This is a genomic window from Mycolicibacterium diernhoferi, assembly GCF_019456655.1.
GTDB classification, from domain to species: Bacteria; Actinomycetota; Actinomycetes; order Mycobacteriales; family Mycobacteriaceae; genus Mycobacterium; species Mycobacterium diernhoferi.
The window spans coordinates 850889-1078262 of sequence record NZ_CP080332.1; the positions used below are offsets into that span (position 1 = coordinate 850889).

Annotated in this window: 220 protein-coding genes, 1 tRNA gene and 3 pseudogenes (1 of these 224 only partly in view); 149 read left to right on the plus strand and 75 right to left on the minus strand. The window is 67.7% G+C overall.

Annotated elements, in window-relative coordinates; genetic code table 11:
* From K0O62_RS04025 to ahpC, 3 genes are all read right to left on the minus strand, one after another.
* On the minus strand, positions 1-706 hold the 5' portion of the coding sequence (locus K0O62_RS04025; protein ID WP_073859665.1) for a hydrogen peroxide-inducible genes activator. It extends 266 nt beyond the left edge of the window; 706 of the gene's 972 nt are visible here — the first part of the coding sequence; the start codon lies at positions 704-706; the stop codon falls past the left edge of the window.
* A gap of 28 nt (positions 707-734) precedes the next feature.
* Positions 735-2306, minus strand: coding sequence for an alkyl hydroperoxide reductase subunit F (gene ahpF, locus K0O62_RS04030; protein ID WP_073859664.1), 1572 nt, complete (start codon positions 2304-2306; stop codon positions 735-737).
* Positions 2307-2375: 69 nt separating this feature from the next.
* Complete coding sequence (ahpC, locus tag K0O62_RS04035; RefSeq protein ID WP_073859663.1) at positions 2376-2939, minus strand: alkyl hydroperoxide reductase subunit C; 564 nt, start codon at positions 2937-2939, stop codon at positions 2376-2378.
* 299 nt (positions 2940-3238) lie between these two features.
* Between ahpC and groL the strand changes: the two genes are divergently transcribed.
* Positions 3239-4864: a chaperonin GroEL gene (gene groL / locus K0O62_RS04040; protein ID WP_073859662.1), complete on the plus strand. Its 1626-nt coding sequence runs from the start codon at positions 3239-3241 to the stop codon at positions 4862-4864.
* Positions 4865-4988: 124 nt separating this feature from the next.
* Here the strand turns inward: groL and K0O62_RS04045 are convergent, their stop codons facing one another.
* Positions 4989-5366, minus strand: a complete 378-nt coding sequence (locus K0O62_RS04045; protein WP_073859661.1) for a pyridoxamine 5'-phosphate oxidase family protein — start codon at positions 5364-5366, stop codon at positions 4989-4991.
* Between the two features lie 39 nt (positions 5367-5405).
* Here K0O62_RS04045 and K0O62_RS04050 point away from each other — a divergent pair, with 39 nt between their 5' ends.
* Positions 5406-6215 carry an SDR family NAD(P)-dependent oxidoreductase gene (locus K0O62_RS04050; protein WP_073859660.1) on the plus strand — a complete coding sequence of 270 codons (810 nt, stop codon included), beginning with the start codon at positions 5406-5408 and terminating at the stop codon, positions 6213-6215.
* Here K0O62_RS04050 and K0O62_RS04055 read toward each other — a convergent pair.
* Positions 6204-7925 carry an N-acyl-D-amino-acid deacylase family protein gene (locus K0O62_RS04055; RefSeq protein WP_073859659.1) on the minus strand — a complete coding sequence of 574 codons (1722 nt, stop codon included), beginning with the start codon at positions 7923-7925 and terminating at the stop codon, positions 6204-6206. The two genes, K0O62_RS04050 and K0O62_RS04055, sit on opposite strands and share 12 nt — an antisense overlap.
* Positions 7926-7947: 22 nt before the next feature.
* Between K0O62_RS04055 and K0O62_RS04060 the strand changes: the two genes are divergently transcribed.
* The 6 genes and pseudogenes from K0O62_RS04060 to K0O62_RS29075 all read left to right on the plus strand — a co-directional run.
* Positions 7948-8325: a VOC family protein gene (locus K0O62_RS04060; protein ID WP_073859672.1), complete on the plus strand. Its 378-nt coding sequence runs from the start codon at positions 7948-7950 to the stop codon at positions 8323-8325.
* A 166-nt stretch (positions 8326-8491) separates the two neighbouring features.
* Positions 8492-9832, plus strand: a complete 1341-nt coding sequence (locus tag K0O62_RS04065; RefSeq protein ID WP_131817481.1) for an ICP22 family protein — start codon at positions 8492-8494, stop codon at positions 9830-9832.
* A gap of 77 nt (positions 9833-9909) precedes the next feature.
* The gene (locus K0O62_RS04070; RefSeq protein ID WP_073859657.1) at positions 9910-10422 is read left to right on the plus strand and encodes a mycothiol transferase; all 513 of its coding nucleotides are present in this window, start codon (positions 9910-9912) and stop codon (positions 10420-10422) included.
* A gap of 53 nt (positions 10423-10475) precedes the next feature.
* Positions 10476-11987, plus strand: coding sequence for an aldehyde dehydrogenase family protein (locus K0O62_RS04075; protein WP_073859656.1), 1512 nt, complete (start codon positions 10476-10478; stop codon positions 11985-11987).
* 338 nt (positions 11988-12325) lie between these two features.
* The gene (locus K0O62_RS04080; protein ID WP_073859671.1) at positions 12326-13183 is read left to right on the plus strand and encodes a hypothetical protein; all 858 of its coding nucleotides are present in this window, start codon (positions 12326-12328) and stop codon (positions 13181-13183) included.
* Between the two features lie 14 nt (positions 13184-13197).
* Positions 13198-13502, plus strand: a pseudogene (locus K0O62_RS29075) (LLM class flavin-dependent oxidoreductase); the annotation flags it as partial.
* Between the two features lie 246 nt (positions 13503-13748).
* On the opposite strand, the gene K0O62_RS04090 reads toward K0O62_RS29075, so the two are convergent.
* Complete coding sequence (locus K0O62_RS04090; RefSeq protein ID WP_073859654.1) at positions 13749-13979, minus strand: hypothetical protein; 231 nt, start codon at positions 13977-13979, stop codon at positions 13749-13751.
* 277 nt (positions 13980-14256) lie between these two features.
* Positions 14257-14604 carry a hypothetical protein gene (locus K0O62_RS04095; RefSeq protein ID WP_131817480.1) on the minus strand — a complete coding sequence of 116 codons (348 nt, stop codon included), beginning with the start codon at positions 14602-14604 and terminating at the stop codon, positions 14257-14259.
* A 7-nt stretch (positions 14605-14611) separates the two neighbouring features.
* On the opposite strand from K0O62_RS04095, the gene K0O62_RS04100 reads away from it, so the two are divergent.
* The gene (locus tag K0O62_RS04100; RefSeq protein ID WP_131817479.1) at positions 14612-21496 is read left to right on the plus strand and encodes a cadherin-like domain-containing protein; all 6885 of its coding nucleotides are present in this window, start codon (positions 14612-14614) and stop codon (positions 21494-21496) included.
* 38 nt (positions 21497-21534) lie between these two features.
* On the opposite strand, the gene K0O62_RS04105 is transcribed toward K0O62_RS04100, so the two are convergent.
* Positions 21535-23529, minus strand: a complete 1995-nt coding sequence (locus tag K0O62_RS04105) for a prolyl oligopeptidase family serine peptidase (RefSeq protein ID WP_073859651.1) — start codon at positions 23527-23529, stop codon at positions 21535-21537.
* Positions 23530-23562: 33 nt separating this feature from the next.
* Between K0O62_RS04105 and K0O62_RS04110 the strand changes: the two genes are divergently transcribed.
* On the plus strand, positions 23563-24051 hold the full coding sequence (locus K0O62_RS04110) for a DUF779 domain-containing protein (protein ID WP_073859650.1): 489 nt from the start codon (positions 23563-23565) through the stop codon (positions 24049-24051).
* 3 nt (positions 24052-24054) lie between these two features.
* Here K0O62_RS04110 and K0O62_RS04115 read toward each other — a convergent pair whose 3' ends face one another.
* On the minus strand, positions 24055-24921 hold the full coding sequence (locus tag K0O62_RS04115) for a cyclopropane mycolic acid synthase family methyltransferase (protein ID WP_073859649.1): 867 nt from the start codon (positions 24919-24921) through the stop codon (positions 24055-24057).
* Positions 24922-25022: 101 nt separating this feature from the next.
* Between K0O62_RS04115 and lpdA the strand changes: the two genes are divergently transcribed.
* Both lpdA and K0O62_RS04125 read left to right on the plus strand, forming a co-directional pair.
* On the plus strand, positions 25023-26417 hold the full coding sequence (lpdA, locus tag K0O62_RS04120; RefSeq protein ID WP_097934250.1) for a dihydrolipoyl dehydrogenase: 1395 nt from the start codon (positions 25023-25025) through the stop codon (positions 26415-26417).
* 5 nt (positions 26418-26422) lie between these two features.
* Entirely contained in the window at positions 26423-26698 is a 276-nt protein-coding gene (locus K0O62_RS04125; protein ID WP_372512820.1) for a hypothetical protein, read from the plus strand.
* Positions 26699-26716: 18 nt separating this feature from the next.
* On the opposite strand, the gene K0O62_RS04130 is transcribed toward K0O62_RS04125, so the two are convergent.
* The 3 genes from K0O62_RS04130 to ramB form a co-directional block, all read right to left on the minus strand.
* Positions 26717-27703, minus strand: a complete 987-nt coding sequence (locus tag K0O62_RS04130) for an IS481 family transposase (RefSeq protein ID WP_220045507.1) — start codon at positions 27701-27703, stop codon at positions 26717-26719.
* A gap of 107 nt (positions 27704-27810) precedes the next feature.
* Entirely contained in the window at positions 27811-28374 is a 564-nt protein-coding gene (locus K0O62_RS04135; RefSeq protein ID WP_073857166.1) for a carboxymuconolactone decarboxylase family protein, read from the minus strand.
* Positions 28371-29822, minus strand: coding sequence for an acetate metabolism transcriptional regulator RamB (gene ramB, locus K0O62_RS04140; protein WP_073857165.1), 1452 nt, complete (start codon positions 29820-29822; stop codon positions 28371-28373). Before ramB ends, K0O62_RS04135 begins: the two co-directional genes overlap by 4 nt.
* 152 nt (positions 29823-29974) lie before the next feature.
* On the opposite strand from ramB, the gene K0O62_RS04145 reads away from it, so the two are divergent.
* The 4 genes from K0O62_RS04145 (at position 29975) to K0O62_RS04160 (ending at position 34224) form a co-directional block, all read left to right on the plus strand.
* Positions 29975-30751 carry an acyl-[acyl-carrier-protein] thioesterase gene (locus K0O62_RS04145; protein WP_073857204.1) on the plus strand — a complete coding sequence of 259 codons (777 nt, stop codon included), beginning with the start codon at positions 29975-29977 and terminating at the stop codon, positions 30749-30751.
* A 233-nt stretch (positions 30752-30984) separates the two neighbouring features.
* On the plus strand, positions 30985-32271 hold the full coding sequence (aceA, locus tag K0O62_RS04150; RefSeq protein WP_073857164.1) for an isocitrate lyase: 1287 nt from the start codon (positions 30985-30987) through the stop codon (positions 32269-32271).
* Positions 32272-32380: 109 nt separating this feature from the next.
* The gene (locus K0O62_RS04155; protein ID WP_073857163.1) at positions 32381-33235 is read left to right on the plus strand and encodes a 3-hydroxybutyryl-CoA dehydrogenase; all 855 of its coding nucleotides are present in this window, start codon (positions 32381-32383) and stop codon (positions 33233-33235) included.
* A gap of 116 nt (positions 33236-33351) precedes the next feature.
* Positions 33352-34224, plus strand: a complete 873-nt coding sequence (locus K0O62_RS04160; protein ID WP_073857162.1) for a cyclopropane mycolic acid synthase family methyltransferase — start codon at positions 33352-33354, stop codon at positions 34222-34224.
* Between the two features lie 12 nt (positions 34225-34236).
* On the opposite strand, the gene K0O62_RS04165 is transcribed toward K0O62_RS04160, so the two are convergent.
* Positions 34237-35109, minus strand: coding sequence for a polyphosphate kinase 2 family protein (locus tag K0O62_RS04165; protein WP_073857161.1), 873 nt, complete (start codon positions 35107-35109; stop codon positions 34237-34239).
* Between the two features lie 5 nt (positions 35110-35114).
* Positions 35115-35816: a TetR/AcrR family transcriptional regulator gene (locus tag K0O62_RS04170; protein ID WP_073857160.1), complete on the minus strand. Its 702-nt coding sequence runs from the start codon at positions 35814-35816 to the stop codon at positions 35115-35117.
* A gap of 78 nt (positions 35817-35894) precedes the next feature.
* On the opposite strand from K0O62_RS04170, the gene K0O62_RS04175 reads away from it, so the two are divergent.
* The 6 genes from K0O62_RS04175 (at position 35895) to deoC (ending at position 39787) form a co-directional block, all read left to right on the plus strand.
* Positions 35895-37187 (plus strand): DUF445 domain-containing protein, encoded by a 1293-nt coding sequence (locus K0O62_RS04175; protein ID WP_073857159.1) that lies wholly within the window; start codon positions 35895-35897, stop codon positions 37185-37187.
* A gap of 86 nt (positions 37188-37273) precedes the next feature.
* Entirely contained in the window at positions 37274-37729 is a 456-nt protein-coding gene (locus K0O62_RS04180; protein ID WP_073857158.1) for a helix-turn-helix domain-containing protein, read from the plus strand.
* An 11-nt stretch (positions 37730-37740) separates the two neighbouring features.
* Positions 37741-38358, plus strand: a complete 618-nt coding sequence (locus K0O62_RS04185; RefSeq protein ID WP_073857157.1) for a heparin-binding hemagglutinin — start codon at positions 37741-37743, stop codon at positions 38356-38358.
* Positions 38359-38413: 55 nt separating this feature from the next.
* Positions 38414-38695 (plus strand): DUF2516 family protein, encoded by a 282-nt coding sequence (locus tag K0O62_RS04190; protein ID WP_205870592.1) that lies wholly within the window; start codon positions 38414-38416, stop codon positions 38693-38695.
* 4 nt (positions 38696-38699) lie between these two features.
* A complete protein-coding gene (locus tag K0O62_RS04195; RefSeq protein ID WP_073857155.1) occupies positions 38700-39095 on the plus strand; it encodes a DUF2599 domain-containing protein in 396 nt (131 codons plus the stop codon).
* Positions 39095-39787, plus strand: coding sequence for a deoxyribose-phosphate aldolase (gene deoC / locus K0O62_RS04200; RefSeq protein WP_073857154.1), 693 nt, complete (start codon positions 39095-39097; stop codon positions 39785-39787). Before K0O62_RS04195 ends, deoC begins: the two co-directional genes overlap by 1 nt.
* A 9-nt stretch (positions 39788-39796) precedes the next feature.
* Here deoC and K0O62_RS04205 read toward each other — a convergent pair whose 3' ends face one another.
* Genes K0O62_RS04205 through K0O62_RS04220 form a run of 4 tightly spaced genes read right to left on the minus strand, consistent with a single transcriptional unit; the run spans position 39797 to position 42815 of the window.
* Positions 39797-40702 (minus strand): LmeA family phospholipid-binding protein, encoded by a 906-nt coding sequence (locus tag K0O62_RS04205; RefSeq protein ID WP_073857153.1) that lies wholly within the window; start codon positions 40700-40702, stop codon positions 39797-39799.
* Complete coding sequence (locus K0O62_RS04210; protein ID WP_073857152.1) at positions 40699-41505, minus strand: carbon-nitrogen hydrolase family protein; 807 nt, start codon at positions 41503-41505, stop codon at positions 40699-40701. Before K0O62_RS04210 ends, K0O62_RS04205 begins: the two co-directional genes overlap by 4 nt.
* 9 nt (positions 41506-41514) lie before the next feature.
* On the minus strand, positions 41515-42330 hold the full coding sequence (locus K0O62_RS04215; RefSeq protein WP_073857151.1) for a class I SAM-dependent methyltransferase: 816 nt from the start codon (positions 42328-42330) through the stop codon (positions 41515-41517).
* Positions 42309-42815: a DUF2505 domain-containing protein gene (locus K0O62_RS04220; RefSeq protein WP_073857203.1), complete on the minus strand. Its 507-nt coding sequence runs from the start codon at positions 42813-42815 to the stop codon at positions 42309-42311. Before K0O62_RS04220 ends, K0O62_RS04215 begins: the two co-directional genes overlap by 22 nt.
* Before the next feature lie 25 nt (positions 42816-42840).
* Between K0O62_RS04220 and K0O62_RS04225 the strand changes: the two genes are divergently transcribed.
* Positions 42841-43896, plus strand: coding sequence for a UDP-N-acetylmuramate dehydrogenase (locus tag K0O62_RS04225; protein WP_234800151.1), 1056 nt, complete (start codon positions 42841-42843; stop codon positions 43894-43896).
* 15 nt (positions 43897-43911) lie between these two features.
* On the plus strand, positions 43912-45225 hold the full coding sequence (locus K0O62_RS04230) for a L,D-transpeptidase (protein ID WP_073857149.1): 1314 nt from the start codon (positions 43912-43914) through the stop codon (positions 45223-45225).
* A gap of 5 nt (positions 45226-45230) precedes the next feature.
* On the opposite strand, the gene K0O62_RS04235 is transcribed toward K0O62_RS04230, so the two are convergent.
* Complete coding sequence (locus tag K0O62_RS04235; RefSeq protein WP_073857148.1) at positions 45231-45989, minus strand: SDR family oxidoreductase; 759 nt, start codon at positions 45987-45989, stop codon at positions 45231-45233.
* A 230-nt stretch (positions 45990-46219) separates the two neighbouring features.
* Between K0O62_RS04235 and K0O62_RS04240 the strand changes: the two genes are divergently transcribed.
* The 6 genes from K0O62_RS04240 to regX all read left to right on the plus strand — a co-directional run bounded on the left by K0O62_RS04240 (position 46220) and on the right by regX (position 52227).
* Positions 46220-47530 (plus strand): ROK family protein, encoded by a 1311-nt coding sequence (locus K0O62_RS04240; RefSeq protein WP_073857147.1) that lies wholly within the window; start codon positions 46220-46222, stop codon positions 47528-47530.
* A 24-nt stretch (positions 47531-47554) separates the two neighbouring features.
* Positions 47555-48877, plus strand: coding sequence for a D-inositol-3-phosphate glycosyltransferase (gene mshA / locus K0O62_RS04245; RefSeq protein ID WP_073857146.1), 1323 nt, complete (start codon positions 47555-47557; stop codon positions 48875-48877).
* Positions 48874-49425 (plus strand): type III secretion system chaperone family protein, encoded by a 552-nt coding sequence (locus K0O62_RS04250; RefSeq protein ID WP_073857145.1) that lies wholly within the window; start codon positions 48874-48876, stop codon positions 49423-49425. The genes mshA and K0O62_RS04250 overlap by 4 nt, the downstream gene beginning before the upstream one ends.
* Positions 49426-49438: 13 nt before the next feature.
* Complete coding sequence (locus K0O62_RS04255) at positions 49439-50179, plus strand: phosphoglyceromutase (RefSeq protein WP_073857144.1); 741 nt, start codon at positions 49439-49441, stop codon at positions 50177-50179.
* 121 nt (positions 50180-50300) lie between these two features.
* The gene (locus K0O62_RS04260; RefSeq protein ID WP_073857143.1) at positions 50301-51479 is read left to right on the plus strand and encodes a sensor histidine kinase; all 1179 of its coding nucleotides are present in this window, start codon (positions 50301-50303) and stop codon (positions 51477-51479) included.
* Between the two features lie 61 nt (positions 51480-51540).
* Positions 51541-52227, plus strand: coding sequence for a two-component sensory transduction protein RegX (regX, locus tag K0O62_RS04265; protein ID WP_073857142.1), 687 nt, complete (start codon positions 51541-51543; stop codon positions 52225-52227).
* Here the strand turns inward: regX and K0O62_RS04270 are convergent.
* Both K0O62_RS04270 and K0O62_RS04275 read right to left on the minus strand, forming a co-directional pair.
* Positions 52209-53276 (minus strand): glycosyltransferase family 4 protein, encoded by a 1068-nt coding sequence (locus K0O62_RS04270; protein ID WP_073857141.1) that lies wholly within the window; start codon positions 53274-53276, stop codon positions 52209-52211. The two genes, regX and K0O62_RS04270, sit on opposite strands and share 19 nt — an antisense overlap.
* Positions 53273-54346 carry a glycosyltransferase family 4 protein gene (locus K0O62_RS04275; RefSeq protein ID WP_234800150.1) on the minus strand — a complete coding sequence of 358 codons (1074 nt, stop codon included), beginning with the start codon at positions 54344-54346 and terminating at the stop codon, positions 53273-53275. The genes K0O62_RS04270 and K0O62_RS04275 overlap by 4 nt, the downstream gene beginning before the upstream one ends.
* Before the next feature lie 346 nt (positions 54347-54692).
* Here K0O62_RS04275 and K0O62_RS04280 point away from each other — a divergent pair, with 346 nt between their 5' ends.
* From K0O62_RS04280 to K0O62_RS04305, 6 genes are all read left to right on the plus strand, one after another.
* The gene (locus tag K0O62_RS04280) at positions 54693-56393 is read left to right on the plus strand and encodes an alpha/beta hydrolase family protein (protein ID WP_073857140.1); all 1701 of its coding nucleotides are present in this window, start codon (positions 54693-54695) and stop codon (positions 56391-56393) included.
* Positions 56390-57754: an O-antigen ligase family protein gene (locus tag K0O62_RS04285; protein ID WP_079244784.1), complete on the plus strand. Its 1365-nt coding sequence runs from the start codon at positions 56390-56392 to the stop codon at positions 57752-57754. The genes K0O62_RS04280 and K0O62_RS04285 overlap by 4 nt, the downstream gene beginning before the upstream one ends.
* Positions 57754-59244 (plus strand): flippase, encoded by a 1491-nt coding sequence (locus K0O62_RS04290; protein WP_073857139.1) that lies wholly within the window; start codon positions 57754-57756, stop codon positions 59242-59244. The genes K0O62_RS04285 and K0O62_RS04290 overlap by 1 nt, the downstream gene beginning before the upstream one ends.
* Positions 59241-60335: a glycosyltransferase family 4 protein gene (locus K0O62_RS04295; RefSeq protein WP_073857138.1), complete on the plus strand. Its 1095-nt coding sequence runs from the start codon at positions 59241-59243 to the stop codon at positions 60333-60335. The genes K0O62_RS04290 and K0O62_RS04295 overlap by 4 nt, the downstream gene beginning before the upstream one ends.
* A 98-nt stretch (positions 60336-60433) precedes the next feature.
* A complete protein-coding gene (locus K0O62_RS04300; RefSeq protein ID WP_165636996.1) occupies positions 60434-61450 on the plus strand; it encodes a cellulase family glycosylhydrolase in 1017 nt (338 codons plus the stop codon).
* A 152-nt stretch (positions 61451-61602) separates the two neighbouring features.
* Positions 61603-62754: a YveK family protein gene (locus tag K0O62_RS04305; protein WP_073857136.1), complete on the plus strand. Its 1152-nt coding sequence runs from the start codon at positions 61603-61605 to the stop codon at positions 62752-62754.
* Positions 62755-62769: 15 nt separating this feature from the next.
* Here the strand turns inward: K0O62_RS04305 and K0O62_RS04310 are convergent, their stop codons facing one another.
* Positions 62770-63012 (minus strand): acyl carrier protein, encoded by a 243-nt coding sequence (locus tag K0O62_RS04310; RefSeq protein ID WP_073857201.1) that lies wholly within the window; start codon positions 63010-63012, stop codon positions 62770-62772.
* A 75-nt stretch (positions 63013-63087) separates the two neighbouring features.
* On the opposite strand from K0O62_RS04310, the gene K0O62_RS04315 reads away from it, so the two are divergent.
* Positions 63088-64032, plus strand: coding sequence for an amino acid--[acyl-carrier-protein] ligase (locus tag K0O62_RS04315; protein ID WP_073857135.1), 945 nt, complete (start codon positions 63088-63090; stop codon positions 64030-64032).
* 312 nt (positions 64033-64344) lie between these two features.
* Positions 64345-67107, plus strand: a complete 2763-nt coding sequence (locus K0O62_RS04320; RefSeq protein WP_079244222.1) for a cadherin-like domain-containing protein — start codon at positions 64345-64347, stop codon at positions 67105-67107.
* A gap of 7 nt (positions 67108-67114) precedes the next feature.
* On the opposite strand, the gene K0O62_RS04325 is transcribed toward K0O62_RS04320, so the two are convergent.
* The gene (locus tag K0O62_RS04325; RefSeq protein ID WP_073857199.1) at positions 67115-68620 is read right to left on the minus strand and encodes a sugar transferase; all 1506 of its coding nucleotides are present in this window, start codon (positions 68618-68620) and stop codon (positions 67115-67117) included.
* A gap of 276 nt (positions 68621-68896) precedes the next feature.
* Positions 68897-69706, minus strand: a complete 810-nt coding sequence (locus tag K0O62_RS04330) for a DUF3109 family protein (protein WP_372512796.1) — start codon at positions 69704-69706, stop codon at positions 68897-68899.
* A gap of 13 nt (positions 69707-69719) precedes the next feature.
* Here K0O62_RS04330 and K0O62_RS04335 point away from each other — a divergent pair, with 13 nt between their 5' ends.
* The 9 genes from K0O62_RS04335 to K0O62_RS04375 all read left to right on the plus strand — a co-directional run bounded on the left by K0O62_RS04335 (position 69720) and on the right by K0O62_RS04375 (position 76956).
* Positions 69720-70700: a Ppx/GppA family phosphatase gene (locus tag K0O62_RS04335; protein ID WP_073857134.1), complete on the plus strand. Its 981-nt coding sequence runs from the start codon at positions 69720-69722 to the stop codon at positions 70698-70700.
* The gene (locus K0O62_RS04340; RefSeq protein WP_073857133.1) at positions 70697-71659 is read left to right on the plus strand and encodes an Rv0497 family membrane protein; all 963 of its coding nucleotides are present in this window, start codon (positions 70697-70699) and stop codon (positions 71657-71659) included. Before K0O62_RS04335 ends, K0O62_RS04340 begins: the two co-directional genes overlap by 4 nt.
* Entirely contained in the window at positions 71659-72504 is an 846-nt protein-coding gene (locus tag K0O62_RS04345; protein WP_073857132.1) for a sugar phosphate isomerase/epimerase family protein, read from the plus strand. Before K0O62_RS04340 ends, K0O62_RS04345 begins: the two co-directional genes overlap by 1 nt.
* On the plus strand, positions 72501-73316 hold the full coding sequence (locus K0O62_RS04350; RefSeq protein WP_073857131.1) for a thioesterase family protein: 816 nt from the start codon (positions 72501-72503) through the stop codon (positions 73314-73316). The genes K0O62_RS04345 and K0O62_RS04350 overlap by 4 nt, the downstream gene beginning before the upstream one ends.
* 28 nt (positions 73317-73344) lie before the next feature.
* A complete protein-coding gene (gene proC / locus K0O62_RS04355; protein WP_073857130.1) occupies positions 73345-74196 on the plus strand; it encodes a pyrroline-5-carboxylate reductase in 852 nt (283 codons plus the stop codon).
* Between the two features lie 137 nt (positions 74197-74333).
* Entirely contained in the window at positions 74334-74564 is a 231-nt protein-coding gene (locus tag K0O62_RS04360; RefSeq protein WP_057170115.1) for a cell division/environmental response transcriptional regulator, read from the plus strand.
* Between the two features lie 113 nt (positions 74565-74677).
* Positions 74678-74779, plus strand: coding sequence for a 30S ribosomal protein bS22 (locus K0O62_RS04365; RefSeq protein WP_003402602.1), 102 nt, complete (start codon positions 74678-74680; stop codon positions 74777-74779).
* A 29-nt stretch (positions 74780-74808) separates the two neighbouring features.
* Entirely contained in the window at positions 74809-75864 is a 1056-nt protein-coding gene (locus K0O62_RS04370) for an SDR family oxidoreductase (RefSeq protein ID WP_073857129.1), read from the plus strand.
* Positions 75865-75900: 36 nt separating this feature from the next.
* The gene (locus tag K0O62_RS04375; protein WP_073857128.1) at positions 75901-76956 is read left to right on the plus strand and encodes a lysophospholipid acyltransferase family protein; all 1056 of its coding nucleotides are present in this window, start codon (positions 75901-75903) and stop codon (positions 76954-76956) included.
* Positions 76957-77017: 61 nt separating this feature from the next.
* Here K0O62_RS04375 and K0O62_RS04380 read toward each other — a convergent pair whose 3' ends face one another.
* From K0O62_RS04380 to K0O62_RS04390, 3 genes are all read right to left on the minus strand, one after another.
* A complete protein-coding gene (locus K0O62_RS04380) occupies positions 77018-77863 on the minus strand; it encodes a type IV toxin-antitoxin system AbiEi family antitoxin (RefSeq protein ID WP_073857127.1) in 846 nt (281 codons plus the stop codon).
* Between the two features lie 111 nt (positions 77864-77974).
* Complete coding sequence (locus tag K0O62_RS04385) at positions 77975-78505, minus strand: FAS1-like dehydratase domain-containing protein (protein ID WP_073857126.1); 531 nt, start codon at positions 78503-78505, stop codon at positions 77975-77977.
* Between the two features lie 26 nt (positions 78506-78531).
* Complete coding sequence (locus tag K0O62_RS04390; protein ID WP_073857125.1) at positions 78532-79332, minus strand: HAD family hydrolase; 801 nt, start codon at positions 79330-79332, stop codon at positions 78532-78534.
* Positions 79333-79370: 38 nt separating this feature from the next.
* Here K0O62_RS04390 and K0O62_RS04395 point away from each other — a divergent pair, with 38 nt between their 5' ends.
* Genes K0O62_RS04395 through K0O62_RS04435 form a run of 9 tightly spaced genes read left to right on the plus strand, consistent with a single transcriptional unit; the run spans position 79371 to position 86253 of the window.
* Positions 79371-79622, plus strand: a complete 252-nt coding sequence (locus K0O62_RS04395; RefSeq protein WP_073857124.1) for a glutaredoxin family protein — start codon at positions 79371-79373, stop codon at positions 79620-79622.
* A 50-nt stretch (positions 79623-79672) separates the two neighbouring features.
* Positions 79673-81019: a glutamyl-tRNA reductase gene (locus K0O62_RS04400; protein ID WP_073857123.1), complete on the plus strand. Its 1347-nt coding sequence runs from the start codon at positions 79673-79675 to the stop codon at positions 81017-81019.
* Positions 81020-81053: 34 nt separating this feature from the next.
* Positions 81054-81989 (plus strand): hydroxymethylbilane synthase, encoded by a 936-nt coding sequence (hemC, locus tag K0O62_RS04405; protein ID WP_073857122.1) that lies wholly within the window; start codon positions 81054-81056, stop codon positions 81987-81989.
* A complete protein-coding gene (locus tag K0O62_RS04410) occupies positions 81986-83650 on the plus strand; it encodes a bifunctional uroporphyrinogen-III C-methyltransferase/uroporphyrinogen-III synthase (RefSeq protein ID WP_073857121.1) in 1665 nt (554 codons plus the stop codon). Before hemC ends, K0O62_RS04410 begins: the two co-directional genes overlap by 4 nt.
* A 26-nt stretch (positions 83651-83676) precedes the next feature.
* Positions 83677-84657 (plus strand): porphobilinogen synthase, encoded by a 981-nt coding sequence (gene hemB, locus K0O62_RS04415; RefSeq protein WP_073857120.1) that lies wholly within the window; start codon positions 83677-83679, stop codon positions 84655-84657.
* Positions 84645-85079 carry a hypothetical protein gene (locus K0O62_RS04420; protein ID WP_073857119.1) on the plus strand — a complete coding sequence of 145 codons (435 nt, stop codon included), beginning with the start codon at positions 84645-84647 and terminating at the stop codon, positions 85077-85079. Before hemB ends, K0O62_RS04420 begins: the two co-directional genes overlap by 13 nt.
* Positions 85080-85091: 12 nt before the next feature.
* A complete protein-coding gene (locus K0O62_RS04425) occupies positions 85092-85535 on the plus strand; it encodes a hypothetical protein (protein ID WP_073857118.1) in 444 nt (147 codons plus the stop codon).
* Positions 85532-86023 (plus strand): transport-regulating membrane protein Mce1N, encoded by a 492-nt coding sequence (mce1N, locus tag K0O62_RS04430; RefSeq protein WP_073857117.1) that lies wholly within the window; start codon positions 85532-85534, stop codon positions 86021-86023. The genes K0O62_RS04425 and mce1N overlap by 4 nt, the downstream gene beginning before the upstream one ends.
* Positions 86020-86253, plus strand: a complete 234-nt coding sequence (locus K0O62_RS04435) for a hypothetical protein (protein ID WP_073857116.1) — start codon at positions 86020-86022, stop codon at positions 86251-86253. The genes mce1N and K0O62_RS04435 overlap by 4 nt, the downstream gene beginning before the upstream one ends.
* Here the strand turns inward: K0O62_RS04435 and K0O62_RS04440 are convergent.
* Positions 86250-87968: an HNH endonuclease signature motif containing protein gene (locus K0O62_RS04440; protein ID WP_083603715.1), complete on the minus strand. Its 1719-nt coding sequence runs from the start codon at positions 87966-87968 to the stop codon at positions 86250-86252. The two genes, K0O62_RS04435 and K0O62_RS04440, sit on opposite strands and share 4 nt — an antisense overlap.
* 89 nt (positions 87969-88057) lie before the next feature.
* Between K0O62_RS04440 and K0O62_RS04445 the strand changes: the two genes are divergently transcribed.
* The 4 genes from K0O62_RS04445 to K0O62_RS04460 all read left to right on the plus strand — a co-directional run bounded on the left by K0O62_RS04445 (position 88058) and on the right by K0O62_RS04460 (position 90195).
* Positions 88058-88918 (plus strand): oxygenase MpaB family protein, encoded by an 861-nt coding sequence (locus K0O62_RS04445; protein WP_073857114.1) that lies wholly within the window; start codon positions 88058-88060, stop codon positions 88916-88918.
* Positions 88905-89495: a TetR/AcrR family transcriptional regulator gene (locus K0O62_RS04450; protein ID WP_073857113.1), complete on the plus strand. Its 591-nt coding sequence runs from the start codon at positions 88905-88907 to the stop codon at positions 89493-89495. Before K0O62_RS04445 ends, K0O62_RS04450 begins: the two co-directional genes overlap by 14 nt.
* A gap of 37 nt (positions 89496-89532) precedes the next feature.
* Positions 89533-89691 carry a hypothetical protein gene (locus tag K0O62_RS04455; protein WP_165636995.1) on the plus strand — a complete coding sequence of 53 codons (159 nt, stop codon included), beginning with the start codon at positions 89533-89535 and terminating at the stop codon, positions 89689-89691.
* Positions 89692-89754: 63 nt separating this feature from the next.
* Positions 89755-90195 (plus strand): pyridoxamine 5'-phosphate oxidase family protein, encoded by a 441-nt coding sequence (locus K0O62_RS04460; RefSeq protein WP_073857197.1) that lies wholly within the window; start codon positions 89755-89757, stop codon positions 90193-90195.
* On the opposite strand, the gene K0O62_RS04465 is transcribed toward K0O62_RS04460, so the two are convergent.
* Genes K0O62_RS04465 through K0O62_RS04475 form a run of 3 tightly spaced genes read right to left on the minus strand, consistent with a single transcriptional unit; the run spans position 90179 to position 98919 of the window.
* Complete coding sequence (locus K0O62_RS04465; protein ID WP_073857112.1) at positions 90179-90562, minus strand: nitroreductase family deazaflavin-dependent oxidoreductase; 384 nt, start codon at positions 90560-90562, stop codon at positions 90179-90181. The two genes, K0O62_RS04460 and K0O62_RS04465, sit on opposite strands and share 17 nt — an antisense overlap.
* Positions 90563-90571: 9 nt before the next feature.
* Entirely contained in the window at positions 90572-98041 is a 7470-nt protein-coding gene (locus K0O62_RS04470; RefSeq protein ID WP_083603714.1) for a hybrid non-ribosomal peptide synthetase/type I polyketide synthase, read from the minus strand.
* Entirely contained in the window at positions 98038-98919 is an 882-nt protein-coding gene (locus tag K0O62_RS04475; protein ID WP_073857111.1) for a class I SAM-dependent methyltransferase, read from the minus strand. The genes K0O62_RS04470 and K0O62_RS04475 overlap by 4 nt, the downstream gene beginning before the upstream one ends.
* 183 nt (positions 98920-99102) lie before the next feature.
* On the opposite strand from K0O62_RS04475, the gene hemL reads away from it, so the two are divergent.
* Genes hemL through K0O62_RS04510 form a run of 7 tightly spaced genes read left to right on the plus strand, consistent with a single transcriptional unit; the run spans position 99103 to position 106116 of the window.
* Positions 99103-100413, plus strand: coding sequence for a glutamate-1-semialdehyde 2,1-aminomutase (gene hemL, locus K0O62_RS04480; protein WP_073857110.1), 1311 nt, complete (start codon positions 99103-99105; stop codon positions 100411-100413).
* Between the two features lie 29 nt (positions 100414-100442).
* Positions 100443-101030: a histidine phosphatase family protein gene (locus K0O62_RS04485; RefSeq protein WP_073857109.1), complete on the plus strand. Its 588-nt coding sequence runs from the start codon at positions 100443-100445 to the stop codon at positions 101028-101030.
* A gap of 23 nt (positions 101031-101053) precedes the next feature.
* Entirely contained in the window at positions 101054-101614 is a 561-nt protein-coding gene (locus K0O62_RS04490) for a TlpA disulfide reductase family protein (protein WP_073857196.1), read from the plus strand.
* A gap of 7 nt (positions 101615-101621) precedes the next feature.
* Positions 101622-102389, plus strand: a complete 768-nt coding sequence (locus K0O62_RS04495) for a cytochrome c biogenesis CcdA family protein (protein ID WP_073857108.1) — start codon at positions 101622-101624, stop codon at positions 102387-102389.
* Complete coding sequence (gene resB, locus K0O62_RS04500) at positions 102386-103948, plus strand: cytochrome c biogenesis protein ResB (RefSeq protein ID WP_073857107.1); 1563 nt, start codon at positions 102386-102388, stop codon at positions 103946-103948. The genes K0O62_RS04495 and resB overlap by 4 nt, the downstream gene beginning before the upstream one ends.
* Positions 103949-103954: 6 nt before the next feature.
* A complete protein-coding gene (ccsB, locus tag K0O62_RS04505) occupies positions 103955-104932 on the plus strand; it encodes a c-type cytochrome biogenesis protein CcsB (protein ID WP_073857106.1) in 978 nt (325 codons plus the stop codon).
* Between the two features lie 38 nt (positions 104933-104970).
* Positions 104971-106116 (plus strand): MinD/ParA family ATP-binding protein, encoded by a 1146-nt coding sequence (locus tag K0O62_RS04510; protein WP_073857195.1) that lies wholly within the window; start codon positions 104971-104973, stop codon positions 106114-106116.
* Between the two features lie 19 nt (positions 106117-106135).
* Here the strand turns inward: K0O62_RS04510 and K0O62_RS04515 are convergent, their stop codons facing one another.
* Positions 106136-106297, minus strand: a complete 162-nt coding sequence (locus K0O62_RS04515) for a hypothetical protein (RefSeq protein ID WP_097933631.1) — start codon at positions 106295-106297, stop codon at positions 106136-106138.
* 79 nt (positions 106298-106376) lie between these two features.
* On the opposite strand from K0O62_RS04515, the gene K0O62_RS04520 reads away from it, so the two are divergent.
* Positions 106377-106649, plus strand: a complete 273-nt coding sequence (locus tag K0O62_RS04520; RefSeq protein ID WP_205870720.1) for a DUF4229 domain-containing protein — start codon at positions 106377-106379, stop codon at positions 106647-106649.
* A 5-nt stretch (positions 106650-106654) separates the two neighbouring features.
* On the opposite strand, the gene K0O62_RS04525 is transcribed toward K0O62_RS04520, so the two are convergent.
* Positions 106655-107524 carry a 1,4-dihydroxy-2-naphthoate polyprenyltransferase gene (locus K0O62_RS04525; protein ID WP_073857104.1) on the minus strand — a complete coding sequence of 290 codons (870 nt, stop codon included), beginning with the start codon at positions 107522-107524 and terminating at the stop codon, positions 106655-106657.
* 79 nt (positions 107525-107603) lie between these two features.
* Here K0O62_RS04525 and K0O62_RS04530 point away from each other — a divergent pair, with 79 nt between their 5' ends.
* From K0O62_RS04530 to K0O62_RS04545, 4 genes are read left to right on the plus strand one after another with little or no spacing between them, the layout of a single operon-like run.
* The gene (locus K0O62_RS04530; protein WP_073857103.1) at positions 107604-107825 is read left to right on the plus strand and encodes a hypothetical protein; all 222 of its coding nucleotides are present in this window, start codon (positions 107604-107606) and stop codon (positions 107823-107825) included.
* Positions 107822-108601, plus strand: coding sequence for an S-methyl-5'-thioadenosine phosphorylase (locus K0O62_RS04535; protein ID WP_205870719.1), 780 nt, complete (start codon positions 107822-107824; stop codon positions 108599-108601). Before K0O62_RS04530 ends, K0O62_RS04535 begins: the two co-directional genes overlap by 4 nt.
* A gap of 44 nt (positions 108602-108645) precedes the next feature.
* A complete protein-coding gene (locus K0O62_RS04540) occupies positions 108646-109773 on the plus strand; it encodes a nitronate monooxygenase (protein ID WP_073857101.1) in 1128 nt (375 codons plus the stop codon).
* 26 nt (positions 109774-109799) lie between these two features.
* Positions 109800-110615, plus strand: a complete 816-nt coding sequence (locus K0O62_RS04545; protein ID WP_073857100.1) for an adenylate/guanylate cyclase domain-containing protein — start codon at positions 109800-109802, stop codon at positions 110613-110615.
* Here the strand turns inward: K0O62_RS04545 and K0O62_RS04550 are convergent.
* Positions 110595-111308 carry a cutinase family protein gene (locus K0O62_RS04550; protein ID WP_073857099.1) on the minus strand — a complete coding sequence of 238 codons (714 nt, stop codon included), beginning with the start codon at positions 111306-111308 and terminating at the stop codon, positions 110595-110597. The genes K0O62_RS04545 and K0O62_RS04550 overlap by 21 nt on opposite strands.
* 146 nt (positions 111309-111454) lie before the next feature.
* The gene (gene phoU / locus K0O62_RS04555; RefSeq protein WP_073857098.1) at positions 111455-112117 is read right to left on the minus strand and encodes a phosphate signaling complex protein PhoU; all 663 of its coding nucleotides are present in this window, start codon (positions 112115-112117) and stop codon (positions 111455-111457) included.
* 43 nt (positions 112118-112160) lie between these two features.
* Here phoU and K0O62_RS04560 point away from each other — a divergent pair, with 43 nt between their 5' ends.
* The 3 genes and pseudogenes from K0O62_RS04560 to K0O62_RS04570 all read left to right on the plus strand — a co-directional run bounded on the left by K0O62_RS04560 (position 112161) and on the right by K0O62_RS04570 (position 113985).
* A complete protein-coding gene (locus K0O62_RS04560; RefSeq protein WP_073857097.1) occupies positions 112161-112829 on the plus strand; it encodes an AzlC family ABC transporter permease in 669 nt (222 codons plus the stop codon).
* Entirely contained in the window at positions 112822-113142 is a 321-nt protein-coding gene (locus K0O62_RS04565; protein WP_073857194.1) for a branched-chain amino acid transport AzlD family protein, read from the plus strand. The genes K0O62_RS04560 and K0O62_RS04565 overlap by 8 nt, the downstream gene beginning before the upstream one ends.
* Positions 113143-113169: 27 nt before the next feature.
* Positions 113170-113985, plus strand: a pseudogene (locus K0O62_RS04570) (GNAT family N-acetyltransferase).
* Here the strand turns inward: K0O62_RS04570 and K0O62_RS04575 are convergent.
* Genes K0O62_RS04575 through K0O62_RS04585 form a run of 3 tightly spaced genes read right to left on the minus strand, consistent with a single transcriptional unit; the run spans position 113979 to position 116095 of the window.
* Positions 113979-114602: a pyridoxamine 5'-phosphate oxidase family protein gene (locus K0O62_RS04575; RefSeq protein ID WP_073857096.1), complete on the minus strand. Its 624-nt coding sequence runs from the start codon at positions 114600-114602 to the stop codon at positions 113979-113981. The pseudogene K0O62_RS04570 and the gene K0O62_RS04575 sit on opposite strands and share 7 nt — an antisense overlap.
* Before the next feature lie 9 nt (positions 114603-114611).
* Entirely contained in the window at positions 114612-115742 is a 1131-nt protein-coding gene (gene menE, locus K0O62_RS04580; protein ID WP_234800147.1) for an o-succinylbenzoate--CoA ligase, read from the minus strand.
* A gap of 5 nt (positions 115743-115747) precedes the next feature.
* Positions 115748-116095: a DUF3349 domain-containing protein gene (locus tag K0O62_RS04585; protein WP_073857095.1), complete on the minus strand. Its 348-nt coding sequence runs from the start codon at positions 116093-116095 to the stop codon at positions 115748-115750.
* Positions 116096-116278: 183 nt separating this feature from the next.
* Here K0O62_RS04585 and K0O62_RS04590 point away from each other — a divergent pair, with 183 nt between their 5' ends.
* The 3 genes from K0O62_RS04590 to K0O62_RS04600 are packed head-to-tail and all read left to right on the plus strand — an operon-like array spanning position 116279 to position 118172.
* Positions 116279-117544 carry an inorganic phosphate transporter gene (locus K0O62_RS04590; protein ID WP_073857192.1) on the plus strand — a complete coding sequence of 422 codons (1266 nt, stop codon included), beginning with the start codon at positions 116279-116281 and terminating at the stop codon, positions 117542-117544.
* Positions 117545-117567: 23 nt separating this feature from the next.
* Complete coding sequence (locus tag K0O62_RS04595; protein WP_073857094.1) at positions 117568-117855, plus strand: hypothetical protein; 288 nt, start codon at positions 117568-117570, stop codon at positions 117853-117855.
* 8 nt (positions 117856-117863) lie between these two features.
* The gene (locus K0O62_RS04600) at positions 117864-118172 is read left to right on the plus strand and encodes a DUF3349 domain-containing protein (protein ID WP_073857093.1); all 309 of its coding nucleotides are present in this window, start codon (positions 117864-117866) and stop codon (positions 118170-118172) included.
* Here K0O62_RS04600 and K0O62_RS04605 read toward each other — a convergent pair.
* The gene (locus tag K0O62_RS04605; RefSeq protein WP_073857092.1) at positions 118073-118744 is read right to left on the minus strand and encodes a TetR/AcrR family transcriptional regulator; all 672 of its coding nucleotides are present in this window, start codon (positions 118742-118744) and stop codon (positions 118073-118075) included. The two genes, K0O62_RS04600 and K0O62_RS04605, sit on opposite strands and share 100 nt — an antisense overlap.
* Positions 118745-118956: 212 nt before the next feature.
* Between K0O62_RS04605 and K0O62_RS04610 the strand changes: the two genes are divergently transcribed.
* From K0O62_RS04610 to K0O62_RS04625, 4 genes are read left to right on the plus strand one after another with little or no spacing between them, the layout of a single operon-like run.
* A complete protein-coding gene (locus tag K0O62_RS04610; RefSeq protein ID WP_234800156.1) occupies positions 118957-119349 on the plus strand; it encodes an MmpS family transport accessory protein in 393 nt (130 codons plus the stop codon).
* Complete coding sequence (locus K0O62_RS04615; RefSeq protein WP_073857090.1) at positions 119346-122270, plus strand: MMPL/RND family transporter; 2925 nt, start codon at positions 119346-119348, stop codon at positions 122268-122270. Before K0O62_RS04610 ends, K0O62_RS04615 begins: the two co-directional genes overlap by 4 nt.
* An 11-nt stretch (positions 122271-122281) precedes the next feature.
* A complete protein-coding gene (locus K0O62_RS04620) occupies positions 122282-122620 on the plus strand; it encodes a DUF732 domain-containing protein (protein ID WP_073857089.1) in 339 nt (112 codons plus the stop codon).
* Between the two features lie 5 nt (positions 122621-122625).
* Positions 122626-123069, plus strand: coding sequence for a DUF5078 domain-containing protein (locus K0O62_RS04625; protein WP_073857088.1), 444 nt, complete (start codon positions 122626-122628; stop codon positions 123067-123069).
* A gap of 19 nt (positions 123070-123088) precedes the next feature.
* On the opposite strand, the gene K0O62_RS04630 is transcribed toward K0O62_RS04625, so the two are convergent.
* The 3 genes from K0O62_RS04630 to K0O62_RS04640 are packed head-to-tail and all read right to left on the minus strand — an operon-like array spanning position 123089 to position 125510.
* On the minus strand, positions 123089-123661 hold the full coding sequence (locus tag K0O62_RS04630) for a TetR/AcrR family transcriptional regulator (RefSeq protein ID WP_073857087.1): 573 nt from the start codon (positions 123659-123661) through the stop codon (positions 123089-123091).
* A 5-nt stretch (positions 123662-123666) separates the two neighbouring features.
* Positions 123667-124068, minus strand: a complete 402-nt coding sequence (locus K0O62_RS04635) for a VOC family protein (RefSeq protein ID WP_073857086.1) — start codon at positions 124066-124068, stop codon at positions 123667-123669.
* Between the two features lie 26 nt (positions 124069-124094).
* Positions 124095-125510 carry a PucR family transcriptional regulator gene (locus K0O62_RS04640; protein ID WP_234800146.1) on the minus strand — a complete coding sequence of 472 codons (1416 nt, stop codon included), beginning with the start codon at positions 125508-125510 and terminating at the stop codon, positions 124095-124097.
* A 160-nt stretch (positions 125511-125670) separates the two neighbouring features.
* On the opposite strand from K0O62_RS04640, the gene K0O62_RS04645 reads away from it, so the two are divergent.
* The 5 genes from K0O62_RS04645 to K0O62_RS04665 are packed head-to-tail and all read left to right on the plus strand — an operon-like array spanning position 125671 to position 130410.
* The gene (locus K0O62_RS04645) at positions 125671-127134 is read left to right on the plus strand and encodes an APC family permease (RefSeq protein ID WP_073857085.1); all 1464 of its coding nucleotides are present in this window, start codon (positions 125671-125673) and stop codon (positions 127132-127134) included.
* On the plus strand, positions 127094-127828 hold the full coding sequence (locus K0O62_RS04650; protein WP_073857084.1) for an SDR family NAD(P)-dependent oxidoreductase: 735 nt from the start codon (positions 127094-127096) through the stop codon (positions 127826-127828). Before K0O62_RS04645 ends, K0O62_RS04650 begins: the two co-directional genes overlap by 41 nt.
* Complete coding sequence (locus K0O62_RS04655; RefSeq protein WP_073857083.1) at positions 127825-128586, plus strand: SDR family NAD(P)-dependent oxidoreductase; 762 nt, start codon at positions 127825-127827, stop codon at positions 128584-128586. Before K0O62_RS04650 ends, K0O62_RS04655 begins: the two co-directional genes overlap by 4 nt.
* Entirely contained in the window at positions 128583-129572 is a 990-nt protein-coding gene (gene speB / locus K0O62_RS04660; protein ID WP_165636994.1) for an agmatinase, read from the plus strand. Before K0O62_RS04655 ends, speB begins: the two co-directional genes overlap by 4 nt.
* Entirely contained in the window at positions 129565-130410 is an 846-nt protein-coding gene (locus K0O62_RS04665) for a polysaccharide deacetylase family protein (protein ID WP_073857081.1), read from the plus strand. The genes speB and K0O62_RS04665 overlap by 8 nt, the downstream gene beginning before the upstream one ends.
* A gap of 16 nt (positions 130411-130426) precedes the next feature.
* Here K0O62_RS04665 and K0O62_RS04670 read toward each other — a convergent pair whose 3' ends face one another.
* Both K0O62_RS04670 and K0O62_RS04675 read right to left on the minus strand, forming a co-directional pair.
* A complete protein-coding gene (locus K0O62_RS04670) occupies positions 130427-131296 on the minus strand; it encodes an SDR family oxidoreductase (RefSeq protein WP_073857080.1) in 870 nt (289 codons plus the stop codon).
* A 75-nt stretch (positions 131297-131371) separates the two neighbouring features.
* Positions 131372-132286: a 1,4-dihydroxy-2-naphthoyl-CoA synthase gene (locus K0O62_RS04675; RefSeq protein WP_073857079.1), complete on the minus strand. Its 915-nt coding sequence runs from the start codon at positions 132284-132286 to the stop codon at positions 131372-131374.
* 105 nt (positions 132287-132391) lie between these two features.
* Here K0O62_RS04675 and K0O62_RS04680 point away from each other — a divergent pair, with 105 nt between their 5' ends.
* Entirely contained in the window at positions 132392-132667 is a 276-nt protein-coding gene (locus K0O62_RS04680; RefSeq protein WP_073857078.1) for a hypothetical protein, read from the plus strand.
* On the opposite strand, the gene map is transcribed toward K0O62_RS04680, so the two are convergent.
* Positions 132645-133430, minus strand: coding sequence for a type I methionyl aminopeptidase (gene map, locus K0O62_RS04685; RefSeq protein WP_073857077.1), 786 nt, complete (start codon positions 133428-133430; stop codon positions 132645-132647). The two genes, K0O62_RS04680 and map, sit on opposite strands and share 23 nt — an antisense overlap.
* 90 nt (positions 133431-133520) lie before the next feature.
* On the opposite strand from map, the gene K0O62_RS04690 reads away from it, so the two are divergent.
* Positions 133521-133787 (plus strand): helix-turn-helix domain-containing protein, encoded by a 267-nt coding sequence (locus K0O62_RS04690; protein ID WP_073857076.1) that lies wholly within the window; start codon positions 133521-133523, stop codon positions 133785-133787.
* Between the two features lie 4 nt (positions 133788-133791).
* On the opposite strand, the gene K0O62_RS04695 is transcribed toward K0O62_RS04690, so the two are convergent.
* The 5 genes from K0O62_RS04695 to fadD8 all read right to left on the minus strand — a co-directional run bounded on the left by K0O62_RS04695 (position 133792) and on the right by fadD8 (position 138956).
* Positions 133792-134466 (minus strand): HAD family hydrolase, encoded by a 675-nt coding sequence (locus K0O62_RS04695; RefSeq protein ID WP_073857075.1) that lies wholly within the window; start codon positions 134464-134466, stop codon positions 133792-133794.
* A gap of 14 nt (positions 134467-134480) precedes the next feature.
* Complete coding sequence (locus K0O62_RS04700) at positions 134481-135719, minus strand: GNAT family N-acetyltransferase (protein WP_073857074.1); 1239 nt, start codon at positions 135717-135719, stop codon at positions 134481-134483.
* Positions 135720-135729: 10 nt separating this feature from the next.
* Positions 135730-136935, minus strand: a complete 1206-nt coding sequence (locus K0O62_RS04705) for an RNA polymerase sigma factor (RefSeq protein WP_079244131.1) — start codon at positions 136933-136935, stop codon at positions 135730-135732.
* Positions 136936-137030: 95 nt separating this feature from the next.
* Positions 137031-137270 carry a hypothetical protein gene (locus tag K0O62_RS04710; protein ID WP_073857073.1) on the minus strand — a complete coding sequence of 80 codons (240 nt, stop codon included), beginning with the start codon at positions 137268-137270 and terminating at the stop codon, positions 137031-137033.
* Between the two features lie 84 nt (positions 137271-137354).
* Complete coding sequence (gene fadD8, locus K0O62_RS04715; RefSeq protein WP_073857072.1) at positions 137355-138956, minus strand: fatty-acid--CoA ligase FadD8; 1602 nt, start codon at positions 138954-138956, stop codon at positions 137355-137357.
* A 73-nt stretch (positions 138957-139029) separates the two neighbouring features.
* Here fadD8 and K0O62_RS04720 point away from each other — a divergent pair, with 73 nt between their 5' ends.
* Positions 139030-139278: a DUF3253 domain-containing protein gene (locus K0O62_RS04720; protein WP_073857071.1), complete on the plus strand. Its 249-nt coding sequence runs from the start codon at positions 139030-139032 to the stop codon at positions 139276-139278.
* A 6-nt stretch (positions 139279-139284) separates the two neighbouring features.
* Here the strand turns inward: K0O62_RS04720 and K0O62_RS04725 are convergent, their stop codons facing one another.
* On the minus strand, positions 139285-139737 hold the full coding sequence (locus K0O62_RS04725; protein WP_073857070.1) for a YciI family protein: 453 nt from the start codon (positions 139735-139737) through the stop codon (positions 139285-139287).
* A 151-nt stretch (positions 139738-139888) separates the two neighbouring features.
* On the opposite strand from K0O62_RS04725, the gene K0O62_RS04730 reads away from it, so the two are divergent.
* The 5 genes from K0O62_RS04730 (at position 139889) to K0O62_RS04750 (ending at position 146309) form a co-directional block, all read left to right on the plus strand.
* Positions 139889-141511 carry an amidohydrolase gene (locus tag K0O62_RS04730; protein ID WP_073857069.1) on the plus strand — a complete coding sequence of 541 codons (1623 nt, stop codon included), beginning with the start codon at positions 139889-139891 and terminating at the stop codon, positions 141509-141511.
* Between the two features lie 30 nt (positions 141512-141541).
* Complete coding sequence (locus tag K0O62_RS04735; protein ID WP_073857068.1) at positions 141542-143101, plus strand: long-chain-fatty-acid--CoA ligase; 1560 nt, start codon at positions 141542-141544, stop codon at positions 143099-143101.
* Positions 143102-143179: 78 nt separating this feature from the next.
* Entirely contained in the window at positions 143180-144133 is a 954-nt protein-coding gene (locus K0O62_RS04740; RefSeq protein WP_079244601.1) for an esterase family protein, read from the plus strand.
* A 25-nt stretch (positions 144134-144158) separates the two neighbouring features.
* Positions 144159-145118: an o-succinylbenzoate synthase gene (locus tag K0O62_RS04745; protein ID WP_073857188.1), complete on the plus strand. Its 960-nt coding sequence runs from the start codon at positions 144159-144161 to the stop codon at positions 145116-145118.
* Positions 145119-145163: 45 nt separating this feature from the next.
* Positions 145164-146309, plus strand: coding sequence for an LLM class flavin-dependent oxidoreductase (locus K0O62_RS04750; RefSeq protein ID WP_073857067.1), 1146 nt, complete (start codon positions 145164-145166; stop codon positions 146307-146309).
* 41 nt (positions 146310-146350) lie between these two features.
* On the opposite strand, the gene K0O62_RS04755 is transcribed toward K0O62_RS04750, so the two are convergent.
* Positions 146351-146533, minus strand: a complete 183-nt coding sequence (locus K0O62_RS04755; RefSeq protein ID WP_131817408.1) for a hypothetical protein — start codon at positions 146531-146533, stop codon at positions 146351-146353.
* A 40-nt stretch (positions 146534-146573) separates the two neighbouring features.
* Between K0O62_RS04755 and K0O62_RS04760 the strand changes: the two genes are divergently transcribed.
* Genes K0O62_RS04760 through K0O62_RS04780 form a run of 5 tightly spaced genes read left to right on the plus strand, consistent with a single transcriptional unit; the run spans position 146574 to position 151277 of the window.
* The gene (locus K0O62_RS04760) at positions 146574-147536 is read left to right on the plus strand and encodes a GlxA family transcriptional regulator (RefSeq protein WP_097933627.1); all 963 of its coding nucleotides are present in this window, start codon (positions 146574-146576) and stop codon (positions 147534-147536) included.
* 9 nt (positions 147537-147545) lie between these two features.
* Positions 147546-148256, plus strand: coding sequence for a DJ-1/PfpI family protein (locus tag K0O62_RS04765; protein WP_073857064.1), 711 nt, complete (start codon positions 147546-147548; stop codon positions 148254-148256).
* A gap of 10 nt (positions 148257-148266) precedes the next feature.
* Positions 148267-149055 carry an alpha/beta fold hydrolase gene (locus tag K0O62_RS04770; RefSeq protein ID WP_073857063.1) on the plus strand — a complete coding sequence of 263 codons (789 nt, stop codon included), beginning with the start codon at positions 148267-148269 and terminating at the stop codon, positions 149053-149055.
* A gap of 9 nt (positions 149056-149064) precedes the next feature.
* The gene (menD, locus tag K0O62_RS04775) at positions 149065-150714 is read left to right on the plus strand and encodes a 2-succinyl-5-enolpyruvyl-6-hydroxy-3-cyclohexene-1-carboxylic-acid synthase (RefSeq protein ID WP_073857062.1); all 1650 of its coding nucleotides are present in this window, start codon (positions 149065-149067) and stop codon (positions 150712-150714) included.
* A 47-nt stretch (positions 150715-150761) separates the two neighbouring features.
* Complete coding sequence (locus K0O62_RS04780; protein ID WP_079244682.1) at positions 150762-151277, plus strand: DUF3592 domain-containing protein; 516 nt, start codon at positions 150762-150764, stop codon at positions 151275-151277.
* Here K0O62_RS04780 and K0O62_RS04785 read toward each other — a convergent pair.
* Entirely contained in the window at positions 151235-151897 is a 663-nt protein-coding gene (locus tag K0O62_RS04785; protein ID WP_073857060.1) for a DsbA family protein, read from the minus strand. The genes K0O62_RS04780 and K0O62_RS04785 overlap by 43 nt on opposite strands.
* A 96-nt stretch (positions 151898-151993) precedes the next feature.
* Here K0O62_RS04785 and K0O62_RS04790 point away from each other — a divergent pair, with 96 nt between their 5' ends.
* Together K0O62_RS04790 and K0O62_RS04795 are read left to right on the plus strand one after the other, a co-directional pair.
* The gene (locus K0O62_RS04790) at positions 151994-153136 is read left to right on the plus strand and encodes a glycosyltransferase family 4 protein (protein ID WP_073857059.1); all 1143 of its coding nucleotides are present in this window, start codon (positions 151994-151996) and stop codon (positions 153134-153136) included.
* 77 nt (positions 153137-153213) lie between these two features.
* On the plus strand, positions 153214-154797 hold the full coding sequence (locus K0O62_RS04795; protein ID WP_372512807.1) for an MFS transporter: 1584 nt from the start codon (positions 153214-153216) through the stop codon (positions 154795-154797).
* Positions 154798-154822: 25 nt separating this feature from the next.
* Here K0O62_RS04795 and K0O62_RS04800 read toward each other — a convergent pair whose 3' ends face one another.
* The gene (locus K0O62_RS04800; protein ID WP_073857057.1) at positions 154823-155647 is read right to left on the minus strand and encodes an SDR family oxidoreductase; all 825 of its coding nucleotides are present in this window, start codon (positions 155645-155647) and stop codon (positions 154823-154825) included.
* A gap of 95 nt (positions 155648-155742) precedes the next feature.
* Between K0O62_RS04800 and K0O62_RS04805 the strand changes: the two genes are divergently transcribed.
* The 3 genes from K0O62_RS04805 to ppnP are packed head-to-tail and all read left to right on the plus strand — an operon-like array spanning position 155743 to position 157732.
* A complete protein-coding gene (locus K0O62_RS04805; protein WP_073857056.1) occupies positions 155743-156435 on the plus strand; it encodes a demethylmenaquinone methyltransferase in 693 nt (230 codons plus the stop codon).
* A gap of 4 nt (positions 156436-156439) precedes the next feature.
* The gene (locus K0O62_RS04810) at positions 156440-157408 is read left to right on the plus strand and encodes a CobW family GTP-binding protein (protein ID WP_073857055.1); all 969 of its coding nucleotides are present in this window, start codon (positions 156440-156442) and stop codon (positions 157406-157408) included.
* A 42-nt stretch (positions 157409-157450) separates the two neighbouring features.
* A complete protein-coding gene (gene ppnP / locus K0O62_RS04815) occupies positions 157451-157732 on the plus strand; it encodes a pyrimidine/purine nucleoside phosphorylase (RefSeq protein ID WP_073857054.1) in 282 nt (93 codons plus the stop codon).
* A gap of 10 nt (positions 157733-157742) precedes the next feature.
* Here ppnP and K0O62_RS04820 read toward each other — a convergent pair whose 3' ends face one another.
* A complete protein-coding gene (locus K0O62_RS04820; protein WP_073857053.1) occupies positions 157743-158645 on the minus strand; it encodes an oxygenase MpaB family protein in 903 nt (300 codons plus the stop codon).
* A gap of 230 nt (positions 158646-158875) precedes the next feature.
* Here K0O62_RS04820 and K0O62_RS04825 point away from each other — a divergent pair, with 230 nt between their 5' ends.
* On the plus strand, positions 158876-160096 hold the full coding sequence (locus K0O62_RS04825) for a TetR/AcrR family transcriptional regulator (RefSeq protein ID WP_073857052.1): 1221 nt from the start codon (positions 158876-158878) through the stop codon (positions 160094-160096).
* Between the two features lie 23 nt (positions 160097-160119).
* Here the strand turns inward: K0O62_RS04825 and menJ are convergent, their stop codons facing one another.
* The gene (menJ, locus tag K0O62_RS04830; protein ID WP_205870754.1) at positions 160120-161322 is read right to left on the minus strand and encodes a menaquinone reductase MenJ; all 1203 of its coding nucleotides are present in this window, start codon (positions 161320-161322) and stop codon (positions 160120-160122) included.
* Positions 161323-161577: 255 nt separating this feature from the next.
* Between menJ and grcC1 the strand changes: the two genes are divergently transcribed.
* Positions 161578-162585 (plus strand): nonaprenyl/(2E,6E)-farnesyl/geranylgeranyl diphosphat synthase, encoded by a 1008-nt coding sequence (gene grcC1, locus K0O62_RS04835; protein WP_073857051.1) that lies wholly within the window; start codon positions 161578-161580, stop codon positions 162583-162585.
* Between the two features lie 82 nt (positions 162586-162667).
* Entirely contained in the window at positions 162668-163534 is an 867-nt protein-coding gene (gene htpX, locus K0O62_RS04840) for a zinc metalloprotease HtpX (protein ID WP_073857050.1), read from the plus strand.
* Here the strand turns inward: htpX and K0O62_RS04845 are convergent.
* Positions 163532-163738, minus strand: a pseudogene (locus K0O62_RS04845) (endonuclease domain-containing protein); the annotation flags it as partial. The gene htpX and the pseudogene K0O62_RS04845 overlap by 3 nt on opposite strands.
* Before the next feature lie 213 nt (positions 163739-163951).
* Here K0O62_RS04845 and K0O62_RS04850 point away from each other — a divergent pair.
* On the plus strand, positions 163952-164482 hold the full coding sequence (locus tag K0O62_RS04850; protein WP_308214402.1) for a hypothetical protein: 531 nt from the start codon (positions 163952-163954) through the stop codon (positions 164480-164482).
* A gap of 6 nt (positions 164483-164488) precedes the next feature.
* Here K0O62_RS04850 and K0O62_RS04855 read toward each other — a convergent pair whose 3' ends face one another.
* Positions 164489-165514 (minus strand): NAD(P)H-dependent glycerol-3-phosphate dehydrogenase, encoded by a 1026-nt coding sequence (locus tag K0O62_RS04855; protein WP_073857048.1) that lies wholly within the window; start codon positions 165512-165514, stop codon positions 164489-164491.
* Positions 165515-166037: 523 nt separating this feature from the next.
* On the opposite strand from K0O62_RS04855, the gene K0O62_RS04860 reads away from it, so the two are divergent.
* From K0O62_RS04860 to K0O62_RS04910, 11 genes are read left to right on the plus strand one after another with little or no spacing between them, the layout of a single operon-like run.
* Positions 166038-166898 carry an MlaE family ABC transporter permease gene (locus tag K0O62_RS04860; protein ID WP_073857047.1) on the plus strand — a complete coding sequence of 287 codons (861 nt, stop codon included), beginning with the start codon at positions 166038-166040 and terminating at the stop codon, positions 166896-166898.
* Between the two features lies 1 nt (position 166899).
* Positions 166900-167757, plus strand: a complete 858-nt coding sequence (locus K0O62_RS04865; protein WP_073857046.1) for an MlaE family ABC transporter permease — start codon at positions 166900-166902, stop codon at positions 167755-167757.
* Positions 167758-169371, plus strand: coding sequence for an MlaD family protein (locus K0O62_RS04870; protein WP_073857045.1), 1614 nt, complete (start codon positions 167758-167760; stop codon positions 169369-169371). It abuts the gene before it with no gap.
* Positions 169368-170423, plus strand: coding sequence for an MCE family protein (locus tag K0O62_RS04875; RefSeq protein WP_073857044.1), 1056 nt, complete (start codon positions 169368-169370; stop codon positions 170421-170423). Before K0O62_RS04870 ends, K0O62_RS04875 begins: the two co-directional genes overlap by 4 nt.
* On the plus strand, positions 170416-171456 hold the full coding sequence (locus tag K0O62_RS04880) for an MCE family protein (protein WP_073857043.1): 1041 nt from the start codon (positions 170416-170418) through the stop codon (positions 171454-171456). The genes K0O62_RS04875 and K0O62_RS04880 overlap by 8 nt, the downstream gene beginning before the upstream one ends.
* Complete coding sequence (locus K0O62_RS04885; RefSeq protein ID WP_073857042.1) at positions 171453-172577, plus strand: MCE family protein; 1125 nt, start codon at positions 171453-171455, stop codon at positions 172575-172577. Before K0O62_RS04880 ends, K0O62_RS04885 begins: the two co-directional genes overlap by 4 nt.
* Entirely contained in the window at positions 172577-173818 is a 1242-nt protein-coding gene (locus K0O62_RS04890; RefSeq protein ID WP_073857041.1) for an MCE family protein, read from the plus strand. Before K0O62_RS04885 ends, K0O62_RS04890 begins: the two co-directional genes overlap by 1 nt.
* On the plus strand, positions 173815-175065 hold the full coding sequence (locus K0O62_RS04895) for an MlaD family protein (protein WP_073857040.1): 1251 nt from the start codon (positions 173815-173817) through the stop codon (positions 175063-175065). The genes K0O62_RS04890 and K0O62_RS04895 overlap by 4 nt, the downstream gene beginning before the upstream one ends.
* A gap of 23 nt (positions 175066-175088) precedes the next feature.
* On the plus strand, positions 175089-175757 hold the full coding sequence (locus tag K0O62_RS04900; RefSeq protein WP_372512804.1) for an Rv1363c family protein: 669 nt from the start codon (positions 175089-175091) through the stop codon (positions 175755-175757).
* Between the two features lie 21 nt (positions 175758-175778).
* A complete protein-coding gene (locus K0O62_RS04905; RefSeq protein WP_073857185.1) occupies positions 175779-176576 on the plus strand; it encodes a DUF3298 domain-containing protein in 798 nt (265 codons plus the stop codon).
* On the plus strand, positions 176576-176839 hold the full coding sequence (locus K0O62_RS04910) for a hypothetical protein (RefSeq protein ID WP_073857039.1): 264 nt from the start codon (positions 176576-176578) through the stop codon (positions 176837-176839). Before K0O62_RS04905 ends, K0O62_RS04910 begins: the two co-directional genes overlap by 1 nt.
* Before the next feature lie 69 nt (positions 176840-176908).
* Here K0O62_RS04910 and K0O62_RS04915 read toward each other — a convergent pair whose 3' ends face one another.
* Complete coding sequence (locus tag K0O62_RS04915; RefSeq protein ID WP_073857038.1) at positions 176909-177400, minus strand: YajQ family cyclic di-GMP-binding protein; 492 nt, start codon at positions 177398-177400, stop codon at positions 176909-176911.
* A gap of 78 nt (positions 177401-177478) precedes the next feature.
* Between K0O62_RS04915 and K0O62_RS04920 the strand changes: the two genes are divergently transcribed.
* From K0O62_RS04920 to K0O62_RS04930, 3 genes are all read left to right on the plus strand, one after another.
* Positions 177479-177564: transfer RNA gene (locus K0O62_RS04920), tRNA-Tyr, on the plus strand.
* 83 nt (positions 177565-177647) lie between these two features.
* Positions 177648-178832, plus strand: coding sequence for a serine/threonine-protein kinase (locus K0O62_RS04925; protein ID WP_073857037.1), 1185 nt, complete (start codon positions 177648-177650; stop codon positions 178830-178832).
* A gap of 39 nt (positions 178833-178871) precedes the next feature.
* Positions 178872-179462, plus strand: a complete 591-nt coding sequence (locus K0O62_RS04930; RefSeq protein ID WP_234800145.1) for a hypothetical protein — start codon at positions 178872-178874, stop codon at positions 179460-179462.
* 1 nt (position 179463) lies between these two features.
* On the opposite strand, the gene K0O62_RS04935 is transcribed toward K0O62_RS04930, so the two are convergent.
* On the minus strand, positions 179464-179856 hold the full coding sequence (locus K0O62_RS04935; RefSeq protein ID WP_372512805.1) for a DUF6319 family protein: 393 nt from the start codon (positions 179854-179856) through the stop codon (positions 179464-179466).
* Positions 179857-180192: 336 nt separating this feature from the next.
* On the opposite strand from K0O62_RS04935, the gene K0O62_RS04940 reads away from it, so the two are divergent.
* The 9 genes from K0O62_RS04940 (at position 180193) to K0O62_RS04980 (ending at position 188434) form a co-directional block, all read left to right on the plus strand.
* Positions 180193-180567, plus strand: coding sequence for a hypothetical protein (locus K0O62_RS04940; protein ID WP_073857036.1), 375 nt, complete (start codon positions 180193-180195; stop codon positions 180565-180567).
* Positions 180568-180771: 204 nt separating this feature from the next.
* Positions 180772-181596 (plus strand): SDR family NAD(P)-dependent oxidoreductase, encoded by an 825-nt coding sequence (locus K0O62_RS04945; RefSeq protein ID WP_073857182.1) that lies wholly within the window; start codon positions 180772-180774, stop codon positions 181594-181596.
* A complete protein-coding gene (locus tag K0O62_RS04950) occupies positions 181593-182462 on the plus strand; it encodes an enoyl-CoA hydratase-related protein (RefSeq protein WP_073857035.1) in 870 nt (289 codons plus the stop codon). The genes K0O62_RS04945 and K0O62_RS04950 overlap by 4 nt, the downstream gene beginning before the upstream one ends.
* A gap of 31 nt (positions 182463-182493) precedes the next feature.
* Positions 182494-183483 carry a DUF7064 domain-containing protein gene (locus K0O62_RS04955; RefSeq protein ID WP_073857034.1) on the plus strand — a complete coding sequence of 330 codons (990 nt, stop codon included), beginning with the start codon at positions 182494-182496 and terminating at the stop codon, positions 183481-183483.
* 17 nt (positions 183484-183500) lie between these two features.
* On the plus strand, positions 183501-185048 hold the full coding sequence (locus K0O62_RS04960) for an AMP-binding protein (RefSeq protein WP_073857033.1): 1548 nt from the start codon (positions 183501-183503) through the stop codon (positions 185046-185048).
* Entirely contained in the window at positions 185041-186180 is a 1140-nt protein-coding gene (locus K0O62_RS04965) for an acyl-CoA dehydrogenase family protein (RefSeq protein WP_073857032.1), read from the plus strand. Before K0O62_RS04960 ends, K0O62_RS04965 begins: the two co-directional genes overlap by 8 nt.
* A complete protein-coding gene (locus K0O62_RS04970; RefSeq protein ID WP_073857031.1) occupies positions 186180-186956 on the plus strand; it encodes an SDR family NAD(P)-dependent oxidoreductase in 777 nt (258 codons plus the stop codon). The genes K0O62_RS04965 and K0O62_RS04970 overlap by 1 nt, the downstream gene beginning before the upstream one ends.
* A gap of 25 nt (positions 186957-186981) precedes the next feature.
* A complete protein-coding gene (locus tag K0O62_RS04975; RefSeq protein WP_073857030.1) occupies positions 186982-188022 on the plus strand; it encodes a phosphotransferase family protein in 1041 nt (346 codons plus the stop codon).
* 1 nt (position 188023) lies between these two features.
* Complete coding sequence (locus K0O62_RS04980) at positions 188024-188434, plus strand: hypothetical protein (protein WP_073857029.1); 411 nt, start codon at positions 188024-188026, stop codon at positions 188432-188434.
* 7 nt (positions 188435-188441) lie between these two features.
* Here K0O62_RS04980 and K0O62_RS04985 read toward each other — a convergent pair whose 3' ends face one another.
* Entirely contained in the window at positions 188442-189680 is a 1239-nt protein-coding gene (locus tag K0O62_RS04985; protein ID WP_073857028.1) for a TetR/AcrR family transcriptional regulator, read from the minus strand.
* A gap of 282 nt (positions 189681-189962) precedes the next feature.
* Here K0O62_RS04985 and K0O62_RS04990 point away from each other — a divergent pair, with 282 nt between their 5' ends.
* On the plus strand, positions 189963-191804 hold the full coding sequence (locus K0O62_RS04990; RefSeq protein WP_073857027.1) for an acyl-CoA dehydrogenase: 1842 nt from the start codon (positions 189963-189965) through the stop codon (positions 191802-191804).
* A 69-nt stretch (positions 191805-191873) separates the two neighbouring features.
* Here the strand turns inward: K0O62_RS04990 and K0O62_RS04995 are convergent, their stop codons facing one another.
* Together K0O62_RS04995 and K0O62_RS05000 are read right to left on the minus strand one after the other, a co-directional pair.
* Entirely contained in the window at positions 191874-192809 is a 936-nt protein-coding gene (locus tag K0O62_RS04995) for a type IV toxin-antitoxin system AbiEi family antitoxin domain-containing protein (RefSeq protein WP_073857026.1), read from the minus strand.
* 117 nt (positions 192810-192926) lie between these two features.
* A complete protein-coding gene (locus tag K0O62_RS05000) occupies positions 192927-194996 on the minus strand; it encodes an acetate--CoA ligase family protein (RefSeq protein ID WP_234800144.1) in 2070 nt (689 codons plus the stop codon).
* Positions 194997-195147: 151 nt separating this feature from the next.
* Here K0O62_RS05000 and K0O62_RS05005 point away from each other — a divergent pair, with 151 nt between their 5' ends.
* Together K0O62_RS05005 and K0O62_RS05010 are read left to right on the plus strand one after the other, a co-directional pair.
* A complete protein-coding gene (locus tag K0O62_RS05005; RefSeq protein ID WP_073857024.1) occupies positions 195148-196044 on the plus strand; it encodes an alpha/beta hydrolase in 897 nt (298 codons plus the stop codon).
* A 148-nt stretch (positions 196045-196192) separates the two neighbouring features.
* Complete coding sequence (locus K0O62_RS05010; RefSeq protein ID WP_083603713.1) at positions 196193-197674, plus strand: histidine phosphatase family protein; 1482 nt, start codon at positions 196193-196195, stop codon at positions 197672-197674.
* Between the two features lie 144 nt (positions 197675-197818).
* Here the strand turns inward: K0O62_RS05010 and K0O62_RS05015 are convergent, their stop codons facing one another.
* Complete coding sequence (locus tag K0O62_RS05015; protein WP_073857023.1) at positions 197819-199018, minus strand: acyl-CoA dehydrogenase family protein; 1200 nt, start codon at positions 199016-199018, stop codon at positions 197819-197821.
* Positions 199019-199184: 166 nt separating this feature from the next.
* Between K0O62_RS05015 and K0O62_RS05020 the strand changes: the two genes are divergently transcribed.
* Positions 199185-200732: a long-chain-fatty-acid--CoA ligase gene (locus K0O62_RS05020; protein WP_073857022.1), complete on the plus strand. Its 1548-nt coding sequence runs from the start codon at positions 199185-199187 to the stop codon at positions 200730-200732.
* Between the two features lie 58 nt (positions 200733-200790).
* Here K0O62_RS05020 and K0O62_RS05025 read toward each other — a convergent pair whose 3' ends face one another.
* The 6 genes from K0O62_RS05025 to K0O62_RS05050 all read right to left on the minus strand — a co-directional run bounded on the left by K0O62_RS05025 (position 200791) and on the right by K0O62_RS05050 (position 209647).
* On the minus strand, positions 200791-202941 hold the full coding sequence (locus K0O62_RS05025) for a 3-hydroxyacyl-CoA dehydrogenase NAD-binding domain-containing protein (RefSeq protein WP_073857021.1): 2151 nt from the start codon (positions 202939-202941) through the stop codon (positions 200791-200793).
* Positions 202942-202964: 23 nt separating this feature from the next.
* A complete protein-coding gene (locus K0O62_RS05030) occupies positions 202965-204176 on the minus strand; it encodes an acetyl-CoA C-acetyltransferase (protein WP_073857020.1) in 1212 nt (403 codons plus the stop codon).
* A 42-nt stretch (positions 204177-204218) separates the two neighbouring features.
* Positions 204219-206135 carry a flavin-containing monooxygenase gene (locus tag K0O62_RS05035; RefSeq protein WP_073857019.1) on the minus strand — a complete coding sequence of 639 codons (1917 nt, stop codon included), beginning with the start codon at positions 206133-206135 and terminating at the stop codon, positions 204219-204221.
* Complete coding sequence (locus K0O62_RS05040) at positions 206132-207184, minus strand: LLM class F420-dependent oxidoreductase (protein WP_073857018.1); 1053 nt, start codon at positions 207182-207184, stop codon at positions 206132-206134. The genes K0O62_RS05035 and K0O62_RS05040 overlap by 4 nt, the downstream gene beginning before the upstream one ends.
* 232 nt (positions 207185-207416) lie before the next feature.
* Positions 207417-208418, minus strand: coding sequence for a PDR/VanB family oxidoreductase (locus K0O62_RS05045; RefSeq protein WP_073857017.1), 1002 nt, complete (start codon positions 208416-208418; stop codon positions 207417-207419).
* A 5-nt stretch (positions 208419-208423) separates the two neighbouring features.
* On the minus strand, positions 208424-209647 hold the full coding sequence (locus K0O62_RS05050; RefSeq protein ID WP_073857016.1) for a cytochrome P450: 1224 nt from the start codon (positions 209645-209647) through the stop codon (positions 208424-208426).
* 966 nt (positions 209648-210613) lie between these two features.
* Here K0O62_RS05050 and K0O62_RS05055 point away from each other — a divergent pair.
* From K0O62_RS05055 to K0O62_RS05110, 12 genes are read left to right on the plus strand one after another with little or no spacing between them, the layout of a single operon-like run.
* Entirely contained in the window at positions 210614-211324 is a 711-nt protein-coding gene (locus K0O62_RS05055) for an MlaE family ABC transporter permease (protein ID WP_073857180.1), read from the plus strand.
* On the plus strand, positions 211321-212175 hold the full coding sequence (locus K0O62_RS05060; protein ID WP_073857015.1) for an ABC transporter permease: 855 nt from the start codon (positions 211321-211323) through the stop codon (positions 212173-212175). Before K0O62_RS05055 ends, K0O62_RS05060 begins: the two co-directional genes overlap by 4 nt.
* 4 nt (positions 212176-212179) lie before the next feature.
* On the plus strand, positions 212180-213625 hold the full coding sequence (locus K0O62_RS05065; RefSeq protein WP_073857014.1) for an MCE family protein: 1446 nt from the start codon (positions 212180-212182) through the stop codon (positions 213623-213625).
* Between the two features lie 16 nt (positions 213626-213641).
* Entirely contained in the window at positions 213642-214682 is a 1041-nt protein-coding gene (locus tag K0O62_RS05070) for an MCE family protein (protein ID WP_073857013.1), read from the plus strand.
* Positions 214679-215974 carry an MCE family protein gene (locus K0O62_RS05075; protein WP_073857012.1) on the plus strand — a complete coding sequence of 432 codons (1296 nt, stop codon included), beginning with the start codon at positions 214679-214681 and terminating at the stop codon, positions 215972-215974. Before K0O62_RS05070 ends, K0O62_RS05075 begins: the two co-directional genes overlap by 4 nt.
* Positions 215974-217233, plus strand: coding sequence for an MCE family protein (locus K0O62_RS05080; protein WP_073857011.1), 1260 nt, complete (start codon positions 215974-215976; stop codon positions 217231-217233). Before K0O62_RS05075 ends, K0O62_RS05080 begins: the two co-directional genes overlap by 1 nt.
* Before the next feature lie 2 nt (positions 217234-217235).
* Positions 217236-218381, plus strand: coding sequence for an MCE family protein (locus K0O62_RS05085; RefSeq protein WP_073857010.1), 1146 nt, complete (start codon positions 217236-217238; stop codon positions 218379-218381).
* A gap of 1 nt (position 218382) precedes the next feature.
* Positions 218383-219822 carry an MCE family protein gene (locus tag K0O62_RS05090; protein WP_073857009.1) on the plus strand — a complete coding sequence of 480 codons (1440 nt, stop codon included), beginning with the start codon at positions 218383-218385 and terminating at the stop codon, positions 219820-219822.
* Positions 219789-220337 carry an Rv1363c family protein gene (locus K0O62_RS05095; RefSeq protein ID WP_073857008.1) on the plus strand — a complete coding sequence of 183 codons (549 nt, stop codon included), beginning with the start codon at positions 219789-219791 and terminating at the stop codon, positions 220335-220337. The genes K0O62_RS05090 and K0O62_RS05095 overlap by 34 nt, the downstream gene beginning before the upstream one ends.
* Before the next feature lie 10 nt (positions 220338-220347).
* Positions 220348-220902 carry an Rv1363c family protein gene (locus tag K0O62_RS05100; protein ID WP_234800143.1) on the plus strand — a complete coding sequence of 185 codons (555 nt, stop codon included), beginning with the start codon at positions 220348-220350 and terminating at the stop codon, positions 220900-220902.
* Positions 220872-221246 carry a DUF732 domain-containing protein gene (locus K0O62_RS05105; RefSeq protein ID WP_073857006.1) on the plus strand — a complete coding sequence of 125 codons (375 nt, stop codon included), beginning with the start codon at positions 220872-220874 and terminating at the stop codon, positions 221244-221246. Before K0O62_RS05100 ends, K0O62_RS05105 begins: the two co-directional genes overlap by 31 nt.
* Before the next feature lie 14 nt (positions 221247-221260).
* On the plus strand, positions 221261-221749 hold the full coding sequence (locus K0O62_RS05110; RefSeq protein ID WP_073857005.1) for a CAP domain-containing protein: 489 nt from the start codon (positions 221261-221263) through the stop codon (positions 221747-221749).
* Positions 221750-221817: 68 nt separating this feature from the next.
* Here K0O62_RS05110 and K0O62_RS05115 read toward each other — a convergent pair whose 3' ends face one another.
* A complete protein-coding gene (locus tag K0O62_RS05115; protein WP_073857179.1) occupies positions 221818-222645 on the minus strand; it encodes an SDR family NAD(P)-dependent oxidoreductase in 828 nt (275 codons plus the stop codon).
* A gap of 179 nt (positions 222646-222824) precedes the next feature.
* Between K0O62_RS05115 and K0O62_RS05120 the strand changes: the two genes are divergently transcribed.
* On the plus strand, positions 222825-223769 hold the full coding sequence (locus tag K0O62_RS05120; RefSeq protein WP_073857004.1) for an alpha/beta hydrolase: 945 nt from the start codon (positions 222825-222827) through the stop codon (positions 223767-223769).
* Between the two features lie 217 nt (positions 223770-223986).
* Here K0O62_RS05120 and K0O62_RS05125 read toward each other — a convergent pair whose 3' ends face one another.
* From K0O62_RS05125 to K0O62_RS05140, 4 genes are all read right to left on the minus strand, one after another.
* Complete coding sequence (locus K0O62_RS05125) at positions 223987-225171, minus strand: TetR/AcrR family transcriptional regulator (RefSeq protein WP_073857003.1); 1185 nt, start codon at positions 225169-225171, stop codon at positions 223987-223989.
* A gap of 117 nt (positions 225172-225288) precedes the next feature.
* On the minus strand, positions 225289-225705 hold the full coding sequence (locus tag K0O62_RS05130; protein WP_073857002.1) for a MaoC/PaaZ C-terminal domain-containing protein: 417 nt from the start codon (positions 225703-225705) through the stop codon (positions 225289-225291).
* Positions 225702-226151, minus strand: coding sequence for a MaoC family dehydratase N-terminal domain-containing protein (locus tag K0O62_RS05135; RefSeq protein ID WP_073857001.1), 450 nt, complete (start codon positions 226149-226151; stop codon positions 225702-225704). The genes K0O62_RS05130 and K0O62_RS05135 overlap by 4 nt, the downstream gene beginning before the upstream one ends.
* The gene (locus tag K0O62_RS05140) at positions 226148-227338 is read right to left on the minus strand and encodes a lipid-transfer protein (RefSeq protein WP_073857000.1); all 1191 of its coding nucleotides are present in this window, start codon (positions 227336-227338) and stop codon (positions 226148-226150) included. The genes K0O62_RS05135 and K0O62_RS05140 overlap by 4 nt, the downstream gene beginning before the upstream one ends.
* Positions 227339-227374 lie beyond the last annotated feature (36 nt).

A 227374-nucleotide genomic window follows, 5' to 3' on the forward strand; every position in this document is an offset into this window, starting at 1 on the left:
CCAGCTGTACGACGGTGGGCAGTGAGCTGGTCCGTGCGGCGTCGTGGCCGGTGTCGAGGACGTTGGCCAGCGCACAGACCTCCAGCGCCTGGTCGCGCAGGCAGTGTCCCTCGTCCAGCAGGAGCAGGGGCTGCCGGCGCAGCGCCTCGACCGGTGCGCCGGTGGTGCCGGCGAGCTCGGAGTCTGCGCTGACCGCCAGCACGAAGTCCTCCTCGTAGACCGGCTGGGCGACCAGGCCCGGCTCGCTGATCGGAAGGGCCAGCAGGGCGACATCGATCTCGTCGCGCCGCAGGGCGTCGAGGAGGCGATGGGTCTGGTCCTCACGCACGAACAGCTTGAGATCGGGTGTCTCGTCCCGCAGTGCGCCCAGCAGCGTCGGCAGCAGGTACGGGGCGATCGTCGGGATGATGCCGAGGCGCAGCGCCTCGAACAACCACCCCGTCGGTTCCGCGGCGTCGACGATGGCGTGGACGGCTTCGACCGCGGCCTCGGCGTGCGGCAGCAGGCGCCGGCCCGCGGGGGTGACCTCGACCCGGCGGGAGCTGCGCTCGATGAGCTGGAGGTCGAGGTTGGTCTCGAGCTTCGACAGCAGCTGGCTCAGCGTCGGCTGGGAGATCCCCAGCTGGGCCGCGGCCGCCCCGAAGTGCTGCAATCGGCTGACCGCGACGAAGGCGCGCAGTTGCGCGACCGAGGGGGTGCTGGCCATGCCCGATGCTAGCGCCGGTGGGCGCTCGTCAACCCGCAGTTGGGGCGGACGTGCGGATGAGGTGGTCGAAGGCGCTCAGCGATGCGGTGGCGCCGGCGCCCAGCGAGATGACGATCTGCTTGAACGGTGTCGTCGTGCAGTCACCGGCCGCGAACACGCCCGACGCCGAGGTGGCGCCGCCGGCGTTCACGATGATCTCGCCGCGTCCGGTCAGCTCGACCGCCCCCTTGAGCCACTCGGTGTTGGGCAGCAGGCCGATCTGGACGAAGACGCCTTCGAGACCGAGCTCGTGCAACTCGTCGGTGTCGCGGTCGCGGTAGCGCAGTCCGGTCACCTTGGCGCCGTCGCCGACCACCTCGGTGGTCGCGGCGCTGACGATGACGTCGACGTTGGGCAGGCTGTGCAGCTTGCGCTGCAGAACCGCGTCGGCGCGCAGGTGGTCGTCGAACTCCAGCAGCGTGACGTGGCCGACCACGCCGGCCAGGTCGATTGCCGCCTCCACACCGGAGTTGCCGCCGCCGATGACGGCGACGCGCTTGCCCTTGAACAGCGGGCCGTCGCAGTGCGGGCAGAAGGTCACGCCCTTGTTGCGGTACTCCTGCTCGCCGGGGACGTTCATGTTCCGCCAGCGGGCGCCGGTCGCGAGCACCACGGTGCGCGATGTCAGCGAGGAGCCGTTGCGGAACTTCACCTCGGTCAGGCCGCCGACCTCGGTGGCGGGCACCAGTTCGGTCGCCTCCTGCGTCGGCATGATGTCGACGTCGTACTCGCGGACGTGCTGCTCGAGGGCGGCCGCCAGCTTGGGGCCCTCGGTATGCGGCACCGAGATGAAGTTCTCGATCGCCATGGTGTCGAGCACCTGCCCGCCGAACCGCTCGGCGGCCAGGCCGGTACGCAGACCCTTGCGCGCCGCGTAGATGGCGGCGGTGGCCCCGCCGGGCCCGCCGCCGATGACCAGCACGTCGAACGGGTCCTTGCCGTTCATCTTCTCCGCGTCGCGGGCGGCGGCGCCGGTGTCGAGCTTGCCGACGATCTGCTCCATGCTCATGCGGCCGGAGTCGAACAGCTCACCGTTGAGGAAGACGGTGGGCACCGCGAGCACCTTGCGCTGCTCGACCTCGTCCTGGAACAGCGCGCCGTCGATGGTGCTGACGGTGATCCGCGGGTTGAGCACGCTCATCGCGTTGAGCGCCTGGACGACGTCCGGGCAGTTCTGGCAGGACAGCGAGATGTAGGTCTCGAACTTCAGGTCGCCGTTCAGCGACTTGATGGTCTCGGCCAGCTCATCGGAGACCTTGACCGGATGGCCGCCCACCTGCAGCAGGGCCAGGACGTACGAGCTGAACTCGTGGCCCATCGGGATGCCGGCGAACTGGACACCGACGTCGGTGCCGACGCGCTCGATGCGGAACGACGGCCGACGCGGGTCGTCGTCGGCGCGACGGTAGGACACCTTGTCGGACAGCGCCGCGGTCTCGGTGAGGAGCGCGGCCAGCTCGACCGACTTGGGGCCGTCGTCCAGGGAGGCCACCAGCTCGATCGGCATGGTGACCTTCTCCAGATAGGTCTTCAACTGAGCGGTGGTCGAGGCGTCGAGCATGGTGGTGGGTCTCCGGGGGGTGGTGGCGGGGTCCGGCCTCAGCCGGACCCCACCAGGCTGGTCAGGGGGTCAGATCTTGCCGACGAGATCGATCGACGGCGCCAGGGTGGTCTCGCCCTCTTCCCACTTGGCCGGGCAGACCTCACCGGGGTGGTTGCGCACGTACTGCGCGGCCTTCACCTTGCGCAACAGCTCGGCGGCGTTGCGGCCGACACCTTCTGGGGTGATCTCCAGGTACTGGATGATGCCGTCCGGGTCGACGAGGAAGGTGCCGCGGTCGGCCAGGCCCTCGCCGTCGCGCATGTTGTCGAAGTTGCGGGTGACGGTGCCCGACGGATCGCCGACCATGTAGTAGCGGATCTTGCCGATGGTGTCGGAGGACTTGTGCCACGCGGCGTGCACGTGGTGGGTGTCGGTGGACACCGCGTAGACCTCGACGCCGAGCTTGGTGAACTCGTCGTACAGATCGGCCATGTCACCGAGCTCGGTGGGGCAGACAAAGGTGAAGTCGGCCGGGTAGAAGAAGAAGATCGACCACTTGCCGCGCACATCGGCATCGGACACGTCGACGTACTCGCCGTCCCGGAAAGCGGTGGCCTCGAACGGTTTGATCTCGGTGTTCAGGATGGACATGAGGGCTCCAATCGGAATGCACTGACTATCGCGGTTGAAACCTTAGGAAAAACCTATCGATAGCTTCAAGCAACTGAATCCAAGATCACTGATAGCCATTCCCTATGAGCTGGGTAACGGTCGGATGGTGGCGCAACCTTGCACTCGGCATGGGCGAGTGCTAAAAATGACGTTGGCACTCGCGATCGGTGAGTGCTAGGTCGGGACGGTGAGGCGGGGAGCACACCCACGCCGTCCGTCGCGGGCACTGAACCCGACCAATAAGACGTGCAATTCCCGACCGGAGGAATCACTTCGCAATGGCCAAGACAATTGCGTATGACGAAGAGGCCCGTCGCGGCCTCGAGCGGGGTCTCAATGCCCTCGCTGACGCCGTAAAGGTGACGCTGGGCCCCAAGGGCCGCAACGTCGTCCTGGAGAAGAAGTGGGGCGCCCCCACGATCACCAACGATGGTGTGTCCATCGCCAAGGAGATCGAGCTGGAGGACCCGTACGAGAAGATCGGCGCTGAGCTGGTCAAGGAAGTTGCCAAGAAGACGGACGACGTCGCGGGCGACGGCACCACCACCGCCACCGTGCTGGCCCAGGCACTGGTTCGCGAAGGCCTGCGCAACGTCGCGGCCGGCGCCAACCCGCTCGGCCTGAAGCGCGGCATCGAGAAGGCTGTCGAGGCTGTCACCGCTCGCCTGCTCTCCACCGCCAAGGAGATCGACACCAAGGAGCAGATCGCTGCCACCGCGGGTATCTCCGCCGGTGACCAGTCCATCGGTGACCTGATCGCCGAGGCCATGGACAAGGTCGGCAACGAGGGTGTCATCACCGTCGAGGAGTCCAACACCTTCGGCCTGCAGCTCGAGCTCACCGAGGGCATGCGCTTCGACAAGGGCTACATCTCGGGTTACTTCGTGACCGACGCCGAGCGCCAGGAAGCCGTCCTGGAGGATCCCTACATCCTGCTGGTCAGCTCCAAGGTCTCGACCGTCAAGGACCTGCTGCCCCTGCTGGAAAAGGTCATCCAGTCCGGCAAGCCGCTGCTGATCATCGCCGAGGACGTCGAGGGCGAAGCCCTGTCGACCCTGGTGGTCAACAAGATCCGTGGCACCTTCAAGTCCGTCGCCGTCAAGGCGCCGGGCTTCGGTGACCGCCGCAAGGCCATGCTGCAGGACATCGCGATCCTGACCGGTGGCCAGGTTGTCAGCGAAGAGGTCGGTCTCTCGCTGGAGACCGCCGACGTCGCGCTGCTGGGCACCGCCCGCAAGATCGTCGTCACGAAGGACGAGACCACCATCGTCGAGGGCGCCGGTGACTCCGACGCCATCGCCGGCCGGGTGGCCCAGATCCGTGCCGAGATCGAGAACAGCGACTCCGACTACGACCGCGAGAAGCTGCAGGAGCGCCTGGCCAAGCTGGCCGGTGGCGTTGCCGTCATCAAGGCCGGAGCTGCCACCGAGGTGGAGCTCAAGGAGCGCAAGCACCGCATCGAGGACGCCGTTCGCAACGCGAAGGCTGCCGTCGAAGAGGGCATCGTCGCCGGTGGCGGCGTGGCCCTGCTGCAGTCGGCTCCGGCCCTGGATGAGCTCAAGCTCGAGGGTGACGAGGCGACCGGTGCCAACATCGTGCGCGTCGCGCTGTCGGCTCCGCTGAAGCAGATCGCCTTCAACGGTGGTCTGGAGCCGGGCGTCGTCGCCGAGAAGGTGTCGAACCTGCCCGACGGTCACGGCCTGAACGCCGCGACCAACGTGTACGAGGACCTGCTGGCCGCCGGCGTTGCCGACCCGGTCAAGGTCACCCGCTCGGCGCTGCAGAACGCGGCGTCCATCGCGGCGCTGTTCCTCACCACCGAGGCCGTCGTCGCCGACAAGCCGGAGAAGGCCGCCGCACCTGCGGGCGACCCGACCGGTGGCATGGGCGGTATGGACTTCTAAGTCCTGTTACGAAAGAAGCCCGGCGTTGCGTCAGCAGCGCCGGGCTTTTTCGTTGTCCGATACCGACAGTGCATCCAGATCGTGTTTCCGCGGGAAATCTCGATCTGCATGCACCGTCGGTGGGCTACCCCTCCTTGAGGGGTACGCAATCGTGCAGCCCGCCCGGGTCGGTGCCCGAACCCGGCTCGATGGCGCTGCGGTGCAGTACCGCCCGACTCGGTGTCAGCCGCACCTCGGCATCGACGACCTCGGCGGCGCCGTCGACGATCAACGAGTAGCCGGTCGGCTCCCGGGGCGGCCACAGCACGGTGACGGCCGGATGGGCGGTCGCATTGCGCGCGGTGGTGTTCCCCACGGGCGCGATGACGAACACGCCGTCCTCGAGTGCCGGCGTGACGGCCACCGTATGCGCCCGGAAATCGTCGCCGACGGTGATCAGATAACCGAACGGGAAATCTGCCAGCGTCTCGGCGAGCTTGTCGAGATCCACCTTCACGCTCATGAGGGAACAATAACGACGCCGGGGGTAGATTCCGAACACATGGCCCTCCCTCCGCCCGCTCCCGATACCACCGCCGTCGTCACCGGTGCTTCCTCGGGCATCGGGGCTGACCTCGCCCGGCAACTCGCCGCCCGCGGCCATGGGGTCACCCTGGTCGCCCGCCGTGAGGACCGGCTCCGCGAACTCGCTGCGGAGCTCGCCGGCACGGTCCGGGTCGAGGTCATTGCCGCCGACGTCGCCGATTCCGCTGCCCGGGCCGAGTTGTTCGCCGAGATCGAGCGCCGGGGGCTGACCGTCGACATCCTGGTCAACAATGCCGGCATCGGCACGATCGGCGCCGTCGTGGACTCCACTCCGGAGGTCGAGATCGCGCAGGTGCGGGTCAATGTCGAGGCCGTCATCGACCTGACCACCCGGGCGGTGCAGCAGATGGTGCCGCGGCGCCGGGGTGCGATCCTCAATGTCGGTTCGACGGCCGGATTCCAGCCGTTCCCCGGACAATCCGGGTACGCCGCGACCAAGGCCTTCGTCCGGTCCTACACCGAGGGACTGCGGGCGGAGGTGGCCGGCACCGGGGTGACCGTGGCGGCGCTGCATCCGGGACCGGTGCGCACCGAATTCCTCTCTGTGGCAGGGATCGACGAGCGCACCTTCGCCGATGCGTTCCCGAAGTTCATGTGGCTGAGCCCGCGGGAGGTGGCCAAGGCGGGCATCGACGGGCTGGCCGAGGATCGTGCAGAGGTGATTCCCGGACTGCCGAATCAGATCGGCGCCAAGGTGTTCGGGCTGCTACCCAATCGGCTGCTGCTGCCGTTGCTCAAGAAGCAGCACCCGGCGCTACGCGGGTAGCGGCCGGCGTCCGCGCACCAGTCGCCCGGGCCGCGCGTCGGTGGGCACCCCGTTCTCGGCGATGATCTCACCCGAAACGATGGTCGCCACATAGCCCTCGGCGCTCTGGTCCAGTCGGCGTCCGCCGGCGGGCAGATCGTGGACGACGACCGGGCGGTGCAGGCGCAGGCCTTGCGCGTCGATGACATTGAGGTCGGCCTTGAAGCCGACGGCGATGCGGCCACGATCTTCGAACCCGGCCACCCGGGCCGGCACCGAGGTCAGCTCCCGGACCGTCTCGGCCAGTGACAACCGGCCCTCGGCCCGGTCACGGACCCAGTGGGTCAGCATGTAGGTGGGAAAGCTTGCATCGCAGATCATTCCGTAGTGCGCGCCGCCGTCACCGAGCCCGAGGACGACATCGTCACGGCGGATCAATTCGGCGACGGTGTCCAGCGAGCCGTCCCGGAAGTTGGCCAGGGTGACCATCAGCATGGCCTGGCCGTCATCCTCGAGCACCCGGTCGTAGGCCTCCTCCAGTGGGCTCACTCCGCGGGCGCGGGCCCGTTCGGCGATGCTGTCGGACCGATCGGGTTCGTAGTTCGGCGGGTCTTCGAGCGGGAACATCCACTCGAAGGCCTGGGCGGCGAACATCAGCGGGTGTCCGTCCCCGGCCGGGGTGTCGTTCAGGATGCGCTCCCGCACTTCGGGTTTGCGCATCTCGGCGACGCGCTCGGCCAGTGGCAGATGCGCGAGCTCGCGGTAGCTGGGGTACAACACGAACGGATGCCCGGACAGCCCGAGCCCGAGCACCAGGCCGATGGGCCGCGGGAAGATCTGTGCGGTGATCTCGCCGCCGTTCTGGTTGGCCTTCTCAACCATCCGCAACGCATCCAGATGTAGTGGCGGGCCGGCGTTTCCGATGGCCAGCGTGAAGGTGACGGGCAGCCCGACCTCCGCCGCCGCATCGAACACCGACTGCAGTGCCTGTTCGTAGTCCGTGGCGAACAGGTCCGGCACGAACTGGATGAGGCCGCCCCCGGCGTCATCCACCCCGCGGGCGATGGCCTCGATCTCCGCCTGAGCGGCATCGAAACTGGGGATCGGTTGGCCGCTCTCGGTCTTGTGGATGGTCAGCCGGGAGGACGCGAAGCCCAGCGCGCCGACCTCCACGGCCTCGGCGGCCAGCTTGCGCATCAGTGCCAGATCCTCGGCGGTGGCCGGTTCGCGGTTGACGCCGCGCTCACCCATCACATAGACGCGCAGCGGGGAGTGCGGCAGGAACGCGGCCACATCGATATCCCGGTCGCGGGCATCGAGTGCGTCCAGGAACTCGGGGAACGTCTCCCACGTCCAGGGCAGTCCGTCGACCATCACCACGCCGGGGATGTCCTCCACGCCGGCCATCACGTCGACGAGGGTCTCGTGATCCTCCGGGCGGCACGGCGCGAACCCGACACCGCAGTTGCCCATCACCGCGGTGGTGACGCCATGCGCCGAGGACGGGTTGAGCCGGTCACTCCAGATGGCCTGGCCGTCGTAGTGGGTGTGCAGGTCGACGAAACCGGGCGTGACGAGCAGGCCGGTGGCATCGATCTCACGGTCGCCCGAGCCGGTGACGGTGCCGACCGCCGCGATCACACCATCGGACACCGCGACGTCCCCGACGTAGGGTTCGCCGCCGAGTCCGTCGACGATGGTGCCGTTGCGAATGACCAGTTGGAATGTCATGCCCCGAATGTACGGTGACCTCGTGATAGATCACTTCGGAATCAACTGTGCGGATTGGGAGCGGTCGAAGGCCTTCTATGACAAGGTCCTCGGCGTACTGGGGTACACCCGGCAGATGGACTACCAGGTCGCCATCGGGTATGGCACCGACGGTAAACCGGATTTCTGGATTGCGGATATGAACGCCGGCGAGGCGAGCGGTGCGAACCGGGAGACGCACATCGCGTTCCGGGCCGCGGGCCCCGAGGCGGTGCAGGCCTTCTATGACGCCGCCCTGGAACTGGGTGCGGAGTCGCTGCACGCCCCGCGGCTGTGGCCCGAGTACCACCCGGCCTACTTCGGGGCGTTCGTCCGGGACCCGGATGGCAACAATGTGGAGGCCGTGTTCCACGGGGCCTGATCTTGTAGCCCGATCGGATGAAAGTGGGGGAAATCGCCGGTTAGCTGCGCGAAATCGTTGCCGTAGCCGTTAACTGTGCCCCATTCTGTGCCCGTCCTGTTTACGTCACCGTTAATAAGATCGGGGTACGAGAATGTCGGTCACGGTTCGTCCGCATACAAAGATGATGTCCGCGGTTCTGGCCGCCGGCGTGGTGGTCGCGGCCGCCCCGGCCTGGGTGCCGGAGGCGCAGGAGGCCGCAGCGGCGGTGAGTACCCAGGCGGTGCAGCCCGCCGGGTTCATCTCCGATTTCCTGGAGAACATCGGCTACACCGTCGCCGGCATCGGCAACAGTATCGTCATTCCGATCGACGCAGCGATCTCGGCGCCGTTCGATGCCTTCTCGGCACTCCTGGTCGGACTGCAGACCTCGGAGTACCGCAATGACGTCGCCTCCTGGTTGGTCAACCGCTACCTCAATCCGTCCGACCTCTATGCCGATCAAGGCGACTACTGGATCTTTACGTACCCCAACGAGTTCAAGGACTACGGGCTCGGGAATCTAATCGCGCTGCTTCCGCCCAGCGCACAGGCCGCCATCACCAACTTTGTCAATGGCATCGCCGACCGGATCAACAGCGTCCTCGGCGATCTCGCCGATCCGGTCACCGGCGACGCGGTGATGAATTCCTTCTTCTGGGACACGGGGATCGGTCGTGTCGTCAACTCGGTAAACGCCATCCCGATGGCGCCGATCCGAGCGATCCTGGACACGGTCAATTACGCGGGTTGGCTGCCCTATGAGCTCTTCAGCACCCTCGAAGCTGCAGTGCAGGACCCGCGGGACATCCCCGGCCTGATCAGCAACCTGGCCTGGGGTCTGCTCGGTGAGTACGGGCTCCTCGGAAACGTGATCCACGACCTCAGCTTCCCGGTGACCAATCTTCCGGGACTGATCGGCCAGATCTCGACGCAGATCGTCAATGGTGTCTACAAGCTTCTGAACGGTGTGCTGTCGCTGCTGCCCGATCCGGTCAGCCCGTATTCGTTCGAGGCGAGCCGGGTGGCCGACGACACCGCCGAGTTTGAGGGTGCCGCCGCCGACAGCATCGTCGGCGCATTCGGTGCGGGCCCGGCCAATCTGGTGCCGGTCTCCGACGTTGACGAGTCGGATCCGGTCGAGACCGAACCCATTGCGCCGGAAGAGGTTGCACCGGAGGCTGTTTCGCCGGAGCCCAGCGAGTCGGAGCCCGTCGGGTCGGAGGTCGTCGAATTCGAGCCCGCAGCGCCGGCCGCGGTCGAGGATGACCTCACCGATGACGAGGACGTGGCAGGCGACGACCGCGCCCTGGACGATCTGGCCGACGAGGAGGATTCCTCCGAGCCGAACGGCGGCGACACCGGACCGGCCAACCCGTCCTCGTCGGGTGGTAACCAGGGCGTAGCAGGGGCCGAGGGGCCGACTGCCGAGTCCGGTTCGGAATCCGATTCGGAATCCGACTCCGGGGAGTCGGCGGCGGCTGCCTGATCCCAGTCGCATAGCAGTTCAGCCCGGCGGCCCGGTCTCCCTGTGAGACCGGGCCGTTCGGCGTATGTTCGGTTTACATGACCACTGCTGTCAGAGAACTGCTGCGGGATTTCTTCACACGGCTGATCGAACACGTCGATGAGCTCACCGACGGGCTGACCGACGAGGTGTCGTCGTGGCAGCCGGCGGCGGGGGCGAACAGCATCGCCTGGCTCATCTGGCACAGCGCCCGTTGCCAGGATCTCCAGCTGTGCGACATCGCGGGTACCGAGCAGGTGTGGACCCGCGATGGCTGGTTCGAACGTTTCGCTCTGGATCTGCCGCCCGGCGACATCGGATACGGGCACGGCCCCGATGAGGTGGCCAAGGTGCGGCCCCCGGCGAAGTTGCTGTCCGGCTACTACCACGCGGTGCACAAGGTGACGTTGGAGTACGTCGCCTCCATTGACGACGGCGAGCTCGAGCGCATCGTCGACGACAACTGGGATCCGCCGGTGACGGCCAGTGCGCGGCTGGTCAGCATCATCGACGACTGCGCGCAGCACCTCGGGCAGGCCGCCTACATCAAGGGCACCCTGAGCCGAACTTGACAGGTGTCAACCCCGGTGCGAGCTACGTCACAGCTCGGGTCTAGCATGTGCCTATGACCGCCACTGCTGACCGTTCCGAGGTCGCCACCATCCTGAATCCCGCCACCGGTGAGGTGGCCGGTGAAGTCCGCTGGACCAACCCTGCCGATGTTCCGCAGATCGCTGCCGGCCTGCGCGAAGCGCAGCGCGGGTGGGAGGCCCGCGGCGCAAAGGGCCGCGCCAAGGTCCTCGCTCGCTACGCCGTTTGGCTGGCTGACCACCGCGAGGAGATCGAGAACCTGCTGATCGCCGAGACCGGCAAATCGGCCACCGACGCGGCGCAGGAAGTGCCGATGGCGATCGCCATCCTGTCCTACTACATCAAGGTCATCGAGAAGGCGACGGCGCCGGAGGGGCGGCCCGCCCCGCTGCCGTTCCTGTCGATCAAGAAGATCGAAGTGCACTACCGGCCGCGCCCGGTCGTCGGCATCATCGCGCCCTGGAACTACCCCGTCGCCAACGCCCTGATGGACGCCATCGGTGCGCTGGCCGCAGGGTGTGCGGTGCTGCTCAAGCCGTCCGAGCGCACCCCGCTGACCGCCGAGGTGCTGCTGCGCGGCTGGCTGGACTCGGGTGCCCCCGAGGTGCTCGCCCTCGCGCAGGGCGCCCGCGAGGTGTCCGAGGCCGTCATCGACAACGCCGACTACATCCAGTTCACCGGTTCCACCGCGACCGGCACCAAGGTGGCCGAACGGGCCGCCCGCCGGCTCACGCCCGTCAGCCTGGAACTCGGCGGCAAGGACCCGATGATCGTGCTGGAGGACGCCGACATCGAACTCGCGGCCAATGCCGCGGTCTGGGGCGCGATGTTCAACGCGGGTCAGACGTGCGTGTCGGTGGAGCGGGTGTACGTCCTTGAGCAGGTGTACGACCAGTTCGTCGCCGCGGTCGTCAAGGCCGTGGAGAACCTCAAGATGGGTGCGGGGGAGGGCCATTCGTTCGGCGCCCTGATCGACGACTCGCAGGTCGCCGTGACCGCACGACACGTCGACGACGCGCTGGCCAAGGGTGCCAAGGCGCTCACCGGCGGCACGCGGCCCGAGGGGGCGGGCAGCTTCTACCCTGCCACCGTGCTGGTCGACGTCGACCATTCGATGGCCTGTATGACCGAGGAGACCTTCGGCCCGACGTTGCCGATCATGAAGGTGTCTTCCGTCGGTGAGGCCGTCCGGCTGGCCAACGACAGCCCCTACGGACTGAGTGCATCGGTCTTCTCCAAGGACACCGAGCGCGCCAAGGATATTGCGCTACAACTGGATTGCGGTGCCGTCAACGTCAACGACGTGATCTCCAACCTGATGTGCACCACCGCGCCGATGGGCGGCTGGAAGACCTCGGGTATCGGGGCACGGTTCGGCGGGATCGACGGGGTGCGCAAGTTCTGCCGGCAGGAGACGGTGGTCGTACCGCGCCTGTCGGTCGGCGCGGGCGGCACCTACTACAACAACTCGCTCAAGGCGCTGGCCCGGGTCAACAAGATGATGACCAAGATGGCGCTGTCGCGGCCCAAGCGCGAAGCCAAGTAGCACTCGGCTGTTCACCCGGACGTCACCATGTGATCCGTCCGGGTGGATTGCTTCTGCCGGTGACCCTGGATCTTTCCGGCTCGGATCTCTCCCGTTACGCCGTCCGCGACGATGACGACAACGCCCCGAGCTCGTGGCGATGCCCGGCGCCAAGGCAGACATCTCGGACCGCACGCACTTCCTGTAGTCCTGCCGGCTGTGCACCAATTCTGTGCTGCAGACCGTTGCCAAACGGTAATGACACGAAACGCGGTCGGTTCAACGCGATACACCGTGTGCTGAGTATGTTCGAACCCGCAAGAATCACCACGAGTTTTCAGCCGGCGAAGGAGGGGCGTGTGCGGTCTCTGCTGGCGCTGCTGCTCTGGCTGCTGACCACGGCGCTGCTGGCCGTCAGCATCCCCGCGCTGTGGACCCAGCACCATGTGGTGAGCGTGGACGGCTACTCCGATCTTGCTGCCGGCGCCGCCAGGAACCCGGCGTTGCAGCAGCCGATGGCCGCCGAATTGACCGAGCAGGTGGTCAACGCGACCGGCGCCTCCGGTGTGCAGGCCACGCTGATCGGTGCCGCGGCCAACTCCTACACCGGCAGCTCGGTGTTTCCCGGCCAGTTCGCGGCGGTGAACCGGGTGGCGCACCGCTGGCTGTTCACCAACGACGCGCAGGGCCGCTGGGAGGTCGACCTGTCGCCGATGCTGGCCGACAATTCGATCCGGCAGACCCTGGACGGATTCGGTGTGCAGGCGCCGACCAGCCTGCAGGTCCCGGTGACCGAGAACGAATCCGGCGGACTACGCCCGGGCCAGTTGCGCCCGGTGGCGGTGTGGGGGCCGTGGGCCAGTGTCGGCGCGGCGGTGCTGACCGTCGTGTTTGCCCTGCTGACCCTCACCGCCTCCCGCCGACGCGGCAAGATGATTGCAGCGCTGGGTGTTTCGGGGCTTCTGGTGGGTGCGGCCGGCTGGGCGGGTATCGAGATCGGGCGGGGATACGTCGACGACGCCCTGTCCCGGACGACCGGGAACATCCACGCGATCGCGGATGTGATGGTCGATCACGCCGTGGCGAGTATGCACATGTGGCTGAACCTGACGCTCACCGTCGGCGGCGGCCTGGTCATCATCGGCGTGATCGTGTCGCTGCTGAGCGGTCTGGGCCGGTCTCGCACGGAAGAGGTGCCCGCTACTCGAAAGCGATGACGGGAGGATCGACCATGGCGCCGTTCACTCTTCGCTTCGACATGCGCTCGCAGTCCCCGGGTATGGCGACGTCCGAGTTGTACGCGGCCGCGAGTGCGATGTCAGCCTGGGCCGAGACTCGCGCTGCATTGCCGTGGTGCTGTGCGAACATCACTGTGCCACAGACGGTTATCTGCCGTCCCCGCTACTGCTGGCGTCTGCGATCGCCGCACGCACCGAACGTCTGATACTCAATCTGGTCCTTCTGTTGCCGTTCTACGACCCAGCCCGGCTGGCCGAGGATATTGCGGTGCTCGACCACATCAGTGCGGGGCGGGCAGGTAGGAACGGTCTCGGGTTGCTGGCCAACGGTGTCGTGCCGGGCATGCGAGAGCGTATGAGAAAGCCTGCCGCGATCACGGCCACGAACCGGTTTCGTCCTGCTGTCGGAGAACTCACGTGATCCTGTCCACCGAGGAAGCCGCGGGTCGGGCGGTTGCCGGTGAGATGTTCAACGTGTCCCCGCTGTGTGGGGGGTACCGCCGGAGATCGCGTGGCCGTATCTGGAGCGGGTCGCCGCCCTGGGTTAACCCGCATCCAGTGGAGTCCGTTGACGCTTCGTCAGCGACGATGTGATCGCCAGCGCGATCAGCACATCGGCGGCGGTGATGAACAGGCCGGCCCAATACATCCACTTGATCGTGGCGTCGGGTTGGGCGGCGAAATACACGAACAGGAAGATCGGGCCGACGATCCCGCACACCAGCGTCATCGCCTGGATGGCGAGGTAGCGCTTGAACACCGAGAGTCCGGACATCGGGCTCAGCTTAATGTCGGCGGGCAGTCGATGTTTACCACCAGTGGGATTCTTTCGCATCTCCTGAGTTCATTCGCCGATGGTGTCTATCTGGGAACTTGCTGTAAGTCGCCCGAACGGGCGACGCGGTGACGACTGTCGCTGACCTACAGTCCGGATAAATATTGACGTAGGTGTCAGGAGATGTCGTGGGTGCAGGTCGGTTCGTGGGTCGTGTCGGTGGCTTGGCAGTGGCGTTGGGGGTGGGAGCCGTAGTGTCCTTCGGACACGGATTGGCTTACGCCGACGACGGCGACAGCAGCGGGTCGTCATCGAGCGGCAGCGGATCGACAGGGTCCACGTCCGACTCGGGCAGCACGTCGGAGTCGTCCTCGGAGTCGTCCTCGCAGGAGTCCGGCGAGGGCGCAGCTGACGACCCGGATCCCGATCCGGAGCCCGCGGACACTTCGTCCGGCTCTGTCGGCGAGGGTGACCCGAGCACCGATGTCGACGAAGCCGCCTCGCCCACATTGGAGTCCGGCACCGAGTCCAAACGGGCCACCAGTTTCGGCGACTCACGTAAGCGCAGGTCGTCGATCGCCGCGAAACAGGAGGTCACCGAGGCGCCCCGACTCTCGGCCGACACGCGGACGGTGACGGTCGAGGCCGACCGCTTCGACCGGCCGACCGCGCAGCGTCCGGCGCCGGTACGCCCGGTGGCACTCAGCGCCGAAACCACGCCGGCGGCGGCCGAACTCACCCCTCAGGCTCCGGTCGTCGGCGAATCCGTATCGGTCGTCGCCGCCGAGGTGGCGCGGGTGTCACTGCTCGGCGGGCTGCCGTGGGGACCGCTGGTGAACTCGCCGGCGCTGTGGGTCGCCGCCGCAGCGGCGCGTCGCCAGATCGGGGTGGACAGCCTCGAGGACGAGGTGGCCGTCGCCGAGAACTCCACGCCGGCCGGTCTGGCGCTGCCGACGGCCGCCGTGAACAACCGGGTGCCCACGCTGAACAAGCCCAAGGTGGGTAAGCCTGATGCGGCCACGGGTGTGGTGACTGGTGTGGTGTCGGGTAAGGATGCCGATAAGGATCCGTTGACGTTTAGTGCGTCGGTGGGGCCGGTGAAGGGTTCGGTGGTGGTGGATGCGGCCACGGGGGCGTTTACGTATACCCCGACTGCGGAGGCGCGGCATGCGGCGGCGAAGTCGGGTGCTCCGGCGTCGGCGAAGTCGGATTCGTTCACGGTGTCGGTTGATGATGGTTTTGGTGGGGTGGCGACCCGGGTCGTGACGGTGTCGGTGTTGGGTAAGAATGCGGCGCCGACGGTGGCGGGGACCACTACGGTGGGTGTGCCGGATGCTGATGGTGTGGTGTCGGGGAATTTGGGTGCCCTTGATGCTGATGGTGATGTGTTGTCGTTCAAGGCGTCTGCGAAGAAGGGTGTGGTGGACGTCGCGGCGGATGGGTCGTTTACGTTCACGCCGACTGCTGCGGCGCGGCATGCGGCTTCGGCGGTGGGGGCCAAGGCGTCGGTGACGTCGGAGACGTTCACGGTGACGGTGACTGATGGTTTTGGTGGGTCGGTCACCAAGAGTGTGACGGTGTCGATCAAGCCGGCGAATGTGGTGCCGGTGATCAGTGATGTGACTGTCAGGACGCCGAATTCCAAGGGTGTGGTGTCGGGCAACGTCGTGGCCTCGGATGTGGTCGACAAGGACAAGTTGACCTACGCCAGTGCGGGTGTGGCTAGCGGGAAGGTGTCGGTGAACGCCAAGACCGGTGCGTTCACGTATACGCCGTCGGCGGCGACCCGGCATGCGGCTGCTGGTGGGGGTCCGGTGACGGAGACGATCACGTTCACCGTCACCGATGGTCACAGCGGTGCGGTAACCAGATCCGTAGTGGTGGAGATCAAACCGGCCAACGCCGTGCCGACGACGTCGGTGAAGGTGGGTAAGCCTAACGCGGCTACGGGTGTGGTGACCGGTGTGGTTTCGGCCAAGGATGCCGATAAGGATCCGTTGACGTTCGAGGCCACGACGGGCCCGGTGAAGGGTTCGGTGGTCATCGACGCGCAGACCGGGGCGTTCACGTATACCCCGACTGCGGAGGCGCGGCATGCGGCGGCGAAGTCGGGTGCTCCGGCGTCGGCGAAGTCGGATTCGTTCACGGTGTCGGTTGATGATGGTTTTGGTGGGGTGGCGACCCGGCTGGTGACCGTGTCGGTGTTGGGTAAGAATGCGGTGCCGACGGTGGCGGGGACCACTACGGTGGGTGCGCCCGATGCTGATGGTGTGGTGTCGGGGAATTTGGGTGCCCTTGATGCTGATGGTGATGCGTTGTCGTTCAAGGCGTCTGCGAAGAAGGGTGTGGTGGACGTCGCGGCGGATGGGACGTTCACGTTCACGCCGACTGCTGCGGCGCGGCATGCGGCTTCGGCGGTGGGGGCCAAGGCGTCGGTGACGTCGGAGACGTTCACGGTGACGGTGACTGATGGTTTTGGTGGGTCGGTCACCAAGAGTGTGACGGTGTCGATCAAGCCGGCGAATGTGGTGCCGGTGATCAGTGATGTGACTGTCAGGACGCCGAATTCCAAGGGTGTGGTGTCGGGCAACGTCGTGGCCTCGGATGTGGTCGACAAGGACAAGTTGACCTACGCCAGTGCGGGTGTGGCTAGCGGGAAGGTGTCGGTGAACGCCAAGACCGGTGCGTTCACGTATACGCCGTCGGCGGCGACCCGGCATGCGGCTGCTGGTGGGGGTCCGGTGACGGAGACGATCACGTTCACCGTCACCGATGGTCACGGTGGGGTGGCGACCAGATCCGTTGTGGTGGCTATCGCGAAGGCCAATGCGGTACCGACGACGTCGGTGAAGGTGAATAAGCCTGATGCGGTCACTGGTGTGGTGACCGGTGTGGTTTCGGCCAAGGATGCCGATAAGGATCCGTTGACGTTTGAGACCAGCAAGGGCCCGTTGAAGGGTTCGGTGGTGCTGGATGCGACCACGGGTGCGTTTACGTATACGCCGTCTGCGGCGGCGCGGCATGCGGCTGCGGCGAAGGGTGCGCCGGCGTCGGCGAAGTCGGATTCGTTCGAGGTGTCGGTCGAGGATGGTTTCGGTGGGGTGGCGACCCGGGTCGTGACGGTGTCGATCTCGCCGAAGGCGTCCACGGCATCTGCCGGGGTCAGCGTGCTGGGTACCGTCAGCATCGCCGGCAGGAGCTACGACGGCTACATCAGTGCCGATGGCACCCGCGCGCTGGTGTCCACGGTGACCGGCGACGACGAGACCGGCTACACCACGACTTTCACGTTGGTGAACGCGACCAGTGGCACCAAGCTGGGGAACGCCGTGTCGTTGGCGGGCGAGTCGGATTGGCTGGCCTTCACTGAGGACAGCAGCAAGGCCGTGGTGACCACCTACACCTGGGATGATGAAACCGAGACCGTGATCACTCGGGTAGCGGTCATCAACGCCACCAACGGAACTCGGGTGGGATCGGTCCTGACGTTGGCCGGCTCGATCGACGACGGGGACTCGCTGCAGTTCACGAACAACGACACCCGCGCAGTCCTCATCACCCACAGTTATGAGTACGACGACGATACCGGCGAGAGTTTCGACAAGACCCGGATCACCGTGGTCAACCTCACCAATGGGACGAGGGCCGGCAGCACATGGGTCTTCGGTAGCCCAGATGTGGACTACAGCTTCGTCTCTCCGGTGGTGTGGGAGTTCAACGCCGATCGCAGTCGGGTGGTGGTCACCGCCACGGCCATCGGCGAGTTTGGCGATCCTCTCACTGAGGTGCACATCATCAACACTTCTACCGGTACCAAGGTCGGGGCCGGGTTGACGGCCAATGGATTCAGCTACAGCCCAACGCAACTCAGTGCCGACGGGACCCGCGCTGTGTTTGCCTATACGGACAACAGCCAGTCGTCAGGTGTGGTGGTCCTGAACCTGATTACCGGGGCGCAGATCGGTAACACGCTCACTGTGGAGGGACAGGCCGCCGCGCAACTGAACTCCAACGGTAGCCGGGTCATCATCAACTCGGCCTACTTCGACCCCTCCGACGGCTCGGCAGTTGCCAGAATTTCGGTTTTCAATGCGTCGACCGGCGTGCAGATCGGCAGCACGGTCTCAGTCGCCGGGGCGGGTGCGCTCCTGCCGGCGCAGTTCAACGCCGACGAGACCCGGGCCATCATCACGGCATACATCTTTGACGAAGAGGCCGAAGGTCAAATCGGCGGAGTCCGCATCGTCGTGATCGATACGGCGACGGGTGCACAGGTGGGTAACGCGGTCAGTGTGGCCGGTAGGCCGGTCGGACTTGATACTTCGGACCCGGAGAACTTCCAGTTGCCCTGGGCGACGTGGATCAGTCCGAACGGCACCCGTGCGCTCGTCACGACAATCGACGAAGACAAGACCAATGTTGCGGTCATCAACACCACCACCGGTCTGCAACTCGGCACCACGCTGGCACTGACCGGAACGATCGAGTACACAAACGTGGGTGGCGAACTCCTGGTCGAGCCACCGGCGTTCAGTGACGATGGCAGTCGTATCTTCCTGTCGACCTTCACAAGTGGAAGTACGCGTTTCACCATCCTGAACACTGCGACTGGCGCGCAGGTCGGCACCACCGTGACGCTGGCCGGTGGCTTGTCGGACTGGGGTTACGAGTACACCACTGTTCTTGCCGGCGATCGGGCGGCGTTCCTCACCTTCGACGGTGACGACGAGACCGGGTACACCACCCGAATGGCGATTGTGAACACGGTTACCGGCGCGCAACTCGGCAGCACCCGAACCTTCACCGGAAGTTGGGTCGCCTCCGCGACGTTCGGGGTTGAGGGCACCCGCATCACGGTTGGGGTCCGCACAGCCAGTACGGAAACGACGGACGCAACGCTCAACATCTCGGTGTTCGATACATCAACCGGTGCCCAGGTCGGAACCACTCTCGCATTCAGTGGAAGCGAAGACGCTTGGGTCATCTGGGATGCTGACGCGGACCGAGCACTGGCTTTCACCAGTGCCGGCAGCACGAGCAGCGTCGACGCCATCGATCTGGCCACCGGGACACGGATCGGCAGCACACTGAACCTCAGCGGAAATGTGTGGACGACATCGATCAACTTCGACGGCACCCGCGCCGTCGCTGCGCTCAGGAATGCGAACGGCACCACCACGGTCAGCACCCTGCAAATCTCCCGAGACGGAAACCCGCCCGCCAACGGCGCAGTCACCAACGTGTCGACCAACCCGACCACCGGAGTGGTGACCGGCACCGTAAGCGCGACGGACCCCGACGGCGACGCGCTAACATACAGCGGACCCGCGACGACCGACAAGGGCACGCTGTCGGTCAACCCGTCCACCGGGGCGTTCACCTTCAGCCCTACCGCCGCCGCCCGGCACGCCGCGTTGACCAGTGATATCGCAGCCAAGACCGAAACGTTCACGGTCCGCGTCACTGACACAAAGGGCAACGTGCTCAATGTCCCGGTGACCGTGACGATCCAGCCGGGCAGCAACGCCAACCCTGCGAGCGTGAATGCCTCTGTGGGAATACCGAATGCGGTGACCGGTGTGGCGACCGGAACGTTTACGGCATCCGATGCCGACGGTGACACCCTGACGTTCAGTGCGCCGACCGCCACGGCAAAGGGTGGCGCGCTGTATATCTCGGGAAGTTCGTTCACCTACGTGCCGACCGAAGCCGCCCGGATCGCCGCCGGCGCTACAGGTGCTCCCGCTTCGGCCAAGCAGGACAGCTTCACCGTCACCGTCACCGATGGTCATGGTGGATCTGCGACGAAACTGGTCACCCTCACCATCGCACCGAAGTCCACTGGTACGCCGACGACGGTGACCACAGTGGGGACGGTCACCGTCGATGGCTCTGCGCAGGCGGCATATCTCAATCCCAGCGGTAGCAGGGCAGTGATTGCGACAGTGAGTAGCGGTCTCGATTCAGTCACCTTCACGGTGATCAACACCCTCACCGGCTCGAAGGTGGGCAACACCGTGACACTGGCCGGCACGGTGCCGAGGTCGGTGCAGTTCAGCGAGGACGGCAGCCGTGCGGTGCTGGTCGTCGGGGAAGAGGCCTTCGGCGAAGCCACTGTTGCCTTGGTGAATACGGTCACCGGCACTCAATTGGGCGGCACGTTCTCCGTTCTGAACGATGCGGGTCCCTTCCTGGGGAACCCCGCCCAACTGAATGCCGACGGCACCCGACTCGCCATCGTCAGCATCGACCTGGGCAGTGGTGGTACGCCGTTGTCCAGGGTGCGCCTGATCAACACCGGGAACGGTGCGGTGGTGTACGACTCCAACAGCGTCTCCGGTACGGCTTCGGCCGTGGCCTTCAGTGGGGATGGCAAGGTGGCTGCGTCGGTCCTCAGCGATGGCGTCGAAAGCACGGTCAGGTTCCTCAACGCGACGACGGGTGCGCAGATCGGTGCGCCTCTGACCACTACCGGGTACAGCGTTGCGTCGCTGAACCACAACGGCTCCAAGGCGGTGGTCACCGATTACGAGTTGAACAGCGACACCACCTTCGGTTCGCGGGTGGCGCTGTACACCGTCGGTGGCAGCCAGATCGGTACCACGATCGTGATCCCGGGCTTGCTGGCCATGGTGCCGGCCTCGTTCAGTTCGGATGGAACCCGCGCGGCCGTCACGGTATTCGCTGTCGAAACTGACGACAACGACTTACCCACTTACCGAACTGGACTGGTCCTCCTCAACACGTCGACCGGTGCTCAGGTGGGCTCAACGATCCTCGTCAGTGGCTTCCCGGGCACGTTGTCCGAGAATGCGACTTTCACTGGAGCGTCGTTCAACAGCTCGGGGACCCGGGTGCTGCTGACAACCAGTGGAGCCGCATTTACTGAAGACGTCTTCGAATCGGACGTCGTGACGATCGTGGTCGATGCGATCACGGGCGTACAAGTGGGTGACACGATCACAGCGTCGGGCAGTCAGGTCGAGACCAGGTTCAGCGATGACGGCACCAGGGTTCTGGTGGTAACCCGCATGCAGGACGACAGCGGCATGTTCACGACGCATGCCTCGCTGATCGATACCGTCACCGGCACGGTCAGCTACGAACTCGACAGCAGCGGCACGTTCCCGGTCGGAGTTCATCTGAGCGCGGATGGTGCTCGGCTTCTGGTGGCGGAGTATGACGGTGAGGTCACTACGGTGTCGTTGCTGAACTCGATTACCGGCAATCAGATCGGCAGCACCGAGACCATCGCGGGTATCTCGGGGGATCGCCTGCAGTTCAGTGCGGACGGGAATCTGGTGGTGGTCACCACGGTGGAGTCGGACGGGGACACTGCGCGGCTGGTCGTCATCGACACCGTGACGGGCACTCAGATCGGAGGCACCGTAATTCTGGCCGGGACTCCGACATTTGCAGCGCGAATCAGTGACGACGGTGCGACGATCTTCGCCTCGACTGTGGAAGTCGTTGCAGGTGAAGCCGTCTCGACGGCAAAGGTCCTGAAGATCACCTAAACCCTCGGAGGACGAGAATCATCGGGGCCTGAACAGTTTCAGGCCCCGATGGTCTTCCACAGATACCGGTAGATCAACGCGGAACGGAACGCGGCCTGCGAATTGTCGGCCGCGCCTCCGTGCCCGCCCTCGATGTTCTCGTAGTAGCTCACCGGGTGACCGGCCGCCTCCAAGGCCGCCGTCATCTTGCGGGCATGCCCCGGGTGCACCCGGTCATCTCGGGTGGAGGTGGTGATCAGGATCGGGGGATAGCGGCGATCGGCCGAGATGTTCTGGTACGGCGAGTATTTCGAGATGAACTCCCAGTCGGCCGGATCGTCGGGGTTGCCGTACTCGGCCACCCAGGACGCCCCGGCCAGCAGCAGGTGGAAGCGCTTCATGTCCAGCAGCGGCACGCTGCACACCAGCGCGCCGAACAGTTCCGGGTAGCGGGTCAGCATGATGCCCATCAGCAGACCGCCGTTGCTGCCGCCCTGGGCGCCCAGCCGGGCCACCGTGGTGACACCGCGATCCACCAGATCCTTTGCCACCGCGGCGAAATCCTCGTCCACCAGGTGACGCCCCTCGCGCATCGCCTGGGTGTGCCAGCTCGGCCCGTACTCACCGCCGCCGCGGATGTTGGCCAGCACATAGGTTCCGCCGCGCGCCAGCCACAGCCGGCCGAGCACGCCGTCGTACCCCGGCGTCCGGGACACCTCGAAGCCGCCGTACCCGCCGAGCAGCGTCGGCCCGTCCGACCCGGGCCTGCCGACCACGAAGTAGGGCACCCGGGTGCCGTCGGCGGAGGTCGCGAAATGCTGGGAGACCTCGATACCGGTCGCGTCGAAGAAGCCGGGAGCCTGCTTCACCGGCGTGACCGGTCCGTCCGGCGTGCCGTGCAGCAGCTGCGACGGAGTCACGAAGCCACTTGAATCCAGGAAGATCTCGTCGCCGTACGAATCGGCGGCCACGATCACGGTGTTCGTGTTCGCGGGAACACCGTCGAGATCCTCGGCCGTCCACCCACCCGGGGTGAAGATCTGCACCCGGCTGGCCACATCGGCGAGGGTGACCACGACGAGCTTGTCCCGCGTCCACGAGTACTGATGCAGGCTGGTCCGGGCGTCCGGCTCGAACACCACCGTGAGGTTCCGGGCGCCCGCGACGAACTCGGCGTAGCTCGCGGCCAGCAGTGAACCGGCCGCGTACTCGTCCCAGTCGGTGCGCAGCTCGATCAGCAGCCAGTCGTGATGCACCGACACGGTGGCATCGGTGGGGGCGTCGATGCGCAGCAACTCATCGCCGCGCAGTTCGTAGATCTCGTCGTTGAAGAAGTCGACGGCCCGGCTGATCATGGTCCGCTCGAAACCCGGGGTGCGGTCCACCGAGGCCGCCACGATCACATCGGCCTGCTCGCCCGCGAACACCTGCACGGCATCCGCCAACGCGGTGCCGCGCCGCCACCGCTTGACCAGCCGGGCATAACCCGAATCCGTCAGCGATCCGGCACCGAAGTCGGTGCCCACCAGCACGGTGTCCTCGTCCTCCCAGCAGATCTGGGTCTTGGCCTCCGGGAGTTCGAAGCCGCCGGACATGAATTCCTGCGTCTGCATGTCGAATTCGCGCACCACGACGGCGTCGGCACCCCCGCGCGAGAGGCTGATCAGGGCCCGCGAATGGTCGGGCTCGATGACATCGGCGCCCGCCCACACCCAGTTCGTGTCGTCGGCTCGGGCGAGCTCGTCGACATCGATGACCACCTCCCAGTCCGGGGCGTCGGTCAGGTAGCTGTCCAGCGTGGTCCGCCGCCACAACCCGCGCGGATTGGCCTCGTCGCGCCAGAAGTTGTAGAGGTGCTCCCCGCGCCGGCGCACATAGGGGATGCGGGCGTCGGTATCGAGGACCTCCAGCGCCTCGGCGCGCATCGCCTCGAACTCCTCGTCGCCGAGGTCGGACAGCGTCGGGTCATTGTGTCGGCGCACCCAGTCCAGGGCGTCGTCACCGGTCACGTCTTCGAGCCAGAGGTACGGGTCGGCAGGGTCTACGGAAGCCACCAGACATTCTTACCGTGCGCGTAGCCTGAAATCATGACCAGCCGAGTCCTGATCACCGCGGCTGCCGCGGATCTGCTGCAGTCGTTGCAGAACCGGCACGGCGCCTTGATGTTTCACCAGTCCGGCGGATGTTGTGATGGATCCTCGCCGATGTGTTACCCGAACGGCGACTTCATCGTGGGGGATCGCGACGTTCTGCTGGGCATCCTCGACGTCGGCGACGGGGTCCCGGTGTGGATCTCCGGACCGCAGTTCGAAGCCTGGAAGCACACCCAGTTGATCATCGATGTGGTGCCGGGCCGCGGCGGGGGATTCAGCCTGGAGTCCCCCGAGGGCATGCGCTTCCTGAGTCGTGGCCGGGTGTACTCCGAGCAGGAGAACACCGACCTGGCGGCGCAGCCGCCGATCACCGGCGCCCAGTACGAGGCCGGCGCGCGGCCGGAGCACAAGGGCACCCGCATCGTCGACGAGGCCTCCGAGGAAGCGGCGCTGGCCTGCGCGATCCCGGACCGCGCCGGCTAGCACTCAGCCCTTCTCGAGGGTGAACTGCACGACGTCGGTCTGGCGGGCCCGGAACAACTTGGCGCAGCCGGTCAGGTACTTCATGTAGCGGTCGTAGACCTCTTGGGACTGGATCTCGATCGCCTCGTCGCGGCGGGCCTGCAGGGACTCCGCCCAGGTATCCAGGGTGCGGGCATAGTGCAGGCGCAGCGACTGCTCGCGGGTCAGGGTGAACCCACCCTCGGCGGACTTCTCCTGCACCATCTCGATCGACGGCAACCGGCCGCCCGGGAAGATCTCGGTGATGATGAACTTCACGAACCGGGCCAGTTCGAACGTCACCGGGATGCCGTTCTCGGCGGCCTTCGCGGGATTGAACGCGCAGATCGTGTGCAGCAGCATCACCCCGTCCGGAGGCAGCGCGTCGTAGGCCATCCGGAAGAAGTCCGGGTACCGGTCGAAGCCGAAGTGCTCGAAGGCGCCGATCGAGACGATCCGGTCCACCGGCTCGTCGAACTGCTCCCAGCCCTGTAGCAGCACCCGCCGGTCCCGTGGCGAATCGATCGCGTCGAAGGTCTGTTGTACGTGGGCGGCCTGATTCTTGGACAACGTCAGGCCGATGACGTTGACGTCGTAGCGCTCGATGGCGCGTCGCATGGTCGCACCCCAACCGCAGCCGATATCCAGCAGCGTCATCCCGGGTTGCAAGCCCAGCTTGCCCAGCGCCAGGTCGATCTTCGCCAGCTGGGCCTCTTCCAGCGTCATGTCCTCGCGCTCGAAGTAGGCGCAACTGTAGGTCCGGGTACGGTCCAGGAACAGTGCGAAGAACTCGTCCGACAGGTCGTAGTGGGCCTGAACGTCCTCGAAATGCGGTACCAGCTTTTCCGGCATGGATGAATCCCCCCCTCGATGGGTCCGGGTAGGCGCCGGAGCCCGAACGCGGTTACCCAGACCGGTTCGCGAACAAACACATGCCCGATAGGGTGGTATCCGTGACCCACTATGACGTCGTTGTACTCGGAGCCGGCCCCGGCGGATATGTGGCGGCCATCCGCGCTGCTCAGCTCGGCCTCAACACCGCGATCGTCGAACCCAAGTACTGGGGCGGCGTCTGCCTGAACGTCGGGTGTATCCCGTCCAAGGCGCTGCTGCGCAACGCCGAGCTGGCGCACATCTTCACCAAGGAAGCCAAGACCTTCGGAATCACCGGTGAGGCCAGCTTCGATTTCGGGGCAGCCTTCGACCGCAGCCGCAAGGTCGCCGACGGCCGCGTCGCCGGCGTGCACTTCCTGATGAAGAAGAACAAGATCACCGAGATCCACGGCTACGGCAAGTTCACCGGACCCAACGGGCTGACCGTCGACCTCAACGACGGCGGGACCGAGGACGTCACCTTCGACAACGCGATCATCGCGACCGGGTCGTCCACCCGTCTGGTTCCCGGCACCTCGCTGAGCGAGAACGTCGTCACCTACGAGAAGCAGATCATGTCGCGGGATCTGCCCGGGTCGATCATCATCGCCGGCGCGGGTGCGATCGGCATGGAGTTCGCCTACGTCCTGAAGAACTACGGCGTGGACGTCACCATCGTCGAATTCCTGCCGCGCGCGCTGCCCAACGAGGACGCCGAGGTCTCCAAGGAGATCGAGAAGCAGTACAAGAAGCTGGGCGTGAAGATCCTCACCGGCACCAAGGTCGAGTCGATCAACGACAGCGGCTCCGAGGTCACCGTCACCGTCAGCAAGGACGGCAAGACCGAGGAACTCAAGGCCGACAAGGTGTTGCAGGCCATCGGTTTTGCCCCGAACGTGGAGGGCTTCGGCCTGGAGAACGCCGGGGTGGCGCTCACCGATCGCAAGGCCATCGACATCGATGACCACATGCGCACCAACGTGGAGCACATCTACGCCATCGGCGATGTCACCGGCAAGCTGCAGCTGGCGCACGTCGCCGAGGCGCAGGGTGTGGTGGCCGCCGAGACCATCGGGAAAGCGGAGACGCTGACCCTCGGCGATTACCGGATGATGCCGCGCGCCACGTTCTGCCAGCCGCAGGTGGCCAGCTTCGGGTTGACCGAGGAGCAGGCCCGCGAAGAGGGCTACGACGTGAAGGTCGCCAAGTTCCCGTTCACCGCCAACGGCAAGGCGCACGGCCTGGCCGATCCGACCGGCTTCGTGAAGCTGATCGCCGACAGCAAGTACGGCGAGTTGCTGGGCGGGCACCTGATCGGCCCGGATGTCTCCGAGCTGCTGCCCGAGCTGACGCTGGCCCAGAAGTGGGACCTGACGGTCAACGAGCTGACCCGCAACGTGCACACCCACCCGACCTTGTCGGAGGCGCTGCAGGAGGCCATCCACGGCCTGGCCGGCCACATGATCAACTTCTGACGCGCGTGCCGTCCAGGGCCGTAGTGGTGGCCGCCATCAGCGGTCTGGTGATCGGGCACATGCTGTGGCTGCTCGCCATCACGCTGGCGATCGACACCAGCGATGTGAGTTTCTGGGTGCTCATCGCCTCCGCGGTGATCGTGGTGTCGGCCGCGGCGGTGGGCTGGCTGGGCTGGCGCGCCTACCAGCGCAAGGACCAGGTGTGGACGGCGTTCCTGTGGAGCGTGCCGGTCGCCCCGGTACTGCTGACGCTGACCGTGCTGGGCGTGACGTATCTCTGAGGCCCGCCGGACCGCTGACTAGTTGTACTGACCTGAGAGGTTAGGTACGCGGGTGGCAGGTGGTTCGCCGCCGAGTGCGGTGTGGCCGCGGTGGTAATTGTAGGTGTGTAGCCAGCGTGGATACTCGGCGCAGCGTTCAGCGTCGCTGGTGTAGAGCCGGGCGTAGGCCCATTCGTCGGCCAGGGTGCGGTGGAAGCGTTCGACCTTGCCGTTGGTTTGCGGCCTGTAGGGGCGGGTGCGGCGATGTTCGACGTCGCCGAGTGCGTCCCGGAAAGCGTGTGATCGGTAGCAGGAACCGTTGTCGGTCAACACTTTACGAACAGTGATCCCGCACTCGTTGAACCAGGCGTTAGCGCGTAGCCAAAACGCGGCGGCGGTCTCTTTGCGTTCATCGGTGAGCAGCTCGCTATAAACCAGTCGTGAGTGTGCATCTATCGCGGTGTGCAGAAAGTGGTAGCCGCGCACCAACCGGCGATTGCGGTGTTGGCCGGCCCCTCTGCTTGCCTGTGCGTTGCGATTGCCCACGCTGCGCCCTTGCATCCGCCATCCACCGCCGGCGGGGACCTTACCGACCTTCTTGACATCGACATGGACCAGTTCACCGACGGCTGTGGTGTTGATCCGTCGGATGACCCTGCCGGTGGGGCGGTCCAGCCAGCGCAGGCGCGCGATCCCGTAGCGGGTCAGCACCCGGTGCACAGTCGAAGGATGGATGCCTAACAGATAGCCGATCTGGGCTGGGCCCCAACGACGGATGACTCGGACCTTGATGATTCGCCGCTCGGTGCGGGTGGGTGTCTGATTGGGGCTGTGGTGCGGTCGTGAGCTGCGATCGGCCATGCCGGCCGGTCCCAGTTCGCGATACCTGCTGGCCCAACGCTGGGCAGTGGTGACCGCGACCTGAAACCGCTCGGCGGCCCGGCGCAGCGACCAGCCGTCCTCGACAACACAACGAGCCAGCCGCAGACGACCGGTTTCTGACAATGGGGCATTACGGTGGGACACGAAGACCTCCGAGAGAGTTGGTGCGTTCCTAGACAGCTCGCACTTCACTCGGAGGTCTTCTCCATGTCACCACGCCACGCCGTACCTAACGTCCGTGGTCAGTACAACTAGTCCGGGAAGTCCAGCGGGATCCGCAGCGTCGCCATGGTGGCGGCCAGCGCATCGTATTGCCCTGCGAGCGTGCAGAATTCGATGATCTGGGCCCGGTTGTACAGCTTGGACAGGGCGGTCCAGGTTTCGGTGGACATGGACCGGGTGATGACGAACTCGTCGGTGGCGGTGATCAGCACCCGCTGAGGCTGGGTCAGGCCGGGAGCGTCGGGGCCCTCGAAGATGGCGGCCTGGGTGGCGGCGTCCAGCCCGCGGCTGCGGGCCAGCCGGCGGTGCTGCTGCAGTTCGTACTCGCTGTTGCGCAGATGGCCGACCCGCAGGATCACCACCTCGGCGTCCCGGCGGGACAGCTTGCCCGCGTAGAGCAGATATCCGGAGAACGGCAGCCACGCCAGGAACAGCAGCCGGTGCTGGCCGATCACGTTGAACAGGTGGAACTTCGGGGCCCGGATGCCGCGGGCGCCGATCTTGGCGATGACCCAGTTCAGCGGCCCGAGTTCGCGGAATCCACCGGGCGGGATCCGGGGCGGCTGGGCGGGTTCGATATCGGAGTCGGTCATGTCGTCTGCCTCACCAGATATGGGGACACCGTGCTGCGGTGTGCATCGAGGTCGAGCGCCTTGCCCAGGGCCGGGAAGGCGCGCTGTGGACAGTTGTCGCGTTCGCACACCCGGCAGCCGGCGCCGATCGGTGTCGCCATCGGGTTCGACGTTGTCGCACCTGCGCCACCGGACAGATCCAGCCCTTCCGAGTAGACCAGCCGATGCGCATGGCGGAGTTCGCAGCCCAGGCCGATCGCGAATGTCTTGCCGGGCTGACCGTACCGCGCCGCGCGTCGTTCCACGGTGCGCGCCACCCACATGTAGTCACGGCCGTCGGGCATCTGGGCGATCTGCACCAGGATCTTGCCGGGGTAGGCGAACGTCTCGTAGACGTTCCACAGCGGGCAGGTGCCGCCGGAGGAGGAGAAGTGGAAACCGGTGGCGGACTGGCGTTTGGACATGTTCCCGGCCCGGTCCACCCGGACGAAGGACAGCGGGACACCGCGCATGGACGGGCGCTGCAGGGTGGACAGCCGGTGCGCGATCGTCTCGTAGGACACCGAGTAGAACGCCGAGAGCCGTTCGACGTCGTAGCGGAAGTTCTCGGCTGTCTCGTGGAACTGCCGGTAGGGCAGCACGAGCGCGGCGGCGACGTAGTTGGCCAACCCCAGCCGGGCCAGGGTGCGTGACTCGTCGCTGGTGAACTTGCCCTCGTCGACCAGCTTGTCGATCAGGTCGCCGAACTCCAGATAGCCCAGTTCGGCGGCCAGCTTGAACACGTACTGTCCGCCGGACAGGTGTTCGCCGATCTCCAGCGTGCGGGTTGCGGGGTCGAACCGGTGCAGCACCGAATCGTCGAGATCGTTGCGCCGCACGATGCGCACGCCGTGCACCCGGGTCAGCCGGTCGGACAGTTCCCGGGTCAGCTCGGCGCGGTGCATCCGCATCCGGATGGTGAGATCCTCGGCGGCGGTGTCGAGCTCGTCCAGATAGTTCTGCCGCTGGTAGAAGTAGTCGCGCACCTCTTCGTGCGGCATCGTGATGGTGCCCGTCCCGCTACCCCCGCTGCCCGAGGTGTACCGCCCCTCGGTGGCCGCGGCGAGCTGGGTGGTGGTGAGCCGGTAGCGCTGATGCAGGCTCACCATGGCCCGCGCGAATTCCGGGTGGGCGCTGACGATATCGGCGAGTTCGGCCGGGTCGACGGCGATGTCGAGGTCGCGGTCGAGGGTCACCTCACGCAGTTCGGCCACCAGCCGGGTGTCGTCCTGGGAGGCGAAGAAGGTGGCGTCGACCCCGAACACCTCGGTGATGCGCAGCAGGACGGCGACGGTCAGCGGACGGACATCGTGTTCGATCTGATTGAGGTAGCTCGGGGAGATGTCGAGCATCTGCGCCAGCGCCGCCTGACTGAAGCCGCGCTCGCGGCGCAGTTGGCGCACCCGTGATCCGACGTAGGTCTTGGACACGTCACGAGGCTAACAACTTTGTGAAGATGGGGTTCGCAGCATTCGCATCGGTGGGCGCCCAGCCGCCCTGGCATGATCGCGATTGGTGACTGACTGGGGAGGACAGCGTGAGCGAACCCACGGCGAAGGTGGCATCCGGCTTGGCGAAAACCATGATGCCGGTGCCGGACCCGCATCCCGACGTGTTCGACGTCGAATGGCCGCTGCGGATGGCCGATATCGACCGCACCGGCAGGTTGCGGTTCGACGGAGCCGCTCGCCACATCCAGGACATCGGCCAGGACCAGCTGCGCGAGATGGGCTACGAGGATGTGCACCCCGCGTGGATCGTCCGGCGCACCATGATCGACCTGGTCGCGCCCATCGAGGGTCGGGACTTCCTGCGACTTCGGCGCTGGTGCTCGGGAACGTCGAACCGCTGGTGTGAGATGCGGGTCCGCATCGACGGCCGCAAGGGCGGGCTGATGGAATCCGAGGCGTTCTGGATCAACTTCAGTCGGGAGACCCAGGGCCCGTCGCGCATCTCCGAGGACTTCCTGGCCGGCCTGCAGCGCACCACCGAGGTCGACCGGCTGCGCTGGAAGGCGTACCTGAAGGCGGGTGGCCGTGAGGACGCCGAGCAGGTGCGCAGGTTCCCGCTCCGGGTCACCGACATCGACCTGTTCGACCACATGAACAACTCGGTTTACTGGAGTGTGATCGAGGATTACCTGGAGACCGCGCCGGATCTGTTGAAGGAGCCGTTGCGGGTGACCATCGAGCACGATTCGGCGGTGGCGCTCGGTGATGATCTGGAGATACTGCTGCACACCTACCCGGCGGGGTCGACCGAGAAGTTCGGTGCCGAACTCACCGACCGCACTGTTAGAACGCTCACATATGTCGTCGGCGACGAGGTGAAAGCGGTCGCATCGGTGTTCGGCCGGTGACCCGGACGGTTTTAACAGTACGCGCGTACTGACCAGCGTAAACCGCTACCGCCGAGTAGTTTCTGAACCGGTAAAGCGCCGACGCTTCTTCGCAAGATTTGCAAATCTGTGCAATTGGTTGGCCGAAATTTGCACGTGAGACGGGTGGACCTGCGCATATGGCATGAGGCATCCTCGGGTTAACACGACAGCGAAGCCGCAGCAGTGTTAACAAAGTTGATGAAGGAGCCGCCATGTCCACCGTTGGCACGCCGAAGAGCCCGGAGCAGATCCAGCACGACTGGGACCACAACCCGCGCTGGAAGGGCATCACCCGCACCTACACCCCCAAGGACGTCGTTGCCCTGCAGGGTTCGGTCGTCGAGGAGAACACCCTCGCCCGCCGCGGCGCCGAGGTGCTGTGGGAGCAGCTCCACAACATGGACTTCGTCAACGCGCTCGGCGCGCTGACCGGCAACCAGGCCGTGCAGCAGGTGCGCGCGGGCCTCAAGGCCATCTACCTGTCCGGCTGGCAGGTCGCCGGTGACGCCAACCTGAGCGGGCACACCTACCCCGACCAGAGCCTGTACCCGGCCAACTCGGTGCCGCAGGTGGTGCGCCGCATCAACAACGCGCTGCTGCGTGCCGACCAGATCGCCAAGGTCGAGGGCGACACCTCGGTGGAGAACTGGCTGGCCCCGATCGTCGCCGACGGTGAGGCCGGTTTCGGTGGCGCGCTCAACGTCTACGAACTGCAGAAGGCCATGATCGCCGCGGGCGTCGCCGGCTCGCACTGGGAAGACCAGCTGGCCTCGGAGAAGAAGTGTGGCCACCTCGGTGGCAAGGTGCTGATCCCGACCCAGCAGCACATCCGCACCCTGACCTCGGCTCGCCTGGCCGCCGACGTGGCCGATGTCCCGACCCTGGTCATCGCCCGCACCGACGCCGAGGCCGCGACCCTGATCACCTCCGATGTGGACGAGCGTGACCGTCCGTTCATCACCGGTGAGCGCACCAACGAGGGCTTCTACCGGGTGCAGAACGGCCTGGAGCCGTGCATCGCCCGTGCCAAGGCCTACGCGCCGTACGCCGACCTCATCTGGATGGAGACCGGCACCCCGGACCTGGAGCTGGCCAAGAAGTTCGCCGAGGGCGTCAAGGCCGAGTTCCCCGACCAGATGCTGTCCTACAACTGCTCGCCGTCGTTCAACTGGAAGCAGCACCTGGACGACGACACCATCGCCAAGTTCCAGCGCGAGCTGGGTGCGATGGGCTTCAAGTTCCAGTTCATCACGCTGGCCGGCTTCCACGCCCTGAACTACTCGATGTTCGATCTGGCCCACGGCTACGCCCGCGAGCAGATGAAGGCGTACGTCGACCTGCAGGAGCGCGAGTTCGCCGCCGAGGAGCGCGGTTACACCGCCACCAAGCACCAGCGCGAGGTCGGCGCCGGCTACTTCGACCGCATCGCCACCACGGTGGACCCGAACAGCTCGACCACCGCGCTGTCCGGTTCGACCGAAGAGGGTCAGTTCCACTGAGCGCAGCCGCTCGAGTCACTGGGGCTCTGATCCCCACGAGTTGATAACGTCAGGCCTCGTCCGCGTTTGCGGGCGGGGCCTGACGGCTGTTCGGAGTCAAGGAGAAGCAGTGAGCATCGAACGAGTCGGCGTCATCGGCGCCGGTCAGATGGGCGGCGGTATCGCCGAAGTGTGTGCGAAGGCCGGGGCACAGGTGCTCGTCTTCGAGCCCACCGACGACCTGATCTCCGCGGGCAGCAAGCGCATCACCGCGTCGCTGGACCGGGCCGCGGCCAAGGGCAAGCTCAGCGAGGCCGACCGGGACGCGACGCTGGGACGGTTGGCCTACACCACCAACCTGGCCGACATGGCCGACCGGCAGTTGACCATCGAGGCGATCGTCGAGGACGACACCGTCAAGGCGAAGGTGTTCGCCGAACTCGACCGCGTCATCGAGGACCCCGACGCCGTGCTGGCCTCGAACACCTCCAGCATTCCGATCATGAAGATCGCGGCCGCCACCAAGAATCCGCAGCGGGTGCTCGGGCTGCACTTCTTCAACCCGGTGCCGGTGCTGCCGCTGGTGGAACTGATCTCCACCCTGGTCACCTCCGAGGCCGCGGTGACGCGCACCGAGGAGTTCGCCGCGAACGTGCTGGGCAAGCAGGTCGTGCGTTGCGGTGACCGATCCGGGTTCGTGGTGAACGCGCTGTTGGTGCCGTATCTGCTCTCCGCGGTCCGCATGGTGGAGTCCGGTTTCGCCACCGTCGAGGACGTCGACAAGGCCGTCGTGGCCGGGTTGTCGCATCCGATGGGCCCGTTGCGGTTGTCAGATCTCGTGGGACTTGACACCCTGAAGCTGATCGCGGACAAGATGTACGAGGAGTTCAAGGAGCCGTTGTATGGGCCGCCGCCACTGCTGCTGCGCATGGTCGAGGCGGGCCAGCTCGGCAAGAAATCAGGCCAAGGTTTCTACACATACTGAAATCGGTGAAAAGTCAGCCAGACTAACATGCGGTAGAGTGTCCGCGTTGCGGTGTGGATAACTTAAAAGTGGGTAACTGACCGCCACAAGATCTAGGACGCAGAGGGTTATTTCGTATGTCAAAACTTGAGACCGAGCTGGAGCCGTACTACGAGGAGTCCCAGTCGATCTACGACATCTCGAATGAGTTCTATGCCCTCTTCCTGGGGCCGACCATGGGCTACACCTGTGGTTATTACGAGCGCGAGGACATGAACCTCGAGGAGTCCCAGAACGCCAAGTTCGACCTGGCGCTCGGCAAGCTGGGTCTGGAGCCCGGCATGACGCTGCTCGACATCGGCTGCGGCTGGGGTGGCGCGCTGGAACGCGCGGTCACCGAGTTCGACGTCAACGTCATCGGCATCACGCTGAGCAAGGCGCAGTCCGAGTACGCCCGGGAGCGGCTGGCGAAGCTGGAGACCGAGCGGACGGTCGACATCCGCCTGCAGGGCTGGGAAGAGTTCAACGAGCCGGTCGACCGGATCGTGTCGATCGGCGCGTTCGAGGCCTTCAAGGCCGAGCGCTACCCGGCGTTCTTCGAGCGCGCCTACAGCATCCTGCCCGAGGGCGGCACCATGCTGCTGCACACCATCCTGGCCCACACCCAGGAGTTCTTCCGTGAGAACAACATCAAGCTGACGATCAGCGATCTGAAGTTCATGCGGTTCATCGCGGCGGAGATCTTCCCGGGCGGACAGCTGCCGGCGGTCGAGGACATCGAGAAGCTGGCCGACGATTCGGGCTTCACCCTGCAGCGCACCCATCTGCTGCAGCCGCACTATGCCCGCACGCTGGACATGTGGGCGGCCAATCTGGAAGCCAGGAAGGACGAGGCCGTCGCCCTGCAGGGCCAGGAAGTCTACGACCGGTTCATGAAGTACCTGACCGGTTGCGCGGACTTCTTCCGTCGCGGCATCACCAACATCGGCCAGTTCACCCTGGTCAAGTAGCGGCCGGCGCAGCTAGGCCTGCGCCAACCGCTTCTTCTCCGCGTCGACATCGAAATTGGCGGGCGGCCACTTCAAGTCGAGGCTCTTGAGGGCTTCGATCATCAACTCCAGCACCGCGAGTCGGCTGTACCACTTGCGGTTGCAGGGCACGATGTACCACGGCGCATACGCGGTCGAGGTCTTGTCCAGCATGGCCTGATAGGCCTCCTGGTAGCGCGGCCACTTCAGTCGCTCGTCGATGTCGGCGGGGTTGTACTTCCAGTACTTGTCGGGCCGGTCCAGTCGTTCGGCCAACCGCTTCTTCTGTTCGGCCAGCGAGACGAACATCGCGACCTTGACGATCGTCGTCCCGGCGTCGACGAGGTCCTGCTCGAACGCGTTGATCTCGTCGTAGCGCGCGCCCCAGACGTTCGGCGCCACCAGATTGTGCACCCGCACGATCAGCACATCCTCGTAGTGCGAGCGGTCGAAGACGCCGATGTGCCCGGCCGCGGGAAGCGCCTTGTTGATCCGCCACAGGTAGTGGTGCGAGAGCTCCTCGGGGGTGGGCTTACCGAAGCTCTTGTACTGGATGCCCTGCGGATTGCTCGCTCCGACAACATGTTTGACGATGCCGCCCTTGCCTGCGGTGTCCATGCCCTGCAGCACCAGCAACACCGAACGGTGGTCACCGCTGCGGCTGTTGGCGTACAGCATCTCCTGCAGGCCGGCGAAGCGTTCGTTGCGTTCGGCCATCAGAGCGGGCGCATCGGACTTCGAACCGGTGAACCCGGGCGTGGCCTCGGCGTCGATATCGGCGACCTTGTCCCCGGCGCGGTATCTCAGGTGGGTGTGGGGCACATGGCTCCACAGCTCCGGCAGGTCAGAGGTGTTGTCTGGGCTCACAGCCGCTAGTCAAGCAGGTGCGGCGGCAGAACGGGGGCCGGATGATTCTGCGAGTTGAACTTCTCCAGCGACCCGCCGACCTCGACGATGCCGCACAGCGAACTCCAGGACAGCATCGTCAGGTAATCGATCAGCTCGTCTGTGGTCATCCGGGGATTGGACATCCAGGAGTGTGTCGCCAGCTGCACCCCGCCGACGATCATGAACGCCCAGGGTTCCACTCCGGCGGTGTCCATCCCGACGACCTGCATCCGGCGGCGCAGCATCACCGCGAGCATCCGGGCGATGATCGTCTCGGAGTCGTTGATGGCCTTCGTTCGGCTCGAGCTGTTGTTGGACATGACGAACCGGTACGGCTCGGGTTCGGAGGCGACGGTGTCGACGTAGACCCGGATGATCTCGCGCACCAGCGCGTAGCCGTCCAGGTTCGACGACAGCGCGGCGGCCATGTTCGGGATCAGGGTGACCTGCGCGAACCGCATCATCACCGCGGTGGTGAGGTCGTTCTTGTCGACGAAGTAGCGGTAGAGCACGGTCTTGGAGACACCGATCTCGGCCGCGATCTCGTCCATGCTGACGTTGGCGCCGCGTTGCCGGATAGCCTCCAGCGTGCCGTCCACCAGCTCGTTTCGTCGTTCGACTTTGTGCTGGTGCCAGCGTCGTTTGCGGCCGTCGGTCTTGACCGCTGCCGCGCTCTGCTGTGCCACAGTCGTGATAGTCCGTTCACTAGGTCGCCCTGATACTACGGGGGACGGGCCGCTGGCGCCGTAGCGGATGATGGGGGAGTGGTGCACACGAGTTTTGCAGAGTCGCTGGCCGGTGCCGATTCTGAGGCCGATCGGGAACGGCAGCGCGCGCTACGGCAGATGAAGGTCGTCGCTCTGGGTTTCCTGGTCGGGGCGACGGTGATCTTCCTGGTCTGCACCTGGCTGCAGTCGCGTGGTGACGCGGGCCCGTGGGTCGGTTACGTCCGGGCCGCCGCCGAGGCAGGCATGGTCGGTGCGCTGGCCGACTGGTTCGCGGTGACCGCGCTGTTCAAGCATCCGCTGGGCATCCCGATCCCGCACACCGCGATCATCAAACGTAAGAAGGACCAGCTCGGCGAGGGGCTCGGGACCTTCGTGCGGGAGAACTTCATGTCGGCCGAGGTGATCGAGGCCAAGCTCCGCGACGCCGAGGTGGCCGGCCGGGTCGGGAAGTGGCTGGCCGATCAGCGGCACGCCGAGCGGGTGGCCGCCGAGGTGTCCACGGTGCTGCGGGTGCTCATCGAGATGCTGCGCGACGAGGACGTCCAGCAGGTGCTGGACCGGATGATCGTCAAGCGCATCGCCGAACCGCAGTGGGGTCCGCCGATCGGCCGGGTGCTGTCCAGCCTGCTCGAAGAGGGCCGTCAGGAAGCGCTGATCCAGCTGCTGGCCGATCGGGCGTTCCAGTGGTCGCTGAACGCGGGCGAGGTGATCGAGCGGGTGATCGAGCGCGATTCCCCGACCTGGTCGCCGCGCTGGGTGGATCACCTGGTGGGCGACCGGATCCACCGCGAACTGATGGACTTCACCGACAAGGTGCGCCGCGACCCGAACCACGAACTGCGCCGCTCGGCGACCAAGTTCCTGTTCGAGTTCGCCGACGACCTGCAGCACGACGACGCCACCATCGCGCGGGCCGAGAACGTCAAGGAACAGATCATGGCCCGCGACGAGGTGGCGCGCGCGGCCGAGACGGCCTGGGCCGCGGCCAAGCGCATCGTGCTGGAGTCGGTCGACGACCCGTCCTCGACGCTGCGTACCCGGGTGGCCGACACCGTAATGCGCATCGGCGAAACGCTGCGCGACGACCCCGAGATGCGGGACAAGGTCGACAACTGGATGGTGCGCGCCGCTCAGCACCTGGTGACCCAGTATGGGACGGAGATCACAGCGATCATCACCGAAACCGTCGAGCGCTGGGACGCCGATGAGGCGAGCCGCCGGATCGAGCTACATGTGGGTCGTGACCTGCAGTTCATCCGGATCAACGGCACCGTGGTGGGTGCTTTGGCCGGCCTGGTCATCTACACGGTCGCGCAACTGCTTTTCTAAAAGTGCTAGCAGAGTGCTTGCAATAGTTAGCACTCGTGTGTCACGGTGGATTCGTCAGCCAGAAACCGACGGATCGAGGGTTCATCATGACGCAGGACGAAAATCTTGCAGCTGTGGTGAGCAACGCTGCACAGGACATCGGCAGTTACATCAGAGCCCAACGCGAGGCGGCGCAGGTATCGGTGCGCCAGCTGGCCGAGAAGGCAGGGGTGAGCAATCCCTACCTGAGCCAGATCGAGCGCGGGCTGCGCAAACCATCGGCCGATGTGCTCAACCAGATTGCCAAGGCGTTGCGTGTCTCCGCCGAGGTGCTCTACGTGCAGGCTGGGATGCTCGAACCCAGCGATGCCAGCCAGGTGCGCGACGCGATTGTCACCGATACCGCGATCACCGAACGGCAGAAACAGGTACTGCTCGATATCTACAACTCGTTCTGTCAGCAAAACGAGGCAGAAGCCGAAGTCGAAGCAGCGGCCGAGGCCGGCGCAGAAGCCGAAGTAGCCGAAGTAGCCGAACTGGCTACCCAACCGCACGCACTCTGAGAGGAAATACCATGAGCGAGAAGACCCAGCCCACCGTCGAAGACCTCAAGGCTCCCTTGTTGGCGGCCGTCGGTGCTGCCGATCTGGCCCTGGCCAAGGTCAACGAGATCGTCGAGACCCTGCGTGACCGTGCCGGCGATGCCCGCACCGACGCCGAGTCGCGTGTCGAGGAAGGCCGTGCCCGGCTGACCAAGCTGCAGGAGGACCTGCCGACCCAGTTCGACGAGCTGCGCGACAAGCTGACCTCCGAGGAGCTGCGCAAGGTCGCCGAGAAGTACGCCGATGAGGCGCAGAGCCAGTACAACAAGCTGGTCGAGCGCGGCGAGGCCGCCCTGGAGCGGCTGCGCAACCAGCCCGCTCTGGAGAGTGCCAGCGCCCGTGTCGAAGAGGTCACCGACCAGGCCGTCGAGCTGACCCAGGATGCGCTCGGCTCCGTCGCCAGCCAGACCCGCGCGGTCGGCGAACGTGCCGCCAAGCTGGTCGGCGTGGAGCTGCCGAAGAAGGACGAGAAGCCCGCCCCGGCGAAGAAGGCCCCGGCCAAGAAGGCCGCCACCCCGGCCGCCACCCCGGCCGCCAAGAAGGCCGCTCCGGCCAAGAAGGCCCCGGCCAAGAAGGTCACCCAGAAGTAGGTTCGCCGCCTTCATTCGCCAACTTGAACGGCACCCGCATAGGCTTGCAGGCGTGATGCTTGCAAACCTGGCGGGTGCCATTCTTCTTGTGCTGGTCGGAGTCGTGGTCGTGGCCGGCGTGTACTCGTTCGTGCACGCCGCGATGCAACGGCCCGACGCCTATACCGCCGCCGGCAAGCTCACCAAGCCGGTGTGGCTGTTGATCCTCGGCGGTGGCGTGCTGCTCGCCCTGCTGCTGCAGGACGCGTTCGGCGCCGCGATCTGTGCCTGCGCGACCGGTGTCTACCTGGTCGATGTGCGGCCCAAGATCCTGGAGATCCAGGGAAAGTCGCGCTGAGCGGATGCGCATCCTGATCGCCGCACTCGTTGCGGCCGGCGTGTGCGCCGCTGCTACCCCCGTGGCGCACGCCGACGCGCTCTACATCGACCGCACCGAATGGGTGGCCTGGGGCGATTTGAAGAGCCTGCGCGTGTACCCGAGCGCCACCGGCCGCGCCGAAGCCGCGATCCCGGGCACCCAGGCGCAGCAGAACCAGGCCTGGGCCGAGGTGCTCGAGCTCGCCCCGGAGGCCGATATCCCGGGCATGCAAGCACAATTCAACTGCCACTGGCAGTTCGCCGAGTTCGTCGAGCCCGGTAAGACCAGCTGGAATCTGGAGCCGTGGCGGCCCGTGGTCACCGACGCCGAGTTGGTGGCCGCCGGCTGCAACCCGGGCGGCACCGAGGAACCGTTCTGATGGGGTACGCCCGGGCGGAGGTGGCCGCGCTCGTCGACCACACCCTGCTCAAACCCGAGGCCACCCCGGCCGACGTCACCGCACTGGTCGCCGAGGGCGCCGCACTCGGGGTCTTCTCGGTGTGCGTGTCCCCGCCGTTGGTACCGGTCGCGGTGGCCGCGGCACCAGCCGGATCGGGCACGGCACCAGCCGGGCTGGCCGTCGCCGCGGTCGCGGGATTCCCGTCCGGGAAACATCTTTCGGAGATCAAGGCCATCGAAGCCGCGCGCGCGGTCGCCGCGGGTGCTGCCGAGATCGACATGGTCATCGACGTCGGTACGGCGCTGACCGGGGACCTGGCCGCCGTCAGCGCGGACGTGGCGGCGGTGCGTGCCGCGGTACCCGGGGCGACCCTGAAGGTGATCGTCGAATCGGCGGCGCTGCTGGAGTTCTCCGGAGCGCCGCTACTCGCCGATGTCTGCCGGGCCGCCCGCGACGCCGGTGCCGATTTCGTCAAGACCTCCACCGGTTTTCACCCCAGCGGGGGAGCGTCGGTGGCGGCCGTGCAGACCATGGCCGCGGCGGTGCCGGGACTCGGCGTCAAGGCCAGCGGCGGCATCCGGACGGCCGAAGCCGCCGTCGCACTGCTCGACGCCGGGGCCACCCGACTGGGACTGTCGGGCACCCGGGCCGTCCTCGACGGGCTGTCCTGACCAGATCGGTCAGGGCAGACCGGCGAAGCAGGGATCGCCGCCGGCGCCGCTGCGTCCGGGCGGCATGGTCGCATTGCGGGTCGAGTACTTGGCCGTCACGCCCTTGTCGGTGACCTGCACGCTGTCGGCGTGGATGCCCAGCGGGATGTTCTCGGTGATCTGCTTGATGAACGCGTCCAGGGCCGGCTGCACCGTCTCCCGGGGCAGCATGAAGCCCAGCCCGGTCAGGCTCTGCACGCTCAGCGCCAACTGATTGTTGACGACCTCCGGCTTGACGACGATGCTGCCCAGCGTCGCCTGCAGTTCGATGGTGCCCGAACTCGGGTTGGTGGTCACATTGCTGACGAAGCCGCCGACCAGCGGGATCTGGTCCTGGATGGTCTTCTTGATGCCATCGGCGGTCCAGTTGATGGTGGCGTCCAGCGCGCCGATGGTGCCCGGCGAGTTCTGGTTACCGGTCAGCCGCACATCGTTGATGACGATCTCGGCCTTCATGCCCTCGGCTTCGCGGACCCGGTTCCCGGCCGTGGTCACGGTGATGTTGTTGTAGTGCTTGCCGAAGTGCTGCAGCAGGAACGGCCGAGGTCCGAAGGACACGTCGACGTCGTCCTGGACCACACAGGAGTTGATCCGGGTGACGGTCTTGTCGGCGATCTGGCGCGCGATCAGTTCGGCGGCCACGACACCGGCGACGGCCAGCGCCACCACGATGACGACCACCAGCACGATCGACAGCGGATCGCGGAACAGCCGCTTGAGCTTGCCCTGCGGCTGCTCAGCCTCGGGCTGAACCTCCTGCTGCGGGTGCGGTTCAGCCTGCGCGTGCGGCTGCGGCGGCTGCTCGGGCTGGGCGGGCTGTGCCGCGGGCGGGGGCGGCGGCACCTGTTCGGTGGGGCGGGCCCAGGGATCGGTCACGGACTCGATTGTGCCTTAGCGAACTGAGTGCGGTTACCGAGCACCGCGATCGTCTCGCGGGCCTTCGCCGCGGCGGCCAGGTCCAGATCGGTCACGACAAGCTCCTCCTCGGCGCCGGCGGCCGCGATGACCTCGCCGGTTGCCGAGGCGACCAGACTGCCGCCCACGCCGGTGGGACCCAGCGCGGCGATCTCGTCACCGGGGTAGGCCTGATCGACCGCGGCCACGATGCCGGTGGTGTCGATGGCCCGGGCCCGGGCCAGCAACGTCCACTGGTCGAGCTTGCCCGGACCGGTGCCCCAGGATGCGTGCACGGTGATGAGCTGGGCACCCCGATCAGCCAGGTCGAGGTACAACTCGGGGAACCGGACGTCATAACAGAGCGTCAGCCCGACCTTGACTCCTGCGACGTCGATCACGGTCGGCTCGCTGCCCGGCGCGACGGTCTTGGATTCGGTGAACCCGAACGCGTCGTAGAGGTGGATCTTGTCGTAGTGCGCATCCACGCCCGGGCCGGTGGCGATCAGGGTATTGGTGACCCGCCCGTCCCCGGAGGGGCGGAACATGCCCGCGACCACCGTCACACCGCACCGCTGCGCGACGGCGCGGACGCCGTCGGCCCAGCGGCCGTCCAGCGGCTCGGCCACCGGGGCCAGCGGGACCCCGAACCGGCACATGGTGGCCTCCGGGAACAGCACGAGCGCGGCACCGGCATCGGCGGCCCGGCGGCTGAACGTCTCGACGAGATCCAGGTTCGCCGCGGGATCGGTGCCGGACCGGATCTGGGCCAGGGCTATCCGCATACCGTCAGCCTAGGGCCCGTCGGACGGGCGCGTCGGGGACACCGTGGCCCATGGCACGGTCAGCACCCCGTCCCGCAACCGGCGGCGTGGGGGATCGACGGGAAAGCCCTCGGCGCGCAGCTGCTCCAGCATCGCCCGCCAGCGCACCCGCGGACCGAACACTCCGTGCCCGGCGGCGCTCGCCCAGGCACGGTCCGCGGCCTGCAGCAGGGTGTGGATCGGCTGGCCCGCCACGTTGTGGTGGATCAACACCTTCGGCAGCCGCTCGGCCAGATCCGAGGGCTGCTCGATGGCGAACGGATCGCAGGCCAGCGTCAGGCTCACCGGGCCGTCGGCGTCCAGCAGCACCCAGCAGCAGAGCCGGCCCAGCTCGTCACAGGTGCCGTCGACGATCAACCCGCCGGGGGTCAGCCGGGCCCGCAGCTGGGCCCAGGCGGTGTCCACCTCGGTGACCGGATACTGCCGCAGCACGTTGAAGGCCCGCACCAGGACCGGGCGCAGGCCGGCGAGCTCGAAGCCGCCGAGCGCGAACTCGACGCCCTCCACGGCCGACCGCTGCGCCGTGGCGACCCGCTCCGGGTGGATTTCCAGGCCGACCACCCGGACGTCGGCGCGCACCGTCTGCAGTCGCGCCGCCAGTTCCAGGGTGGTGACCGGCAGGGCGCCGTAACCCAGATCGACGACCAGTGGATCCGCGGCGCCCAGCAGCGCGGCCCGCACGCGTGGGGAGTGCACCAGCCAGCGGTCGCTTCGCCGCAGCCGGTTGTAACCGGTGGTGCCCCGGGTCGGGAGTCCTACCGGTTTCAGGCCCGTGCGTTGATCCATGCGGAGGTGAACTCTTCTTCCAGCCGGACCATCTCGGCGAGTTGGCCGCCGATGAACTCCTCGACCTTGCCGCCCACCAACGGGATCTTCACCGCGACGGTGGCGCGCACATCCGCGCGCGCGCCGCGCGGGGTACCGGTCAGTTCCGCGGTACCGGTCACCTTCACCGGGGCTCCCGGCACGGCACCGGAGATGACGGCGCGGGCGCGGCCGTCGCGCACCGGGGTCCAGATCTCCTCGCGGACCAGGGTGAGGTCACCGGAGTGCAGGGCGCTGACGAAACCGGGCAGCCGGTGGAACCGCACCGTCTGGGTGGTGCCGATATCGAGGCCGCCGTCGTCGCGGACGGCCAGCGTGTCCAGGGACACCGCGTCACATCCGGACTTCTCCAGGCGCTCCAGCCAATAGGTCTTCTCGGCGAACGCGTCGAACACCTCGGTGACGCTGCACGCGTATTCGGCTGCCATGTCGTAGGAGCGCGGCATGGCGGTCACGCTACCGTTAGCGTCCGTGGCCGGACCGAATTTCGCTGGCGCGGCGGTGACGGAGAACGTGCCGCTGGCCGAGCTGACGACCCTGCGCATCGGCCCCGTGGCGGCGCGGCTGATCACCTGTGACAGCACCGCCAAACTCGCCGCCGTGGCCTCGGCGCTGCCGGTCGGTGACGACGTGATGGTGCTGGCCGGCGGCTCCAACGTGGTGATGGCCGACGACCTGACCGGGTTGACCGTGATCGCGGTGGCCAATACGGGCATCACCGTGGAGGGCGCCGTGCTGCGCGCCGAGGCCGGTGCCGTCTGGGATGACGTGGTGGCCACCGCGTTGGCGCACGGCCTGGGCGGGCTGGAATGCCTGTCCGGCATCCCCGGGTCGGCCGGGGCCACCCCGATCCAGAACGTCGGGGCCTACGGCGCCGAGGTCGCCGACACCATCACCGCGGTCCGCCTCCTCGACCGTGCCACCGGTGCCGACGAATGGGTCCGGCCCGAGAAGCTGGGATTCGGCTACCGGCACAGCGTGCTCAAGTACCAGTCCTCGGTGATCGTGCTGGAGGTCGAATTCACCCTGGACCCGGCCGGCCGCAGCGCGCCGCTGCGGTACGGCGAACTGGCCACCGCACTCGACGCGCAGCCCGGCGAGACCGCGGACCCCGCCCGGGTGCGGGCGGCGGTGCTGGCCCTGCGCGGCGCCAAGGGCATGGTGCTCGACGCGGGCGACCACGACACCTGGAGCGTGGGCTCCTTCTTCACCAACCCGGTGGTGGCACCCGAGGTGTTCGAGCGGCTACGCGAGCAGGAACCGGGCCGGGTGCCGCACTATCCGGCGGCGGACGGGGTGAAACTGGCCGCCGGGTGGCTGGTCGAGCGAGCCGGTTTCGGCAAGGGATATCCCGGGCCCGACGCGTCTGCCGCCCTGTCCACCAAACATGCGCTGGCCCTCACCAACCGCGGCACGGCCGGTACCGCCGAGGTCCTGGCGCTGGCCAGGACGATTCGCGACGGTGTGCGGAGCCGGTTCGGGATCGAACTCACACCGGAACCTGTACTGATCGGTTGTGCGCTCTAGGTACGCTGGGTCCACGTGAGAGATGCCGGGGAGTACCACCACGCGCCGCTGAGCAGGCGTCGTGCCCTCACGATCCTGGGTCTCGGTGGTGCCGGCGTCCTGGCCGCCTGTGCCGGGACCGGTCCCGGCGGCAGCGCGCCCGAGGCCGATGAGCCCGCCGCAGCGCCGACCGTCACCCTCCGTCCCGACGACGCCACCGATGGCGTGCTGCCCACCGAGTCGGTCAACGCCACGGTCGGCGACGGCTGGTTCCAGCGGATCGCGCTGACCAACGCCGCCGGCAAGGTCATCGCGGGCAAACTCAACCGCGACCGCACCGAGTTCACCGTCACCGAGCCGCTGGGTTACGGCGGCGAGTACACCTGGTCCGGGTCGGTGGTCGGCCGTGACGGCCAGGCGGTGCCGGTCACCGGCTCGTTCAGCACGGTCAACCCGCAGACCATCGTCAACGGCCGGTTCCAGCTCGCCGATCACCAGACCGTCGGGGTGGCCGCACCGATCATCCTGCAGTTCGACGCCGCCATCGCCGCGGAAGATCGCGCACGCGTGGAGAAGGCCCTGAAGGTCACCACGACACCGGAGGTCGAGGGCGGCTGGGCCTGGTTGCCCGACGAGGCGGGCGGTTCCCGGGTGCACTGGCGGACCCGCGAGTACTACCCGGCGGGCACCACGGTGCACGTCGACGCCGACCTCTACGGGGTGTCGTTCGGGCCCGACGCCTACGGGGCGGCCGACTCGACGCTGGACTTCACCATCGGTAGGCGCCAGGTGGTCAGGGCCGAGGCGTCCAGCCACCGCATCCAGGTGCTCGACGGCGCCGGCGCGGTGTTCATGGACTTCCCGTGCAGCTACGGGGAGGGCGACCTGGACCGCAACGTCACCCGCAGCGGCGTCCACGTGGTCACCGAGAAGTACGAGGACTTCTACATGACCAACCCGGCGGCCGGGTACGCCAACGTGCGGGAACGCTTCGCGGTGCGGATCTCCAACAACGGCGAGTTCATCCACGCCAACCCGGCCAGCTCGGGTGCCCAGGGCAACAGCAATGTCACCAACGGCTGCATCAACCTGTCGCTGGCCGACGCCGAGCAGTACTTCAACACCGCGATATACGGCGACCCTGTCGAGGTCACCGGTACCCGCATCCCACTGTCCTACGCCGACGGGGACATCTGGGACTGGGCCGTCCCGTGGGACGAGTGGAGGGCCATGTCGGCGCTGTCCGGGGAGGAGCCCCCGTCCGACATCCCGGAGTCGGCGCCGGTCACCCCCAGTGATGCGCCGACCCTGTCGGGCACTCCCACCACGACGACGACGCCGGGCCGTTGAGTCGGTCAGGCCTGGCGGTTGATCCGTGACCCGGTCGCACCGGTCACCTGATCGCGCGGGCGGACCACGATGAGGTCCAGGTCGACGTGCGACGGGCGGCTCGCGACGAACCCGATCACCTCGGCGATGTCCTCGGCGACCAGCGGGGTCACCCCCTCGTAGACCTTGTCGGCACGCCCGGCGTCCCCGTCGAAGCGGTTCAGCGAGAAGTCGGTCTTCACCATCCCCGGCGCAACTTCGGTGAGCCGCACCGGCTTTCCGAAGAGTTCGCTGCGCAGCGTGCGGTGCAGGACGCCCTGGGCATGCTTGGCGCTCGTGTATCCCGATCCGTTGTCGTAGACCTCGTGGGCGGCGATCGAGGTGACGGTGACGATCAGGCCGTCGCCGGAATCGATCAGCTTCGGAAGCAGCGCCTTGGTCACGTGCAGGGTGCCCAGCACATTGGCCTCCCACATCCACCGCCAATTCTCGATGTCGGCCTCGGCCACCGACTCCAGGCCGCGGGCCCCGCCGGCGTTGTTGACGAGCACATCCACCCGGTCCAGCTGTTCGGCGAGCGCCGCGACGGCGGCGGGATCAGTGACATCCGCCACAATTGCGGTGCCGTCGATCTCGGTGGCCAGCGCCTCGATGGGCTCCTTGCGCCGGGCCACGCAGATCACCCGAAAACCAAGGCTGGCAAGGGTTTTCGCGGTTGCTTCGCCAATTCCGGCGCTGGCTCCGGTGACTACCGCGACGCGGCGCTGATCTGTTGGGGTGCTCATGGTGTCAACACTAGGCCCGCGCATCCGACCATCGCGCAAGCCCCGATGGTCGTGCTACGTTGACGACGTGTCCCAGATCAGTCAGGCGAGCCGTCTCGCCGTGCGGCGTGCGTGTTGTTGTTGCGCAAACGCCGCCGCGCCCTGCTGACCTGAGGACCTTTCGGTCCCGCTGAGTCGCCCGGTGTGGCAGATGCCCACCCCCTTCCGACTCAGACCAGAGGACCCCCATCGTGAGCACCGCAACCGCCGCCACCCTCCGCCCGACCTCGGCCGCGCACGCCAAGCGCGCCCTGTCCCCGGCAAGCGGGCGGTACCCGCAGGCCCGAAAGCTCAACATCGTCGCCCCGTCGCTGAAGGTCGCCGACGTCGCCGCGGCATCGGTCTTCGGTGCGGCCCGCCAGCGCGGCCCGATCGCACGTGACGCCATCGCCCGGGTCACCGGACTGAGCATCGCCACGGTGAACCGCCAGGTCACCGCCCTGCTCGACGCCGAAGTGCTGCGCGAACGCGCGGATCTCGCGGTGTCCGGGGCGATCGGGCGCCCCCGCGTCCCGGTCGAGGTCAACCACGAGCCGTTCCTGACCCTGGGCCTGCACATCGGCGCCCGGACCACCAGCATCGTGGCCACCGACCTGTTCGGTCGCACCCTCGATGTCGTCGAGACCCCCACCCCGCGCGGCACCCAGAACGCCGCGCTGGCCTCGCTGGCCGGCAGCGCGCGCCGCTACCTGAGTCGCTGGCATCGCCGCCGCCCGCTGTGGGTCGGCGTCGCCGCCGGTGGCGTGGTGGACAGCGCGTCCGGCTACCTCGACCACGCCCGGCTGGGTTGGTCGGAGGCCCCGGTGGGCCCGGTGCTCGCCGAAGCCCTGGGACTGCCGGTGTCGGTGGCCTCCCATGTCGATGCGATGGCCGGTGCGGAGCTGCTGCTCGGTGTGCGTCGTCCCAGCACCCAGACCGGTACCAGCCTCTACGTGTACGCCCGCGAGACCGTCGGCTACGCGCTGTCCATCGGCGGCCGGGTGCACTCGCCGTCCAGCGGGCCCGGCACCATCGCCGCACTCCCGGTGAGCTCCGAACTGCTCGGCGGCACAGGCAAATTGGAGTCGACGGTCAGCGACGAAGCGGTGCTGACCGCGGCCCGCGCGCAGCGCATCATCCCGGCCGACGGACCGGCCTCGACGCTGGCCTCGGTGCTGCGCGCCGCCCGTGGCGGGCACGACGGCGCCCGCGCCCTGCTGGCCGAACGTGCCCGGGTGCTCGGCGAGGCCGTGGCCCTGTTGCGCGACATGCTCAACCCCGACGATCTGGTGGTCGGCGGCCAGGCGTTCACCGAGTACCCCGAGGGCATGGAACTGGTCGAGCAGGCCTTCGCCGCACGGACTGTGCTGGGCCCCCGCGACATCCGGGTGACCGCCTTCGGCAACCGCGTGCAGGAGGCCGGCGCCGGCGTGGTGTCCCTCGGCGGGCTCTACGCCGACCCGATCGCCGCCATGCGTCGTGCCCAGCTGCGGCGCGACACCGGTGTGCTCGGCGCCTCCTGACCCGGCAGGTGTAGACATGACCATGTGCGCGTCGTCCCCGAACCGTCCGGCCTGAACGACACCGCCCGTCGCGTCGCGGTGCTCTCGGTGCATACCTCGCCGCTGGCCCAACCCGGTACCGGTGACGCCGGCGGCATGAATGTCTATGTGCTGCAGACCGCGCTGGAACTTGCCCGGCGCGGCGTCGAGGTCGAGATCTTCACCCGGGCCACGTCCTCGGCGGACGCCCCGCTGGTGCAATTCGCGCCCGGGGTGCTGGTGCGCAACGTGGTCGCCGGCCCGTTCGAGGGACTCGACAAGAACGACCTCCCCACCCAGCTGTGCGCGTTCACCGCGGGCGTGCTGCGGGCCGAAGCCACTCAGGAGCCCGGCTACTACGACATCGTGCACTCGCACTACTGGCTGTCCGGACAGGTCGGCTGGCTGGCCGCCGACCGCTGGGCGGTGCCGCTGGTGCACACCGCACACACCCTGGCCGCGGTGAAGAACGCCGCGCTGGCCGATGGGGACGCCCCCGAGCCCGCGCTGCGCTCGGTCGGCGAACAGCAGGTGGTCGACGAGGCCGACCGGTTGATCGTCAACACCGAAATCGAAGCCCAGCAACTGGTTTCACTGCACAATGCGGACCGGCGCAGTATCGATGTGGTGCATCCGGGGGTCGACCTCGCGGTGTTCACCCCCGGGGACAAGGCGGCCGCCCGCGCCGAACTGGGCATCGACCCACGGGCAAAGGTGGTGGCCTTCATCGGCCGCATCCAGCCGCTCAAGGCACCCGATGTGCTGCTGCAGGCGGTGGCCAAGCTGCCAGACGTGTCGGTTGTCATCGCCGGCGGGCCGTCGGGCAGCGGGCTGGCCGCACCGGACTCGCTGGTTCGGTTGGCCGACGAACTGGGTATCAGTTCGCGCGTGCGGTTCTTGCCACCTCAGTCCCGTGCGGCGCTGGTGAACGTCTACCGCGCCGCCGACATCGTCGCGGTGCCCAGCTATTCGGAATCCTTCGGTCTGGTCGCGGTCGAGGCGCAGGCGTGCGGAACCCCGGTGGTGGCCGCCTCGGTGGGCGGGCTGCCGGTGGCCGTACGCGACGGCGTCAGCGGCAGCCTGGTCGACGGGCACGATCCCGGTGACTGGGCACGGACTATCGACGCGTTGTTCGAGCGGGACCCGGAGACCATGCGCGCCGCGGCGGTGGCGCACGCCGCCACCTTCTCCTGGGCGCACACCGTCGACGCACTGCTGGACAGCTACAGCCACGCCATCACCGACTACCGGGACCGCCATCCGCGCCGGGAACCGGCCGGACGGCGCAACGGGCGGCGTTTCGCCCTGCGCAGAGGGGTTCGTGCATGAGTTCGGGCATCAACCAGGTGGCAGAGGTCATCGAACGGACGCTGCAGGACAACGAGCTCGAATACAGCCACCATCAGGGCACCGGCGGCGGCCTGCCCGGACTCGTGGTGGCCCTGCCGGGGGAGCGCAGGCTCAAGACCAACACCATCCTGAGCATCGGCGAACACTCGGTGCGGGTGGAGGCGTTCGTCTGCCGGCGACCCGACGAGAACTTCGAGGCCGTCTACCGGTTCCTGCTCAAACGCAACCGCAGGCTCTACGGGGTCGCCTACACGCTGGACAATCTCGGCGACATCTATCTGGTGGGCTGGATGGCCAACGGCTCGGTGACCGCCGACGAGATCGACCGGGTGCTCGGCCAGGTGCTCGAGGCCGTCGACGCCGACTTCAACACCTTGCTGGAGTTGGGTTTTCGCTCCTCCATCCAGAAGGAATGGGAGTGGCGGGTGGCCCGCGGCGAGTCGCTGACGAACCTGCAGGCCTTCGAACATCTCATCGGGGATGGGAAGAGCGATCTCGTCGATAAGGACGACGATTCGGGCGCATGAGAAGATCTTCGCCATGGCGAATCTGATCCTGCTGCGTCACGGCGAAAGCCTGTGGAACGAGAAGAACCTGTTCACCGGTTGGGTCGATGTCGACCTGACCGACAAGGGCCGGGCCCAGGCCGTCCGCGGCGGTGAGCTGCTCGCCGAGCAGGGCGTGCTGCCCGACGTGCTGTACACCTCGCTGCTGCGCCGCGCCATCACCACCGCCAACCTGGCGCTGGACGCCGCCGACCGGCACTGGATCCCGGTGCACCGGGACTGGCGGCTCAACGAGCGGCACTACGGCGCCCTGCAGGGCCTGGACAAGTCCGAGACGCTGGCCAAGTACGGCGAGGAGCAGTTCATGGCGTGGCGTCGCAGCTACGACACCCCGCCGCCGCCCATCGAGAAGGGCAGCGAGTACAGCCAGGACACCGATCCGCGCTACGCCGACATCGACGGTGGCCCGCTGACCGAATGCCTCGCCGATGTGGTGGCCCGGTTCGTGCCCTACTTCGAGCAGAACATCGTGCCCGACCTCAAGGCGGGTAAAACGGTGCTCATCGCCGCCCACGGCAACTCACTGCGGGCGCTGGTGAAGTACCTGGACGGCATGTCCGACGCCGACGTCGTGAGCCTGAACATCCCGACCGGGATTCCGCTGCTCTACGAACTGGACGACAACCTCAAGCCGACGGTGGCCGGCGGACGGTACCTGGATCCGGAGGCCGCCGCCGCCGGCGCCGCCGCGGTCGCGGCCCAGGGCACCAAGTAAAAGCCAACACCGGGTGAACCGGGGTGAACAGCGGTCGAACACCTGTCTTTGAACATGTGACTTGTCCCGTTTCGGCCGCTTGCTGCTGGGATGACGTTCACCCGGTGCGTACGATTTTCGCGTGAGCGTCGGTTCCGCGTTGCTGATGGCGGCAGTGCTGGCATTGCTTGCGCTGGGGGTCGGCGTGGCCGCGGGGATGACCCTGTCCGCCCGGCTGGCCGAACGCCGGGCACGCCGGCTGGCGGCCGAGGGGCGCGGCATCACCATCTCCCAGATGCTCAGCCACATCGCCGCGATGTCCCCGATGGGGATCGTGGTGGTCGACGCGTTCCGTGACGTCGTCTACATGAACGACCAGGCCGCCGCGCTCGGGCTGGTCCGGGACCGGCTGCTCGACGACCGCGCCTGGCAGGCCGTGCAGCGGTGCCTGTCCACCGGCGAGGACGTCGAGGTCGACCTGTCACCGCAGAAGCGGCAGCCACCGGGCCGCTCGGGGTTGTCGGTGCGCGGCCACGTGCGGCTGCTGGTCGAGGAGGATCACCAGTTCGCGGTGGTCTTCGTCGGCGACCAGTCCGAGCAGGCGCGTATGGAGGCGACCCGCCGGGACTTCGTCGCCAATGTCAGCCACGAACTGAAGACCCCGGTCGGGGCGATGTCGGTGCTGGCCGAGGCGCTGCTGGCCTCCACCGACGACCCCGAGAACGTCCGGCGGTTCGCCGAGAAGATGGTCGTCGAATCCAACCGGCTGGCCAGCATGATCGGTGAGCTGATCGAGCTGTCCCGGCTGCAGGGCGCCGAACCGCTGCCCCAGCTGGAGTCGGTCGACGTCGACACCGTGGTGGGCGAGGCGCTGTCCCGGTACAAGGTGGCCGCGGACAGCGCCGACATCGCCATCACCACCGATGCGCCGACCGGGTTCCGGGTGCTGGGCGACGAGCGGTTGCTGGTGACCGCCCTGGCCAACCTGGTGTCCAACGCCATCGCCTACTCGCCGAACGGTACGGCGGTGTCGATCAGCCGGCGACGGCGCGGCAACGATGTGGAGATCGCTGTCACCGACCGCGGCATCGGCATCGCCAAAGCCGATCAGGAGCGGGTGTTCGAGCGGTTCTTCCGGGTCGACAAGGCCCGCTCCCGGGCCACCGGCGGCACCGGGCTCGGTCTGGCCATCGTCAAACACGTGGCCGCCAACCACAACGGATCCATCCGGTTATGGAGTCAGCCGGGTACCGGCTCGACGTTCACTCTCTCCATTCCGGCCATTGACGACACTCCCGACGAGGAAGGTAGTGCTGGATGACCAGTGTGTTGATCGTGGAGGACTTTGCGGCGCGCGCGATGAGGGAAGGCACGGCACTGTGATGACCAGTGTGTTGATCGTGGAGGATGAGGAGTCGCTGGCCGACCCCTTGGCGTTTCTGCTGCGCAAGGAGGGGTTCGAGGCCACCGTCGTCTCCGACGGGCCGTCGGCGCTGGCGGAATTCGAACGGTCCGGCGCCGATATCGTGCTGCTGGACCTGATGCTGCCGGGCATGAGCGGCACCGACGTCTGCAAGCAACTGCGCTCGCGATCCAGCGTGCCGGTCATCATGGTCACCGCCCGCGACAGTGAGATCGACAAGGTGGTGGGTCTGGAACTCGGCGCCGACGACTACGTCACCAAGCCCTATTCGGCGCGCGAGCTGATCGCCCGGATCCGGGCGGTGCTGCGCCGCGGCGCCGACACCGAGGACGCCGGCGTCCCGGACGGGGTGCTCGAGGTCGGCCCGGTGCGGATGGACGTGGAGCGTCACGTGGTCAGCGTCAACGGTGAGTCGGTCACCTTGCCGCTCAAGGAGTTCGATCTACTGGAGTACCTGATGCGCAACAGCGGGCGGGTGCTCACCCGCGGTCAGCTGATCGACCGGGTCTGGGGCGCGGACTATGTGGGTGACACCAAAACCCTCGATGTGCACGTCAAGCGACTGCGCTCGAAGATCGAGTCCGACCCGGCCAACCCGGTGCACCTGGTGACCGTGCGCGGGCTGGGCTACAAGCTGGAGGGCTGAGCGGGCTGCGGGGCGCCCACGGTGTCCAGGATCGTCCGCGCCGAGGTCTGCCAGCGGTATCGGGCGGCATTTTCCCGTCCGAGCGTGCGCAGGTCCGCGACCAGGGCCGGATCGGATTCCAGGCGGTCCAGCGCGGCCAACAGGGTCTCCGGGTCGTCGGGGTCGAAGTACACCGCGCCCGCCCCCGCGATCTCGGGCAGCGATGCGGCGGTCGAGGAGAGCACCGGGCAGCCCAGTGACTGCGCCTCCAGCGGCGGCAGCCCGAATCCTTCGTATTTGGACGGGAACACCAGCGCTGCGGCATTGCGGTACAGCCAGGACAATTCGGCATCCGACAACCGGCCCGCGATGACGGCCCGGCCGTGCAGCGGTGCCGCGTCGGAGAACACCTGCTGGCTGCCCGACGCGCCGACCACCACCACCGTGCGTCCGGACTCCGCGACCGCCGTCACCGGAGTGGCCAGGTTCTTGTGCCGGGCCATGGTCCCGACCACCAGGTAGAACGGTTCGGTCAAACCGGCCAGCTCGGGACGGCTGGGTGCGATGCCGACGAGCGTGTCCGCGGCGCAGCCCGCCACCGTGAAGCGCTCGGCCGGGATGCCCAGCACGTCATCGAGTTCGGTTGCGCTGAAATGAGATACCGTCACCAGCCGGTCTGCCAGCCGGCCCAGCAGGAAGTATGAAATGTAGTAGAACCACACGAACGCCCGGCGGAAGGTGCGCGGGTGGCGGAACGGGGTGGCGTCGTGCATGGTCACCAGCTGGCGCCTCTTCAACAACGGTGCCGGCCCGGCGAAGTTGAGCAGCAGTCGTCCCGCCGTCACGGCGGGCAGGTAGATCTGCTCGAACACAACACCTTTCACCGGTGCGGTCCGCACCGTGACGCGCGGGTGGGTCATCCAGTCCGGCACGGTGGCGCCGGCCGGTACATGCACGACAAGGTCGACGGAATCCTCGCCCAGCATGGCGCGCACGATTTCGCCGGCGTAGCGCTGTGTGCCGGTCAGCCGCTGCGCCAACCACTTTCCGTTGACGTGCAGAGTCGTCATCGAGATGCGCCGACCAACGGGCCGTAGAGCTGCTCGAGTGCCTCGGCCTGGTGGCTGTCGGAATTGCGGGACAGCGCCGCCACCGTGTCGCGGCGGGCCCGGTCCAGTCTCTTGACGTCGAGGAGTTCGCCGACCGCCGCGGTCAGGTCCTCGGGCGCGTCGATGATCACCGGCATGTCGACACCGGCCAGGTAGGGACGTCGCCGTGACACCACCGGCATACCCATGCCGGCGGCCTCCATGATCGAGATCGGGAAGCCTTCCCACAATGCGGTGTGCAGGTACAGATCACAGGTCGCCATGATGTCGAGCGCCTCCTGGCGAGGTAGCCATCCGGTCACCTCGACACCCGCCTCGTGCAGCATGTCGATGTACTGGTTCTCGCCGCCGCCGATCCACACCCCTTCGATGTCCGGATGGGAGGCGACCGCCGCGGCGAACGCCCGGGCGAAGAATTCGGGGTCCTTCTGCGGCCCGAGCCGCCCGTTGCCGACGACGCGCAGTCTGCGGTTCTGCCCGGACGGTTCGGCCTTGGGCAGGTCCGGAGGCTGGACGTTGGGGACGGTGACCACCCGCGGTGAGCTGGCCGCCCAGCGCGACAGTCGCGCCTCCCGGGGTGAGCAGGCGCCCACTGCCGTCGTATTGAACGACAGCACCCACTCCAGTGCGCGGAACGCCTGCCGAACCGGCCACGACACGTCCTGCCGCTCGAAGGCGTAGCAGTGCGGGGTGTACAACAGCGGCCGACGGCGCGAGCGGCGGACCGCCATCCGGACGTACCCGCCGGCCTTGCTGGAGTGCGCGTGCACGATGACGACCCCGTCGGCCGCATGTTCCATGCTGCGCAGACGGTCGCGCAGGAACCGGATCCGGGCCACCGTTCCCGCGGGCATCTCGATGGCGGACGTGAATCCGTCGAACTCGGTCGGGGCCACCACGGCCTCCGCACGCAGGCTGTACACGAGGTGATGCTCGGCGTCCGGATAGTTGCGCACGAAGTCCGCGATGGCGGACGCGGTACCGCTGGCGAAGGACTCGGCCACGTGCACCACCATGGGGTTGACGTTCACGCACTTCCTCCTGATCTAGCAGTCCTAGCAAATGCATCTCCGGGCCGCGCTCCGGGTTTGTGATCCCGAACCGCGGCACCCTCGCCGGCGCCACGAGGCGGCCGACTTCGGCCTCATGATTTTTGCTAGCTTTACATAGCGGGGAGAATTCCGCCAGATCAAAGGTCGGTCAACTGGTATTTGACGCTGCTGACATGTGACCAATTCGACCGGCTGGATATTTGCTGCAGCCTCGCTTTGATACGCAGCACGCTGTATGTTCCGTGCAGGCCGGCCGTGGCGCCGGTGGGTGTGAGGTAACGCAGAGGCAAATTCTTGGCTCACCTCGACGGCGAACGGAGCAGGAATGGGTGGCGAGCACATATCCCCAGGTAGGCCGACGTGGTTCGGGCCGCTGGAGACCTCGCTGTTCGGCGTGGTGCACACCCCGGACAACGGGCTGGCCCGTGCCGGGGTGGTCATCTGTCCGCCACTGGGCAAGGAGCACCTCGACTCCTACCGGGGCCTCAAGTTGCTCGCCCAACGGCTGTGCGCCCGTGGCTTCGCGGTACTGCGCTTCGACTACGCCGGAACCGGTGACTCCGCCATCGAGCAGGACGACCCGGCCGCGGTCGCGCGCTACCTGGAGAGCATCCACACGGCGGTCGGCTACCTGCGCGACGCCGGTGTGCCCGACATCGCCCTCGTCGGGTTGCGCGCCGGCGCGTTGTTGGCCGGCCTCGCCGCGGACTCGATCGACGGAGTCGCCGCGCTGGTGCTGTGGGATCCGGTGACCGACGGCCGCCGGTACCTGCGTGAACAACGGGCGTTGTACACGATGACCGTTGGTGACGAGCCCGGCGCGGGACCGACCCAGTCGATTCTCGGCTGCAGTCTGGCGGTGTCTGCGGCCGAGCGGTTCAAGGCGCTCAAACTTCCGACCGCCTTCGACCCCGGGTTGCCGGTGCTCGTCACGGCGCGTCCGGAGCGGGCGGGAGATGCGGCGATCGCCGCATTGGAGGCGGCCCCCAATGTCGCCGTGCGCACGGTCGCCGGGCAGGCCGAATTCGTCGAACCCGCGTCGTTCGTCGTCGAGATCCCGGTTGGTTCGCTCTACGCCATAGCGGCGTGGCTGGACGAGACCCTGACCGCGAGCAGGTGCCACGTCGCACCGGTGGTCCGGACGGCGGCCACCGTTTCTCCCGGGGTCCGGGAAACCCTGGAATTCCTCGGCCCGGACCGGCTCTTTGCGATACGTTCCACCCCAACCGAACTCGCGCCCGACGCGCCGGCTCTGTTGATCCACAACACCGCCTGCGAGCATCGGGTGGGTCCGGGCCGGGTGTGGGTCGAGACGGCTCGGGAACTTGCCGCCACCGGTATGACGGTGCTGCGCTATGACCGTCGGGGTATCGGTGAGACCGGCTACGCCACAACCGACTTCGCCCGACTCCATTCGGGCGGCGCGAAAGCCGATGTGGTGCATGCGATGGACGCGACCGGTGTGCCCGCGGACCGGCTGATGATGGCCGGTGTCTGCTCGGGGGCCTGGGATTCGGCCTACGGGGCGTTGACCCGCGGCGCGCGCTCGGTCGTGATGGTCAACCTGCTGACGTTCTCACTGCGCAAGGTCGAGGTCGGCCCCGAGGAGCTGTCCGGCCCGCAGACCGGCGCGGCCGAGGTGCGGGCCAAGCAGCTGATCCGGCGGTGGCTCCCGTACCGGTTGTGGCTGCTGATCGGCTGGCTGGGTCTCACCGAGGTGCCGGAGATCCTGCTCGCTGCCCTGCACCGGGCCGGGGTTTCGGTGGATCTCGTGTTGTCCCCGGAGGACTTCGCCTGGTTCGACCAGCAGCGGGGCCGGCGTGGGGTCAGACGACTGTCCCGCCGGGGTTGGTCGGAGCGAGTCGTGGCCGCCGACGGCGGCGATCATTCGTTGTTGCAGCGCGGGATTCAGAACTCCACCCGGGAACGTGTGCGCGCTGTCGCAGAGCGCGAGTTCACCCCGCTGCTGCCGGCCCATGCGGACTGGCGGACCGAGAAAGTGGCGTGCAGAGGTAGCCAGTTGTGACCGCTGTCCTGGTCCTGCTGGGGGCTGCGGCCCTGACCGCCGCGCTCTACGCGGTCTACCGGCGCCCGCAGCGCGGACTGCTGCTGGCCGCGCTGCTGGTCCCGTTCCACGGCATGTTGCTGATCGTGCCGAACGGGCAGTCCTTCGTGTGGTGGAAGGAAGCGCTGCTCGCGGTGACCCTGTTGGCCGCGCTGGTCACCCCGTACCGGCGCCCCAACAGCGGGGTATCGATGCCGTGGCTGCCGATCGCGGTGGTGTTCGTCGCCGTCGGTGTGATCTCGGCGTTGCTCACCACCGGTTTCCCGGGTGCGGTCTACCCGGTGAAGATCACCTTCTTCTATCTGGCGGTCGTGCCACTGATCTGCTGGTACGCCCCAATGACCCCACGGGACCGGGACCACCTGGTCACCATCATCATGGCGGTGTCGGTCATCACCGCGGTCTGGGGTCTTGTCCAGCAGTTCGTCGGGCAGGAATTCCTGCACGAACTCGGCTACGAATACAACACCGCGCTGCGCACCAGTGGTTCGTTCATGCGCAGCTTCAGCACCTTCGTCCAGCCCTTTCCGTTCGGCCTGTACGTCGCCATGGCGGTACTCGTCGGCGGCGCCGTCGCACTGTCCGACCCGGGCCGGCTGCGCAACCGGGTCTTCCTGCTGTTGATCCCGGTCCAGTTGGCGGGCATGGGCATGTCGATCGTGCGGGCCGCCTATCTCGCGGTCATCGTCGGTGTGCTGTGGCTCATCGTGCACAGGTACCGTCACCTGGTCGTCGGCGTGGTGCTGGCCGCGTTGGCAGGCGGGATGGCCTTGGTCTACATCCCGGGGCAGTACGTCCAGAGCCTGTTCTCCTCGTCCAGCCTGGGGCAGCGCACCAGCGGGTGGTCCAAGATCTGGGATGCGGTGATGACCAATCCCTTCGGTGCGGGGCTGGGCAGCACCGGCTCGGCGGCGGAGAAGTTGGAAACCGCCACCCAGAACACGCCGACCGCCTACCTGGCGATGTTGCAGAACCTCAACCCGGAACTGGCCTACCAGCCGGACAACTACTACGTGAAGGTCCTGATCGAGCTGGGGCCCATCGGCCTGTGGGCGTTCGTGACCCTGCTTGTGGTGGTGCTGGTTTCGACGTTGCGGGCGTCGCGGTACACCCGGGGCGTGGATTCGGCCTTCTGTCTGGGTGTGAGCGCGTCGATCGTCGGGGCCTGTCTCGCGTCGATGGTGAGCACCTACTTCGAGATCTTCCCGATGGACTTCTACTTCTGGCTGCTGATCTCGGCGGTCGGGTGCGCCGTGGTGCAGACCCCGGCGGGCACCGAGCGGTGGAACGCCGAGGAGTCCGATGAGTTGGTGGCGGCCTGATGGACAGTCACCGCGAGGGCGCCGTGCTGCAGGACAAGCCGACCGCACCGTCCGACCATGCCGCCGCCGCCGGACGGAACACCCTGGCGCTGTTGTTGAGTCGCCTGGCCATCTCCGTGATGGGTTGGGCCGGTACGGTCCTGATCGCGCGCCTGCTGTCCCCGACGGACTGGGGTGTGTTCTCCTTCGTCTTCGGTCTGCTCGGCATGATGTCGATCATCACCGACCTCGGTGTCGGCCGCGTGGTACTGGCCCGGTTGCTCGACGAGGACTCCGATCCCGAGACGTTCGCGAGTTCGTTCGTCGCACTGAGAGCCGTGCTCGGACTACTCGGCTACGGCATCGCGGTCGGCTACGTCGTCCTGATGGGGTACTCCGGCGATGTCATCCGGGCCACCGCCATCGCCGGGCTGGTGGTGGTGATCGCCACCCCCAGCAATGCGCTGTCGGTGCTCTACCAGAGCCGGATGAAAATGGTGACGGTGGCGACCGCCGAGGCGCTCGCACAGCTGCTCCAGCTCGGGCTGACCATCCTGGCCGCGACCACCCATCCCGGATTGTTGATCTTCATCCTGCCGGCCATCGCCAACGAGATCTTCTCCGGCGTCTGGAAATTGGTCGGGGTGCGCCGCGGCTCGGTCGGCCCACGGATCACCCGCAGGCCGAGGCTTCGGCACTGGCGGGAAATGCTCGTCGAGGCGATCCCGCTGAGCATCGGGCTGGGCATGATGACGCTGCTGTCCAAGGTGGACGTGCTCATGCTGGGCAAGCTCGACGAGTTCGATTCGGTGGGGCTCTACAGCGTCGCCTACAAGTTCGCCGATGTGATGTCCTACGCCGTGGTCGCGATCCTGACCCCGGTCGCCACGCTGCTGGTGGCGGCCTGGCCGCTCCTGCACAGCGAGTTCCGCAGACACGTGCGCACCGCAGCGATCACGGTCGCGGTTCTCACATCTGTTGCCGCGTTGGGAATGTGGGCTTCCGGCCGGGAGATAGTGGCATTGCTGTACGGGCAGCGCTTCGGGGAGAGCGCCGATGCGGCCTGGATGTTATTGGTCGGTGCCGTGTTCGCCGCACTGACCCAGGTCGTCCTGGTCGCGCTGATCTCGGCGGGGCGGCATCGGGTCTACCCGTGGGTGGCCTTCGGTGCGCTGCTACTCAACATCGTCCTCAACATCGTTCTGATACCGCACTTCTCGTACAACGGCGCCGCGGCAGCCACCGTTCTCACCGAGGTTCTGATGTTCGTGGCGATGTGGGTCCTGGCCGCGCGTACGCTGCCCGTCGACCGGCTGTTACCGGCCGGGAAGCTGGCGCTGATCGCGGTCATCACGGTGGCCGTCAGCGCGGCCACCTGGGCACTGGACGGCCAGGTGCCCTGGCTGGTGAACGCCGTCTGCGCAGTCGTGTTGTTCCTGGCCGGAGCGTTTTTGACCCGCGTCCTGGACTGGCGACTGTTGACCAAGCTGCGACCGAGGAAGGCGGTATGAGTGTGGCCCCGATCGTCTTCGTGAACCGGGCCGGGCGGTTCTCCGGCGCCGAGGTGGTCCTGCTCAAGCTGGTGCAGGCCGCCTGCGCGCGCGGGGAGAACGTACGGGTCGTCTGCCCGAACGGGCCACTGGCGGACCGCCTGCCGCGATCGGTGGAGCACTTCGAGATCGACGAACTCGATCTCGGTGGTTCCTCGGGCCCCGCGCGGCTCCGGGCGGCGGGCACCCTCGTTCGCCGCTGGGTCCGGGCCGCCGTGGTGATCCGGCGCGCGGCGGACACTGCCGGCCCGATCATCGTCAACTCGCTGCTTGCGTTGCCCGCGGTACGACTGGCCCGGCTCCCGCAGCGTGCGTCCTGGCTGGTCCACGACACGGTGCACGAAGCCAAACAGCGGGCGATGATCCGGATCGGCAAGCCCGCGATCCGGCGCGCCTTCGCGGTGTCGCCTCCGACGGCGGCGCCGGTGCGGGCGCTCGGACTCGCCGTGGAGGTCGCGCCGCTCGGCGTCGACATCCCCGACACCTGCGCCACGCGCGGCGGGCGGCCGCCGGTGGTGGGCATCATGGCTCTGCTGACGCCGTGGAAGGGGCACCGCGTGCTGCTCCGCGCGCTGGCCGACGTTCCCGGCGTGCACTGTGAGATCGCCGGCACCGCAATCGAAGCCGACGCGGAGTACGCCGCGGAACTGCGGCGGCTGTCCGAGACCCCGGAGCTGTCCGGCCGGGTGCGCTTCCTCGGGCACGTCGACGCGGTGACCACCATGGCGACCTGGGATGTTCTGGTCAATGCCAGCACCTCCCCGGAAGCCAGTCCGGTGTCGGTACTGGAGGCCATGAGTGTGGGCCTGCCGGTCATCGCCACCGATCACGGCGGATCCTCGTGGCTGTTGCGGGACGGCGCGGGAATGCTGGTACCCGTGGCCGACGTCGCTGCGCTGGCCGAGACGGTCACTTGGGCGGTGGACAATCCGGAATCGGTGACCGAGATGGTCGACGTTGCGCGCCAACGGATCGCGGACGTACACGACGCCAGGACCGCCTATCCGGCCATGCTGGATGCGCTGCTGGATCAGGCGGGGGATCGGCTGTAGTGCGTGTGCAACGTGGCGTGGTCCTGGCTTCAACCCTGACCATGGCCCTCAGCGTCACCGGGTGTGCGCGCCTCGCGCCGTCCGACGAGCATCGCTCGGTGACCGCGTCCCCGCGTCCGACGGCGCACTGCCCGACCGACATCGGCATCGCCCCCGCCTGGATTCTGCGCGCCTCTGATGCCGACCTCGAACGCGATATGGTCGCAGCGCGCGACGCGGGCGCGACGCGCTTCCGCTTCGATGTGGACTGGTCGCTGGTCGAACCCGAACGCGGCCAATTCAATTGGGCGCCGATCGACCGAATGGTGCGGGCGGTCACCAGCCACGGCATGCGGCCCCTCGGCGTGCTGGCCTATACGCCGGGGTGGGCGCGGGTCGCCGGGGCCGTGGACCGGCCCGGCGCCCCCGCGAGTCACTATCCGCCCGCCAAGCCGGCGGACTTCGCGGCGTTCGCCAAGTCCGCCGCGACCCGCTACGCGGATGTGATCACCGACTGGGAGATCTGGAACGAGCCGAACCGCTCTAGTTTCTGGTCGCCGGCCCCGGACGCCGGCGCCTATACGAAGCTGCTCATCGCGGCGTCGGAGGCGATCCGGGCGGTGCAGTCGGGGGCCAACATCATCGCCGGGGCGCTGGCACCGGGGGAGAACCATGCCGACGGCGAGATCGACCCGATCACCTTCGCACAACGCATATACGACGGCGGCGGGCGGCGCGCGTTCAACACCATGTCCATCCACCCCTACACCTATCCGTGGATGCCCACCGATCCGGCGACCACGAACTGGAGCACGTTCCAGAAGATCCCGCGACTGCACGATCTGATGGTGTCCAAAGGCGATCGGACGAAACCGATCTGGATCACCGAGTTCGGGGCACCCACCGGATCGGATTCCACGTCGATGTCGCGTGCCGCGCAGGCCGACTACCTAACCTCCGGCATCTCCGCCGCCCGCAAGCTCGGGTACGTCCCGGTGATCCTGATCTACTCGATTCGTGATTCGGGGACCGATCCGCGCGATCCCGAGCACAACTTCGGCCTGCTGACCGAGGATTTCGAACCCAAACCCGGGTATCGCGCGGTGCAGCGTCTCACTGATTCGGAGATTTGCTGAATCAGCGCATCTGTGTGCAGTGACAGCGCACTGTGTATGCAACTGACTGGAAAAGCCGATGTGCGTAATGTGTCAAAAGTTTGCTACAGTCCTGTGGAGCGCGGGGAGACCAGGAAACCGAAGGGTCCGGTGAGTTGACAGTGACACGTCATGTGACGAGCGAGCGTGACCTGAGGCAGCACTTCAACGCACCTCCCACGCTCGACGTCGGCCGTCACCTGCGCGAGTTGGGCAGGGTGTTCGTCCCGGCCCTGATCGGCGCGATCATCGTCGCGATCGGCACCCATGCCGTCGTCTCGTCCGGACCCGCCCAGTATCAGGTCGGTGTGACCGCCAAGATCGACTCGGGCAACGTCACCAACATGACCGACGTGACGGTGAACATGCTGGCACCGCCGTATCTCGCGCTGAGCGAGTCGAAGGCGGTGCTCGACGACATCGCCCGGCGGTCCGCGACATCGATGAAATCGGATGAGTTGGCGCGCAAGCTCAGTGTCGCAGTGGAGACATCGCCGGCTCTGGTTCAGCTGAGCGTCACGGCACAGTCACCCGAGGAGGCGATCGCGCTGGCCGAGAACGCGGTCAAGGCGCTCGACGAGGCGGGGATCAACGTCTGGAACGACAAGGTCAAAAAGGACCTGATCGACCTGCAGTCCAGCGCCGCGGCCACCGCCGAGCAGATGGCGATGCTGCCCGACCCCTCGCCCGCCCGGGATGTGCTCCTGGCCGACTACCAAGCGCAATTGCAGCGGGCCAATCAACTGCAGGCCGCCGTCCCGACCAGGCTCGGACTGCTGTCCTCACCGGGCAACGCGATGAAGGTGGCGCCCAAGCCGATTCAGCAGGCGCTGGTCGCCGGTGTGGTGGCCCTCCTCGTGCTGCTCGAGGTGCTGGCCTTCCTCAACGGTCGGATCGGGCGAAACGCGAATGCGGCGTGGGTACGTCGGATCGCCGCCAAGCGGGGCTACGCCGTCGCGCCCGCATCGGGTGGTGGGTGGCCCGCGCCGACTCAGATCCTGTTGAACAGGGTCGCCGGGTCGACCACAGAACCGTTGGTGCTGTACCCGGACACCTCCAGTGCGGCCAAACGATTCGTGGACGGCGCGGCAGGTCCGGAGGTGGCGGTGCGCACCGTCGGATCGGACTGGTGGGTCGACGGTGGCACTGCCGAGCGGCCGCTGGCCGTGGTGGTGGTGGACCCCAAGGGCGCCGGCCGCGCAGCACTGGTATCGGCGTTCGATGCGCTGGACGGCTATGGGATACCCGTGCAGTTGGTGGCGATCAAGCCGGCCAGGCACGGATAACCGGGCGCCGCAGTCTCATGCCTCCGGTGTCAGGTCCGACAGGACACGCTCGATGCTGGCGATCGACGCGAAAGTGGCCTTCTTCATGGCATCGTCGGGGAACTCGACACCGAATTCGTCCTCAAGGGCCAGCATGACGTTCACCGACGCATGCGAGGTGAGCCCCTGCTCGTACAGGTCGGCGCCGCTGTCGATATCTAAGGGATCAGCGGCCATTCGGCCGTGTGCCGCAAGGACCTGGCGGATTCGTTCCTGCATGGTGAGCATTCTAGGGTCGCGGGACATCGCAGACGGCACGAACTGCACGCACGACGGCCAGGGGGTCCGTTGACCATGCCGAACGAAGCTCCGCACAGCGATCTGTCCGTTGCGCGGCAGGCGTTCCGCGATGAACTCGTCGTCGCCGACCTGCTCATCCCGATGGGCATCGACGGGCTCTACGGTCGCAGCGGGACATTCGAGGCGATCGTCGACGATGTCGATGCGCTGGTGCGGCGGACCGGGTACCGGGTGCACGGCGAGGAACCGATGGTGCGCCGCTTCCCGCCCGTCTATCCACGGGAAGCGTTCGAGCGGACCGATTACATTGCGTCGTTCCCGAATCTGACCGGGGCCGTGTCCACGTTCACCGGTGGGGACAAGCAACATCGGGCGCTGCTGGCCGATCGTGACGCCGGTCTGCCCTGGGACGGTCATCTCGCCGCCGCAGGCACCATGCTGGTGTCGGCGGCGTGTCACCCGGTGTATGCCACGCTGCCCGGCATCCTGCCGGACAACGGTGTACTGCTCGACATCTACGGATACTGCTTCCGGCACGAACCGGCGGTGGACCCGGCGCGCATGCAGGCGTTCCGGATGCACGAGTACGTGTTCGCGGGAGACGCCCAGCGCGCGCAGGAGCATCGGGATGCGTGGGTGGGGCACGGCCTGGCGGTGCTGGCCCACCTGGGGCTCAGCGCGGCGGCGATGCCCGCCAACGACCCGTTCTTCGGGCGGGTCGGGAAGATGCTGGCGACCAACCAGCGTGCGGACGAGCTGAAGACCGAACTCGTCGTCCGCTTGTACGGTGACCTCGATGACGGCACTGCGCTGGTGTCCGCAAACTGCCACCGCGACCATTTCGGGGAGACGTTCGGGTTGCGCACGGCCGACGGGGCGGTGGCGCACAGCGCCTGCGTCGGGTTCGGGATGGAGCGCATCGCTCTGGCGCTGTTGCGCACCCACGGCACCGATCCGGCGTGCTGGCCGGCCGACGTCCGGGCCGCACTGCACCGCTGAGCCGAAGGTCACAGTTTCATCACGGCGCCGCATCGGATCGGAGCCGGGCGGCAAACACCTCCCCGGGGAGCAATCCTGGGCAACGGTGACAGTGGCGACGTGAGTGGCAAACTCCGCGTCTGATCGCACATCTGGCAAACAGGTCCCTGCGTGTCGGCGGCTCATGTGCTGATGGGTGCGGACTGTGCAGGCCCGCGGTGTCCAGCGGAAGTCGCCGGAAAGATCGGTGAACCGCTCGCCGATCCGACATGATCGCAGACCCGGGCATGGGCCGCACCGCGTCGATGTCGTGGCACCTGGGAGAGGGTGGCAATGATTGACGCGAGTCGGATCGGTCGGGTCGGCGGGCTGGCGGTGGCGCTGGGTATCGGGTCCGCGATGGTCGGCGCACCGGCGATCGGATGGGCCGCGCCGGAAACCGGGCCGGCCACCGTGTCCTCGGAGTCCTCGTCGTCCGGTCCGGCCGAGCGGACGATGAGACCGTTCACCGGTAAGGAGACTGCCGCCGGATGTGAGACCTGCCGCACGTCGGTGCGCAAGGCGCGACCTCCTGCGCCGCCGCGGCCGGCGGTCACGGAACCCGACGACACCGCCGAACGGCACGACGACACGGACACCCTGCGCGAGCGCACCCGGACCGTCACCGAGAACGAGGATCCGGCAACGGAGCCCACGCCCAGCGTCACGGCGTCGACGGAGCCGGATCCGGGTTCGACTCCGCTACAACCGGTTCGGACGGCATCGGCGCGACCGGCCATCCTGGCAGGGTTGACCGAGGCGGTGTCGAACCTGTTCGGCCTGACCGCCCGGGCCGGTGCCGGTGGTGAGCTGCCCGCGGATTCCCCGGCGGACTGGGCACTGCTGGCCTGGGCCCGGCGAGGGGCCGTCACCGACCCGGACTCGACCCAGTTGACCAGTGTCGTCTCGGAGTCCACCGGTGCAGTGGGCAAGAAGGCGCTGGGCGTGGCGGTCTCGGACACCAAGATCTACGTCGCCGACTCGGGCAGCAACACCGTGTCGGTGGTCGACCGGGCCACCGGCGCCGTGCGCACCATCCCGGTGATCGGCACCCCCCGCGCGGTGGTGATCAGCCCCGACGGTAGTCGCGCCTATGTCTCTGGCTACAAGGGTGTTTCGGTGATCGACACCGGCACCGACACGGTGTTGTCCAAGGTGGCGATCAACGGCGGCCATTCCTACGGCATCGCCATCTCCGGCGACGGCCGGCGGCTGTACGTCAGCAATGCGGGCAACAACACGGTCTCCGTCATCGACGCGACGCCGGCCGTTCCCACGGTGATCGCGACCGTCAAGGTCGGCTCCGCACCGCGCACCCTCGCGGTCTCCGCCGACGGCGCGAGCGTCTACGTCGCCAACTGGAATGCCAAGTCGGTCTCGGTCATCAGCACCGCGACCAACACCAACGTCGGCACCATCAAGGTGGGCGCCAACCCCTTCGGCGTTGCTGCCGGCGCCGACGGCATGGTGTACGTGGCCAACTACGGCAGCAACAGCGTCTCGGTCATCAACCCGGTGACCTCGGTGGTGACGGCGACGATCGCGGTCGGATCGCGGCCCCAGAGTGTGGCGGTGAGCGCCGATGGCACCGTGCTGTACGTGGCCGAGGGGCGTGACACCGTCAAGCTGATCGCCACCGCCACCCGGACGGTGCTCACCACCATCGCCATCGACAAGGCGCCCGAGACCGATTGGCATCAGCTCGCGCTGAGCCCGGACGGTCGCCAACTCGTCGTCACCGACATGGCCGACAAACTGGTGCGGGTGTTGACCCTGGCCCGGCCCAACGGCGCCCCGGTCGCCGGAACGCCGACGGTCGGGCTGCCCGACCCGGACACCGGTGTGGTCACCGGGTCACTGAACGTCACCGATCCCGACGGTGACGTGCTGACCTATACCGTCACCACACCCCCGCGCAGTGGAACCGTCGTCGTGGATGCCTCCGGCACATACACTTTCACGCCCGGATCGGTGACCGGGCCGATGACGTTCGCCGTCGCCGTCAGCGACGGCCGGCTTGCGACCGACACCACCGTGACGGTGCAGGCCGCGCCGCCGGTCGACAGCACCGGCGCACTGCAGGCGATGTTCGACAATCTCAGGCCCGGCGACACCCTCACCCTGGAGGCCAGGACCTACCGCTACACCGGGGTGCTCTATGTCCGGGTGCCGGGGGTGACCGTCAACGGCAACGGCGCCACCCTGGCCGCGACCGACGATCTCACCGCGCAGCTGCAGATCCTCGCCGACGGTGTCACGGTGCACGATCTGACGATGTCCTCCCCGCTGATCGAGTCCCGCTCGCCGATCTCCACCATCTACATCGCCTCCGATCACGTCACGATCCGGGATGTCACCATCGACGGATCCGCCGGGGCGGGCGTATACCTCACCGGCGCAGGATATTTCGAGCTCGACAACGTGCGTGTCATCCGATCCCTGGCGGACGGTATCCATATGACCAACGGCTCCCACGACGGGGTGGTCAACAACGCCTACACCGAATGGACCGGAGATGACGGCATCGCGGTGGTCTCCTACCGCAGTGACGGTGTGGTCTCGAAGAACATCGTGATCAACAACCCCGTGGTGAACGGAACCACCTGGGGCCGTGGGGTCACCGTGGTCGGCGGGGAGAACATCACCTACCACAATGTGACGATCGCGAACACCGATGCCGCCGGCGTGTACATCGCCACCGAACCGAGCTACGACACCTATTCGGTGGCCGAGGTGCAGATACTGGGCGGCACGCTGGTCAACTGCAACACCAACCCCGAGGTGGTGCACGGCGGGGTACTGCTGTGGGCGGGGAATCCGGACACATCGATCTCCGACGTGCGGATCGCGGGCCTGACCGTCAGTGACACCCCGGGCAGTGCCACCTGGATCCTCGGTCTGATCAAGGAGAACGGCGCGACCCTGCACCACATCGCGTTGGACACCATCACGCTGCACCAGAGTCTGTCGATGATGCCGAGCTACACCAACGCGCCATCGGGGGACTACTCGTTGAATCAGGTGCTGCTGAACGGGATCGGGCTGCAGGTGCTGTGACGCAAGCTCAGTAGGCGCCGCTGCCTCTGAGGACGGTGGTCACCGTCTTGGCGATGATCACCATGTCCTGCATCAGTGACCAGTTCTCGACGTAGGACAGATCCAGTCGGACGGCGTCCTCGACCTCCAGGTCCGAACGTCCACTGACCTGCCACAGGCCGGTGAGGCCGGGCTTGACGGTGAGCCGGCGGCCCACCAGATCGTCATAGGAATCCACCTCGCGGCGCACCTGCGGCCGCGGGCCGACCACGCTCATGTCACCGCGCAGCACATCGAAGAACTGCGGCAGTTCGTCGATGCTGTACTTGCGCAGGAACTTTCCGGCCCGAGTAACCCGCGGATCGTCTTTGAGCTTGAAATACAGGCTGTTGCCGCTGTGCTTGACGATCAGATCGGCGACCTGCGCATCCGCGCCGGTGACCATGCTGCGGAACTTGGTCATCTGGAATTCGGTGCCGTCGATACCGATGCGCTCCGACCGGTAGAAGACGGGCCCGGGGCCGGACCGCTTCACGGCGATCGCGGCGGCGATCAGCACCGGGGAGACCAGCAGTAGTGCGGTGGTCGCGAAGATGATGTCGAAGGTGCGCTTGAGCAATGAATTGGCGCGGCTGTACTGGGGCTTGGTGACCTCCAGCATGGCCATCCCGGCCACCGGGCTGCTGACCAGGCGCTGGTTCGCGACGTCGATGAGGCCGGGAGCGATCATCAGGTCGACGCCGACCTCGTCGAGTTCCCACATCAGCCGGCGGATCTCGACGGGGCGCAGATGATCGGTGGCCGCCAGAGCCACGGTCTCGGCGCCGGTGCACGCGACGGCGTCCAGGATGGCCTGATCCATGCCGACGATGGGCACGGTCGTGCCGTTGATCGACATCGACGCGTTCGTCGACGTGGGGCCGGCCGGGGTGCAGACGCCGGCGATGCGATAGCCCGCCCACGGATCCTTGCCGAACTCGGTGGCGATGTCGCGGGCTGCGGCCTCGGTCCCGACGATCAGCAGCGGGGCCTGATCCAGGCCCTGGCGGCGCCGGCGGGCGGATGCCCGTCGCCACAGCCACCGGTTGATCATCAGGCCCGCCAGTCCCAGCGGCAGCACGATGCCCAGGAAGCGGGCCGAGATGTCGATGGACAGCAGCAGCGACAGTGCGGCGAACAACCCGAAGACCTGCAGGGTGGCCAGGCCGAGCACCACGTAGTCGTCGGCGCCGCGGCCGGTGTTCCGTGGTGACCAGCTGCCCACCGCGAGGAAGGTGGTCCAGATCAGCATCAGGGTCACCGACAGCCAGACGCAGCTGACCTCGCCGAGGCCGGTGGCGCCGAGGCTGAACCGGGCCGAGGTTCCGCCGAACATCAGAATGTGCCCGAAAATGGTGGAGCAGCAAATAATGACTAGATCGCTGACGATTATCGCCCTGAATGCCCTGCGGCGGCGCTGTTCCTTGGGGGAGAGGCTTCGGTGGCCGGTGGCCCCGGGTTCCCCTTGTGCAGCTTTGGCCGGCGCACCAGCGATCCCTGTGAACTGCTGCAATGCTGAATTCCGGGGCTTACTCAGGTCGATCGACGTCATCGCGTATTACCTGTCTCGGTGTGCAGAATCCCTGGTGAATACCCTGCGATATCAAGGGACTTTAGCGAGGGTGGGCTATCGGCACAACCAGGGCATCTGTGACACCGACCACGCCAAACTAATTAACTAGCGGGGCAATAGCAAAGCTAACAATGTTAGGTAATGAATATGCAAAGAAATCCCGGAGCCTTGCCGGCTCCGGGATCTCGAAGGGTTCGACTACTCCGCGGCGCGGGTGGCGGGGTGCACGGCGATCAAGCCGAGTTGCCCGCGTCGCTTACACATCGCGGCCAGTTCCGCGTACGCCTTGTCGCCGAGCAGCTCGGTGAGCTCGGGCCGGTAGGACTGCCACACCGGGCGCTCGCCGACGTGGGCGGCGGGATCCCCGGTGCAGTACCAGTGCAGGTCCGCTCCGCCTTCGCCCCATCCGCGCCGGTCGTACTCGGTGATCACCGTCTTGAGCACCTCGGAACCGTCCGGGCGGGTCACCCAGTCCTGGGTTCGCCGGATCGGCAGTTGCCAGCAGACCTCGGGTTTCATGGTCAGCGGCTCCACGCCCAGCTTGAGCGCCTTCGAGTGCAGCGCGCACCCGATGCCGCCGGCGAAACCGGGCCGGTTCAGGAAGATGCAGGCGCCCTTGTACTTGCGGGTCCGCAGGTTGGGCTTGCCGTCGTACTCGTCCTGCTCCAGGTAGCCCTTCCGGCCCAGGCCCTTCTCCCGGTACTGCCAGTCCTCGGCGGTCAGCTTCTCGACCGCGGCGTCGAGCATGGCGCGGTCGTCGTCATCGGAGAGGAACGCACCGTGCGAGCAGCATCCGTCGTCGGGGCGGCCGACCACCGTGCCCTGGCAGGCGGGGGTGCCGAAAACGCATGTCCACCTGGATAGCAGCCACGTCATGTCGGCCTTGATCAGATGGTTGGGATTCTCGGGGTCGTAGAACTCGACCCATTCCCGGGCGAAGTCCAGTTCGACTTCGCCACCGATGCCTCCGACGGGTGATGTCCTCACAGTTGTCAACGGTAAACCCACTAACCTTGGTCGCGTGCGATTGGGCGTGCTGGATGTGGGCAGCAATACGGTGCATCTGTTGGTGGTCGACGCCCGTCGCGGCGGCCACCCCACGCCGATGAGTTCCACCAAGGCTGCGCTGCGCCTCGCCGAGGCGATCGACAGCTCCGGCAAGCTCACCCGCCGGGGCGCGGACAAACTGGTCGAGACCGTCGACGAGTTCGCCAAGATCGCGACCAGTTCGGGCTGTTCGGAACTGATGGCCTTTGCCACCTCGGCCGTGCGGGACGCCACCAACTCCGAGGCGGTGCTGGCCCGGGTGCAGGCCGAGGCCGGGGTCGGGCTGCAGGTTCTCAGCGGGGTCGACGAATCCCGGCTGACCTTCCTCGCGGTGCGCCGCTGGTACGGCTGGAGCGCCGGCCGGATCATCAACATCGACATCGGTGGCGGGTCACTGGAACTGTCCAGCGGTGTCGACGAGGAGCCCGAGGTGGCGATGTCGTTGCCGCTCGGCGCCGGGCGGATGACCAGGGAATGGCTGGGCGAGGACCCGCCGGGACGACGTCGGGTCGCCATGCTGCGGGACTGGCTGGCCACCGAGCTGTCCGAGGCCGGTTCGGTGATGCAGAGCGCGGGCACCCCGGACCTGGCGGTGGCCACTTCGAAGACCTTCCGTTCGCTGGCCCGGCTGACCGGGGCGGCGCCCTCGGGGGCCGGGGCGCGGGTGAAACGCGAGCTCACCGCCACCGGTTTGCGGCAGTTGATCGCGTTCATCTCTAGGATGACTACGGCCGACAGAGCAGAACTGGAAGGGGTGAGTGCCGAACGGGCGCCACAAATCGTGGCGGGCGCATTGGTAGCTGAGGCGAGTATGCGGGCTTTGGGTCTCGAAACGGTTCAGATCTGTCCCTGGGCGTTGCGCGAAGGTCTGATCCTGCGGAAACTCGACAGTGAAGCCGACGGGACCGCCCTGGTCGAGACCACCCCAGCAACTCCCGAGGGCAACACACGATGACAGAACCAAGCGATAACACCGCTACCCGTCCGATATCCGTCGCAGAACTGCTCGCCAAGAACGGCAACATCGGGGCTCCGGCTCCCGGCGGCCGGCGCAGGCGTCGCCGTGGCAACGCGGATGCCGTCACCGTCGCCGAACTGACCGGGGAGATCCCGATCATCAGGCTCGACGAGGCCTCCGAGCCGGTCGTGGCGGAGCCGCCGACGGCCGCGGAGACCCCGGTCGACGAGCCGGCCGGCCAAGAACTCGAAGAACCCCAGGCGGCAACACCCGAGGCCGAGCCCGAAGCCGAGGAGCCCGAAGCCGAGGCGTCCGAAGCGGAAGCAGCGGACACCGTCGAGGCCGCTGCCGTCGAGGCCGCTACCGACGAGGTCGCGCCGGTGGAGGCCACCCCGCGCCGGCATGCGCACCTGCTGAAGAAGCAGCACGCACCGCATCCCCCGTCCGGCGGCGCCGAGGAGATGACCTTCGACCCGCTGCTCGACGACCTGGACGAAGACGAGGCCGCCGAGGACGAGGGCGACACCGTCAAGACCCGGCCGTCGTATCTGAAGTCGCCGGCCGACACGCTGTTCGGCGGGGATTCGGTCGCCGACGACGCCGCCCGGCGCGATCTCGGGGACACCCAGAAGGTGGCGATCGATGTCGACGAGCCGCTGGATGAGGCCGGTGCATCCGATCACGAATCGGAACAGTCGCCGTTCCTGCGCGGGTTCTGGATCGTTGTGCAGAGCGTGCTGGCCGTCGCGCTGGGTGCGGGCCTGTTCATCGCCTTCGATCAGCTGTGGAAGTGGAACAACATCGTGGCGCTCGCGCTGTCGGTGCTGGTGATCCTCGGCCTGGTGGTGGGTGTGCGGGTGGTTCGTAAGACCGAAGACATCGCCAGCACGCTCATCGCGGTGGCAGTTGGCGCGATGGTGACGCTCGGACCTCTGGCGCTGCTGCAGTCCACCTAGTGCGCCCCGCGATCAAGGTCGGCCTGTCCACCGCCTCGGTGTATCCACTGCGCATCGAGGCGGCCTTCGAGCACGCCGCGCGTCTCGGTTACGACGGTGTCGAGCTGATGGTCTGGGCCGAACCCGCCAGCCAGGACGTCGGCGCGGTCGAGGAACTGTCCCGCAAGTACGGCGTCCCGGTGCTCTCGGTGCATGCGCCCTGTCTGCTGATCTCCCAACGGGTTTGGGGTGCGGACCCGATCGCGAAGCTGGAACGCAGCGTCCGGACGGCCGAGCAGCTCGGCGCCCAGACGGTGGTGGTGCATCCGCCGTTCCGCTGGCAGCGCCGCTACGCCGAGGGGTTCAGCGGGCTGGTTGCCGAGTTGGAATCCGGCAGCGACGTGATGGTCGCGGTGGAGAACATGTTCCCGTTCCGTGCCGACAGGTTCTGGGGCACCGGGCAGCCCTCGATCGAGCGGATGCGCAAACGCGGCGGCAGACCGGGACCGGCGATCTCGGCGTTCGCGCCGTCCTACGACCCGCTCGACGGCGGGCACGCGCACTTCACGCTGGACCTGTCGCACAGCGCCACCGCGGGCACCGATGCGCTGGAGCTGGCGCAGCGGATGGGTGAGGGGCTGGTGCACCTGCATCTGTGCGACGGCAGCGGGGCGTCCACCGACGAGCATCTGGTGCCCGGACGCGGCACCCAGCCGGCCGCGGAGATCTGCCGACAGTTGGCGGCAAGCGATTTCACCGGCCACGTCATCTTGGAGGTCACCACCTCGGGTGCGCGCACCGCCGCCGAACGGGATGTTCTGTTGACCGAGTCCCTGCAGTTCGCCCGGGAGCACCTGCTGCGATGAGTGTGCTGTTCAGCGATGCCATGCGGCTGGAATCGGCCGGTGGCGGGGTGTACCACGGCGTGCTCGACGAGCACTGGACGATCGGGCCCAAGGTGCACGGCGGGGCGATGCTGGCGCTGTGCGCGAATGCCGCGCGCACCGAGCTCGCGACCCCGGGCGGAGAACCGAACGAGCCTATTGTCGTGTCCGGCAATTTTCTGTGGGCGCCGGATCCCGGTGCGCTGCAGGTGGTCACGACCGTCCGCAAGCGGGGCCGGCGGATCAGCCTGGTCGACGTCGAACTCATGCAGGGTGACCGGGTGGCGGTGCGGGCGGCCATCACGCTGGGCGTGCCCGAACACGACGCGCCGCCGCTGCTGTCGACGAACCCGGTGGTGCCGTTGATGACGCCGGAGCCCCCGCCCGGGCTGGAGCCGATCGGGCCCGGGCATCCGATGGCCGACATCGTGCACCTGGCCCACGGCTGTGACATCCGGCCGTCGTTGACCACCATGGAGCCGCGCTCCGACGGTGGGCCGCCGGTCATCGAGTACTGGGTGCGCCCCCGCGGCGGCGATCCGGACGTGCTGTTCGCCCTGCTGTGCGGCGATGTGTCGGCCCCGGTGACGTTCGGGGTGCGCAGGTTCGGCTGGGCGCCCACGGTGCAGCTGACGGCCTTCCTGCGGGCCCGTCCGGCCAACGGCTGGCTGCGGGTGCTGTGCACGACGACCCAGATCGGTCAGGAATGGTTCGACGAGGACCACGTGGTGGTGGACTCCGCGGGCCGGATCGTGGTGCAGACCCGCCAGCTCGCACTGGTGCCTTCGACCTGATCTCGGCCACCGTGGGAAACTGCACCCCGTGGCAAGAATTGCGATCATCGGCGGAGGAAGTATCGGCGAAGCACTGCTCTCGGGGTTGTTGAGGGCAGGCCGGCAGGTCAAGGATCTGGTCGTCGCCGAGAAGAATCCGGACCGGGCCAAACAACTGGCCGACACCTACTCGGTGCTGGTGACCTCGGTGGCCGACGCCGCCGAGAACGCCACCTACATCATCGTCGCCGTGAAGCCGGCCGACGTGGAGCCGGTGACCGCGGAGATCGCCGAGGCGGTGGCCAAGGCGGACGGCGAGAGCGAGGAACAGGTCTTCGTCAGCGTGGCCGCCGGCGTCAGCACGGCGTTCTACGAGGCCAAGTTGCCCGCAGGCGCCCCGGTGGTGCGGGTCATGCCCAATGCCCCGATGGTGGTCGGCGGTGGCGTCAGCGCGCTGGCAGCAGGCCGCTTCGCGACGCCCGAACAACTCAAGGAAGTGTCGGCGATCTTCGACACCGTCGGCGAGGTGCTCACGGTGGCCGAGAAGCAGCTGGACGCGGTCACCGCGGTGTCCGGCTCCGGGCCCGCGTACTTCTTCCTGATGGTCGAGGCGCTCGTGGACGCCGGTGTGGATGCCGGCCTGAGCCGGGAGGTCGCCACCGATCTCGTGGTGCACACCATGGCCGGTTCGGCGGCCATGTTGCTGGACCGCCGCGACGGCACCCCGCCGGGTGTCATGGACACCTCGCCGGCCGCCCTGCGGGCCATCGTGACGTCCCCGGGCGGCACCACCGCGGCTGGTCTGCGGGAACTCGAGCGCGGGGGGCTGCGCAGCGCCGTCTCCGACGCCATCGCGGCGGCAAAAAAGCGCTCTGAGCAGCTAGGAATTACATCCGAGTAGTTCACCAATTTCGGACGGATTAGCCCACACCCGTCGCAATAACCCCAGTGGCCACGCTATTCTCCTCGTGTATGCACGCGTACGTGCCAGCGGTGGGGAAGCCGCTGGCCCGGCCGTGCCTTATGGATTGGGTTGCGATGACGTCATTGAACGGGCCATCGGCGCGGGATTCCGCCGGCGACGGCCAGCCGAAGGCTCAATTTCTCACTGTTGCCGAGGTGGCAAGCCTGATGCGAGTGAGCAAGATGACCGTCTACCGGTTGGTGCACAACGGCGAACTGCCGGCAGTGCGGGTCGGTCGGTCGTTCCGGGTGCACGCCAAGGCGGTTCACGATCTGTTGGAGACGTCGTACTTCGACGCAGGCTGATCGCACCGGGGTCCGGGTGGATCCGAGGCGAAGCGGGGACGCGTTTTCCGCTATGCCGGGGTGCCCGGGTAAGGTAATTCGGTCAGTTCACTTATCGGTAGGTAGCGGAGTTCATGGGTTCAGTTATCAAGAAGCGGCGTAAGCGCATGTCGAAGAAGAAGCACCGGAAGCTGCTTCGTCGCACTCGGGTGCAGCGCAGAAAACTCGGTAAGTAGTTTTCGGCTCTCGCCGATAGGCTGGCTCGATGGATGCGCAGGCGACCGAACCCAAGGTGGTGCTGGTCACCGGCGCCTGCCGATTCCTCGGCGGATACCTGACGGCACGGCTTGCGCAGAACCCCGCGATCGATCACGTCATCGCGGTCGATGCCATCGCGCCGAGCAAGGATCTACTTCGTCGGATGGGGCGCGCCGAATTCGTGCGCGCCGACATCCGCAACCCGTTCATCGCCAAGGTCATCCGAAACGGTGACGTGGACACCGTCGTGCATGCCGCGGCGGCGTCGTACGCGCCCCGGGCGGGCGGACGGGCCACCCTCAAAGAGCTCAACGTCATGGGTGCGATCCAGTTGTTCGCGGCCTGCCAGAAGGCGCCGTCGGTCCGCAGGGTCGTCCTCAAGTCGACCTCCGAGGTGTACGGGTCGAGCCCGCGTGACCCGGTGCTGTTCACCGAGGACACCGGTGCGCGCCGTCCACCGGCGGACGGGTTCGCCCGCGACAGCATCGACATCGAGGGTTACGCGCGTGGGCTGGCCCGGCGGCGCCCGGACATCGCGGTGACGATTCTGCGGCTGGCCAACATGATCGGGCCCGCGATGGACACCGCACTGTCCCGGTACCTGGCCGGCCCGGTGGTGCCCTCGGTACTGGGCCACGATGCGCGCCTGCAGCTGCTGCACGAGCAGGACGCCCTGGGCGCTCTGGAGCGGGCCACCGTCGCCGGTCGCGCCGGCACCTTCAACATCGGCGCGTCCGGGCTCATCATGATGAGTCAGGCGATCCGCAGGTCGGGCCGCATCGCGTTGCCGGTGCCGCGGTCGGCGCTGGCGGTGGTCGATTCCCTCAGGCGCGCAACGCGTTACACCGAACTCGATCGTGAGCAGTTGAATTACCTGAGCTATGGCCGGGTGATGGACACCGCGCGCATGCGCAACGACCTAGGGTATAACCCTAAGTGGACGACGGCAGAGGCTTTTGACGATTACGTGCGGGGACGTGGTCTGACTCCGATCGTCGATCCGAAATGGGTACGCTCGATGGAGAGTCGTGCAGTGGCGTTGGCGCAGCGCGTCGGTGGGTGATCAGACTCGATATCGGGCTGGGGAGGGGGATATCGCGTGTCGGGTGATTCAAAGGCGAAAGTGATTCCGCTGCATGCGAATTCGAGTCGTGCCTCGGCTCAGCGCCGGGCGGCTCAGCGCGCCGACAGCGCACGAAGGCACCCCTCCCTGCTGACCGATCCCGATACCCGGGCCTCCGCTGATCAGATGGCCGCGGTCGTCCGCGAAATCGATCAGAGCAGGGGGCATCCGGCCGAAGAGGACACCCCCAACGAGTGGGCGCAAGCGATCACCGCCCTCGCCGATTTCGTCATCAAGCGGATGACCGGCGACTACAGCGTCGACGAGTTCGGCTTCGACGAACACCTCAACGACGCCGTCGTGCTGCCCGTGCTGCGCACCCTGTTCCGGTCCTGGTTCCGGGTTGAGGTCAGCGGTATCGAGAACCTCCCGCTCGACGGGGCGGGGCTGGTGGTGGCCAACCACGCCGGTGTGCTGCCGTTCGACGCGCTGATGCTCTCGGTGGCAGTACACGACCATCACCCACGCAACCGGGTGCTGCGCTCGCTGGCCGCGGATCTGGTGTTCGACCTGCCGGGGGTCGGGCAGGCCGCGCGCAAGGCCGGCCACACCGTCGCCTGCACCGCCGACGCGCACCGCCTGCTCGGCGCCGGTGAACTGACCGCAGTGTTCCCGGAGGGCTTCAAGGGGCTGGGCAAGCCGTTCAAGGATCGCTACAAGCTGCAGCGGTTCGGCCGCGGCGGGTTCGTCTCGGCCGCGCTACGCGCCCAGGTGCCGATCGTGCCGTGCTCCATCGTGGGCTCCGAGGAGATCTACCCGAAGATCGGCGATCTGAAGCTGCTGGCGCGGGTGCTGGGTCTGCCGTACTTCCCGGTGACCCCGTTGTTCCCGCTGGCGGGGCCGCTCGGGCTGGTGCCGCTGCCGTCCAAGTGGCACATCAAATTCGGCGAGCAGATCTCCACCGACGGGTACGACGAGTCGGCCGCCGACGATCCGATGGTGACCTTCGAGCTGACCGACCAGGTCCGCGAGACCATCCAGCACACGCTCTATCAGCTGCTGGCCAACCGGCGGAACACCTTCCTGGGCTGAGGCCTCTTTCGCGAGCGAGACGTTCCTGCTCTCTCGCGAGCCGTTTGAGCGCAACAGCGTCTCACTCGGGAATCCAGCCGCGGGTCAACAGCGTGTTGCGGGCCTCGGTGACGATGTCGGCGGGCCGGTCCTCCCTGATGACGTGCACGACATGCCAGCCCAGGCGTCGCAGCACCCGCGCGACCTTGACGTCGTTGGCGTAGGTGGTTCGGTCGCTGAGGTGTTGTGCGCCGTCGTACTCGGCGCCGACCTTGTACTCCTCCCAGACCATGTCGATGCGGCGGATGTAGCGGTTGAGCTCGTCGCGGACCACCACCTGTGTGGTCGGCGCCGGCAGACCCGCGTCGATGAACAGCAGTCGCAGCCGGGTCTCCCGCGGCGACTCCGCGCCCCCGTCGACCAGTGGTAGCGCGATGCGCAGCCGGCGCAGGCCGCGCGATCCCGGATGACGTTCCACCAGCGAGTGGACCTCGTCCATCCGGAATCGTCGGGCACCCATCAACGCGTCCAGGCGGGCGACGGCCCGGTCCCGGGGCAGGTGTCGGGCAAGGTCGAATGCGGTCCGTGGGACTGTCGCCACGCGCACCCCCGACAGCACCGTGATCTCGTCGGGGTGCAGGGTCTCCCTGCGCCGGATCAGCCCCGATTGGGGCCGCGCTGAGGAGATCACCTCGATGGGGGTGTCCGCGTCCACCCACTTCGCACCGTGCACCGCGGATGCCGCGACACCCGTGACCACGGCGTCCGGTGCGGCAAGCATCAACCCCTTGAGTCGGTCCCAGAGGTCAACCTGGTGCCGCACGGGGACGTAGACATTCCGGAAGATCGGCCGGTACCAGCGGCGCAGCGCAGCGGGGGTGAGCTCACCGGAGGCGATGGCCGCCGACCCGAGGAACGGAACCTGCACATCCGGTAGACGCAGCGACCGGCTATTCGGATCCAGGCATCCCCGAATGGGACGCTTTCGTGGTCAAACGTGCCCGAAAAGCACGCGAACGTCTCACTGGGCGCTAGGGAACTACGCCTTCTGGTTGGCGACCATCCGCGCGATGGCCGCATCGCGGGCCGCGGCGATCTGCGCGCTGACCTCACTGGCCTCGCTGTCGCTTTGGGCCTCGCCGAGCATGGTGACCACGGTGGTCAAGATCGGGCCGCCGTCGTCATCGGTGACCTCGGTGCGGATCTCGCTGATCACGGTGCCGTGCGATTCGATGACCGAATCCAGGTACGAGTCGAACCACAACTTGTCGCCGACCTTGATCGGGCGGTGGAAGACCAGCTTCTGGTCGCGGTGCAGCACCCGCTCCAGGTTGATCGGCACGTCGAACTGATTGAACAGCTCCAACTGCACCCGTCGGCCGGCGACCGCGATGAAGGTCAACGAGGCGACCAGCGCGTCGTGACCGTGCTCGGCGGCACCTTCCTCGGAGTGGTGCGCGGGATGCTCGTCCTGGACTGCGGTCGCGAACTCGCGGACCTTCTCCCGTCCGACCTCGAAATAGTCGGGGTACCGGAAGTGGGTTCCGACGATTTCCTCAGCGATTCCCATGGCCGGTCAGCCTAGCAGCGCGCAGATCAGCGACCGGCGTCGCGCCGGGAGGCCACCGCGGCCAGCGCCCCGCCGACCGCGCCGAGCGCCAGCGCCGAGGGCACCCCGATCCGGGCCGCCTTGCGGGCGGTGCGGAAGTCACGGATCTCCCAGCCGCGTTCACGGGCGACGTCGCGCAGCGCGGCGTCCGGGTTGATCGCGACGGCAGTTCCGACCAGCGAGAGCATCGGCACATCGTTGAAACTGTCCGAGTAGGCCGCGCACCGGCGCAGGTTCAGCCCCTCCCGGATGGCCAGCGAGCGCACCGCGTGCGCCTTGCCCGCGCCGTGCAGGATGTCGCCGACCAGCCGGCCGGTGAACACCCCGTCGACCGATTCGGCGATGGTGCCCAGGGCGCCGGTCAGGCCCAGCCTGCGCGCGATGGTGTCGGCCAGCTCGAACGGTGTCGCGGTCACCAGCCACACCTGCTGGCCGGCGTCGAGGTGCATCTGCGCCAGCGCCCGGGTGCCCGGCCAGATCTTGTCGGCGATGATCTCGTCGTAGATCTCCTCGCCGAGTTCGACCAGTTCCGCGGTCGGCCGCCCCTCGATGAACGCCAGCGCCTTCTGTTTGCCCTCGGCGACGTCGTCGCTGTTCTCCTTGCCGGTGAGCTGGAACTTGGCCTGCGCGTAAACGATCCCGAGGATGTCCCGGTAGGTGAAGTACTTACGGGTGGCCAGCCCGCGGGCAAAGTGCACCAGCGAGGATCCGTGCACCAACGTGTTGTCGACGTCGAAGAACGCGGCCGCGGTCAGATCCGGCGGCGGTGGTGGGGGCGTCTCGGACACCGTTCAACATTAGGTCACGCAGGCGCGATACTGGGGGCGTGGACCATCAGGTGGTGTTGCTCACACGGGCCGGCTGCAGCATGTGCGAACGCGCGGCTCAAACGTTGACGTCGCTGGCCGGCGAACTGGGCTTCACGCTCAGTTCGACCGATGTGGATGCGGCAGCGGCCGCGGGGGATACCACCCTGCGCGCCGAGTTCGGTGACCGGCTGCCGGTGGTGCTGCTCGACGGGGCCGAGCACAGCTACTGGGAAGTGGACGTACCCCGGTTACGGGCAGATCTCAGCTAATTTGGTAGCTACGTTGGTAACGGATAACTTAGACCGGTGGTGATGATGCCGTGAGCGTGCTGCTATTCGGGGTTTCGCATCGCAGTGCGCCGGTATCCGTACTGGAGCAGTTGAGCACTGACGAGTCCGATCAGGCCAAGATCATCGACGAAGTTCTGCGTTCGTCGCTGGTCACCGAGGCCATGGTGCTTTCGACCTGCAACCGCGTCGAGGTATACGCGGTGGTCGACGCCTTCCACGGCGGCCTGTCGGTCATCGGCCAGGTGCTCTCGGAACACTCCGGTATGGGACTCAACGATCTAACCAAATACGCCTACGTGCGGTACGCCGAGGCTGCCGTCGAGCACCTGTTCGCCGTCACCAGTGGTCTGGATTCGGTCGTCATGGGCGAACAGCAGGTGCTCGGCCAGGTGCGACGCGCCTACGCCGCCGCCGAGGCCAACCAGACGGTCGGGCGCACCCTGCACGAGCTGGCCCAGCGCGCACTGTCGGTGGGCAAGCGGGTGCACACCGAGACCGGGATCGATTCCGCGGGTGCCTCGGTGGTGTCGGTGTCGCTGGAGATGGCCCAGAAGCGCCTCGATCAGGGCCTGGTCGGCAAGACCGCCGTGGTGGTCGGCGCCGGCGCCATGGGCGCACTGGCCGGTAAGCACCTGGTCCGCGCGGGCGTGGACCGCATCGACGTGGTGAACCGCTCGCTGCCGCGGGCCCGCCGCCTCGCCGAGAACATCGCCGAACTCGGCGTCACCGCCAACGCCTACTCACTCGACGACATCTCGGCCGTGCTGGCCACGGCCGACGTGGTGGTCAGCAGCACCGGCGCGGTGCGCCCGGTGATGTCGCTGGCCGATGTGCACCACGGACTGGCCGCCCGAGACGGCGACCGCCCGCTGGTGATGTGCGACCTGGGCATGCCCCGCGACATCGACCTCGCGGTTGCCGGCCTGCCCGGCGTGCACGTCATCGACATGGACCGCATCCAGCGCGAGCCGACCGCCCGCGCGGCGGCCTCGGACGCCGATGCGGCCCGGTCCATCGTGGCCGCCGAGGTTGCCAACTACCTGGCCGGCCAACGGATGGCCGAGGTCACTCCGACCGTGACCGCGCTGCGTCAGCGCGCGGCCGACGTCGTCGAGGCCGAACTGCTCCGCCTGGACAACCGCCTGCCCGGCCTGGACGCGACGCATCGCGACGAGGTGGCCCGGACGGTACGCCGGGTGGTCGACAAACTGCTGCACGCCCCCACCGTGCGAGTGAAGCAGCTGGCCGGCGCCCCCGGTGGCGACAGCTATGCCGAGGCCCTGCGCGAGCTCTTCGAGCTCGATCCGCAGGCCGTGGACGCGGTTTCCGGCGGCGAATTGCCGCTGATCGCAACAGATAACGACAAGCCTGAGTAGCAGATTGGCTACATCAGCAGACGGAGCCCCAAAAGTGATCAGGATAGGCACCCGAGGGAGCCTGCTCGCCACCACCCAAGCCGGGACCATCCGGGACGCACTCATCGCCAACGGCCACCCGGCCGAATTGGTGATCGTGTCCACCGAGGGGGACCGCAACCAGGGCCCCATCGCCGACATCGGTGTGGGGGTTTTCACTGCCGCGCTGCGGGAGGCGATCCTGGACGGCACCGTCGACATGGCGGTGCACTCCCACAAAGATTTGCCGACCGCGGACGACCCGCGGTTCAACATCGCCGCCATCCCGGCCCGTGAGGACCCCAGGGACGCGCTCGTCGCCCGCGACGGTCTGGTGCTCGGGGAGTTGCCGGCCGGCTCCGTGATCGGCACGTCGAGCCCGCGACGGGCGGCGCAGCTTAGAGCACTGGGTCTCGGTTTGGAAATCCGCCCCCTACGAGGCAACCTAGACACCAGGTTGAACAGGGTAAGTAGCGGTGATCTCGACGGCGTCGTCGTCGCTCGTGCGGGTCTTGCCCGCGTCGGACGGTTGGACGTTGTCACCGAGGCGCTGGAACCGGTGCAGATGTTGCCGGCACCGGCTCAAGGAGCTCTCGCGGTGGAGTGTCGCGCCGAAGACACCGAGCTTGCCGCGGTGCTGGCGGAGTTGGATGACGCCGACACTCGGGCCGCGGTCACTGCTGAACGTGTCCTGCTCGCCGAACTGGAGGCGGGTTGTTCCGCGCCGGTGGGCGCGATCGCTGAGGTGGTCGAGTCCATCGACGAGGACGGCCGGGTCTTCGAAGAGCTGTCGCTGCGCGCATGCGTGGCGGCGCTGGACGGATCCGACGTGATCCGGGCGTCCGGTATCGGGACTCCGGAACGGGCCCGGGAGCTGGGGCTCTCGGTGGCCGCGGAGCTGTTCGAACTGGGTGCACGGGACGTGTTGGCAGATTCTGGGAGTGACAGATGACTGGGCAGGTAGGTAGCCGAGGCCGCAAGATCAGGCCCGGCCGCATTACGTTCGTGGGCTCAGGCCCGGGTGATCCAGGCCTGTTGACAACCCGTGCGCGAAACATACTCGCCAACGCGGCGACGGTGTTCACCGACCCCGATGTACCCGAAGCGGTGCTCGCGCTCGTCGGTTGCGAACTGCCGCCGGCCTCGGGCCCCGAGCCCGCCGCCGCGGACGGCTCGGCCGCCGACAACGCCGAGGCAGTGGTGCCGGGTGGACCCGACATCCGGCCCGCGCTGGGTGACCCGGCCGAGGTCGCCAAGACGTTGGCCACCGAGGCCCGCCACGGCTATGACGTGGTCCGGTTGGTGGCCGGTGACCCGTTGTCGATCGACGCCGTCATCACCGAGGTCAACACCCTGGCCCGGACCCACCTGAACTTCGAGATCGTGCCCGGCCTGCCGGACACCACGGCGGTGCCGACCTACGCCGGCCTGCCGCTGGGCTCCTCGCACACCGTGGCCGACGTCCGGGACCCGAACGTGGACTGGGCCGCATTGGCCGCCGCGCCCGGGCCGCTGATCCTGCACGCGACGGCCTCGCACCTGGCCGATGCCGCCAAGACCCTGGTCGAGTTCGGCCTGGCCGAGAACACCCCGGCCGTCGTCACCGCGCACGGCACCACCTGCCAGCAGCATTCGGTGGAGACCACGCTGATCGGCCTGGGCGACAAGGCGATTCTGGCCGCTGCGGAATCCAACGGCGGAACCCCCGGCCCGCTGGCCGGTCCGCTGGTGGTGACCATCGGCAAGACCGTGGCCAACCGCGCCAAGCTGAACTGGTGGGAGAGCCGCGCACTGTACGGCTGGACCGTGCTGGTGCCGCGCACCAAGGATCAGGCCGGCGAGATGAGCGACCGACTGGTCACCCACGGCGCCCTGCCGATCGAGGTGCCGACCATCGCCGTCGAGCCGCCGCGCAGCCCGGCCCAGATGGAACGGGCCGTCAAGGGCCTGGTCGACGGCCGGTTCCAGTGGGTGGTGTTCACCTCCACCAACGCGGTGCGTGCGGTGTGGGAGAAGTTCAACGAGTTCGGTCTGGATGCGCGCGCGTTCTCCGGCGTGAAGATCGCCTGCGTCGGTCAGGCCACCGCGGACCGGGTGCGTGCCTTCGGCATCAACCCGGAACTGGTGCCCGCCGGTGAGCAGTCCTCGCTGGGGCTGCTCGACGAGTTCCCGCCGTACGACGAGATCTTCGATCCGGTGAACCGGGTGCTGTTGCCGCGTGCCGACATCGCCACCGAGACGCTGGCCGAGGGCCTGCGCGAGCGTGGCTGGGAGATCGAGGACGTCACGGCCTACCGGACCGTGCGTGCCGCTCCGCCGCCGGCGCAGACCCGCGAGATGATCAAGACCGGCGGGTTCGACGCGGTCTGCTTCACCTCGAGTTCGACGGTGCGCAACCTGGTCGGTATCGCGGGCAAGCCGCACGCCCGCACCATCGTCGCGTGCATCGGCCCGAAGACGGCCGAAACCGCAGTGGAATTCGGCCTCCGTGTCGATGTGCAGCCGGAGACGGCAGCGGTCGGCCCGCTGGTCGAGGCGCTCGCCGAGCATGCGGCGCGACTGCGTGCCGAGGGTGCGTTGCCTCCGCCGCGCAAGAAGAGCCGCCGCAGGTAATCTCGCCGGATAAGGAGCGCGCGCTAGTGGCATTCCCTCAGCATCGTCCGCGTCGGCTGCGCTCGACGCCCGCGATGCGCCGGTTGGTGGCGCAGACATCGCTGGAGCCCAGGCATCTGGTGCTGCCGATGTTCGTCGCCGACGGGCTGACCGAACCACGGCCGATCGCCTCGATGCCGGGAGTCGTTCAGCACACCCGGGATTCGCTGCGCCGGGCGGCCGCTGATGCGGTGGCCGCCGGAGTGGGCGGGCTGATGCTGTTCGGTGTGCCGCGCGATGAGGACAAGGATGCGCAGGGCTCGGCCGGGATCGATCCGGACGGGATCCTCAACGTCGCGTTGGGTGATCTGGCCGCAGACCTCGGTGATGCCACCGTGCTGATGGCCGACACCTGCCTCGACGAGTTCACCGAGCATGGCCACTGCGGCGTGCTCGACGCCCGCGGCCGGGTGGACAATGACGCCACAAACGTGCAGTACGTGAAATTGGCTGTTGCGCAGGCACAGTCGGGTGCGCACGTGGTCGGGCCCAGCGGGATGATGGACGGCCAGGTGGCCGCCATCCGGGAAGGCCTCGACGAGGCCGGCCACGAGGACGTCGCGATCCTTGCGTACGCCGCGAAGTTCGCATCGGCGTTCTACGGTCCGTTCCGGGAGGCCGTGAGCTCCAGCCTGACCGGTGACCGGCGCACCTACCAACAGGATTCGCGCAACGCCCGCGAGGCCGTGCACGAGATCGCGCTGGACATCGACGAGGGCGCCGACATCGTGATGGTCAAGCCCGCGATGAGCTACCTCGACGTGGTGGCCGCCGCCGCCGACATCTCGCCGGTGCCGGTCGCCGCGTATCAGATCTCGGGGGAGTACTCGATGATCTGCGCGGCCGCCGCCAACGGCTGGATCGATCTGCAGGCGTCGGCGCTGGAATCGCTGATCAGTATCCGCCGGGCCGGTGCCGACATCGTGCTGACCTACTGGGCGGCGGAGGCCGCCGGATGGCTGGCGTGACCGCGCCGCCGAGCAGCACGGCCCCGAGTGGGCGTCCCGAGGACATCGACACGGGATTCTGGCTGTGGATCGCGGCTCTGCCGCTGATGGTGATCGGGTATGTCATCGACCTGTCGACGACGCGTCTGCCGAACGCCTCGGGCTTCATCTACGCGGTGTCCGGATTGTTCGTCGTGGTGATCGCCGCCGTGGTGGCCACATTCGCTGTGCTGATGCGGCTGGGGTATCGGTGGCCGCGCACGGTGCTGACCGCCGCCGGTCTGACATCGGTGTTCTACTCGGTCGCCAGCCTGTTCACCGTGGACCGTCCCGAACTGGCCGCACTGGGGTTTGCGGCCTGCACCATCATCGGGTCGGTGCTGATAGTCGGGGGCATCGTGCTGCTGCACCGCAAAGACACTCACCAATACCTCACCCGTTAGGCTGGCCCGGATATGACCCAACCCACATCTGTGCCGCGTCCGGCCATCGTCAACATCGCATTCTGGCTGGTAATCGCCGGTGCGGCGCTGCTGCTGGCCGGTGGCTTGCTCGGCCTGACCAGCGCGTTCGGTACGCCGCGCAGCTCGTTCTCTCCAGACCTGTCCGACGGTGAGGTTCGCAGCATCGTCATCATGCGCGGCGGGATCAGCGCCCTGCTGGTGTTGTCGGGGGTGGCGCTGAGCTTCCTGGCCGGACGTGCCCGCAACGGTGATCTGCGCTTCCGTCGCTCGACGGTGTGGCTGTCGGCGTCGCTGGTGGCGCTGGTGTTCGTCCTGACGTTGCTGGCCCCGTTCTCGATCACGCCGGTGGCCCTGTTCGGAATTGTGCCGGTGGCCATCGGTGCGACGCTGTTCATGCGGCCCGCGGCCTCTGACTTCTTCCTGGAGGCGAAGTGACCGAGGGCGATACGAGCGATCAGGTGACCGCCGAAGAGGTGCTCTTCAGAGAGCCCGGCGGGACCTGGTGGTGGCTGCTGGCCGGTCCGGCCGCCGGTGGGGCGATGATGGCGATCCAGCTGTCCGGTGGGGCCGGCGTCCAGCTCGGTGTGCCCGCGATATTCATGATCCTGGTCAGCGGTTTCCTGGCGATCCAGATCAAGGCGGCCCGTATCCACACCTCGGTGGAGTTGACGCCCACCACGTTGCGGCAGGGCACCGAGCTCGTGAAAATCGCCGACATCGTCCGGATCTTCCCGGAACCCAAGCGCCACGAAACCGAGAAGTGGCAGACCTACCGTGCCTTCGGTGAGCTCAGCGGTGTGCCGCGCGGGCGCACCGGCATCGGGATCAAGCTGACCGAGGGGCGCTCGGGCCAGGCTTGGGCGCGCCGGCACCGCACGCTGCGCGGGGCGTTGGAGCAGCTGGTGGGAGAGCCCAGCTCGTGAAGCGCACCGCGCTGATCCAACTGGTGCTGGCCGGTCTCACTCTGGTGGGCGCGGTGGTGAGCTGGCTGGCCGCCGGTTCGAGGGAGAAGGTGCCGCCGATCCTCGAGGGGCAGCCCGAGATGACGACGATGGTCTACTACCCGCCGCTGATCGTGCTGGCGCTGGCCCTGCTCACCGCGGCCGGGGTGCTCGCGGTGCTGGGTGTCGCGAGGTTGCGCGCCTCCCGTTAGAAGGGCGGCGGGTCCGGGTCGTTGTTGTTCACGGCATCGCCCTTGCCACTGTTGACGATGTCCGCTGGTGCGGTGGCGCCGTCTCTGGCCGCGTGTACCAGGGCGAGTTCGGTTGCGTTGCGGGTGCGTTCGGCGTTGATGCGGTGTGCGCGGTCCTGGGCGCGGGTGCGTTGCCGGGTGGGCATCTTGACGCTGCTGTGATCGTCGTGGATGAGGCTGATGTGTCGCGGCGGCGGGACGGTGGTGTGGATGTTCCAGTGCGGGAACAGGATCGCCGCACCCGGGGTGCTGACATAGGCGTGCCCGGTCGGCGAGGTCCATTCCGTGGCGCCGTCGGGCCGCGCCTTCACGGTCCAGCCGTTCGGGCCGGAGCGGAACGTTTTCACCAAATGATGTTCACGGCAGAGCGGACGCAAATTGCCCGGATGGGTGGCCCCGGCCGGCCACGGGATCACGTGGTCCAAATCGCAGCGGTGTGCCGGTTTCGAGCAGCCCGGGAAGCTACAGGTCTGCGAACACATCCGCACGAACGCGGTCAGCGCGGCCGAGGGCCGGTATTGGCGTTCAGTGGGCAGGTCGGCGACCTCGCGCAGGAGCCGGACTTTGGCGCCGGTGGCGATGAGGTCGGCGAGCATGGCGGCCGGGATGACGGTGCCGTCGAGCATCACCCCGGGGCCCGCCCCGGGGAAGGTGGCCGCAGGCGCGGGGGTATGGGCCGCGGGCTGGGCAGGCGCGTCCGGTTCCGGGTTAGGCGCCGGCTCAGGGGTGGGCTCAGGCTCGGGTTCCTCGCTGCCAGGCTGTGGTGCGGGTTCGGGCTGACCGGATCCCTCCGGCGACGGGGTGGGCTGCGGCCCAGGCCCGGTGTCCGGGGCGGGCCGGGCATCGGTACCGGGCACCTGATCGGCCAGCATGTAGATGTTCACCGCCGTCGACCGCGGATCTTTGCCACTACCCGCACAGTCCGGGTCCCCGCACCGGCAGGTCAACCGCTGCAGCGACGGCCCGACGATGCCGAGGGCACCCAGGGCGTCGGCGCGGCGTTCCCGCACGGTGCGCGGATCATTGGGGCACACGGTGTCCGCGAGATCGTTGAGGCGCTGCTGCAGGGCTTGTTTGTCGGTGGCCCGCAGCCGTCCCCAGAACGAGCACACCCCGTTGGGGTCGTTGCGGTCGTCGAACTCGACGTAGAGGTCTTTGGCGGCGGCCTTGGACCGGATCACCGCGATCGGGTCGAATTTCTCCACCCAGAAATCCACCGCCCGGATCAGCGCGGCTTCCGACAGCGCCCCGTAGTGGGTGGCTTCTGCGGCGATCGCGGCATCGATCAACGCCAACGCATCCTCGTCGGTGACCAGATGGGTGCGCCAGGTGATCTCTCCGATCACTCTCGCCGACACCGCCCCCGCCGCGAACAACGCCGCGGTGCGCGGCAGCCGCTCCCGCAGCGCCACCCCGATGCGCATCTGAGTCGAGGCTGCGTGCGGACTCAGGTTGCAGGCCGCACTCACCTGCGTTTTCGCGAACGCCCACCCATCGATCACCTGATGGGCGGTGACGTCGTCCTCGTCATCGCACCGGCGTGCGGTGACCTCGGCGACCAGGGCCAGCCGATCCGCGGCCGCCATGGCCTCCGACCGGGTCGCGTCCGTCAACGCGGAGATGAGCTGTTCATCGCTCATCCCCGCGAGTGCGGACCGATCCGAGGCATCGAACATACTTTCGATCATAGATCGACCCACCGACAATTTTGTGGGCCGCGCCACATCCAATTGGAACAAAGTTCGAATTCTGTAACACTGTGTCCATGACGGAACTGGCCGAGAACACTCCCGAGGCTCTGGACGACGCATTGCCGCTCGGGCCCGACTCCCTGGTGTGGAAATACTTCGGTGAGAACCGGATGTTCCTCATCGGCCCTCGCCCCGCGGTGCTGCAGAACATGCTGGCCGAACTCGGCCAGGGCGTGCTGGACCATTCGGTGTTCTTCTCCGATACCGCCGCCCGGGTCAAGCGTTCGCTGCCGCCGATCTTCATGACCGTCTACGGAAGCGAGGACGACAACCGGGGCACCCAGGTCCGGGACTTCCACAAGGAGATCAAGGGCGATATGCCCGACGGGAAGCGCTACCACGCACTGGACCCCGAGACCTATTACTGGGCGCACGCCACCTTCGTCGAGCAGGTGTTGTATTTCGCCGACACCTTCGTCAAGCGCCTCACCGACGCCGAGAAGGAACAGATCTACCTGGAGTCCAAGACGTGGTACCGCCGCTACGGCGTCAGCGATCGCCCGATGCCGGACACGTACGCGGACTTCGTGCAGTACTGGGACCGGATGATGAACGAGATCCTGGTGGCACACAAGACCGCTCAGTACGGCGTCGGCTATGTGACCAAGGGCTTCCCGCGCCCCAAGGGTGTGCATCCGCTGGCATGGAAAGTCATCGCCCCGGTCTTCAATCCGCTCGCCGCATTCCTCACCACCGGTGGTATGCCGCCGCAGGCCCGGGACATGCTGAACCTGCCCTGGAGTGATCGCAAGGAGAAGGCCTACCAGGCATTCGCCGCATTCTGGCGGTCCCGCCCGGTGAACTGGCTGTGGGACCGGCTGCCAATGTCGTTGCGGTACAACAAGTACGCAATCCAGGGTTATGCCAACGCCTGATGCGACGCAATCCATCCTGGATGCGGCGCTGATCGAATTCGAGCGGCACGGTATTCGCCGTGTCGCGCTCGATGATGTCGCGCGCCGCGCCGGGGTCAGCCGCACCACGATCTACCGGCGCTTCGCCAACCGTGACGAACTGGTCAGCGCGGTCATCGAGCGCGAGAACGAATCGTTGTTCGCCGACATTGCCGTTGCACTGAAAAATGCTGGGCCGCAGTCCAACTATTACGTGGAAGCCTTCACGTTGTCGATCATGCGTTTCCGGCGCCACCGGGTGCTCAACCAGATGATCGCCGACGACCCGGCGCTTGCGCAGGAGATGCTGCACCAGCACTACGGGGCCGCCGTCGAACGGATGGCCGCCGCGCTGCGGGTGATCTTCCCGGAAGGTTTTGCCGAGCGGATCGGCGCGCCCGTGGTCAACGACCTGGCCGACACTATCCTGCGGTACGCCGCCATGGTGCTACTGCTGCCGAGCATGCAGCCGGTCCAGACCGAGGACGAGGTGCGCGCCTTCGCCACCAGGCATTTTCTGCCCAGTCTGCCGGCGGCGCTGCGTTCGGTGTCCGCCTGATTGTTTGGTGGGTCACACATTCGGTCATCCGTATCCCATGACCGAAACACCAGATCCCGAAAAGATCGCAAACTACGAGGACAACCGTCCTACATCCGTGCTGCCCGGCAGCGACGGAACGGTGAGTGGAACCGCCGTCAGCGACTGGCTGGACGAAGACGGAAATCCGATCTACAACAAGGACTCCAAAGAATAAGCTGGCCGGGTGACCTTGGACCCGCAGTCAGAGCTGGAGAAGACCGCCACCGCGTTCGTCGAGATGGCCCACTCCATCGTGTGGGCTTCGGTGGCCACGGTGGACGCCGACAGCAAGCCTCGCACCCGGATCCTGCATCCCATCTGGGAGTGGGACGGCACCGACCTGTTCGGTTGGGTGGCGACGGTGCCGTCGAAGGTCAAACGTGAGCATCTCGCCGTGAACCCATACGTGTCGGTCAGCTACTGGGCCCCCAACCACGACACCTGCAGTGCGGAGTGCCTGGTCGAATGGTATTTCGATGAGACGACCCGAACTGCGGTGTGGGACAAGTTCGTCAACGCACCGCCGCCCCTGGGGTACGACCCCACGATCATCCCGGGCTGGGACTCACCGATGGCGCCGTCGTTCGCCGTACTGCGGTTGGCGCCGTACCGGCTGCGGGTCATGCCCGGCACGGTGATGACGGCCGGCCAGGGAGAAGTGCTCAGCTGGCGCGCGTGAGCAGCAGCGCGGATCCGATCGGCGCAATGCGCAGGAGATACCGCCACGGCGCATCGGCCACCGCTACGGCCTCCTTCAGCGGTACCACCCGCGGCTGCTCGACCAGTAGGCTGCGGCCGTCGATCTGCACCCGCCCGGAGCCGGAAGCCAGCAGGTTGCGGACCCAATCCGTGTCCGAGCCGTAGGGCAGGAGCACCGCGACACCGTCGGATGTCGGGAAGGCGGTCACCGGTGTGCGGTAGCCGGTTCCGGTCTTGCGCCCGACGTGGTCCACGGCCGCCCACAACGGGACATACCCGGCAAGGGGCTCGACCAGCGGGTTGACGTAGTTGCGGTTGAACTCGGCCCGTCGGCGCGCAAACAACATGCCCGAATTCTAGAGTCGGCGCAACGCCGCCGCGGGGTTGTCGCAGACATTGCGCAGCAGATTCTCAAACTGCGCCAGCAGATTACGAATAAACTCCGCGCTGTAGAGCGCGGTGCGGTAGCTGGCCTCCAGCACCATGGTGGTGCCGTTGTCCACGACATTGATGAACAGTTCGAACGTCTCGGCCCGGCGCACCAGGGTCTCATATCCCACGGTCAGACCGGTGTGCCGGATGTCGTCATCGCGGACATCGATGTTGAAGACGATGCTGACCAGAGGTGGACGGTTGCCGACCCGGGGCAGGCTGAGGTGCTGTAGCAGCGTGCCCATGCTGACGCCCTGGTGATCGTAGGCGTCCAGCAGTGCGCCGCGGGTGGCGCGCAGCGCGTCGGTGAAGCCGTCCACCTCGCTGATCTGCAGTCGCAGCGGCAGCAGATTCACGCAGTGCCCCACCAGATGTCCTTGACCATGGAAGGACTGACCGGCAGCGGCCAACCCGATGACGAGATCGTCCTGTCCGGTGCGCCGCTGCAGCAGTGCGGCGAAACCGGTCAACATGGTGGCCACCAGGCTGGCCCCGTGGGCGCTGCCCACGCTGCGCAACCGGGTGACCAGTTCGGCATCCAGCGGGCGGTCCACCCGGGCCGCCGACAGATCGTCATCGGCTGCCGGGCTGATATCGCCCGGCATCTGCGGCGGTGCGGGTACCTCGCGCAGCTGCTTGAGCCAATAGTCCTGGTGCAGTTGGCCTTCCCGCGATCGTAGGAAATGGTGCTCGATCGCGCTGTAGTCCGCGTAGCGCGGTGCCGCGGGTAGCTCGGCGCCGCGGCCCTCCACCTGTGCGGAGTACAGCGCGGCCAGCTCGCTGAGCACGACCGCTCCCGACCAGCCGTCGCACACCGCGTGGTGGGCGATGAACAGCAGTGCGTGGCGTTCGGCGCCGAGGCGGACCAGCCGGAACCGCACCAGCGGGCCGTTGCGCAGATCGAACCGGCTGCTCATCTCGTGTTCGTGGATCCGGTTCAGCGCCGCAGTACGGGTCGGCTCATCGAGACCGGACAGATCGTGCACCGCCAGATCCAGTTCGCGCGCGGTGTCGATCAGCAGTGACCGGCCGTCCCGGGAGAACCGGGCCCGCAGTGATTCGTGCCGGTCGAGCAGGGTCTGCAGGGCGTGCCGCAGGGCCCACTCATGGAGCTTGCCGTCCAAGCTCAGGCTCAGCCCTTCGTTGTAGGCGACGCTGTCGTCCCCGACGAAGCGTGCGGCCATCCACACCTCGCGCTGAGATTCGGTGCTGGGCAACGACATCGTGGCCCCGTCCGCGCTGACGGTGGCGCCGAACAGTTCGGCCGTGGGCGCCACGTCATCGAAGAACCCGCCCTGTTTCATCTGGGCGATGGCGTAGGCGAAGGCGTCGACGATGGACTGCACCTCGGCCTCGCCGTGCTCGGTGGTCAGATAGTTCGGCCGGGCGTCCCAGGCGTTCACTCCCGCCTCGCGCAGGAAGTAGTAGAACAGCTCGCCGAACGCGAGTTCCTGGGTCCATTCCGGTTTCATCAAGGAGCCGAACCGGCCGATGTGCATCGGCACACCCTCGGATCGGAACAGCGCATTCAGCCGGTCCACCAACCCCTCTGCGGTGGCATTGACCTGCTCCTGCAGGCCGGGATTGTTCTTCATGTGCTGCAGCGTGGCGTGCACCACGGCCATCGTCAGTGGGTGCCGGACGAAGGTGCCGGCAAAGTAGGTGACGCCGACCTCGGGCATCGAGTCGTCCCCGAACTGCCAGCTGCCCCCGTCGAGGGCATCCATGAACCGGGCGGTACCGGCCAGTGCGCCGACCGGCAGGCCGGCCCCGAAAACCTTGCCATAGCAGCCGATGTCGGCCTTCACGCCCCACACACCCTGAGCGCCGGCCCAATGCACCCGGAACCCGCACACCACCTCGTCCATGATCAGCGCGGCGCCACTCTCGTCGCAGATCTTGCGGACCTCGCGCACATAATCGGCGGGTTGCAGGTCGGGCTTGCGGGACTGCACCGGTTCGATGAGCACCGCCGCGAGTTCGTGCGCCCGTTCTCGCAGCACCGCAAGCGATTCCGCGGTGCCGTACTCCAGGACGATGGTGTTGGCCACGCTCTCCGCCGGGACGCCGGGTGCGGCGGGTACGGTGCGCCCGCTCGGGGTGCTGCGCACCAGCACCTCGTCGGTGATGCCGTGATAGTCGCCTTCGTGCTGCACGATCAGGTTGCGCCCGGTCACCGTGCGGGCCAGCCGGATGGCGGCCAGCACCGCCTCGGAACCGGTGTTGCAGAACGCGACCCGCTCGTGCCCGGTCATCTCACCGAACAGCTTGGCGCATTCGCCGGCCACCGCGTTCTGCGGGCCGATGATGATGTCCCGCTCGACCTGGGCGTGCACGGCCTCGACCAGGAAATCGGGCCGGTGCCCGAAGAAGACCGAACCGAAGCCGTTGGTGATGTCGACGTAGTCGTTGCCGTCGATGTCGGTGAACCGCGGGCCCTTGGAGGTGTCTGCCACGATCGGGTACACCAGGTCCTTCCACAGCGGCCGGAACCCCGACACCGCCCGCGGATCTGCCAGGTGGGGACGGTGCTCATCGGCATAGCTGCGGCTGCGGGCGGTCCGTGCGGTGTAGCGGGCGATGAACTCGTCCAGCGCCGCCCGCTGCCGGGGCGTCAGGGCCTCGTCGGCGTTCGTGCTGATCCGGGCGCCCGCGCCGAAGACCTTGGGTGCCGGGGTGTCCGCGCCGGATTCCAGCTGGGCCAACTGCGCGGCAAGGGCTGCGGGAGTGGGGAACTCCTCCAGCAGTTGCCGGAACCGCAGCGTCACCGAGCGACGCTGGTTGATCTGGGTGGTGATCTGGGTGAGCAGCAGCGAATCGAAACCCATCTCCAGGAAGGAGCGGTGATCGTCGTCGGGCCCGATGTCCACGCCGGCCACCTCGGCGAACAACGTCCGTACGAAGGCGGACATCCGGTCCGCCGGCTCGGCCCGTGTCTCATCCTGTGGCGCAGTCGATTCCGCCGCCTCCGCCGCGGCCGGAACCGGCAACCCCGCCTGCGGAGTCAGCCAGTGCCGGGTCTTGGCGAACGGATAGGTCGGCAGGCCGACCCGGATCCGGGTCTCCCCGGCGTGCACCCGGCGCGCATCGGTGTCCACGCCGGCAAGAAACAGCCGGGCCACCGCGGTGGCGAGGTGCTCGGCGTCGTCGGCACCGGCGGCGCCGGAGTGCGGGAGCGAGGCCACCGCGTCGACCCCGGACTGGCGGGCCGCGGCGGTGAGGTTCTGGCCCGGGCCGCATTCCAGCAGAACACAGCCCGGTGTCCCGGTGACGTGTGCCAGGGCGGGAGCGAAGCGCACCGCGTTGCGCAGTTGCTCTGCCCAGTAGTGCGGGTCCTGGGCCTGTTCGGCGGTGATCGGCAGCCCGGTCAGGCTGGAGTAGAACGGTAGCGCCGGTGCGCTGCGCGGGTACTGCGCGATCACCCGGGCGAAGGGTCCGACGATCGGGTCCATCATCGGTGAGTGGAACGCGTGGCTGGTGTGCAGGTCGGTGCTGGGTACCCCGACGGATTCCAGCTGCGTGCGCACCGTGTCGAGTTCGGCGTGGGGCCCGGACAGCACGGTCAGTTGCGGGGAGTTCACCCCCGCGACCGCCACCGATCCGGCCGGCAGCCCGTCGAGGACCGCCTGCGCATCCGGTTCGGACAGCCGCACCGCCAGCATCCCGCCCGCGGGCATGGACTGCATCAACCGGGCGCGTTCGGCGAGGATCAGCAGGGCATGCTCCAGTTCGAACACGCCGGCCAGGGTGGCGGCCACGAACTCGCCGACGCTGTGGCCGATCATGTTGTGCGGCTTGCACCCCCAGCTCATCCACTGTCTGGCGGTGGCGTAACTGATGGTGAAGATTGCCGGCTGGGCAAGTTGGGTGCCCCGCAGCACGCCGTCGTCGCCGGCGCCGAAGAGCACCTCGCGCAGATCGACTCCCAGGGCGGGCAGCAGAATGTCGGCGCACTGGTTGACCGCGCCGCGGAACACGCTCTCGGTTTCGTACAACCGGCGACCCATCCCGGTGTGCTGCGCGCCCTGGCCGGGGAAGCCGAACACCAGGTGTGGCCGGGCATGCGGATCGCGTCCGGTGCGGACGGCTCGGGGGTCGCTCAATCGGGCGGCCGCCTCCGCGGGGGTGCGGGCCACCACCGCGGCGCGGTACCGGTGGCGGTTACGGCCCACATCGAGCGTGTAGGCGACGTCGGCGAGGGACTCCGTGGAGCCCGCCAATGCGTCGGCGAGTTCGGTGATCTGGGCCTGCAGCGCCTCGGCCGAGCGTGCCGAGAGCCGCAGTACCTGCCATTCGCGGCGGGCCGGGCTGACCGGTCGGTCCGGCCCCTGCTCCAGGATGGCGTGGAAGTTGGTGCCGCCGAACCCGAATGAGGACAGCGCGCCGCGGCGTGGTCCATCGGTGACCCAGCGGTTGCGGGTGGCATTGACGAAGAAGGGGGAGGACTCGAACGCACAGTCCGGGTTGGGCGTGTCGACGTGCAGCGTGGCCGGGCGTTCACCGTGCCGCAGCATCAACGCCAGCTTGATGGTGCCGGCCATGGCGGCGGCGGCATCCAGGTGACCGATGTTGGTCTTCACGCTGCCGATCGCGCAGAAGCCCGTGTCGGCGGTGTCTTCGCGCCAGGACTCGGTGATCGCGGCGACCTCGATGGGATCCCCGAGCGGGGTTCCGGTGCCGTGGGCCTCCAGCACCCCGATGCTGCGGGCGTTGATCCCGGCCCGGTCGAGTGCGCTGCGCACCACGGCCCGTTGCCCGGCGATACTCGGCGCGGTGAAACTGGCCCGCGCGGCGCCGTCGTTGTTCAGTGCGGTGGCGCGAATGACCGCGTGGACGGTGTGCCCGTCGGCGATGGCGTCCTGCAGGCGGCGCAGCACCACACAGGCACCGCCGCCGGTCAGCACCATGCCGGTGGCCTCGGCGTCGAAGGCGCGCACCTTCCCGTCGGCGCTCAGCGCCCCGCCGGGGATGTGCTCGTGCCCGTGCCGGTACTGCCACGGCAGCGATGCGCCGCCGGCGAGTGCGACGTCGCAGTCGTCGGCCAGCAGCGCCTGGCACGCCAGATGCAGTGCCGCGCCACTGGATGAACACGCCGTCTGCACGCTCATCGCCGGGCCGGTCAGGCCGAGCTTGTAGGCGATGCGGGTGGCGGCGTAGTCCTTGTCGTTGCCCACCAGCGCGTAGCCCAGCCCGTAGTCGCCGGTCTGATCGTGGGGCAGGACGTTTCGGGTGAGGTAGCTGTTGGCGGCCACGCCGGCGTAGATCCCGGTGCGCAGAGTGCTTGTGGCGGTGGCCAGTCCGGCATCCTCGAAGGCGGCCACCGCGGTCTGCAGAAGCAACCGCTGCTGCGGGTCGATCCGTTCGGCCTCGTGCGGGGTGTAACCGAAGAAAGTGTGGTCAAAGGTGTCGGTGTCGGTCGCCCAGCCGCTCACCGGGACCCAGTCCGGGTTGGCCGGATCTTCCTCGAGCAGCTCCAGAGAATCCACCCCGTCGAGCAGATTGCGCCAGAACGTGCGTACGTCGGGGGCGCCGGGCACCCGGGCGGCCATGCCGACGATCGCGATGAGGTCGCCGTCGGCCGGGCGCGGGCGCCGCGGTGCAGCGGGTGCCACGACGGTGACCGGCTCGGGGGCGGCCAGCTTGGCGGCCACCCCGGCGATCGTCGGTGACTCGAAGAACGCCGTGATGGACAGCGGTGCACCCGGTGCCGACCCGCATTCGGCGTTGACGCGGGCGACCAGCCGGGTCGCCAGCAGCGAGTTGCCGCCCAGTTCGAAGAACGGGTCATCGACGCCCACCCCGGAGAAGCCCAGCAGGTCCTCCCAGAGGGTGGTCAACGTGCGCTCCAACTCGGCGGCGGGTGGGCGGTGGGCGGTGGCCAGCGCCGGGCGACCGAGCGCCGGTTCGGGCAGGGCCCTGCGGTCCACCTTGAAGCTGGCGTTGACCGGGAAGGCGTCCATGAAGGTGTAGGTCGCCGGGATCATGAAGTCCGGAAGGATCTGCGCCAGTTCGGCATTGAGTGCGGTGGGTGGCAGCGAAGCCGCGGTGCGCAGGTAAGCCGCCACGTAGCGCTCCCCGTCGGGCCGCGACGGTGCGGTCACCACGCTCTCCAGCACCCCGGGGATGCGGTTGAGCGCCTGTTCGATCTCACCGAGTTCCACCCGGTGGCCGCGGATCTTGACCTGATGGTCGATGCGGCCGTGGTAGAGGAACACGCCGTCGGCGCGTTGGCTGACCAGATCACCCGTGCGGTAAAGAGTTTCGCCGCCGAGTGGATCTGCGACGAACGCCGCGGCGGTCTGCTCGGGCAGATTGCGGTAGCCGGCGCCGACACAGACGCCCTGCACGCACATCTCGCCCTTCTCACCGGGAGCGACCGGACGCAGGTCGCGGTCGCGCACGGTCAGCACGATATCGGGCAGCGCGGTACCCAGCGGGCAGTCTCCGCCGGTGCTCAGGTCGGCATCGGTCACCTCGTGGGCGGCAATGGTGTCGGCGCATTCGGTGGGCCCGTAGCCGTTGAAGAGCACCGGGCGGGTGTCGGCATGGGTGAGCCAGCGGCGGAACCGGTCCAACCGCAACGCTTCCCCGAGGATCAACAACCGCCGCACCCCGGCCATCTGCGCGTAGCTCTGTGGGCTGCCGTCCTCGATCAGGCCGAGTAGGCCGGTGGGCGTGTGGTTCAGGGTGTTGACACCGAAGTCGACGATGGCGGCCCGGATCCGCGGCGGGTCGTAGACGGGGGAGTCGTAGAGCACCACGGTGCCGCCGCACAGCAGCGGAGAGCAGATGGCCTTGCTGGTGATGTCGAAGCCGATGGAGGTCGCCACCAGCGCCCGAGTGTCCGGTCCGACCCCGAACCCGTCGATCATCCAGCGGTTGACGTTCACCGCGCCACGCTGGAAGTTCAGGGTGCCCTTGGGTTTTCCGGTCGAGCCGGAGGTGTAGATGGAGTACACCAGGTCATCGGCGCGGCCCGCGGGCGGGTTGGCCGGGTCGGTGCCGTCGTCAGGGCCCAGTCGCACGACCCGCGTGTCGGTGGTGATCCCCATGGCGCGCAGTGCGTCGGCGTCACGGTCGGTGACGAGGGCGAACGGCTGGGCGTCGGCCAAGATCCCGTTGATGCGGGCGGCCGGGTAGGTCGGGTCCAGCGGGATGTAGTAGCCGCGGGCCTTGAGGATGCCCAGCAACGCGATCGGCAGCAGCGGGGTGCGGTCGCACAGGAAGGCCACCCCGGCACCCGGTGTCAGCCCGGCGTCGATCAGGCGGTGCGCGAGCCGGTTGGCCCGGCCGTTGAGCTCGGCGTAGGTCAGAGTGGCGTCGCGGTGCACGACGGCCTCGACGTCCGGGGTGCGGGCGGCCTGTTCGGCGAACAGGTCCTGGATGGTGCTCACGCGGCGGCCTTGCGGGCGCAGACGGTCAGGAAGCGCATGCCCGACACCTCGGTCTCGTATCGTTCGGCCACCTCCCAGCCCGCCCGGCCGAGCAGATACGGGTGGTTGTGGCAGAAGCTGAACTCACCGCCGTGCGGGCGGGATGCGGTCTCGGTGGTCAGGTCATAGCCGGCGTAGACCGGTTCGGTGATCAGCCACCAGCCGCCGCGTTCGGCCGTGATCCGGTAGAGCTCGGTGACCTTCTCCTCGGGCAGGTACTCCAGGACGCCGGCGTTGGAGAAGTACGCCCAGCCCGTGCCCGCGTTCGCGTCGATCCAGGACACCGCCTCGGCGGCGACGAACCCCAACCGGTCGTCGTGCTGCCAGCGGCGGGCGTTGGTGCGGGTCGCCTCGGCGTTGATGTCGACGCCGACGAAGCGCCCGATCTCGGGTAGTCGGTGGCTGAGGTACTCCAGGGCCAGCCCGTTGCCGCTGCCGATCTCGCACAGCGTGGGGCAGGTGCGGGCCGCCAGTTCCTCGCGCAGGAACGCCAGCGGGCGGGCGTGTTCGGCCAGGAACCACTGCTCGAACCGGTCGGCGATGCCCGGGTCGGTGCTGAACCGGGCACCGCCGGGCCCGGCCCAGAACCGCTGGTGCAGCGCGCTCAGGGCCGGCCAGTCGGCCGGGGTCGCACGGTGGGTCCAGCCGGCCATCATCAGCCGGTCGGTCGGCGAGAAGGTGGCCGGGTCGCCCTGTGCCAGCAGGGACCGGCCGTAGCGGGGCCGCAGGCGCAGCAGCGCGCGACCGAGGCCGATCTTGACCGCTCGCCGCCGGCCGGCCGCGGGAAGGGCGAACGGATAACGGATCCCGGCCTCGCGGATAGGTAGCTGATCTGTCACAGAGATTTCCCTAACTATGCATAATCGGGATGATTATCCGTTAAAGCAGGGATTTTGCACGAAGTCGAGAGTTTGCGATACCGCTGTGTGGGATTTGCCACGTACCGAGCTTGCGGGCCCGGCGGAAAGCGTCCACTACACCCTGTAGTTGCCGGGGCGGCGCTGACTGGGACACTGGAGGCCATGAGTTTGTCCGTATCGGCATCCGCAGCGTTGTTCGCCGACGCGTCCTCGGTGATCCCCGGAGGGGTGAACTCCCCGGTGCGGGCGTTCAGCGCAGTCGGCGGCACGCCGCGCTTCATCACCTCGGCCAACGGCTACTGGCTGACCGACGCCGACGGCAATCGCTACGTCGATCTGGTGTGCTCGTGGGGCCCGATGATCCTCGGCCATGCGCACCCCGAGATCGTCGAGGCCGTGCAGCGCGTCGCCGCGGACGGGCTGTCCTTCGGCGCCCCGACCCCCGCGGAGACCGAGCTGGCCCGCGAACTCGTCGACCGGGTCGGCCCGGTGGAGCGCATCCGGTTCGTCAACTCCGGCACCGAGGCGACCATGAGCGCCATCCGGCTGGCCCGCGGGTTCACCGGCCGCCCCAAGATCATCAAGTTCTCCGGCTGCTACCACGGCCACAGCGATGCCCTGCTGGCCGACGCCGGTTCCGGTGTGGCGACGCTGGGGCTGCCGTCCTCCCCGGGGGTCACCGGTGCGGCCGCCGCCGACACCATCGTGCTGCCCTATAACGACGTCGCCGCCGTGGAAGAAACCTTCGCCGCCCACGGTGAGCAGATCGCCTGCGTCATCACCGAGGCCAGCCCCGGCAACATGGGCACCGTGGCGCCGCTGCCCGGCTACAACGCGGCGCTACGCCGGATCACCGCCGCGTACGGCGCGCTGTTGATCCTCGACGAGGTGATGACCGGATTCCGGGTCAGCCGGGCCGGCTGGTACGGCCTCGATCCGGTAGACGCCGACCTGTTCACGTTCGGCAAGGTGATGAGCGGTGGGCTGCCCGCCGCCGCATTCGGGGGCCGCGCCGAGGTGATGGAACGGCTCGCGCCGCTCGGCCCGGTCTATCAGGCGGGCACGCTGTCCGGGAACCCGGTGGCCATGGCCGCCGGACTGGCCACCCTGCGCGCCGCCGACGACGCCGTCTACGCCACGCTCGACGCCAACGCCGACCGGTTGGACGCCCTGCTCACCGGGGCGCTCACCGAAGCCTCCGTCGCGCACCGGATCGCGCGCGCCGGAAGCTTCCTGACGGTCTTCTTCGGGGAGTCCACCCCCACCGACTTCGCCTCCGCCAAGGCCACCGAGACCTGGCGTTACCCGGCCTTCTTCCATGCGCTGCTGGACGCCGGGGTGTACCCGCCCTGCAGCGCCTTCGAGACGTGGTTCGTGTCAACGGCTCTCGATGACGATGCGTTCGACAAGATCGCCGCCGCCCTGCCGCACGCCGCCCGGGCTGCCGCGCAAGCCGCCAGGCCCATGCAGTGAGCGCCCCCGTCCGCACGACGGTGCACGTCATGCGTCACGGTGAGGTGTTCAATCCGGAGAAGGTGCTCTACGGCCGGTTGCCCGGCTACAACCTGTCCGACCGTGGCCGCGCGCAGGCCCAGTCGGCGGCGGACTGGCTCGCGTCCAAGGACGTCACCTACGTGGTGGCCTCGCCGCTGGAACGGGCGCAGCAGACCGCGGCGCCGATCGCCGCCGTGCACGGGCTGGACATCGATACAGACACCGATTTGATCGAATCGTGGAACGACTTCGAGGGAAAGCGGGTGGCGCCCGGCGACGGTGCCCTGCGTGACCCGCGGAACTGGCCCAAGCTGCGCAACCCGCGCAAACCGTCGTGGGGTGAGCCCTACGACGAGATCGCGCCGCGGATGATCGCCGCGTTGCACCGGGCCCGCAAGGAGGCGGCCGGGCACGAGGCCGTCTGCGTCAGCCACCAACTGCCGGTGGAGACGCTGCGCCGGGCGATGACCGGGCGCAAGCTGCCGCATCTCCCGCTGCCGAACAGCCGGCTGTGCAATCTGGCGTCGATCACCTCGTTCACCTTCGACGACGACCGCCTGATCCGGTGGGGTTATACGGAGCCCTGGGGTATCTAGTGAAACTGCTTGTCGCCCTGGCGATGTCGCTGGCGTTGCTGGTCACCGGCTGTAGTACCGGCGACGACGCCGTCGCTCAGGGCGGGACGTTCGAGTTCGTCGCGCCCGGCGGAAAGACCGACATCTTCTACGATCCGCCCGAATCGCGAGGCACTCCGGGCGCGCTGGCCGGACCGGATCTGATGGACCCGGACCGGACGCTGGCGTTGTCGGATTTCCCCGGCCAGGTCGTCGTGATCAACATCTGGGGTCAGTGGTGTGGCCCGTGCCGGTCGGAGATGCCGCATCTGCAGCAGGTCTACGACGACACGCGTGACCTCGGCGTGCAGTTCCTGGGCATCGATGTGCGAGACAACAACCGGGATGCCGCAGTCGATTTCATCACCGACCGAAACATCACCTTCCCGTCGATCTACGACCCGTCGATGCGCACCATGATCGCGTTCGGCGGGAAGTTCCCGACCACCGTCATCCCATCGACGCTGGTGCTGGACCGCCGGCACAGGGTGGCCGCGGTGTTCCTGCGTGAGCTGCTGGCCGAGGATCTGCAACCGGTGGTCGAACGCCTGGCGGCCGAAAAGTGATTGCGCGATGACCGATCTCATCACCGGTGGGCCGCTGCTGCTGGCCATCGGGCTGAGCCTGCTGGCCGGGTTGGTGTCGTTCGCGTCGCCGTGCGTGGTGCCGCTGGTGCCCGGATACCTGTCCTATCTCGCCGGCGTGGTCGGGGTCGCCGAGGGTTCGGTGGGGGCAGAGAACTCGGCGCGCGGGGGCCGCTGGCGGGTGGCCGGCGCGGCCGGCCTGTTCGTGGCGGGGTTCACCGTGGTGTTCCTGCTCGGCAGCGTCGCGGTGCTCGGCATGACCACCGCACTGATCACCAATCAGGAACTGCTGCAACGCATCGGCGGTGTGGTGACGATCGCGATGGGTCTGGTGTTCATCGGGTTCGTCCCGCTGCTGCAACGCGAGGCACGCTTCGCGCCGCGTCAGCTGTCCACGCTGGCGGGGGCGCCGTTGCTGGGGGCGGTCTTCGCGCTGGGCTGGACGCCGTGCCTGGGGCCGACCCTGACCGCGGTGATCGCGGTGTCCTCGGCCACCGAGGGGTCCGCGGTGGCGCGTGGGATCACCCTGGTGATCGCCTACTGCCTCGGCCTGGGACTGCCGTTCATCCTGCTCGCCTTCGGGTCGGCGCGGGCGGTCCGCGGACTGGGCTGGCTGCGGGCGCACACCCGCGGCATCCAGGTTTTCGGCGGGATTCTGATGATCGCGGTGGGTGTCGCGCTGGTGACCGGATTGTGGGGAGATTTTGTGGCCTGGGTGCGCGATGCCTTCGTCAGCGATGTGAGGTTGCCGATATGAGAGCGCTCAGAAACGCGTGGGCGCTGATCCGCAACACCTGGCGCACGCTCACCTCGATGGGCACCGCGCTGGTGCTGCTGTTCCTGTTGGCGCTGGCCGCCATCCCGGGAGCGCTGCTGCCCCAGCGCAGCCTGAACGCCGCCAAGGTCGACGCGTACCTCGTCGAGCACCCCACCATCGGGCCCTGGCTGGACCGGCTACAGGGCTTCGACGTGTTCTCCAGCTTCTGGTTCACCGCCATCTATGTGCTGTTGTTCGTCTCGCTGGTCGGCTGTCTGACCCCGCGCCTGTTCGAGCACATCAAGAGCCTGCGCGCGGTGCCGGTGCCCGCGCCGCGCAACCTGTCCCGGCTGCCCAAGCATCACGAGGCCGAGGTGGCGGCGGAGCCGGCGCGGCTGGCGGCGACCATGAACGAGCGGCTGAGGGGCTGGCGGCGCACCACCCGCCACACCGGTGAGGCCGGCGAGGTCACCGAGATTTCGGCGGAGAAGGGATACCTGCGCGAGTTCGGCAACATCGTCTTCCACTTCTCGCTGCTGGGTCTGCTGGTGGCCATCGCCGCGGGCAAGCTGTTCGGCTACGAGGGCAACGTCATCGTCATCGCCGACGGCGGTCCCGGTTTCTGCTCGGCATCGCCGGCCGCCTTCGATTCGTTCCGCGCGGGCAACACCGTCGACGGCACCTCGCTGTACCCGATCTGCGTGAAGGTCAACGATTTCGACGCCGACTACCTGCCCAGCGGGCAGGCGCTCACCTTCGCGGCCAACATCGAGTACCAGGCCGGTGACGACCTGACCACCAACACCTGGAACGACTACCGCCTCGAGGTCAACCATCCGCTGCGGGTCGGCGGGGACCGGGTGTACCTGCAGGGCCACGGCTACGCGCCGACGTTCACCGTCACCTTCCCGGACGGTCAGTTCCGCACCCAGACGGTGCAGTGGCGTCCCGACGACCCGCAGACACTGCTGTCCTCCGGGGTGATCCGGGTGGACCCGCCCGCCGGCAGCTACCCCGACGCCGACGAGCGCCGCAAACAACAGATCGCGATCCAGGGTCTGTTCGCGCCGACCGAGCACCTGGAGGGCACCCTGCTGTCCTCCAGCTTCCCGGCGCTGAACAAGCCGGCGGTGGCCGTCGACATCTACCGCGGCGACACCGGCCTGGACACCGGCCGCCCGCAGTCCATCTTCGATCTGGATCCCCGGCTGATCGGCCAGGGCCGGCTCAACAAGGAGGCCCGGGTCAACCTCGGGGTGGGCGAGGAGACGCGGCTCGACGACGGCACCACCGTTCGTTTCGACGGTGCCGTGCCGTTCATCAACCTGCAGGTGTCCCACGATCCGGCGCAGATCTGGGTGCTGGTGTTCTCGCTGACCATGATGGCCGGGTTGGTGGTGTCGCTGGTGGTGCGGCGCCGACGCGTCTGGGTTCGGATTACGCCCGGTCCTGCGGGTACCGTGAGCGTCGAGCTCGGGGGATTGGCCCGCACCGACAATTCCGGGTGGGGCGACGAGTTCGAGCGGTTGACGGACCGACTGCTCACGGACGGGAAGTAAGGGCTTGTGAACAGCACAGACATCGATATCGAGCTGGCCAGGTATTCGGACTGGGCCTTCACCTCATCGGTGCTGGTGCTGGTGCTGGCGCTGCTGTTGCTGGCCGTGGAGCTGGCCTACTCGCGCAGCCGCAAGGTGGAGGCCCGCGAACTGGTCTCGGCCGGCGCGGGCTCCGCGGTGGACCCAGCCAGTGCGACACCCGGCATCGTGGTCGACTCCTCCCGCACCGTCGACGAACGCATCGGCCGGGCCGGGGTGGCCCTGGCCTACGCCGGCATCGTCCTGCTCGCGGCGTGCATCGTGCTGCGTGGGCTGGCCACCGCGCGGGTGCCGTGGGGCAACATGTACGAGTTCATCAACCTGACCTGCTTCTCCGGTCTGGTGGCCGCCGCGGTCGTGCTGCGCCGTCCGCAGTACCGCGGACTGTGGGTGTTCGTGCTGCCGCCAGTGCTGATCCTGCTGACCGTGTCGGGCAAGTGGCTCTACACCCACGCCGCGCCGGTGATGCCCGCGCTGCAGTCCTACTGGCTGCCGATCCACGTCTCGGTGGTCAGCCTCGGCTCGGGTGTGTTCCTGGTCGCCGGTGTGGCCAGCGTGCTGTTCCTGCTCAAGATGTCGTCATTCGCCCAGCGTGACAACGGGTTCGGCCGGATGTTGTCGAGGCTGCCGGACGCCCAGTTGCTGGACCGCATCGCCTACCGCACCACGATCTTCGCCTTCCCGGTGTTCGGTTTCGGCGTCATCTTCGGCGCCATCTGGGCCGAGGAGGCGTGGGGGCGGTACTGGGGCTGGGATCCCAAGGAGACGGTGTCGTTCATCGCCTGGGTGGTCTACGCCGCGTACCTGCACGCCCGCTCGACCGCCGGCTGGCGGGACAAGAAGGCCGCCTGGATCAACGTCGTCGGGTTCATCGCGATGATCTTCAACCTGTTCTTCATCAACCTGGTGACCGTGGGTCTGCACTCGTACGCCGGGGTGGGCTGAGCGTGGTGACCGGGGGGCTGGAGCGTGGCGACCGGGGGATGACTCCCTGTTTCCGGGAGCAGCAGCGGTTTTCCGATCCGGGGCAGGAGCCGCCCCCGGAATGGACCGCGCCGACGCCCCCGCACGGCTTCCCGGCGCAACCGCTGCAGACGGCGCCACCGGTGCCCCCGGCGCCGCCGGTGACCGGGCCGAGCGCGGCAGATCCCCCGCCGGAACTCCCGCCGCAGACCAGCCCGGTGCCGTTACCCGCGCCGTACCTGGACCTGTCCACCGTCGCCCTGCTCGGGCAGCCCAAGCAGGCGCCGACGCGAGGTTGGCGGCGGTGGCTGTATCTGGGCACCTTCAAGCTCGTCAATCTCGGGGAGAGTCCCGAGGTCACCAGCCAGACCACCCTGATCGAAGAGGCCGGCCGGCCGTTGCGTGGCTGCTACCGGATCGCGGTGCTGTCCTTGAAGGGCGGTGTCGGCAAGACCACCGTCACCGCGACTCTGGGCGCCACGTTCGCCTCCACCCGCGGGGACCGGGTGATCGCGGTGGACGCCAATCCGGATCGCGGCACCCTGAGCCAGAAGGTGCCACTGGAGACCCCGGCCACGGTGCGGCATCTGCTGCGCGACGCCGAGGGCATCACCAGCTACAGCGATGTCCGCCGCTACACCTCGCAGGGGCCGAGTCGGCTGGAGGTGCTGGCCTCGGAGTCGGACCCGGCGGTGTCCAAGGCGTTCAGCTCATCGGACTACGCCCGGACGGTGGAGGTGCTGGAGCGTTACTACAGCCTGGTGCTCACCGACTGCGGCACCGGGATGCTGCATTCGGCGATGGCGGCGGTGCTGGCGAAGGCCGATGTGCTGATCGTCGTCAGCTCGGGTTCGGTGGACGGTGCGCGCTCGGCCTCGGCGACGCTGGACTGGCTGGACGCGCACGGCCATCAGGATCTGGTGCGCAACGCGGTCGCGGTGGTCAATGCGGTGCGTCCGCGTTCCGGCAAGGTGGATCTGCAGAAGGTGGTCGACCACTTTTCGCGGCGGTGCCGCGCGGTGCTGCAGGTGCCCTTCGACCCGCATCTGGAAGAGGGCGCGGAGATCAGCCTGGAACGGCTCAAACCGGCGACCCGTCAGGCGCTGCTCGAGCTGGCGGCGGTGGTCGCCCGCGACTTCCCCGCTCCGGGGCATCCGGCGAACTGACCCGCCGAACCGACACAGCTCAGTTGCGCGGGTTGTCCTTGGGATCCAGCCGGCGCAGGAAGTCGGGATCGTCGTCGGGCCCGATCACCCGGGGACGCGGGCGCTCTGCCGATGCGCGCAGCAATCGGTATGTCGCGAATGCAAGCCCGGCCACCATCAGGACCAGGAGTAAGTACTGCAAGCCAATAACCTCCTTGCTCCGAATATACGCGTCTCCTCGGTAGGCTCGGACCGTGTCTGAATCTCGGCTGGGTCCCCGCATGTTGCGTGATGTCGGTGCCTACCTGTTCGCCCGGCTGGCGCTGGCCGCGGCGCTCACCGCGGTGATCATCGGCGTCGGTCATCTCGTCGGTCTGCGCGAATTCCCGGTGGTGGTGGCGGTGCTGTTCGCGCTCGTGCTGGCGTTGCCGCTGGGCATCTGGGTCTTCGCGCCGCTGCGCCGGCGGGCCACCGCCAGCATCGCCGAGTTCGATGAGCGCCGCCGGCAGGACAAGCAGGATCTGCAGGCCCGCCTGCGCGGCGAGGACAGCTAGCCGGGTCAGCTCAGCGCGAGCGCCAGCGCCACGGCCACCGACAGCACCAGCATGGTCAGGCCGGTGTCCCGCAACACCGGGATCAGGTCCTTGCCGCCCAGTCCGCGCCGCACCGGTGCGGCCGCCCGCAGGGCCGGCGGCAGCGCCAGCAGTCCGGCCGCGGCCCACGGCGTCGCCGCGATGAGCGCCAGGGCCGCCACGAACGCCACCACCAGCAGCACCTGGAACAGCACGCGGGTGCGGGCGTCCCCGAGGCGCACCGCCAGCGTGATCTTCCCGGACTCGCTGTCGGTCGGGATGTCTCGCAAGTTGTTGGCCACCAGCACCGCCGAGGACAACGATCCGATGGCGACGGCCAGCAGCACACCGACCCAGTCCACCCGCATCGCCTGGGTGTACTGGGTGCCCAGCACCGCGACCAGCCCGAAGAACACGAACACCGCGATCTCACCGAACCCGCGGTAGCCGTACGGTTTGGAGCCGCCGGTGTACAGCCAGGCCCCTGCGATGCACACGGCGCCGATCGCGATCAGCCACGGTTGGCTGACGATCGCCAACGCCAGGCCCGCCGCGGCGCCGACCGTCAGGCTCACCAGCGCGGCGGTCAGCACCGCTCGCGGGGAGGCCACCTTCGAGCCCACCAGACGCAGCGGACCGCTGCGCACATCGTCGGTGCCGCGGATGCCGTCCGAGTAGTCGTTGGCGTAGTTCACGCCGACGATCAGGGCCAGCGAGACCAGCAGCGCGAGCAGCGCCTTCCACCAGACCGCTTCCCCCAGCCACGCCGCGGCGCCGGTGCCGGCGATGACGGGAGCCACCGCGTTCGGGAGGGTGCGCGGACGGGCGCCCTCGATCCATTGCGCGAAGCTAGCCACGCCGCCAATCGTTGCATGACCTGAACGGGGTGACGTGGCGCACCTTGTCACATCGGTGGGACCGCATGAGACTGGGCAGATGACTGACCGACTCAGCAAGAGTGAAATCGCCAAGGACGCGCTGCAAGAGGGCGTGGAATCGGTGGCATCGACGGTGGGGGAGGTAGCGTCCATCATCACCACCGCGGTCAAGGACGTGGCCGGCGCGATCGGCGGGCTGGCCACCGACGCCTTCGCCATCCGGGATGCGGCCATCCAGGCCGCCGAACGTGCCGATCTGGACGGTCAGTCCGACCACTGATGCTCGGAGTCATCGGCGGTAGCGGCTTCTACACCTTCTTCGGGCCCGACGCGCGGGCCATCAACCTCGACACCCCGTACGGCGCTCCGAGCGCGGCGATCACGGTCGGCACCATCGCCGGCCATGAGGTGGCATTCCTGCCCCGGCACGGTCTCAACCACGAATTCTCGCCGCACACCGTGCCGTACCGCGCGAACATGTGGGCGCTGCGGGCGCTGGGCGTGCGGCGGGTCTTCGCGCCCTGCGCGGTCGGCAGCCTGACCCCGGCGCTGGGGCCGGGATCGATGGTGGTGCCGGACCAACTGGTCGACCGGACCAGTGGCCGCGCCGACACCTACTTCGACGCCGGCGGTATTCACGTGGGCTTCGCCGACCCGTACTGCCCGTCGCTGCGGGCCGCGGCATCGGATCTGCCCGGCGTCGTCGACGGCGGCACCATGGTCGTCATCCAGGGCCCCCGGTTCTCCACCCGCGCCGAGAGCAGGTGGTTCGCCGGTCAGGGCTTCACCCTCGTCAACATGACCGGGTACCCGGAGGCCGTGCTCGCGCGCGAGCTCGAGATGTGTTACGCCGCGCTGGCACTGGTGACGGATCTGGATGCCGGGGTGGAAACCGGCGCGGGCGTGCGGGCCGTCGACGTGTTCGCGGAATTCGAGCGCAACATCGCCGGCTTCAAGAAGTTGGTGCATGAAGCCATCGCGCGGGTCGACCCCGAACGGGCCTGTACGCACTGCCTGGCGCACGAGGGCGTCATGCTGCCGTTCGAACTTCCCTAGGGACCCGGCCGCCCGGACACTTGACGGGTGTCGATAATGGGCGGATGACAACTACATCCGGGGCCTTCTGCGCGCAATACGGCATCGACTTCCCGCTGTTCGCCTTCAGCCACTGCCGCGATGTGGTGGCCGCGGTCTCCAACGCGGGCGGGTTCGGCGTGCTCGGCGGGGCCGCGTACACCCCCGAACAGCTCGACCAGGAGCTGACCTGGATCGATGAGCATGTCAACGGCAAGCCGTACGGCATCGACATCATCGTGCCCGCCAAGTTCGAGGGCAAGGGCGAGAAGCTGTCCAGCGACGATCTGGCGACGCGGATCCCGGAGGGGTACCGCGAGTTCGTCAACAAGCTGCTCGCCGACCACGGCATCGAACCCGACACCCGGGTGCGTACCGGTCGGCCGCTGCTTGCCGGCGGCAACGGCAAGGAACTGCTCGAGGTCGCGATGAGCCACCCGATCAGGATGATGGCCAATGCCCTGGGCGTGCCGCCGGACTACATGATCGAGGCGGGCCGCGAGCGCGGTATCCCGGTGGCCGCGCTGGTCGGCGCCAAGGAGCACGCGCTCAAGCAGGTCGCTGCGGGCGTGGACCTGATCGTCGCGCAGGGCACCGAGGCCGGGGGGCATTGCGGCGAGGTCAGCACGCTGGTCGTGGTTCCGGAGGTCATCGACGCGATCGACGACGCGGTGCCGGTACTGGCCGCCGGCGGCATCGTCACCGGACGGCAGATGGCAGCCGCGGTCGCGATGGGCGCGGTCGGGGCCTGGACCGGTTCGGTGTGGTTGACGACGGAGGAGGCCGAGACCGAGCCGCACACCGTCACCAAGATGCTGGCCGCCGGGTCCCGGGACACCGTGCGATCGGCCGGGCGCACCGGTAAGCCCTCACGCCAGCTGCGCTCCGACTGGACCGACGCCTGGGCGCCGAATCCCGGTGGGCAGCAGCCGCTTCCGCTGCCGTTGCAGAACATGCTGTCCGAACCCGTGCTGCGCCGCATCGACAACCTGGCCACCCAGGGCCATGAGGGCGCGCGGGCGCTGTCGACCTATTTCGTCGGCCAGGGTGTGGGGCTGATGACCAAGGTCAAGCCGGCCCGCGACGTGGTGCTGGAATTCATCGAGGACTATCTGGCGGCCACCGAACGGCTGAGCAGCTCGTTGCCGGACTGATTGCGGCGCTGACCGATACTGGACGGGTGCCGACAGCCGAACTCGTCCTGCTGGGGGTCGTCGCGCTGCTGGCCGCCGGGCTGATCACCTTCCTGGTGCTGTTCCTGGTCGCGCGCCACCAACTGGGTGACGCGCGCCGCGAACTCGACCGGGTGCGCACCCAGCAGGACGAGCGCCGTCGCCGGCGCCGCCTCGGTGTCGCGCCGCTGGCGATCAAGACGGTCTTCCAGACCGCGGACATGCTGATCAACAAGGGGTTGGGCGCGGTCGTGCGTAACTCGATCGAGGATCTGGCGGGCTGGGCGCAGGTGGAGCGGCCCGACCTGGCCCGGCTCACCGCCGACGGCCGGGTGGTCATCGTGTTCTCCGATATCGAGGGATCGACGGAGCTCAACGAGTCGATGGGTGACAAGGCGTGGGTTCGCTTGTTGGGCAAGCACAACAAGCTGATCGAATCGTCGGTCGGCCGCCACGGCGGACATGTCGTGAAGAACCAGGGCGACGGTTTCATGGTGGCCTTCGCCGACCCGGAGAACGCGGTGCGCTGCAGCGCCGACGTGCAGGACGCGTTGGCGCAGCAGCCGTTCCGGGTGCGCATCGGCGTGCACATGGGCACCTCGGTGCGGCGCGGGGAGGACCTGTTCGGTCTCGACGTCGCGCTGGCGGCGCGGGTCGCCGGTCAGGCCGACGGCGGCGAGATCCTGGTCAGTGCGCCGGTCGCCGAGGCCGTCGCGGATTCCGACGGCATCCGGCTGGGTGTGCCGCGGCAGGTCGAACTCAAAGGGCTGCGCGGTACCCACCTGGTGTACCCGGTGGCCGGGTCAGCGGGTGCTGGTGGCTGAGGTGCCTTGGGCGGCATCGGATTTGGGTGCGGCAGGCTTCTGATCGGCAGCCTTGATGAGCTTGGCCGCCCACTCGGCGCCCAGCTTGACCAGCCCGGACTCCTGGTAGCGGACGTGGGAGTCCCAGTCGCGGCCCAGGGAGCAGACCGGGTCGGCGGGCGCGCACAGGTCCGCGGTGCGGGCCCCGTAGACCATGCTCATCCTGGTGAGCGGGTTACCGATGCGGGCCGACGGGTTGCCGAACACCACGATCGAGGTGATGCGCGGGGCCAGTGCGGCGGGCAGTGGCGCGGTGTAGCCGAGACCGGCGATCGGCGCGGTGGCCACCACGTCGACGACGGCGGCACCCTGCGAGTAGCCGCCCAGCACGATCTTGGTCTTCGGGCACTGGGCGGCGATGGTCTGGACGCGCTTGCTCATATCGTTGGCGCCGATCGCGGCCTTCATGAAGTCCCACGTCGCCGGATACTTCACCGCATAGGTGCTGACCGACTTGCCCTTCACCATGGGCTTGAGGGTGTCGACGAAGGCCTTGCCGACCTTGCCGATGCCGGGCGCCTCGTCGGTGCCGCGGGCGAAGATGACCTCGATATCGGAGCATTCCGGGGCCGCCGACGCGGACGGGGCGGCGAAGGCACTGAGGGCGACCGCCAGTGCCGCCGCTGTGAGTGCAGCCAATGTACGGGCGGCCATTCTGGTTTCTCCTCGTCGTGGACCTGTCCGCTATCTGCCCCGATCAATACCCATCATTATTCACATTAGTCACTCTATTAACATCCGTGCCAATTCTGTGACCAAGGCAGCAGGGCATCCCGGGTGCATCGCGGGGAGCGGAAACGCTAGGTGGAGACCGGGCTGAGCTGGGAAATCTCCCCGGTCGCCTGGAACAGGACCCGGCGCGCGATGTCGACGGCGTGATCGGCGAAACGCTCGTAGAACCGGCTCAGCAGCACCACATCGGTGGCCGCGGCGACACCGTCGTGCCACTGGCTGCCCAGTACGAGCGCCAGCAACTGGCGGTGCAGATCATTCATCGCCGCGTCGCCGTCCTGGATGCGGCGGGCTTCCTCGACATCGCCGGTGAGGACGGCGTGCTCGGCCCATTCGGCGAGTTCGACGGTGCGCTGCCCCATCTCCGCGAACAGGTCCAGGGTGGCCACCGGGGAGGCCATCCCGGTGCGGGTCCGGGTGCTGATACCGGCGATGTTGGTGGCCAACGCGCCCATCCGGTCGGCATTGGCCGCGATCGAGAACGCCGACATGACCACCCGCAGATCGTGTGCGACCGGGGCGTGCCGGGCCAGCAGGGAAAAGGCGAGCTGGTCCACGCAATCGTTGAGCTCGTCGAGCCGGGTGAGTCCGGTGCGGACGCGCCGGGCCGCCTCGGTATCGGCATGCACGACGGCCGCGGTGGCGTCGGCCGCGGTGGCCGCCGCGATCCCACACATCTCACCGAGCTCGGCCGTCAGCCGGTCCAGTTGTGCGTGGAATTCGGTCCGCATGGTCTGAGGGGGTACCCATTTGGGGTGCTGTCAAACTAGCCAGATGTCGGTTCTGCGGCTGGCGGCTCCGGTCGGCTTGGCTTTTCTGCCCCTGGGTGCGGCGCTGGGTCTGCTGGTGGTGCACGCCGGGTTGGCCTGGTGGTGGGCGCCGGTGTTCGCGGCGGTGATCTACGCCGGGTCACTGGAATTCCTGATGGTCGGGCTGGCCGCGGCCGGAGCGCCCATCGCGACAGCGGCCCTGACCGCGTTGATCGTGAACTCCCGGCACATCTTCTATGCGCTGTCGTTCCCGCTGTACCGGGTCCGCGGCGTGCCCGGCAAGCTCTACAGCACCTATGTGCTCTCCGACGAGGCCTACGCGGTGGCGGTCAGCCCGGTCGCCGAGAACTGGACCGGGCGCCAGATCCTGACCGTGCAGGCGGCACTGCACCTGACCTGGACCCTATCGGCCGCGGCCGGCGGGTTGCTCGGGGTGGCGCTGCCACTGGAGCGACTGCACGGCCTGGAGTTCGCCCTGACCGCCCTGTTCATCGTGCTGGCCATCGACGCCTACCGGCAGCACCCCGACCGGCTCACCGCGGTGGCCGCGGTGCTGTGTGCGGTCCTCGCCTGGCTGCTGGTGCCCGGGCAGATGCTGGTGTGGGCGTTCGCGGGGTTCACCGTCCTGCTGCTGGCCCGGTTCCTGACCCGGCCCGGACGTGCCGATGCCTGATCCGGGGCACATCGCCGCCCTGGTGGCGGTCAGCGCCGCGATCACCTGGGCGCTGCGGGCGCTGCCGTTCGCGGTGCTGGCGCCGATGCGGCACAGCGCGGTGGTCCGCTATCTGAGCCTGCACATGCCGCTCGGGGTGATGGCGATGCTCGCCCTCTACACCGTCCGCGACGTCCCGCAAGCACCTGGGCGCCAACAACTCTGGCTGCTGATCGCGGTCCTGGTGACGGCCGGTCTGCAGCTGTGGTGGCGGCACGCGTTGCTGTCCATCTTCATCGGCACCGGTATTTATGTGGCGTTGATGTCGCTGTAGGTGAGACAGTGGTGCGCCGTGAGCATCCTGTTCTGCGGCACGGACCTGGCCGCGCGTATCGAGCACGCCGAAGCAAACCTCATCGGCGCCGTGGTCGGTGCGGCCAAACGCCGGGGCACCGACGGATTCGCGCTGCCGCTGGCCGGTGGGGTAGCCGCCTTCGCCGAACCGGATGCACCGTTCAACAAGGTGGTGGGACTCGGATTCGCCGGCGTACCGAGCGAGCAGGACATGGACGCGATCGAATGCGCCTATGCGGCACACGGATCACCCACCCCGGTCGAGTTGAGTTCGTTGGCCGATCCGCAGTAACTGCTCGGTGCCCGCGGCTACCGGGTGACCGCCTTCGAGGACGTCCTCGGCCGCACACTGGACGGGGACCTGGGACAGAGCCCGGCGGGGATCGAGGTGCGCCCGGCCCGCGCCGAGGAACTCGACGCCTGGGTCGACGTCCTGGTCGAGGGTTTCGCGCATCCGGACGACGAGGGGGTGCCCACCCCCGAAGAGTTCCCCCGCGACGTGGTGGACCGGGCCGAACGCGACTTCCAGAATGCCGGTGTGACACCGTATGTGGCGCTGATCGACGGAGACATCGCCGGGGGCGGCTGTCTGCACATCACCGCTCGCGTGGCCCAGCTGGCCGGCGCGGCGACCGCCCCGGCTCACCGACGCCGCGGTGTGCAGACGGCCCTGCTGAGCACCCGGCTGCGCATCGCCGCGCAGGCCGGCGCGGATCTCGCGGTGGTCACCACCGCACCCGGCTCACCTTCGCAACGCAACGCGCAGCATCGCGGATTCCACCTGCTCTACACCCGCGCGATCCTCGTCAAAGACGCTCAGTAGAGCATCTTTCGGTAGTTCTCCTCGCTGTAGTAGGCCTGCAGTTCCGCCACGCTCTGATCGGGCTGGAAAGACCTGGCGAGCTCCGCGGTGCTGGGCATCACCTCGGGCGTCCAGGTCTGCGGTTGCCAGGTGTCCGAGCGTAGGAAGGCCTTGGAACAGTGGAAGAACACCTCCTCGATCGCGACCTCCAGGGCCAGGATCGGCCGTTTGCCCTTGACCACCAGCGCATCGAAATAGTCTGCGTCCGAAAGGATCCGGGCGCTGCCGTTGATCCGCAGCGTGTCCCCGCGGCCGGGAATGACGAACAGCGTGCCCACATGCGGGTTGGTCAACACGTTCAGGTAGCCGTCCACCCGCTTGTTGCCGGGCCGCTCGGGTATCGCGATGGTGGTGTCGTCGATGATGTGCACGAAGCCCGGCGGGTCACCCTTGGGGGAGACGTCCACTCGTCCGTCGGCATCGGTGGTGGCCACGAAACACAAGGGGGAGTGCGACACCCAGTCCCGGTGCACATCCAGCAGTCGGGGGCTCACCTTGTCCGCGACCGCGGGACGCGGATGCCCCACGATCGCCCGGAGCTGATCGACGGAGGTGACCTCGACGCGTTGGGTGCCCATGGGCACCCATCATGCCCGGAATCGGTCGATCAGTGTCCGCCTGTCCACCTTGCCGATGCCGCGGCGCGGGAGCGCGTCCACCACGTGCACCTGCCGGGGTGCGGCAGTGGCGTCCAAGGTCCGGCCGACGTGGGTCCGCAGTTCGTCGACGGTGGGGGCACTCTGCCCGGTGGACAACACGATTGCGGCGACCACCCGCTGTCCCAGCCGCGGGTCCGGGACCCCGAAGACCGCGCACTCGGCGATGGCCGGGTGGTCGATCAGGGCGTTCTCCACCAGCTGGGGCAGTACCGTGAGACCGCCGGTGATGACCGCGTCATCGATGCGGCCCAGAATGCTCAGTACTCCCGAATCATTCACTGCGCCAAGGTCATCGGTACGGAACCAGCCGGGTTCGGCGAACGGGTCGGGGTCCACCGGATTGCGGTAGCCCGACGCCAGCACCGGCCCGCCGAGGCTGACCCGCCCGTCGGTCTCCTGCAGACGGACCCGCACCCCGTCCAGTGGCACTCCGTCGTAGACACAGCCGCCGCAGGTCTCACTCATGCCGTAGGTGCGCACCACCCGAACCCCCGCTGCGGCGGCCCGCTCGCCGATGTCGGCCGGTAGCGGTCCGCCACCGATCAGCACGGCGTCGAGTTCGGCGAGGGCGGCCGCGGCGGCCGGGTCGCCCAGCGCCTTGCTCAGCTGATTGGACACCAGCGAGGCGTATCGCCGTCCGGTGCCCAGCGCGGTGACCGCCGCCACCAGATCTGCGGGGTCGAAACTCGGGTGCAGTGCCACCGGTGTGCTGCCGGCGACGACACTGCGCACCAGCACCTGCACGCCGGCCACGTGGTAGGCGGGCAAGGCCAGCAACCACCGGCCCGGCCCGCCGAGGCGCTCATGGGTGGCGGTCGCGCTCGCTGTCAGCGCGGCGACGGAAAGCATGGCGCCCTTGGGTGTTCCGGTGGTTCCCGAGGTGGACACCACCACCGCGATCGTCTCGTCGATCGGTTCGCCGGCACGCAGCGAGGAGGTGAGCAGGGTGCGCTGCCGGTCGTCGGCGGCGGGCACCGGCAACCGCGCACCGCCCCCGCCGAGCGCGGCCTCCAGATCGGGGAGGATATCCAGGGCCGCGGCGCCGGTGCCGACGGCCAAGGGTCTCAGGATGGCGATACCGGGTCCTCCGGTTCGGTGTCGCGGGGTTCGTGCTCGCGGGGGTCGTGCTCGCGGGGGTCGTCGAGGGGCCACCCCTGCACGGCGAGCCGGGTCCGGACCCGTTCGACGTCCTCCTCGCGCGGCAGTTCGTCGGTGACCTCGGTGATCAGCACGCCGATGTCCACCTTGTCGAACTCCCCGCGGTTCATCAGATCCTGCGCGACCGCCCGCACCTCGTCCCCCGACAGCCGCCGGGACAGTAACGCCAGCAGCGGCACCCGGTCGGGTCCGGGCACACCGTGGGGGTAGCCGGCCGTCAGCCAGGCGGCGATCCTGGCCAGGAATGCATTCACTGTCTCAGCCTGCCAGATCGGTATCACCTGCGCCGATGTTGCCGCCCATTTCCAACACCGCGCGTCCGTTGGATGAACGCTGAGTGAACAACTTCACGGGTACGGCGAAATCCGCAGGTGGGCGGGGTCGATGGAGTTGGGGGAAATTACGCGAATCGTCGTGTGATGACCCAGAATTGCGGCATGAGCGCTGAGCTGATCATCCTGGTGCTGTTGATTGCCACCGCGCTGGCATTCGACTTCACCAACGGCTTCCACGACACCGGAAACGCAATGGCCACGTCCATCGCGACCGGGGCGCTCAAGCCGAAGACCGCGGTGTTGCTCGCCGGTGTGCTCAACCTGGTCGGCGCGTTCCTGTCGGTGGAGGTCGCGGTGACCGTAACCACCTCGGTTCTCAAGGTGCAGGACGGTAACTCCGGGGAACTGCTCTCCGGGATCGACGCCTCCACCGGGCTGACGATCATCTTCGCCGGCCTGATCGGCGGCATCCTGTGGAACCTGCTCACCTGGCTGTTCGGCATCCCGTCCAGCTCATCGCACGCGCTCTTCGGTGGTCTGATCGGCGCCGGTCTGGCCGCGCTGGGGACCGCCGGGGTCAACTGGTCCGGCGTCACCCAGAAGGTGCTGATCCCCGCGGTCGCCGCGCCGGCGATCGCCTGCCTGGTCGCGGCATCGGGCACCTGGTTGGTGTACCGGCTCACCCGCCGGGTCGCCGAGAAGCGGCGCCGGGACGGTTTCCGCTGGGGCCAGATCGCGACCGCCTCCCTGGTCGCGCTGTCGCACGGCACCAACGATGCGCAGAAGACCATGGGCGTCATCGCCCTCGCGCTCATCACCACCGGTCATCTGACCGGTGACGTCAAGGAGCAGGGCCTGCCGTTCTGGATCATCTTCAGCTGCGCGGTCGCCATCGGCCTGGGCACCTACCTGGGCGGCTGGCGGGTGATCCGCACGCTGGGCAAGGGACTGGTGGAGATCGAATCCCCGCAGGGTTTCGCCGCCGAGGCGTCGTCGGCCGCGATCATCCTGAGCTCCAGCGCCGCGGGCATGGCGCTGTCCACCACCCACGTCGCCACCGGCTCGATTCTCGGCAGCGGCGTCGGCAAGGTGGGCGCCGAGGTGCGCTGGGCGGTCGCCGGCCGGATGGCGGTGGCCTGGTTGATCACGCTGCCGGCGGCCGGTCTGGTCGGGGCGCTGTCCTTCTGGCTGTCGCACGGGGTGGAGTCGCTCACCGGTACCGCGCTCGCCGGTGACGGGTTGATCTTCCTCATCCTGGTCGCGGCGTCCTTCTACATGTGGTGGCGGGCCCAGCAGCAGAAGGTCGACAGCAGCAATGTGAACGCCGACTGGGACGCGTCGACCAATTCGGTGCTCCCGGCAGACCTGCGCGCCACCGCGACCGACAGCAAACCCACCACCGACAGCAAACCCACGGCCGCGGTCTGACCGCCGAGTAAGGAACTGCAGAGATGGCGTATCTGGAGAGCATCCTGACGGTGCTCGGAATCGGCCTGCTGCTCGGCGCGGGACTGCCCGCACTCTTCGCGGTGGGACTGGTGGCTCACGCGCGCGGCGCCGGTAACGACGGCAGCGACGGCGATCCGGTCGTCGCCCCGCAACCGGCTCTCAAATTCCTTGGCATCGCGCTGTTCGTCTTCGTCGGCTGGGTGATCCTGACCGCGGTCCTGTGGATCACCCGGGCGACGATCATTCACCACACCGGAGTGGACCTCTTCCCGTTCCTGCCCGAGAAGTGAGCACACATATGACCGAGAACAAGAGCTTCCTGGAGAGCGTGCTGGACTGGCTGCACGCCGGCTACCCCGAAGGTGTGCCGCGTACCGACTATTTCGCGCTGCTGGCACTGTTGAAGCGGTCGCTCACCGAGGAAGAGGTGGTCAAGGCCGCTCAGACCGTGCTGCGCTCCAGCGACGGCGACCATCCGGTGACCGAGGCGGAGATCAGCGATGCGATTCAGCTGATCACTGCGAAAGAGCCCAACCCAGAGGAAATGCAACAGGTTTCGTCCCGTCTCGCTTCGGTGGGCTGGCCGTTGGCGGCGCCGGCGCGCTGAATCTGCGGCTGGTCCTCGCACCGGTCCCGAGGCACACATTGCGTGAAGAGATCGCGGAGCAGTTCGCTCAACCGCTCGGCGGGGATGTCCCCGAGCATCGGGTCGGTCGTGCAGTGATAGATGCCGGAGATCGCCATGGTGACGGCGATGCGCGCGGCGGGGTCGGGTTCGGGTCCCAGTAGCAGCGCATAGAGCCTGTCCGAGACGGCCCGGAACTCCGGATGCCCCGCGATCAACTGGTCGATCTGGCGGTCTCTGCGGAACGGGAACGAGGCGGATCGCTGGCGGATCGACAACTCGACCAGTCCCTCGATCGCGGCGTCCTGCCTGCAGCGGTGCGCGGGTAGCGATTCGGCGCTGCCGACGATCTGCGCGATGTCGTCGAAAACGGGCGCCAGTACGGCGAGGACGATGTCGTCCTTGGATTGGAATTGGTAGTAGACCGCGGCCTTTCCGACCCCGATCCGGTCGGCGATCATGCGCAATGAGGTGCCCCGGACGCCGTGTTCGGCGAAGAGTTCGACGGCCGCGTCGAGGACACGGTCGCGTGCGGTGCGACGTTCCGCGGTCATCCGGCCCCACCTTCCTGTGAGTGTGCTGTCCGACTCACTTGTCCAGCAACGTGCAATAGACCACACTTAGCCGATCGGCTTGATTGAAGTAGTCCGAGTGTATAACTTAATTTTCGCGTGTGCCTGGGGTGTATTTGGGCGCGGCAATCAGACGGCCCTACAGGAGGAACGCGGACGTGCAGCTGCTCAAGCGGGTGTGGTTGCCCCTGGTGATGGTCGTGGTGGTCGCGATCGCGGCGTTCACCGTCATGCGCATTCGCGGTGTCTTCGCCTCGGACCCACCGCTGGTCACCCCGGTGGAGTTCGCCAATGATCCGGAGCCATTCGATCCAAAAGTGTTGACGTACGAGATCTTTGGTCCGGAAGGGGCTGCCGTGGATGTGAACTACCTGGACCTCGACGGCGAGCCGCAGCGCGTCGACGGGGCCATCCTGCCGTGGTCCATCACGCTGCAGACCACCGATGCCTCGGCCGCCGCGAACATCGTCGCGCAGGGCAAGACCAGCTTCCTGGGCTGCCGGGTGATCGTCGACGGTGAGGTGCGCGACGAGCGCACCGCCACCGGCACCAACGTCCAGACCTTCTGCATCGTGAAGTCCGCATGAGCGCGCACGGCGGCGAGCCGCCCATCAAGCACAGTGCCGATGCGCCCACCGGGCCCATCGCCTCCGCCACCCCGCCCCGGCACGAGACCGCCCATTTCGGCCGAATCGCCCGGGTGCTGCGCAAGTTGGCCGTGCCGATCATCCTGATCTGGGTGGCCATCGCCGCGTTCCTGAACGTCTCTGTGCCCCAGCTCGAGGCGGTCGGCGAGGCGCGGTCGGTCTCGATGAGCCCGCAGGAAGCACCGGCGGTCATCGCCACCCAGCGCATCGGCCAGGTCTTCGATGAGTACACGTCCAACAGCTCGGCGATGATCGTGCTGGAGGGCCAGGAGAAGCTGGGTGAGGACACCCGGCGCTACTACGCCGAGTTGATCGAAAAGCTGCGTGCCGACACCGAACACGTCGAGCACGTCCAGGATCTCTGGAGCGACCCGCTGACCGCGTCGGGCGTGCAGAGCGGGGATGGCAAGGCGGTCTACGTCTCGGCCAACCTCGCCGGCGACCAGGGCCAGTCGCTGTCGCTGGAATCCATCGAAGCGGTCAAGCAGATCGTGCAGAGCATCCCGGCCCCTGCCGGCGTCGACGTCTTCGTCACCGGATCGGCGGCCCTGACTGCCGAGCAGACCGAAGCCAGCCACGGCAGCATGCGCCTGGTCGAGGCGCTGACCTTCCTGGTCATCATCGTGATGCTGCTCATCATCTTCCGCTCCTTCATGACGATGCTGTTGATCATCGGCATGGTGGCGGTCTCCCTGATGACGGTGCGTGGTGCGGTGGCGTTCCTGGGCTGGTACAACGTCATCGAACTCTCCACCTTCGCGACCGGCCTGCTGGTCACCCTGGCGATAGCCATATCGGTGGACTACGCCATCTTCCTGGTCGGCCGCTATCAGGAGTCCAGGGGCAGCGGTGAGGATCGAGAATCCGCCTACTACACCATGTTCGGTGGCACCGCCCATGTGATCGTCGGCTCCGGTCTGACCATCGCGGGTGCCACCTTCTGTCTCAGCTTCACCCGGCTGCCGTACTTCCAGACCCTCGGTGTGCCGCTGGCCGTCGGCATGTTGGTACTCATCGTCACGGCCATGACCTTCGGTCCGGCCATCATCACGGTCGGCGCCCGGTTCCTGGATCCCAAGCGCGGCATGCGGGTTCGTGGCTGGCGCAAGGTGGGTGCGGCGGTCGTGCGCTGGCCCGGCCCGATCCTGATCGCATCCATCGCGGTCTCACTCATCGGTCTGCTCGCCCTGCCGGGCTACAAGACCAGCTACAACGATCGGCTGTACCTGCCGGACGACATCGCGTCCAACCAGGGCTACGCGGCCGCCGAACGGCACTTCTCGCCGGCCCGGTTGAATCCGGAGATCATGATGATCGAAAGCGACCGGGATCTGCGGAACCCGGCCGACTTCCTGGTCATCGAGAAGATCGCCAAGGCCATGTTCCAGGTCGACGGCATCGGTCGCGTGCAGACCATCACCCGGCCAGACGGCGCGCCGATCGAGAACACCTCGATCCCGTATGCGATCAGCCAGCAGAGCACTCTGCAGAAGCTGAACGACAAGTACAACGCCGACCGTACCGCCGACATGTCCAATCAGGTCGAGCAGATGCAGAAGACCATCGAGAACATGGATCGGATGCAGGAGATCACCATCCAGATGGCCGACACCACCAACAAGATGGTCACGGACATGGACGGCATGGTGCTCAACATCGAAGAACTGCGCGACAACATCGCCAACTTCGATGATCAGTTCCGCCCGATCCGCAACTACTTCTACTGGGAACCGCACTGCTTCAACATTCCCATGTGCTGGGCGATCCGCTCGGTGTTCGATGTCATCGACGGCATGGACGTGATGACCACCGATATGAACGAGATGATGCCGAGCATGCACCGGCTCAACGAGCTCATGCCGCAGATGATCGCGATCATGCCCGAGATGAAGCAGACCATGGTCGTCATGAAAGAGATGATGCTGACCATGCAGCAGACCCAGCAGGGTATGCAGGAACAGCAGCGCATCATGCAGGAGACCTCCACCGAGATGGGCAAGGCCTTCACCGAGGCGATGAACGACGATTCGTTCTACCTGCCGTCCGAGGCGTTCGACAATCCGGATTTCGCACGAGGTTTGGAGCAGTTCCTGTCCCCGGACGGGCACGCGGTGCGGTTCATCATCAACCACGAGGGTGACCCGATGTCCCCGGAGGGCATCGACCGGATCGAACCGCTCAAGAACGCCGCCAAGAAGGCGATCAAGGGCACACCGCTGGAGGGCTCGACGATCTACCTCGGTGGTACCGCGGCCACCTTCAAGGACATGTCCGACGGCACCCAGTACGACCTGCTGATCGCCGGGATCGCAGCCATTGCACTGATCTTCCTGATCATGCTGCTGCTGACCCGGGCGATCATCGCCGCGGCCGTCATCGTCGGCACCGTGGTGCTGTCCCTCGGCGCATCCTTCGGTGTCTCGGTCCTGCTGTGGCAGCACCTGCTGGGCATCGAGTTGCACTGGATGGTGTTGCCGATGGCGGTGATCATCCTGCTTGCGGTCGGTGCGGACTACAACCTGCTGGTGGTGTCCCGGCTCAAGGAGGAACTGCATGCCGGCCTGAACACCGGCATGATCCGGGCGATGGGCGGCAGCGGTTCGACCGTGACCGCGGCGGGCATGGTGTTCGCCTTCACCATGATGGTGATGGCGGTCAGCGACCTGACCATCATGGGCCAGGTCGGCACCACGATCGGTCTGGGTCTGCTGTTCGACACCCTGATCATCCGGTCGTTCATGACGACCTCGATCGCCGCACTGCTGGGTAAGTGGTTCTGGTGGCCGCAGCAGGTCCGCCAGCGCCCGAAGCCCGAGCCCTGGCCCCCGATTCAGCGACGACCACAGGATGCGTTGGTGTGATGAGGATTTCGATGAAGTTCGGCTCCGTGCTGGTCGCCGGCGCCGCGGCCCTGACCTTGGCCGCTGCTCCGGTGGCACAGGCCGACCCCGACACGGCGTTCGCCAAGCAACTGCAGGGCTACGGCATCTACGGGCAGAAGGACTACAACGCCTGGATCGGCAAGATCATGTGCAAGCGGCTGCGCAACGGACTCGACGCGGACGCGTTCGCATCCGCCGAGTTCGTGCACGCACAGCTCAAGAGCGGCAGCACCACCGAGCAGGCCTGGCAGTTCGTCGGGGCTGCGGTCCCGACCTACTGCCCGGAGCTGACCCCCGTGCTGCAGCGGGCATCCGAGAACAAGGAGTAGACGTCATGTCCCGTAACAAGTTTGCGATGGCCGGCCTTGCTGCCGCCGCGGTGCTGACCTTGACGCCGGGCGTGGCATCCGCCGATGCCACCGACGAGTACCCGATCCCCAGCAACATGCTCAAGACCACCTGCACCGTGGACCAGTACATGGCCGCGGTGCGCGACACCAATCCGGTGTACTACGAGCGCTACATGATCGACTACAACAACAAGTCGCCCGAAGTGCAGCAGTGGGCCCGTGACCGCATCACCTGGTTCTTCTCCATGGATTACGCCGGACGCCGGCAGTACTCCGAGGACACCGCGACCAATGCGTTCTACGAGACGCTCGCGTGGAACTGGCCGAACTGGGCCAAGCTGTTCTTCAACAACAAGGGTGTCGTCGCGCACGGCACCAAGAACTGCGCCGGCTACCCGGCCGCGGATCCCGGCGTCTGGGTCTGGTAGCCCGCGACGCGCCCTGTGCTCACTCGAAAAAGGATGCGGTGCGCAGCAATTGCTGCACGGCAGCCAGCAGGGTCTGGTGCAGGTCGTCGTCGCTGACGTCCTGCACCGCCTTGTCGGTGACGGCGCCCTGGATGCCCTTGGTGACCATCGAGATGATGACCCGGCCCGCCGGGCCGTGACCGGCGCCGAGCAGTAGATCGGTGTACCGGCCGATCAGTTCGGTGAGGTCGGCCCGGGACTCGATCAGACTGTCCAGCGCCGGGTCGCCGTTGAGTACGGCCGCCCACCGGCGGTTACGCACGCACAACTCGATGAGCCCACAGACGGCGATCTCCCGGCGGGTGCCGGTGTCCTCGACGGCCTCGGCGATCGTGACCACCCGGGCCATATCGTCGAACATCGGTTGTGCGGCGGCCGCCACGATGTCTTCCTTGGAGCGGAACTGGTAGTAGACCGAGGCTTTACCCACGCCGATGCTGTCGGCGATCATCTGCAGCGTGGTGCCGCCGACGCCGTGCTCACCGAACAGGGTGAGCGCAGCCTCCAACACCCGCGCCCGCGCCGAACCGCGCCCCAGTACAGACCTGGCCACGGTCGTCAGTCCCGGGTGTCCCGGCGCAGCGGATGGTCGTCGGGCACCTGTACGAAGATCAGCGTGACGCCGTCGGGGTCCGACACGTGCATCTCGTGCAGGCCCCACGGCTCCTGGACGGCGGCCCGGTCGATGCTCACCCCGCGCCCGGTCAGTTCGGCCTGGGCGGCGTACACGTCGCGCACCTGCAGCCACAGTGCTGTATCCCGTCGCTCCGCTCGTCTGGCCAGGCCGCCGGCGGACGGGCCACCGTGGCCGGCCAGTTCGATCAGCGACTGCCCGGCGTAGAAGACAGTGCCCCCGCCGTACTCCCGCGCGACGGCCAGGCCGATCCGGTCGCGGTAGAACTCAACGGACTTCGGGTAGTCGCCCGGCCGTATCAGCACCCGGCTGGCCAGGATCTCCATACCAGAGTGTCTATCACGGGTCGGGCTCACAGCCGGTCGGCGGCCCGCAGCCCGATGGTGAAGGCCGCCTGGTCCTCGAACTTCAGCGGATCACGGCCGGTGATCTGGCCGATCCGGGCCAGTCGGTGCCGCACGGTGTTGGTGTGCAGGAACAGCTCGCGGGCGGTGTCGATGAGTGACCCGTTGGCGGCCAGGAACACCCGCAGCGTCCGGACGTGCTGGGTGCCCCGGTCGCGGTCGAGTTCGATGAGCGGGTCGATCAGCTGGGTCCTGAACGGTGCGAGCCGGCTCAGCGGCAGGCCTTCGAGCAGACTGCCGAAGGTGCTGAGTTGATCCGGTCCGATGCTGCCGCCGCGCTGCCGGGCCAGGTCCAGCGCGATCCGCGCCTGACTGATCGAGGAGCCCAGCTCGGTCAGCGGCATCGCGGCCGCGTGCCCGGACGGCAGCGACAGATCGGCGGCGATGTCGGCCAGGCGGTCGGTGCCGGTGCTGAGCACCAGGCACACCTCGGGGGCGTCGGCGACCAGCGCGTCGGGAAAGGCCATCGACAACAGCGCCCCGGCACCGGCCGGCCACGCCGAGCAGTCGATCTCCCGCTCGGACAGCCCGGGCCAGTCGAGCAGTTGGTTCAGCGCGTCGGGCAGCAGCATCCGGCGCTCCACCAGCGACAGCAGCTGCCCGACGCGTTCACGGGCCAGTGCGGCCTCGATATCGCGTTCACCCTGTGCCGCCGCGACGAAACGGGCGATGACCTCCAGCACTGCGGGCTCGGGTGGGTCCCCGCGCCCGACCCACACCACCGTGCCCATCTCGTCCACCGGGATCGATGCCGGGGATTCGACCGGCGCCCCGGGCGCCTCCAGCAGGAAGTAGCAGCCCAGCACCTGCCCGGCCCGGTCCAGCAGCTGGCGTACCGACTCCCGGCGGCGTTGGGAGGAAAGCAGTTCGGGGACAAGCGCGTTGGTGGCGCGGGCGGTGGCGATCGCGCCACCGAACTGGAAGTCGGCGATATAGCGGCTGATGGTCGCGAACGGAATCTGCGGCGGCGCGATGAGCAGCGGAAGGCCGGTGCGGGCGCATGCGTCGATCAGCGCCCCGGGGGCGTTGTCGTGCACATCGCCGATCCCGAAGCAGATGCCGGCCACCCCGGCCCGGGCCAGCGAATCGACGAAGGTGTCGCAGTCGGCGGGGGTCTGCAGGCTGATGCCGACGGTGCACACGAGCTCCCCACCGCGCAGGTATCGGGACGGGTCGTGCAGTTCGGTGGTGTGCGACCAGGTGATGCGCCGGCTCAGATGCCGATGGCCGGCATCGTCGGTGCTCGGGGGGAGGAGCTGCAGCCCGAGGCCGGAGCGCTGCAGCAGGTCGTGGAACGTCGGGGCGCTGTCGCCGGACGCGGCGGCCATCGAACCGACCTGGTGGTCAGCCGCCGACTCGATCATCAGTTGATCGTAACGTCAGCGTCATCTGAACGGCCCGACCCGTTGTGCGATCCTCCAATGGTCGTGTCAGGCGGTGGTGGGTTTGCAGCGTCTTCGTCTCGAACGTTGGCGATCGCATCCGGTGGGCGTGATAGTTCGTCCAACGAGTGAAGGAGCATCGATGACAACAACCGAGGTTGACGCCCCGCAGGGGTTGCGGCGCGAGTTCTCCCTGTGGTCGGCGTTCGCGTTCGCATTCGCGTTCATCTCGCCGATCGTCGCGCTGTACGGCATCTTCGGACTGGCGCTGTCCGCGGCGGGCCCCAGCTTCTGGTGGGGGTTCGGGCTGGTCTTCGGCGGCCAGTTCCTGGTCGCCCTGGTCTTCGCGATGCTGGTGTCGCGCTGGCCGCTGGAAGGATCCATCTACCAGTGGTCGCGCCGGTTGCTGGGCACCACCTACGGCTGGTTCGCCGGCTGGGCCTATATGTGGACCCTGGTGATCGCGATGGCCACCGTCGCGCTGGGCGCCGCCGGGTTCACCGCCAACATCCTCGGCATCGAAGCACCCTCGGGGACCACCCTGGCGCTGATCGCTCTGGTCATCCTGCTGGCCGGTACCGCGGTGAACCTGGCCGGGCGGCAGGCCCTGAAGATCTTCATGCTGGGCAGCATCATCGCCGAGGTCATCGGGTCGGTCGTGCTGGGCACCTGGCTGCTGCTGTTCCACCGGCAGAACTCGTTGTCGGTGCTGTTCTCCGGCGGCGGCGCGGAGATGGACACGCTGGCCTACCTGACCGGCCCGTTCATGCTTGCGGTGGCGTTCATCGGCTGGTCGTTCGTCGGCTTCGAGAGTGCCGGGTCCATCGCCGAGGAAGTGCACGAACCACGGCGGTACCTGCCCAAGGCGGTGCTGTTCTCGCTGACGTTCATCTTCGTCGTGGTGGCCTACTCCGCCCTGGCGATCATCCTGGCCATCCCGGACCTGGATGCCGTCGCCGAGGGCGCCGTCGGCGATCCGGTGTATGCGACCCTCACCACCGCACTGGGGCACGGCGTGGCCAAACCCGTCGAGGTGATGTTCGTGATCGGTTTCCTGGCCAGCTTCCTGGCCCTGCAGACCTCTGCGTCCCGGGTGATCTGGGCCTACGCCCGCGACGGCGCGCTGCCGGCCTCCGGCGTGCTGTCCCAATTGCGCGGCACGGCCCGTATCCCGCGGGTGGCGATCCTGGTCACCACCGTGGTCGGGGCGACGTTGTTCCTGCTGAGCATCGTGGCCGGGGACATCTATTCGTTGATGGTCAACTTCACCGCCGGCGGGTTCTACCTGGCCTTCCTGTTCCCGCTGATCGGCTTCCTGGTGGTGGGGGTGCGGCGCAAGTGGACGCCGGGCAACTTCTCGTTGGGCCGGTTCACGCTGCCGGTCGCCGCGGTGGCCGTGGTGTGGGCAGTGCTGCAGTTCCTCAACATCTCCTGGCCGCGGGTGGCTTTCGAACAGCGTTACCTGGACTGGTCGGTGTGGATCGGGATCGGGGTGTTGCTGGTGCTCGGTACGGCGATCCTGGCGACGGTACGCGGCCGGATCGTCGAGGCGGCGGTCATCGAGGATGCCGAGCTGCTCGACGAACGCGCGGACGCCGGTGCCTGACACCGCGCCCGTCGCGGTGGTCACCGGGGCCGCCAGCGGCATCGGGGCGGCGGCCGCCGCAGCCCTGCGCCGCCGCGGATACCGGGTGGGCGCACTGGACCTGTCCGGTGATGCGGACGCGGATTTCAGTGTGGCCGTGGATGTCTCGAACGGACGCGCGGTTGCCGACGGGGTCGCCCGGATTCGCCGGGAGCTCGGCCCGATCGACGCGCTGGTGACCTCCGCCGGTTACTACGAGATGGGGCGCATAGACCACATCGACGTGATGTCCTGGCAGCGCATGCTGCGGGTGCATCTGGGCGGGTTGTTCAACGCGGCCCGGGCGTGCCTGCCCGACATGCTGGCCGCCGGGTCGGGTGCGGTGGTCGCGGTGGCCAGCGAACTCGCCGTCGGTGGCGGCGATGAGGAGGCGCACTACGTGGCGGCCAAGGGCGCGATCCTCGGTCTGGTGCGCAGCCTTGCCGCCGAGGTCGCCGGTGCCGGGGTGCGGGTCAACGCCGTCGCGCCGGGCCCGACGGACACCCCGCTGCTGAGCGCCGATTCGCCGTGGCGCGCCCAGGATTACCTCGACACCTTGCCGCTGCGCCGGCTGACCACGCCGGCCGAGGTCGCGCGCTGCATCGAATTCCTGGTCTGTGACGGGACATTCAGCGTCGGCGACGTCGTCAACGTCAACTCGGGAGCGGTGATATGACCAGGCTGGACGGCCGTGTCGTGCTGGTGACCGGTGCCGCGCAGGGAATGGGCGCGGCGCACGCCCGGCGGTTGGCCGGGGCCGGAGCGACCGTGGCGGTCAACGATATTCGGGGCGGGGACGCCCTCGACGCGCTGGCCGCCGAGATCGGCGGACTGGCGGTGCCCGGTGACGTCGCCGATCCGTCGGAGTGCAAACGGATCGCCGCCGCGGTGGCCGGGGCCGCCGGCCGGCTCGATGTCCTGGTGGCCAACCACGCCTACATGACGATGGCGCCGTTCCTCGAGCACGACGAGCAGGACTGGTGGCGCATCGTGGACACCAATCTGGGCGGGACCTTCCATCTGGTGCAGGCGGTGCTCCCGCACATGCGCCGGCACGGTGAGGGCCGCATCGTGGTGATCTCCAGTGAGTGGGGTGTCACCGGCTGGCCCGAGGCCACCGCCTATTGCGCCGCCAAGGCGGGGCTGATCGCCTTGGTCAAGGGGCTGGGCCGGGAATTGGCGCCCGAGGGGATCATCGTCAACGCGGTCGCACCCGGGGTCACCGACACCCCGCAACTGCAGGTGGACGCGGATGCGGCCGGAGTCGACCTGGCGGTGATGCACGCCCGTTACGCCGAGGGGATCCCGCTGGGCCGGATCGGTGTCGCCGACGAGATTTCTGTGGCGGTGGAGCTGCTGGCCGACTTCGAGGTGGCGGCCATCGTCGGACAAGTGATCGCCTGTAACGGCGGAACGGCTCGGGTGCGGGCATGACAGAAGGAGATCGGGTGGGAAGCCAGCCGTATGTGCTTTCGGCGCAGGGCAATACCGGACAGGTCGATGCGACGGCGGTGCCGCGCTATGCGGGGCTGGCGACCTTTGCGCGGCTCCCGCAGTTGCGCGAAGTCCTCGATTACGACATCGCGGTGGTCGGGGTGCCGTTCGACAGCGGTGTCACCTACCGGCCCGGGGCCCGGTTCGGTCCCGCCGCGATCCGGGAGGCGTCCCGGCTGCTCAAGCCGTACAACCCGGCGCTCGACGTCAGCCCGTTCGCCCAGGCCCAGGTGGTCGACGCCGGCGACATCGCGGCCAACCCCTTCAACATCGACGAGGCGGTCGACCAGGTGCGCGAAGGCGTGGCCGGCCTGTTGACCCGGCCCGAGCAGCGGGTCGTGATGCTCGGTGGTGACCACACCATCGCCCTGCCGGCGCTGCAGGCGATGAACCGGGTGCACGGCCCGGTGGCGTTGGTGCATTTCGACGCGCACCTGGACACCTGGGACACCTATTTCGGCGCGCCCTGCACGCACGGCACCCCGTTCCGGCGGGCCGTCGAGCAGGGTCTGCTGGTCAAGGATCGCTCCGCGCACATCGGCATCCGCGGTTCGCTGTACGACCGGGCCGATCTGCTCGACGACGAGTCGCTGGGGTTCACCGTCGTGCACTGCCGCGACCTCGACCGCATCGGTTTCGACGGTGCGGTGCAACGCATCCGGGAGCGCGTCGGCGATCACCCGGTGTATGTGTCCATCGACATCGACGTGCTGGATCCGGCGTTCGCGCCGGGCACCGGCACCCCGGAGATCGGTGGCATGACCAGCCGGGAACTGGTGGCGATCCTGCGCGGCATGCGCGGGCTGAACATCGTCGGCGCCGATGTGGTGGAGGTGGCGCCCGCCTACGACGGGGGTGACATCACCGCGGTGGCCGCCGCCAACCTGGCCTACGAGCTGATCACCCTGATGGCCGACGATGTCTGAATTCCGTTGGCCGGAGGGTAAAACCGCGGCGGCGGCGTTCACCTTCGATGTGGACGCCGAGTCGGCGGTGCTGTGGGGTGACGATGGCACGGTGGCCGCTCGGATGAGCGTGATGAGCCATCAGGCCTACGGGCCGCTGGTGGGGATCCCGCGCATCCTGGATCTGCTGGACCGGCATCAGATTCCGTCCACGTTCTTCGTGCCGGGGCACACCGCGCACCGCTATCCCGAGGCGGTGCGGTCCATCGTGGCCGCCGGCCACGAGATCGCCCATCACGGCTACCTGCATGAGCAGCCCACCGCGCTGACCCTGGAGGGGGAGATCGAGGCGCTCGACCGCGGGCTGGAGGCACTGGCCGAGGTGGCCGGGGTCCGCCCCGCCGGGTATCGCGCCCCGATGTGGGATCTGTCCTGGCGCACACCGGGATTGCTGGCCGAACGGGGCTTCCTGTACGACTCCTCGCTGATGGACGCCGACCTGCCCTATGAACTCGCGGTGGGGGAGCGGTCGCTGGTGGAGATCCCGATCCAGTGGGCGCTCGACGACTGGGAGCAGTACTGCTATCTGCCCGACATCTCCGGGTCCGGACTGATCGAGAGTCCGCGCAAGGCCCGCGAGTTGTGGCAGCTGGAGTTCGACGCGCTGCGTGCGGCCGGTGGGTGCTGGGTGCTGACCAACCATCCGTTCCTGACCGGGCGGGCCTCGCGCGCGGCCGAACTCGGTGACCTGATGCGCTACGTCACCGAGCACACCGATGTGTGGACCACCAGTCTCGGCGCGATCGCCGAGCATGTGCGCACCCTGGGGCTGACGCCGCGCAGCATCACCCGTCCCTGACTCAGCCGCGCGGCGATCAGGACGACTCGGTGACGCCGCGCTTCATGAGGACGCCGAGCAGGCCGGGCGCCACGCTGTCAATGGCCTTGGCGGTCACCGCCATCCGCGGTGCGATGCGCACCGGACGGGTGCGGGCGGCGGTGACCATCCAGTCCGCGGCCTCCTCGGCCGACAGGCCCGGCATCGCCACGAATTCCTTGGTGGGCTCGATCATCGGGGTCTTCACCAGCGGGTAGTAGAGCGTCGTGGAGTGCACGCCCTTGCCCGACCACTCGGTCTCGGCGACCCGGCTCACCGCGGTGAGCGCGGCCTTGGACGCCTGGTACGCCCCGAACAGCGGTGAGGATTCGTTCATCACACCCCAGGTCGAGACGTTGATGACATGCCCGTCCCCGCGCTCGACCATGCCCGGCACCAGTGCCCGCATCAACCGCAGCGGCGCATAGTAATTCAGCGTCATGGTGCGTTCCAGATCGTGCCAACGCTCCAGCGATTCCAGCAGTGGGCGACGGATGGACCGGCCCGCATTGTTGACCAGGATGTCCACGCCACCGTGGCTTTCCAGGACCCGGGCCGACAGCGCGTCCACGGCATCGAGATCGGACAGATCGGCGGTCAGCGCCTCGGCGAGCCCGCCGCTGTTGCGGATGCCGTCGGTGACGGTGTCGAGCAGATCGGCCCGGCGGGCGACCAGGATGACGCTGGCCCCGAGTTTGGCCAGCTTCACCGCCGACGCCGCGCCGATCCCCGAGGACGCACCGGTGATCAGGATGCGCTTGCCGCGCAGTTCGATCTCGGGGCCGCGGCCCAGGTACTCGGTCAGCGGCGGCCGCATGCTGGTCAGCATCACCTGGTCGGTCAGGCGGCGCAGTGGGTTCTTGCTCACGCCGCCGAGTCTAGAGACTGCGATTTCGGCGCGTTCACGTACGTCTCGCGCACGTGAACGCGCCGAAATCGCTGCTCAGAAGTAGCGGGGGAAGCCGCTCCAGTCCGGGTCGCGCTTCTCCAGGAAGGCGTCACGGCCCTCCACGGCCTCATCGGTCATGTAGGCCAAACGTGTTGCCTCACCGGCGTACACCTGCTGGCCGACCAGTCCGTCGTCGATCAGGTTGAAACCGAACTTGAGCATCCGGATGGCCTGCGGGGACTTGCCGTTGATTTCGGCGGCCCACTGCAGGCCGGCGGTCTCCAGCTCCGCGTGGTCGACGACCTCGTTCACCGCGCCCATCTGGTACATGGTCGCGGCGTCATAGGTGCGGCCCAGGAAGAAGATCTCGCGGGCGAACTTCTGACCGGTCTGCCGCGCGAGGTAGGCGCTGCCGAATCCGCCGTCGAAGCTGCCCACATCGGCGTCGGTCTGCTTGAACCGGGCGTGTTCGCGGCTGGCCAGGGTCAGGTCGCAGGTGACGTGCAGGCTGTGTCCGCCGCCGGCCGCCCACCCGTTGACCAGGCAGATCACCACCTTGGGCATGAACCGGATGAGCCGCTGCACCTCCAGGATGTGCAGCCGGCCGGCGCGGGCCGGGTCCACCGTCTCGGCCGTCTCACCCTCGGCGTACTGGTAGCCGGTGCGTCCGCGGATGCGCTGGTCGCCGCCCGAGCAGAACGCCCAGCCGCCGTCCTTGGCCGACGGGCCGTTGCCGGTCAGCAGGATGACGCCGACGTCGGGGGACATCCGGGCGTGATCGAGCACCCGGTAGAGCTCGTCGACGGTGTGCGGGCGGAACGCGTTGCGCACCTCGGGCCGGTCGAACGCGATCCGGACGGTGGGTTGGGCCACCCCGTCGACGACGTGCCGGTGGTAGGTGATGTCGGTCAGCTCGAAGCCGGCGACGGGCTGCCAGCGGGACGGATCGAACGGGTTCTCGGTGCTCACGGAGTCGACTGTATCGGCTGTGATCCAGACGATGATTGGACCGCACCCCTGCGGGGTACAAAGGTCGGGACGATGCGTATGGGACGCACGAGGTAGGAGAGCACGATGAAGCGGTCGGCAAGTGTGTTGCTAGCGGGGATGGCGGTCGGGGCCGTGCTGGTCGGGTGCTCGCCGTCGGTCACCGGTGGCGATACCAAGTGCGAGGACTTCATCGGCGCGGACGAGAAGACGCAGAACGAAGCGGTCTCCAAGATGCTCAAGGACGAGAAGGGCGCCGATGCGGCGCAGCTGGAGATCACCGGCACCCGGCTGGCGGTGCAGACCTGGTGTCAGACGGTCGGTACCCCGGACGCGAAGATCAAGGAAGCCCCGCACCTGTAAGGGACCGGGTCAGAACCTGGGGCGCGCCCTCGGTGACGGCGATGGTGTGTTCGGAGTGGGCGGTGCGCGACCCGTCGGCCGATCGGAGGGTCCAGCCATCCGGGTCGTAGACGATCTTGCTGGTGCCCTGGGCGAACCAGGGTTCCAGGGCGAGCGTCAATCCGGGTCGTAGCACCAGCCCGCGCCCGGCGCGTCCCCGATTGGAGACGTGCGGGTCTTCGTGCATGGTGCGCCCGAGCCCGTGTCCGCCGAAGTCGGTGTTGACCGGATAGCCGTACTCGTCGGCGACCGCGCCGATGGCTGCGGAGATGTCGCCGAGCCGGCCGCCGGGCAGGGCGGCCGCGATGGCGGCCTCCAATGCCCGTTCGGTCGCCTCGATCAACCGCTGATCCTGTGGCCGCGGCGTGCCGACGATCAGGCTGCGCGCCGAATCGGCCACCCAGCCGTCGATCGACACGGCGATGTCCATACTGAGCAGGTCGCCGTCGCGCAGCGTGTAATCGTGCGGAAGGCCGTGCAGCACAGCGTCATTGACCGACAGGCAGATGACGTTGCGGAACGGTCCCCGACCGAAGGACGGCGCGTAGTCCCAATAGCAGGACACCGCGCCCCGGTCCTCGATCAGCGCCCGGGCCCGGTATTCCAGATCCAGCAGGTTGACGCCCACCGCGGCACGCGCCTGTAGGTCGTCGAGCAGCTCGGCGATGAACGCGCCGGTGGTGCGCATGGCCGCGATCTCCTGCGGCGTCTTCAGTTCCAACACCCGCGCGTCCTCTCCCTGGTGGCCGGTATAGAAATACCAGGGTAGTCGATGCGGCGGTATTTTCATACCGCCGTGACGTATCCTCGGTGCATGGTCCGTTCGCCCCTGACGCCGCAACAACGCGCCGCCGGTCAGCGCCTCGGCGCCTTCCTGCGGGAATGCCGGGGTGATCGCAAACCCACCGAGGTGGCGCACGCCGCGGGGATCTCCCCGGAGACGCTGCGCAAGATCGAGACCGGACGCCTGGCCACCCCCTCCTTCACGACGGTCGCCGCGCTCGCCTCGGTGCTGGGCGTCGCACTGGACGACCTGGCCCGGATCTGCCTGCCCGAACAGGATCTCCCGAGCACCGGATAGCGCTCTACGGGCGGATCCCGTGCGCCCGCAGGGCCGCGAGCAGACCGTCCGGGCGTTGCGCCGTCGGTAGCGGATCGACCAGCGCGAAGGCGCATCCGAGCGAACGGGCCCCACCGTCGGCCTCCTCGCTGTCGCCGACCATCAGCGAATCCACGGCCTCGACGCCCAGCCGGGCGAGTGCGACCTGGAAGATCGCCGGATCCGGTTTGACCGCACCGACTTCGAAGGACAGCACGTACTCGTCGACGCCCGTGCCCGCGGCCGCCAGCGCCGGCCGCAGATCGAACGCGATGTTCGACACCACCGCGGTCTTGATGCCGGCGGCACGCAGACCGTTCAGGGTGGCCGCGGTATCGGGATACGGCGTCCAGGAAGCCGGGTCGACCAGCTTGGGATACAGCGCCGCGGCGTCCTCGCCGGTGAGCCCGGATTCGCGCAGCACGTGCAGATATGCCTCGCGGTGCAGGTGCGGCTCCAGGTCGCGGTTTTCCCAGTTATGTTGCTGCTCTTCAGACATCGGGACCGAGTTGCCGGTGGGTGCGGTCACCCGGCGCATCAGCTCGGCCTGCACGTGGCCCTCCACCGCCTTCTCGTCCACGGTGATCCCGGCGAACCAACTGTCGTCTTCCTCCAGTCGGAACAGCGTGCCGGAGAAATCGAAGAGCACTGCGCGGATCACGTGATGAGTCCTTTCTAGAAATGGTCGGGGATGGCCGGGGCGACCGGCCAGCCGAACGCCACCGCCCCCCGGTGTGCCGAACCGGGGGTGAGCTCGCCGACCAGCCCGGCAGTGACGAGTTGGGTAAGGCTGACCCCGCCCAGGTAGACGGCGCCGAGATCACGCGCCGAGATTGCGAGATCAGCTGATGCGGTGGTCGTTTCGCACTCCGCTCCGTCGGTGTCGGCATGCAGCCGGTACCGGCCGGTGTTCCACGGGCAGAACTCGTCCCGTACGTCGAGCACGATGTCGATGGGGGCGGCGTAGCGACGCAGTGTGAGCGCACGATCCACCTCGACCAACCGGACGAACACACCGTCTTGGAGTTGGCACTGCAGCGCCCGCGGGTCGGCCACCAGGTGGCGCAACGGCTCGTCGACCGCGGCGCCGTCGACCCTGATGCTGCGCACCAGGTCCATCTCCAGCAGGAATCGCCAAAGCCGGGCGTAGGCGCGCGGATTGGTGGCGCGCACCTCCTCGATGTGCAGTTCGGCGTTGGGCCCGATGCTCGACCAGGCGGACTTGGGCCGGTAGATGGCGTACCCGCTCGGGCTGCCGTCGGGCTCGTGGTGCAGTACGAACCGGATCCGGCCGCTGTCCTTGCGGCGTTCCTCGTTGTCGTAGATCAGGTCGTCCCACCACGGCCGGGTCCGGCTCATCCGCCCGGGCAGCCCGGGCAGCACGTGATCGAAGATCGCCGGACCGTGGGCCAGCAGCGTCGCGGCATCCGTCTCGGTCACGGTGCCGGCCCCCAGCTCCACCCCCGGGCGGAAATCCAGGTCGCGCACCTGCCCGGTCAGCACCGAGTTCTGGCTGGCCATGCCATATCCGAACCGGCCGTAGATCATCGACTCCGAGGCGAACAGCATGGCCAGCGACTCGTCCGCGCGGGCCCGGACGGTGTCCAGTTGATGGCGCATCATCTGGGTCAGCAGGCCCCGGCGACGGTAGGCGGGCGACACCGTCACCGAGGTGACCGCGGCGACCGGCACCAGCGCCCCGCCAGGCAGACACACCTGCTTGCGGAAGTCACCCACGGTGGCCGCCCACCGGGTGCCGTCGTGGAATCCGAACATCCGGTCCAGGTCGGTGAACTTGCGGGCCAACTCGAGTTCGTCGGGCTGCGGATCTTCCAGGAACACCGAGTACAGCGCGGCGGTGAAGGCGGCGTAATCCTCATCGTCGCGGACGGTGCGCAGAGTCAGGTCCACCACACACTCATGTCTACCGTGCCGAGCCGGCCGCGCGCGCGGCCTTTTTCAGCAGCACCTCGCGTTCGGCCTCGTTGGCGGTCAGCGCGGCAGCGGCGGTGAACTCGGCGGCGGCCTCGGCGCCACGACCCAGTCGCGCCAGCAGTTCACCGCGCACGCTGGGCACCAGGTAGGACCCCGCCAGGCCGGTGATGCCGTTCACGATGGGCAGCGCCGCGCCCGGGCCGTCGGCCATCGCGATCGCCACCGCCCGGTTGAGTTCCACCACCGGTGAGGGCGCGATCCGGCGCAGCGCGTCGTACAGGGCGACGATGCGGGTCCAGTCGGTGTCCGCTGCGGTCGGGGCCACCGCGTGGCACTCGGCGAGCGCGGCCTGTAGCGCATACGGCCCCCTGCCCGAATCGCGTTGTTCGCGTGCGCGGTCCGCGCGCTGCAACGAGCGGACGCCGCGCTGGATCTGGGACCGGTCCCAACGGGTGCGGTCCTGGTCTTCCAGCAGGACGGGATTCCCGTCGGCATCGGTGCGGGCGGCGAACCGGGACGCCTGGAACTCCATCAGGGCGACCAGGGCGTGCACCTCCGGTTCGTCCGGCGTCAGTGCCTGCAGGACTCGGCCCAGACGCAAAGCCTCACTGCATAATTCGTCGCGAACCCAGCGCTGCCCGGCCGAAGCCGAGTAGCCCTCGTTGTAGATCAGGTAGATCACCGACAGCACCGCCGACAGGCGTGGCGCGAACTCGGCCCGGTCGGGCACCTCGAAGGCCGCACCGGCGAGCGACTTCTTGGCCCGGGTGATCCGCGCGGCCACGGTGGCCTTCGAGGTCAGGAAGGCGCGGGCGATCTCGTCGACGGTCAGCCCACCCACGATGCGCAGCGTCAGCGCGATCTGCGCCTCGCGTGAGAGCGACGGGTGCGCGGCGATGAAGATCAGCCGCAGCACATCGTCATCGATGCGGTCGGGGTCCCAGAGTTCCTCGGTGTGCAGCTCGAGGTCGCGGGCCAGCTCCGCGTACTTGACGTCCAGGTTGTCCTGGCGCCGCCACAGGTCGATGGCCTTGCGCTTGGCCACCGTGGTCAGCCACGCTCCCGCATTGCGGGGGACACCGCTGCTCGGCCATTGGGTGAGCGCGTCGACCAACGCCTCCTGGGCCAGATCCTCGGCCAGTCCGATATCGCCGACGATGCGGGTCAGGGTGGCGACGATCCTGGCCGCCTCCATCCGCCAGACGGCGTCGACGGTGTCGCGTAGGCCAGGCACTGCGATCACCACCCCCGGTCGCTGCGCTCCTGCCCGCCGGACCACGCTGGCGCGGGTCAGGCGTCGGCGGAGTCCTCGGCGTCGGCGCGGAAGAAGAACAGGCTGGCCACGAAGCTGGTCAGGGACAGCAAGCCGGCGACGAAGGTCAGGCCGATGCGCTCGAAGCCGAAAGTGCCGACGCTCATCGCGAATCCGATGATCGCGAGCATGCTCAGGAACAGGGCCCCGGTGCTGAGTGCCTCAGACCGGGCAGGCGGCGCGGCCGACCATGTCGGGCCGGCGGTGTGGTCGTTCATCCGGGGTCCTATCTCGAAGCGGTTAGCGGTCTGTACCCCGCCCCGCGGCGGTTCAACCCCGACCGCGCCCGTTGGTGGGACGGATCAGCCGACCGAACGGGCGGCGCCCTCCCAGAACTGCGCCCGCACGGCCTTCTTGTCGGGCTTACCCAGCGCGGTGATCGGCACCGAGTCGACCACGACGACCTGCTTGGGCACCTGGACCGAACCCTTGCGCTCCTTCACCGCGGCCTGGATCTCGGTGATCATGGTGTCGACCGCGGCGGCATCGGTCGAGGCGTCCGGGCGCAGCACCACCACGGCCGTAACCGCCTCACCCCACTTCTCGTCCGGGGTGCCGATCACGCACACCTGCGCGACCGAGGGATGTTCGGCCACAACGTCTTCGACCTCACGCGGGAAGACGTTGAAGCCGCCGGTGACGATCATGTCCTTGGTGCGGTCGACGATGAAGTAGAAACCGTCCTCGTCCTCGCGGGCCAGGTCGCCGGTGTGCATCCAGCCGTCGCGGAAGGTCTCGGCGGTGGCTTCGGGCAGATTCCAGTAACCACCGGACAACAACGGGCCGGCCACGCAGATCTCGCCGACCTCGCCCCGGGGCACCGGGTTTCCGTCCTCGCCGAGCAGCGCGACCTTGGCGAACAGGGTCGGCCGGCCGCACGAGGTCAGCCGCTTCTCGTCGTGATCCTTCTTCGACAGGTAGGTGATCACCATCGGGGCCTCGGACTGCCCGTAGTACTGCGCGAAGATCGGCCCGAACCGCCGGATCGCCTCGGCGAGGCGCACCGGGTTCATCGCCGAGGCGCCGTAGTAGACGGTCTCCAGCGAGGACAGGTCCCGGGTGTGGCTGTCGGGGTGGTCCATCAGCGCGTAGATCATCGAAGGCACCAGCATGGTCGCGGTGATCTTCTGTTCCTCGATGATGCGCAGCACCTCGGCGGGGTCGAACTTGGTCAGCACGACCAGCTCGCCGCCCTTGACGATGACCGGGGTGAAGAAGGCCGCGCCGGCATGCGACAGGGGTGTGCACATCAGGAACCGCGGGTTCTCCGGCCACTCCCACTCGGCCAGCTGCACCGTCGTCATGGTGGTGATCGACTGCGTGGTGCCGATGACACCCTTGGGCTTACCGGTGGTGCCGCCGGTGTAGGTCAGGCCGCCGATGTGATCCGGCGGCAGATCCGCGGCGACCAGCGGCTTGGCCGGGTACTTGGCGGCCTCGGCGGCCAGGTCGACAGCGACGTCGGACAGCTCGGCGGGGACCGGGCCGATGGTCAGGATCTGCTTGAGTGAGGGCACCTTCTCCAGCAGTCCCAGTGCCCGCTCGACGAACATCGGGTTGGGGTCGATGATCAGCGCGGTCACCCCGGCATCGGAGAGCACATAGGCATGGTCATCCAGGGAGCCGAGAGGGTGTAGTGCCGTGCGGCGGAACCCCTGGGTCTGCCCGGCGCCGATGATCATCAGCACCTCGGGGCGGTTCAGTGACAGCAACCCGACCGCCGCGCCGGTGCCCGCGCCGAGCGCCTCGAACGCCTGAATGTACTGGCTGATGCGGTCTGCGAGTTCGCCGCCGGTCAGCGTGGTGTCGCCGAGGAACAGCACCGGCCGGTCCTTGTGGCGCTTCAGCGCGCCGGCGGTGAGATGGCCGGAGTGCAGGAAATGGCGGAGCTGCGCGTCACTCATAGGTTCAGATTAGAACGTGTTACAGAATTTCTTTCAAGGCCCGCGTCCTGGAGGGACGGTGTTCACTGGAGCGATGAGCCCGAACGCCGACCTGCGCCGGGCGATCCTCGCGCTGTCCCGCGAACGCGGACCGGACAAGACGATCTGCCCCTCGGACGCCGCTCGCGCGGTCGGTGGCGAGCAATGGCGCGACCTGATGGAGGACGCGCGCGACCTGGCCCGGGAACTGGCCCGCCGGGGCGAGGTGGAGATCAGCCGGCGGGGCGAGGTCCTCGACCCCGACGTGCCCTGGCGCGGACCCGTGCGGATCCGCGCCAGATAACGCGTCCTACCGGCCGGCCGCGACCCGCGCGGTCTGCGCGGCCTTCTCGGCCAGGTCGGCCCTCCACTGGATCTCCTTCTGGATCCACGGGTTGTCGGTGTCGAACTCCTCGGTCTCGCTGACCCGGCGGACCTCCAGCTTCACCCCGGGTCCCAGCGGGCACTTGCGGGCCCACTGCTTGGCCTCCTCGGCCGAGGAGGTCTCGATGATCCAGAACCCGTTGAACAGCTCCTTGGCCTCGGTGTACGGCCCGTCGGTGACCACCGGGGGGTCGGCGCCGAAGTCGACGACGAAGCCGTCCTCGGGTTCACACAGGCCCTCACCGGCGAGCATCACGCCCGCCTTGATGAGTTCCTCGTTGTAGCGGCCCATCGACTCGATCACCTCGCTGAAATCGACGTCGGCGAAGTCCGCGGCGGCGGCGGGATCGACCCGCATGATCATCATGTAGCGCGACATTGTGTTCTCTCCTTGTTCACTGACGTGTCCGTCGAAGGGCTGTCTGTCGGGCCCTCGTCGATACGTCGAACGGAACCCACACAGAATCGACACGCGCCGCGTTCTTTTCTCATCGCACGTTCGCGGCCTCGCGCGAACTAACCTTGCCGCCATGCCCAGCCCCCAGCAGCCGGCCGACCTGGTGATCACCGGCACCGTCCTCACCGTCGACGAGGCGCGGCCCACTGCGCGGAACGTCGTCGTCGCCCACGGCCGCATCGCCGCGCTGGACGTGCCGGAGGACCGACTGCCGGACTGGATCGGGCCGGACACCACCGTGGTGTCCGCCGGGGACGGTTGCGTGTTGCCCGGTTTCGTTGAGGCGCACGGGCATCCGTTGATGGAGGCGGTGGCGCTGTCGGACCGGATGGTCGACATCCGGCCGGTCACGTTGAGTTCGGCCGACGACGTGGTGGCCGCGGTGCACGCCGAAGTCGCTCGCCGCGGCGCCGACGGCGCGTACCTCAACGGCTGGGACCCACTGCTGCAGAAGGGATTACCCGATCCGACGCTGGAGTGGCTGGACGGTATCGCCGACACCCCACTGGTGATCCTGCACAACTCGGGGCACAAGGCGTTCTTCAACTCCGCGGCGGCGCGGATGGTCGGGATCACCCGGGACACCCCGGACCCCAAGGGGGCCCGGTACGGTCGCGACGACGCCGGTGAACTCGACGGCACCGCGGAGGAATCCGCCGCGGTGTTCTCGCTGATCGGCGGTGCCGTCTCGGTCGGTGATTATCCGGCGATGCTGCTCGCCGAGTGCGACCGGCTCAACCGGGCCGGCCTGACCACCTGCTCGGAGATGGCGTTCGACCCGATGTTCCGTCCGGTGCTCGCCGCCATGCACGATCAGCTGACGGTGCGGTTGCGCACCTATGAGATGTCGACCGCCGAATTGCACACCGAGGCACAGCCCTTCGATGGTGACGACGTGGTCCGTCAGGTCGGCATCAAGATCTGGGTGGACGGTTCCCCGTGGGTCGGCAACATCGACCTGACCTTCCCGTACCTGGACACCGAGGCCACCCACACCATCGGCGTGGTGCCCGGGTCGTGCGGGCACGCGAACTACACCCGCGAGCAGCTGTCCGAGATCGTCGGCGCATTCTTCCCCAAGGGCTGGCAGCTGGCCTGCCACGTGCACGGGGATGCCGGCGTGGACACCATTCTGGATGTCTACGAGCAGGCCCTGCGGGCCCATCCGCGCGAGGACCACCGGCTGCGCCTGGAGCATGTCGGCGCCATCACCGACGAGCAGCTGGCCCGCGCGCACGCGCTCGGGGTGACCTGCAGCCTGTTCGTCGACCACCTGCACTACTGGGGTGACGTCATCGTCGACGGGCTGTTCGGGCCGGAGCACGGTGATCGCTGGATGCCGTGCGGCTCGGCGGCCGCGACCGGCATGCGTATCTCGCTGCACAACGACCCGCCGGTCACCCCGGAGGAGCCACTGCGCAACATCAGCGTGGCCGCGACCCGGACGGCCCCGAGCGGACGGGTGCTCGGGCCGGAGCAGCGTCTGACGGTGGAGCAGGCCATCCGGGCACAGACCATCGACGCGGCATATCAACTGTTCGCCGAGGACCGGATCGGGTCGATAGAGGTGGGTAAGTATGCCGATCTCGTTGTGCTGTCCGCCGATCCGCGCGCCGTGGACCCCGAAGACGTTGCCGGACTGGAGGTCCGGGCGACGTATCTGGCCGGGCGGCAGGTTCATCCGAAACCCGCATGAGTTGACAGCTGTCATGGCAGGCTGTCGGGCATGCCTGAGCTTGCCGAACCCCGATTTCTCGATGAGCGCGTCGCGCACTGGGCGGCCACCAAGCCCGTCGACGAGGCCATCACCTATCTGAGCCGAACCTGGACCTGGTCGCAGTTCGACGACCGGGTCCGCCGGATGGCGGGCGCGCTGACCGCGCGCGGTATCGGCCGTGGCGATGTGGTGGGCTTCCTGGACAAGAACCACCCGGCGTGTGTGGAGGTGACGCTGGCGGCGGGATCGCTGGGTGCGGCCACCACCATCGTCAACTTCCGGTTGGCCGGCGAGGAGGTCGAATACGTCCTCAACGACTGTGGCGCCAAGGTGTTGTTCGTCGGCGAGGAGTTCGTGGCCACGGTGGAGTCGATCCGCGACCGGCTGCCCGGCGTGTCGGAGGTCATCGAGGTCAAACCCGAAGGCGGCGACGAGTACGAGGCGGTGCTGGCCGCGGCCACCCCGGCCGAGCGTGCGGCCGACCTGCACACCGACGACACCGTGGTGGTGATGTACTCCTCGGGCACCACCGGCCGCCCCAAGGGCGTCACCATCAGTCACGCAAACCTGATCGCGCACACCGTCAACGCCTTCGACGAGTGGCCGTTCCGGGACGGTGACAAGAACCTGGTGTCGATGCCGCTGTTCCACGTCGGTGGTACCTCCTACATGCAGTTCGGGCTGTACAACGGCGCCGCGAGCTACATGACCCGCGACATCGACGGCGCCGCCCTGGCCGGTGGCATCCTGGCCGGCTGCAACCGGACCTTCCTGGTGCCGGCCGTGCTGGCCACGGTGCTGCAGGCCGGCCCGGACGCGGTGGCGCTGTTCGGTGCGCTGAAGACCTTCTCCTACGGGGCCTCGCCGATGCCGTTGCCGTTGCTGCGCGAGGCGCTCAAGGCCTGGCCGGAGACCGACTTCATCCAGGTGTACGGGTTGACCGAGGTGTGCGGGGTGGCCACCCGGTTGGGTCCCGACGATCACCGCGGGGACAACCAGGACCGGTTGGTCAGCGCCGGTAAACCCATCAACGGTGTCGAGGTGCGGATCGTCGATCCGGACACCCTCGACGACGTCGAGGTCGGCAAGCAAGGTGAAATCTGGTTCCGGACAAAGCAGTTGATGAAGGGGTATCACAACAAGCCGGAGGCCACCGCCGAGGCCGTCACCCCTGACGGGTGGTTCCGCACCGGTGACATCGGTCGGCTCGACGAGGACGGTTATCTGTTCGTCGAGGACCGGATCAAGGACATGATCATCACCGGCGGCGAGAACGTCTATTCGATCGAGGTCGAGCGGATTCTGGCCGAGCATCCGGCCGTCGTCGAGGTCGCGGTCTTCGGGGTGCCCGACGAGAGGTGGGGCGAGGCTGTCAAAGCCGTTGTGGCGCTGCAGGAAGAGACTCCCGAAACCGAACTGATCGGGTGGGCCCGGGAGCGGCTGGCCGCCTACAAGTGCCCCAAGACCGTCGACGTGGTGGAGGCGTTGCCGCGCAACCCCACCGGCAAGATCCTGAAGCGCGATCTGCGCCAGCAGTATTGGGAGGGCCGCGAGCGCGCCACCGTCTGAGAGAAAACACTGTTCTTCTCGGTCCGGCCGGAGTAGTTTGGCGCCCATACGTGTGCCGAAGATACGGGGGATGCGGAGATGGCACATGCACGCGGATGTCGAAAACTGTTCCGAACAGCGGCGATCCTGACCGTCCTCGCGGTGACGGTCGGCCTACTCGGGCCGCCGCACGCCGGTGCCTGGTCCCGGGCCGGGTTGCCGGTCGAGACGGTGATGGTGCCGTCGGCGGCCATGGGGCGCGATATCAAGGTCCAGTTTCAGGGCGGCGGGACGCATGCGGTCTACCTGTTGGACGGTCTGCGCGCCCGCGAAGATGCGAACGGCTGGGACATCGAGACCGCCGCCTTCGAGTGGTACTACCAATCCGGGTTGTCGGTGGTGATGCCGGTCGGCGGCATGTCGAGCTTCTACACCGACTGGTACCAACCGGCGGCGGGCAACGGCACGGTGCAGACCTACAAGTGGGAGACCTTCCTGACCAGCGAGCTGCCGCAGTGGCTGGCCGCCAACAAGGGGGTCTCGGCGACGGGTAATGCGGTGGTCGGACTGTCGATGTCGGGGAACTCGGCGCTGATCCTCGCGGCCTTTCACCCGCAACAGTTCATCTACGCCGGCTCGTTGTCGGCGTTCCTGAATCCGTCGGTCGGCGTCTGGCCCGGGCTGATCGGGCTGGCCATGGGCGACGCCGGGGGCTTCTCGCCGGCGGCCATGTGGGGCGCGCCGGGAGATCCGGCGTGGGCGCGCAACGATCCGACGCTGCAGGTCGGCCGCCTGGTGTCGAACGGCACCCGGATCTGGGTCTACTGCGGGACGGGCACCCCGGGCGAGTTGGGCGGTAACGACGGCGTCTCCGGCCTCCTGGAGAACACCGCGCTGCAGAGCAACCTCAACTTCCGAGACCAGTACGTCGCCGCCGGCGGGACCAACGCGGTGTTCAACTTTCCGCCGACCGGCACGCACACCTGGGGTTACTGGGGTGCGCAGCTGCAGCAGATGAAACCGGACATTCAGCGGGTGTTGGGAGCCGGCTGACCGCCTTTTCGGCATGATGGGCGACATGTTGGACGCGCCATCGCTCGACGAGATCCTGGCGCGCCTGCATGTCGTCGCACTGCCGATGCGGGTCCGGTTCCGCGGCATCACCGTTCGCGAGGTGGCGCTGTTCGACGGCCCGGCCGGCTGGGGGGAGTTCGGCGCCTTTCCCGAGTACGGGCCGGCGGAGGCCGCGCACTGGCTGGCCGCCGGGATCGAGGCCGCCTACGTGCCGGCGCCCACCCCGCTGCGGGACCGCATTCCGGTCAACGCGACGGTGCCCGCGGTGGAACCGGCCCGGGTGCCCGAGGTACTGGCCCGTTTCCCCGGCGCGCAGACGGCAAAAGTGAAGGTCGCCGAGCCGGGGCAGACGCTGGCCGACGACATCGCCCGGGTCGACGCGGTGCGCGCGCTGGTGCCCAAGGTGCGGGTGGACGCCAACGGCGGCTGGAGTGTGGCCCAGGCGGCCACCGCGGCGGCCGCGCTGGGATGTCTGGAGTATCTCGAACAGCCCTGCGCCACAGTCGAAGAGCTGGCCGAGCTGCGTCATCAGATCGCCACCCCGGTCGCAGCGGACGAGTCGATCCGTAAGGCCGACGACCCCATGCGGGTGGTGGCGCTGCGGGCGGCCGATGTGGCCGTGGTCAAGGTCGCGCCGCTGGGCGGGGTCCGGCGGCTGTTGGAGATCGCCGGACAGATCGGAATCCCGGTGGTGGTGTCGAGTGCGCTGGACAGCGCGGTCGGCATGTCCCGAGGGCTGCTGGCCGCAGCATGTCTGCCGGAGTTGCGGTACGCGTGCGGGCTGGGCACCGGCGGGCTGTTCGTCGAGGATGTGGTCGATCCGGTCGCCCCGGTGGACGGCTACCTACCGGTCGGGCCGGTGGCCCCGGACCCGGCGCGGCTGTCCGGGCTGGCCGCTTCGGGGGAGCGGCGGCAATGGTGGATCGACCGGATCCGGGAGTGCTATCCGCTCATATCCGAGTAGACCGCTACTCGATCCGGGGGCGGCGCGGGGCCAGACACTGGGGGCATGACCCGTTTGCAGGTGGGACTGATGGACATGGTGCTCGCGGGCCGGCCCGGAGTCGATTCGCTGACCCGCGCGAACTATCTGGCGGCGGTCGCCAACCGTGTCGATTCGTTCTGGATTCCCGACCACATCAACTCGTTGTTCCCCACCGCGCTGTGGCAGCCGAAGTATGCCGGTGCCGCCCGCATCGTGCCGACCGCCGATGCCTATCTGGAACCCTGGACCATGTTGGGCCATCTCGCCGCCCGCAACCGCATCGGACGGTTGAAGCTCGGGGTCAGCGTCACCGATACCGGCCGCCGCAACCCGGCCGTCACCGCCCAGGCCGCCGCCACCGTGCATCTGCTCACCAAGGGCCGGGCGATCCTGGGGATCGGGACGGGGGAGCGCGAGGCCAATGAACCCTACGGGGTGCCGTGGGACAGGCCGGTGGCACGGTTCGAGGAGGCGATGGCCACCATCCGCGCCCTGTGGAACTCCGGTGGTGAACTGGTGAACCGGGATTCGGAGTTCTTTCCGCTGCGCAACGCAGTCTTCGATCTGCCGTCGTACCGGGGCAGGTGGCCGGAGATCTGGATCGCCGCGCACGGTCCCCGCATGCTCCGGGCTGCCGGCCGCTACGCCGACGGGCTGTTTCCCGCCTTCCCGCACTCCCCGCAGGAGTACGCGCAGCGGCTGGACGTCGTCCGGTGCGCGGCATCCGATGCGGGCCGGGATCCGATGGCCATCACGCCGGCCATGTGGATGATCGTCGTCACCGGCCGCACTGCCGGCGAGGTGGACGATGCGCTCGATTCAGAGTTGATCCGGGCGGGCGGACTACTGGCCTCAGACGAGCGCTATGCCCGGCACGGTGCCCAACATCCGCTGGGTGAGGGGTTCGCCGGCGCCCAGGACATCCTGCCCCAGGCATGGGATGAGCAGACTGCGCTGTCCTACATCAAGGGCGTTCCGCCGGGCCTGTTGCGCGAGATGATGCTGTGCGGCACACCGGACGAGGTACTGGAACAGGCCGCCGTCTGGCGTGACCACGGCGTGCGGCATCTGGTCGTCGTCAACGGCTCGCTGCTGCAACGGAACTTCGGCAAGGGCATCGCGTCGATGGTGCCGTTCACCAAGGTGTTGCGGTCGCTGCGCCGGCTGTGAACGCCGGTTTCCGACGGAACAACACCCTTGGACAAGCGGTACTACCGGCAGTCTGCAGTCCCGGTGGTACTGCCGGTAGTACCACGACGCAGCACGGTGGCCAGCGCCCCCGCCACGTCCTCGTTCACCAGCTTCTCGACCCCGGCAATGGCCTCACCGGCCGTCTGCCCGCGGCCCCGCAGCATCGTCGGGCAGTCCGGCATGTCCTGATCTGTGGGGACCATGGCGTAGACGCCATCCGAAATCTCCCGCACCATGAGATGCGTGAAGCGATCCGTGGTGCTGCTCGGGTACCCGGGCGTGCAGGCCCTCGATCTGGTCGGTCCGTTCGAGGTGTTCACCGCCGCCACCCTGGCACTGGCCGGTCAGGGGCAGCACGAGGACGGTTACGACGTCGTCATCGCCTCCCCGGACGGCCGCCCCGCCAGCACCGGGACCGGTCTGGAGATCGTCGCGCGACGGTTGCCCGCCGGGCCGGTGGACACCGTGCTGATACCCGGGGGCGCCGGTATCGAAGATCTGCGCGGCGACCGCGCGGTGCTGGACTGGTTGCGGCGCTCGGCGCAGACCTCGAGGCGGGTGGTCAGCGTCTGCACCGGGGCGTTCCTGGTGGCCGAGGCCGGCCTGCTCGACGGCTGCCGGGCCACCACCCACTGGGCGTTCGCCGACCGGCTGGCCACCGAATTCCCGGGTGTGGCAGTTGATCCGGACCCGATCTTCATGCGCAGTTCGGACACGGTGTGGACGGCGGCCGGGGTCACCGCGGGCATCGATCTGGCGTTGACCCTGGTCGAAGAGGACCACGGCACCGAGCTCGCACAGACCGTGGCCCGGTGGTTGGTGCTCTACCTGCGCCGTCCCGGTGGGCAGACGCAGTTCGCGGCCCCGGTCTGGGCGCCGCGGGCCAAACGGGCTCCGATCCGTGAGGTACAGGAAGCCATCGAGGCGGAACCCGGTGGCGCGCACCGCATCAGCGAGCTGGCCCGGCGTGCCTCGATGAGCCCACGGCACTTCACCCGGGTATTCACCGACGAGGTCGGGGAGGCTCCCGGTGCGTACGTCGAACGGATCCGCACCGAAGCCGCCCGGCGCCAGCTGCAGGAAACCGACGACACCGTCACCGCCATCGCAGCCCGGTGCGGCTTCGGCACCGCAGAAACCATGCGACGCAACTTCGTTCGCCGCATCGGCATACCACCTGACCATTACCGCAAGACCTTCGCCTGAGGAGAGATCATGCAGATCGCCATCGTGCTGTACCCCGGATTCACCGCACTGGACTTCATCGGTCCCTACGAGACGCTGCACTACCTGCCCGACGCCGAAGTCCGGTTCCTATGGCATGAACCCGGCCCCGTCACCGCCGACTCCGGCGTCCTCACCGTCGGCGCCACACACTCCTTCGCGGAGACCCCGTCCCCGGACATCATCCTGGTGCCCGGCGGGCCGACCACCTTCGAGCACGCCCGCGACGAGGCGGTGCTGGCCTGGTTGCGCAAGGCCGACGCGACCTCGACCTGGACCACGTCGGTCTGCTCGGGGTCGGTGCTACTGGCCGCGGCCGGGCTGCTGGAAGGACGCAAGGCCACCTCGCACTGGATCGTGGTGCCGATGCTCAAAACCTTCGGGGTGACCGCGGTCGGCGACGAGCGGGTGGTGCACCAGGGCAAATACGTCACCGCGGCCGGAGTGTCGGCCGGGATCGACCTGGGATTGTGGCTGGCCGGGCAGATCGCCGGCGAGGCGAAGGCCAAGGCGATCCAGCTGGGTATCGAGTACGACCCGCAGCCGCCGTTCGACTCCGGCCACATTTCCAAGGCCTCGGTGTCCACCAAGGCCGCCGCCACCGCACTGCTCTCCCGGGACGTGCTGAAGCCGGCCACGCTGAAGGCCAGTACGGCGCTGCTGTGGGACCAGGCGATCCGCAGGGTTCGCGCCCGCAAGTAGGCTCGAGCAAGTGAATCTTGCTTACGTCGACAAAGGCGGCACCGGCGAACCGGTGCTTTTCATCGCGGGCCGAGGCGGCGCGGGCCGCACCTGGCACCTCCATCAGGTGCCCGCATTCCAGCGCGCCGGCTACCGCGTGATCACGTTCGACAATCGTGGGGTGGGCGCCACGGAGAACGCCAGCGGCTTCAGCACCGAGCAGGTGGTGGCCGACACCGCCTCGCTGATCGAGAAGGTGGTCGGCGGACCGGTCCGGGTGGTCGGGGTGTCGATGGGTTCGTTCATCGCCCAGGAGCTGATGGTGGCCCGCCCCGAGCTGGTCACCCAGGCGGCGCTGATGGCGACCCGCGGCCGGCACGACGGCGCCCGCGACTTCTTCAACAAGGCCGAACGCGACTTCCACGACGCCGGCATCACCTTGCCGCCCAGCTACGACGCGAAAATCCGTCTGCTGGAGAACTTCTCACCGAAGACGCTCAACGACGACCGGGCGGTGCAGGACTGGGCCGAGATGTTCACCATGTGGCCCACCAAGTACACCCCGGGCCTGAGGAGCCAGCTCGCCGTCTCCCCGGAGGGCAACCGGCTGCCCGCCTACCAGCACATCAAGGCGCCGGTGCTGGTGATCGGCTTCGCCGATGATGTGCTGATGGCCCCGCATCTGAGCCGTGAGGTGGCCGACGCCATCCCGAACGGCCGCTATCTGGAGATCCCCGACGCAGGTCACCTCGGCTTCATCGAGCGCCCCGAGGTGGTCAACGAGGCCATCCTGGAATTCTTTGCCGAAGCGAAGCAATAAGCTGTTCTGGTGAACCCCTCGACGACCCAGGCCCGCGTCGTCGTCGACGAACTCATTCGCGGCGGCGTGCGTGACGTGGTGCTGTGCCCCGGGTCACGCAACGCGCCGCTGGCGTTCGCGCTGCACGACGCCGACCGCGCCGGGCGGATCCGCCTGCACGTGCGCATCGATGAGCGCACCGCCGGCTACCTGGCCATCGGTCTGGCGGTGTCCGGGCAGGCCCCGGTGCCGATCGCGATGACCTCGGGCACCGCGGTGGCCAACCTGGGCCCGGCCGTGGTCGAGGCCAACTACGCCCGGGTTCCGCTGATCGTGCTGAGCGCCAACCGGCCCTACGAACTGCTGGGCACCGGTGCCAACCAGACCATGGAGCAACTCGGCTACTTCGGCGGACAGGTGCGGGCCAGCATCAGTCTGGGGTTGGCCGAACACGGCGACATGGCCGCGCTGAACGCCCAGTGGCGGTCGGCGACCTGTCGAGTTCTGGTGGCGGCCAAGGGATCCCGCAGCGCCAATGCGGGCCCGGTGCAGTTCGACATCCCGTTGCGTGAGCCGTTGGTGCCGGACCGGGACAACATGGACGCCATACCGCCGGGCCGCCCGGACGGCCGGTCCTGGACCCACACCCCGCCGGTCACCTTCGACCAGCCGCTGGAGATCGACCTCACCCCGAACACCGTCGTCATCGCCGGTCACGGCGCCGGGCTGCACCCCAACCTGGCCGGGTTGCCCACGGTGTCCGAGCCCACCGCGCCGACCGGCCTGCACGCGGCGACCCCGCTGCACCCGCTGGCCTTGTCGCTGCTGCATCCCGAGCAGGTCATCATGCTGGGCCGGCCGACCCTGCACCGACCGGTGTCGGCGTTGCTGGCCGACCCGTCGGTGCCGGTCTTCGCGCTGACCACCGGCCCGCGCTGGCCCGACGTGTCCGGTAACTCACAGGCCACCGGCACCCGCGCGGTCACCACCGGCACCCCCGATCCGGCCTGGCTGCAGCGGTGCGCCGAGCTGAACGAGCGCACGTGTGCGGCCGTGCGCACCCAGCTCGAGCAGCACCCACACACCACCGGCCTGCACGTCGCGGCTGCCGTCGCCGCCGGGTTGCGTGACGGTGACCAGCTCGTGCTCGGCGCCTCCAACCCGGTGCGCGACATCGCCCTGGTCGGGCTCGGCGCGCCGGGGGTCAAGGTGCGGTCCAACCGCGGGGTGGCCGGTATCGACGGGACCATCTCCACGGCGGTCGGTGCGGCACTGGCCCACGAGCGCGACGGCGACGGCCCGCCGCGTCGGACGATCGCGCTGATCGGCGACCTGACCTTCGTGCACGACAGCTCCGGGTTGCTGATCGGACCGACCGAGCCGCGGCCGCGGAACCTGACCATCGTGGTGTCCAACGACAACGGGGGCGGCATCTTCGAGCTGCTCGAGCAGGGCGACCCGCGGTTCTCCGATGTGTCCTCACGCATCTTCGGCACCCCGCACGACGTGGACATCGCCGCGCTGTGCCGGGCCTATCACGTGGACAGCCGCCAGGTCGAGGTCGACGCGCTCGCCGATGTGCTGGGCGAACCGTTCGAAGGCATGCGGGTCCTGGAGGTGAAGGCCGACCGGTCCTCGCTGCGCGCGCTGCACGCCTCCATCCGGGCGGCGCTCGGGTGAGCTTTGTCGCCGTGCTGAAAAGCCGCTGGTGGCACAGGCTTCCGCGGATGTTCGGCGACGGCACCGAGACCCGGGCGCAACGCGTCATCCGGCGGGTACGGGTGGGCATCATCCTCGGGGCCTGCCTGGTCACCCTGCAGTCGGTGCTGTTGGTGCTCGGCGCCTGGGAGAACGACCGGCGGATCGAACGCCATATGGCGGTGGCCGCCGCCGAGGTGCTCGACGCCGGCCCGCGCCGTTCGACGATCGAGTTCGTCACCCCCGACCGGGTCACCTACCGGCCCGAGCTCGGCGTGCTCTACCCGTCCGAACTGGACACCGGTATGCGGATCTACGTCGAATACGACCGCACGGACCCCGATCTGGTGCGGGTACGGGACCGCAACGCGGCGTTGGCCATCATCCCGGCCGGCTCGATCGCGGTGCTGGGCTGGTTGATCGCCGGTGCGGCGCTGCTGGTGGTCGCCGTGATCGCCCGGCGGATCGACGATCCGGCCGCCGCGGATCAACCCGGTCGAGATCAGGAAGACGCGACCAACCTGTCCAGCCAGTCGTCGGCGTAGATGTCGACCAACTCGTCGTTCACCAGGTCGTAGACCGTCGGTGTGCCGGTGTTCACCGGATCGATCAGATACAGGTATTCGTAGTTCATCTCGTCCATCTCGGCTGTGTCGACCGCGCCCTCACCCTCGGCGATGCGTTGCGCCAGTTCCCCGGGTATCCCCGCGGTGCGGGCCTTCTCGGCCATCTCGGCATCGGTCGGGCCCCGGCCGGACGGATCCTGGTCGCTCCACAGTTCCTCGACGAAGCGCTGGAAGGCGACCGCCGGGGTGCGATCGTCCTGGGCCACCACGAACAGCGCATTGCTGACCCGCTCGGAGTAGTGGTAGTCGGCGGTCTCCAGGAACGTCATCGGACGGTAGGTGACCGCGAGCTGACCCGTTGCGAGGTAATGCCGGATGGAGTCGCCGGTATCGCGCTGCAGGTCCGCGCAGTGTGAACACTGCGGTTCGGCGAAGATCTCGATCCGCACCGGGGCATCGGCGAATCCGGCGACCACACCGAAACCGTCCTCGCTCACCTGCGTCAACGGTTTGTTGGGGTCGGATTGCGCGCTGCCCTCGATCGCGCGGCTGCAGCCCACGCCGGCCAGCAGCGTCAAACCGGTGAGCAAGGCCAACATTCGATGCACGTGGCCCACCGTACCGTCGTCGAGGTGTTCGTATGCCCGATGCCGGCGCGCAACCGCGCCGCCACCCGGCGCTGAGACAGTGCGGGTGTGCGCGTTGCGATCGTTGCCGAATCCTTCCTCCCGAATGTCAACGGCGTCACCAACTCGGTGCTGCGGGTGATCGAGCATCTCCGCCGCACCGGCCACGAGGTGCTCGTCATCGCGCCGGACACCCCGCGGGGGCAGCCGCCCGCCGACCGTGTCCATGACGGTGTCCGGGTGCACCGGGTGCCGGCGTACCTGCTTCCCACGGTGACCTCGCTGCCGCTGGGCGTGCCGCGTCCCCGGATGGTCGGTGTGCTGCGCGGTTTCGATCCCGACGTGGTGCATCTGGCGTCTCCGGCGCTGCTGGGCTGGGGTGGTGTGCACGCCGCCCGGCATCTGGGGGTGCCGTCGGTCGCGGTGTTCCAGACCGATGTGGCCGGCTTCGCCGAGAGCTACGGCGTCGGCGTGCTGTCCCGGGCATCCTGGATGTGGACCCGCAGGCTGCACAGCAAAGCCGACCGGACCCTGGCGCCCTCCACCTCGGCTATGGAAGACCTTGCCGCCCATGGTGTTCCGCGGGTGCACAAGTGGGGTCGTGGGGTGGATATCACGGGTTTCGTGCCCTCGGCCCGCGATGCGGCGCTGCGTGCGCGATGGTCATCCGACGGTAGGCCGATCGTCGGCTTCGTCGGCCGGCTGGCCCCGGAGAAACATGTCGAGCGGTTGGCCGCGCTGGCCGCACGCCCGGACCTGCAGCTGGTCGTCGTCGGCGACGGTATTGACCGAGCCAAACTCGAATCCTTGATTCCGACAGCGGTTTTCACCGGCGAGCTGCGCGGTGCGGCGCTCGCGGCGGCCTACGCCAGCATGGACGTCTTCGTGCATCCCGGTGAGCACGAGACGTTCTGCCAGGCCGTGCAGGAGGCGATGGCCTCCGGTCTGCCGGTCATCGCGCCCGACGCCGGCGGCCCGCGCGACCTGGTCGCCCCGATGCACACCGGCCTGCTGCTGGGCGTCGAGGAGTTCGAGTCCCGGCTGCCCGCCGCGGTCGATCATCTGATCGCCGAGCGGCCACGCTACTCGGCGGCGGCCCGGCGCAGCGTGCTGGCCCGGACCTGGCCGGCGGTCTGCGATGAGCTGCTCGGACACTACGACGCCGTCCAATCCCGGCGAGCGCCCGCGGGGGTACGCCGACACGCCGGGTAGGCGGGCAGGGTGCGGTCGCCCGGCGGTGATAAACCCCCACACCGGCCGCCCGCTGCACCGACAATTGGTCGGTGAGCATCCCCACCCAGTCCTCCTCGACGTGGGCGCCGCTGCGATCGCCGATCTACCGTGCGCTGTGGATCGCTCAGCTGGTCTCCAACTTCGGCACCTGGATGCAGACGGTCGGCGCGCAGTGGATGCTGGTCGGCGACCCGCGAGCCGACGTCCTGGTCCCGCTGGTGCAGACCGCGACGACATTGCCGGTGATGCTGCTGGCGTTGCCGTCGGGGGTGCTGGCCGACCTGATCGACCGCCGCCGACTGCTCATCGCCACCCAGGGGGCGATGGCCGCCGGGGTGGGCCTGTTGGCCTGTTTGACCGGCGCCGGGCTGACCACGCCGGCCGTGCTGCTGATGCTGTTGTTCATGATCGGCTGTGGCCAGGCGCTGGTGGCCCCCGCCTGGCAGGCCATCCAGCCTGATCTTGTTCCTGCTCAGCAGATTCCGGCGGCCGCGGCGCTGGGCAGCATGAGCGTCAACCTGGCCCGGGCCATCGGCCCCGCGATCGCCGGGGTACTGGTGTCACTGTCCGGGCCCACGCTGGTGTTCGCGCTCAACGCGGTGTCCTTCGTCGGGATCGTGGTCGTGCTCGTGTCCTGGCGGCCGGTCTCCGTCGAACGCAGCGAACCGCCGGAGCGGGCCCTGGCGGCGCTGAGCGCCGGTGGCCGGTTCATCCGCAGCTCGCCGATCGTGCGCCGGATCCTGCTGCGCGCGGCGTTGTTCATCGCACCCGCCAGCGCGCTGTGGGGACTGCTCCCGGTGATCGCGAGCAGGCAGCTGGGCCTGTCCTCGGCCGGCTACGGCGTGCTGCTGGGCGCACTCGGCGCGGGGGCGGTGCTGGGCGCGTTCCTGCTGGCGCGGCTGCGGTCCCGCTACGGCCAGAACGCGCTGCTGACCACCGGCGCCGCCGGGTTCGCGGGGGCCACCGCGGTGCTGGCGCTGGTACCGAACTTCGCCGCCGCGGTGGTGGTCCTGCTGATCGGCGGCGCGTCCTGGCTGCTGTCGCTGTCCACGCTGAACGCCTCCATGCAGCTGAGCCTGCCGTCCTGGGTGCGGGCCCGCGGACTGTCGGTGTACCAGCTGGTCTTCATGGGCGGGCAAGCGTTGGGTTCGCTGGTGTGGGGGCTGGTCGCCGCGGCCACCACCAGCGTCACCAGCCTGCTGATCAGCGCCGCGCTGCTGGTGGTGTGCGGGCTGTCCTCGCTGTGGTGGCCGTTGCACGCCCGGACCGGTGACCTGGATCTGACCCCGTCCTCGCACTGGCCCGAACCGAACCTGGTGTTCGATCCGGCACCGCTGGACGGCCCGGTGCTGGTGATCACCGCCTACCGGGTCACGCCGGACAACGAGCACGACTTCCTTGCCGCGATGGAGGCGCTGGGCCGGTCCCGGCAGCGCACCGGGGCGGCGCAGTGGCGACTGTTCCGCAGCGTCGAACACGAGTCGACGTTCGTGGAGACCTTCGTGGTGCGCTCCTGGGGGGAGCACATGCACCAGCACCACACCCGGCTCACCGGCCATGACCTCCTGGTCGAGCAGGCCGTGGAGCGCTACTCCGACGGGGTGCCGGTGTCCGAGCACTACCTCGCGGTGCGCGACTGACGCCGGCTGACCCGGCGGCCGAGCGTCAGCCCTGGGCCTGGATCGCGACCGGCTGCCATTCCCGCCAGGTCGCCAGCCGCTGCGCGTAGTCTGCCTCGGCGATGCCCAGCGGGACCTCGCCGAAGAACACCCGCAGCGGCGGCTGTTCGGCGTCGACGATGGTGAGCACGGCATCCGCGGAGGCCTTCGGGTCGCCGAACCGGGTGGTCCGCTTGCTGCGGGCCTCGGCGGCGGCGGCGTGGGCGTCGGCGTAGGCGGCCAGCGGCTCGGCCCGGCGGGCCGAGGAGCCTGCCCAGTCGGTGGCGAAGCCGCCCGGCTCGATCAGCGTGACGTGGATGCCGAAGCCGGCGACCTCCTCGGCCAGCGACTGGGAGAACCCCTCCAGCGCCCACTTCGAGGCGTTGTAGATGCCGACGTTGGCGAACGCGCTGATACCGCCGATCGAGGACACCTGCAGGATGTGCCCGCTGCGCTGGGCCCGCAGGAACGGCAGGGCGGCCTGGGTCACCCAGAGCGCACCGAACACGTTCGTCTCGATCTGGTCGCGGGCGTCGGCCTCGGTGAGCTCCTCGATGAAGCCGAACTGGCCGTACCCGGCGTTGTTGACCACCACGTCGAGCCGGCCGAAATGAGTGTGGGCCTGCTCGACGGCGGCGAAGTCGGCCGCGCGGTCGGTGACGTCGAGCTGCAGCGCCAACACCGCGTCGCCGTACTTGGCGACCAGGTCGTCCAGTGTCGCGGTGTCGCGGGCGGTGGCGGCCACCTTGTCGCCGCGCTCCAGGGCGGCGATCGCCCACTCCCGGCCGAAGCCGCGGGACGCACCGGTGATGAACCAGATCTTTTCAGCCATATCTCTCTCCTGTCATGCCGTCTGCTCAGCGGGTGCAACGTCATCACGGAATCCCCATTCCCGGAAGATCGAGACTCACAGGTAGTTTTAATCCGATGAGTAGGGCGTCACTGGAGAAGGACCCGCACGAGGTCGCATCGATGTTCGACGGTGTGGCCCGCCGCTACGACATCACCAACACCGTGATGTCGCTGGGCCAGGACCGGTTCTGGCGTCGCGAGACCCGGGCGGCGCTGCAGATCGGACCGGGGGACCGGGTGCTGGATCTGGCCGCCGGGACGGCGGTGTCCACCGTCGAACTGGCCACCTCGGGGGCCTGGTGTGTGGCCGCGGACTTCTCCGTCGGGATGCTCGCCGCCGGTGCGGGCCGCAATGTGCCCAAGGTGGGCGCCGACGCCACCCGGCTGCCGTTCGCCGACGACTCCTTCGACGCGGTGACCATCAGCTTCGGGCTGCGCAACGTGGTCGACCACGTCGCCGGGCTGCGGGAGATGGCGCGGGTGACCCGCCCGGGTGGGCGGCTGGTGGTGTGCGAATTCTCCACCCCGACCAACGGGTTCTTCGCCACCGCGTACAAGGAGTACCTGATGCAGGCGCTGCCGATGATGGCGCGCGCGGTGTCGAGCAACCCCGACGCCTATGTGTATCTGGCCGAGTCGATCCGGGCCTGGCCGACGCAGGCGCAGCTGGCCGAGCGCATCCGCGAAGCCGGCTGGGAGGCGGTGCGGTGGCGCAATCTGACCGGCGGGATCGTCGCCCTGCACGCCGCGGTGAAACCGGGCGCATAGGCGGGTGAGCGTTCCGGTCCTGGCGCTCGCCGGTTTCCTCGGTGCCGGTAAGACGACGCTGCTCAATCACCTGCTGCGCAACAGCCGCGGAGTGCGAATCGGCGCTCTGGTCAACGACTTCGGCGCGGTGAACATCGATGCCATGTTCGTCGCCGGCCAGGTCGACGCGATGGCCTCGCTGTCCAACGGCTGCATCTGCTGCGCCACCGACGCATCCGAGGCCGCCGAGATGTTGGGCCGGCTGGCCGCGGTGCGCCCCGCCCTGGACCTGATCGTGGTCGAGGCCAGCGGGATCGCCGAACCGCCGGTGCTGGCCCGCACCATCGCGGCGGCGGGGGACGACCGGTTCCACTACGCCGGGCTGGTGCTGGTCGTCGATACCGCCCAGCCCGCCGATCTGGGACACGGGGTGCGGGTGGCGGATCTGGTGGTGCTCAACAAGGTCGCCGACGCCCCGAGCACTGATGCGGTCGACACGCTGGCTGCCCGGGTACGTGCGGAGAATCCGCGGGTTCCGTTGGTGTACACCGACTTTGCGCGGGTCGACCCCACCTTGCTGATCGATCCGCCGGTGCGCCGTCCGCCACAGGGGCCGACCCAGTTGTCCCTGGACGAGTTGTTGCTGGAGGACTCCGACCACCACGACCATGAACACCCGGCCTATCAGAGCGTCGAGTTCAGTGCCGATGCTCCGGTGAATCCACGCCGGTTGATGGCCTTTCTGCAGGACCGTCCGGCCGGGCTGTACCGGGCGAAGGGCTTCGTCGATTTCGGGGCGGGCGGTCGCTACGGCGTGCAACTGGTCGGAAGTTCGTTGCGGTTCGACAAACGCGGTGCCGCCGGGCGGGGCAGCACGCTCGTGCTCATCGGCACCGGCCTCGACGAGGCCGCGGTGCTCTCGGCGCTGGAGGACTGCACGCGTGAGCCCGCCGACGAGAACGCCATGCTGGCCGTGCACAGGTACATCGTGTGACCGGAGTATCCTGGCCGCTCGCCCGATCCACGAGGAGTTGCAGTGTTCAAGGTCAACGAGTACTTCGACGGTGCCGTCGCGTCGATCGCCTTCACCACTGCGGACGGCCCGGCAACCGCCGGGGTGATGGCCGTCGGCGAGTACGAGTTCGGCACCTCCCAGCTGGAAATCATGACCGTGGTGTCCGGTGCGTTGACCGTTGTGCTGCCCGGTCGCGACGATTGGGAAACCTTCTCGGCCGGAACACAATTCACGGTGCCCGCGGACAGCAAGTTCAAGGTCCGCGTGGACGTCGAGACCGCCTACCTGTGCGAGTACCGCTGACCCGGACCGATCAGATCAGGGCCTTCTTGCCCCTGATCCGGCGGCGCACATCGCCCATCATCACCTGGCTGCCGGCGTGCCGGATGAACCGCGGCAGGAACCGGTTCACGAATGACACGAATACGAACAGGTTCTCGAACCGACGCTGATCGGCGGCGGAAAAGCTCAATCCCATCGCGTCGCGGAACACCGGCGCCAATGACCCGATGGTGAGGAACTTCAGCAGCGGCCCGAAGGTCAGCCGCAGCGGCCAGCGGACGATCTTCAGATCCACCATGCGCATCAGGTATTCGCGGATGTGGTCGTCGATGGCCACCCGCTCGCACGCGGTGTTCCAGTAAACGTCGAAATCGGCTCGCGTCGGCGGCCATTGGTCCGCGGTGACCTGCAGCGTGGTGCCCAACGGCTGTGCCGAACGGTAGAACTGTTCGGCCTGCTCGTCGGTCATCGCGCCGTGCAACAGCTGGAAGGTGTCCTCGAACCCGACGAACAGGCAGGCCGCCACCCACAGCTGCAGGTCCCGGTCGAAGGCGTTGTAACGGACCGGGCTGGTGTCGGTGGACTGCACCTGACGGTGCGCACCGTCGACCGCCTCGCGGAACGCGCGCCGCTCCTCGTCGGTGCCCAGGATGGCCACCGCCAGATACTGCGTGGTGGTGCGGGCCCGCTTCCACGGGTGCTCCATCAGGCTGCCGGATTTCACCCGGCTCTCGGCGACGCCGTAGCCGACCTCCGGCCAGGCCAGCTGCATGACCACATTGGCGGCCGCCCCGGCGAAGGACCAGAAGTCCAGCGCATCCTGGATTGCGACGTCGCCCCGGTGCCAGCGCGGGGTGCGCTGCTCGATGGTGATCCGGGTCTCGGCGGTGGTGAGGCGCGGCGGCGACCCGAAATCGAGGTAGCCCGCGGGCATGGCGTCCCCTCCTCCCGGGCCGGTCCGGCAACGTCGAGCGCCGAGGCTTCGTGTGAAGCCTGTCACACCGTGCGGAGCCCGCGCAAGGCGAGCTATGTGAATAGAGATTCACGCTCATGGATCTCCCGCCCAACGGGAAATACGAGGTCATCTAATGAATGTGTGGGTCGATTTGTAAAGAGAGATTCGCTCCGGGTGGCGATCGTGGGTCGATGCATTACCGTGGGGGTATGTCCACAGCCGACGACCCCGCGCCACCCGCAGTGCGGCGTCGGCCACGGGATCGCAAGGCGCAGATCGTCAAGGCCTCGGGGGAGGCTTTCAGCGCCCTGGGCTACCACGCGGTGAGCATGGAGGAGATCGCCGCCCGCGTCGGCATCTCGGCGGCCGCGCTGTACCGGCATGCCTCGAGCAAGTACGTGCTGTTCCGCGACGCCGTCCTGGGGCTCGGGCAGCAACTCGTCGAGAGCACCGACATCGCCGACGGGGATCGCGACCCGGCGACGCTGCTGACCGAACTCATCGAAGCCGTCGTGGACACCTCGATCGCCAACCGCACCTCCGGCGGGATGTACCGCTGGGAGGGCCGCTATCTGAACGACGAGGATCGGGCGGCGCTGAAGAGCCAGATCGGGCTGGTCAACCGCCGGCTGCAGAAACCGCTGCTGCAGTTGCGCCCCGAACTGACCTCGCACGAGCGTTGGATGCTGTCCTCGGCTGCGTTGAGTGTCACCGGCAGCGTCACCGATCACCGGGCGTCACTTCCGGTGGCCGAGATCAGGGAGCTGCTGACCGGTTTGGCCTCGGCCGTGCTCACCGCCACGCTGCCCGCGCAGTTCGACGAACCGGAACCGGAACCGTTGGCGCCCAACAACTTGAGTGTCGGCGGTCGCTACGAGCTGTTACTGCAGGAGTCGCTGCTGCTCTTCCACAAGAAGGGTTTCCGCGAGACCAGCATGGAAGACATCGCCGCCGCGGTGGGGATGAAGGCCTCCGGCATCTACCGCTACTTCCCCGGCAAGGCCGATCTGCTCGTCGCCTCGTACCGGCGTTCCGCCGACCGGGTGTCCGGCGATGTGTCGAGTGTGCTTGCCGCGGAATCAGATCCAGAACAGGCGCTGGCAAAGCTGATCGACCTCTACGTGACCCGGTCGTTCCGGGAGCCCGAAATCGCCTATGTGTACTACGCCGAGCGTGGCAACATCCCCGAGGCGGAACGCGCACCCATCCGCAACATCCAGCGTGCCACGGTGGACGAGTGGGCCCGGCTGCTTGCCGCTGCGCGTCCCGAGTTCAGCCATGCGCAAGCCACATTCGCGGTACACGCCGCACTCGCGCTGGTGGTCGACCTCGGCCGGCTGGTGCGCTACGAGAACAGCGGGCACTCCCGGGCCTGCGTGCGGCTGTTGATGGAGATGACCCTGCTCGGGCGTGAACCGCACCTCGTCTGAGCCCAGTCCCCGGTCGCCGGGGCTCAGCTGAACGGTTTGCGTTCGTCGATGCGGCGGGAGGCCAGGCCGGCCGAACGCCACACCCGCGCGATCCAGTCCTCGTCCTCCTCGGTGACCAGGTTGCCCATCATCCGCACCGCCACCTTCATCAGGAAGTGTGAGCGCATCGCCACCGGTCCGGCCGCGGGCAGGAACCTCGGCAGCGTCAGCAGCAATGCCAGCCGGCGCGCCGCGGAGAACCCACGACCGTAGTGTTCGGTCAACACCGCAGGCCAGGACTCGGTCAGATCGCCGGAGCCCAGCAGCTGGGCGGCCAGCCGCCCGGTCTCCAGGCCGTAGTCGATGCCCTCGCCGTTGAGCGGGTTGACGCAGGCCGCGGCGTCGCCGATCAGCATCCAGTTCGGTCCGGACACCCCGGACACCGCGCCACCCATCGGCAGCAGGGCGGACAGACCGGCCCGGGGTTCGCCCTCGAAACCCCACTCATCGCGGCGCAGTCCGCAGTAGTAGGACATCAGTCGCGGCAGTCGGACCTCCGCGGGGCGTTTCGCGGTGGCCAGCGCGCCCACCCCGATGTTCACCTCGCCGTTGCCCAGCGGGAAGATCCAGCCGTACCCCGGCAGCACCTTGTTCTCCGGGGACCGCAATTCCAGGTGCGAGGTGATCCACGGTTCGTCGGCGCGCGGGGAGGCGATGTACCCGCGGATCGCGACGCCGTACACGGTCTCCTGATGCCAGGCCCGGCCCAGCGTGCGGCCCAGCGTGGAGCGGGCGCCGTCGGCGACGATCAGTTCGCCCACACCGACCTCGGAGCCGTCGTCGAGGATCAGTTCCGACACCCGGCCCGTCGAGTCATGGCGCACATCAACCACTTTGACCCCGAGCAGCATCTTGGCGCCGTCGTCGGCGGCGACCATGCGGATCCGGTCGTCGAGTTCGGTGCGGGGGACCGCGCTGCTGTTCGGCGGGAACGACGGGCCCGGCCAGGGGATCTCCACATCGGCGCCGAACCCCGACATCCGCAGACCGTGGTGACTGATTCGGCCGCTCAGCCAGTCCCCGAGTCCGAGTCGCTGCAGCTCGGAGATGGCGCGCGGGGTCAGACCGTCGCCGCAGGCCTTGTCCCGGGGGAACTGTGCGGAGTCGATGACGAGCACGTCGCGACCCGCACGTGTCGCCCATGCGGCCGCCGACGCACCCGCGGGTCCGGCACCGACGACAACCACGTCTGCCTTGATCGTCCCCGAGTCGCTGCGCTCCTGCCCGCCGGTCTCATTCCCCGAGTCGCTGCGCTCCTGCCCGCCGGTCTCATTCCCCGAGTCGCTGCGCTCCTGCCCGCCGGTCTCATTCCCCGAGTCGCTGCGCTCCTGCCCGCCGGTCTCATTCCCCGAGTCGCTGCGCTCCTGCCCGCCGGTCTCATTCCCCGAGTCGCTGCGCTCCTGCCCGCCGGTGGTGTCCACGCCACACAGTATGTTGGACGAATGAGGACACCGGCGAGCGTGGTGGCGGGAGTGGACTTCGGGGATCCCGAATTCGCTGCTTCGGTACGCGACGGAGTGGCGCGCATCGAAGATCTGATGGCCACCGAGTTGGGCCGGGCCGACGAGTTGATGGCCGAGGCCGTCCAGCATCTGTTCCAGGCCGGCGGCAAGCGGTTCCGGCCGCTGTTCACCGTGCTGGCGGGCTCGCTGGGTCCCCGGCCCGAGGACGATGAGGTCACGATCGCCGGTGCGGTGATCGAACTCGTGCACCTGGCCACGCTGTACCACGATGACGTGATGGACGAGGCGCAGGTGCGCCGGGGCGCGGACAGCGCCAACGCCCGGTGGGGCAACAACATCGCGATCCTGGCCGGCGACTACCTGTTCGCCACGGCATCGCGACTGGTGTCCCGGCTCGGCCCGGACGCGGTGCGGGTGATCGCCGACACCTTCGCGCAGTTGGTGACCGGTCAGATGCGCGAAACCCGCGGCGCGGCCGAGCACACCGACGAGATCGAGCACTACCTCAAAGTCGTGTACGAGAAGACGGCCTGCCTCATCGAGGCGTCCGGCCGGTTCGGTGCGACCTTCTCCGGCGCCGGTGAAGAGCAGATCGAGCGCCTCGCCCGGCTCGGCGGCATCGTCGGGACCGCGTTCCAGATCTCCGACGACATCATCGATATCGACAGCGACCCGGATGAATCGGGCAAGGTGCCCGGCACCGACCTGCGCGAGGGCGTGCACACCCTGCCGGTGCTCTACGCGCTGCGCGAGTCCGGGCCCGACGCCGATCGGCTACGGGTGTTGCTGGCCCGGCCCATCGAGGATGACGACGAGGTCGCCGAGGCGCTGACGCTGCTGCGCCGGTCCCCGGGTATGGCGCGGGCCAAGGAAAAGGTGCGCGAGTATGCGGTGCGGGCCCGCGAGGAACTGGACAACCTGCCGGCCGGGCCGGGCCGGGACGCGCTGGCCACGCTGGTGGACTACACCGTCACCCGGCACGGCTGAACAGCCGCGCGTCCGGCGGCGTCGGAACCCAGAGGGATGGTCGGGCGTTGGATCAGCAGAGACTTTTCGTAGGAGGAAGCTGATGACCTGGCATCCCCATGCCAACCGGATGAAGACCTTCGCGCTGCTGGTCGGTATGTCGGCGCTGATCGTGTTCATCGGTTCGCTGTTCGGCAACCAGTCGATCCTGTGGCTGTCGGTGCTGTTCGCCGTCGGCATGAACGCGTACGTCTACTTCAACAGCGACAAGATGGCGCTGCGCGCCATGCACGCCCAGCCCGTCACCGAGATGCAGGCCCCGGCGATGTACCGGATCGTGCGCGAGCTCGCGACCACCGCCCGCCAGCCGATGCCGCGGCTCTACATCAGCGACACCGCCGCGCCCAACGCATTCGCCACCGGCCGCAATCCGCGCAACGCCGCGGTGTGCTGCACCACCGGCATCCTGCAGATCCTCGACGAACGGGAACTGCGCGCGGTCCTGGGCCACGAGCTTTCCCACGTGTACAACCGCGACATCCTGATCTCCTGTGTGGCCGGCGCGCTGGCCTCGGTCATCACCGCCCTGGCCAATATCGCGATGTTCGCCTCGATGTTCGGCGGGAACCGCGAGGGTGGGGCGAATCCCTTTGCCATGCTGCTGGTTTCGCTGCTCGGGCCGATCGCGGCCACCGTGGTCAAGCTGGCGGTGTCGCGCTCGCGGGAGTATCAGGCCGACCAGTCCGGTGCCGAACTGACCGGCGATCCGCTGGCGTTGGCCAGCGCGCTGCGCAAGATCGCCTACGGCGTGCAGGCCGCGCCGCTGCCACCGGAGCCGCAACTGGCCGATCAAGCCCACCTGATGATCGCCAACCCGTTCCGGGCCGGGGAGAAGATCGGCAAGCTGTTCTCCACCCACCCGCCGATCGAGGACCGTATCCGTCGCCTGGAGCAGATGGCCGGCCGGTGAAATCGCGGCGTGGATCGTGCTGATCACTCGGTCCGGGTACTCGGTGAGGTCCAACCAGGTGAAGCGCAGCACCTGCCACCCGTGCAGCACCAGGTAGTTCTGCCGACGTCGGTCCTTGGCGAACACGTCCGGGTCGGAGTGGAAGGCCCAGCCGTCGGCCTCCACCGCGACCTTCCCGGCGATGAACGCGACATCCACCAGGTGCGGCTGCGGGGCACCGTCACCTCGACGATGTCGGGCGCGAACCGGGTGAGCTGATACCCCCATGCCGCGGCCAAGCCAGTGGCCACGGCGGCGCCGCCATAGCTCCAGACCCCGGCGTCCGGTTCCCCCACGGGTGATTTCGGCGCGCTGAGCCTACGCAATGTGAACGGGAGCGCGCCGAAATCGCAGAGGGGTTAGGGTGGCGCAATGCGCATGCGAGGTTTGCTCACGACTCTGGCGGCCGCCACCGCGATGAGCGCTCCGGCGATCGCCGCGGCTGAACCCGGACCGCCGCCACCGCCACCCCCGGGTCCGAACATCAACGCCTGGGAACTGGTGAAGCCGTCGGCCTACGCGGTCAACGACGGCAGCCTGTACGCCTTCACCACCCCGGGCGACATCACCTGCGTGATGAGCCGCGGGACGGGCGGCTACGGCTGCAGCGGCCCCTTCCCGGGAGCGCCCAACGGCGCCAACGTGGTCTCGGGCGGGCAGGCCGGTGCACCCGGTTTCGCATCCGCCGCCAACCCGATCTACGTCGGGGACAAGCCGCCTCAGCCGCTGCCGCCGAACTCGCGGATCAGCTTCCAGCACGTCAGCTGCGGCACCGACGGGGTGCTGACCTCGTGCCAGAACTCGTTCGATCAGTCCGGTTTCGTGATCGGCCCGGGCGGCAGTTACGTGCTCAACGCGACCAATCCGCTGCTGGACCGGCCCGAGGGACGCAACCCCTACTTCAACTGATCGGACTCAGAAGCCGGCGCCGTGCACCTCGTGGCCGGGCTTCTCCAGCATGAGCCCGCGATAGGCGTCCTCGACGGTGCAGCCATGGTTGATGACGCCGTCGACCTCACGCGCGATCGGCATCGGGATGCCGTACTGCTCGGCGAATTCCATGATGACCGAGGCGGCCTTGACTCCCTCGGCGACCTGGTCCATGGCCGCGATGATCTCGTCGACCGTCTTGCCGGAGCCGAGCTGTTCGCCGACATGACGGTTGCGGCTGCGCTGGCTGGTGCAGGTGACGATCAGGTCGCCCATCCCGGCCAGACCGCCGAAGGTGTCCCGGTGCCCACCCATCGCCACGCCGAGCTTGGACATCTCGGACACCGCGCGGGCCATCACCATGGCGCGGGTGTTCTCGCCGATGCCCAGCGAGTAGCCCATCCCCACCGCGATCGCGTAGACGTTCTTCAACGCGCCGGCCATCTCCACACCCACCACGTCGTCGGTGGTGTACGTGCGGAATCGCCTGGTGCGGAACAGGTCTGCCAGTTTGGCGGCCAGATGCTGATCGGGCATCGCCAACACGGCGGCGGCCGCGTAGCCCTCGGCGACCTCGCGGGCGATGTTCGGCCCGGCCAGGATGCCTGCCGGATGCCCGGGCAGCACCTCGTCGACGATCTGACTCATCCGCATGTTGGTGCCCTGCTCCAGGCCTTTGACCAGAGACACCACCGGCACCCACGGGCGCAGTTCGCGCGCGAGTTCCTCCAGCACGCCGCGAAACCCGTGCGAGGGCACGCCCATCACGATGACGTCGGCGCACTGGGCGGCCTCGCAGAAATCGGTGGTGGCCCGCAACGCCTCGGGCAACACGACCTCGTCGCCGAGATACCGCGAGTTGCGGTGGTTGTCGTTGATGTCCTTGGCGGTCTCCTCCGAGCGCACCCATTGCAGTGTCGGTGTTCGTCGCGCACAGATGGTGGCGACGGTGGTGCCCCAGGATCCTCCGCCCAGGACGACGACGTTGGGTTCGCGTTGTGCAGGTGCCATCCGGTCAGCGTATTGCCGCAGCCCTGCCGGTGACCGCAAGTTGCTGAACTGACGTGTACCCGTTCGATCACGATGCGCTGCTGAAACCCGGCCGCGGGCCGTCCGGGACCCGGGAAGAGCCCGCCGGGGGGCGCCTCCCAAGCGGATAAGTTAATAGGTATTTACCCGCGTCGAAGACCGCCGCGAAGTGTGCAGGCGGATTCCCCGAGCGCCGCGCGCGGCGCTGCGGTGGAACTCGCCCGCGACACGGAATGCGTCGTAAAAACCCTCGAAAACGCCATTCCGCGTGGCCCTGCGCGGGGTGCGCGGAGCAACCTGTCACGCCGCACCGTATCGGATAACGGCGTTCGCTGTAGGTGCTACGCTCCACACTCGATCTATGTGAATGGAAATTCTGCAAAACGTTGACGCCGGCGGAGCCGCGACGATACGGTGCCAAGCACTGCGAGTGTTCTGCCGGAGGTGCCGGGGCTCGGTATCGGGAGGGATCTACTTTGCCTGCTCTATCGCTGAGCGAGAGAGGGTGACCACCTCGCGCGAGCGTCCGTCCAACGGGGGAGACGGACTCGGAGCGATCGGGGACTGGGCAACCGGGTACACCAAGCGCCATCCGATCGCCGCGCTGCAGACCGTCGGTGACCAGTTCGTGCTGGGGGTGCGCACCCTGCAGCACTTGTTCATCGATCTGTTCACGGGTCGGTTCCAGTGGCAGGAGTTCATCCGGCAGGGCGCGTTCATGGCCGGCACCGCCGTGGTGCCGACGGTGTTGGTGGCCTTGCCCATCGGGGTGACGCTGTCCATCCAGTTCGCTCTGCTGGCAGGCCAGGTCGGCGCCACCTCGCTCGCCGGTGCGGCCAGCGGGCTGGCGGTGATCCGGCAGGCCGCCTCGCTGACGGCGGCCATCCTGATGGCGGCCGCGGTGGGATCGGCCATCACCGCCGATCTCGGGTCCCGGACCATGCGCGAGGAGACCGACGCCATGGAAGTCATGGGCGTCTCGGTGATCCGGCGTCTGGTGGTGCCGCGGTTCGCCGCGGCCATCATGATCGGTGTCGCACTGACCGGCGTGGTCTGTTTCGTAGGCTTCCTGGCGAGCTTCCTGTTCAACGTGTACTTCCAGAACGGCGCACCTGGCAGTTTCGTGGCGACGTTCGCCTCGTTCGCCACCACCGGTGACCTGGTCGTCGCCCTCGTCAAGGCGGTGATCTTCGGTGCGATCGTGGCCGTGGTGGCCTGTCAGAAGGGGCTGTCCACTGCCGGCGGGCCCACCGGTGTCGCCAACTCGGTGAACGCGGCGGTGGTGGAGTCGATCCTGTTGTTGATGATCGTCAACGTCGTGATCAGCCAGCTCTACATCATGATGTTCCCGAGGGTCGGTCTCTGACATGGCCGCAACGACATACGTGCCGAAGGCGCTCGCGCCCTGGGTTTCGCTCGGGCGCCGGCTGGCCATGCCGTTCGCCCGGCTCGGGCACATGGTGGTGTTCTTCGTCCGCGCCATCGCCGCGATCCCGTTGGTGCTGCGCCAATACCGCAAGGAATTCATCCGCCTGCTCTCGGATGTCACCTGGGGCAACGGATCTCTGGTCGTCGGCGGTGGCACCGTCGGCGTGGCGGTGGTGCTCGGCATCACCGTCGGCGCACTCGTCGGGATCGAGGGCTACAACTTCCTCGACCTGCTGGGGCTGGGGCCGGCCACCGGCATCATCTCCTCCCTGGTGAACACCCGCGAATTGGCGCCCATCGCACTGTCACTGGCGTTCGCTACCCAGGCAGGCTGCCGGTTCACCGCGCAACTGGGCGCCATGCGTATCGCCGAGGAGATCGACGCGCTCAACGCGATCGCCATCCGGCCCATCCCGTACCTGGTGACCACCCGGCTGATGGCGGCCACCGTGGCCACCGTCCCGCTGTACGTGGCCTGCCTGGCGGTCAGCTACCTGACCACCCAGATCGTGGTCGCGGTGATCAGCGGTGGCGCCAACGGCTCCTACACGCACTACTTCACCCTGATGCTGTCCGGGCAGGACATCCTCTACTCGTTGATCAAGGCCGTGATCTTCGTGTGGATCGCCTCGACGGTGCAGTGCTACTACGGGTTCTACGCCTCCGGTGGTCCGGTGGGCGTCGGTGTTGCGGCCGGGCACGCCATGCGCGCCAGCATCACCGTGGTGATCATCGTCAACATGCTGCTCACCATGGCGCTGTGGTCGGTGGACTCCGGTGCAAGGTTCGGAGGGTAGATGTCGAGTCCCCTGGAGATCGACGGACGCGGGCCATCCAATCGCCAACTGCTGGTGTACGGCATCGTCGTCGCGCTGGCCGGCGCCCTGGTGGCAACGCTGCTGCTGATCAAGTCCACCGGCCGGATGGATCCCTACGTCAAGGTGGTCGCCGCACTGCAGAACGTCGGTGACGGTCTGCCCCAGCGCTCCGACGTGAAGTACCACGGTCTGCTGGTGGGGGTCGTCGACGGCGTCACCCCGGCCACCGACGGCCGCCCGAACTTCGTCGACATCAACCTCGATCCCACCTACGCCAAGGCGATCCCGGGCACGGTGACCGCGCGAGTGGTGCCGAGCAACGTGTTCGCGGTGTCCTCGGTGCAGCTGGTCGACAACGGACCGGGACCCGCGATCGCGGCCGGCGACGAGATCCAAGAGGACACCGAGCTGCCGACGGTGCTGTTCCAGACCACCATCAGCAAGCTGCGCGACATCCTGGCCGCCACCGGGCGCGGCCGCGAGGACGACACCGTGGGCGTGCTGGCCGCGGTGAACGCGGCCACCGAGGGCCGGCGCACCGAGCTGCTGGCCGCCGGCGCCCAGCTGAATCGGCTGATCGACGAGGTCGACTCGATCGTGGCCACCGAGCCGGGACCGAGCACCATGTCGGCGCTCATCGACGCGACCCGGGGACTGCAGACCACCGCGCCCGAGCTGGTGGACGCGCTGCACCTGGCGGTCCGGCCCATGCAGACGTTGGTGGAGCAGCGATCTGCGCTCGACGAGATGATCACCGCCGGCCTGAAGACCACCGGCACGACGCACACGGCGCTGAACAACCACACCGACCGACTGGTCACCATCACCACCGAGATGACGCCGGTGGTGGGTAACCTGGCCGATACCTCACACCACTGGCTGCCGGCGTTCCGCAAGCTCAACGGGCTGTCCGACAAGTTCCTGACCGAGGTGTGGCGGCCCGAGCGCGATGTCGGCAACATGCGGATGAACCTGTCGCTCACCCCGACCTACACCTACACCCGCGCGGACTGCCCGCAGTACGGCGAGTTGAAGGGCCCGAGCTGCTACACCGCGCCGCTGGTGGTGACCCGCCCGGCGATGCCCGATGTGCTGCTGCCGCAGAACTATCAGCCGCCCAAGGATCTGGCGCCCCCGCCGGGCACCGTGGTCGGCGAGAACGGAAACCTGGTCGCGGTGGGCCCGCCGCTGATCAACCCGAATCCGAGCCTGGCCGACCCGAATCCGCCGCTGCCGCCGGGCATGTTGCCCGCCCCGCCGGTCCCCGGCACCGCCAACTCGGCGCTGCCGCTGCTCCCGCAGGCCCCGTTCCAGTCGCCGTTGGCGCCGGTGGCGCCCAAGCCGGGTAGCCCGGCTCCGGCTCCCGCTCCGGCTCCCGCGCCGGGTCCCGCGCCCGGCCCGGCCACGCAGGGGGCCGCCGAGGCCGCGCCGGCATCGTTCGGCGGCAATGTCGGTCCGGTCGGCAGCCCGCAGGAGCGTGCGACGCTCAGTGCCATCACCGGTCAACCCGCCAGCACGGCAACGCAATTGCTGCTGGGCCCGGTGGCCCGCGGCATGACGGTGTCGTTCACCGGGGGAGAGGAGCCCCGATGAAGGCCCGCGGAGCGCTGATCGGCCTGTCGTTGTTCATGGTGGTGGCGTTGACGTTGACCTGGATGGTCTACGTGACGCTGCGCCGGGACGTGGCCGGGTCCACCGTGCCCTACGCGGCGGTCTTCACCGACGTGTTCGGGCTGCGCGAAGGCGACGATGTCCGGATGGCCGGTGTCCGGGTGGGCCGGGTCGAGAAGGTCGAACTCGAAGGCGCCCGGGCCAAGGTGTCCTTCGTGGTGCAGTCCGATCAGACGGTGTTCGGCAACACCGTCGCCTCGGTGACCTACCAGAACATCGTCGGGCAGCGCTATCTCGGTCTGTCGCTGGGCAAGCAGGGCGAGACCACACCGCTGCCGGAGGGCAGCGTGATCCCGGTCGAGCGCACCGACCCGTCCTTCGACGTGGGCACGCTGCTCAACGGATACGAGCCGCTGTTCAGCGTGCTGGACCCCAAACACGCCGACAACCTCACCAAGGGGGTCATCGCGTCGCTGCAGGGTGACGAGGCGTCGTTGACCGCCCTGATCGACCAGACCGCCGAACTCACCGAGGCCTTCGCCGGCCGCGATGAGGAACTCGGCGGGGTGATCACCGATCTGAACGCCGTGGTGGCCAACCTCGCCCAGCACAACGACGATCTCGACCACATCGTCGGCCAGGCCCAGTCGGTGGTGACGACCTTCGATTCGCGCCGCCCCGAACTGGTGGACTCGATGGGGTCGATCACGAAGGTGGTGCGGCAACTGTCGACCATCACCGATGGGGTCTACCCGTCGCTGAACGACATGGTGGAGCGCCAACCGGGTTTCACCGCACACATGGTGGGCATCGAACCGCAGCTGGCGTTCCTGGGTGCCAACCTCCCGCTGATGCTGAAGGGTTTCGCGCGCATCACCGGCGAGGGCTCGTACGCCAATGCCTACGCGTGCGAGCTGAACGCGACCGCCTTCTTCCCCGGACTCAACGACGTGACGCCGATCATCGTCAACGCCGCCACCCCCGGTAACAAGGCCCAACACACACCCAAGTGCAGGAACATGGCCAATGGCTGAGACAACGAAACCCAAGCGGCGCAGGCCGATCGAGAGCTACAGCAGGCTGTGGCTCGGGGTCATCGCGATCGCCGTGGTGTCCGTTCTGGTCGGAGTGCTGCTGCTGGTGCGGGTCGCCGACGTCGGTTACACCACCTACACCGCGCGTTTCCTGCAGGCCGCGGCCCTCAAGGTCGGCAACCCGGTCACGGTGGCGGGCATCCCGGTCGGCGAGGTCAAGGCGATGAAGCTGGCCGGCGACCACGTCGAGACGAAGATCAAGGTGCGCAACGACGTCGCTCTGGGCAAGGACTCCCGCGCCGTCATCATGATCACCACGATTCTGGGATCGCGGTATCTCTCGCTGGAGCCGGCCGGGCCGGATTCGCTGCCGGACAAGACCTTCGACCTGGCGCACACCGAGGTGCCCTACGACCTGCAGGAGGCGTTGACCGACGTCACCACCACCTTCGATCAGGTCGACTCCGATCAGTTCGCGCAGACGTTGCAGATCCTGGGCAACCAGATGGAGACGCTGCCCCCGGTGGTCCCGCAGGCCCTGGCGAACACCCACACGCTGTCCTCGATCATCGCCCAGCGCCGCGATCAGCTCGGTGAACTGCTCAAGACCACCGAGATGGTCAGTTCCACCCTGTACCGGCAGAAGTCGACCATCGGCAGTCTGATGGATCAGGGCAATTCACTGCTGTCCGAATTCGTCATGCGGCGGGCGAGCTTCCACGCGATGATGGCCTCACTGACCAACCTGGTGCAGACCCTGAGCAACATCGTCATCGACGACCGCCCGGCGCTGGAGAAACTGCTCGTCGATCTGCAAGAGCTGTCCACCCTGCTCGGCAAGAACGACGGCATGCTGCGCAGCATCCTGCAGACCGCGCCGATCGCGGTGCGCAACATCGCCAACATGACCGGTACCGGCAACGCCATCGACTTCAACGCATCCAGCGGCCTGCTGGTCGACTCGTGGATGTGTGCGATCAGCGGCCGCGCCAAGCAGTTCGGCCTGATCCAGTACTACCAGGACTGCAAATGAGCGTTGAGCGGAGCAAGGCCAAAGCGATCGTGATCGCCGCCGTCGGCGTCGTGCTGGCCCTGGTGGTCACCGCCGCGGCCGTCACCTTCACCAAGGATCGGTTGAGCACCATCACCGTGACGGCCCAGTTCGACAGTGCCGCAGGCCTGTACGAGGGCAATGTGGTCGCGGTGCTCGGCATGCCGGTGGGGCAGGTCACCAAGATCACCCCGAAGACCGGCTACGTCGAGGTCGACTTCACCATCGACAAGGACGTCGACGTGCCCGCCGACGTGCAGGCGGCCACCATCTCCAACTCGATCCTGACCGACCGGCAGATCGAGTTGACCCCGCCCTACCAGGACGGCCCGAAGCTGCAGAACCGCGACACCATCGGGTTGAACCGCACCCGGACACCCGTCGAATTCGCTCGAGTGCTCGATATTCTGGACAAGCTCGCCGGATCGCTGCGCGGTGACGGCAAGGGCGACGGGCCCATCGCCGACGTCGTGAACTCCGGCGCCGCCGTCGTCGACGGCAACGGCCAGCAGATCAAGGACTCCCTGGGCGAGCTGTCGAATGCGTTGCGGCTGAGCTCCGATCGCGGTGCGGTGACCAAGGATCAGCTGACCACCATCATCGCTAATCTGAGCTCACTGTCGCAGGCGGCGGCCGACAACGACGCCATGATGCGCGAATTCGGATCCTCGGTGCGGGCCATGAGCCAGATCCTGGCCGACGAGGATCTGGGCAGCGGCACCACCGGCAAGAAGATCAACGAGGTGCTCACCAACGTCGGCCAGGTACTGGAGACCCACCGGGATTCCATCAAGGATCTGGTCTCCAACGGCGACATCGTGGTGCAGTCCACCGTCGACCACGAACGTGATCTGATGGAACTGCTGGACGTCGCACCGATGACCCTGGACAACATGTACAACGTCGCCGACCCGAAGAACGGTGCGCTGCGGGTGAAGGTGGTCACCGACAAGATCCTGTTCGACAACCAGTTGCTCAAGGAGGTCTGCAACATGATGGGCCTGCGGCAATTGGGTTGCAGCACGGGCACCCTGCAGGATTTCGGACCGGACTTCGGGTTGAGCTACATGCTGGAGGGTCTCGGCGCGATGGGGCAGAAGTGATGGAGACGAAACGGATCCGACGGCTGTCCGCGGCGCTGGCGGTCACCACCTGCCTGACCGTGTCCGGATGCGCGGACATGAGTCTGGCGAGTCTGCCGCTGCCGGCCCCCGGGGTGGGCTCCGGCGGCTATCAGCTGACCGCGGTGTTCTCCAACGCGCTGAACCTGCCGGCCAACGCCAAGGTGAAGCTGGCCGGTGCCGACATCGGCGAGATGGATTCGATGGAGGCCCGCAACTACACCGCGGTGGCCACCCTGCGGATCATGGACGGTGTGCAGCTGCCGCAGGGCAGCACCGCCGAATTACGTTCGGCCACACCGCTCGGCGATGTGTTCATCGCGATCAAACCGCCCGCCTCGGCCGGGCCGTCCGCCCCGTTGCTGCGCGACGGCGACACCATCGACCTGGAATCGACCACCGCCGCCGCGACCGTCGAATCGGTGCTGAGTTCGGCGGCGATCCTGGTCAACGGCGGTGCGGTGCGCAACTTCACCAACCTGATCAACGGGCTGGGCAAGGCCACCGGCGATCAGGGCGAGGCCTTCGGGACCCTGATCAGCAAGACCAACCACACGCTGGGCACCCTGAACGCGCGCTCGGAGGAGATCTCCACCGCGATGTCGGAGACCTCCCGGCTGGCATCGGCGATCGAGGCCAAGAACCAGAAGCTCAGTGAGGTGATGGCGCAGGCGCGTCCGGCCACCGACACCCTGGCCGCGCACACCACTCAGATCGCCGATCTGGTGACCCAGATCGGCGATGTGTCCGATCTGCTGCAGCGGTTCCCGTCGATCGGTGGCACCGACACCAGCGGGCGCAGCGTCATCGCGGACGCCAACACGATCGCCGGCGCCTGGAACGACGTGGCGCTGGCCCCGGACGCGACGCTGTACGCGCTGAACCGGCTGCTTCCGCTGTTCATCAAGACCATGTCCAGTGGCGCAATCGGTCTGGACGCGAGCATCGACCGGGTGGTGCTGGGTTCCATCCCCGACATCGGCTACGCCGGCGACGCCGCGTTGCACGGGCCGAAGCGCTCCGATTGGCAGCAGCTGGTGGGCACCCTGAAGTACACGCTGTTCCGGTTGCAGGAACGGGTGGTCGGTAAGGGCCCGAACGTGCCACAGGTGCCGGTGATCCCGAGTCCCACCGAACCGGGCGAGATCATCGTGGATCCCCGTGTCCCGGAGGCGGTTCCGACACCCGCTCCGGCACCTGCCGAGGGGGAGGCGCCCCGATGATCGCCGCTGCCGCCGACCGGATCGTCGGCCTCGTCCGGTTCGGGTACGACCGCCGGAACTGGCTGTCGGCGCTCGGACTGGTCATGGTCCTGGTCATCGCGACCGGGTACCTGCTGTTCGGGGCGCTGCGGGTGAATCCCTTCGCGTCCAGTTACCGGCTCACCGTCGAGCTGCCGGAATCGGCTGGGCTGCTGCCCAATCAGGACGTGACGCTGCGCGGTGTGCCGATCGGCAAGGTCGAGCGCCTCGACATCACCCCGGACGGCGTCAACGCCATCGTCAACGTCCGGTCCACCGCCCGGATCCCGGAGTCGAGCGACGTCCGGGTGTCGGGCCTGTCGCCGGCCGGCGAGCAGTACATCGACTTCGTCGACACCGGTGACTCCACCACCTTCCTGGCCGACGGTGCTGTGATCGGCCAGGGCGGGGCCACCGTGCCGGTCAGCCTGGCCGATCTGCTGGCCAACGCCGACGGGGCACTCGGCCAGGTCCAACCGGCCAAGCTGGAGCTCATCAAGCGCGAACTGAGCATGAGCGACGCCGGCCCGCAGAAACTCGCCGACGTCGTCGACGGCGGCACCTTCCTGCTCTCGACACTGGATTCGGTGCTGCCCGAGACGAGTTCGCTGCTGCGGACCAGCCGAGTCGCGCTCACCCTGGTCGGGGACAAGAACGCCGGCATCAGCGTGGCCTCGGACAACCTCAACGAGACCTTCGAGGGCGTCGACAGGATGCGCGAGGGGTACCGCCGGTTGACCGATCAGACGCCGGGCACGCTGGCCGCGGTCGACAACCTGTTCGTCGACAACTCCGACACCATGGTGCAACTGCTGGGGAATATGACCACCACCTCGCGGCTGCTGTATCTGCGGGTGCCTGCACTCAACGCGTTGTTCCCGTCGTACCGCAACTCGATGCTCGACGCCCTCGGCGGCGCGATGCACACCGGTGGCCTGTGGGGGACCGCGGAAATCTACCCGCGCTACACCTGCGATTACGGCACCCCGAAGCTGCCGCCGTCGGCGGCGGACTATCCGGAGCCGTTCATGTACACCTATTGTCGAGACGTCCATCCCGGGGTGCTGGTGCGTGGCGCGAAGAACGCGCCGCGGCCGGCCGGTGACGACACCGCCGGGCCGCCGCCGGGCGCCGACCTCGGCAGGCAGACGGATCCGACCCCGAAGGGCCGGTACACGATCCCGACGCCGTACGGCGGCCCGACACTACCGATCGAGCCGCCCCGCTGACCATGCTGTCCAGCTAGGAGAAGATGTTGTCCGTGAGCAAGGACGAAGACAAGGACACCGGTGAGAAGCCGGTCGTCGAGGACACCGAGTCGAAGGCCGTCGAGGAAGACTCCGCAGAGGTAGCGGAGGAAACCTCTGCGGCCGAGGCGGATACGTCCGACACCGCGGCCGAGTCCGGCACCGAGACCGCAGCCGGGGCACCCACCGCAGGCCGGTGGCGCCGTCCGGTGCTGATCGGGGTCGTGGTCACCGCATTCGTCGCCGTTGCGGCGACGGCCGGGTATCTGGGCTGGCAGCTGCAACAGGAACGCGCGATCGACCGGGCCGGCGAGCAGGCCCGACAGGCCGCCACCGACTATGCGCAGGTCCTGACGAGCATCGACTCGGACAAGGTCGACGAGAACTTCGACGCGGTGCTCGACGGAGCGACCGGCGGGTTCAAGGACATGTACTCGCAGTCCAGTGCGGAGCTGCGGCAGCTGCTGATCGACAACAAGGCGACCGCGCGCGGGGTGGTGCAGGAGTCCGCCGTGCAGTCCGCCGGCAAGGACGAGGTCGTGGTGCTGCTGTTCGTCGACCAGTCGATCACCAACACCAATGTTCCCGATCCGCGGCTGGACCGCAGCCGCATCAAGATGACCATGCAGTACGTCGACGGCCGTTGGCGCGCAAGCAAAGTCGAGCTGCCGTAAGGCCCCGAGGAGATGAGTGTGATGCGCCTGCTGTCCTCTCTGGCCGTGGCGGCGACGGTGGCCGTGACGGCCACCGTGGTCGCGCCGGCACCCACCGCCGCCGCATCGGCGCCGTCGTTCTGCGCGGACATCGGCGGGCAGTGGGATGGCCAGTACTGCCGCGCCACGGTGCCCTCGGAACGCAAGGCGACCCGGGACATCAAGATGGCCATCCCCGGTGATCTCGTGGACCATCCCGGGGTCGGGCCGGTCATCCGGGACTACCTGAGCACGCTGATGAACAACTGGAAGACCGCGGGCGTGAAGATGGTCGCGGACAGTTTCGGCGAGGAGAACTTCGAGATCTTCCGCCGCGGAGACATTCTCAGCATCGTGTTCCGCGAGAGCTATCACGCGGACGGACCGGACTTCAACAACGGCTACCGGACGTTCACCTTCGACATGGCCGACGGGCGGCGGCTGCAGCTGGCCGATCTGGTGAAGCCTGGGCTCGATCCGCTGGTCGCCATCCCGCCGCTGGCCCAGCCGTACGTCGAACACGCACTCGATGTCGCACCGCCGCCGCACCAGCCGCGCACCTACCCGTTCGTGATCGACCGGTGGGGCCCGGACAAGGTGTACTCGGGCGCGTACAAGGCGTGGGCGCTGACGCCCGACGAGCTGATCATCTACATGCCGGACTACCCGGTGGCCCGGGACCGTCCGATCAACTTCACCCCGGGCATCATGCAGTGGTCGATGGACGGCGGCACCGTGCAGGCGCATATCCCGCTGGCGGCGCTGAGCCCGGTCCTGCAACCCCAGTTCGGCGGAAGCTGATGACCGTCATCGGCATCGGCCAGCTGCGGAGTTACACCCGCGCGTACGTCGAGCGGGCCCGGTCGGGGGAGACTTTCCAGGTGCTGCGCCGCGGGCGTCCAGTCGCCCGGCTACAGGCCGTGCAGGACGGGGTGGGCGTGCCGGTGCCGCTGGCCGATCTGCGCACCCGGCCGGCCCAGGTCTTCGACCGCATCGCCGCGGGGGCGACGGTTCTGGTCACCTACCGCGGTCATAACGTCGCGACGCTGCAACCCATCGACTAGAGACACGCGCGAGAGCGACGTTTCTGCGGTCCACGGCCTCGCCAGACCGCAGAAATGTCGCTCTCGTGGCTACCGGTAGTTGACGAACTGCAGCGCCACTTCCAGGTCGGCGCCGCGCAGCAGGGCCTGCACGGCCTGCAGGTCGTCACGCTTCTTGGAGCTCACCCGGATCTCTTCACCCTGGATCTGCGCCTTGACGCCCTTGGGCCCCTCGTCGCGGATCAGCTTGGTGATCTTCTTGGCATTCTCGCTGTCGATGCCCTGTTTGATGTTGCCGATGACCTTGTAGGTCTTGCCCGACGGCTGCGGGTCGCCGGCCTCGAAGGCCTTCATGGAGATGTCGCGGCGCACCAACTTCTCCTTGAACACGTCCACGGCGGCCTTGACGCGCTCCTCTGTGGAGGACACCAAAATGATGCCTTCCTCACCCTGCCACTCGATCGTGGTGTCGGTGCCGCGGAAGTCGAAACGGGTCGCCAGCTCCTTGGCCGCCTGGTTGAGGGCGTTGTCGACCTCTTGCCGGTCGGCCTTGCTGACGATGTCGAAGCTTGAATCCGCCACTGGATCCTCCTGCTGAGTGTTGGGCCGTTTTCGTCTTCGGTACATCCTCGTTGTACCCTGCTACTCGCACCAAATTCCGGCAGGTTGCCCGAGCGGCCAATGGGAGCGGACTGTAAATCCGTCGGCTAACGCCTACACAGGTTCGAATCCTGTACCTGCCACCATGGTCAGGCCCCCTTTCGAGGGGGCCTGACGTGTTTGTGGGCACCGCGTTTGGGTCTCGGTGCCGGCGGCTACGTTGGACTCCATGGCCGACCGCGAGCTGCTGTTGGGCCGCTACGAGCTACGGGGAGTGCTGGGGCGCGGCGGGATGGCCGAGGTGCGCGACGGCTGGGACACCCGCCTGCACCGGGCGGTCGCGGTCAAGCTGCTCCATCCCGCCCTCGGCGCGGACGCCGACACCCGGCGCCGGTTCGAGGACGAGGCGCGCGCGGCGGCCGCGCTGAACCACCCCAACATCGTCAGCGTGCACGACTGCGGGGTCGACGACGGCCGGTTCTTCATCGTGATGGAACGCCTTCCGGGGCAGACCCTGCACGATCTCATCGCCCGCGGGCCGCTGCCGGCGTCCCGGGTGCGGGCGGTCCTCGACGACGTCCTGGCCGCACTGACGGTGGCCCACGGCGCCGGGGTGCTGCACCGCGACATCAAGCCGGCCAACATTCTGGTTTCGGCCGACGGCGCCGCCGTGAAGGTCGCCGATTTCGGCATCGCCAAGACCGCCGGCGCCGCACACACCATGACGGGCCAGATCATCGGCACGATGGCCTACATGAGCCCCGAGCGCATCGCGGGCGCCCCGGCCTCGGTCGCCGACGACCTCTACGCCGTCGGGATGATCGGCTTCGAGGCCGCCACCGGGCAGCGCGCTCTTCCCCAGGACAACCCGGCGGTGCTGGCGCGCGCCATCGTGGCCGGGCCGGCACCGTCGTTGGCCCGTGCCCGCCCCGACATCGATCCGGTGCTCGCGGCGGTCGTCGATCGGGCCGTGGCGAGGGACCCGCGGCACCGGTTCACCGATGCCGCACAGATGCGTGCGGCGCTGACTGCCGGCCGGCCGGCCACCAGGGTGCTCGACGCGCCCCTGCCACCGGCGGCGGATCCGGACTACTTCATACCCGCCCGCAAACGGCCCAGGCTCAGCCGCAACCAGACGTTCCTGGCTGCCGCCGCGGTGTTCCTGGCCGCCCTGGTGGCCTTGCTCGTGTTCACCGTCGACTCCACGCCGGCCACCGGTCGGACCGAGTCGCCCGACACCAGCACCGTGGCGCCGCCCCCACCCTCACCTCAGCCGAGTTCGTCCTCGGCCCCCGTCGTATCCTCGGTCGCCCCGCAGCCCGAACGGCCCAAGGGGCCGAAGGGGGAGAAGAAGGGCAACGGCCCCGGCAGTGCGAAACCGGGCAACGGGAACAAGGGGCGGGACGGGCCGTAATCGTTCAGGAATCGCCGCGGACCTGCCAGGATGTTCACCATGCGACTGCACAGCATGTTCCGCGCCGCCGCGGTGGCGGTGACGACGGCCCTCGCTCTGGTGGCGGCCCCCACGGCGCATGCCGAGGCGGCGCCGACACTGCCGGCGTTCGTCCCGTACCCGTCGGCCTGGACACCGGACTACAGCCTGTTCCCGTACAACCTGTGGCAAATCCGGGTCACCCCCGAGCAGGTCGCCGCTCAGCGCGACGCCTGCCAGTGGTTCAACGCGCAGTACGGCGACCTGGCGGGCCAGGTCCACGGCTTCGAGAACTTCCTCGCCGGCGCGGGTGACGACTGGTCGGCGCCGGGAGTCCAGCAGACGGCCGACGTCGTGACGGCCAATCTGAAGCAGTCGGCGGCCTTCCTGGATCCCCGCGTGCACACCCTGTACATCACGAATTACCCTGACCAGAGCCAATATTCGCCGCTGTACAACGGGGATTCGTTCTACCACCTGTGGTATCAGTACACCCAGATCGCCGACAAGATCGGACAAGAACTGCCGTCCGGGCAGATCCACGCCAATGTCGTGACCGCCGATGTCTACGGCAATGTGATCCGGGAATCGGGTATCTGCAACGGCGCCTGACTCAGTCCAGGTCGGCGAGCGCCCGGCGGGCGGCCTCGAGCTCGGCTTCGAGTGCAGAAACCTTGGCGGCCTGCTGCATTCGCGCCTCCTCGATGACAGCGTCGATCGGGCCGGACAGATCCTCGTGCAGCTCCCGGGCGGCGCGTGAGACTGCTGCCGCGGCCACCGCGAGGTCCCGGGCCAGGTAGGTGGCGCCCTGTTTGAGTTCGGCGCGCCACTCCCCGTCGGCGGTGCCGGAGACCGTGAGCACCAGCTCGAGCATCTTGGCCTTCTTGCCGGCAGTCCTTCTGGTCTTGGGCTTTTCGGCGGTATCCGGGCTCGCGGTGGTGTCGGTGGGCACCGGCGTCAGCACCGGGGCCGGTGCAGGGGCCGGAGCGTCTACAGTCATCGTCACGGTGAACTCCTTGCTCAACATCACCCGCACCGGGCGGGCCTACGGTCGGAGCAATTAGAACACACGTTCGACGCGGGTTGGTGTTGCGACGCGGGTCGATTCTGTACACCCGCTGCCGACTCGCTGAATCCGGCTACAGCAGTTCGCCAGGGCATTCACAGTGCTCGGCACTGGTATCCACAGGTCTGCGGGTGTGACCCTTTGCGAATCGTCGGCCCTACAGTGCGGTGGCCGCGAGGAGCGGACCTTCAACGCTGAACGCCGCTGCGCGTCATATTATTTCGCCACCACCGCGGCCGCTCCGGCCTCCGCGGTCGAGCAACGCAGGGGACAGCCATGAACGACCACCTCAAGAGACGCGCACTCGCGCTCGGCGCCGTCGCGGTGCTGACGTCTGCCGTCATCGGCTTCGCTGCGCCGGCCCAGGCCGCCGACGGTTTCGTGATGCCCGACATCGACGGCATGAACCTGCAGGAGGCCGAGGATGCGGTGAACGCCGCCGCGCACGGGATCCCGATGCAGATGCATTCGCACAACATCAAGGGGATGCCGCAGCGCCAGCTCAGTCTGGCCGACTGGCTGGTATGCGAGCAGGCGCCGGCCGCCGGCGAGAAGATCACCGGCGCCACGGACGTGAACTTCGGCGTGGTGCGCGAGTTCGACGCCGCGCGCAACAAATGGGACGACATGGTGGCGCACGCCTGCGACTGACCGGCACCATGCTCTGGATCGGGCCCCTACATGGGGCCCGATCTTTTTTGTCCTGAGGTGGCCCACCGCTCCGGATTTTTGCGTCAAGATCCAGATTGACTATTCACCAACAACTAATAAGTGCAGGTCAAGCGCATCTTGACGCGAGCATAAGTTGAAGTTATCGTTCACAACAACATCGGAGTTGTGCGAAAGGACGCGGTTGTGACGGGACGGCTCGAAGGTAAGGTTGCGCTGGTTTCAGGGTCGGGGCGGGGCATCGGCCGCGCCGTCGCCGAGAAACTCGCCGCGGAGGGCGCCCGGGTCGTCATCAACGATCTCGATGCCGAACCGGCCAAGGAGGTCGTCGCCGCGATCGAGGCCGCCGGTGGTCAGGCCGTCGCGTGCACGGGCAGCGTCACCGACCCCGAGTTCGCCGACCGATTCGTCGCGGCGGCGGTCGACAACTTCGGCGGCCTGGACATCATCGTCAACAACGCCGGCTACACCTGGGACAACGTCATCCAGAAGATGACCGACCAGCAGTGGAACGACATCATCGACGTGCACCTCACCGCGCCGTTCCGCATCCTGCGGGCCGCCCAGCCGGTGATCTCCGCTCTGGCCAAGAAGGAGAAGGCCGAGAACGGCACCGCCTCGCGGCGCGCCATCGTCAACACCTCGTCCATCTCGGGCATGCAGGGCAACCCGGGGCAGGTCAACTACTCCACCGCCAAGGCCGGCCTGCTCGGCATGACCAAGACGCTGGCCAAGGAATGGGGCCGCTACAACGTCACCGTCAACGCCATCGCCTACGGCGTGATCAACACCCGGCTCACCGCGGTGACGACCGAAGAGCAGACCATCGACGTCGACGGCCGCGAGATCAAGGTCGGGGTCAACCCGGCGGTGTACGAGACCGTCACTTCCCAGATCGCCCTGGGCCGTGGCGGCGAGGTCGAAGAGGCGGCCGGCGCGGTGTACCTGCTGTGCGCCCCCGAGTCGAGCTACATCACCGCTCAGACGCTGGTCTGCAGCGGCGGAGCGTGACCGGCGCGGAACCGGCGGGCCACGTCGTGCCGCCGGCGTACGAGGAGATCGCCTACCGCTTCGACGACGGCATCGCGATTATCAGCTTCAACGCGCCGCAACGCCGAAACGCGTTGCGCAACCAGATGTTGCGTGACCTGTGGCAGGCACTCGACATCGCCGACCGCGACCCGGCGGTGCGCGCCGTCGTACTGACCGGGGCCGGTGACCACTTCTGCGTCGGTGCCGAGCTCACCGGCCCGAACACACTCATCGACTGTCTCGAAGAGGATGTTCAGGGCCATACCCCCACCGGCTACCGTGAGCCGGGCGGGCGGGTCAGCGAGCGACTGTTCGACATGAGGACCCCCGTCGTCGCGGCCGTCAACGGAGACGCCGTCGGCGGCGGGGCTTCCATCATGGCCGCCGCCGACGTCCGGATCGCCGGGCAGCGTTCGCGATTCGGATTCGTGTTCACCCGCCGCGGTGTGGTGCCCGAGAGTGCCTCGTCGTGGTTCCTGCCACGCCTGGTGGGCTTGACCCGGGCCACCGACTGGGTGCTCAGTGGCCGAGTGTTCGACGCCGCCGAGGCCTACTCAGCCGGACTGCTCACCAAGGTGGTCGCACCTGAGTCGGTGCTGGAGGAGGCCCTGGCCTACGCGCGAGTGTTCGTCACCGAAACCTCGCCGACCTCGGTCGCGTTGGCACGCCGCCTGCTGGGCCGCAGTTGGGGGCACGCGACACCCCGGGCGGCCTCCGAGGACGAGTCGCGCGTGTACGCCGGCCGGCTGCGTTCGGCGGATGTCCACGAGGGTGTCGTGTCCTTCCTGGAACGTCGGCCCGCGGTGTTCCCGCCGCTGAGCGACGACCCCGTCGAGCATTTCTGATCATTAGAGCGACCCGCAGGATCGAGGACTGATGGACACGCCAGCACCATTCACCGCATGCCAGTACGGCAACGACGCCGAGTACACCCACGATCCTGAGGGAATCGCGAACTACAACGAGAGCGTCTACATCAACTTCGTTGATCCGGTCAGTGAGGTCAGCGCGCTGATGCGGATCGGGAACCGGCCCACCATGGGGTACTCCGAGGCGACCGTGCAGCTGACCCTGCCGGGCGGCCGGATCGCGCTGCGGGCCGGCCGGGCGCCGAACGAGACCAACGACCGGTGGTCCACCCAGGGCCTGGAGATCGCGGTCGAAGAACCCACCCGCACCTGGACGGTCAACTACCGCAACACCGTTGCGCTGATCAGCACGCCGTCGCTGCTGGCCGAGCGGGGCCGGCAGGCGCTGAAGAACTCGCCCTCGCTGGAGTGCGAGATCTCGCTGAAGTTCGAGGCGTCGGTGCCGATGTTCACCATCGCCGAGGACGGTGACTGCACCCCGGGCAGCTCGCAGATCGCCACCGATCACTACGAGCAGTTCGGACACGTCACCGGTTCGGTCCGGGTGGGCTCGACCACCTGGCACGTCGAGAAGGCCACCTCGTTCCGTGACCACTCGTGGGGCCCGCGGGAATGGGCGTCCTACAACGGTGAATGGCTGGCCGCCTGGCTGGCCGACGGCACGGCGATCACCGCCTACGGTGAGGTCGAGCCCAATGGGGAACGTGCCTCCGGCGGCGTGGTCGTCACCCCGGACGGCGTGTTCCATCCCATCCGGGACTACACCGTCTACACCGACTACGCCGGTGAGCCGACGTACGACGGGCGCAACACCGGTGTCATCACCGCCGACGGGCTACCGATCATGGTGCTCGACGGCTCCATCAATCATTTCGTCCCGGTCACCCAGCGCACCGAGGACCGCGCGGCCCGGATGGGCCAGATGTCGGTGCGTTATGCGAACGGGCAGGGCGGCTGGGGGATCGCAGAGTTCCTGCGGCCCATCAGCACCCGCTGACGAGCGAGGAGACGACCGTGTATTCCGGACGACACGTGCACGAAGCTCCCGACCGGCCCGCGCTCATCATGGCCGGCAGCCGGGAGACCCTCACCTACCGGGAACTCGACGAACGCGCCAACCGGGTGGCCAACTACTTCCGGGCCATCGGGTTGCGGCGCACCGACCACATCGCGATCTTCTCCGAGAACACCCTGGAGATGATCGTGACCATGGCGGCCGCCGAACGGTGCGGGCTGTACTACACCCCGATCAACTCGTTCCTGTCCGTCGAGGAAGCCGCCTACATCGTCGACGACTGCGGCGCCCGGCTGGTGGTCACCACTGCGGCGAAATTCGATGTCGCCAACCAGTTCCCGCAGCGCTGCCCGAAGGTCGAGCACTGGCTGGTCGTCGGGCTGGACGCGCCGGCGGCGCCGTTCGGAAACTTCGCTTCGGTGGTCGAGCACTATCCGTCGACACCCGGTGAGGACGAACGGCTCGGCACCCCGATGTTCTACTCGTCGGGAACCACCGGTAAACCCAAGGCCGTCAAACGCACGTTGCCCGACGTCTCCCCGTCCGAACAGCTCGGCATCGAGGAGATGGGCAAGCGGCTCTTCCGGATGACCGACGGCATGACCTTCCTGTCCACGGCGCCGCTGTATCACTCCGGGCCGCAGTCCAGCATCTCCATCGGTCTGCGTCTGGGCGCCACCCACATCATCATGGAACGCTTCGACACCGAACAGTTCCTGGCCTTGATCGAGGAGTTCAAGGTCACCCACACCATGGTCGTCCCGACGATGTTCTCCCGGGTACTCAAGCTGCCCAAGGAGATTCGCGACAAGTACGATTACTCCTCGTTGCAGGCCGTGGTGCACGGCGCCGCGCCCTGCCCGCGGCAGGTCAAGCAGGACATGCTGGACTGGTGGGGCCCGGTCATCTACGAGTACTACGGCGGCACCGAAGCCAACGGCACCTGTGGCTGCACTCCGCAGGAGTGGCTGGCCAACCCGGGCACCGTCGGCAAGGCCTTCTTCGGCGAGATCGTCATCCGCGACGAGGACGGCAACGACGTGCCACCGGGGACTCCGGGCACCATCTGGTTCCGCGGCGGCAACAGCTCCTTCGAATACCTCAACGATCCCGAGAAGACCGCCGAGGCACAGGATTCGAGCGGGACCATGTCCAAGATCGGCGACATCGGCTACCTCAACGAGGACGGCTACCTGTTCCTCACCGACCGGCAGGCATTCGTCATCATCTCCGGCGGGGTGAACATCTACCCGCAGGAGATCGAGAACCTGTTGATCACCCATCCGGAGGTGATGGACGCCGCGGTCTTCGGTGTCCCGGACGAGGACTTCGGGGAGGCGGTCAAGGCGGTCATCCAGCCGCTGGACCCCGACGGCGGCACCCCCGACCTCGCCGAACGACTGCGCGACTTCTGCTTGGAGCACCTGGCGCGGTTCAAATGCCCGCGCACCATCGACTTCATCGACGAGATGCCCCGACTGCCCACCGGCAAGCTGTACAAGCGCAAATTGCGCGATGCGTATTGGAAGGAAACCACGAATGCGTAGAACCCTCTACTCCGAGGAGCACGAGGCGTTCCGGAAGGCGTTCCGCGCGTTCATCGATCACACCGCGGTACCGCATGTCGAGGAATGGGAACTCGCCGGCACCGTCGATCGCCAGTTCATCCGCGCGGCCGGTGAGAACGGGTTCCTGGGCTTTGAATTCGGCTCGGAGTTCGGTGGACTGGGCATCGAGGACTTCCGGTACAACGCGGTGATGACCGAAGAGGTCGTCGCATCCGGAATGGCCGGGGACCTGTTCTCGATGCAGAACGACATCATCGTGCCGTATCTGCGGGATCTGGCCACCGAGGAGCAGAAGCAACGGTGGTTGCCCGCCTTCACCCGCGGTGAGTGCGTCACCGCACTCGGGCTGACGGAACCGGGCGCGGGCTCGGATCTGGCGGCGATCAAGGCCAGTGCCCGCCGCGAGGGTGACGAGCTGGTGCTCAACGGGCAGAAGACGTTCATCACCAGCGGGGCGACCTGTGATCTGGCGATCGTGCTGGTGCGCACCGGTGAACGGGACGGTCGCGGTACGACGTTCGTCGCCGTCGAGAACGGCACTCCCGGCTTCGAGCGGGGCAAACCGATGCACAAGATCGGGCGCAAGGCACAGGACACCGCGGAACTGTTCTTCGACGAATGCCGGGTCCCGGTGGCGAACATCATCGGTGAGCCCGGCCGTGGATTCGGCTGTGCCATCGCCAATCTGCCCCGCGAGCGGCTCTCGATCGCGGTTGCCGCGGTGGCCTCGGCCCGGCACGCGCTGGAGCTGGGCCTCGACCATGTCCGGCAGCGCAGTGCGTTCGGTGCACCGCTGGCGCAGTTGCAGTCGGTGCGGATGCAGCTGGCCGAGATGCACACCGACATCGCCGTGCTGGGCGAGTACGTCGACCGTTGCGTGCTCGCGCTCAACGACGGTGAGCTGACCGCGGCCGAGGCGGCCGGCGCGAAGTACAAGGCGACCGAACTGCAGTGGGAGGTCCTCGACCGGGTGCTGCAGCTGTTCGGCGGCTACGGCTATATGGAGGAGTATCCGATAGCCCGGATGTGGCGCGATGCGCGCATCCAGCGGATCTATGGCGGAGCGAACGAGGTCATGAAGGACCTCGTCGGACGAGCGGTGGTGGGTTGATGGCCGGGATGTACGGACGGGTGGCGCTGGTGACCGGCAGCTCACGAGGGGTGGGCCGCGGCATCGCGCTGCGGCTGGCCGCCGAGGGCGCGGCAGTCGCGGTGAACTACCGCCGGGGTGCGGACGCCGCCGCCGAGGTGGTCGCCGAGATCGTCGCCGCCGGAGGCCACGCCAAGGCGTATGCCGCGGCGATCGACGACCAGGCTGCCGTCGATGCGATGGTCGATGCCGTCAACGCCGATCTCGGCCCGGTCGACCTGCTGGTCAGCAATGCGGGCACCGCGAGCAGGGGCCAGACCGTCGCCGAGACACCCGGCGCGGACTTTCTGTCGCTGTTGCAGGTGCACGCGCTCGGACCGATCCACCTGATCCAGCGGGTGCTGCCCGGTATGCGCGCGGCCGGGCGCGGCGACGTGGTGATGATCTCCAGCAGCACCGTGAGCGAGGCGCCGGAGAACTCCGCCCCGTACACGATGGCAAAGGCCGCGATGGAGATGTGCGTACGCACCCTGGCGCGCGAGGAACGGGCCCACGGTATTCGGGCCAACATCGTGGCGCCCGGGCTGGTCGAGACCGATATGGGTCGGCGCCTGGTGCGGGCCGCCACCGGCGGCGGCGCGATCGAGGACATCGCCGGTTCGTATCCGTTCGGCCGGGTCTGCACACCCGCCGACATCGGTGGAGCGGTCGCCTTCCTGGCATCCGCCGACGCCGAATACGTGACCGGCCAACGGATCACGGTGGACGGCGGCGGCCGTTCGATCACCGTGGTCTGATGCCGGTAGAGAGGGAATACACACCATGAGCGAGACCACAGACTTCCTCGCCGAACTCGCCGAGGTGCTCAGCGCACAGGTGGCCGAGGGCAGCCCGGTGACGCTGGTCGACGTCGACAAGCGCAGCGAGGGTAACTCCTGGGAGACCTACCTGGTCACCGCGTCCTGGGACGGCGGGGACCGGACGGCGTCCTTCGCCGTCAAGCGGGAACCGGTGAGCGGGATCGTCGGCAGCTACGACGTGGCGCGCGAGGTTGCGCTGCTGCGCGCCACCGAGGGCCTGGGCCTGCCGGTGCCCGGCGTCGCCGCCCACCGTGCGGGGGAACCGGGCAACCGTGGTTTCTTCGTGATGGAGCGCCTCGCCGGCGTTGTCCCGATGCCGCACAACGTGACCAAGATGATCGCCAACGCCGATGACCGGTCCGCACTCGGTCGGCGGGTGGCCCGGGAGATGGCCACCCTGCATGCCGCCGAACCGACCTCGCTGAACCTGACCGAGCTGGAGCCGGCGCCGGCGCCGGCGGACACCGGCCGGGCCGAGAACGACCAGTGGCGACAGACCTACGACGATGTCGCGAGCATCCGGATTCCGATCCTGGATCTGGCGCTGGCCTGGCTGGACCACCGAGCCGACCGGGTGTCCGGGCGGGTATCGCTGGTGCACAACGACTTCCGTGTCGGCAATCTGGTGGTGAACCCGGGCGACGGGGCGCTGGTCGGCGTGCTCGACTGGGAGACCGCGCACTTCAGCGACCCGGTGGCCGACCTGGCCTGGTTCTTCCAGCGCACCTCGCGGGGACGCTCGCCGCTGGCCTGCAAACTGCTGTCCCTCGACGACTTCCTCGACGAGTACGCAGACGCCGCCGGCTGGCGGCCGAGCCAGGAGAGCTTGACCTGGTGGGCGGTGCAGTCCCTGACCAAGTCCGCGATCGGTTGCCTGCAGGCGGTGGCCATCTTCGAGCGCGGGGACCGGCCTGAACTGCGTTATGCCAACATGGCGCACAGCGTCTACTACAGCCTCGGATGGCTCAATCAGATGCTGCGCGACGGAGAATGGGGATTGTGAGATGACCGTCTACGGGCTCGATCTGGGCAAGGTGCACCAAGCGATCCGGGCGACGCTGGCCGAGCGGGTGTTGCCGGGCGTCACCTCCGGTGACGCCCGCGCCGAACTGCTCTCGGTGGTCGAGATGCTGGACAGTCTGCAGGACCGGCTGGCCTGGGATGCGGAACCGCTGTCGGCCGCGGTGGCGCGAAGCCGTTCGCTCAGTGCACAACTCGGGCAGAGATCGGATTCCGGTTCGGACGGCGACGATCTGGACGCACTGTACGCCGACCGGGCGAGCATCGGCGACGTCCTGAAGTCGGCTTACACCGATGGCTTCGATCCCGCGATCGCCGCGGCGGTAGCGGAGTTCACCGCGGCGGACATCGCGGCCGAGATCTCGCCGGGACTGCGGCCGGGACTGCCCGGCTAGTGTGCCGTCAGGCCGGTTTCAGCCCGGCCGGCAGCACCATGGCCCGCACCAGTGCGGTGAGTTCGTCGGCGATGTTCGGGCGCCGGCGCAACTGAGGGTTCTGAGTCACGTCGGTGACCACGCCGATGGCCGCCTGGGCGAGCGCACGGGCGTCGGCGGTCGACAGGCCTTCGGACAACTTCTCGATGACCTCGACCCACTCGGCGACATACTCCCGCTGAGCGTTTCGCAACGACTGCTGTTCTTCTTCCGGCAGGTACAGCAGGTCGGCGGCCAGGATGTGCATGATCCGCCCGTACGGCCCCACCGCCTGTCGGATGTAGGTCTCGATGAGCGCGCCCAAGGCCTCCTGCGGGGTGCTCGCATAGGCGAGCACATCCGCCGTCACGTACAGCAGTCCTTCCGCGCCGCGTTCGAGCACGGCGCTGAGCACCTCGGTCTTGCTGGACACATGCTGATACAGGGTGGCGGTGGACATCTCGGATGCCTTGGCGATGTCGTCGATGTGCACGTCGTAGAAGCCGCGCTCGTTGAACAACTGCGCGGCGGCGTCGATGATGCGCTCCCGCCGCCCCGCGGGACGGCGATGTGCGGGGGGTGGGGACGGCGTTGCGGCAGGGTCCGAATCGGGCAGCGGGCATTCGATGATCGCCCATGCCACCGCGGTCTGGATCTCCTGCAACCGGTCGGCGGACAGCGTCCCGCGGATGTCGGGAGTATTGGAATACATTGCCAGGACCGCGAACCCGAGGAATTCGGCCTTGTGCGGGCCGAGTTCCGGTTTGAATGCCGCGACCTGGGCGGCGATCCGGTCCTGGTTGTCGGCGAAGTACCCGCGGAACTCTTCGTGCTCGGCGGGGTCGAGGTGGCGTTGTTCGCGCCGCCACAGGGTGGCCTCGTTCCCGTTGGCCGTGAGATCACCGAAGCCGGCGAGCAGCAGATGCAACTTCTCCTCGGCGGTGGTGCCCTGTTCGTTCGCGGCGGTGTGCAACTGCTCGGCCAGGCGGACCTGGGTCATCAGGGCGTGCACCAGGATGTCGTGCTTGCCCTTGAAGTGTCGGTAGACGGCCGGGCCGGTCAATCCCACCGCCGCGCCGATCCGGTCGATGCTGACGTTCTGGTAGCCGAACTCCTGAAAGAGCCCGGCCGCGGCCCTGGCCACCTGCTCGGTCCGGTGCGCGCCGCGTGCCGAAGTCCGCAGTGTCGCCTTCACGGTCTCGGCACGAGCCGCCGTCGATCGAGGCATCTCACTCTTTCCCCCCGGCTGGGTCATGGTTCCAGTCTCGCATCCGTGCTGCGAACCCCCGGTCCCGCCGTCCCAGAGGAAGTCCTCACCAACAGCGAGAACCGAATCGACTATATTCCTGATTAACTAGAAGCGCCATACATGCCGGGTAATGCCCTTGTTGACCACTGATTGACCCGGAGTTAAAGTTCACGAGATGCCGGCGCCGGGGGCTGCAGCCGGACCCAATCTGAACGTTTTGCGACTGCCAGGCCAGTCGACACAAGATGAGAGGCGGCCATCATGGGCCACTACAAGAGCAATCTGCGTGACATCGAGTTCAATCTGTTCGAACTGCTCGAACGCGACCGCGTCTTCGGTGCGGCGCCGTATACCGATCTCGACCTGGACACCGCGAAGTTCATCCTGCACGAGGTCGACCGGCTCGCCCGCGAGGATCTCGCCGAATCCTTCGAAGAGGGGGACCGCAACCCGCCCACCTACGACGCGGTCAACAAGTCCGTGACGGTCACGCCCGCGTTCGCCGCCACCTACAAGACCTGGATGGACGCCGAGTGGTGGCGGCTGCGGGTGTTGCCGGAGCTCGGCGGCACCAACGCCCCGAGCTCGCTGAACTGGGCGTTGGCCGAGTTCGTCCAGGGCGCCAACCCGGCCCTGTGGACCTATGTCGGCGTGCCGACCGCCGCCCGGGTGGTGTGGAAGCACGGGACAGAGCGGGACCGCAAGATCGCCCAGTTCGCCATCGACAACCGCTGGGGCGCAACGATGGTGCTCACCGAGCCGGACGCCGGCTCGGATGTGGGCGCGGGGCGCACCCGGGCCCTCCCCAATGAGGACGGCTCCTGGAACATCGAAGGCGTCAAACGGTTCATCACCGCCGCTGAACATGACCTGGCGGACAACATCCTGCATCTGGTGCTGGCCCGCCCGGTCGGTGTCGACGGCGCCGGCGGGCCGGGCACCAAGGGGCTCAGCCTTTTCCTGGTGCCGAAGTATCACTTCGACCTGGAGACCGGGGAACTGACCGGTGAACGAAATGGCGTCTACACCACCAACGTCGAGAAGAAGATGGGCTTGAACGTGTCCACGACGTGCGAGTTGACCCTCGGCGAGGACACTCCGGCGCGGGGCTGGCTGCTCGGTGAGGTACATGACGGTATCACGCAGATGTTCGACGTGATCGAGGATGCCCGGATGATGGTGGGCTCCAAGGCCATTGCCACCCTGTCGAGCGGCTACCTCAACGCGCTGGACTACGCGAAGCAGCGCGTCCAGGGGTCCGATCTGGCGCAGTCCTCGGACAAGGCGGCGCCCCGGGTGACCATCACCCATCACCCCGACGTGCGCCGCTCGCTGTTGACCCAGAAGGCGTACGCCGAAGGTCTGCGCTCGTTGATCCTCTACACCGCCGCCTGGCAGGACGAGATCGCCATGAAGGCGGCGGCCGGCGAGGATGGCGCACTGGCCGAGGCCGTCAACGATCTGCTGCTGCCGATCGTCAAGGGCTACGGTTCGGAACGGGCCTGGGTACTGCTGGGCACCGAATCGCTGCAGACCTACGGCGGGTCGGGCTATCTGCGGGAGTACCCCATCGAGCAGTACGTCCGGGACGCCAAGATCGACACCGTCTACGAGGGCACCACGGCGATTCAGGCCCAAGACCTGTTCTTCCGCAAGGTCGTTCGTAACCGTGGGCAGGCGCTGGCGCACGTGTTCGGTGAGATCAAGGCCCTGGTGGCCGAGGGCGCGCCCGAGCTGGCGGCCGAACGGGACCTGCTCGGCACCGCGGTGGCCGACGTCGAGGCGATCATCGAGAAGATGACGGGTGATCTGGCCGCGTCCAAGGACAACGCCGAGCAGATCTACCGGGTCGGGCTCAATGCCACGCGGTTGCTCTACGTGCTGGGAGATGTGGTCGTCGGCTGGCTGTTGCTGCGCGGCGCCCAGGTCGCCCTGCGGGCCCTCGCTGCCGGTCCGAGTGTGTCGGATGTGTCCTTCTACCAGGGTAAGGTGGCTGCGGCGCAGTTCTTCGCCCGCGAGGTGCTGCCCGCCGTCGCGGCGCAGCGGGAGGCGGCGCTGCGGGTGGACGACTTCGTGATGGAGCTCGACGAAGCGGCGTTCTGACCCGCTGGCCGGGCGCTACGCCGAGGACCGCAGCCACCTGCCGGCGACGATCCTCGGCGCATACGGCGATCACGCCGCGAGATCGAGTTTCCCGAACACACACCCGGGCCCGCATGGGTGCCCGGTCACCGCGATGCCATGCCCGTGCATCACCCACGCCAGCTTGGCCGCGGTGTGGCACGCGCGGTCGAGCACCTGCTGATAACTGAGGCGGATGGTCGACCGGCCGTCGACGGCGGCATCGAGATCGCGTTCGAAATCCCGGTTTCGGGCCGACGCCGAGTCATGGAACAGTCGGCCGTCGAGTTCGACCACCAGGCGCCGGCCGTATTCGGTGTCGCGGTAGCAGACGCCCACCGATGAGTCCGAGCGTTGCTGTCGCACCGCGCGGGGAAGACCGTGCGCCCGCTCCACCCGATCAAGGTATGCGTGCTCCAGGACTGAACAGGTGCCGGCGGAGATGTCGGCGAGCACCCCTTTCAGCCAGCGCCGGCGGCGAATGCGACGACGTGCATCGAGAGTCTGCTGCAGCCGGACCGCGGTGGTGCGCCGGGAACCGCAGGCGTCGGCCAGGACCGCGATCGCGTCGAACTCCGACACCGCCTGGCACGCCACGTCGAGCGCGGCGTCCTCGTAACGCAGCCGGGGCGGGCCGGCGTTCCACAGGGTCCGTTCGTCGAGATGCGCGAGGTGGTGGATGCGGACACCGTGCGGTTCGACGAGCATCGCGCGCTGCCGGGCGACGCCGACGTGGATGATCGAACCCTGCTCCGACAGCGCCGATTCCAGGCACAGCGCTGCCGGTGCCGCATACAGAACTGCGGCCCAGGCGCGCTGCGGCCAGCTCAGCGGTCCGGTGTGCTCCACATAGACGCCGTCATGGACGCGTGCCCACTCCCGGCGCCTCAGTAGCCGTCGGATGTGGTGGTTCTGCAGACCGGCGTCGAGGACCTGCCGACGCGAGATGACCCCGGACTGCCGGCGCAGCAGGTCGGCGATGTCCACGCCTTCGATCCTCGCCGACCGGTTCGGCTAGGACCAGAGCCCGGTTGCGATCTGTGGATAAGCAGGTACGCCGAGGATCGCAGCCACCCGGTGACCACGATCCTCGGCGTTGAGCCCCTATTGGCGCACGATGCACAACGCGTCGACCGCCACCAGCCCGTCCTCGGTGACCAGAAGCGGGTTCACGTCCAGGGATTCGATCCACTCCTGGCCCGCGGCGGCCAGATTTCCCAGTCCCACCAAGGTGTTGGCGAGCTGCTCCAGATGCCAGGGCGCAGCACCCCGGAAGCCGTGCAGCAGGCGCAGATCACGGAATTCCTCGATCAGCGCCTCGGCGTCGGCCTTGGCCAGCGGTGCCGGGCGGCCACCGATGCGCTGCAGCACCTCGACGAAGATGCCACCGAGGCCGAGCATCACCATCGGCCCCAGTTCACTGCGGCCGTCGATGCCGATCAACAGCTCGCCGCGCGAGGACGTCATCGGCTGGACGGCGACAGTGGGGGAGACCCCGTGCTGTGCGGCGATGGCGCGCATCCGGGCTACCGCATCGGCCAGGTCCGCCGCGCTGACATTGAGTGCGACAGCACCGAGTTCGGTCCGGTGCGCGACATCGGCCAGCTTGACCGCATACGGGCCGGGGAAGGCGGGGGTGTCCTGGTCGCCGACCTCACCGTCGAGCACGGCGTACGGGGCGGTCGGGATCCCGAATTGCTCCAGCAGCGCCATGATGTCGCGGAACGGCAGGAAACGGCTGCCGTCGGCGGAGTCGACCGTCACCGAGGGGCGGGCAATCGGCGCCGGAGCGTCGACGGCGTCACGGACGGTGGCACGGTCCCGCGCGAAGGTGCCCAGGGTGTGCAGGCCGCGCAGGCTGCCGCGGATCCCGTGGCCCAGGGCGACGGCCCCGTCGGTGCCGATCACTTCGGTGGCGAAGGCGCCGACATCACCGGAGCCCGCCGCGATCACGACCGGCTTGCCGTAGCGGCGGGCGGCGACGGCGACATCGTCGATCAGCCGCCGGTACAGCGGTGAGTCGCTCCACATGTTGACGAACAACACCGCGTCGAGCTCGTCGGAGCCCACGTACCGGTCCACGATGTCGGTCCAGAAGGTCGCACCGAAGCCGGTGGTGTCCAACGGGTTCGGCACGGTGATGCCGGGGATGGTCGCGGCGACCCAGTCGGCGAGGCTGTCCAGCGGCGGCAGCGTCAGTCCTTCCGCCTCGGCCACGTCGAAGGCCAGTGAGGCGAAACCACCGGTGCCGGCCACCACGCCGATGCGCTGCACCGGTTTGCGCATCGCGGGATCGAGCTGGCTGACGATCGCGAGCCGGTCGACGAGCTCCTCCAGGTCGTAGGCGAGCTGGATTCCGACCTGACGGAACGTGACGTCGTAGGCCCACGCGTTTCCGGCCAGCGCTCCGGTGTGCGACGCCGCCATCTGCTGGGTGCGCGCATTGCGGGCCAGCTTGACCGCGACGATCGGCTTACCGGCCGCGATGCAGCGGCGAGCGGCATCGAAGAACGCCGCCGGCCGGCGGATCCCCTCGACGACGAGGCCGATGGCGGTGGTATCCGGGTCGGTGGCAAGGAAATCCAGGTAGTCGGCGACATCTGTGGTGGCCTCGTTGCCCGCCGAGATGAGCCGCGAGATGCCGACGCCGGTGCGTGCTCGGGCCGCGATCGCGATACCGCCGATCATCGCGCCGCTGTGCGACACGATCGACACACCGCCCGGTGCGGGGTGGTAGTCGGCGGAGGCGGTCAGGTGCAGGCTGCGCGGCACGCTGATATAGCCGAGGCTGTTCGGGCCGATCACGGCCATCCCGCCGCGCGCCGCCGCGTACTCCAGGCGCTGCTGGTAGCCCGCGCCCTCCTCGCCGAGTTCGGAGAACCCGGCCGCGTAGACGACCAGTCCGCCGCAGTCGAGGTCCGCGCACTCCTCGGCCAGCGCCACGGTGCGCTCGGCAGACATCACCGAGAGCACCGCGTCGATCGGCCCGTCGATGTCGCTGATCGAACGGTGGGCGGGCACCCCCAGCACGGTCTCGGCGGTCGGATGAACGAAGTGGATGTCAGCGGCACTGTTCAAGGTGGGCGCGATGAAGTCGGCAACCGGCGACTTATCGCTGAGCCCGACGATCGCGATGGTCGCGGGATTCAACAGGCGTTCGAGCGGACCCGTCATGGCTGGTGCCCTTCGGTAAAGAGTCATTCTGTGAACACTGATTATGGTATCGGATCGTTAAATACGATGGGAAAAACCAGCAAAAGTGTACGAAAGTTAAGCGTCGATATGTAGAGTCGCGCTGAACTGCCGACTTATCAGTGGAGGAGCCATGGCGAGGACCGAGGCGTTGGCGCGGGTCGAGGACATGTACGTGAACGGGTTCCCCGACGCTGCGACGGCAACCGTGGACGACCTGCGCGCGGCCTACGATGCGCTGCTGCTGCAGTTCGAGCTGCCCGACGGCGTCGAACCGGCCGAGGGTGTCGCCGGCGGCATCCCGGTGCTGTCCGTGACCGCCGCCGGAGCCACCGGCGACAAGGTGCTCATCTGGTTCCACGGCGGCGGCTACGTGCTGGGCAGCGCCCGGGGCTTCCAGGAACTCGGCCACGCGCTGTCGGCCGCCTCCGGGGTCACCGTCGTGCTCCCGGACTACCGGCGCGCGCCGGAGAACAAATTCCCGGCCGCCGTCGACGACGGTGTCGCCGCGATCGAGGACCTGATCTCGACCTACGGGGCCGGCAATGTCGCGGTCGGTGGTGACTCTGCCGGTGGCGGCCTGACCCTGGCCGCGCTGACGGTCCTGCGGGACAAGGGTGCACCGCTGCCTGCCGCGGCGGTCTTCATATCGCCTCTGCTCGACTTCACCGCCAGCGGGGCCAGCGTCGACCTCTATGACGGCAAAGACGTTGCGGTGTCCCGGGGTTCGATAGCCAATCTGCGGGAGGCGTACCTGCAGGGCCACGATCCGCAGGACCCGATCGCCTCACCGGTATTCGGTGATCTCGGGGGACTTCCACCGTCGTTGTTCCTGGTGGGTTCCACGGAGGTGCTGCTCGACGATTCATTGCGCGCTGCGACGGCGATCAGCGCAAGCGGCGGTGCGGCGCACGTGTCGCTCTACGAGGACATGGTCCATGTCTGGCCGTTGTTCTCGTCGATCCTGCCCGAAGGCATCGAGGCCGTCGGTGAGATCGGCGCCTACCTGAAGCAGGCTTTCGGCGGGTAGCCGCCTAGGGGCCACTGCATTCCGGCGATCCGCGACCGTCTGTCGCTTTCTACGCGCAGACCGTCGCGGCCCTGAGCGTGCGCGACCCGGGGGATGACAAGGCTGGGGGGAAGTAATACCCGTCTGTTCATCTATCAAAGGAGAAGCTATGAACAGTGCCGCAACCGCCACCCATCGAGGGTGGCGGAGAACAAAACTCGGCCGATATGTGGGATCCGTCTTCGTCGCCGGCGCGCTGCTGGCGGGCGCGGCGATCCCGGCCTCGGCGGCAGAACTGATGCGAGTGACCTTCATCCGTCACGGACAGTCACTGGGCAACGCCTCAGGCACCATCGATTCCTCGACGCCGGGACCGGTTCTCAGTGAACTCGGCCAGCAGCAGGCCGCGGCCGTCGCCGCCAGGCTCGGCGATAAGAACTATGACGGGGTGTACGCCTCGACGATGGTCCGGACACAGCTGACGGCGGCACCGATGTCGCAGTACCTGGGACTGCCCATCAAGGTGCTGGCCGGGATGCGGGAAATCGAGGCCGGTGACTACGAGGGCACCCCGGAGAGCGAAGCCAGCAGCGGCTATATGCTCGCCCCGCTCGCGTGGTCGCTGCAGGGCAACCTCGATGCCCGGATTCCCGGTTCGCTCGACGGCCACGAGTTCAACGCCCGGGTGGGCGGCGCTCTGCAGTCCATCTACGACGATGGCAGCCGCAACGCGGTGGTCTTCTCGCACGGTGCGGCCATGATGTTCTGGACCTTCATGAATGTCGACAACCTCACCGCGGCACAGAAGATGGAGCTGCTGCGGGCCTCCCTGCGGAACACCGCCGATGTGGTGATCGAGGGCAACCCGGTGGACGGCTGGAAGCTGGTGAGTTGGGACGGGCGGCAATTCAGCGCCGACCGCACCTTCCTGGGTGAGTTGACGGTGCAGCTGCGTACCTTGGTGCGTCAGGTCGGCGCCGAGTTCCGTTCGGTGTTGGCGGCGTTCGCCACCCGTGACCTGTCGGCGATTGTGAGCGCGGTGAATCGGGCCGTCAGCACGGCGTCCTTCTCTGCCATCAAGTTCACCCGCGCCATCAATGCCGATGTGGTTCAGCGAATCGAAAAGGCCGTCTCTCGGATTCTCCCGAAGCGGTCTGCATCCGCGGCCACAATGGCGGGCGCCGCAGCGGCGGCAGCCACCGCGCCGACGGTGGCCGAGTCGGTGGAGACGCAGTCCGGTCCGGAGACTGTGCGGGAGCGTAGATCCGCACGGGTGGCCCCGGTTTCGGTTCCCACCGTGGACGAGGTGACGGCGATCGACGAGGTGGTCGAGGTCACTGACGAGGCTGAACTCGATATCGTCACCGACGTCGAGTCCGGAACCGCATCCGACATCACGTCCGACGTCGAGTCCGACGTCGAGTCCGGCTCCAAATCCGACGTCGAGTCCGATCTGACGGCCGACTCGAAGACCAAGGATAAGGCGGATGCACTGGCCGGCGACGAGGCCGACACGAAGGCTGACAAGAAGGCCGATAACAAGGCCGACGAGGACGCCGACAAGAAGACCAGCGACAAGGACGGGGATACCGGCACCAAGGTGTCCGTCGGTGCCACGTCTGCAGCCGGTGGTAGTGACTCCGACGACTGACAGTTAGTCAGTCAGCAGGGACGAACCCCCTCCGACCCGTCTGGGGCGGAGGGGGTTTCGTTGTCAGTGATGACATTGTCAGCGATGAAAATGGAAATGCCCGGTACCCGCTGAGCGGGTACCGGGCATACGCGGAAGCCGGGTCTAGGCTCCGGCCGCCGCGTAGATCGGGAGCAGGTCGGTGGCCGCGTCGGCCAAGAACTTCGGGTCGACCAGCAGATGCTGGGTGGCCACCTGCATATCGCGCACGTACCGGCCCAATGCGCTTGTCCGGCCGATGCTCTGGCTGCCGCTCCAGCGATGGGCGAAGCCCACGATGGTGTCCATGGCCTCATGGCTCCAAGCCAGCTGCTGACGCATCCGGGCCATCTGTTCCGGGGTGCGGGTGTGGCCGGCGTCCACAGTGGCTTCGGCCGACTCGACAAGGTCGTAGAACGCGAGGCGGACGCCGTGCAGCAGCGCCTCCATCCGGGCGAACTCGATCTTGAAGATGTCGGCCTCGCCGATCGGTCCGCCGTAATTGGGCCGGAACTTCTTGAGGGCCACCGCGGCAAGCAGTTCCAGCGCACGGGTCGCGATACCGAGCACGACCGGGACGTGCGGCAGCGGGCCGACGAACTCGTTGGACAGCTTGTAGATCGTCTCCGACCGGTAGGGCGTGCCGCCGAAGGTGACGATGGTGTGCTCGTCGGGGGCGAACAACTTGTCGACCCGGTAGTCGTGGCTGCCGGTGGCGCCGAGGCCCCAGACATCCCAGTTCTGCTTGAGGTCGACCTCGGCCTTGGGGAACATGGCCACCCGGGGCTGGATCTGCCCGTCCTCGCCGAGGATCGCGTTGCCGTCCTCATCGGCGACGAACACCCCGGCGCCGATCCAGGTGGCGTGGTCCGACCCGCTGGCGAAGGCGAAGTTGCCCTCGACGATCAGACCGCCCTCGACCTGCGTGGCCGGGTAACGGGGGAGCAGCTGACCGGCGACGCGAAAGTCCTCGTCGCGGCTCATCAGGTCCTTGGCCACCTCGGGCTTGAGGTAGCCGAGCACCTCGGCGGTCGACCACGAGGTCGCCATGAACGCCCACGCGGTGGACGCGTCGGCCTTGGCCATCTCTTCGTAGACCCGCAGGCCCTCACTCGGCAGCAGGCCGCCGCCACCGAACTCGGTCGGGATCAGCATGCGGTGCAGGTTCTGCTCTTCGAGTGCATCGCGGACGGCGTCGCTCAACGTCTGAGCCCGCTCCATGGCCTCGGCTTCGGACCGGATCAACGGGGTGATGGCGCGAACGCGCTGCAAGTAGTCATCCAGCCGCGAGTCGGTGTCGGCGTCACGGGTCAGCGTGTCTGTCATGTCATGCCTTTCTGCGGGTGTCGATCAGAGCGAACGCATGCCTCAAGATCAAGGCGATAGCGAACCGCATGTGACTAAGGTAACGAAATTAATGCTAATGTCAAGTGGCTTGTATGCAGGCCAGACGCCTAAAGCAACGTCAATCGGACTGAAATGAGTACTAACCATGTACCTGACACAGGCTTTGCACCGCGCGGTCGCGCAGACCCCCGATTTGCCGGCCACGATCTTCGGTGAGCGCATCCGGACCTGGGCCCAGAGTGCGGACCGTGCCGCCCGATTGGCGGCGGCGTTCCACGGTCTGGGTGTGGCGACCGATGACCGCGTCGCACTGCTGGCGCAGAACAACGACGCCTACCACGACTTCCTCTTCGCGGTGCCCTGGGCGGACGCGGTCGCGGTGCCGGTGAACACTCGCTGGAGCGTCCACGAGATCGCGTTCTCACTCGAAGACGCCGGTGCCGTGGTGCTGGTGGTCGATGACGCCTTCCTCGACATGGTGGACGATTTGCGGGTGCTGGCGCCGACGGTGCGGTCCTACATCCACACCGGCGATCGGCCCCGCCCGGACGGTGTGCTCGGCTTCGAGGAGATCATCGCCGCGCATGATCCGGTGCCGGACGCCCGTCGGGGTGGTGACGCGCTGGCGGCGATCTACTACACCGGCGGCACGACGGGAACGCCCAAGGGGGTCATGCTCAGCCATGCCAATTTGATGGCGGCGGCGTTGGGGGCGCTGGCGACCGGGCAGTTCCTCGCACCGCGTGGCCGGCTGTTGCACAGTGCGCCGATGTTCCACCTGGCCGACGGGTCGGGGTGGTTGGCCCGCAACGTCGTCGGCGGCAGCCATGTCATCCTGCCGGGCTTCACCCCGGAATCGGTCGCGGAGGCGATCGAGCATCACCAGATCACCGATATGTTCCTGGCTCCCACGATGATTCAGATGTTCGTCGATTCGCCGGCAGCGGCACGCCATGATCTGTCCAGCCTCAAGCATCTGATCTATGGCGCTTCGCCGATCTCGCAGGCAGTGCTGGAGCGGGCGATGCGGCTGCTACCGCAGGCGAAGCTGCTCCAGGCCTACGGCATGACGGAGTTGGCCCCGACCACGACGGTGCTGACCGCCGAGGAACACCTGGATCCCGCACTGCTGAGATCAGCGGGGCGGGCGGTGCCGATCGCCGAGGTGAAGATCGTCGACGAGGACGACAACGAGGTGCCGCGCGGCACGGTCGGTGAGGTCGCAGCGCGTGGCCCGCACGTGATGCTCGGCTACTGGAACCGGCCCGAGGAGACCGCGCAGGCGCTGCGCGGCGGTTGGATGCACACGGGCGACGGCGGCTACCTGGACGACAACGGGTATCTGTTCATCGTCGACCGGATCAAGGACATGATCGTCACCGGCGGGGAGAACGTGTACTCCGCAGAGGTCGAGAACGCGCTGGCACAGCATCCGAGCGTGGCCACCTGCGCGGTGATCGGGGTGCCCGACGCCGACTGGGGTGAGCGGGTCCATGCCGTGGTCGTCCTGCACGACGGTGTGACGACGACCGCCGAGGAACTGCGGGAACACTGCGGGTCGCTGATCGCGCGGTACAAGGCCCCGCGAACCGTCGATTTCGTCGACGCGCTGCCGCTGACCGCGGCGGCGAAGGTGTCGAAAGTCGACCTGCGCAAGCGCTACTGGGACGGCGAGTCCCGCTCCGTCAACTGAGCATCGTGAGCAACGCAAAAGCCCCCGGCAGGTGCCGGGGGCTTTTGACGTTGTGCCGCTAGCTTTCCAGCGAGGCGGGCGGGGTGAAGCGGTCGCCGTAGCGGGCGGCCAGCTCCTTGGCCCGGGCCACGAACGCGGCCTTACCGACACCGTGGGGACCCTCGTAGCCGACGATGTACTGCGCGGAACCACCGGTCCAGGCCGGGTACCCGATGCCCAGGATCGACCCGACATTCGCGTCGGCACTGGTCTTCAGGACACCCTCGTCGAAGCACTTCTGCGTCTCCAGGGCTTCGGAGAACAGCAGGCGGTCGATGGCGTCCTGCAGCGGGATCGTGGTGCTGCCGGAGTTGAAGGTCTCCCGCAGGCCCGGCCACAACCCGGCCCGCTTGCCGTCGACGTACTCGTAGAAGCCCGCACCCTTCAGGCGTGACGGACGGCCGAGTTCGATCATCTTCTCGACCACGAGCTCACCCGGGTGCTCGACGTAGGTCGTGCCCTCGTTCACGGCCGCGGCCTTGGAGGCGATCGAGATCTTCTGCAGCAGTTCCAGGTTGAGCTCGTCGAGCAGCTGCAGCGGAGGCGCGGGGTAGCCGGCCTGGCCGCCCGCCTGCTCGATGGTGGTGGGTTCGATGCCCTCGCCCAGCAGCGCCATGGCCTCGTTGACGAAGGTCCGGATCACCCGAGAGGTGAAGAACCCGCGGCTGTCGTTGACCACGATGGGGGTCTTCTTGATCGCCAGGGTGTAGTCGAACACCCGGGCCAGCGCCTCGTCAGAGGTCTTCTCGCCCTTGATGATCTCCACCAGCGGCATCTTGTCCACGGGGGAGAAGAAGTGGATGCCGATGAAGTCCTCCTGGCGCTTCACGCCGGCCGCCAGACCGGTGATCGGCAGGGTGGAGGTGTTCGAGCCGAGGATGGCGTTGGGTTCGACGATGTCCTCGATCTCGCCGAAGACCTTGTGCTTGAGGGTTTCGTCCTCGAACACCGCCTCGATCACGAAATCGACACCGGCCAGATCGGCGGGGTCGGCGGTCGGGGTGATCTTGGCGAGCAGCGCGTCGCTCTTCTCCTGGGTGGTCGTACCGCGCTGCAGCGCCTTGGCCTCGATCTTCTCCGAGTAGGCCTTACCCTTCTGGGCGGCCTCGATGGTGACGTCCTTGAGCACGACGTCGTAGCCGGCCTTGGCCGATACGTAGGCGATTCCGGCGCCCATCATGCCCGCGCCGAGCACGCCGATCTTGGTGATCGGGGTCGAGCCGATACCGTCCGGGCGTGATGCGCCGCCGCTGATGGACTGCTGATCGAGGAAGAACGCCTGGATCATGTTCTTGGCGGTCTGCCCGGTCACCAGCTTCACGAAGTAGCGGCTCTCGATGCGCGAGGCGGTGTCGAAGTCGACCTGCGCGCCCTCGACGGCGGCATCCAGGATGGCCCGCGGTGCGGGCACCGGCGCTCCCTTGAGTTGCTTCTTCAGCGTCGCCGGGAAGGACGGCAGGATCGCCGACAGGGCCGGGCTGGCCGGGGTGCCGCCGGGCATCTTGTAGCCCTTGGCATCCCACGGCTGCACGCCGGCCTCGGGGTTCTCCTTGATCCACTTCTTCGCGGCGGGGATCAGCTCGTCGACCGACTTGACCAGCTCGTCGACCAGGCCGATCTCCTTGGCCTTGGCCGGGTTGAACCGGGTCCCCGTGGACAGGATTTCGGTGAAGGCCTTCTGTACGCCGAACATGCGCACGGTGCGGGCGACGCCGCCACCGCCGGGCAGCAGGCCCAGGGTGACCTCGGGCAGGCCGATCACCACGCCGCGTGCGTCGGCGGCGATGCGGTGATGGGTGGCCAGCGCGATCTCCAGGCCGCCACCGAGGGCGGCGCCGTTGATTGCGGCGACCACCGGGATCCCGAGTGTCTCCAGTCGGCGCAGGTCACGCTTGGCGGATTCGGCGAGCTCGAACGCCTCGGCCGCGTCTTCCGGGCCGAGCTTGATCAGGCCCTTGAGGTCACCACCGGCGAAGAAGGTCTTCTTCGCACTCGCCAGCACCACGCCGGTGACCGATTCCTTCTCGGCCTCCAGACGGTTCACCGCGTTGTGCATCGACTCGCGGTAGTGCTCGTTCATCACGTTGGCCGAGCCGGTCGGGTCGTCCAGCGTCAGGGTGACGATGCCGTCGGCATCCTGGTCCCACTGAATAGTGTTCTCTACTGTCATTTTTCTTCGGCCTTCTGTCTTATCTAGACGCGCTCGATGATGGTGGCCACGCCCATGCCGCCGCCGATGCACAGCGTGATCAGTGCACGCTTGGCACCGCGACGTTCGAGTTCGTCGACCATGGTTCCGGTGATCATGGCGCCGGTGGCGCCGAGCGGGTGGCCCATCGCGATGGCGCCACCGTTGACGTTGAGCTTCTCGTCCGGGATGTTCAGATCCTTCTGGAACTTCAGCACCACCGAGGCGAACGCCTCGTTCAGCTCGAACAGGTCGATGTCATCGACGGTCAGGCCGGCCCGGTCGAGGACCTTGCGGGTGGCCGGGGTCGGGCCGGTGAGCATGATGGTGCCGTCCGCGCCGCTGGTGGCGGTGGCCACGATGCGGGCCCGTGGGGTGAGATTTTGTACCTTCCCGGCCTTTTCGCTACCGATGAGCAACAGGGCGGCGCCGTCGACGATGCCCGAGCTGTTGCCGCCGTGGTGCACGTGGTTGATCTTCTCGACCGTGTGGTACTTCTGCAGCGCGACCTCGTTGAAGCCACCCATGGCACCGATACCGGTGAAGGCGGGCTTGATCTTGGCCAGGCTCTCCAGGGTGGTGGCCGGGCGCATGTGCTCATCGTGGTCCAGGATGACCAGGCCGTTCTGATCGCGGACCGGCACGACGGACTTCGCGAAGTAGCCGCCCGACCAGGCCGCGGCGGCCTTCTGCTGGCTGCGCACCGCGTAGCCGTCGACGTCCTCGCGCGAGAAGCCCTCCATGGTGGCGATCAGATCCGCGCCGATGCCTTGGGGCACAAAGGACACCGCGTAGTTGGTCTCCGGGTCGTTGGCCCAGGCGCCACCGTCCGAGCCCATCGGGACCCGGCTCATCGACTCCACGCCGCCGGCGAGCACCAGGTCGTCCCAGCCCGAACGCACCTTCTGCGCGGCGGTGTTGACCGCTTCCAGGCCGGATCCGCAGAACCGGTTCATCTGCACGCCGCCGGTGGTGTCGGGCAGCTTGGCGGCCAGCACGGCGGTACGGGCCAGCACCGCGCCCTGATCGCCCAGCGGGGACACCACACCCAGGATCAGGTCACTGATCATGGTCTCGTCCAGATCGGGGAATCGAGAACGGATCTCGTCGACCAGGCCGACCACCAGACTGATCGGCTTGACCTCGTTCAGGGCGCCGCCGCGCTGCTTACCGCGCGGGGTGCGGATCGCCTCATAGATGAAGGCTTCTTCAGACATGAATCATTCTTTCTTCCGTCAGTGATTGGTAGACAGTGCTGTTCAGCGGGGAGTGACGTCGTAGTCCGCCAGATTCGGGGCCGAGGTACGGGCGAAGTAGTCGGGAACGGCCCAGGGTGAGTTGGTGACGACCCGGCCGGTGCTGTTGCGGTAGTAGCTTTCGACGCCGTCCATCGCGTAGACCATGGCGTTGTTGGTGTCGTCGAGTTCGCGGTTGTAATCCTCGAACGGTTCCTCGCGGACCTCGACGGTCGCCACATCGTCTTTGACCATCTCGGTCAGCATCTCCACCACGTAGCGCACCTGCGCCTCGGCGACGGTCAGCCAGCTGCCGCCCGGCGGGTTGGTGTTGGGCCCGTACAGGAAGAACAGGTTGGGGAACCCGGGTGCGGTGATGCCGAGGTAGGCCCGGGCATTGTCGTCGCTCCACGATTCGCGCAGTTCGACGCCGTCGCGACCGCGCAGCTCCATCGGGTAGAGGTAGCGCTGCTGCTGGAATCCGGTGCACAGGATCAGGATGTCGACGTCGAAGGTCTCCCCGGAGTCGGTGACCAGTCCACGTTCGGTGAGGTGATCGACCCCCTCGGCGACCAGGCTGACGTTCGGCCGGCGCAGCGTGGCGAACCAGCCGTTGTCCATCAGCAGACGTTTACCGAACGGCGGGTACTTGGGCAGGGACTTCTCGATCAGGTCCTCGCGCCCGTCGAGCTGTGCGCGCAGATAGGCGGTCAGGTTGCGCCGGTAGGCGTCGTTGAGACCGCTGACCAGCTTGCCCTTCTCGGCGGCCTTGGGATCCACCCGCAACGCCGGGTAGTTGCGCTCGGTGTAGATCCAGTAGAGCCGGAATCGGAACCAGGCGCGGTAGAACGGCACGTTGCGGTACAGCCAGTGCCGGGCCGGGGTCTGCTTGCGGAAGTACTGCTCGTTGGGCGTGGTCCAGTGCGGTTCGCGCTGGACGACGACCATCTGCTCGACATCCTCGGCGATCTTGCAGACCACCTGCATCGCGCTGGCCCCGGCTCCGACGACGGCGACCTTCTTACCGCGCAGATCGGTCTCCGGCGACCATCGGGCCGAGTGCAGCACCTCCCCGGTGAACTCGGAGAGCCCGGGGAACTGCGGGATGTTCGGGGTGTTGTGCAGCCCGGCCGCGGTGATCAACGCAGTGGCACGGATGGTCTCGGACCCGTTGCCGGAGTTGATCTTCACCACCCATTCGCTGCCGTCGGCATCCCATTCGGCGCCGTCGACGCTGACTCCGGTCTCGATGTGCGGCGCCAGGTCGAAGTGGGCGATCACATCGTCGATGTACTGCCGGATCTCGTCGGGCTGGGCGAAGTTCTGGCTCCACTCGCGGTGGAAGAAGGAGTACGAGTAGAGATCGTTGGGAACGTCGACGCGGGCACCGGGGTAGTTGGCCTCGTACCAGGTGCCGCCGACGTGGTCGTTGCGTTCCAGCACCCGGAACGGGATGCCGGCCTGTTTGAGGTGTACCGCCGCCGCCAGGCCGGAGAAGCCGGCGCCGACCACGATCACCGAGAACCCGGTGTCCGCACAGCGGTCCGTGACGTCATCGGCGACGAACGGTGCGAACCCGAGCTGCTCGGCGGCCAACGGAACATACTTCTCGGCAACCGGTTCACCCATCACCGCGGACATCAGCGCGACCAGCTCGGCGCCGTCGGGTGCCGGGTACGCGACCGGTGCGCCCGCACTCCAGTCCGTGATCGCGGTGAAGGCCGCCGACCGGATCTCCTCGACGCGTTCGGCGGGCAGCCCGCCGTCGTCGTGGCTCTCGAAGCCCATGGTGGGGGTGATCCGGTACGGCTCGGCCAGCCACCGGGCATCTCCGGTCAGCTGGTAGAGCACGCCGATCAGGCAGGGCACATTGGCTTCCGCCAGGGCGTCCCGCAGTTCGTCGGCATCGAGGGTGACGCCGGGTTCGAGGAGTTGACTCATGAGATCTCCTTAGCGAGGGCGGCAACAGTTTTGACCGCGTCGAGACGTTCGGCGGGATCGGTTGCCATGGGGGTGATGTTGACCAGGGTCACGCCTGCCTCATGCAGAGCGGTGAGCCTCCGGCGGATGTGGTCGGTGTTACCGATGAGGGCGGTGGCGTGCACCAGTTCATCGGGCACCGCGGCGGTGGCCTCGGCGATACGGCCGGCCAGGAAGTGGTCCTGGATGGTGGCGGCCTCGGCCGCGAATCCGTATGCGGTCACCAGTTCGTTGTAGAAATTCTTCTCCCGCGAGCCCATTCCGCCCACGTACAGCGCCAGTTGGGGTTTGGCGGCGTCCACCCAGGGGGTGGGATCACCGTCGGTGACGGCCACCGGTGCCCGGGCGATGATCTCCAGGGGCGCCAGGTCCGCGGAGCGCTTGGCGGCCCCGCTCGAAAGCACCTTGCCCCAGACATCATCAATCTTCTCGGGGTAGAAGAAGATGGGTTCCCACCCGTCGGCGATCTCGGCCGTCAGTTCCACCATCCGCGGTCCCAGCGACGCGATGGAGATCGGAATCTGGTTGCGCACAGGCCGATTGATGAGCTTGAGCGGTTTGCCCAGCCCGGTCCCGCGGCCCGGTGCCAGCGGAACCTGGTAGTAACGGCCCTGATGCTGCAGTGCCTCACGCCGCCACACGGACCGGCAGATCTCGATGGTCTCGCGGGTCTTACCGAGGACACCTTCGAAGGGCAGCCCGTGGAATCCCTCGACCACCTGGGGGCCGGAAGGACCGAGGCCGAGGCGGGCCCGGCCGGCCGAGACGTAATCCAGTCCGGCCGCGGTCATCGCGATCAACGACGGGGTGCGGGTGTCCAGGGGGAGTACGCCGGTCGCCAGTTCGACGGAGCTGGTGCGGGCCGCGAGATAGGCGAGTTGTGTTGGGGCGTCGAGAGAATAGGCCTCCCCGAGGGTGACCGACGAAAGGCCCACTTGCTCCCAGGCGGCGATCTCGTCCCCGACGACCGACATGGGTCTGCCGAAGTCCAGGACAGTGCCGATTCGCATGTGCCGATCCCTTTCTGGACAGGCGGGGCGAGGTGAGCGGCCGCCGATCATCAATCCAATGTGAAGCGTAACTTCAGCAAAACAGACAGTCAAACCCCAATCTTACTGGGGAATAGGTGCCGTTAGTGAAGAACGATTCTTTCGTCGACAATTCGGGCGGCGGGGCCGGAAACGACACCGGCGGGGCCCTCATACGAGGGCCCCGCCGGGCGTCCGGGACATCGGTGGGGGGTTAGATGTCCAGGACGAGCTTGTCGCTGCGGCTCCGCGAGACGCAGATCATCATGCAGTCGTTGCGTTCGCGTTCCTCGTGGGTGAGGACGTCATCGCGGTGTTCGGGAATGCCGTCGATGACCGGTGTTTCGCAGGTCCCGCACATGCCGGACTGGCACGAGGACATCACGTCGACACCATGCGCCTCGATCGCCTCGAGCACAGACTGGTCCGCGGGCACGGTCAACGTCACACCGTGGCGGGCCAATTCGACCTCGATGGGGGTGTTGACCCATTCGGTCTCGACAGTGCTGGAGCTGAAGCGTTCCAGCCGCAGCGCCCCGGCGGGCCAGGCCGTGCAGCGGTCTTCGACCGCGGTGAGCAGACCCTGCGGGCCGCAGCAATACACCAAGGTGTCTGCTTGCGGGGTACCGAGGATGTGCTCCAGATCAAGCAGCCCCCGCTGATCCTGCGCCCAGAACTCGACCCGGTCACCGTAAGGGGCCAGTTCATCGAGGAAGGCCATGGATGTGGTGCTGCGGCCCCCGTAGAACAGCTTCCAGTTCGCGCCCGCCGCCTCTGCCTCCGCCAGCATCGCCCGGATCGGCGTGATGCCGATACCGCCGGCGATGAACAGGTAGTTCGGTGACGGCGCGAGCTGGAAATGGTTGCGGGGCCCGCGAATACGAATCTCGGCGCCCTGCTCCAGGGTGTCGTGCACGTAGATCGATCCACCGCGGGAGCGTTCATCGGGCTCGCGGAGCACCGCGATGCGCCAGCTGTCCCGGTCGTCGGGGTCCCCGCACAGCGAGTACTGGCGTACCAGGCCGGAGGACATGATGAGGTCGATGTGTGAGCCGGGTGTCCACTCCGGGAGCGGGTGGCCCCCGACCTCTTTCAACGTCAGGGCGGCGATGCCGTCGGCGATGACGTCCTTGCCTGCGATGACGACGTCGGCCTCGTACTCCCGCATGACCAGGCGCACGGTGCTTGCCTGTTCCCGGCAGTCGACGTTGGTCATGCCGTCTACCACGTGACGGGAAGCGACTTCAGCCCGAAGATCTTGGCGTCGGTCTTGACCTCAACCTCCTCGGCAGGAACCGCCACCTTGAGTGTCGGAATCCGGTTCAGCAGTGCGGAGATCACCGACTGCAATTCCACCCGGGCGAGCGGCGCGCCGAGGCAGACGTGGATCCCGTGCCCGAAGGCGACATGGCCTTTGGCGTCCTTGCGCAGGATATTGAGCGTGTCCGGATCCTCGAACTGCTTCGGGTCGCGGTTGGCCTTGTCCATGGCCACCATGACGATGTCGCCGGCCGGGATGGTCTGACCGGCGAGCTCGACGTCCTCGGTCATATAGCGCGGCAGATTGCCGATGATGTCGAGGAAGCGCAGCAGTTCCTCCACCGCGGCCGGGATGAGCGAGGGGTCCTGACGCAGCAGTTCGAGTTGATCGGGATGCTCCAGCAGGGCATACGTGCTCAGCGAGATCATGTTGCCGGTCGTCTCGTGCCCGGCCATCAGCAGGAAGGCGGCCATGCCGGCCACCTCGGTGATCGTCAGGTCACCGCTGCGAACATGATTGAGCAGCAGGCTGATCAGGTCGTCACCGGGATCGTCCATCTTGGAGACGGTGAGCTCGCCGAGGTAACCCATCACCGAAGCGACCGTCGCGGCTGCCTCCTCCGGCGTGGTGTCCAGACGCAGGAACTTCACGGTCTCTTCCTGGAACCAGTCGTGCCGGTCGTACGGGATGCCCAACAACTCGCAGATCACCAAGGACGGCAACGGGAGCGCCAGCGCTTGGACCAGGTCGACCGGACCGTCCTGCTCGAGCATCTGATCGATCAACTTGTTCGTGATCCGCTCCACCGCGGGCCGCATGGCTTCCATGCGTCGCGGCGTGAATTCGCGGGAGAGCATCTTGCGCAGCCGGGTCTGGTCGGGCGGATCCATCGCGACGAAGAAGCCGGGCAGTGGCTCACCGCCCTCGTCGCCGCGGGATGGGTCGGGGATGTTCCGGACACTGGAGCGCCGATCGCCGAGCACCGCTTTGACATCGCTGTAGTCGGTGACCATCCAGGCCGGGACGATGTTCTTGAACGAAACCTTGCGGATAGAACCGCCGTCGGCGTACTCGTCGGCCGGCGCGAAGGGGCACGTCCGCTTGAACGGAAAAACCGCCAGCTCTTCGGCGTTGGCTGTCGTCGCGTCAGTCTCGGTGGCCGACGTCTGTTCGCTGGTGGTCACTTGAGGCCTCCTGGAAGTTGGGATCACACCGCTGAAAAATGAATGATCTCTGTCACAACAGTGATTGGCGATAGCATCACATAGAAGTCATTTGACCGTCAAGGCGCAGGTCTGCGGGCCGCCACGGCGGCTGCATCGGTATTTTGCTGGATAGCCAAGTCAGTTGTCTAGCAAGCGCATAGACCTCGCAATGGAGTTGCTGGAGGGTGAGTGTTCGGCGTCACCTGGGAGCGCATTGATCCAGTGCTAGTTAATGTCAGTTCTGGAAGGAGTTGTCGGTGCGAGGGTGGTGCAGGGATTGCGCCGCCCCCCTGTGGGTGTGATGTGTGGTCGCGTGACCCGTCGGGTGTCGCGGTCCATGTGGGGCCGGAGCCGGCCATCGGGAGAGTCGGCCGCCGACCGGTGGGGCCGATAACGCCGTGGGGCGGTATCCGGAGTCGGGCCGAGGGTCGGCGGATGGCTGGACCGCAACTTCGGGCCGGGAAGTTGACTCAGAATGACGATTTACTAACTTAGTCGCCAATGCAACTCCTTCGAACCCCCCGGATATCTTCGGTGCCCTCGTTGTGCGCCGCCTTTATTTCGAGGTCAGAGTGCCTATTTGGAAACCCGATCGCGGCCGCCCGGGTATTGACGTGGGGGTAAACAGTTAGGGCTGCTTGACTGCTAAATTTCCGGTATGCGATGCTATCGGCGATTACAGCTGTGATCGGGGACACTCCGGTCCCCACGGTGTGAGGGCACCACCGGACGCAATGTGAAAGGCAATACGTTGACCGAGGTCGGACAGAATTGTTCTTCACACTCGGACCGACGCCGGATCGTCGGTGGCGCGGGATCGAGGCCGGCGTGACCATCGCTCATGTAACCGGCGGCGAGGAAACCCGCCGGCCCGGCGACCGCCTACGCGCGATCTCGTCCGCCAAGGCCTCCAAGCCGGTGCGCGCCCTCGGCGACTTCTTCGCCATGGCGTTGGACACCCTCGTCGCGATTCCCCGCCGGCCGTTCGCCTGGCGCGAGTTCCTGGAGCAGTGCTGGTTCGTCGCGCGGGTGTCGCTGGTGCCGACGTTGATGCTGGCGATCCCGTTCACCGTGCTGCTGATCTTCACCTTCAACATCCTGTTGCTGGAGTTCGGCGCGGCCGACTTCGCCGGCACCGGGGCCGCCTACGGCACCGTCACACAGATCGGTCCGGTGGTGACCGTGCTGGTCGTCGCGGGAGCCGGCGCCACGGCCATGTGCGCAGACCTCGGCGCCCGCACCATCCGCGACGAGCTCGACGCGTTGCGGGTGATGGGTGTCGACCCGATCCAGTCGTTGGTCGTGCCCCGGGTCCTGGCCGCAACCGTCGTGGCCACGCTGCTGTCCTCGGTGGTGATCCTGGTGGGACTCGTTGGCGGCTTTGCCTTCTCGGTCTTCGTCCAACATGTGACGCCCGGCGCGTTCATCGGCGGCCTGACCGTCATCACCAGTGCCGCCGACGTCATCATCTCGCTGATCAAGGCGGCGCTGTTCGGGCTTTCCGCCGGGCTGATCGCCTGCTACAAGGGCATTTCGGTGGGTGGCGGGCCCGCCGGCGTCGGGAACGCGGTCAACGAAACCGTCGTCTTCACCTTCGTCGCGCTGTTTGCGATCAACATCATCGCCTCCGCCGTCGGCATCAAGGCGACCCTGTGACCGCCGGCAGCCCGAGCCGGATTCACCCGCGCGTGCGCCGCGCGTTTCAGGGCTGGATCGACGGCCTGAGTCGGATCGGGACCCAGGCGCAGTTCTACTTCCAAACCCTGGGCTCGATCAAGGACGTCGTCATCCACTACAAGGTGGAGTTGTTCCGGCTGATCGCCCAGATGAGTTTGGGTGTCGGAGCGTTGGCCGTGGTCGGCGGCACCGTGGTGATCGTCGGCTTCCTCACGCTGTCCACCGGTGCGCTGGTCGCGGTGCAGGGCTACAACCAGTTCGCCGAGGTCGGCGTCGAGGCGTTGACCGGCTTCGCCTCGGCGTATTTCAACGTCCGGTTGATCGGGCCGGTCATCGCGGGCATCGGTCTGGCCGCCACCATCGGCGCCGGCGCCACCGCACAACTCGGTGCCATGCGGATCAACGAAGAGATCGATGCGCTGGAAGTGATGGGGGTCCGGTCGATCGCCTACCTCGCCTCCAGTCGGGTGCTTGCCGGTGTCATCGTGGTCATCCCGCTGTACTGCGTGGCCGTGCTGTCGGCGTTCTGGGCGGCCCGGTTCGGCACCATTTTCATCTACGGCCAGTCCTCCGGGGTGTATGACCACTACTTCCTGACCTTCCTGAACAAGACGGACATCATCTGGTCCTTCTTCCAGGCCGTCGTGATGGCGGTGGTCATCATGCTGGTGCACACCTACTACGGGTTCACCGCCTCCGGCGGCCCGGCCGGTGTGGGTGAGGCCGTCGGCCGCGCGGTGCGCACCTCACTGATCGCCGCCGTGCTGGTGGTGCTCTTCCTCTCGCTGGCCATCTACGGCCAGTCCGGCAACTTCCACCTGGCTGGGTAATCGCATGGAACAGAAGACGAAACGACGGGGCATCCATCCGCTGTGGTGGACCGCCGCCCTGTTCGCCACGGTGATCGGGCTGGTTCTGCTGTGCTCGGCGATCTTCGCCGGCACGTTCCGAAAGTACGTGCCGGTCACCCTGACCTCCGACCGGTCCGGTCTGGTGATGGAGACCGGCGCCAAGGTGAAGCTCAACGGTGTCCAGGTCGGCCGGGTGTCCGGCATCGAGGGCGGCAGCCGCACCGCCGCACTGAAACTGGAGATCGACCCCGACCAGGCCCGCTACATCCCGGCCAACGTCGAGGCCGAGATCGCGGCTACCACCGCCTTCGGCGCCAAGTACGTCGACCTGATCTACCCGAGTCAACCCAGCGACCAACGACTCTCCGCCGGGGCGGTACTGCAGTCCCGCAACGTGTCCACCGAGGTGAATACGGTGTTCGACAACCTGGTCGGCCTGCTGAACCAGATCGACGTGACCAAGATGAGCGCCGTGCTCACCGCCGTCGCGGACGCGGTCCGCGGTCAGGGCGACCGGATGGGACAGGCGACCACGGACGCGAATCAGGTTCTGCTGGCGATCAATCCGAAGATGGATGAGGTCGGTTCGAACTGGACGTCGTTCAAGGGGTTCAGCGACGCCTACAGCGGCGCAGCCCAGAACATTCTGAGCACCCTGGACGCCGCCAGCGTGACCGCGGAGACGGTGACCGCGCACGAGAAGGACCTCGATGCCCTGCTGTTGAGCTCGATCGGCTTCTCCAACACCGGGATCGACCTCATCGCGCCGAACCGGGACAACATCATCCGTGGCATCAACGTGCTGGAGCCGACCACCACCCTGCTGCGCAAGTACGACCCGATCTACACCTGCCTGCTGAAGGGCGCGAAGTTCGCCCTCGACAACGGCGCCTACAAGAACATCGGCGGCAACGGGCGGTCCGTCGTCCAGGACGTCGGTCTGTTGTTGGGCGATGACCCCTACCGCTACCCGCAGAACCTGCCCAAGGTGGCCGCCACCGGTGGCCCCGGTGGGCAGCCGAGCTGCGGATCGCTGCCCGACGTCAGCAAGAACTTCCCGGTGCGTTACCTGGTCACCGACACCGGCTATGGCACCGGCATGGACATCCGCCCCAACCCGGGCATCGGGTTCCCCGGTTGGGTGAACTACTTCCCGGTCACCAAGGCGATTCCGGAACCGCCGCGGTTGCGTCATCCCGGTGGGCCCGCGCCCGGTCCTGCGCCGGCCGTGCCGGGTGGCGCCCCCTATGGGGCACCGCTGTACGGGCCCGGGGGAGTGCCGTTGTGGCCGGGCGTGCCGCCCGCCCCCGCGCCGCCGCCGGCACCGGCCCCGCCGGCACCGGCCCCGCTGCCGGGCGCCTTGCCGGCCGAAGCACCTGTGCCACCCGGCGTTCCGGGACCGTCCGCCCAGACGCCGCCGTCACCATGAGCATCGAGGACCAGCAGTGAACAACAGCTTGCGACGGGTGGTCATCAACCTGACCGCGTTCGTAGTGGCCTGCCTGATGGCGCTATTCGGATTGATGGCCATCTTCGCAAATCTGCGTTTCTCCGATGAGCAGGTCTACCGGGCGGAGTTCAGCGATGTCAGCGGCCTGGAGGTGGACGACTTCGTCCGGGTGGCCGGGGTGGAGGTCGGTCAGGTGAAGAAGATCTCGATCGACGTTTCCGACGAGGCGGCCTCGCGCGCCATCGTCGAGTTCTCGGCTGATCCCTCGCTGGTACTCACCGAGGGCACCAAGGCCCAGATCCGCTGGGAGAACCCGATCGGCGACCGTTACCTGGCGCTGCTGGACGGTCCGGGAGACACCCAGCAGCTGAAGGCCAACGGCACCATCCCGGTCAGCCGCACCGAGCCCGCACTGGACCTCGACACCCTGCTCGGCGGGTTCCGTCCACTGTTCCGGGCGTTGGACCCCGAACAGGTCAACACCCTGTCGAGCGCGCTGATCCAGGCCTTCCAGGGTGAGGGCGCCACCATCGGCTCGTTCCTGAGCCAGGCGTCGATGGTGACCAACACCCTGGCCGACCGCGATGCGCTGATCGGTCAGGTCATCGGCAATCTCAACGTGGTGCTGGGCACGTTCGGCGGGCAGACCGAGCAGTTCGCCAAGGCCGTCGATTCGCTGTCGGAGCTGGTGGCCGGGCTGGAGGAACGCAAGACCGACGTCACCAATGCGGTCGCCTACACCAACGCCGCGTCCGCCACCGTCGCCGACCTGTTGACCCAGGCTCGTCAGCCGGTGAAAGAAGCGGTGGCACAATCGGATCGGGTGACCTCGCTGGTGCTCGCCGACCACGAGTACTTCGACGGGTTGCTCGACATGCTGCCGGACGCCTACAAGAAGCTGGCCCGGCTCGGCACCCGCGGTGACTTCATCCCCGAGTACCTCTGCTCGCTGTCGCTGAAGCTGAACGGAAAAGGTGGACAGCCGGTCTACGTCAAACTCGCCGAGCAGACCACAGGACGGTGTGCGCCGAAATGAAACCCTTCGCCGAACGAAATACGTTCCTCATCGGTCTCTCCGGGATCGCCCTGACCACCGGACTCGCCGTGGCCGCGCTGAACTACGACAAGCTGCCGTTTCGCACCGCGACCGACGACTACTCGGCCTACTTCGCGGAGGCCGGCGGCCTGCGGACCGGAGCCCCGGTCCAGGTGGCCGGTTTCCGGGTGGGCCAGGTGTCCTCGGTGAAGCTGGACGGCGCCCAGGTCCGGGTGGACTTCGACGTGGACGACGATATCCGCCTCGGTGACCTCACCGAAGCGCACATCAGGACCAAGAGCCTGCTCGGGTCCAAGGTCCTGGAGGTCACCCCACGCGGGCCGGGTCGACTGTCCGAGACCATTCCGATGGACCGCACCAAGTCCCCGTACCAGCTGCCGGATGCGTTGGGGGACTTGTCCGCGACGATCAGTGGGCTGGACACCGACACGGTCTCGCGATCGTTGTCGACGCTGGCCGAAACCTTCCAGAACACGCCGCCGGACCTGCGCGCCGCGGTGCAGGGTGTGGGCAGGTTCTCCGAGACGCTCGGGGCGCGCGACACTCAGCTGCGCAACCTGCTGAGCAACGCCAGCAAGGCCACCGAGGTGCTGTCGGCCCGGGCCGACCAGATCGCCGAACTCGTCGCCAACAGCAATGCGCTGCTTGCCGAGCTGACCGCGCAAAGCTCGGCGCTGGAGCATATTTCGCGGAACCTGTCGAACTTCGCCCAGCAGCTGCAGGCGTTCATCGACGAGAACCGCCAGCAGATGCGCCCGGCGCTGGACAAGCTCAACGGGGTCCTCACCATCGTGGACAACCGCAAGGAGCGCATCATGCTGGCGGTGAAGTACCTCAACCAGTACACGATGGCGCTGGGGGAGACGGTCGGGTCGGGGCCGTTCTTCAAGGCCTACCTGGCCAACCTGCCCGGCCAGATCGTCCAGCCGTTCATCGACTCGGCGTTCTCCGATCTCGGCCTGGACCCGAATGTCCTTCCGCCGTCGGCGTTGACGGATCCGCAGACCGGCCAGGCCGGTACCCCCGCGTTGCCGCTGCCCTACCCGCGCACCGGTCAGGGCGGGGAACCGCACACCAACCTGCCCGATGCGATCACCGGCAAACCCGGTGACCCGCGCTACCCGTACCGGGAGCCCGAGCCGGCACCGCCGCCGGGCGGACCGTCGCCCGGGCCGCCCGCGCTGTGGCCCGAGGGGCAGCAGCCGACCACCGAGGGCCCGACACCGACCCTGGTGCGCGCACCAGGTGAACCCACCGACGGAGGACAGTGATGCGCAAGCCGACTCTGCGCATCGGTCTGGCCGTGGCGCTGGCGGTGGCGGTGGTCGCCGGTGGCGTGCTCGGCCTGCGTGCGCTCAACCACGCCGGCCGCACCAACCTCGTCGCGTACTTCGACAACAGCAACGGGCTGTTCGTCGGCGACGAGGTCCGGGTGCTCGGCGTCCCGGTGGGGGCGGTCGCCGGCATCGAGCCGCAACCCGAACAGGTCAAGGTCACCTTCTACGTCGACCGCGGTGTCACCGTGCCGGCCGAGGCGAAGGCCGTCATCGTGTCGCCGCAGCTGGTCACCGCCAGGGCGATTCAGCTGACACCGGCCTACACCTCCGGTCCGGCACTCGATGACGGCGCGGTCATCCCGCAGGAGCGCACCGCCGTCCCGCTCGAATGGGACGATCTGCGTGCCCAATTGGAGAAGCTGACCGATGCGCTGCAGCCGACCGAACCGGGTGGTGTGAGCACGCTCGGACAGTTCGTCAACACCGCCGCGGACAATCTGCGCGGGCAGGGCGCCAACATCCGCGAGACCGTCACCGTGATGGGCAAGGCCCTCTCGGCGCTGGGCGATCACAGCGACGATGCCTTCGCCAGCTTGAAGAACCTCTCGGTGGTGGTGTCCGCGCTGGAGGACAGCTCGGATCTGCTCGGACAGCTCAACCGCAACATGGCCACGGTCACCGGTCTGCTCGCCGACGATCCCGGTGCGGTCAGCGCCGCGGTCAACGACCTCAATTCGGTGGTCGGTGTGGCCACCGAGTTCCTGAAGGAAAACGGTGAGGCGGCGGGTCTGGCCACCGAACGGCTGGCGTCCATCACCACCGCGGTCAACGGTGGCATCGACGACGTGAAGCAGGCGCTGCACGCGTTCCCGAATGCCGTGCAGAACTTCGCCAACGTGTACCAGCCGTCCCAGGGCGCGCTGACCGGCATGCTCGCGGTGAACAACCTCGCCGACCCACTGCAGTTCCTGTGCGGATCGATCGAGGCGGCGTCGCGGATCAACGGTGCGTACTCCTCGCGGCTGTGCGCGCAGTACCTCGCGCCGATCGTCAAGAACCGGCAGATGAACTTCCCGCCGCTGGGCGAGAACCTGTTCGTCGGTCAGGCGGCGCGACCCAACGAGATCACCTACAGCGAGAACAGGTTACGACCGGACTTCGTGCCGCCGGCGATCGCGGAGGCGCCCGCCGCAGCGACCACCGATCCGGCCGCGGGCCTGCCGGGCATGTTGCTGCCGGGAGCGGGAGGATGACGATGAGAGCATTCCGATGGCAGCCCGGAGCCAAGGGGCTCGGCGCGGTGCTGCTGGTGGCCGCGACGGCGCTCACCGGATGCGAGTGGCGCGGCCTGAACTCGCTGCCCATGCCGGGCACACAGGGCGGTGGCGACGGCTCGTACGTGGTACGCGCGCAGCTACCGGATATCGGTTCCATCGAACCCAATTCACGGGTCCGGGTCGGCGACGTCAACGTCGGCACGATCACCGGAATCGAGCGCGAGGGATGGCACGCGCTGGTCACCATGCGGCTCAACGGTGATGTCGATCTGCCGGCCAATGCGACGGTCACCGTCGGGCAGACCAGCCTGTTGGGATCGCTGCACGTCGAACTGGCGCCGCCGGTCGATGCGCAACCGCAGGGCAAGCTTCGCGACGGCGCGTTGATCCCACTGGAATCCGGTGCCGCCTACCCGAACACCGACCAGACGTTGTCGGCATTGTCGTTGCTGCTCAACGGTGGCGGCGTCGGTCAGCTGCAGGACATCACCGCGGCGCTGGCGACCGCGTTCGCCGGTCGCGAGAGTGACCTGCGCAGCCTGATCGAGCAGATGGACCTGTTCGTCGGGCGGCTCAACGGCCAGACCGGGGACATCATCGCGGCCACCGAGAGCTTCGACGGTCTGGTCGGTCAGCTCGCCGAACAGCAGCCCGTGCTGGACAACGCACTGAAGACGATTCCCGACGCGGTCAAGGTGCTCAGCGACCACCGGGAGAACCTCACCGAAGCGGTGGACGGGTTCGGCAAGTTCAGCGCATTGACCGCCGACGTGGTCAACCAGACCAAGCAGAACCTGGTATCGGAAATCAAGTCCACAGGAAAGGTTCTGGGGTCACTTGCGGACGCCGGACCGGATATGACCCGGGCTTTGAGTCTGTTGGCGACCCTGCCGTGGCCCATCGAGAACATCGACAAGATCGTCCGCGGCGACTTCCTCAATACCGACGTCATCTTCGACCTCACCCTGAGCCGGCTCGGTGACGGGTTGCTCAACGGCACCCGTTTCGAAGGTGACCTGACCGAGTTGGAGATGCAGTGGGGACGCACCATCGGACAGTTGCCGAGTCCGTACACCGCGGGCAATCCGATCGTCGCCCCCTACCAGTACAACCAGGGGCCCTGACATGTTGACCAAGCGGATCAAACTCCAGCTCGCCCTCTTCGGGGTCGTGGCGCTGGTGGCCGGCGGCATCATGGCGTTCAGCTACGTTCAGGTGCCCGCCATGTTCGGGGTCGGCCAGTACACGGTCACCGTCCAGCTGCCGCAGGCCGCCGGGCTGTACCAGAGCGGCAACGTCTCCTACCGCGGCACCAACGTCGGACGGGTCAGCACGGTGCGGCTGACCGATAACGGCGGCGTCGAGGCCGTGTTGTCGCTGAACTCCGATGTGCCGATCCCCTCGGATCTCACCGCGGAGGTGCACAGTGCCTCGGCCATCGGTGAACAGTTCGTCGCCCTGGTACCGCGCAGCGCGGATGGGCCGATGTTGAAGAACGGCGATGTGATCCCGGAGGACCGGACCACCGTCCCGCCGCCGATCAACAAGCTGCTGGACGCGACCAACCGTGGTATCCAGGCGATCCCGCGGGACAACGTCAAGACCGTCATCGACGAGAGCTACACCGCGGTCGGCCGGTTGGGACCCGAGTTGTCCCGCATCGTGCGGGGATCCACCCAGCTCGCCATCGACGCCCGGGCCAACCTCGACCCGCTGCTCGCGCTGATCGACAAGGCCGGGCCGGTGCTCGATTCTCAAGCCGAGACCGCCCGGTCGATCAACGCGTGGGCCTCGAATCTGAAGAATCTGACCGGTCAGCTCCGCGACGCCGACCAATCGGTGGCCGGGCTGCTGGAAAAGGGCGCGGCCGCCACCGATGAAGGCCGGGCCCTGTTCGATCGGCTGAAGCCGACGTTGCCCACGCTGATGGCCAACCTGGTCAGCATCGGCGAGGTCGCGGTGGTCTACCAGCCCGCCATCGAACAGGTGCTGGTGCTGGAACCCCAGGTCGTCGCCAGCCTGCAGGGTGCGTTGCTGGCGAACAAGGACTCCAGGCGCGAGACGCCCGGACTGTACGTGAGCTTCAACCTCAACCTGAATCTGCCCCCGCCATGCACCACCGGGTTCCTGCCCACCGACCAGCTGCTCGGGCCGGCCGCCGAGACCACGGCCGACCTGCCGCCGGGTGATCTGTACTGCAGGATCCCGCAGGATTCCTGGAATGTGGTGCGCGGCAACCGGAACTACCCGTGCCTCAACCGGCCCGGCAAGCGGGCTCCGACGGCGCGGATGTGTGAGAGCGACGAGGAGTACGTGCCGCTCAACGACGGCTTCAACTGGAAGGGTGACCAGAACGCCACCCTGTCCGGTCAGGCCATACCGCAACTGCGGCCCGAACCGGCCGCCGGGGCGCCGACACCGGTTCCGCCGGTCGCGGTGGCGGAGTACGACCCGAACACCGGGGAGTACATGGGCCCCGACGGCCAGATCTACACCCAGGCCGACCTGGGTAACCAGACGGAAGGCAGAACATGGCAGAGCATGCTGGTACCGGCGGCGGGCTGACCGACGCCACGGACACCGCAGTGCCGCAGCGGAACCCGGGTCTGAAGGCCGCGGTCGTTGTCGGGGCCGTCGCACTGCTGTCGCTGGGGGCGGTCGGTGGATGGCTCGGCTACCGCATCGCCGACGAACACCGGGACAGCACCCAGCAGAGCCGGTTCGTGCAGGCGGCCCGCCAAGGTGCGATCAACCTGACCACCATCGGCCATAAGACCGTCGACGCGGATATCGACCGCATCCTGCAATCGTCGACCGGTACGTTCCACGAGGACTTCCAGAAACGTGCCGAGCCGTTCGCCGACGTCGTCAAAGAGGCCCAATCGACATCGGAGGGCACGGTCACCTCAGTCGCGCTGGAGTCCCAGGACGGTGACACCGCCCAGGTTCTGGTGGTCATGTCGGTGAAGATGGCGAACGAGGGTGCGCCCGAACAGGTTCCGAGTACCTGGCGGATGCGTATCGGCGTCCAGAGCAGTGGCGGCACCGAGAAGGTCTCCGATGTCCAGTTCGTGTCGTGAGGAGACATCAGTGAGCACCCTGGCAGTAGCCGACCCCGAAATCGACGTCGTCGAGGTGCCGGTAGAGCCGGCGAAGCCGCGCCGCAGCACCGCCCGGACGCTCGCCTACCTGGTGTTGCCGCTGCTGGTGATGGCGCTGGCGGCCGGCGTCGGATACCTGAAATGGCAGGCGAGTTCGGCCGCGCCGTCCGGCGGTGAGTCGGCCACAGTGGTGATGGCGGCAACCGAGGGGGCGACGGCGATGCTGTCCTACCGCGCCGACCACGTGCGGGAGGATCTGACCGCGGCGAGCGAACGGATGACCGGGAACTTCCGTGCGGAGTACACCACCCTCATCAATGATGTGGTGATCCCGGGAGCCGAGCAGAAGCGCATCTCGGCGGTGGCCACCGTGCCCGCCGCGGCCTTGGTGTTCGCGGATACCGATCGGGCCCAGGTGCTGGTGTACATCAACCAGACCACCACGATCGGCGCAGACCCGCCGACCGACACCCAGTCCAGTGCCCACGTCGATATGGAGAAGGTCGGGGACACATGGCTGATTTCAGACTTCCAACCCCTCTGAGCCGGGCCCTGACCGCGACGGCCGCGGGCCTCATGGTGGGGGCCGGGGTGGTGGCGGCACCGCCCGCGCACGCCGACGCGGTCGCGTATCTGGTCAATGTCACGGTCCGCCCGGGCTACGACTTCGCCAATGCCGACGCGGCGCTGGCATACGGTAATCGGCTCTGCGACAAGCTCGCCCAGGGCGTCGGGTACAGCGACCTGATGGCCGAGGTGAAGACCGACTTCCACACCACCGACGAGTTCCACGCCTCCTATCTGATCACCCAGGCGGCAGGTGAACTGTGCCCGGCGCAGATCGGACCGCTGCGCGACTCGGCCGCAGGCTACCGGCCCACGCCCTGACCCCTAAGGAATCAATGGTGCAATCACTGGCAGTTCGAGTCTCGTCCGCGGTGGTCGGTCTGACGGCCGCCGCGTTGGCGGTAGCACCGTCGGCGCAGGCGGATAACCGCAGATTCAACAGCAGCGTGGTCGACAACATCTATGCCGTGCAGCGGCAGGCCGATTGCGACAACGAGCTGAAGGTCGAACCCAAGCTGCTGCTGGCCGCGGAATGGCACGCGAAGGATCTGATGAACAACCGCAGCCTGGGTGGCGATATCGGATCCGACGGGTCCACGCCCCAGCAGCGGGCGGCCAACGCTGGATTCGCCGGGACCGTGGCCGAGACCGTCGCGATCCATCCGGCGCTGGCGATCAGCGGTGTCGAGCTGCTCAACCTCTGGTACCACAACCCCGCGTACAAGGCGATCATGGCCGACTGCGCGCACACCCGGATCGGCGTGTGGTCGGAGAACAGCTGGGACCGCACGGTGGTCGTGGCCGTCTACGGCAGCCCCGCTTAGCGGTTTGTGGAGTCTTACCCGTACTGGTTCCGGTGTCCTGGTTCCGGGTAAGACTCCACAAGTCGCAGCTACTGCGAGGTCGCGGTCGCGGCGCCCAGGGCGTTCATGTCCGGCACGAACGGCTGATGGGCCAGCAGCCCGCCGTCGACGCGGATGGTCTCGCCGTTGATGCCGCGCGAGTCGTCGGAGGCGAGGAAGGCGTACACCTTGGCCAGGTCGTCGGGCCCGTTGAGATCGCGCGCCGGCGTGTGGCGGCGGTACACGTCCTTGATGGCCTCCGGGAGTTGCTGGGCCGGAGGAGTCGTGGTGGTGCCGGGACAGATGGCGTTGCAGCGCACGCCCTCGGCGCCGTACTGGGTCGCGGTGTACTTGGTCAGCGCCAGCAGTGCGGCCTTGGTGGCCCCGTACCCGGTGAGGCTGGTGTCACCCGCGAAGGCGTGCGTGGAGGCGGTGTTGACGATCGAACCGCCGCCGGACAGCAGATGCGGCAGTGCGTGTTTGGTGGTGAGCAGGGCGCTGCGGAGGTTCACCGCCATCACGTCGTCCCACACCTCGATCGGCATGGTGGCGACATCACCGTCACCGGCGGGGAAGACGCCGGCGATGTTGAACAGCACGTTGAGCCCGCCGTAGCTGGACACCGCGGTGGCAACCAGATCGCGGATCGCGGCCTCGTCGCGCAGATCGACGTGCACCGCGACGGCGACGTCCGGGCCGTGCTGCTCGTTGAGCCGATCGGCCAGCGCCGAAGCGCCGTCGATGTTGATGTCGGCCAGCACCACCCGGGCGCCTTCGGCGACCAGTTGGGTGGCTGCGGCGCCGCCGATGTTCAGCCCACCGGGCTCCACCGTGGTGGCACCGGTGATCAGCGCGATCTTGTCAGAGAGTCGGGGCATGTCGTTCCTCGTGTTGGTTCGTCCGGGCTGCGGTGCCCGGATCAACAGCTCGCATGTGAAGGCTAACTTCATCAAATTGGACAGTCAATGTCTTGTTGACTAGTTATTATCGGAATATAGTTAGTTTCAATTCTTCTCATATCGACTCGCTGGTGGCGAGGGTAGGTGGTGTTTCGAGTATGGCGCTGACCGGGCCTGATGGGACCGAGCCGGAGTGGACCGAGCCCGTTTGGACGCAGGCCGACGCCGAGGCGTTGCAGCGCGCCGACGGTGAACTGCGCGAGGTATTCGGCGACGGGCGCCGCCCGCTGGAGGTCATGCGGCAGAACCTCGACGACATGATGATCGGCCAGGGGCTGCCCACCGACGTGACGGTGACCGAGGTGTCCGCCGGGGGAGTGCCCGCATTGCGGGTCTCCGCCGGAGTGGTGGACGACAGCGCCGCCGTCGTCTGGCTGCACGGCGGCGGTTACGTGATGGGCTCGGCATATGGCTACCGCGGTGTGGCCGCCGCGATCTCGGCCGCGAGCGGCCACCCGGTCGTGGTGCCCGACTATCGCCGCGCGCCGGAGGCGCCCTTCCCGGCGGCGGTCGAGGATGCCGAGGCGGTCATGGGCTGGGCGGCGCAGAACTTCGGAGACCGGTGGGTGCTGGCCGGAGATTCCGCGGGCGGCGGTCTCACCATGGCGTCGCTGATCCGCGCCCGGGAGAACGGCGGGCCGCTGCCGGCCGGGGCGGTGTTGATGTCCCCGCTGGCCGACTTCACCGCGTCCGGGGACAGCTTCGACACCCAGGCCGGCACCGACACGGCGATCTCGCGCCGCTCGGTCAAGTCGCTGGCCGTCGCCTACCTGCAGGGTCACGATCCGCGAGATCCACTGGCGTCACCGGTGTTCGGTGATCTCGCCGGCCTGCCGGCGACCCTCATCCTGGTCAGCGAGCGTGAGGTGCTCCTCGACGACGCGAAGATGCTGCACGACGCGCTACGGCGGGGCGGCTCGCCGTCGACCCTGTCGGTCTACTCCTGGGTGTGTCACGCCTGGACGATGTTCACCGCCTACATGCCACGTGCACAGCGCGCCGCCGCCGAGATCGGCGACTTCGTGCGCGGCGTACTTCGCTGACGTTCCGCCCACTGCAAGAGGAGCGACACATGTTGATCATGGTCACCTACCCTGGCGGCAGCCTGGAGCTCCGGCGTGCCGTCGGATCGAGATGGCGGTGGCAGCTGTCGGGCCGTCGTCGGCGGCGTTCGCACCCGCGGTCTGCGCCGCAGATCGTGCCGTCGGCCGAAATCGCCTGCGGGCGTGCGGCGATCGCCGCGCCCCGATGGGCCAGCGGCTAGGCGGTCAATACCGCGCCGACCAGGCGGTGCAGCTCATTGGCGATGCCGGCCCGGTTACGCATGCTGACCGTCTGGGTGATGTCGGTGACCATCCCGATGGATGCCTGGGCCAGCAGTCGCGCGTGCGGCACCGACACGTCCGGGCGGACCGCCTGGATCGCGGCCACCCACTCCTCGATGTATTCGCGCTCACTGATCCGGATGGCCTCCTGGGCCTGCTCCGGCAGGTAGACGAGGTCCGCGGCCAGGATCGCCAGGATCGGCTGATGCGGGCCCAGCGCCAGTTCGATGAGGGTGCAGGCGATCACGTCGATGGCCTCGTCGGGCGTGGTCGCGGCCGGCAGCCGGTGGTTGGTCACGTAGTGCAGGCCTTCGGCGCCGCGGTTCAGTACCGCCTGCAGAAGTTCGGCCTTGCCGTTGAAGTACTGGTAGAACGTGGCGATCGCGGTGTCGGATTCGCCTGCGATCTCCTCGATCCCGACGGCGTGATAGCTCTGCGCGTGGAACAGTCGGGTCGCGGTGGCCAGGATGCGCTCGCGCCGCCCCGGCGGGCGCCGTTGGATCGGGGCCGGGGGAGCGGAGGCGGTGACGGCACCGTTGAGTTCACACCGCAATATGGCGTCGGCCGAGGACAGCAGGATGCGTTTGGCTGCCGCGTCGTCCATCCGCTTGCGTGCGGTCGCCACGCTGGAGTAGACGCCCAGCACACTCCAGGCCCGCAGTTCGGCCACGCCGCCTGCTTCCTGGTCGTCGCCGAGCCCGAGTGCCTGGACCGTCAGCCGCAGCACGTGCTGCAGTTTGAGCCGGAACTGTTCCTGCTCGCTGTCGGAGAGTTGACGCCGCTCCCGCTTCCACAGCAGGACCTCTTCGCGCTCCAGCACCAGATCGGCCAGCTCGGACAGGAACTTCGCCGCGCGCTGCTCGGGATCGAGGTCGGCTTCGACGGCCGCCGCGGCCACGGCCTCGACGGCGGCCAGTTGTTCGGAGATGGCTTGCGCCAGGATGTCGTGCTTCTTGCGGAAGTGCCGGTACAGGGCCGGTCCGGTGAGCCCGACCGCGGAGGCGACGTCGTCCATGCTGACGTTGTGATAGCCGCGTTCGGTGAACAGGCGCGCGGCAGCCTGGGACAGCTGCAGTTTGCGTACCGAGCTCCGCGCGTGTTGTCGAACGGGTTGCGCCACTCCGGCGTTCCTCCCTGTACTGGAATCCGGCGGTAGCCCGGTCCTGGAAGAGTGAACCATAATCATAGTTCACTCTTCCAGGTTTGCCGGGCTACCGCTCAGCAGTGCTCGGGCGGATCAGTTGACGGCGACCACGGCTTCGCCGCTGAGGGTCACGGTGCCGTCGGCCAGGGTGATGGCCAGTTCGATGGTCGCGCGCTGCTCGCCGTCGACGTCATCGATGCTCACCACGGTTCCGGTGCACGTGGGCTGGGCGAGAACCGGTGTGATCGAGGTGAAGCGGGTGCTCAGCGCCCGGAGTCGGGACTGCGGCACCCACGAGGTGATCAGCCGGCCCAGGAACGCCATCGACAGCATGCCGTGCGCGAACACGTCATCGAACCCGGCGGCCTTGGCGGCGTCGATGTCGATGTGGATCGCGTTGTGGTCGCCCGAGGCCCCGGCGAACAGTGCCAGCGTGGTGCGCGAGATCGGCTCGATGGCCAGCGGCGGAAGCTGGGTTCCGACCTCGACAGTGGTGGTATCAGTGGTCACGACGGTGCTCCATTCCGGATGACGGACACGCTTTCCATCTCGGCGACGAGTTCGCCACCCGATGTCAGCTGCGACCGGCGCACCAGGAACTCCAAGGCGCCGTTCTTCTTCGAGAAGTAGTCGGTGAATTCGGCGGTCAGCGTGAGCTGATCGCCGGCGTGCACCTCGCGGTGATAGGTGAACCGCTGCTCACCGTGCAGCACCGAGGACACGTCCACCCCGTTGGCCTCCAGGACACCCAGGGTGTCGGAATGCTCCAGGTCGAGCCCGAACACGAAGGTCGGCGGCGCCAGCAGGTCCGGGTGCCCCGCAGCGCGGGCCGCCTCGACGTCGAAGTAGATCGGGTCGGATTCACCGATCGCCTTGGCGAACATGGCAACTCGGCCGCGTTCGACATCGACGGTGCTCTCCGGCCACTGATAACCCTTGAGAGATTCAGCGCTCATCGGGCGGTCCTTTCGTAGAGGGTGACGACGCACGCGCCGCCGAGTCCGAGGTTGTGCTGCAGCGCCAGCTGGGCGCCTTCGACCTGGCGGTCGCCGGCCTGGCCGCGCAGCTGCCAGACCAGTTCGGCGCACTGGGCCAGTCCGGTGGCGCCGAGCGGGTGTCCCTTGGACAGCAGCCCGCCGGACGGGTTGGTGACGACACGGCCGCCGTAGGTGTTGTCGCCGTCGAGGATGAACTTCTCGGCGGTGCCCTCCGGGGTCAGGCCCAGGGCTTCGTAGGTGATCAGTTCGTTGGTGGTGAAGCAGTCGTGCAGTTCGACCACCGGAATGTCCTCGGGCCCAACGCCGGCGGCCTCGTAGACGTCCTTGGCGGCCTTGGCGGACATGTCGTAGCCCACGACGCGGCGCATATCGTCGCCGTCGAACGCGCCGGGAAGGTCGGTGACCAGCGACTGTGCTCGGATGTGGACGGCCTGGTCGATGCCGTGCGCGGCCGCGAACTCATCGCTGCACACAATGGCGGCGGCCGCGCCGCAGGTGGGCGGGCAGCACTGCAACCGGGTCAGGGGACCCCAGATGGTCGGCGAGGACATCACCTCGTCGAGGGTGACCGTGTCGCGGAACACCGCGAGCGGGTTACGGGCGGCGTGCTGACGTGCCTTCACCGAAATGCGGCCGAACGTCTCGGGTTTGGTGCCGAAGCGCTCCATGTGCGCGACGCCGGCGCCGCCGAAGAGCTGTGCGGCCATCGGCGCCTTCGGATCGGCTCCGGGGCGGCTCATCGCCACTTCCTCGAACTTCCCGGTGGAACTCGGCCGGTCGTCCCACACCGCGGCCAGCGCACCCGGGCGCATCTGCTCGAAGCCCAGCGCGATCACACACTCGGCGACTCCGGAGGCGACGGCCTGGCGGGCCAGCCACAGCGCCGAGGATCCCGTCGAGCAGTTGTTGTTGACGTTGACCACCGGAATGCCCGACAGCCCAAGGTGGTACAGCGTCGCCTGGCCGGACGTCGAGTCACCGTAGACGTAACCCACGTAGGCCTGTTCGACCTTGGCGTAGTCCAGGCCGGCGTCGGCGAGGGCCGCGCGGGCGGCGTTGGCGCCCATCTCCTGGTAGTCGGCGCTCTTGCCCGGTTTGGCGAAGGGGGTCATCCCGACCCCCGCGATACATACAGCGCGGCTCATATTCACCCTTACCTGATCGGATTTGTACAGAATTGA

What these genes read in the sequence shown, in the direction of transcription:
- K0O62_RS05030 (WP_073857020.1), bottom strand. Translation starts at nt 204,176, where the DNA reads ATGTCTGAAGAAGCCTTCATCTATGAGGCGATCCGCACCCCGCGCGGT.
- K0O62_RS04745 (WP_073857188.1), top strand. Translation starts at nt 144,159, where the DNA reads ATGTTGGACGCGCCATCGCTCGACGAGATCCTGGCGCGCCTGCATGTC.
- K0O62_RS04890 (WP_073857041.1), top strand. Translation starts at nt 172,577, where the DNA reads ATGGAGACGAAACGGATCCGACGGCTGTCCGCGGCGCTGGCGGTCACC.
- K0O62_RS04735 (WP_073857068.1), top strand. Translation starts at nt 141,542, where the DNA reads ATGCCTGAGCTTGCCGAACCCCGATTTCTCGATGAGCGCGTCGCGCAC.
- K0O62_RS04250 (WP_073857145.1), top strand. Translation starts at nt 48,874, where the DNA reads ATGAGTTCGGGCATCAACCAGGTGGCAGAGGTCATCGAACGGACGCTG.
- K0O62_RS04385 (WP_073857126.1), bottom strand. Translation starts at nt 78,505, where the DNA reads ATGGGAATCGCTGAGGAAATCGTCGGAACCCACTTCCGGTACCCCGAC.
- ahpF (WP_073859664.1), bottom strand. Translation starts at nt 2,306, where the DNA reads ATGCTCGACGCCTCGACCACCGCTCAGTTGAAGACCTATCTGGAGAAG.
- K0O62_RS05140 (WP_073857000.1), bottom strand. Translation starts at nt 227,338, where the DNA reads ATGAGCCGCGCTGTATGTATCGCGGGGGTCGGGATGACCCCCTTCGCC.
- K0O62_RS05020 (WP_073857022.1), top strand. Translation starts at nt 199,185, where the DNA reads ATGTACCTGACACAGGCTTTGCACCGCGCGGTCGCGCAGACCCCCGAT.
- K0O62_RS04680 (WP_073857078.1), top strand. Translation starts at nt 132,392, where the DNA reads ATGAAGCGGTCGGCAAGTGTGTTGCTAGCGGGGATGGCGGTCGGGGCC.
- K0O62_RS04980 (WP_073857029.1), top strand. Translation starts at nt 188,024, where the DNA reads ATGACCGTCTACGGGCTCGATCTGGGCAAGGTGCACCAAGCGATCCGG.
- K0O62_RS04460 (WP_073857197.1), top strand. Translation starts at nt 89,755, where the DNA reads ATGGCCCACTCCATCGTGTGGGCTTCGGTGGCCACGGTGGACGCCGAC.
- K0O62_RS04780 (WP_079244682.1), top strand. Translation starts at nt 150,762, where the DNA reads ATGTTCGGCGACGGCACCGAGACCCGGGCGCAACGCGTCATCCGGCGG.
- K0O62_RS04455 (WP_165636995.1), top strand. Translation starts at nt 89,533, where the DNA reads ATGACCGAAACACCAGATCCCGAAAAGATCGCAAACTACGAGGACAAC.
- K0O62_RS04440 (WP_083603715.1), bottom strand. Translation starts at nt 87,968, where the DNA reads ATGTTCGATGCCTCGGATCGGTCCGCACTCGCGGGGATGAGCGATGAA.
- K0O62_RS04820 (WP_073857053.1), bottom strand. Translation starts at nt 158,645, where the DNA reads ATGCCCGCGGGCTACCTCGATTTCGGGTCGCCGCCGCGCCTCACCACC.
- K0O62_RS04880 (WP_073857043.1), top strand. Translation starts at nt 170,416, where the DNA reads ATGGCTGAGACAACGAAACCCAAGCGGCGCAGGCCGATCGAGAGCTAC.
- K0O62_RS04800 (WP_073857057.1), bottom strand. Translation starts at nt 155,647, where the DNA reads ATGGCTGAAAAGATCTGGTTCATCACCGGTGCGTCCCGCGGCTTCGGC.
- K0O62_RS04595 (WP_073857094.1), top strand. Translation starts at nt 117,568, where the DNA reads ATGGCGTATCTGGAGAGCATCCTGACGGTGCTCGGAATCGGCCTGCTG.
- K0O62_RS04280 (WP_073857140.1), top strand. Translation starts at nt 54,693, where the DNA reads ATGGGTGGCGAGCACATATCCCCAGGTAGGCCGACGTGGTTCGGGCCG.
- K0O62_RS04360 (WP_057170115.1), top strand. Translation starts at nt 74,334, where the DNA reads ATGACGTCATTGAACGGGCCATCGGCGCGGGATTCCGCCGGCGACGGC.
- K0O62_RS04925 (WP_073857037.1), top strand. Translation starts at nt 177,648, where the DNA reads ATGGCCGACCGCGAGCTGCTGTTGGGCCGCTACGAGCTACGGGGAGTG.
- K0O62_RS04495 (WP_073857108.1), top strand. Translation starts at nt 101,622, where the DNA reads ATGACCGATCTCATCACCGGTGGGCCGCTGCTGCTGGCCATCGGGCTG.
- K0O62_RS04220 (WP_073857203.1), bottom strand. Translation starts at nt 42,815, where the DNA reads ATGCCGCGCTCCTACGACATGGCAGCCGAATACGCGTGCAGCGTCACC.
- K0O62_RS04865 (WP_073857046.1), top strand. Translation starts at nt 166,900, where the DNA reads ATGGCCGCAACGACATACGTGCCGAAGGCGCTCGCGCCCTGGGTTTCG.
- K0O62_RS04970 (WP_073857031.1), top strand. Translation starts at nt 186,180, where the DNA reads ATGGCCGGGATGTACGGACGGGTGGCGCTGGTGACCGGCAGCTCACGA.
- K0O62_RS05015 (WP_073857023.1), bottom strand. Translation starts at nt 199,018, where the DNA reads ATGACAGACACGCTGACCCGTGACGCCGACACCGACTCGCGGCTGGAT.
- K0O62_RS04420 (WP_073857119.1), top strand. Translation starts at nt 84,645, where the DNA reads ATGGCTGGCGTGACCGCGCCGCCGAGCAGCACGGCCCCGAGTGGGCGT.
- K0O62_RS04870 (WP_073857045.1), top strand. Translation starts at nt 167,758, where the DNA reads ATGTCGAGTCCCCTGGAGATCGACGGACGCGGGCCATCCAATCGCCAA.
- K0O62_RS04185 (WP_073857157.1), top strand. Translation starts at nt 37,741, where the DNA reads ATGAGCGAGAAGACCCAGCCCACCGTCGAAGACCTCAAGGCTCCCTTG.
- K0O62_RS04895 (WP_073857040.1), top strand. Translation starts at nt 173,815, where the DNA reads ATGATCGCCGCTGCCGCCGACCGGATCGTCGGCCTCGTCCGGTTCGGG.
- K0O62_RS04785 (WP_073857060.1), bottom strand. Translation starts at nt 151,897, where the DNA reads ATGTTGGCCTTGCTCACCGGTTTGACGCTGCTGGCCGGCGTGGGCTGC.
- K0O62_RS04180 (WP_073857158.1), top strand. Translation starts at nt 37,274, where the DNA reads ATGACGCAGGACGAAAATCTTGCAGCTGTGGTGAGCAACGCTGCACAG.
- K0O62_RS04145 (WP_073857204.1), top strand. Translation starts at nt 29,975, where the DNA reads ATGATGCCGGTGCCGGACCCGCATCCCGACGTGTTCGACGTCGAATGG.
- K0O62_RS04710 (WP_073857073.1), bottom strand. Translation starts at nt 137,270, where the DNA reads ATGAACGACCACACCGCCGGCCCGACATGGTCGGCCGCGCCGCCTGCC.
- K0O62_RS05040 (WP_073857018.1), bottom strand. Translation starts at nt 207,184, where the DNA reads ATGCGAATCGGCACTGTCCTGGACTTCGGCAGACCCATGTCGGTCGTC.
- K0O62_RS05065 (WP_073857014.1), top strand. Translation starts at nt 212,180, where the DNA reads ATGGAACAGAAGACGAAACGACGGGGCATCCATCCGCTGTGGTGGACC.
- K0O62_RS05110 (WP_073857005.1), top strand. Translation starts at nt 221,261, where the DNA reads ATGGTGCAATCACTGGCAGTTCGAGTCTCGTCCGCGGTGGTCGGTCTG.
- K0O62_RS04520 (WP_205870720.1), top strand. Translation starts at nt 106,377, where the DNA reads ATGTTGCGTGATGTCGGTGCCTACCTGTTCGCCCGGCTGGCGCTGGCC.
- K0O62_RS04755 (WP_131817408.1), bottom strand. Translation starts at nt 146,533, where the DNA reads ATGGTCCCCACAGATCAGGACATGCCGGACTGCCCGACGATGCTGCGG.
- K0O62_RS04075 (WP_073859656.1), top strand. Translation starts at nt 10,476, where the DNA reads ATGACCGCCACTGCTGACCGTTCCGAGGTCGCCACCATCCTGAATCCC.
- K0O62_RS04450 (WP_073857113.1), top strand. Translation starts at nt 88,905, where the DNA reads ATGCCAACGCCTGATGCGACGCAATCCATCCTGGATGCGGCGCTGATC.
- K0O62_RS05075 (WP_073857012.1), top strand. Translation starts at nt 214,679, where the DNA reads ATGAAACCCTTCGCCGAACGAAATACGTTCCTCATCGGTCTCTCCGGG.
- K0O62_RS04465 (WP_073857112.1), bottom strand. Translation starts at nt 90,562, where the DNA reads ATGTTGTTTGCGCGCCGACGGGCCGAGTTCAACCGCAACTACGTCAAC.
- aceA (WP_073857164.1), top strand. Translation starts at nt 30,985, where the DNA reads ATGTCCACCGTTGGCACGCCGAAGAGCCCGGAGCAGATCCAGCACGAC.
- K0O62_RS04270 (WP_073857141.1), bottom strand. Translation starts at nt 53,276, where the DNA reads ATGACGACTCTGCACGTCAACGGAAAGTGGTTGGCGCAGCGGCTGACC.
- K0O62_RS04320 (WP_079244222.1), top strand. Translation starts at nt 64,345, where the DNA reads ATGATTGACGCGAGTCGGATCGGTCGGGTCGGCGGGCTGGCGGTGGCG.
- K0O62_RS04055 (WP_073859659.1), bottom strand. Translation starts at nt 7,925, where the DNA reads ATGACATTCCAACTGGTCATTCGCAACGGCACCATCGTCGACGGACTC.
- K0O62_RS04560 (WP_073857097.1), top strand. Translation starts at nt 112,161, where the DNA reads ATGTCGGTTCTGCGGCTGGCGGCTCCGGTCGGCTTGGCTTTTCTGCCC.
- ahpC (WP_073859663.1), bottom strand. Translation starts at nt 2,939, where the DNA reads ATGTCCATCCTGAACACCGAGATCAAACCGTTCGAGGCCACCGCTTTC.
- K0O62_RS04190 (WP_205870592.1), top strand. Translation starts at nt 38,414, where the DNA reads ATGCTTGCAAACCTGGCGGGTGCCATTCTTCTTGTGCTGGTCGGAGTC.
- K0O62_RS04850 (WP_308214402.1), top strand. Translation starts at nt 163,952, where the DNA reads ATGCGAGGTTTGCTCACGACTCTGGCGGCCGCCACCGCGATGAGCGCT.
- K0O62_RS04740 (WP_079244601.1), top strand. Translation starts at nt 143,180, where the DNA reads ATGGCACATGCACGCGGATGTCGAAAACTGTTCCGAACAGCGGCGATC.
- K0O62_RS04985 (WP_073857028.1), bottom strand. Translation starts at nt 189,680, where the DNA reads ATGCCTCGATCGACGGCGGCTCGTGCCGAGACCGTGAAGGCGACACTG.
- htpX (WP_073857050.1), top strand. Translation starts at nt 162,668, where the DNA reads ATGACCTGGCATCCCCATGCCAACCGGATGAAGACCTTCGCGCTGCTG.
- K0O62_RS04705 (WP_079244131.1), bottom strand. Translation starts at nt 136,935, where the DNA reads ATGGAGGCGGCCAGGATCGTCGCCACCCTGACCCGCATCGTCGGCGAT.
- K0O62_RS04910 (WP_073857039.1), top strand. Translation starts at nt 176,576, where the DNA reads ATGACCGTCATCGGCATCGGCCAGCTGCGGAGTTACACCCGCGCGTAC.
- K0O62_RS04215 (WP_073857151.1), bottom strand. Translation starts at nt 42,330, where the DNA reads ATGGATCAACGCACGGGCCTGAAACCGGTAGGACTCCCGACCCGGGGC.
- K0O62_RS04425 (WP_073857118.1), top strand. Translation starts at nt 85,092, where the DNA reads ATGACCCAACCCACATCTGTGCCGCGTCCGGCCATCGTCAACATCGCA.
- K0O62_RS04370 (WP_073857129.1), top strand. Translation starts at nt 74,809, where the DNA reads ATGGATGCGCAGGCGACCGAACCCAAGGTGGTGCTGGTCACCGGCGCC.
- K0O62_RS04090 (WP_073859654.1), bottom strand. Translation starts at nt 13,979, where the DNA reads ATGTCCGGACTCTCGGTGTTCAAGCGCTACCTCGCCATCCAGGCGATG.
- K0O62_RS05085 (WP_073857010.1), top strand. Translation starts at nt 217,236, where the DNA reads ATGAGAGCATTCCGATGGCAGCCCGGAGCCAAGGGGCTCGGCGCGGTG.
- K0O62_RS04855 (WP_073857048.1), bottom strand. Translation starts at nt 165,514, where the DNA reads ATGGCACCTGCACAACGCGAACCCAACGTCGTCGTCCTGGGCGGAGGA.
- K0O62_RS05105 (WP_073857006.1), top strand. Translation starts at nt 220,872, where the DNA reads ATGGCTGATTTCAGACTTCCAACCCCTCTGAGCCGGGCCCTGACCGCG.
- K0O62_RS04875 (WP_073857044.1), top strand. Translation starts at nt 169,368, where the DNA reads ATGAAGGCCCGCGGAGCGCTGATCGGCCTGTCGTTGTTCATGGTGGTG.
- K0O62_RS04310 (WP_073857201.1), bottom strand. Translation starts at nt 63,012, where the DNA reads ATGCAGGAACGAATCCGCCAGGTCCTTGCGGCACACGGCCGAATGGCC.
- K0O62_RS04115 (WP_073859649.1), bottom strand. Translation starts at nt 24,921, where the DNA reads ATGCCGGAAAAGCTGGTACCGCATTTCGAGGACGTTCAGGCCCACTAC.
- K0O62_RS04110 (WP_073859650.1), top strand. Translation starts at nt 23,563, where the DNA reads ATGACCAGCCGAGTCCTGATCACCGCGGCTGCCGCGGATCTGCTGCAG.
- K0O62_RS04070 (WP_073859657.1), top strand. Translation starts at nt 9,910, where the DNA reads ATGACCACTGCTGTCAGAGAACTGCTGCGGGATTTCTTCACACGGCTG.
- K0O62_RS05005 (WP_073857024.1), top strand. Translation starts at nt 195,148, where the DNA reads ATGGCGAGGACCGAGGCGTTGGCGCGGGTCGAGGACATGTACGTGAAC.
- K0O62_RS04625 (WP_073857088.1), top strand. Translation starts at nt 122,626, where the DNA reads ATGTCCCGTAACAAGTTTGCGATGGCCGGCCTTGCTGCCGCCGCGGTG.
- K0O62_RS04930 (WP_234800145.1), top strand. Translation starts at nt 178,872, where the DNA reads ATGCGACTGCACAGCATGTTCCGCGCCGCCGCGGTGGCGGTGACGACG.
- K0O62_RS04805 (WP_073857056.1), top strand. Translation starts at nt 155,743, where the DNA reads ATGAGTAGGGCGTCACTGGAGAAGGACCCGCACGAGGTCGCATCGATG.
- K0O62_RS04445 (WP_073857114.1), top strand. Translation starts at nt 88,058, where the DNA reads ATGACGGAACTGGCCGAGAACACTCCCGAGGCTCTGGACGACGCATTG.
- K0O62_RS04940 (WP_073857036.1), top strand. Translation starts at nt 180,193, where the DNA reads ATGAACGACCACCTCAAGAGACGCGCACTCGCGCTCGGCGCCGTCGCG.
- K0O62_RS04640 (WP_234800146.1), bottom strand. Translation starts at nt 125,510, where the DNA reads ATGATCGAGTCGGCGGCTGACCACCAGGTCGGTTCGATGGCCGCCGCG.
- K0O62_RS04965 (WP_073857032.1), top strand. Translation starts at nt 185,041, where the DNA reads ATGCGTAGAACCCTCTACTCCGAGGAGCACGAGGCGTTCCGGAAGGCG.
- K0O62_RS05090 (WP_073857009.1), top strand. Translation starts at nt 218,383, where the DNA reads ATGTTGACCAAGCGGATCAAACTCCAGCTCGCCCTCTTCGGGGTCGTG.
- regX (WP_073857142.1), top strand. Translation starts at nt 51,541, where the DNA reads ATGACCAGTGTGTTGATCGTGGAGGATGAGGAGTCGCTGGCCGACCCC.
- K0O62_RS04620 (WP_073857089.1), top strand. Translation starts at nt 122,282, where the DNA reads ATGAAGTTCGGCTCCGTGCTGGTCGCCGGCGCCGCGGCCCTGACCTTG.
- K0O62_RS04645 (WP_073857085.1), top strand. Translation starts at nt 125,671, where the DNA reads ATGACAACAACCGAGGTTGACGCCCCGCAGGGGTTGCGGCGCGAGTTC.
- K0O62_RS04365 (WP_003402602.1), top strand. Translation starts at nt 74,678, where the DNA reads ATGGGTTCAGTTATCAAGAAGCGGCGTAAGCGCATGTCGAAGAAGAAG.
- speB (WP_165636994.1), top strand. Translation starts at nt 128,583, where the DNA reads ATGACAGAAGGAGATCGGGTGGGAAGCCAGCCGTATGTGCTTTCGGCG.
- K0O62_RS04510 (WP_073857195.1), top strand. Translation starts at nt 104,971, where the DNA reads ATGACTCCCTGTTTCCGGGAGCAGCAGCGGTTTTCCGATCCGGGGCAG.
- K0O62_RS04050 (WP_073859660.1), top strand. Translation starts at nt 5,406, where the DNA reads ATGGCCCTCCCTCCGCCCGCTCCCGATACCACCGCCGTCGTCACCGGT.
- K0O62_RS04650 (WP_073857084.1), top strand. Translation starts at nt 127,094, where the DNA reads ATGCCGAGCTGCTCGACGAACGCGCGGACGCCGGTGCCTGACACCGCG.
- deoC (WP_073857154.1), top strand. Translation starts at nt 39,095, where the DNA reads ATGGGGTACGCCCGGGCGGAGGTGGCCGCGCTCGTCGACCACACCCTG.
- K0O62_RS04590 (WP_073857192.1), top strand. Translation starts at nt 116,279, where the DNA reads ATGAGCGCTGAGCTGATCATCCTGGTGCTGTTGATTGCCACCGCGCTG.
- fadD8 (WP_073857072.1), bottom strand. Translation starts at nt 138,956, where the DNA reads ATGAGTGACGCGCAGCTCCGCCATTTCCTGCACTCCGGCCATCTCACC.
- K0O62_RS04255 (WP_073857144.1), top strand. Translation starts at nt 49,439, where the DNA reads ATGGCGAATCTGATCCTGCTGCGTCACGGCGAAAGCCTGTGGAACGAG.
- K0O62_RS04635 (WP_073857086.1), bottom strand. Translation starts at nt 124,068, where the DNA reads ATGGAGATCCTGGCCAGCCGGGTGCTGATACGGCCGGGCGACTACCCG.
- K0O62_RS04885 (WP_073857042.1), top strand. Translation starts at nt 171,453, where the DNA reads ATGAGCGTTGAGCGGAGCAAGGCCAAAGCGATCGTGATCGCCGCCGTC.
- K0O62_RS04540 (WP_073857101.1), top strand. Translation starts at nt 108,646, where the DNA reads ATGACAACTACATCCGGGGCCTTCTGCGCGCAATACGGCATCGACTTC.
- K0O62_RS04195 (WP_073857155.1), top strand. Translation starts at nt 38,700, where the DNA reads ATGCGCATCCTGATCGCCGCACTCGTTGCGGCCGGCGTGTGCGCCGCT.
- K0O62_RS04565 (WP_073857194.1), top strand. Translation starts at nt 112,822, where the DNA reads ATGCCTGATCCGGGGCACATCGCCGCCCTGGTGGCGGTCAGCGCCGCG.
- K0O62_RS04210 (WP_073857152.1), bottom strand. Translation starts at nt 41,505, where the DNA reads ATGCGGATAGCCCTGGCCCAGATCCGGTCCGGCACCGATCCCGCGGCG.
- K0O62_RS04765 (WP_073857064.1), top strand. Translation starts at nt 147,546, where the DNA reads ATGCAGATCGCCATCGTGCTGTACCCCGGATTCACCGCACTGGACTTC.
- K0O62_RS04905 (WP_073857185.1), top strand. Translation starts at nt 175,779, where the DNA reads ATGCGCCTGCTGTCCTCTCTGGCCGTGGCGGCGACGGTGGCCGTGACG.
- K0O62_RS04290 (WP_073857139.1), top strand. Translation starts at nt 57,754, where the DNA reads ATGGACAGTCACCGCGAGGGCGCCGTGCTGCAGGACAAGCCGACCGCA.
- K0O62_RS04610 (WP_234800156.1), top strand. Translation starts at nt 118,957, where the DNA reads ATGGTCGTGGTGGTCGCGATCGCGGCGTTCACCGTCATGCGCATTCGC.
- K0O62_RS04135 (WP_073857166.1), bottom strand. Translation starts at nt 28,374, where the DNA reads ATGACCGACTCCGATATCGAACCCGCCCAGCCGCCCCGGATCCCGCCC.
- K0O62_RS05080 (WP_073857011.1), top strand. Translation starts at nt 215,974, where the DNA reads ATGCGCAAGCCGACTCTGCGCATCGGTCTGGCCGTGGCGCTGGCGGTG.
- K0O62_RS05045 (WP_073857017.1), bottom strand. Translation starts at nt 208,418, where the DNA reads ATGACCAACGTCGACTGCCGGGAACAGGCAAGCACCGTGCGCCTGGTC.
- phoU (WP_073857098.1), bottom strand. Translation starts at nt 112,117, where the DNA reads ATGCGGACCGAATTCCACGCACAACTGGACCGGCTGACGGCCGAGCTC.
- K0O62_RS04295 (WP_073857138.1), top strand. Translation starts at nt 59,241, where the DNA reads ATGAGTGTGGCCCCGATCGTCTTCGTGAACCGGGCCGGGCGGTTCTCC.
- K0O62_RS05120 (WP_073857004.1), top strand. Translation starts at nt 222,825, where the DNA reads ATGGCGCTGACCGGGCCTGATGGGACCGAGCCGGAGTGGACCGAGCCC.
- resB (WP_073857107.1), top strand. Translation starts at nt 102,386, where the DNA reads ATGAGAGCGCTCAGAAACGCGTGGGCGCTGATCCGCAACACCTGGCGC.
- K0O62_RS04750 (WP_073857067.1), top strand. Translation starts at nt 145,164, where the DNA reads ATGACCCGTTTGCAGGTGGGACTGATGGACATGGTGCTCGCGGGCCGG.
- K0O62_RS04990 (WP_073857027.1), top strand. Translation starts at nt 189,963, where the DNA reads ATGGGCCACTACAAGAGCAATCTGCGTGACATCGAGTTCAATCTGTTC.
- hemL (WP_073857110.1), top strand. Translation starts at nt 99,103, where the DNA reads ATGAGTTTGTCCGTATCGGCATCCGCAGCGTTGTTCGCCGACGCGTCC.
- K0O62_RS04615 (WP_073857090.1), top strand. Translation starts at nt 119,346, where the DNA reads ATGAGCGCGCACGGCGGCGAGCCGCCCATCAAGCACAGTGCCGATGCG.
- K0O62_RS05010 (WP_083603713.1), top strand. Translation starts at nt 196,193, where the DNA reads ATGAACAGTGCCGCAACCGCCACCCATCGAGGGTGGCGGAGAACAAAA.
- K0O62_RS04665 (WP_073857081.1), top strand. Translation starts at nt 129,565, where the DNA reads ATGTCTGAATTCCGTTGGCCGGAGGGTAAAACCGCGGCGGCGGCGTTC.
- K0O62_RS04730 (WP_073857069.1), top strand. Translation starts at nt 139,889, where the DNA reads ATGCCCAGCCCCCAGCAGCCGGCCGACCTGGTGATCACCGGCACCGTC.
- K0O62_RS04315 (WP_073857135.1), top strand. Translation starts at nt 63,088, where the DNA reads ATGCCGAACGAAGCTCCGCACAGCGATCTGTCCGTTGCGCGGCAGGCG.
- K0O62_RS04045 (WP_073859661.1), bottom strand. Translation starts at nt 5,366, where the DNA reads ATGAGCGTGAAGGTGGATCTCGACAAGCTCGCCGAGACGCTGGCAGAT.
- K0O62_RS04550 (WP_073857099.1), bottom strand. Translation starts at nt 111,308, where the DNA reads ATGGCCGCCCGTACATTGGCTGCACTCACAGCGGCGGCACTGGCGGTC.
- K0O62_RS05115 (WP_073857179.1), bottom strand. Translation starts at nt 222,645, where the DNA reads ATGCCCCGACTCTCTGACAAGATCGCGCTGATCACCGGTGCCACCACG.
- K0O62_RS04235 (WP_073857148.1), bottom strand. Translation starts at nt 45,989, where the DNA reads ATGAGCACCCCAACAGATCAGCGCCGCGTCGCGGTAGTCACCGGAGCC.
- K0O62_RS05000 (WP_234800144.1), bottom strand. Translation starts at nt 194,996, where the DNA reads ATGACGGGTCCGCTCGAACGCCTGTTGAATCCCGCGACCATCGCGATC.
- K0O62_RS04900 (WP_372512804.1), top strand. Translation starts at nt 175,089, where the DNA reads ATGTTGTCCGTGAGCAAGGACGAAGACAAGGACACCGGTGAGAAGCCG.
- K0O62_RS05095 (WP_073857008.1), top strand. Translation starts at nt 219,789, where the DNA reads ATGGCAGAGCATGCTGGTACCGGCGGCGGGCTGACCGACGCCACGGAC.
- K0O62_RS04485 (WP_073857109.1), top strand. Translation starts at nt 100,443, where the DNA reads ATGCGTCACGGTGAGGTGTTCAATCCGGAGAAGGTGCTCTACGGCCGG.
- K0O62_RS04825 (WP_073857052.1), top strand. Translation starts at nt 158,876, where the DNA reads ATGTCCACAGCCGACGACCCCGCGCCACCCGCAGTGCGGCGTCGGCCA.
- K0O62_RS04955 (WP_073857034.1), top strand. Translation starts at nt 182,494, where the DNA reads ATGGACACGCCAGCACCATTCACCGCATGCCAGTACGGCAACGACGCC.
- K0O62_RS04530 (WP_073857103.1), top strand. Translation starts at nt 107,604, where the DNA reads ATGACTGACCGACTCAGCAAGAGTGAAATCGCCAAGGACGCGCTGCAA.
- K0O62_RS04720 (WP_073857071.1), top strand. Translation starts at nt 139,030, where the DNA reads ATGAGCCCGAACGCCGACCTGCGCCGGGCGATCCTCGCGCTGTCCCGC.
- K0O62_RS04160 (WP_073857162.1), top strand. Translation starts at nt 33,352, where the DNA reads ATGTCAAAACTTGAGACCGAGCTGGAGCCGTACTACGAGGAGTCCCAG.
- K0O62_RS04065 (WP_131817481.1), top strand. Translation starts at nt 8,492, where the DNA reads ATGTCCGCGGTTCTGGCCGCCGGCGTGGTGGTCGCGGCCGCCCCGGCC.
- K0O62_RS04600 (WP_073857093.1), top strand. Translation starts at nt 117,864, where the DNA reads ATGACCGAGAACAAGAGCTTCCTGGAGAGCGTGCTGGACTGGCTGCAC.
- K0O62_RS05035 (WP_073857019.1), bottom strand. Translation starts at nt 206,135, where the DNA reads ATGAGTCAACTCCTCGAACCCGGCGTCACCCTCGATGCCGACGAACTG.
- K0O62_RS04350 (WP_073857131.1), top strand. Translation starts at nt 72,501, where the DNA reads ATGAGTGTGCTGTTCAGCGATGCCATGCGGCTGGAATCGGCCGGTGGC.
- K0O62_RS04725 (WP_073857070.1), bottom strand. Translation starts at nt 139,737, where the DNA reads ATGTCGCGCTACATGATGATCATGCGGGTCGATCCCGCCGCCGCCGCG.
- K0O62_RS04575 (WP_073857096.1), bottom strand. Translation starts at nt 114,602, where the DNA reads ATGGGCACCCAACGCGTCGAGGTCACCTCCGTCGATCAGCTCCGGGCG.
- K0O62_RS04490 (WP_073857196.1), top strand. Translation starts at nt 101,054, where the DNA reads ATGTCGCTGGCGTTGCTGGTCACCGGCTGTAGTACCGGCGACGACGCC.
- K0O62_RS04605 (WP_073857092.1), bottom strand. Translation starts at nt 118,744, where the DNA reads ATGACCGCGGAACGTCGCACCGCACGCGACCGTGTCCTCGACGCGGCC.
- grcC1 (WP_073857051.1), top strand. Translation starts at nt 161,578, where the DNA reads ATGAGGACACCGGCGAGCGTGGTGGCGGGAGTGGACTTCGGGGATCCC.
- K0O62_RS04690 (WP_073857076.1), top strand. Translation starts at nt 133,521, where the DNA reads ATGGTCCGTTCGCCCCTGACGCCGCAACAACGCGCCGCCGGTCAGCGC.
- K0O62_RS04975 (WP_073857030.1), top strand. Translation starts at nt 186,982, where the DNA reads ATGAGCGAGACCACAGACTTCCTCGCCGAACTCGCCGAGGTGCTCAGC.
- K0O62_RS04655 (WP_073857083.1), top strand. Translation starts at nt 127,825, where the DNA reads ATGACCAGGCTGGACGGCCGTGTCGTGCTGGTGACCGGTGCCGCGCAG.
- K0O62_RS04340 (WP_073857133.1), top strand. Translation starts at nt 70,697, where the DNA reads ATGACAGAACCAAGCGATAACACCGCTACCCGTCCGATATCCGTCGCA.
- K0O62_RS05135 (WP_073857001.1), bottom strand. Translation starts at nt 226,151, where the DNA reads ATGAGCGCTGAATCTCTCAAGGGTTATCAGTGGCCGGAGAGCACCGTC.
- K0O62_RS05055 (WP_073857180.1), top strand. Translation starts at nt 210,614, where the DNA reads ATGGCGTTGGACACCCTCGTCGCGATTCCCCGCCGGCCGTTCGCCTGG.
- groL (WP_073859662.1), top strand. Translation starts at nt 3,239, where the DNA reads ATGGCCAAGACAATTGCGTATGACGAAGAGGCCCGTCGCGGCCTCGAG.
- K0O62_RS05025 (WP_073857021.1), bottom strand. Translation starts at nt 202,941, where the DNA reads ATGACAGTAGAGAACACTATTCAGTGGGACCAGGATGCCGACGGCATC.
- K0O62_RS04410 (WP_073857121.1), top strand. Translation starts at nt 81,986, where the DNA reads ATGACTGGGCAGGTAGGTAGCCGAGGCCGCAAGATCAGGCCCGGCCGC.